Source organism: Streptomyces sp. NBC_00090 (assembly GCF_045160815.1).
Taxonomy (GTDB): Bacteria; Actinomycetota; Actinomycetes; order Streptomycetales; family Streptomycetaceae; genus Streptomyces.
In genome coordinates, this window is sequence record NZ_CP108224.1 from 6,904,765 (window position 1) to 7,135,450 (window position 230,686).

At 71.7% G+C, this 230,686-nt stretch carries 178 protein-coding genes and 9 pseudogenes (2 of these 187 running past the window's edge); 114 read left to right on the forward strand and 73 right to left on the reverse strand.

Annotated elements, in window-relative coordinates; all coding sequences use genetic code 11:
• Nucleotides 1-1,141: the 5' portion of a glycogen debranching protein GlgX gene (gene glgX, locus OG361_RS30810; protein WP_405858692.1), read on the reverse strand. 980 nt of this gene lie to the left of the window's left edge; the window shows 1,141 of its 2,121 coding nt (coding positions 1-1,141); it begins with the start codon at nt 1,139-1,141; the stop codon falls past the left edge of the window.
• 189 nt (nt 1,142-1,330) lie between these two features.
• On the opposite strand from glgX, the gene OG361_RS30815 reads away from it, so the two are divergent.
• From OG361_RS30815 to OG361_RS30830, 4 genes are all read left to right on the forward strand, one after another.
• On the forward strand, nt 1,331-2,176 hold the full coding sequence (locus OG361_RS30815; protein WP_405862534.1) for a Tat pathway signal sequence domain protein: 846 nt from the start codon (nt 1,331-1,333) through the stop codon (nt 2,174-2,176).
• Between the two features lie 100 nt (nt 2,177-2,276).
• Complete coding sequence (locus OG361_RS30820; RefSeq protein WP_405858694.1) at nt 2,277-3,605, forward strand: copper amine oxidase; 1,329 nt, start codon at nt 2,277-2,279, stop codon at nt 3,603-3,605.
• A gap of 110 nt (nt 3,606-3,715) precedes the next feature.
• Entirely contained in the window at nt 3,716-5,002 is a 1,287-nt protein-coding gene (locus tag OG361_RS30825; RefSeq protein ID WP_384570429.1) for an SAV2148 family HEPN domain-containing protein, read from the forward strand.
• A 77-nt stretch (nt 5,003-5,079) separates the two neighbouring features.
• Complete coding sequence (locus OG361_RS30830; RefSeq protein ID WP_384570426.1) at nt 5,080-5,808, forward strand: 3'-5' exonuclease; 729 nt, start codon at nt 5,080-5,082, stop codon at nt 5,806-5,808.
• A gap of 60 nt (nt 5,809-5,868) precedes the next feature.
• Here OG361_RS30830 and OG361_RS30835 read toward each other — a convergent pair whose 3' ends face one another.
• A complete protein-coding gene (locus OG361_RS30835; RefSeq protein WP_405858696.1) occupies nt 5,869-6,726 on the reverse strand; it encodes a phosphotransferase enzyme family protein in 858 nt (285 codons plus the stop codon).
• A gap of 169 nt (nt 6,727-6,895) precedes the next feature.
• On the opposite strand from OG361_RS30835, the gene OG361_RS30840 reads away from it, so the two are divergent.
• The 5 genes from OG361_RS30840 to OG361_RS30860 all read left to right on the forward strand — a co-directional run bounded on the left by OG361_RS30840 (nt 6,896) and on the right by OG361_RS30860 (nt 11,371).
• Entirely contained in the window at nt 6,896-7,840 is a 945-nt protein-coding gene (locus OG361_RS30840; RefSeq protein WP_405858698.1) for a carbohydrate ABC transporter permease, read from the forward strand.
• Nucleotides 7,837-8,679, forward strand: coding sequence for a carbohydrate ABC transporter permease (locus OG361_RS30845; RefSeq protein ID WP_405858700.1), 843 nt, complete (start codon nt 7,837-7,839; stop codon nt 8,677-8,679). The genes OG361_RS30840 and OG361_RS30845 overlap by 4 nt, the downstream gene beginning before the upstream one ends.
• Nucleotides 8,676-9,974, forward strand: a complete 1,299-nt coding sequence (locus tag OG361_RS30850) for an ABC transporter substrate-binding protein (protein WP_405858702.1) — start codon at nt 8,676-8,678, stop codon at nt 9,972-9,974. Before OG361_RS30845 ends, OG361_RS30850 begins: the two co-directional genes overlap by 4 nt.
• Nucleotides 9,975-10,115: 141 nt before the next feature.
• Entirely contained in the window at nt 10,116-10,670 is a 555-nt protein-coding gene (locus tag OG361_RS30855) for a DUF1697 domain-containing protein (protein ID WP_405858704.1), read from the forward strand.
• Nucleotides 10,671-10,744: 74 nt separating this feature from the next.
• Nucleotides 10,745-11,371, forward strand: coding sequence for a DsbA family protein (locus tag OG361_RS30860; RefSeq protein WP_405858706.1), 627 nt, complete (start codon nt 10,745-10,747; stop codon nt 11,369-11,371).
• 66 nt (nt 11,372-11,437) lie between these two features.
• On the opposite strand, the gene OG361_RS30865 is transcribed toward OG361_RS30860, so the two are convergent.
• The 14 genes from OG361_RS30865 to OG361_RS30930 form a co-directional block, all read right to left on the reverse strand.
• Nucleotides 11,438-12,184: a sirohydrochlorin chelatase gene (locus tag OG361_RS30865; protein WP_405858708.1), complete on the reverse strand. Its 747-nt coding sequence runs from the start codon at nt 12,182-12,184 to the stop codon at nt 11,438-11,440.
• A gap of 8 nt (nt 12,185-12,192) precedes the next feature.
• Nucleotides 12,193-13,095, reverse strand: a complete 903-nt coding sequence (locus OG361_RS30870) for an ABC transporter permease (protein WP_384570412.1) — start codon at nt 13,093-13,095, stop codon at nt 12,193-12,195.
• Nucleotides 13,082-13,876, reverse strand: a complete 795-nt coding sequence (locus OG361_RS30875; RefSeq protein ID WP_384570409.1) for an ABC transporter ATP-binding protein — start codon at nt 13,874-13,876, stop codon at nt 13,082-13,084. The genes OG361_RS30870 and OG361_RS30875 overlap by 14 nt, the downstream gene beginning before the upstream one ends.
• A gap of 68 nt (nt 13,877-13,944) precedes the next feature.
• On the reverse strand, nt 13,945-15,054 hold the full coding sequence (locus OG361_RS30880; RefSeq protein WP_384570406.1) for an aliphatic sulfonate ABC transporter substrate-binding protein: 1,110 nt from the start codon (nt 15,052-15,054) through the stop codon (nt 13,945-13,947).
• Between the two features lie 203 nt (nt 15,055-15,257).
• On the reverse strand, nt 15,258-16,607 hold the full coding sequence (locus OG361_RS30885; protein ID WP_405858710.1) for a sulfate adenylyltransferase subunit 1: 1,350 nt from the start codon (nt 16,605-16,607) through the stop codon (nt 15,258-15,260).
• A gap of 2 nt (nt 16,608-16,609) precedes the next feature.
• Nucleotides 16,610-17,545, reverse strand: coding sequence for a sulfate adenylyltransferase subunit CysD (gene cysD / locus OG361_RS30890; protein WP_384570400.1), 936 nt, complete (start codon nt 17,543-17,545; stop codon nt 16,610-16,612).
• Nucleotides 17,542-18,120 (reverse strand): adenylyl-sulfate kinase, encoded by a 579-nt coding sequence (gene cysC / locus OG361_RS30895; protein WP_384570397.1) that lies wholly within the window; start codon nt 18,118-18,120, stop codon nt 17,542-17,544. Before cysC ends, cysD begins: the two co-directional genes overlap by 4 nt.
• Nucleotides 18,120-18,836: a phosphoadenylyl-sulfate reductase gene (locus OG361_RS30900; protein ID WP_405858712.1), complete on the reverse strand. Its 717-nt coding sequence runs from the start codon at nt 18,834-18,836 to the stop codon at nt 18,120-18,122. Before OG361_RS30900 ends, cysC begins: the two co-directional genes overlap by 1 nt.
• Nucleotides 18,833-19,012, reverse strand: a complete 180-nt coding sequence (locus OG361_RS30905; protein WP_384570392.1) for a hypothetical protein — start codon at nt 19,010-19,012, stop codon at nt 18,833-18,835. The genes OG361_RS30900 and OG361_RS30905 overlap by 4 nt, the downstream gene beginning before the upstream one ends.
• Nucleotides 19,009-20,706 carry a nitrite/sulfite reductase gene (locus OG361_RS30910; protein ID WP_405858715.1) on the reverse strand — a complete coding sequence of 566 codons (1,698 nt, stop codon included), beginning with the start codon at nt 20,704-20,706 and terminating at the stop codon, nt 19,009-19,011. Before OG361_RS30910 ends, OG361_RS30905 begins: the two co-directional genes overlap by 4 nt.
• A gap of 126 nt (nt 20,707-20,832) precedes the next feature.
• Nucleotides 20,833-20,916: a putative leader peptide gene (locus OG361_RS30915; protein WP_312846743.1), complete on the reverse strand. Its 84-nt coding sequence runs from the start codon at nt 20,914-20,916 to the stop codon at nt 20,833-20,835.
• 237 nt (nt 20,917-21,153) lie between these two features.
• Nucleotides 21,154-21,723, reverse strand: coding sequence for a GNAT family N-acetyltransferase (locus OG361_RS30920; protein ID WP_405858717.1), 570 nt, complete (start codon nt 21,721-21,723; stop codon nt 21,154-21,156).
• A 134-nt stretch (nt 21,724-21,857) separates the two neighbouring features.
• Nucleotides 21,858-23,150 (reverse strand): GAF domain-containing protein, encoded by a 1,293-nt coding sequence (locus tag OG361_RS30925; RefSeq protein WP_405858719.1) that lies wholly within the window; start codon nt 23,148-23,150, stop codon nt 21,858-21,860.
• A 371-nt stretch (nt 23,151-23,521) separates the two neighbouring features.
• Nucleotides 23,522-25,201, reverse strand: coding sequence for an acyl-CoA dehydrogenase family protein (locus OG361_RS30930; RefSeq protein WP_405858721.1), 1,680 nt, complete (start codon nt 25,199-25,201; stop codon nt 23,522-23,524).
• A gap of 17 nt (nt 25,202-25,218) precedes the next feature.
• Here OG361_RS30930 and OG361_RS30935 point away from each other — a divergent pair, with 17 nt between their 5' ends.
• Together OG361_RS30935 and OG361_RS30940 are read left to right on the forward strand one after the other, a co-directional pair.
• The gene (locus OG361_RS30935) at nt 25,219-26,370 is read left to right on the forward strand and encodes a YihY/virulence factor BrkB family protein (protein WP_405858723.1); all 1,152 of its coding nucleotides are present in this window, start codon (nt 25,219-25,221) and stop codon (nt 26,368-26,370) included.
• A gap of 28 nt (nt 26,371-26,398) precedes the next feature.
• Nucleotides 26,399-27,166, forward strand: a complete 768-nt coding sequence (locus OG361_RS30940; RefSeq protein WP_405858725.1) for a helix-turn-helix domain-containing protein — start codon at nt 26,399-26,401, stop codon at nt 27,164-27,166.
• Here the strand turns inward: OG361_RS30940 and OG361_RS30945 are convergent.
• A complete protein-coding gene (locus tag OG361_RS30945) occupies nt 27,067-27,516 on the reverse strand; it encodes a VOC family protein (RefSeq protein ID WP_405858727.1) in 450 nt (149 codons plus the stop codon). The genes OG361_RS30940 and OG361_RS30945 overlap by 100 nt on opposite strands.
• A gap of 361 nt (nt 27,517-27,877) precedes the next feature.
• On the opposite strand from OG361_RS30945, the pseudogene rsgA (OG361_RS30950) reads away from it, so the two are divergent.
• The 3 genes and pseudogenes from rsgA (OG361_RS30950) to OG361_RS30960 form a co-directional block, all read left to right on the forward strand.
• Nucleotides 27,878-28,327, forward strand: a pseudogene (rsgA, locus tag OG361_RS30950) (GTPase RsgA); the annotation flags it as partial.
• A 76-nt stretch (nt 28,328-28,403) separates the two neighbouring features.
• Nucleotides 28,404-29,999 carry a recombinase family protein gene (locus tag OG361_RS30955; protein WP_405858729.1) on the forward strand — a complete coding sequence of 532 codons (1,596 nt, stop codon included), beginning with the start codon at nt 28,404-28,406 and terminating at the stop codon, nt 29,997-29,999.
• 182 nt (nt 30,000-30,181) lie between these two features.
• Nucleotides 30,182-30,502, forward strand: a pseudogene (locus OG361_RS30960) (transposase); the annotation flags it as partial.
• 135 nt (nt 30,503-30,637) lie between these two features.
• On the opposite strand, the gene OG361_RS30965 reads toward OG361_RS30960, so the two are convergent.
• The 15 genes from OG361_RS30965 to OG361_RS31035 form a co-directional block, all read right to left on the reverse strand.
• Entirely contained in the window at nt 30,638-31,975 is a 1,338-nt protein-coding gene (locus OG361_RS30965; protein ID WP_405858731.1) for a hypothetical protein, read from the reverse strand.
• Nucleotide 31,976: 1 nt separating this feature from the next.
• Nucleotides 31,977-33,752: an Hsp70 family protein gene (locus tag OG361_RS30970; RefSeq protein ID WP_405858733.1), complete on the reverse strand. Its 1,776-nt coding sequence runs from the start codon at nt 33,750-33,752 to the stop codon at nt 31,977-31,979.
• Nucleotides 33,749-34,975: a hypothetical protein gene (locus OG361_RS30975; RefSeq protein ID WP_405858735.1), complete on the reverse strand. Its 1,227-nt coding sequence runs from the start codon at nt 34,973-34,975 to the stop codon at nt 33,749-33,751. Before OG361_RS30975 ends, OG361_RS30970 begins: the two co-directional genes overlap by 4 nt.
• Nucleotides 34,972-36,099, reverse strand: a complete 1,128-nt coding sequence (locus OG361_RS30980; protein ID WP_405858737.1) for a hypothetical protein — start codon at nt 36,097-36,099, stop codon at nt 34,972-34,974. Before OG361_RS30980 ends, OG361_RS30975 begins: the two co-directional genes overlap by 4 nt.
• Before the next feature lie 484 nt (nt 36,100-36,583).
• Nucleotides 36,584-37,474 (reverse strand): aKG-HExxH-type peptide beta-hydroxylase, encoded by an 891-nt coding sequence (locus OG361_RS30985; protein ID WP_405858739.1) that lies wholly within the window; start codon nt 37,472-37,474, stop codon nt 36,584-36,586.
• 58 nt (nt 37,475-37,532) lie between these two features.
• Nucleotides 37,533-37,694, reverse strand: coding sequence for a hypothetical protein (locus OG361_RS30990; RefSeq protein WP_405858741.1), 162 nt, complete (start codon nt 37,692-37,694; stop codon nt 37,533-37,535).
• An 89-nt stretch (nt 37,695-37,783) separates the two neighbouring features.
• Complete coding sequence (locus OG361_RS30995) at nt 37,784-38,503, reverse strand: 2OG-Fe(II) oxygenase (RefSeq protein WP_405858743.1); 720 nt, start codon at nt 38,501-38,503, stop codon at nt 37,784-37,786.
• On the reverse strand, nt 38,500-40,359 hold the full coding sequence (locus OG361_RS31000; RefSeq protein WP_405858745.1) for a radical SAM protein: 1,860 nt from the start codon (nt 40,357-40,359) through the stop codon (nt 38,500-38,502). The genes OG361_RS30995 and OG361_RS31000 overlap by 4 nt, the downstream gene beginning before the upstream one ends.
• A 30-nt stretch (nt 40,360-40,389) precedes the next feature.
• Nucleotides 40,390-41,256 carry a hypothetical protein gene (locus tag OG361_RS31005; protein WP_405858747.1) on the reverse strand — a complete coding sequence of 289 codons (867 nt, stop codon included), beginning with the start codon at nt 41,254-41,256 and terminating at the stop codon, nt 40,390-40,392.
• Complete coding sequence (locus OG361_RS31010) at nt 41,253-42,164, reverse strand: NAD(P)-dependent oxidoreductase (RefSeq protein WP_405858749.1); 912 nt, start codon at nt 42,162-42,164, stop codon at nt 41,253-41,255. The genes OG361_RS31005 and OG361_RS31010 overlap by 4 nt, the downstream gene beginning before the upstream one ends.
• An 8-nt stretch (nt 42,165-42,172) precedes the next feature.
• Nucleotides 42,173-42,838 (reverse strand): TylF/MycF/NovP-related O-methyltransferase, encoded by a 666-nt coding sequence (locus OG361_RS31015; protein ID WP_405858751.1) that lies wholly within the window; start codon nt 42,836-42,838, stop codon nt 42,173-42,175.
• Between the two features lie 5 nt (nt 42,839-42,843).
• Complete coding sequence (locus tag OG361_RS31020; RefSeq protein WP_405858753.1) at nt 42,844-43,314, reverse strand: NUDIX domain-containing protein; 471 nt, start codon at nt 43,312-43,314, stop codon at nt 42,844-42,846.
• Nucleotides 43,305-44,174 carry an isocitrate lyase/phosphoenolpyruvate mutase family protein gene (locus OG361_RS31025; RefSeq protein ID WP_405858755.1) on the reverse strand — a complete coding sequence of 290 codons (870 nt, stop codon included), beginning with the start codon at nt 44,172-44,174 and terminating at the stop codon, nt 43,305-43,307. Before OG361_RS31025 ends, OG361_RS31020 begins: the two co-directional genes overlap by 10 nt.
• Nucleotides 44,167-44,853: a dTMP kinase gene (locus OG361_RS31030; protein WP_405858757.1), complete on the reverse strand. Its 687-nt coding sequence runs from the start codon at nt 44,851-44,853 to the stop codon at nt 44,167-44,169. Before OG361_RS31030 ends, OG361_RS31025 begins: the two co-directional genes overlap by 8 nt.
• The gene (locus tag OG361_RS31035; protein ID WP_405858759.1) at nt 44,850-45,611 is read right to left on the reverse strand and encodes a hypothetical protein; all 762 of its coding nucleotides are present in this window, start codon (nt 45,609-45,611) and stop codon (nt 44,850-44,852) included. The genes OG361_RS31030 and OG361_RS31035 overlap by 4 nt, the downstream gene beginning before the upstream one ends.
• Before the next feature lie 306 nt (nt 45,612-45,917).
• On the opposite strand from OG361_RS31035, the gene OG361_RS31040 reads away from it, so the two are divergent.
• Genes OG361_RS31040 through OG361_RS31050 form a run of 3 tightly spaced genes read left to right on the forward strand, consistent with a single transcriptional unit; the run spans nt 45,918 to nt 48,880 of the window.
• A complete protein-coding gene (locus OG361_RS31040) occupies nt 45,918-47,330 on the forward strand; it encodes a helix-turn-helix domain-containing protein (protein ID WP_405858761.1) in 1,413 nt (470 codons plus the stop codon).
• A gap of 59 nt (nt 47,331-47,389) precedes the next feature.
• The gene (locus OG361_RS31045; RefSeq protein ID WP_405858763.1) at nt 47,390-48,394 is read left to right on the forward strand and encodes an asparaginase; all 1,005 of its coding nucleotides are present in this window, start codon (nt 47,390-47,392) and stop codon (nt 48,392-48,394) included.
• Nucleotides 48,395-48,421: 27 nt separating this feature from the next.
• Entirely contained in the window at nt 48,422-48,880 is a 459-nt protein-coding gene (locus OG361_RS31050) for a PPC domain-containing DNA-binding protein (RefSeq protein ID WP_009311896.1), read from the forward strand.
• Here the strand turns inward: OG361_RS31050 and OG361_RS31055 are convergent.
• Nucleotides 48,867-49,490 (reverse strand): nucleotidyltransferase domain-containing protein, encoded by a 624-nt coding sequence (locus OG361_RS31055; protein WP_405858766.1) that lies wholly within the window; start codon nt 49,488-49,490, stop codon nt 48,867-48,869. The genes OG361_RS31050 and OG361_RS31055 overlap by 14 nt on opposite strands.
• Before the next feature lie 327 nt (nt 49,491-49,817).
• Here OG361_RS31055 and OG361_RS31060 point away from each other — a divergent pair, with 327 nt between their 5' ends.
• Genes OG361_RS31060 through OG361_RS31070 form a run of 3 tightly spaced genes read left to right on the forward strand, consistent with a single transcriptional unit; the run spans nt 49,818 to nt 52,524 of the window.
• On the forward strand, nt 49,818-50,504 hold the full coding sequence (locus OG361_RS31060; RefSeq protein WP_405858768.1) for an ATP-binding protein: 687 nt from the start codon (nt 49,818-49,820) through the stop codon (nt 50,502-50,504).
• The gene (locus OG361_RS31065; RefSeq protein WP_405858770.1) at nt 50,501-52,042 is read left to right on the forward strand and encodes a restriction endonuclease fold toxin-2 domain-containing protein; all 1,542 of its coding nucleotides are present in this window, start codon (nt 50,501-50,503) and stop codon (nt 52,040-52,042) included. Before OG361_RS31060 ends, OG361_RS31065 begins: the two co-directional genes overlap by 4 nt.
• A 35-nt stretch (nt 52,043-52,077) precedes the next feature.
• Complete coding sequence (locus tag OG361_RS31070; RefSeq protein WP_405858772.1) at nt 52,078-52,524, forward strand: hypothetical protein; 447 nt, start codon at nt 52,078-52,080, stop codon at nt 52,522-52,524.
• Nucleotides 52,525-53,064: 540 nt separating this feature from the next.
• On the opposite strand, the pseudogene OG361_RS31075 reads toward OG361_RS31070, so the two are convergent.
• Nucleotides 53,065-53,601 (reverse strand): annotated as a pseudogene (locus tag OG361_RS31075) (transposase family protein); the annotation flags it as partial.
• A 276-nt stretch (nt 53,602-53,877) separates the two neighbouring features.
• Here OG361_RS31075 and OG361_RS31080 point away from each other — a divergent pair.
• Both OG361_RS31080 and OG361_RS31085 read left to right on the forward strand, forming a co-directional pair.
• Nucleotides 53,878-54,723, forward strand: a complete 846-nt coding sequence (locus OG361_RS31080; RefSeq protein WP_327159541.1) for a hypothetical protein — start codon at nt 53,878-53,880, stop codon at nt 54,721-54,723.
• A gap of 392 nt (nt 54,724-55,115) precedes the next feature.
• Nucleotides 55,116-55,910, forward strand: coding sequence for an IS5 family transposase (locus tag OG361_RS31085; protein ID WP_405862536.1), 795 nt, complete (start codon nt 55,116-55,118; stop codon nt 55,908-55,910).
• On the opposite strand, the gene OG361_RS31090 is transcribed toward OG361_RS31085, so the two are convergent.
• The 5 genes and pseudogenes from OG361_RS31090 to OG361_RS31110 all read right to left on the reverse strand — a co-directional run bounded on the left by OG361_RS31090 (nt 55,858) and on the right by OG361_RS31110 (nt 60,335).
• The gene (locus OG361_RS31090) at nt 55,858-56,379 is read right to left on the reverse strand and encodes a hypothetical protein (protein WP_356683215.1); all 522 of its coding nucleotides are present in this window, start codon (nt 56,377-56,379) and stop codon (nt 55,858-55,860) included. The genes OG361_RS31085 and OG361_RS31090 overlap by 53 nt on opposite strands.
• A 291-nt stretch (nt 56,380-56,670) precedes the next feature.
• Nucleotides 56,671-58,076 (reverse strand): annotated as a pseudogene (locus OG361_RS31095) (ATP-binding protein).
• Between the two features lie 27 nt (nt 58,077-58,103).
• Nucleotides 58,104-58,793: a hypothetical protein gene (locus OG361_RS31100; protein WP_405858775.1), complete on the reverse strand. Its 690-nt coding sequence runs from the start codon at nt 58,791-58,793 to the stop codon at nt 58,104-58,106.
• Nucleotides 58,793-59,101 (reverse strand): DUF6112 family protein, encoded by a 309-nt coding sequence (locus OG361_RS31105; RefSeq protein ID WP_405858777.1) that lies wholly within the window; start codon nt 59,099-59,101, stop codon nt 58,793-58,795. Before OG361_RS31105 ends, OG361_RS31100 begins: the two co-directional genes overlap by 1 nt.
• A gap of 88 nt (nt 59,102-59,189) precedes the next feature.
• A complete protein-coding gene (locus OG361_RS31110; RefSeq protein WP_405858779.1) occupies nt 59,190-60,335 on the reverse strand; it encodes a C40 family peptidase in 1,146 nt (381 codons plus the stop codon).
• A gap of 578 nt (nt 60,336-60,913) precedes the next feature.
• Between OG361_RS31110 and OG361_RS31115 the strand changes: the two genes are divergently transcribed.
• Complete coding sequence (locus OG361_RS31115) at nt 60,914-61,660, forward strand: DNA-methyltransferase (RefSeq protein WP_405858781.1); 747 nt, start codon at nt 60,914-60,916, stop codon at nt 61,658-61,660.
• A gap of 96 nt (nt 61,661-61,756) precedes the next feature.
• Here OG361_RS31115 and OG361_RS31120 read toward each other — a convergent pair whose 3' ends face one another.
• Nucleotides 61,757-62,683, reverse strand: coding sequence for a DUF5655 domain-containing protein (locus OG361_RS31120; RefSeq protein ID WP_405858783.1), 927 nt, complete (start codon nt 62,681-62,683; stop codon nt 61,757-61,759).
• 376 nt (nt 62,684-63,059) lie between these two features.
• On the opposite strand from OG361_RS31120, the gene drmD reads away from it, so the two are divergent.
• The 7 genes and pseudogenes from drmD to rsgA (OG361_RS31155) form a co-directional block, all read left to right on the forward strand.
• Nucleotides 63,060-66,347: a DISARM system SNF2-like helicase DrmD gene (drmD, locus tag OG361_RS31125; RefSeq protein ID WP_405858785.1), complete on the forward strand. Its 3,288-nt coding sequence runs from the start codon at nt 63,060-63,062 to the stop codon at nt 66,345-66,347.
• Entirely contained in the window at nt 66,347-70,468 is a 4,122-nt protein-coding gene (locus OG361_RS31130; RefSeq protein WP_405858787.1) for an Eco57I restriction-modification methylase domain-containing protein, read from the forward strand. Before drmD ends, OG361_RS31130 begins: the two co-directional genes overlap by 1 nt.
• 89 nt (nt 70,469-70,557) lie before the next feature.
• Entirely contained in the window at nt 70,558-74,085 is a 3,528-nt protein-coding gene (drmA, locus tag OG361_RS31135) for a DISARM system helicase DrmA (RefSeq protein WP_405858789.1), read from the forward strand.
• Nucleotides 74,082-75,953 carry a DrmB family protein gene (gene drmB, locus OG361_RS31140; RefSeq protein ID WP_405858791.1) on the forward strand — a complete coding sequence of 624 codons (1,872 nt, stop codon included), beginning with the start codon at nt 74,082-74,084 and terminating at the stop codon, nt 75,951-75,953. Before drmA ends, drmB begins: the two co-directional genes overlap by 4 nt.
• Complete coding sequence (gene drmC, locus OG361_RS31145) at nt 75,950-76,795, forward strand: DISARM system phospholipase D-like protein DrmC (RefSeq protein WP_405858793.1); 846 nt, start codon at nt 75,950-75,952, stop codon at nt 76,793-76,795. The genes drmB and drmC overlap by 4 nt, the downstream gene beginning before the upstream one ends.
• Nucleotides 76,796-77,323: 528 nt before the next feature.
• On the forward strand, nt 77,324-78,049 hold the full coding sequence (locus OG361_RS31150; protein ID WP_405858795.1) for a hypothetical protein: 726 nt from the start codon (nt 77,324-77,326) through the stop codon (nt 78,047-78,049).
• Nucleotides 78,050-78,349: 300 nt separating this feature from the next.
• Nucleotides 78,350-78,823, forward strand: a pseudogene (gene rsgA / locus OG361_RS31155) (GTPase RsgA); the annotation flags it as partial.
• Between the two features lie 161 nt (nt 78,824-78,984).
• On the opposite strand, the gene OG361_RS31160 reads toward rsgA (OG361_RS31155), so the two are convergent.
• Together OG361_RS31160 and OG361_RS31165 are read right to left on the reverse strand one after the other, a co-directional pair.
• The gene (locus OG361_RS31160) at nt 78,985-82,995 is read right to left on the reverse strand and encodes a hypothetical protein (protein ID WP_405858797.1); all 4,011 of its coding nucleotides are present in this window, start codon (nt 82,993-82,995) and stop codon (nt 78,985-78,987) included.
• A 212-nt stretch (nt 82,996-83,207) separates the two neighbouring features.
• Nucleotides 83,208-83,684, reverse strand: a complete 477-nt coding sequence (locus tag OG361_RS31165; protein ID WP_405858799.1) for a hypothetical protein — start codon at nt 83,682-83,684, stop codon at nt 83,208-83,210.
• 447 nt (nt 83,685-84,131) lie between these two features.
• Here OG361_RS31165 and OG361_RS31170 point away from each other — a divergent pair, with 447 nt between their 5' ends.
• Nucleotides 84,132-84,260 carry a hypothetical protein gene (locus OG361_RS31170; RefSeq protein WP_405858801.1) on the forward strand — a complete coding sequence of 43 codons (129 nt, stop codon included), beginning with the start codon at nt 84,132-84,134 and terminating at the stop codon, nt 84,258-84,260.
• Between the two features lie 446 nt (nt 84,261-84,706).
• Nucleotides 84,707-85,177 (forward strand): annotated as a pseudogene (gene rsgA, locus OG361_RS31175) (GTPase RsgA); the annotation flags it as partial.
• Between the two features lie 157 nt (nt 85,178-85,334).
• On the opposite strand, the gene OG361_RS31180 reads toward rsgA (OG361_RS31175), so the two are convergent.
• A complete protein-coding gene (locus tag OG361_RS31180; RefSeq protein WP_405858803.1) occupies nt 85,335-85,991 on the reverse strand; it encodes a DUF4097 family beta strand repeat-containing protein in 657 nt (218 codons plus the stop codon).
• Nucleotides 85,992-86,088: 97 nt separating this feature from the next.
• The gene (locus OG361_RS31185) at nt 86,089-86,268 is read right to left on the reverse strand and encodes a hypothetical protein (protein ID WP_405858805.1); all 180 of its coding nucleotides are present in this window, start codon (nt 86,266-86,268) and stop codon (nt 86,089-86,091) included.
• 21 nt (nt 86,269-86,289) lie between these two features.
• Between OG361_RS31185 and OG361_RS31190 the strand changes: the two genes are divergently transcribed.
• Nucleotides 86,290-87,900 carry a tryptophan halogenase family protein gene (locus OG361_RS31190; protein WP_405858807.1) on the forward strand — a complete coding sequence of 537 codons (1,611 nt, stop codon included), beginning with the start codon at nt 86,290-86,292 and terminating at the stop codon, nt 87,898-87,900.
• Nucleotides 87,901-87,982: 82 nt separating this feature from the next.
• On the opposite strand, the gene sbnB is transcribed toward OG361_RS31190, so the two are convergent.
• Nucleotides 87,983-88,981 carry a 2,3-diaminopropionate biosynthesis protein SbnB gene (sbnB, locus tag OG361_RS31195; protein ID WP_405858809.1) on the reverse strand — a complete coding sequence of 333 codons (999 nt, stop codon included), beginning with the start codon at nt 88,979-88,981 and terminating at the stop codon, nt 87,983-87,985.
• Nucleotides 88,982-89,114: 133 nt separating this feature from the next.
• On the opposite strand from sbnB, the gene sbnA reads away from it, so the two are divergent.
• From sbnA to OG361_RS31275, 16 genes and pseudogenes are all read left to right on the forward strand, one after another.
• Nucleotides 89,115-90,149 (forward strand): 2,3-diaminopropionate biosynthesis protein SbnA, encoded by a 1,035-nt coding sequence (sbnA, locus tag OG361_RS31200; RefSeq protein ID WP_405858811.1) that lies wholly within the window; start codon nt 89,115-89,117, stop codon nt 90,147-90,149.
• A 41-nt stretch (nt 90,150-90,190) separates the two neighbouring features.
• Nucleotides 90,191-91,027 carry a 4'-phosphopantetheinyl transferase family protein gene (locus tag OG361_RS31205; RefSeq protein ID WP_405858813.1) on the forward strand — a complete coding sequence of 279 codons (837 nt, stop codon included), beginning with the start codon at nt 90,191-90,193 and terminating at the stop codon, nt 91,025-91,027.
• Entirely contained in the window at nt 90,991-91,923 is a 933-nt protein-coding gene (locus tag OG361_RS31210) for an ornithine carbamoyltransferase (RefSeq protein ID WP_405858815.1), read from the forward strand. The genes OG361_RS31205 and OG361_RS31210 overlap by 37 nt, the downstream gene beginning before the upstream one ends.
• Nucleotides 91,920-93,218 (forward strand): MFS transporter, encoded by a 1,299-nt coding sequence (locus tag OG361_RS31215; RefSeq protein ID WP_405858817.1) that lies wholly within the window; start codon nt 91,920-91,922, stop codon nt 93,216-93,218. The genes OG361_RS31210 and OG361_RS31215 overlap by 4 nt, the downstream gene beginning before the upstream one ends.
• Before the next feature lie 48 nt (nt 93,219-93,266).
• Complete coding sequence (locus OG361_RS31220; protein WP_405858819.1) at nt 93,267-94,217, forward strand: TauD/TfdA family dioxygenase; 951 nt, start codon at nt 93,267-93,269, stop codon at nt 94,215-94,217.
• A gap of 73 nt (nt 94,218-94,290) precedes the next feature.
• Nucleotides 94,291-94,518 carry an MbtH family protein gene (locus tag OG361_RS31225; protein ID WP_405858821.1) on the forward strand — a complete coding sequence of 76 codons (228 nt, stop codon included), beginning with the start codon at nt 94,291-94,293 and terminating at the stop codon, nt 94,516-94,518.
• 89 nt (nt 94,519-94,607) lie between these two features.
• A complete protein-coding gene (locus tag OG361_RS31230) occupies nt 94,608-99,761 on the forward strand; it encodes an amino acid adenylation domain-containing protein (protein WP_405858823.1) in 5,154 nt (1,717 codons plus the stop codon).
• Nucleotides 99,758-110,473, forward strand: coding sequence for an amino acid adenylation domain-containing protein (locus tag OG361_RS31235; protein ID WP_405858825.1), 10,716 nt, complete (start codon nt 99,758-99,760; stop codon nt 110,471-110,473). The genes OG361_RS31230 and OG361_RS31235 overlap by 4 nt, the downstream gene beginning before the upstream one ends.
• A gap of 141 nt (nt 110,474-110,614) precedes the next feature.
• The gene (locus OG361_RS31240; protein WP_405858827.1) at nt 110,615-111,568 is read left to right on the forward strand and encodes a TauD/TfdA family dioxygenase; all 954 of its coding nucleotides are present in this window, start codon (nt 110,615-110,617) and stop codon (nt 111,566-111,568) included.
• Nucleotides 111,565-112,311 (forward strand): thioesterase II family protein, encoded by a 747-nt coding sequence (locus tag OG361_RS31245; protein ID WP_405858829.1) that lies wholly within the window; start codon nt 111,565-111,567, stop codon nt 112,309-112,311. The genes OG361_RS31240 and OG361_RS31245 overlap by 4 nt, the downstream gene beginning before the upstream one ends.
• A 30-nt stretch (nt 112,312-112,341) precedes the next feature.
• The gene (locus OG361_RS31250) at nt 112,342-112,566 is read left to right on the forward strand and encodes an MbtH family protein (protein WP_405858831.1); all 225 of its coding nucleotides are present in this window, start codon (nt 112,342-112,344) and stop codon (nt 112,564-112,566) included.
• Nucleotides 112,559-121,927 (forward strand): amino acid adenylation domain-containing protein, encoded by a 9,369-nt coding sequence (locus OG361_RS31255; protein ID WP_405858833.1) that lies wholly within the window; start codon nt 112,559-112,561, stop codon nt 121,925-121,927. The genes OG361_RS31250 and OG361_RS31255 overlap by 8 nt, the downstream gene beginning before the upstream one ends.
• 3 nt (nt 121,928-121,930) lie before the next feature.
• Nucleotides 121,931-122,722 carry an ABC transporter ATP-binding protein gene (locus OG361_RS31260; protein ID WP_405858835.1) on the forward strand — a complete coding sequence of 264 codons (792 nt, stop codon included), beginning with the start codon at nt 121,931-121,933 and terminating at the stop codon, nt 122,720-122,722.
• On the forward strand, nt 122,722-124,686 hold the full coding sequence (locus tag OG361_RS31265; RefSeq protein ID WP_405858837.1) for an FtsX-like permease family protein: 1,965 nt from the start codon (nt 122,722-122,724) through the stop codon (nt 124,684-124,686). The genes OG361_RS31260 and OG361_RS31265 overlap by 1 nt, the downstream gene beginning before the upstream one ends.
• A gap of 85 nt (nt 124,687-124,771) precedes the next feature.
• A pseudogene (locus OG361_RS31270) lies at nt 124,772-125,758 on the forward strand (hydroxyacid dehydrogenase); the annotation flags it as partial.
• Entirely contained in the window at nt 125,691-126,143 is a 453-nt protein-coding gene (locus tag OG361_RS31275; RefSeq protein WP_405862538.1) for a chorismate mutase, read from the forward strand. The pseudogene OG361_RS31270 and the gene OG361_RS31275, both read left to right, overlap by 68 nt.
• A 94-nt stretch (nt 126,144-126,237) precedes the next feature.
• Here OG361_RS31275 and OG361_RS31280 read toward each other — a convergent pair whose 3' ends face one another.
• Nucleotides 126,238-128,301, reverse strand: a complete 2,064-nt coding sequence (locus tag OG361_RS31280; RefSeq protein WP_405858839.1) for a BTAD domain-containing putative transcriptional regulator — start codon at nt 128,299-128,301, stop codon at nt 126,238-126,240.
• Between the two features lie 215 nt (nt 128,302-128,516).
• On the opposite strand from OG361_RS31280, the gene OG361_RS31285 reads away from it, so the two are divergent.
• A complete protein-coding gene (locus OG361_RS31285) occupies nt 128,517-128,780 on the forward strand; it encodes a hypothetical protein (RefSeq protein ID WP_405858841.1) in 264 nt (87 codons plus the stop codon).
• A gap of 91 nt (nt 128,781-128,871) precedes the next feature.
• On the opposite strand, the gene OG361_RS31290 is transcribed toward OG361_RS31285, so the two are convergent.
• The gene (locus OG361_RS31290; RefSeq protein ID WP_405858843.1) at nt 128,872-131,862 is read right to left on the reverse strand and encodes a BTAD domain-containing putative transcriptional regulator; all 2,991 of its coding nucleotides are present in this window, start codon (nt 131,860-131,862) and stop codon (nt 128,872-128,874) included.
• A gap of 250 nt (nt 131,863-132,112) precedes the next feature.
• Between OG361_RS31290 and OG361_RS31295 the strand changes: the two genes are divergently transcribed.
• The 3 genes from OG361_RS31295 (at nt 132,113) to OG361_RS31305 (ending at nt 135,592) form a co-directional block, all read left to right on the forward strand.
• A complete protein-coding gene (locus OG361_RS31295) occupies nt 132,113-132,574 on the forward strand; it encodes a phospholipase (protein ID WP_405858845.1) in 462 nt (153 codons plus the stop codon).
• A gap of 231 nt (nt 132,575-132,805) precedes the next feature.
• A complete protein-coding gene (rsgA, locus tag OG361_RS31300) occupies nt 132,806-133,972 on the forward strand; it encodes a ribosome small subunit-dependent GTPase A (RefSeq protein ID WP_405858846.1) in 1,167 nt (388 codons plus the stop codon).
• Nucleotides 133,973-134,215: 243 nt separating this feature from the next.
• Entirely contained in the window at nt 134,216-135,592 is a 1,377-nt protein-coding gene (locus OG361_RS31305) for a DNA-3-methyladenine glycosylase 2 family protein (RefSeq protein WP_405858848.1), read from the forward strand.
• A gap of 10 nt (nt 135,593-135,602) precedes the next feature.
• On the opposite strand, the gene OG361_RS31310 is transcribed toward OG361_RS31305, so the two are convergent.
• From OG361_RS31310 to OG361_RS31320, 3 genes are all read right to left on the reverse strand, one after another.
• Complete coding sequence (locus tag OG361_RS31310; protein ID WP_405858850.1) at nt 135,603-135,983, reverse strand: PPOX class F420-dependent oxidoreductase; 381 nt, start codon at nt 135,981-135,983, stop codon at nt 135,603-135,605.
• A 95-nt stretch (nt 135,984-136,078) separates the two neighbouring features.
• Entirely contained in the window at nt 136,079-136,561 is a 483-nt protein-coding gene (locus tag OG361_RS31315; RefSeq protein WP_384575488.1) for a DUF456 domain-containing protein, read from the reverse strand.
• A gap of 109 nt (nt 136,562-136,670) precedes the next feature.
• A complete protein-coding gene (locus OG361_RS31320) occupies nt 136,671-137,654 on the reverse strand; it encodes a helix-turn-helix domain-containing protein (protein ID WP_405858852.1) in 984 nt (327 codons plus the stop codon).
• 233 nt (nt 137,655-137,887) lie between these two features.
• Here OG361_RS31320 and OG361_RS31325 point away from each other — a divergent pair, with 233 nt between their 5' ends.
• From OG361_RS31325 to OG361_RS31340, 4 genes are all read left to right on the forward strand, one after another.
• The gene (locus OG361_RS31325) at nt 137,888-141,649 is read left to right on the forward strand and encodes a S8 family peptidase (protein ID WP_405858854.1); all 3,762 of its coding nucleotides are present in this window, start codon (nt 137,888-137,890) and stop codon (nt 141,647-141,649) included.
• A gap of 122 nt (nt 141,650-141,771) precedes the next feature.
• Entirely contained in the window at nt 141,772-143,388 is a 1,617-nt protein-coding gene (locus tag OG361_RS31330) for a protein phosphatase 2C domain-containing protein (RefSeq protein ID WP_405858856.1), read from the forward strand.
• Between the two features lie 27 nt (nt 143,389-143,415).
• The gene (locus OG361_RS31335; RefSeq protein ID WP_405858858.1) at nt 143,416-145,158 is read left to right on the forward strand and encodes a pyruvate dehydrogenase; all 1,743 of its coding nucleotides are present in this window, start codon (nt 143,416-143,418) and stop codon (nt 145,156-145,158) included.
• Nucleotides 145,159-145,258: 100 nt separating this feature from the next.
• Nucleotides 145,259-145,663: an ATP-binding protein gene (locus OG361_RS31340; protein ID WP_405858860.1), complete on the forward strand. Its 405-nt coding sequence runs from the start codon at nt 145,259-145,261 to the stop codon at nt 145,661-145,663.
• A gap of 35 nt (nt 145,664-145,698) precedes the next feature.
• Here OG361_RS31340 and OG361_RS31345 read toward each other — a convergent pair whose 3' ends face one another.
• On the reverse strand, nt 145,699-146,850 hold the full coding sequence (locus OG361_RS31345) for a DUF2637 domain-containing protein (RefSeq protein ID WP_405858862.1): 1,152 nt from the start codon (nt 146,848-146,850) through the stop codon (nt 145,699-145,701).
• A 204-nt stretch (nt 146,851-147,054) separates the two neighbouring features.
• Entirely contained in the window at nt 147,055-147,930 is an 876-nt protein-coding gene (locus OG361_RS31350) for a (2Fe-2S)-binding protein (RefSeq protein ID WP_405858864.1), read from the reverse strand.
• Between the two features lie 192 nt (nt 147,931-148,122).
• On the opposite strand from OG361_RS31350, the gene OG361_RS31355 reads away from it, so the two are divergent.
• Nucleotides 148,123-148,890 (forward strand): GntR family transcriptional regulator, encoded by a 768-nt coding sequence (locus OG361_RS31355; RefSeq protein WP_405858866.1) that lies wholly within the window; start codon nt 148,123-148,125, stop codon nt 148,888-148,890.
• A 240-nt stretch (nt 148,891-149,130) separates the two neighbouring features.
• Nucleotides 149,131-150,792 carry a WD40 repeat domain-containing protein gene (locus tag OG361_RS31360; RefSeq protein WP_405858868.1) on the forward strand — a complete coding sequence of 554 codons (1,662 nt, stop codon included), beginning with the start codon at nt 149,131-149,133 and terminating at the stop codon, nt 150,790-150,792.
• Between the two features lie 147 nt (nt 150,793-150,939).
• Here OG361_RS31360 and OG361_RS31365 read toward each other — a convergent pair whose 3' ends face one another.
• Nucleotides 150,940-151,728, reverse strand: a complete 789-nt coding sequence (locus OG361_RS31365; protein WP_405858870.1) for a hypothetical protein — start codon at nt 151,726-151,728, stop codon at nt 150,940-150,942.
• Between the two features lie 332 nt (nt 151,729-152,060).
• Nucleotides 152,061-153,758 (reverse strand): PucR family transcriptional regulator, encoded by a 1,698-nt coding sequence (locus tag OG361_RS31370; RefSeq protein ID WP_405858872.1) that lies wholly within the window; start codon nt 153,756-153,758, stop codon nt 152,061-152,063.
• A gap of 316 nt (nt 153,759-154,074) precedes the next feature.
• Here OG361_RS31370 and OG361_RS31375 point away from each other — a divergent pair, with 316 nt between their 5' ends.
• From OG361_RS31375 to OG361_RS31395, 5 genes are all read left to right on the forward strand, one after another.
• On the forward strand, nt 154,075-154,965 hold the full coding sequence (locus OG361_RS31375) for an FAD binding domain-containing protein (RefSeq protein WP_384575454.1): 891 nt from the start codon (nt 154,075-154,077) through the stop codon (nt 154,963-154,965).
• Between the two features lie 2 nt (nt 154,966-154,967).
• Nucleotides 154,968-155,555 carry a (2Fe-2S)-binding protein gene (locus OG361_RS31380; RefSeq protein ID WP_384575451.1) on the forward strand — a complete coding sequence of 196 codons (588 nt, stop codon included), beginning with the start codon at nt 154,968-154,970 and terminating at the stop codon, nt 155,553-155,555.
• A 2-nt stretch (nt 155,556-155,557) separates the two neighbouring features.
• Nucleotides 155,558-157,963, forward strand: coding sequence for a xanthine dehydrogenase subunit D (gene pucD / locus OG361_RS31385; protein ID WP_405858874.1), 2,406 nt, complete (start codon nt 155,558-155,560; stop codon nt 157,961-157,963).
• 301 nt (nt 157,964-158,264) lie between these two features.
• Entirely contained in the window at nt 158,265-159,740 is a 1,476-nt protein-coding gene (locus OG361_RS31390) for an NCS2 family permease (protein WP_384575445.1), read from the forward strand.
• Between the two features lie 41 nt (nt 159,741-159,781).
• Complete coding sequence (locus tag OG361_RS31395) at nt 159,782-160,918, forward strand: XdhC family protein (protein ID WP_405858876.1); 1,137 nt, start codon at nt 159,782-159,784, stop codon at nt 160,916-160,918.
• Between the two features lie 35 nt (nt 160,919-160,953).
• Here OG361_RS31395 and OG361_RS31400 read toward each other — a convergent pair whose 3' ends face one another.
• The 4 genes from OG361_RS31400 to OG361_RS31415 all read right to left on the reverse strand — a co-directional run bounded on the left by OG361_RS31400 (nt 160,954) and on the right by OG361_RS31415 (nt 164,128).
• Nucleotides 160,954-162,264: an ROK family protein gene (locus tag OG361_RS31400; protein ID WP_405858878.1), complete on the reverse strand. Its 1,311-nt coding sequence runs from the start codon at nt 162,262-162,264 to the stop codon at nt 160,954-160,956.
• A gap of 135 nt (nt 162,265-162,399) precedes the next feature.
• Nucleotides 162,400-162,705, reverse strand: coding sequence for a hypothetical protein (locus OG361_RS31405; protein ID WP_405858880.1), 306 nt, complete (start codon nt 162,703-162,705; stop codon nt 162,400-162,402).
• On the reverse strand, nt 162,702-163,361 hold the full coding sequence (locus OG361_RS31410) for a TNT domain-containing protein (RefSeq protein ID WP_405862540.1): 660 nt from the start codon (nt 163,359-163,361) through the stop codon (nt 162,702-162,704). The genes OG361_RS31405 and OG361_RS31410 overlap by 4 nt, the downstream gene beginning before the upstream one ends.
• Before the next feature lie 161 nt (nt 163,362-163,522).
• Nucleotides 163,523-164,128, reverse strand: a complete 606-nt coding sequence (locus OG361_RS31415) for a TetR/AcrR family transcriptional regulator (protein ID WP_150264947.1) — start codon at nt 164,126-164,128, stop codon at nt 163,523-163,525.
• A gap of 137 nt (nt 164,129-164,265) precedes the next feature.
• Here OG361_RS31415 and OG361_RS31420 point away from each other — a divergent pair, with 137 nt between their 5' ends.
• The gene (locus OG361_RS31420; protein ID WP_405858883.1) at nt 164,266-165,411 is read left to right on the forward strand and encodes an acyl-CoA dehydrogenase family protein; all 1,146 of its coding nucleotides are present in this window, start codon (nt 164,266-164,268) and stop codon (nt 165,409-165,411) included.
• Nucleotides 165,412-165,465: 54 nt separating this feature from the next.
• Here the strand turns inward: OG361_RS31420 and OG361_RS31425 are convergent, their stop codons facing one another.
• Nucleotides 165,466-166,035, reverse strand: coding sequence for a heme-binding protein (locus tag OG361_RS31425; protein ID WP_405862542.1), 570 nt, complete (start codon nt 166,033-166,035; stop codon nt 165,466-165,468).
• Nucleotides 166,036-166,187: 152 nt separating this feature from the next.
• Nucleotides 166,188-167,096 carry a transcriptional regulator CynR gene (gene cynR / locus OG361_RS31430; protein ID WP_405858885.1) on the reverse strand — a complete coding sequence of 303 codons (909 nt, stop codon included), beginning with the start codon at nt 167,094-167,096 and terminating at the stop codon, nt 166,188-166,190.
• 82 nt (nt 167,097-167,178) lie between these two features.
• Between cynR and OG361_RS31435 the strand changes: the two genes are divergently transcribed.
• Both OG361_RS31435 and cynS read left to right on the forward strand, forming a co-directional pair.
• Nucleotides 167,179-167,778 carry a carbonic anhydrase gene (locus OG361_RS31435; RefSeq protein ID WP_405858887.1) on the forward strand — a complete coding sequence of 200 codons (600 nt, stop codon included), beginning with the start codon at nt 167,179-167,181 and terminating at the stop codon, nt 167,776-167,778.
• A 55-nt stretch (nt 167,779-167,833) separates the two neighbouring features.
• Complete coding sequence (cynS, locus tag OG361_RS31440; protein WP_405858889.1) at nt 167,834-168,304, forward strand: cyanase; 471 nt, start codon at nt 167,834-167,836, stop codon at nt 168,302-168,304.
• Between the two features lie 7 nt (nt 168,305-168,311).
• Here the strand turns inward: cynS and OG361_RS31445 are convergent, their stop codons facing one another.
• Nucleotides 168,312-168,926, reverse strand: coding sequence for a TetR/AcrR family transcriptional regulator (locus OG361_RS31445; RefSeq protein ID WP_405858890.1), 615 nt, complete (start codon nt 168,924-168,926; stop codon nt 168,312-168,314).
• A gap of 188 nt (nt 168,927-169,114) precedes the next feature.
• Here OG361_RS31445 and OG361_RS31450 point away from each other — a divergent pair, with 188 nt between their 5' ends.
• The 3 genes from OG361_RS31450 (at nt 169,115) to OG361_RS31460 (ending at nt 171,189) form a co-directional block, all read left to right on the forward strand.
• Complete coding sequence (locus OG361_RS31450; protein ID WP_384578107.1) at nt 169,115-169,876, forward strand: SDR family NAD(P)-dependent oxidoreductase; 762 nt, start codon at nt 169,115-169,117, stop codon at nt 169,874-169,876.
• Between the two features lie 87 nt (nt 169,877-169,963).
• The gene (locus OG361_RS31455; protein WP_405858892.1) at nt 169,964-170,671 is read left to right on the forward strand and encodes a TetR/AcrR family transcriptional regulator; all 708 of its coding nucleotides are present in this window, start codon (nt 169,964-169,966) and stop codon (nt 170,669-170,671) included.
• Nucleotides 170,672-170,802: 131 nt separating this feature from the next.
• Nucleotides 170,803-171,189 carry a zinc ribbon domain-containing protein gene (locus tag OG361_RS31460; protein ID WP_384578103.1) on the forward strand — a complete coding sequence of 129 codons (387 nt, stop codon included), beginning with the start codon at nt 170,803-170,805 and terminating at the stop codon, nt 171,187-171,189.
• Between the two features lie 81 nt (nt 171,190-171,270).
• Here OG361_RS31460 and OG361_RS31465 read toward each other — a convergent pair whose 3' ends face one another.
• The 4 genes from OG361_RS31465 to OG361_RS31480 form a co-directional block, all read right to left on the reverse strand.
• Complete coding sequence (locus OG361_RS31465) at nt 171,271-172,227, reverse strand: electron transfer flavoprotein subunit alpha/FixB family protein (protein ID WP_405858894.1); 957 nt, start codon at nt 172,225-172,227, stop codon at nt 171,271-171,273.
• A 39-nt stretch (nt 172,228-172,266) separates the two neighbouring features.
• Nucleotides 172,267-173,052, reverse strand: coding sequence for an electron transfer flavoprotein subunit beta/FixA family protein (locus OG361_RS31470; protein ID WP_405858896.1), 786 nt, complete (start codon nt 173,050-173,052; stop codon nt 172,267-172,269).
• Nucleotides 173,053-173,080: 28 nt separating this feature from the next.
• Nucleotides 173,081-174,247: an acyl-CoA dehydrogenase family protein gene (locus OG361_RS31475; protein ID WP_405858898.1), complete on the reverse strand. Its 1,167-nt coding sequence runs from the start codon at nt 174,245-174,247 to the stop codon at nt 173,081-173,083.
• A gap of 149 nt (nt 174,248-174,396) precedes the next feature.
• A complete protein-coding gene (locus tag OG361_RS31480; protein ID WP_384577553.1) occupies nt 174,397-175,074 on the reverse strand; it encodes a ScbR family autoregulator-binding transcription factor in 678 nt (225 codons plus the stop codon).
• A 128-nt stretch (nt 175,075-175,202) separates the two neighbouring features.
• On the opposite strand from OG361_RS31480, the gene OG361_RS31485 reads away from it, so the two are divergent.
• A complete protein-coding gene (locus OG361_RS31485; RefSeq protein WP_405858901.1) occupies nt 175,203-176,156 on the forward strand; it encodes a ScbA/BarX family gamma-butyrolactone biosynthesis protein in 954 nt (317 codons plus the stop codon).
• Nucleotides 176,157-176,169: 13 nt separating this feature from the next.
• Nucleotides 176,170-177,141: an NAD-dependent epimerase/dehydratase family protein gene (locus tag OG361_RS31490; RefSeq protein WP_405858903.1), complete on the forward strand. Its 972-nt coding sequence runs from the start codon at nt 176,170-176,172 to the stop codon at nt 177,139-177,141.
• Nucleotides 177,142-177,203: 62 nt separating this feature from the next.
• On the opposite strand, the gene OG361_RS31495 is transcribed toward OG361_RS31490, so the two are convergent.
• Nucleotides 177,204-177,824 carry a hypothetical protein gene (locus OG361_RS31495; protein ID WP_405858905.1) on the reverse strand — a complete coding sequence of 207 codons (621 nt, stop codon included), beginning with the start codon at nt 177,822-177,824 and terminating at the stop codon, nt 177,204-177,206.
• 352 nt (nt 177,825-178,176) lie between these two features.
• On the opposite strand from OG361_RS31495, the gene OG361_RS31500 reads away from it, so the two are divergent.
• The 7 genes from OG361_RS31500 (at nt 178,177) to OG361_RS31530 (ending at nt 187,767) form a co-directional block, all read left to right on the forward strand.
• A complete protein-coding gene (locus OG361_RS31500) occupies nt 178,177-179,733 on the forward strand; it encodes a vanadium-dependent haloperoxidase (protein ID WP_405858907.1) in 1,557 nt (518 codons plus the stop codon).
• Between the two features lie 134 nt (nt 179,734-179,867).
• Nucleotides 179,868-180,404 (forward strand): HPP family protein, encoded by a 537-nt coding sequence (locus OG361_RS31505; protein ID WP_405858909.1) that lies wholly within the window; start codon nt 179,868-179,870, stop codon nt 180,402-180,404.
• A 150-nt stretch (nt 180,405-180,554) separates the two neighbouring features.
• Nucleotides 180,555-181,460: a sulfurtransferase gene (locus OG361_RS31510; protein ID WP_405858911.1), complete on the forward strand. Its 906-nt coding sequence runs from the start codon at nt 180,555-180,557 to the stop codon at nt 181,458-181,460.
• Nucleotides 181,453-181,878 carry a cupin domain-containing protein gene (locus tag OG361_RS31515; protein ID WP_405858913.1) on the forward strand — a complete coding sequence of 142 codons (426 nt, stop codon included), beginning with the start codon at nt 181,453-181,455 and terminating at the stop codon, nt 181,876-181,878. The genes OG361_RS31510 and OG361_RS31515 overlap by 8 nt, the downstream gene beginning before the upstream one ends.
• 173 nt (nt 181,879-182,051) lie before the next feature.
• The gene (locus OG361_RS31520) at nt 182,052-182,525 is read left to right on the forward strand and encodes a cobalamin B12-binding domain-containing protein (RefSeq protein ID WP_405858915.1); all 474 of its coding nucleotides are present in this window, start codon (nt 182,052-182,054) and stop codon (nt 182,523-182,525) included.
• Nucleotides 182,522-185,995, forward strand: a complete 3,474-nt coding sequence (locus tag OG361_RS31525) for an FAD/NAD(P)-binding protein (protein WP_405858917.1) — start codon at nt 182,522-182,524, stop codon at nt 185,993-185,995. The genes OG361_RS31520 and OG361_RS31525 overlap by 4 nt, the downstream gene beginning before the upstream one ends.
• Nucleotides 185,992-187,767 (forward strand): acyl-CoA synthetase, encoded by a 1,776-nt coding sequence (locus tag OG361_RS31530; protein WP_405858919.1) that lies wholly within the window; start codon nt 185,992-185,994, stop codon nt 187,765-187,767. The genes OG361_RS31525 and OG361_RS31530 overlap by 4 nt, the downstream gene beginning before the upstream one ends.
• Before the next feature lie 134 nt (nt 187,768-187,901).
• Here the strand turns inward: OG361_RS31530 and OG361_RS31535 are convergent, their stop codons facing one another.
• A complete protein-coding gene (locus OG361_RS31535; protein WP_405858921.1) occupies nt 187,902-188,480 on the reverse strand; it encodes a TetR/AcrR family transcriptional regulator in 579 nt (192 codons plus the stop codon).
• Nucleotides 188,481-188,670: 190 nt separating this feature from the next.
• On the opposite strand from OG361_RS31535, the gene OG361_RS31540 reads away from it, so the two are divergent.
• Both OG361_RS31540 and OG361_RS31545 read left to right on the forward strand, forming a co-directional pair.
• On the forward strand, nt 188,671-189,219 hold the full coding sequence (locus tag OG361_RS31540) for a carboxymuconolactone decarboxylase family protein (RefSeq protein ID WP_405858923.1): 549 nt from the start codon (nt 188,671-188,673) through the stop codon (nt 189,217-189,219).
• Between the two features lie 151 nt (nt 189,220-189,370).
• Entirely contained in the window at nt 189,371-190,384 is a 1,014-nt protein-coding gene (locus OG361_RS31545; protein ID WP_405858925.1) for a LysR family transcriptional regulator, read from the forward strand.
• 283 nt (nt 190,385-190,667) lie between these two features.
• Here OG361_RS31545 and OG361_RS31550 read toward each other — a convergent pair whose 3' ends face one another.
• Entirely contained in the window at nt 190,668-191,759 is a 1,092-nt protein-coding gene (locus OG361_RS31550) for an Lrp/AsnC family transcriptional regulator (protein ID WP_405858927.1), read from the reverse strand.
• A gap of 63 nt (nt 191,760-191,822) precedes the next feature.
• Between OG361_RS31550 and OG361_RS31555 the strand changes: the two genes are divergently transcribed.
• The 17 genes and pseudogenes from OG361_RS31555 (at nt 191,823) to OG361_RS31635 (ending at nt 208,097) form a co-directional block, all read left to right on the forward strand.
• Nucleotides 191,823-193,106 carry an MFS transporter gene (locus OG361_RS31555; protein WP_405858929.1) on the forward strand — a complete coding sequence of 428 codons (1,284 nt, stop codon included), beginning with the start codon at nt 191,823-191,825 and terminating at the stop codon, nt 193,104-193,106.
• On the forward strand, nt 193,103-194,530 hold the full coding sequence (locus OG361_RS31560; RefSeq protein ID WP_405858931.1) for an amidohydrolase: 1,428 nt from the start codon (nt 193,103-193,105) through the stop codon (nt 194,528-194,530). Before OG361_RS31555 ends, OG361_RS31560 begins: the two co-directional genes overlap by 4 nt.
• Nucleotides 194,523-196,196 (forward strand): amidohydrolase, encoded by a 1,674-nt coding sequence (locus tag OG361_RS31565; protein WP_405858933.1) that lies wholly within the window; start codon nt 194,523-194,525, stop codon nt 196,194-196,196. Before OG361_RS31560 ends, OG361_RS31565 begins: the two co-directional genes overlap by 8 nt.
• A gap of 71 nt (nt 196,197-196,267) precedes the next feature.
• Entirely contained in the window at nt 196,268-196,873 is a 606-nt protein-coding gene (locus tag OG361_RS31570) for a TetR family transcriptional regulator (RefSeq protein ID WP_405858935.1), read from the forward strand.
• A gap of 359 nt (nt 196,874-197,232) precedes the next feature.
• Entirely contained in the window at nt 197,233-197,439 is a 207-nt protein-coding gene (locus tag OG361_RS31575) for a cold-shock protein (protein WP_405858937.1), read from the forward strand.
• A 118-nt stretch (nt 197,440-197,557) separates the two neighbouring features.
• Nucleotides 197,558-197,830, forward strand: a pseudogene (locus OG361_RS31580) (ABC transporter substrate-binding protein); the annotation flags it as partial.
• A gap of 64 nt (nt 197,831-197,894) precedes the next feature.
• A pseudogene (locus tag OG361_RS31585) lies at nt 197,895-198,017 on the forward strand (iron chelate uptake ABC transporter family permease subunit); the annotation flags it as partial.
• Between the two features lie 122 nt (nt 198,018-198,139).
• Nucleotides 198,140-198,943 (forward strand): ABC transporter ATP-binding protein, encoded by an 804-nt coding sequence (locus OG361_RS31590; protein ID WP_405862544.1) that lies wholly within the window; start codon nt 198,140-198,142, stop codon nt 198,941-198,943.
• A 30-nt stretch (nt 198,944-198,973) separates the two neighbouring features.
• Nucleotides 198,974-199,396, forward strand: a complete 423-nt coding sequence (locus OG361_RS31595) for an ArsR/SmtB family transcription factor (protein ID WP_405858939.1) — start codon at nt 198,974-198,976, stop codon at nt 199,394-199,396.
• Between the two features lie 113 nt (nt 199,397-199,509).
• Nucleotides 199,510-200,910: an MFS transporter gene (locus OG361_RS31600; protein WP_405858941.1), complete on the forward strand. Its 1,401-nt coding sequence runs from the start codon at nt 199,510-199,512 to the stop codon at nt 200,908-200,910.
• A 103-nt stretch (nt 200,911-201,013) separates the two neighbouring features.
• Nucleotides 201,014-202,195: a hypothetical protein gene (locus tag OG361_RS31605; protein WP_405858943.1), complete on the forward strand. Its 1,182-nt coding sequence runs from the start codon at nt 201,014-201,016 to the stop codon at nt 202,193-202,195.
• Between the two features lie 75 nt (nt 202,196-202,270).
• Entirely contained in the window at nt 202,271-203,188 is a 918-nt protein-coding gene (locus OG361_RS31610; protein ID WP_405858945.1) for a glutaminase, read from the forward strand.
• Nucleotides 203,189-203,244: 56 nt separating this feature from the next.
• On the forward strand, nt 203,245-203,490 hold the full coding sequence (locus tag OG361_RS31615; RefSeq protein WP_405858947.1) for a hypothetical protein: 246 nt from the start codon (nt 203,245-203,247) through the stop codon (nt 203,488-203,490).
• Nucleotides 203,487-203,576 carry a K(+)-transporting ATPase subunit F gene (gene kdpF / locus OG361_RS31620; RefSeq protein ID WP_037673713.1) on the forward strand — a complete coding sequence of 30 codons (90 nt, stop codon included), beginning with the start codon at nt 203,487-203,489 and terminating at the stop codon, nt 203,574-203,576. Before OG361_RS31615 ends, kdpF begins: the two co-directional genes overlap by 4 nt.
• A 9-nt stretch (nt 203,577-203,585) precedes the next feature.
• Nucleotides 203,586-205,289, forward strand: coding sequence for a potassium-transporting ATPase subunit KdpA (kdpA, locus tag OG361_RS31625; protein WP_405858949.1), 1,704 nt, complete (start codon nt 203,586-203,588; stop codon nt 205,287-205,289).
• Entirely contained in the window at nt 205,286-207,409 is a 2,124-nt protein-coding gene (gene kdpB / locus OG361_RS31630) for a potassium-transporting ATPase subunit KdpB (RefSeq protein ID WP_405858951.1), read from the forward strand. The genes kdpA and kdpB overlap by 4 nt, the downstream gene beginning before the upstream one ends.
• A gap of 22 nt (nt 207,410-207,431) precedes the next feature.
• Complete coding sequence (locus OG361_RS31635; RefSeq protein ID WP_405858953.1) at nt 207,432-208,097, forward strand: potassium-transporting ATPase subunit C; 666 nt, start codon at nt 207,432-207,434, stop codon at nt 208,095-208,097.
• 116 nt (nt 208,098-208,213) lie between these two features.
• On the opposite strand, the gene OG361_RS31640 is transcribed toward OG361_RS31635, so the two are convergent.
• Nucleotides 208,214-208,897 (reverse strand): DUF998 domain-containing protein, encoded by a 684-nt coding sequence (locus tag OG361_RS31640; protein WP_405858955.1) that lies wholly within the window; start codon nt 208,895-208,897, stop codon nt 208,214-208,216.
• A 162-nt stretch (nt 208,898-209,059) separates the two neighbouring features.
• On the opposite strand from OG361_RS31640, the gene OG361_RS31645 reads away from it, so the two are divergent.
• Nucleotides 209,060-209,383: a YciI family protein gene (locus OG361_RS31645; protein ID WP_384561479.1), complete on the forward strand. Its 324-nt coding sequence runs from the start codon at nt 209,060-209,062 to the stop codon at nt 209,381-209,383.
• Between the two features lie 100 nt (nt 209,384-209,483).
• On the forward strand, nt 209,484-211,529 hold the full coding sequence (locus tag OG361_RS31650) for an RNA polymerase sigma factor (RefSeq protein WP_405858958.1): 2,046 nt from the start codon (nt 209,484-209,486) through the stop codon (nt 211,527-211,529).
• On the opposite strand, the gene OG361_RS31655 is transcribed toward OG361_RS31650, so the two are convergent.
• Nucleotides 211,494-212,648, reverse strand: a complete 1,155-nt coding sequence (locus OG361_RS31655) for an MFS transporter (protein WP_405862546.1) — start codon at nt 212,646-212,648, stop codon at nt 211,494-211,496. The genes OG361_RS31650 and OG361_RS31655 overlap by 36 nt on opposite strands.
• 131 nt (nt 212,649-212,779) lie before the next feature.
• Nucleotides 212,780-213,352 carry a Chromate resistance protein ChrB gene (locus OG361_RS31660; RefSeq protein WP_405858960.1) on the reverse strand — a complete coding sequence of 191 codons (573 nt, stop codon included), beginning with the start codon at nt 213,350-213,352 and terminating at the stop codon, nt 212,780-212,782.
• Between OG361_RS31660 and OG361_RS31665 the strand changes: the two genes are divergently transcribed.
• From OG361_RS31665 to OG361_RS31680, 4 genes are all read left to right on the forward strand, one after another.
• The gene (locus tag OG361_RS31665; RefSeq protein WP_405858962.1) at nt 213,335-213,772 is read left to right on the forward strand and encodes a helix-turn-helix domain-containing protein; all 438 of its coding nucleotides are present in this window, start codon (nt 213,335-213,337) and stop codon (nt 213,770-213,772) included. The genes OG361_RS31660 and OG361_RS31665 overlap by 18 nt on opposite strands.
• A 292-nt stretch (nt 213,773-214,064) precedes the next feature.
• The gene (locus tag OG361_RS31670; protein ID WP_405858964.1) at nt 214,065-216,080 is read left to right on the forward strand and encodes a SpoIIE family protein phosphatase; all 2,016 of its coding nucleotides are present in this window, start codon (nt 214,065-214,067) and stop codon (nt 216,078-216,080) included.
• 61 nt (nt 216,081-216,141) lie between these two features.
• Nucleotides 216,142-216,552 carry an SHOCT domain-containing protein gene (locus OG361_RS31675; RefSeq protein WP_405858966.1) on the forward strand — a complete coding sequence of 137 codons (411 nt, stop codon included), beginning with the start codon at nt 216,142-216,144 and terminating at the stop codon, nt 216,550-216,552.
• Between the two features lie 93 nt (nt 216,553-216,645).
• A complete protein-coding gene (locus OG361_RS31680) occupies nt 216,646-217,788 on the forward strand; it encodes a YhjD/YihY/BrkB family envelope integrity protein (protein WP_405858968.1) in 1,143 nt (380 codons plus the stop codon).
• Here the strand turns inward: OG361_RS31680 and OG361_RS31685 are convergent.
• Both OG361_RS31685 and OG361_RS31690 read right to left on the reverse strand, forming a co-directional pair.
• Nucleotides 217,701-218,228: a DinB family protein gene (locus OG361_RS31685; RefSeq protein WP_405858970.1), complete on the reverse strand. Its 528-nt coding sequence runs from the start codon at nt 218,226-218,228 to the stop codon at nt 217,701-217,703. The two genes, OG361_RS31680 and OG361_RS31685, sit on opposite strands and share 88 nt — an antisense overlap.
• Before the next feature lie 244 nt (nt 218,229-218,472).
• Complete coding sequence (locus OG361_RS31690; protein WP_405858972.1) at nt 218,473-219,090, reverse strand: HEAT repeat domain-containing protein; 618 nt, start codon at nt 219,088-219,090, stop codon at nt 218,473-218,475.
• Between the two features lie 263 nt (nt 219,091-219,353).
• Here OG361_RS31690 and OG361_RS31695 point away from each other — a divergent pair, with 263 nt between their 5' ends.
• The 10 genes from OG361_RS31695 to OG361_RS31740 all read left to right on the forward strand — a co-directional run.
• Nucleotides 219,354-220,508, forward strand: a complete 1,155-nt coding sequence (locus OG361_RS31695; RefSeq protein WP_405858974.1) for a LacI family DNA-binding transcriptional regulator — start codon at nt 219,354-219,356, stop codon at nt 220,506-220,508.
• Between the two features lie 127 nt (nt 220,509-220,635).
• Entirely contained in the window at nt 220,636-221,955 is a 1,320-nt protein-coding gene (locus tag OG361_RS31700) for an ABC transporter substrate-binding protein (protein ID WP_384561459.1), read from the forward strand.
• Between the two features lie 126 nt (nt 221,956-222,081).
• Entirely contained in the window at nt 222,082-222,978 is an 897-nt protein-coding gene (locus tag OG361_RS31705) for a carbohydrate ABC transporter permease (RefSeq protein ID WP_405858976.1), read from the forward strand.
• Nucleotides 222,979-222,992: 14 nt separating this feature from the next.
• On the forward strand, nt 222,993-223,931 hold the full coding sequence (locus OG361_RS31710) for a carbohydrate ABC transporter permease (protein ID WP_405862548.1): 939 nt from the start codon (nt 222,993-222,995) through the stop codon (nt 223,929-223,931).
• Nucleotides 223,932-224,075: 144 nt separating this feature from the next.
• Nucleotides 224,076-225,047 carry a hydroxyacid dehydrogenase gene (locus OG361_RS31715; RefSeq protein WP_405862550.1) on the forward strand — a complete coding sequence of 324 codons (972 nt, stop codon included), beginning with the start codon at nt 224,076-224,078 and terminating at the stop codon, nt 225,045-225,047.
• A 162-nt stretch (nt 225,048-225,209) separates the two neighbouring features.
• Nucleotides 225,210-227,291: a PQQ-binding-like beta-propeller repeat protein gene (locus tag OG361_RS31720; RefSeq protein ID WP_405858978.1), complete on the forward strand. Its 2,082-nt coding sequence runs from the start codon at nt 225,210-225,212 to the stop codon at nt 227,289-227,291.
• Between the two features lie 2 nt (nt 227,292-227,293).
• A complete protein-coding gene (locus OG361_RS31725) occupies nt 227,294-228,145 on the forward strand; it encodes a heparin lyase I family protein (protein ID WP_405858980.1) in 852 nt (283 codons plus the stop codon).
• A 44-nt stretch (nt 228,146-228,189) separates the two neighbouring features.
• Nucleotides 228,190-229,101: an ROK family protein gene (locus tag OG361_RS31730; protein WP_405858982.1), complete on the forward strand. Its 912-nt coding sequence runs from the start codon at nt 228,190-228,192 to the stop codon at nt 229,099-229,101.
• Nucleotides 229,102-229,134: 33 nt separating this feature from the next.
• Nucleotides 229,135-229,704 carry a DinB family protein gene (locus OG361_RS31735; protein ID WP_405858984.1) on the forward strand — a complete coding sequence of 190 codons (570 nt, stop codon included), beginning with the start codon at nt 229,135-229,137 and terminating at the stop codon, nt 229,702-229,704.
• A 410-nt stretch (nt 229,705-230,114) separates the two neighbouring features.
• A protein-coding gene (locus OG361_RS31740; RefSeq protein ID WP_405858986.1) for a DUF4239 domain-containing protein crosses the window boundary here: on the forward strand, nt 230,115-230,686 show its 5' portion. 220 nt of this gene lie beyond the right edge of the window; 572 of the gene's 792 nt are visible here — the first part of the coding sequence; the start codon lies at nt 230,115-230,117; the stop codon falls past the right edge of the window.

Here is a 230,686-nt window from a genome sequence, read left to right on the forward strand (position 1 = left end):
CCCAGGGCTCGGCGATCAGCTTCACCTGGCTCACCACCGGGTCCTGCTGCACGAGGTCGAAGAACGAGGAGAGCCGGTCCACCTCGTGGAACTGCCGGGCCAGGGTGGCCGCCAGGTCGAAGCGGAAACCGTCCACGTGCATCTCGGTCACCCAGTACCGCAGACTGTCCATGATCATCTGGAGCACGTGCGGGGAGCGCATGAGCAGCGAGTTCCCGGTGCCCGTGGTGTCCGTGTAGTACCGCCGGTCGTTCGAGAGCCGGTAGTACGAGGGGTTGTCCAGGCCGCGGAAGGAGAGCGTCGGGCCCAGGTGGTTGCCCTCGGCGGTGTGGTTGTAGACCACGTCGAGGATGACCTCGATGCCCGCCTGGTGCAGGGCGCGGACCGCCGACTTGAACTCCAGGACCTGCTGGCCCCGGTCGCCCCAGGACGCGTAGGCGTTGTGCGGGGCGAAGAAGCCGATCGTGTTGTAGCCCCAGTAGTTCGCGAGCCCCGCGTCCACGAGCCGGTGGTCGTTCACGAACTGGTGGACGGGCATCAGCTCCAGCGCGGTGACGCCCAGTTCCTTCAGATGGCCGATGACCGACGGGTGCGCGAGCCCCGCGTACGTACCGCGCAGCTCCTCCGGAAGGTCCGGGTGGAGCATCGTCAGGCCCTTCACGTGGGCCTCGTAGATCACGGTGTGGTGGTACTCGGTGCGCGGCCGCCGGTCGTCGCCCCAGTCGAAGTACGGATTGACCACGACCGAGCTCATCGTGTGCGGGGCGGAGTCGAGGTCGTTGCGCGCGTCCGGCCTCCCGAAGGGGTAGCCGTACACCGCCTCTCCCCAGCGGACCTGCCCCGACACCGCCCGCGCGTAGGGGTCGAGCAGCAGCTTGGCGGCGTTGCAGCGGAGTCCGCGCTCGGGGGCGTACGGGCCGTGGACCCGGAAGCCGTAGCGCTGACCCGGCATCACCCCGGGCAGATAGGCGTGCCGGACGAAGGCGTCCGTCTCGCGCAGCTCCACCGCCGTCTCCGAGCCGTCGTCCTGGATCAGACACAGCTCGATCCTGTGGGCGGCCTCCGAGAAGACCGCGAAGTTGGTTCCCGCTCCGTCATAGGTGGCGCCCAGGGGGTACGCCTGTCCCGGCCAGACCTGCATGGATACGACTCTTCCTTTTCTGTCCGGGTTTTGTAGGTGTTCTTCGGCCAGATCCTGCCCGAAAGAGGGGCAACCTCCTAGGACTTCACCCCGTCCTACCGGGTGACCGCAGACTTAGAGGGGGAAAGAGGGGGAAGTGTGTACGAAATAGCGCGCCGCCATCTGGGGAAGGTGGTGGCCGGAGCGGCCATGGCGGTGACGGGAACCGCCGTCGCGGTCGCGATCAGCCTGCCGGGGACGGCGGGAGCGGACGACACGCCGGGCGGCCGGGGTGCCGCGGCGGTGGGGGCCGCCGGATCCACCGGCGCGTCGGGCGGCTCGGCGGGCCCGGGAGCGGACGGCTCGGGTGTGGCCGGCTCGGGAGCGGACGGTGCGGCCGGACAGGGAGCGGCCGGCGGACAGGCCGCCGGCTCGGCGCCGCCGCCGGCGACCGTCGCTCCGGCGGCGGCCGAGGGGAAGAAGGGCATCGGCTCCGACCCGCTGACCGACGACGAGCTCGCTCGGGCCGAGACGCTGGCGCTGACCCCGCCCGGCGCCTCCGCCCAGCAGAACGTCGAGGGCGGCCGGGGCCCGCAGCACCTGGGCACCGAGCTCGCCGACCCGCTGCCGGGGGACTCCACGCGCCGCGCCGAGGTCCGCTACTACGACTACGCGCGGGACGAGCTCGTCCACCGGACCGTCAACCTCGACACGGGCAAGGTCGAGAAGTCCGGGAAGCAGCGCGGGGTCCAGCCCTCCGCCCATCCCGAGGAGCTGCGCGAGGCCCTGGAGCTGATCCTCGCGAGCCCGCTCGGCAAGGGCGTCAAGGAGGACTACAAGGACGCCACCGGCAAGGAGCTCACCTCCACCGGCCAGCTGTGGTTCAACGGCGACGTCTTCCGGCCCTACCGCGAGGCCAACGTGCCCGCACAGCTCGCCCGCTGCGGCGAGCACCGCTGCGTCCGGCTGGCCACCAAGGTCCTCAACGGGGCCTGGATCGACACCCGGAACCTGATCGTCGACCTCTCCGCGAGGACCGTCACCCGCGTCGGCTGACCACCGCCGCCACCGGCCCTCCCGACTCCACGACATCTCCGTCCTTCCGGACCTCCGTCTCCACGGACCTCCGGATCTCCGTACGAGGGAGCACGTTCCCATGTCCACCCAGCGAACCCCGCGCACCCGCAGGAGGGGCGCCCTCCTGGCCGCGGCCGCCCTGCTCGGCACCGCCACGGCAGCCGCGGGACCCGCGACCGCCGCGCCCAACCCGCCCAGGCCGCCGGCCCCGACGCGCCCCCCGGCGCCCCACGGCGCGGCCGACTGCTCGGCCGCCTACCGCATCACGCAGAAGCTCGAAGGCGGCGCCGTCTGGCGCATGTGCTGGCGCTACAACACCGACGCCGGGCTCACACTCGACCGCGTCACCTACCAGCCGCCCGGCGCCGGTGCCCCCATCCGGGTCCTCACCAGCGCCCGGCTCGCCCAGATCCACGTGCCGTACGACGACGGAGTCGCCGAGTACGACGACCTCACCGGCGCCGGCTTCGGCTGGGGCCTGCAGAACCTCAAGCCCGCCGAGTGCCCCGGCGGCACCCTCACCACCGTCAAGGTGCCCGAGGTCGGTCAGGTCAAGGGCCTGTGCACCACGACCAGGGCGCGCGGCCACGCGTACCGCATGGCCAGCGACAGCGGCGGCCAGGTGTACCAGGTGCAGGCCAAGGACCTGCTCGTCTACACCGTGAACAAGGTCGGCTGGTACGAGTACATCTCCGAGTGGCGCTTCTCCGCCGACGGCACGATCGGTGCCAACGTCGGGGCCACCGGCAGCCTGTCCCCGGTCGACTACAACGCCACCGACGGCCGCGGCTGGCCCATCGGCAAGGGCGCCCGCGCCTACGCCACCAGCCACGCCCACAACGTCTTCTGGAAGCTCGACTTCGGTCTGGACGGCTCCACCAAGGACCGGATCGAGCAGTTCGACTCCACCGTCACCGCGCCCACCAACGGCGGCGGACCGACCGTGAAGACCAAGCGCACCGTCGTCACCAAGGAGCTCGCCGGGGACGCGAAGAACATGCGCTGGTGGCGCGTGGTGAGCGGCACCGGCAAGAACGCGGACGGCCACGCCCGCTCGTACGAGATCGTGCCCGGTCACACCGACACCCACGCCGGCCGCGGGTTCACCAAGCACGACGTGTACTTCACCCAGGCGCGGGGCTGCGAGCAGTTCGCCAGCAACAACATCGGCAACTGCGGGACCAACGCCCCTGACAGCGTGGACAAATGGGTCAACGGGGAGACTCTGACCAAACCGTCCGTGTGGGTCAACATCGGGTTCCATCACATCGCCCGGGACGAGGACCAGCAGCCGATGCCGGTCCACTGGCAGGGCTTCCAGCTGGCGCCCAGGGACGTAACCGCTATGAATCCGCTCACTCCGTCCGATCTCGCCTCCCAGAACGGACAGCCCGATCTGGGGAGTTGAGCAAGGAGCCTGACGATCCTGCTGCACCGCCTCCCGCTCGCGGAGTACCCTTCCTTGATCGTTGTCAGAGTGGTCGAAACGGGCTTCCAGGAGCAGAAGGCGGTGCGCGGGTGAGCTCGGGAGGTCTGGAGCTGCCCCCAGGTGACGCGGGTCGCGAGGGGGGCCCGGCCGGTCCCGCCGAGGTGCCGCCCGGAGCGGTCGTCCCGCCCGGCGCGGCGGTGCCGCCCGGGACGGTCTCCGTCGCCCGGCCGGTGGAGATCGGGGCGGAGCTCGACTGGGGCGCCGAGGCCTGGGGTGAGGTGCGCACCCGCGCGCAGCGCGCCGGGCGCGCCTACATCTGGCTGAACCTGGTCGAACAGCGGCTGCGGGCCGTGGTCGCGGCCGTCCTCCGGCCCGTGTACGAGCCCGTGCACGGCGAGGAGTGGGTCGTGGCCGCGGCCGGTCCCGCCGGCCAGGAATGGGTGCAGCGGGCCGTCGCCGTGCGCGAGGTCTCGCGGCGCAAGGGCTATCTCCTCGACCCGGCCGACGACAACGTGCTGAGCTTCCTCACCCTGCCCCAGCTGCGCGAGCTGATGGTGCAGCACTGGCCCTGCTTCGAGCCCTACTTCGACGACCGGCGCGAGGTCGAGCTGGCCCTGGACGAGCTGGAGGTCACGCGCAACGTCGTCTCCCGCAACCGGGCGCTCTCGCTGACCGTGCTCGCCCAGTCCGAACGGGCCTCGGCGCGCATCCTGGAGATCCTCGGCAGCGGGGCCGGAGTGCCGTCGGCCGACCGGCTGCCCGTGGACGCGGTCGAGGACCTCGTCGGCGACCGGTACGCGGACGTGGTCTCCGTCCACTCCGACCGGGTGCGGCTCCAGCGGCAGCTGCCCGCCGAGGACCTCTTCGGCGGGGCCCGCCGGCTCGACGCCACCGGCATAGGTCTCAATCTGCTCGTGCAGAACTTCTCCGGCCGCCGCATGGTCCGCCTCGCCGAGTCCGGCTGCCGTACGCGGCTGCTCTTCCTCAACCCCGCGAGCAGCGCCGTGAAGCGGCGCGAGCGCGAACTCGGCCTCAGGAAGGGCGAGCTGAGCCGCTCGGTCGAGATGAACATCCTGCACATGCGCCGGGTCCGCTCGAAACTGCGCGACCCGGGCGCCTTCCAGATCCACGTCTTCGACGAGACCCCGCGCTTCACCGCGTACCTGGTGGACGGCGACGGCCCGGACGGGGTGGGCGTCGTGCAGTCCTATCTGCGCAGGGCCCGGGGCATGGAGGCCCCGGTCCTCGTGCTGCGCGGCGGCGGCCGGAGCGTGGTGCGCCACGGCCAGCAGGCCGACGACGGCGAACACGGACTATTCGAGACATACCGGGAGGAGTTCGAGTCGGTCTGGCTCGACTCCCGCCCCGTCTCCTGACCGCCGCCCGAAGGCGTTGTCAGTGGTGCGTGCGAGGGTGGTCACCACCACGGGGGAGATCACGTAAGGAGGACCCGATGGCCTGGCACGGCGACACGCTGGTCGGCTTCGACCTGGAGACGACCGGCACCGATCCGCTGGAGGCCCGTATCGTCACGGCCTCGATCATCGAGGTCGACGGCGGGGGACACGTCACACGACGGCGGGACTGGCTCGCCGACCCGGGCATCCGCATCCCGGAACAGGCCTCCGCGATCCACGGCATCAGCACCGAGCGCGCGGCGGCCGAGGGCCGGCCGGTGCGCGAGGTGGCCGACGAGATCGCGAAGACCCTCGCCGCGTACTGGGAGGACGGCGTCCCGGTCGTGGCGTACAACGCCTCCTTCGACCTCACGCTCCTCGCCGCCGAACTGCGCCGCCACGGACTGCCCTCGATGAGCGAGCGGCTCGGCGGCGTCGACATCGGCCCGGTCGTCGACCCGTACACCATCGACCGGGCCGTCGACCGCTACCGGCGCGGCAAGCGGACCCTGGAAGCGGTCTGCGGCGAGTACGGCGTCGTCCTCGAAGCCGCCCACCAGGCCGCCGCCGACGCACTCGCCGCGGTCCGGGTCGCCGTCGCGATAGCCGAGCGGCACCGGCAGGTCGCCGAGCTGGACCCGGCCGAGCTCCACGAGCGCCAGATCGCCTGGTACCGCGTCTGGGCCGAGGACTTCCAGGCCTTCCTGCGCCGCAAGGGCGACGCGGAAGCGGTCGTCGAACCCACCTGGCCCCTGCGCCCGGCGGTCTTCGCCGCCCAGGCCTAGGGCCTCCTGCCCGGCGGATCAGGGTCGGACAGGCCCCGGCCGTTGTCCTTCAGCAGGATGTCAGAACGGGTACCAGCGGACCTCGGGGTCACCGTCCCGCAGTGAACCCACCCGCCGCTCGAATTCGGCCAGCGCCTTCGGGTTCGTCGGCGCGTGCTGGGCCACCCACGCACAGCTCGCGGTCTCCCGCGCGCCCCGCAGCACGGCACACCCCTCCCACTCCCGGACGTCCCAGCCGTACCCCTCGGTGAAGGCCTCGTAGGCGGCCGGGTCCAGGCCGTAGCGGTCCCGGGAGAGGGCCAGCACCACGAGGTCGTGCTCGCGGAGGTCGGAGGAGAAGGTCTCCAGGTCCATCAGGACCGGGCCGTCCGGGCCGACGAGCACGTTCCGGGGGAGCGCGTCACCGTGGATCGGACCCGGTGTCAGACGCGGGGTGAGCGCGGCGGCCGCCGGCGCGAAGGAGTCGCGCCGCTCCCGCAGGAAGGCCGCGTCCGCCGGATCGATCGCGTCGCCCGCCAGCCGCAGCCACCGCTCCACCCCGCCGAGCAGCTCACGCCGGGGAAGCGCGAACGCCTCCGGCTCCGGGAGGGCGTGCACGGCCCGCAGCAGCGGAGCGAGATCGCGGGGCTCCGCGGGCCGCACCGGCTCGGGCAGCCGGTGCCAGAAGGTCACCGGGTGCCCCTCGACGAGCCGCGGCTTCTCCTCGGCCGCCCGGGGGGCCGGCACATCCGCCCCGGCCAGCCAGGAGGAGAGCGCCAGCTCCCGCTCGGCCCGCTCGAACAGCTCGGCGTCCCTGCCGATCTTCACCACCAGGTCGCCCACGGCGTAGACCGCGTTCTCCCCCAGGGCCAGCAGCCGCGCCTCCGCGACCGGCAGCCCCGCAGCGGCCAGGATCTCCCGCGCCCGCGCCTCGTCCATCGACCTCTCCCTACCTGTGCCTTTGCGCCAAAGTCTCGCATCCGGCCAGGTCACCACGCAGACCGCCTTGACGGTCCGACGACCCGTCAGGACCATGACGGGGTTCCCACCGGCGGCGGTGCGGGTCCCCCGGACGGAGTCCGGGGGAGGGCGGACGGGGGTCGGATCGATGAGCTCGGCGACCGCGACGAAGCGGCCGGGCGGGACGCGGACAGCGCGGACCGTCCGAACGGCACGACCCCGGGGCCCCGACCTCGGCGCCTGGTTCCTGGTGCTCCCGGCCCTCCTGCCGATCCTCGTCCTCAGCGTCGGCCCGCTGCTCTACGGCGTCGCGCTCGCCTTCACCGACGCCCAGTCCGGCCGCACGCAGGCCACCCGGTGGGTCGGCACCCTCAACTTCCAGGACCTGCTCCACGACACCCTCTTCTGGGACTCCTTCCGCATCGGCCTGGTCTGGGCCGTCGGCGTCACCGTCCCCCAGTTCCTCCTCGCCCTCGGCCTCGCCCTCCTCCTCAACGAGAAGCTCCGCTTCCGCTGGCTCGCGCGGGCGCTCGCGATCGTGCCCTGGGCGATGCCCGAGGTCGTCGTCGGCATCATGTGGCGGCTCGTCTACAACCCCGACGCGGGCATCCTCAACGAGACCCTCCGGAACCTCGGCCTCGGCCAGGGCCACGACTGGCTCTCCGGGCTCGCCACCGCCCTCCCCGCCGTGATCGTCGTCGGCGTCTGGGCCGGCATGCCCCAGACCACCGTCGCCCTGCTCGCCGGACTCCAGAACACCCCGCACGAGCTCCACGAGGCAGCCGCCCTCGACGGCGCCGGCGCCTGGCGCCGCTTCCGCACCGTCACCTGGCCCGCGCTGAGACCCGTGGCCCTCGCCATCACCGCGCTCAACCTCATCTGGAACTTCAACTCCTTCGCCCTGGTCTACGTGCTGACCAGCGGCGGACCGGGCGGCCGGACCCGGCTGCCCATGCTCTTCGCCTACGAGGAGGCCTTCCGCTACGGCCAGTTCGGCTACGCCGCGGCGATGGGCTGCGTGATGGTCGCCGCCGTCTCGGTGCTCATCGCCCTCTCCCTCGTACGCCGGCTGAAAGGGGACCAGGACCGGTGAGCGCCCTCCGGACGAGCAGACCCGCGCGGATCGGCCAGTACCTCGCCCTCCTCGCCTACCTGGTCTTCCTCGCCTTCCCCTTCCTCTGGCTGGTCTCCACCGCCTTCAAGCCCGCCCCCGAGCTGGCCTCGCTCCACCCCACCTGGATCCCGGAGGAGCCGACGCTCGCCAACTTCCGGCAGGCCTTCGACGAGCAGCCGCTGCTCAGGGCGGCCGGGAACAGCCTGGTCGCCGCGGTCGCCGCGGCCCTGATCGCGGTGGCCGTCGCCACCCCGCTCGCCTATGTGACCGCCCGCCACCGGGGCCGGCTCGCCGGCGCGGCCACCGGCTGGGTCGTGATCAGCCAGGCCTTCCCCTTCGTCCTGGTGATCATCCCGCTCTTCCTGATCCTCAAGAACCTGCACCTGATCAACAGCGTCCTCGGCCTCGTCATGGTCTACGTCGTGTGGTCGCTGCCCTTCGCCCTCTGGATGCTCATGGGGTACGTCCGGGCCGTCCCCGCCGAGCTGGAGGAGGCAGCGGCCGTCGACGGCGCGGGCCGGCTCCGCACCCTCGTCTCCGTCACCGCCCCGCTGCTCGCCCCCGGCATCGTCGCCACCGCGCTCTTCGCCTTCGTCACCGCGTGGAACGAGTTCTTCTTCGCGCTCGTCCTGCTCAAGACCCCCGAGAAGCAGACCCTGCCGGTCGTCCTCACCCACTTCCTCGGCGCCGAGGGCGTCGCCGACCTCGGCCCGCTGGCCGCCGCGGCCTTCCTCGCCACCCTGCCCTCCCTCGTCGTCTTCGCCGTCCTCCAACGACGGATCACCGGCGGGATGCTGACCGGGGCGGTGAAGTCATGAGACGACGACGGCTCCTCACCCTCACCGCCGCGCTCACCCTGCTCCTCACCGGCTGCGCCGGCGGGGACGAGGGACACGACGACGGCGTCGTACGGCTCCGGTTCCAGTCCCTCGCCTGGCAGAAGGAGTCCGTCGACGCCAACAGACAGCTCGTGGCGGAGTGGAACGCCGCCCACCCCGACGTCCAGGTCGAGTACGTCCAGGGCAGCTGGGACTCCGTCCACGACCAGCTCCTCACCTCCTTCGAGGGCGGCGAGGCGCCGGACATCATCCACGACGCCTCCGACGACCTGGCCGACTTCGCCTACGGCGGCGACCTCGCCGACCTGCGCCCGCTGCTCTCCGAGCGGCTGCGCGCCGACATCCCCGCCCGCAGCTGGGAGACCACCACCTTCGGAGAGGGGATCCACGGCGTCCCCTTCCTCCAGGAACCGCGGGTCATCATCGCCAACCGGAAGATCCTGGAGTCCTCCGGCGTCCGCGTCCCCACCCCCGAGAAGCCCTGGACCTGGACCGAGTTCCGGCGGATCGCCCGGGAGCTCACCGCCGCCATGGGCCCCGGCCGGTACGCGGTCGCCTGGCCGCTCAAGGAACCCGTCTCCGTCAGCCTCAACCTCGGGGTCTCGGCCGGCGGCCGGCTCTTCCACCGGGAGGCCGACGGCCGGGTCACCGTCGGCTTCACCGAGGCCGACGCCGTCGTCCCCGGCACCATCCACGACCAGGTCGTCACCGACCGCACCGCCCCGCGCACCACGCTCGGCAGCGGCGGCTCCGACACCCTGCCCGGCCTCTTCGCCGGCAAGTACGCCATGGTCCCGCTGGGCTTCGCCTACCGGCAGCAGATCGCACAGCAGGCGCCCGAGGGCTTCGAGTGGACCGTGCTGCCCGCTCCAGCCGGGAGCGACGGACTCGCCCAGGGCGTCTCCCCGCAGACCCTCTCGATCGCCGAGGACAGCCCGTACAAGAAGGAGGCGGCGGCCTTCCTCGACTTCTTCCTGCGCCCCGAGAACATGGTGCGGCTCGCGCGCGGCGACTGGATGCTGCCCACCGGCACCGCCGCGCTCGCCGACCCCTCCCTGCACACCGCCCGGGACGGCTGGGCCACCGGCGCCGCCGTGGCCGAGCGGCTGCGGCCGGCCCCCGCCCAGTCGGTGCGGGGGTACCCGGAGTGGAAGGACAAGGTGGCGACGCCGGCCTTCCAGGAGTACTACAGCGGCGCGATCGACGGGGCGGAGCTGCGTAGACGACTGGTGGAGGACGGCAATCGGGTGCTCGCCCGCTATCACCGCAAATGATGGATTCGTCATTACGAAACCTTGTTGAATAAGTCACAGATGGGTGAAGGGTCTTCTCCCGGATCGCTCCCATCGGACAGTGTTCGACCCGGCCACCGTGCCGCCCCCCACGAGGCGCGGTGGCCGACCTAAGGTGAACCCATGGCGAAGACATACGCGGCCCTGCTCCGCGGGATCAATGTGAGCGGCCACCGCAAGGTCCCCATGGCGGAGCTCCGTTCCGTCATCGAAGGCCTCGGGCACCGGAACGTCCGCACGCACCTCCAGAGCGGGAACGCCGTCTTCACCACCGACTCGGCCGGCACCGAGGACGAGCTCACCGCCGAGCTGGAGGACGCGATCGAGGGCCGCTTCGGCTTCCGCGTCGACTGCCTCGTCCGCGACGGCGACTACCTCGCGGCCGTCGCCGAGGCCTGCCCCTTCCCGGCCGCCGAGCTGGAGGGCAAGCAGCTGCACGCCATCTACTACTCGGGCCCCGCGGCCCCCGAGCGCTTCGCGTCGATCGACCGGGAGGCTTACCTCCCGGAGGAGTTCGCCCTCGGCGACCGCGTGCTCTACCTGTACGTCCCCGAGGGCCTCGGCCGCTCGAAGCTGGGCGAGGTCGTCTCTCGCCCCGCCGTGGTCAAGGGACTCGTGGCAACGGCCCGCAACTGGAACACCGTGGTCAAGCTCGTGGAGATGACCAGGGAGGGCTGACCTCGAAGTGGCCCAGTCGGACAGCCGTCGATTGGCCCGCGGAGGCAGGCCATCCGCTGGCTAGATTCGCTCCCATGACGCCTACCGCGACCGAGCCCCGCACCACCGTCGACTTCTGGTTCGACCCCGCCTGCCCCTTCGCCTGGATCACCTCCCGCTGGATCCTGGAGGTCGAACGCCACCGGCCGATCGACCTCCGCTTCAAGGTCATGAGCCTGTACTTCCACAACGAGGGCAACACCCTGCCCGACTGGTACCGCGAGCTCGTCGACGCCTCGATCGGCCCGGTGCGCGTGGCGGCGGCCGCCGCCGAGCGGCACGGCGAGGAGATCCTGCGCCCGCTCTACACCGCGTACGGGACCCGCATCCACGAGAAGAAGCAGAAGGACTTCGACGCCGTCGTCGCCGAGTCCCTCACCGAACTCGGCCTCCCCGCCGAACTGGCCGCGGCCGCCCACGACCCGGCCTACGACGAGGCCGTCCGCCGCAGCCACGACGCGGGCAAGGATCCCGAGGCCGAGGGGTACGTCGGCACGCCTACGATCCACGTCGACGGAACGGTCTGGTTCGGCCCGGTCCTGCGGGCGATCCCGCGCGGCGAGAAGGCGGCCGAACTCTTCGACAGCTTCCGCGTCCTGGCCGCCCACCCCGACCTCTTCGAACTGAAGAGGACCCGCACGGGCGGACTCGACTTCGACTGACGGGCCCGGACACGCGACCTGGACCGCACGCGGCGAGCCGGCTCGCGATGCCCAGGCGTGCGTGACTCAGCCGGCCGCCGCGGCCATCCGCTCCGAGGCGCGCACCGCGCCGTCGTACCGCTCCACGAGCAGCGCGGCCAGTTCGGGGGAGGGGCCGAGGACGTCCGCCAGGACGTCCGCCCCGGCCGCGCCGGCGGCGATCCGGTCCGGGAGCCTGCCCGGGGCGATCACGTACGGGGCGACGGCCACGCGCCGCACGCCCGGGTCGGTACGGAGGGCCTGGACCGCCTGCTCCGTACGGGGAAGAGATGCGGAGGCGAACGCGGGCCGCACGGAGCACCAACCGGTGCGCCGCAGCTCCCGCGCCGTTTCTGCGATCACCGCGATCGCCTCCGGGTCCGAGGAGCCCGCCGAGGCCAGGACGACCCCGGTCGAGCTCTTGTCGCCGGGCGTGAGCCCGGCCTCGTACAGCCGCCGTTCCACCGCCGAGATCAGCAGCGGCGAGGGCCCGAGGACCTCCGCCTGCCGGATCCGCAGCGAGGCGGGGGCCTGCCGCAGGACGGCGGGGATGTCGGCCTTCGCGTGGAAGGCCCGGGTCAGCAGCAGCGGCAGCGCCACCACGTCCCGTACCCCGTCGGCGGCGAGCCGGTCGAGCACCCCCGTCACCGAGGGCAGGTTGAAGTCCAGGAACGCCGTCTCCACGCGCAGCCCCGGCCGCAGCGCACCGGCCCGGCGCACGAGCGCCTGGACGGTCGCCGCGTGCCGCGGGTCGCGGCTGCCGTGGGCGATCACGAGGAGGACAGGGCGGTTCATGGGGTGGTTCAGCCCTTCGTGAGCAGGCCGCGGCGGCGCAGCACCGCACGCTCCAGCGGGCTGAAGATCAGCAGGTCGATGGCGATGCCGACGACCAGGATCAGGATGATCGCCAGGAAGATGCCCGCCATGTCGATGTTGTTGCGGCCGTTCTCCAGGAGCTGGCCGAGGCCGAGCCCCAGGTCGGGCGAGGAGGCGATGATCTCGGCGGCCATCAGCGAACGCCACGAGAACGCCCAGCCCTGCTTGAGTCCGGCGAGGTAGCCGGGGAGCGCGGCCGGCATCACGATGTACCAGGCGCCCTTGAGCCCGGTCGCGCCGAGCGTCTGGCCCGCCCGCAGGTAGAGCGGCGGGACCTGGTCGACGCCCGCGACGAGGCCGTTGGCGATCGACGGGACGGCACCGAGCAGGATGACCGCGAACATCATGCTGTCGTTCAGGCCGAGCCACAGCACGGCCGGCGCCACCCAGGCCACCGAGGGCAGCGACTGGAGACCCGAGAGGATCGGGCCGATCGCCGCGCGCACGAACTTCACCCGGGAGACCAGCAGGCCCAGCGGGGTGCCGATGGCGAGCGCCATGAGGAAGCCGAGCAGGGCCCGGGACACGCTGGTCCACAGGACTTCGAGGAGCGTGCCCTCCAGCCACATCGTGGTCAGGCTGTCCCACACCGCGGACGGGGCGGGGAGCTTGTACTCGTCGGTGACCTTCCCCCAGACCAGCAGCTGCCACACGACCAGGATCAGCGCGACGGCGATGACCGGCGGGAACACCTTCTTGAACAGGACCTCACGGACCGGGGTCCGCCGGACCTGCACGCTGTCCAGGGCGTCCAGACCGGCCTCAAGGCCGGCCAGGTCGTCGCTCTTCTGTGTCTTCGGCGGCTTCGGGCTGGCTTCAGTGCTGGCCATGACGGCGGATCTCCCCACGCAGGTGCTCGGTGATCTCGAGGGACAGCTCCGCGACGTCGGAGTCCTCGATACGGCGCGGCTGAGGAATGTCGATCGTCCACTCGTGGGCGATCCGGCCCGGCCGGGACGAGAGGAGGACGACGCGCTCGGCCAGCCGCACGGCCTCGCGCACGTTGTGGGTGACGAAGAGCACCGACAGCTTCGTCTCCCGCCAGATCCGGGTCAGCTCGTCGTGCAGGACGTCCCGGGTGATGGCGTCGAGCGCGGCGAACGGCTCGTCCATCAGGAGCAGGTCGCTGTCCTGGGCGAGCGCGCGGGCCAGCGCGACCCGCTGGCGCATGCCGCCGGACAGCTCGTGGACCCGCTTGCCGTACGAGCCGCGGAGCCGGACGAGGTCGAGCAGCCGCTCGGCCTCCTCGCGACGCTCCGTCTTGGGCACCCCGCGCAGCCGCAGGGCCAGTTCGATGTTCTTGCCCGCGGTGAGCCACGGGAAGAGGGCGTGCTCCTGGAACATCAGGGACGGCCGGCCGCCGGGGGTCTCGATGGACCCCGCGGACGGCCGGTCGAGCCCGGCGACCAGGTTGAGCAGCGTGGACTTGCCGCAGCCCGAGGCGCCCAGGAGGGTGACGAACTCGCCGGGGGCGACATCGAGTGAGATGTCGTCGAGGACGAGCTGCCCGCCGGCGGGTCCGCCGAAGGACTTGGAGACATGCTCGATACGGGCGGCATGGGTTACCGCCGCACGGTCCTCGGCCTTGGCGAGCGTCGCGGTCGTGGCCATGGTCGTCACCTCCTGGTGAAGCTGAACTCGGGCTGCTGCACGGATGTCCGGCACCGACTGGTCGGGGGCTACTTCACGCCGAGACCGGCGTCGGAGACCTCGGGCTGCCCCGCGGCCTTCAGGACCTTGTTGAGCGGCTTCAGGTCGTAGATGCCGCCCAGCTCGGGCTTCTTCAGGAGACCGGCCTTCACCGCGTGGTCGGCCTGGGACTGGAGCGTGGCCGCCAGCGGGTCGTTGGTGAACTGGATGGACGGCCACGCGGCGTCGATGACCTTCGCGCCCAGGGCCTTGCCCGAGAGGTCCTTCAGCTTGGCGTTGGCCGAGGCCTTCGCCTTGTCCGGGTTGGCGTTGATCCACTCGTTGGTCTTCACCGCGCCGCGCAGGAACGCCTCGACGACGTCCGGGTGGGCCGTGAGGAACTTCTGCGACACGATGATGTTCGTGATGACGAACTTCTTGTCCGGCCACAGGTCGGACTCGTCGAGGAGGACCTTCGCCCCGTCGGCGACCAGCTTCGACGCGGTCGGCTCCGGCACCCAGGCGCCGTCGATGGCACCGGAGGCGTAGGCGTTCGGCGTCACCTTGTTGTCCGTGCGGACCACCGAGACGTCGCCCTTGCCGCTCTGGGCGTCGACCTTCCAGCCCTTCTCGGAGATCCAGTTGAGGAAGGCCACGTCCTGCGTGTTGCCGAGCTGCGGGGTGGCGATCTTCTTGCCCTTGAGGTCGTCCAGGGTCTTGATCTTGGCCGGGTTCACCACGAGCTTCACGCCGCCGGAGGCGGAGCCGCCGACGATGCGGAGGTTGGTGCCCTTGGTCTTGACGTAGCCGTTGATGGACGGCGAGGGGCCGATGAAGCCGATGTCGATCGAGCCCGCGTTCAGCGCCTCGATCTCGGACGGGCCCGCGTTGAAGGTGGTGGGCACGAGCTTCGTACCGCCCAGCTCCTTCTGGAGGATGCCCTCCTGGTCACCGACGAGCGCGGTGGCGTGCGTGAGGTTGGGGAAGTACCCGAGCCGTACGGTGTCGGCGGAGAGCTTCTCGCCCTCGGCGGCCACCTTCTTCTCGTCGTTCTTGGCGTCGGAGCCGTAGCCGCAGGAGGCGAGTGCGCCGATCAGCAGCGGCAGGGCGGCGGCGGCGGCCAGGCCGCGGCGCAGGGTGGTACGGGTGGTGGCAGGCACGGGAGGTGTTCCCCTCGATTCAACTTCTGCGAAGTCTGCGTTTGTGTTTTTCGGGGTGGAGCGGGTGGAGCCGTGTCGCGCCGCTCACGCGGCGCATCGAGGTCAGCACGCACATCGCGCCACACCTCCCCGGCCCGCGCCGAGGGCACCGGAGCCCACCCGGCCGCCCTCCTTCGCGAAGGTGGCGAAGATGTTCTGGTACATCAGAAGTCCCACCCTTCCTCGTCCTCTACGACTGCCACGGCCTTGCTGGTGGCGAAGGACTCGCCCGCCATGCCGGCCGCGAGTGTGGTGCCGTCCGCCGGGTCGATCAGCAGGAACGAACCGGTACGGCGGGAGTCCGCGTACGCGTCGAGCGCGAGCGGCTCGGCCGTGCGCACGACGACCCTCCCTATGTCGTTGGCGACCAGCTGCCCGGGGTTCGGGTGCTGGGAGAGATCGTCCAGGGTCAGCCGCGAGGGGATCTCCTTGACGATCGCCTTGACCGTGCGGGTCGTGTGCTTGAGCAGCACCCGCTGGCCCACGGCGAGCGGCTGGTCGGCCACGTGGCAGACCGTCGCCTCGACGTCCTGGCTGGTCGCCGGGGCGTCACCGACCGGGGCGAGCAGGTCGCCGCGCGAGATGTCGATGTCGTCGGCGAGCCGGATCGTGACCGACTGCGGGGCCCAGGCGATGTCCACGGACTCGCCGAGCGCGTCGATCCCGCTGATCGTGGAGGTCCTCCCCGACGGCAGGACGATGATCTCCTCGCCGACCCGGAAGGCGCCGGCCGCGATCTGGCCCGCGTAGCCCCGGTAGTCGGGGTGCTCGGCGGTCTGCGGGCGGATCACGTACTGCACCGGGAACCGCGCGTGGCAGGCCGTCAGGTCATGGCTGACCGGGACCGTCTCCAGGTGCTCCAGGACCGTCGGGCCGCCGTACCAGTCCATGTTCGCGGAGGGCTCCACGACGTTGTCGCCGGCGAGCGCCGAGATGGGGATCGCGGTGATCTCCGGGACGCCGAGCTCGGAGGCGTACGTCGTGAACTCCTCGGCGATCGCGGCGAAGACGGGCTCCTGGTAGTCGACCAGGTCCATCTTGTTCACGGCCAGGACCACGTGCGGGACGCGGAGCAGCGCGGCGACGGCGGCGTGGCGGCGGGTCTGCTCGACCACGCCGTTGCGGGCGTCGACCAGGACCACGGCCAGTTCGGCGGTCGAGGCGCCGGTGACCATGTTCCGGGTGTACTGCACATGCCCGGGGGTGTCGGCGAGGATGAAGCGGCGGCGGGCGGTGGCGAAGTAGCGGTAGGCCACGTCGATCGTGATGCCCTGCTCGCGCTCGGCCCGCAGACCGTCCGTGAGGAGCGCCAGGTCGGGCGCCTCCTGGCCGCGCTTGATGGACGCGGCCTCGACGGCCTCCAGCTGGTCGGTGAGGACCGACTTGGAGTCGTGCAGGAGACGGCCCACGAGGGTCGACTTGCCGTCGTCGACGGAGCCGGCGGTGGCGAAACGCAGCAGGGTGGTCGCCGAGACGTCGGCGAACTCGGCGAACTGCTCGGTGGTGCTCGTCATGGCTAGAAGTACCCTTCGCGCTTGCGGTCTTCCATCGCGGCCTCGGACATCTTGTCGTCGGCGCGGGTCGCGCCCCGCTCGGTGAGGCGGGAGGCGGCGATCTCGGCGATGACGGCGTCGAGCGTGGTGGCGTCGGAGTCGACGGCGCCGGTGCAGGACATGTCGCCGACGGTGCGGTAGCGGATGAGCCGCTTCTCGACCGTCTCGGTGTCCTTCGGGCCGCCCCACTCGCCGGCGGTCAGCCACATGCCGTTGCGGGCGAAGACCTCGCGCTCGTGGGCGAAGTAGATCTCCGGCAGTTCGATGCCCTCACGGGCGATGTACTGCCAGACGTCCAGCTCGGTCCAGTTGGAGAGCGGGAAGACGCGGACGTGCTCGCCGGGCGCGTGGCGGCCGTTGTAGAGCTGCCACAGCTCGGGGCGCTGGCGGCGCGGGTCCCACTGCGAGAACTCGTCGCGCAGCGAGAACACCCGCTCCTTGGCGCGGGCCTTCTCCTCGTCGCGGCGGCCGCCGCCGAAGACCGCGTCGAAGCGGTGCTGCTGGATCGCCTCGGTCAGCGGGACGGTCTGCAGCGGGTTGCGGGTGCCGTCCGGGCGCTCGCGCAGCTTGCCCGCGTCGATGTACTCCTGCACGGAGGCGACGTGCAGTCGCAGTCCGTGCCGGGCGACGGCGCGGTCGCGGTAGTCGAGGACCTCGGGGAAGTTGTGCCCGGTGTCGACGTGCAGCAGCGTGAAGGGGACCGGCGCCGGGGCGAAGGCCTTCAGCGCCAGGTGCAGCATGACGATGGAGTCCTTGCCGCCGGAGAAGAGGATCACCGGCCGCTCGAACTCGCCCGCCACCTCGCGGAAGATGTGGACGGCCTCCGACTCCAGGGAGTCGAGGTGCGACAGCGCGAACGGGCTGTCGGTCGCCTCGTGGACGTTGACGGCGGTGGTCACAGCAGACCCCTCTCGGTGAGCAGCGCGTGGAGCTGCGCCGCGGACTCCTGCACGGTCTGGTTCTGGGACTCGATCCGCAGATCGGGCGTCTCGGGGGCCTCGTACGGGTCGTCGACGCCGGTGAGGCCGCTGATCTCGCCCGCGGCCTGCTTGGCGTAGAGGCCCTTCACGTCGCGGACCGAGCAGACCTCCACCGGGGTGGCCACGTGCACCTCGACGAAGGCGGTGCCCTCGGCCTGGTGGCGCTTGCGGACCGCCTCGCGGCTGTCGGCGTACGGGGCGATGACCGGTACCAGGACCTGCACGCCGTGCGAGGCGAGCAGCTCGGCGACGAAGCCGATGCGCTGCACGTTGGTGTGCCGGTCCTCGCGGGTGAAGCCGAGGCCCGCGGAGAGGAACTCGCGGATCTCGTCGCCGTCGAGGATCTCGACGCGGTGGCCCTCGTCGCGGAGGCGGCCGGCCAGCTCGTACGCGATGGTGGTCTTTCCGGCGCTCGGCAGGCCGGTGAGCCAGATGGTGGCACCGGTCACGTGGTTCTCCTGGGAGGTGTGGGAGGTCTGAGGGGTGGGGGTCATCAGCCGTGCAGCCCGCATTCGGTCTTGGCGCGGCCCGCCCAGCGTCCGGCGCGGGCGTCCTCGCCCTCCAGGACGCGGCGGGTGCAGGGGGCGCAGCCGACGGAGGCGTAACCGTCCATCAGGAGCGGGTTGGTGAGGACTCCGTGCTCCGCGACGTACGCGTCGACGTCGTCCTGCGTCCAGCGGGCGATGGGGGAGACCTTGACCTTCTGCCGCTTCTCGTCCCAGCCGACGACCGGGGTGTTCGCCCGGGTCGGGGACTCGTCGCGGCGCAGGCCGGTGGCCCACGCGCGGTACGCGGTCAGGCCCTCCTCCAGCGGCTTGACCTTGCGCAGCGCGCAGCACAGGTCGGGGTTGCGGTCGTGCAGCTCGGGACCGTGCTCGGCGTCCTGCTCGGCCACCGTTTGACGCGGGGTCAGGGTGATGACCTTGACGTCCATGACGGCGTCGACGGCGTCCCGGGTGCCGATGGTCTCCTCGAAGTGGTAGCCCGTGTCGAGGAAGACGACGTCCACGCCGGGCCGGACCCGGGAGGCCAGGTGGGCGACGACCGCGTCCTCCATGGAGGAGGTGACGCAGAAGCCCGCACCGAAGGTGTCCACGGCCCACCGGAGGATCTCCAGCGGGGAGGCGTCCTCCAGGTCGCGGCCGGCCTGCTCGGCGAGTGCCTTGAGGTCGGCGGCGGTGGCGTCCTGCTCGATCTGGGTGACCGTCATATCTCTTCCCTCCCAGGGGTTTTACCCGAAGTGCCGGGGGCGAGCAGCCCCAGGAACTTCAACTGGAAGGCTCGGCTGCACGCGGCGCATTCCCAGGCGCCGTGACCCTGCTCGTTCGGACGCAGGTCCTCGTCCCCGCAGTAGGGGCAGAAGAAGGGGGCCGCACGCTCGCTCATGACAGCGCCTCCTCGGAGGCGCGCGCCGTCCAGGTCGCGAAACGCTCGCCGTCCTCGCGCTCCGCCTGGAAGCGCTTGAGGACCCGCTCCACGTAGTCCGGGAGCTCGGTGGCGGTGACCTTGAGGCCGCGGACCTTGCGGCCGAAGCCGGCCTCCAGACCGAGCGCGCCGCCCAGGTGCACCTGGTAGCCCTCGACGCGGTTGCCCTCGTCGTCCAGGACCAGCTGGCCCTTGAGACCGATGTCCGCGACCTGGATGCGGGCGCAGGCGTTCGGGCAGCCGTTGATGTTGATCGTCAGCGGCTCGTCGAACTCCGGGATCCGGCGCTCCAGTTCGTCGATGAGCGAGGCGCCGCGGCCCTTCGTCTCGACGATCGCGAGCTTGCAGAACTCGATGCCGGTGCAGGCCATCGTGCCGCGCCGGAAGGGCGACGGGGTGACGCGCAGGTCCATCGACTCCAGGGCGGAGACGATCCCCTCGACCTGCGCCTCCTCGATGTCGAGGACGAGCATCTTCTGCTCGGCGGTGGTGCGGACGCGGCCCGAGCCGTGCGCCTCGGCGATCTCGGCGATCTTCGTCAGGGTGGCGCCGTCGACCCGGCCGACGCGCGGCGCGAAGCCGACGTAGAACCGGCCGTCGTTCTGACGGTGGACACCGACGTGGTCGCGCCACTGGCCGGCGGGCTGCTCCGGGGCGGGGCCGTCCGTCAGCTTGCGCTTGAGGTACTCGTCCTCCAGGACCTGGCGGAACTTCTCCGGGCCCCAGTCGGCGACGAGGAACTTCAGGCGGGCGCGGTTGCGCAGCCGGCGGTAGCCGTAGTCGCGGAAGATCGAGATGACGCCCTCGTAGACGTCCGGGACCTCGTCGAGCGAGACCCAGGTGCCGAGCCGGACGCCGAGCTTGGGGTTGGTGGAGAGCCCGCCGCCGACCCACACGTCGAAGCCGGGGCCGTGCTCCGGGTGACGCACGCCGACGAACGCGATGTCGTTGATCTCGTGCGCCACGTCGAGCAGCGGCGAGCCGGAGATCGCGGACTTGAACTTGCGGGGCAGGTTGGAGAAGTCCTTGTTGCCGACGATCCGCCGGTAGATCTCGTCGATGGCGGGCGTGCCGTCGATGATCTCGTCCTCGGCGATCCCGGCCACGGGCGAGCCGAGGACGACACGCGGGGTGTCACCGCAGGCCTCGGTGGTCGACAGGCCGACCGCCTCCAGGCGGTTCCAGATCTCGGGGACGTCCTCGATGCGGATCCAGTGGTACTGGACGTTCTGCCGGTCCGTGATGTCGGCCGTGCCGCGCGCGAACTCCTCGGAGATCTCACCGATCACCCGGAGCTGGGCGGTGGTCAGCCGGCCGCCGTCGATGCGGACCCGGAGCATGAAGTACTCGTCGTCCAGCTCCTCCGGCTCCAGAACGCCCGTCTTGGTGCCGTCCAGACCCTGCTTGCGCTGGGTGTAGAGGCCCCACCAGCGCATGCGTCCGCGCAGGTCGTTGGGGTCGATGGAGTCGAAACCGCGCTTCGAATAGACCGTCTCAATGCGTGTCCGTACATTGAGACCGTCGTCGTCCTTCTTGAACTGCTCATTGCCGTTCAGCGGGGTGAAGTGCCCCACGGCCCACTGACCCTCGCCACGGTGGCGCCCGGTCTTGCGGCGGGCGGCGGCGGGAGTGGGGTTTTCCGGGGTGGCGGCCATGGCGTCTTGTCCTTCGGGACTGCGAGAGGGCGGCTCTGACCTGCACACTCGCGCTGAGGTCAGAGGGTGGCGCGTCAGTGCGCAGCAGGGTCGGGCAGAAGAGATATCGCGGCGGTGCTGGTGGTCTCAGCGCGCCGGACAGATGGCGCTGGACATGCGGCCGAGGTCGACGTGCCGCCGACTCACCAAGGCAGTTCCAGTTCCAGACATGACGGAAGCGTGTCACGGGACTTTGGACTCAGTCCAGCATCGTCCAGGATATGGACAAAGTCGTCTCGGTGGGCAAGACGCTGTGTTCTGGGTCACGTGAAAGGGGCCCTGTCGGGGCCCCTTTACGCGGTTTCCGCGGGTCGGCGATGCGGTCGGGCAGCGGATCGGGCGGTGGGGGCGGGCGGTGGGTGAGGCAGTGGGTCCGGCAGTGGGTCGGGCGGTGGGTCGGGCGGTGGGTCAGGCGTGCGCGCCGGGCCACGGGCCGGGGGTCTCCGACTCCTCGACCTCCTCCACCTTCGTGTCGAAGAGCCGGAAGCCGCGGCGCTCGTAGTTGGCCATCGCGTGCGGTCCGTCCAGGGAGCAGGTGTGCAGCCATACCCGCCGCGTCTCCTCCCGCTCGGGCCAGCGCTCGGCCAGGTCCCAGGCGCGCCGCACCCCCTCGGAGAGGAGGTGACCGCCGATCCTGCGCCCCCGGAACGCGGGGATCAGACCGAAGTAGACGATCTCGACGACCCCGTCGGGCTGCGGGTCGAGCTCCACGTACCCGGCCGGGGTCCCCCGGTCGTACGCCACCCAGATCTCGGCCCCCGGCTTGTCGACGATCTCCTGCCACTGCTTGTACGTGAGCGCCAGCCGGTCGTTCCATCGGATGTCGCCGCCGACCGCGGTGTAGAGGAAGCGGCTGTACTCCGGCGAGGGGACGGCGGCCCGCGCGATCGTGATGTCGTCGCCCTCCGGGACGGAGGAGGGGCGGAGATCGGACGGCGCGGTCTGTTCGAGGGACCAGGTGGTGAGAGTGATGCTCATAGGGTCATCGCATCATGCGGAGCGGAAGATTCCCAGGGCCGTCCGACCTTTGCGGGGCCCGCGCGGGCTCCGCCGAAAGACAGACGTCCGCATGGTGGACACCCCCTACCCCCTACCCCCTACCCGCTCCCCTCCTACGCCTTCGCCGCAGCCCGGACCGCCGGGGCCGTCGAGTGCGGCAGCAGGTCCGCCGGGCGCTCCGGGCGCAGGACCTCCACCTCGACCTCCTCCCGGAAGCGGTACGGGCGGTGCGCCAGGACCCCCGCCAGGTTCCGTCGGACCCGGGACATCTCCGCCCGTACGGTCACCGTCCTCGTACGGTCCCCGAAGACGTCGTCCGCGAGCTCCGCCGCCGTCCGCCCGTCGCGGTGCAGGGCCAGTACATAGAGGAGCTCCGCGTGCCGGGGGCTGAGCTCCTGCTGCCAGCTGCCCGCCACCCCCGAGACGGCCACCGTCCAGCGGCGCGGCCGGCTCAGGTCGAGGACCACCCGGCTCGCGGCTTCCGCGCCAGGTTCCGCCGGCAGCGCCTCCTCCTCGACCCGCAGCAGCCAGCCGCCCGGCAGCGGCTCCACCGCGCACACGCCGAGCGAGGGCAGCCACACCCGACCGGCCCGGAAGGACTTGGGCAGCGCGACCCGGTCCACCGGCGCGAGACCGGTCACCGCCGCCGTCCAGCCGTGGGTGTCCACCGCGACGGCCCGGCCGCCCACCCGGCACAGGATCGGCGCGGCCACCGCCCGCAGCCGCTCGACCGAACGCCGGTGCCGGTCCCTCATCTCGGCCTCGGCGAGCTGGGCGACCGAGGCGACCAGGGGCAGCATCGCCGGGTGGAAGCTGGACGCGGGACCGCTCACGTCGAGGATCCCCAGGAGCCGCTGATCACGCGGGTCGTGCACGGGCGCGGCGGCACAGGTCCAGTTGTGCAGCGTGTGCACGTAGTGCTCGGCGGAGTGCACCTGCACCGCCCGGCCCATGGCGAGCGCCGTGCCGACCGCGTTCGTCCCGGTCGTGTGCTCGGTCCAGGCGGCGCCCTCCTCCAGGCAGATGCCGTTCGCGTGCCGCATCACCGAGAGGTTCCCCTGGCGCCACAGCACCCGGCCCTGCTCGTCGGTGACCACCATGATCTGGAGAGAGGTGTCGGCGATGCCGGCGAGCCCGCCGCTCAGCGTCTGCATCACCTCGGAGAGGAGCGTGCTCCTGCGCCGCTCCTCCAGCTCGTCCCGCTGGAGCAGCACACTGCTCGTGCCCTGGTCGGGGTCGAGCCCCAGCCGGGCCATCCGCTGCCAGGACGCGTCGATCACCGCGCGGGGCGCGATCGGTGGCGTACGGCCCGCCAGGGTCTCCTCGCGGACCCGGTGCAGCAGCCGGGCGGCCTGGGCCGCGTCCATGGCGGCCAGCCGCTTCATGTCGAGCTGCGTGTTCTTCATCGGTCTCTCCCAGCCACCCGGGGTGCTGTATCGGTTCTGCACACGGCAGATGTCCGGAGTGTCGGTGCCCATCGTGCCGGTCGGGGCCGCCCGGCGAGGCCCGGTTCGGGTAATCCTGCAACCCTTTGCAACTCTGGCGATCCCCCGCCCCCGTGCGTGAGGGTGGTCCGAGCGGTGGGTGGTGCCGTGTCGGCGCAGCACCACCCCCGCTCTCCGCGCGTGCCGACCCTGACGGTCCACCCCTGGTACGCGCGGCTCAACACTTCGCCCCCCACGACCCGTACGGCGTGCGCGAGGGCTCACACGGCCCGCACACACGACCCGTACGGCGTGCGCGAGGGCTCAGACGGCTTGTCGACGTGCGCGAGGGCTCAGAGCGACGACACCCGCGCCCGCTCCACCACCGCCCGCAGGTCCAGGGTGTGCGGCAGCGTCCCGAACGTCGACCCCCCGTCCCCGCCGAGCCGCGACGCGCAGAACGCGTCCGCCACCTCCGGCGGCGCCCACCGGACGAGCAGCGAACCCTGGAGCACCAGCGCCATCCGCTCCACCAGCCGCCGCGCCCGCGCCTCGACCCCCTCCAGGTCGGCCAGTTCGACCAGCAGCTCCCGGATCGCCCGGTCGAGCCGGTGGTCCGCGCCCCGCGCCGTGCCCACCTCCCGCAGGAAGGCGTCGAACGAGGCCGGCTCGGTCCGCAGCGCCCGCAGGACGTCGAGCGCCTGGACGTTCCCCGAGCCCTCCCAGACCGAGTTGAGCGGCGACTCCCGCAGCAGCCGCGGCAGCCCCGACTCCTCCACGTACCCGTTGCCGCCCAGGCACTCCAGGGCCTCCGCCACCACCGGCGTGCACCGCTTCGTCACCCAGTACTTCGCGACCGGCACGGCGATACGGAGCAGGGCCCGCTCCCGTTCGGCGTGGCTGTCGCCGTCGGTTTCGCCGGCGCCGTCGGTTTCGGTGGCGTCGTACGCCGCCGCCAGCCGCATCGCCAGCACCGTCGCCGCCTCCGACTCCAGGGCCAGATCCGCGAGGACGTTCCGCATGAGCGGCTTCTCGATCAGCACCCCGCCGAAGGCCGCGCGGTACGCGCAGTGGTGCACGGCCTGCGCCACCGCCTGCCGCATCAGCGCCGCCGAGCCGAGCACGCAGTCGAGACGGGTCGCCGCGACCATGCCGATGACCGACCGGATCCCGCGCCCCTCCTCGCCGACCCGGCGCGCCCAGGTCGTCCCGTCGAACTCCACCTCGGCGGAGGCGTTCGACCGGTTGCCCAGCTTGTCCTTCAGCCGCTGGATCGCGAAGGCGTTGCGCGAGCCGTCCGGGAGGACCCGCGGCACCAGGAAGCAGGTCAGCCCCGCCGGAGCCTGCGCCAGGACCAGGAAGGCGTCCGACATCGGCGCCGAGCAGAACCACTTGTGCCCCGTCAGGGCGTACTCCCCGTCGGCCGCCAGCGGGCGCGCCTCCGTCGTGTTCGCCCGTACGTCGCTGCCGCCCTGCTTCTCCGTCAGCGCCATCCCGAGCAGCACCCCCGCCTTCTCGGCGGCGGGCCGCAGGCCCTGCTCGTACACGTGCGAGGTCGCGGCCGGCTCCCACACCTCCGCGAGCTCCGGCTCGGTGCGCAGCGCCGGTACGGCCGCGTGCGTCATCGACAGCGGACAGACGTGTCCCGCCTCCGCCTGCGACACCACCAGGAGTCCGGCGGCGCGCCGGACATGACCACCCGGACGGCCCCACGCGTCCGTCAGACCGGCCCCCACCGACTTGCCGAGCAGCCGGTGCCAGGCCGGATGGAAGGAGACCTCGTCGATCCGGTTCCCGTACCGGTCGTGGGTCCGCAGCCGCGGCGGGTACGTGTTCGCCAGCTCTCCCCACTCCCTGACCTGCTCGGACCCCGCAGCCCGGCCCAGCAGGGCCAGCTCCTCGCGCGCGTCCGCGTGGAGGCCGGGCGCGAGGTGCCGCTCGACGGCCTCCGCCAGCGTCCGATCTTCGGTGAAGACGTCGTATCCCACCAGGGGCGGAGCCTGGTTGGTCACGGTGTGGGTGCTCGCTGCCATGCCGATACGGTAAGCAGGTGCAGGCAGCAAGAGAAACACCCGAACGGCCCGAGGGGCCCGACCGGCCGGATCGGTCCGAGCGGCGGCCCTGGAGCAGGCTCCACCGAGCGCGCGTCCTCTACCGCAACGTCTCCAAGCGGAAGATGGTCTGGCTGCTCCTCAAGGACACCGTCAACTCGTGCATCGAGTACCGGATCCTCGGCCTCGCCGCCGAGGCCGCGTTCTTCACCCTGCTGTCGCTGCCGCCCCTGCTCCTCGGCCTGATCGCCCTCCTCGGCTACGCCGACGACTGGACCAACACCGACACCGTCGCGAGCATCGAGGAGAACATCCTCCGCGCCGCCGGAACGGTCCTCTCCGACCGGGGGGTCCACGACATCGCCAAACCGCTCCTGGACGACGTCACCCAGGGCAAACGGCCGGAACTGGTCTCGCTCGGCTTTGCCATCGCCCTCTGGTCCGGATCGCGCGCGGTGAACGTCTTCATCGACACCATCACCGTCATGTACGGACTCGACGGCCACCGCGGCATCGTCAAGACCCGGCTCCTCGCCTTCCTGCTCTACATCGTGGCGCTGATCATCGGCGCCGTCGTCCTGCCGCTCGCCGTCGTCGGACCCGACCGGGTCGTCGAACTCGTGCCCTGGGGTACGGAAGTCGTCGCCGTCCTGTACTGGCCGGCGGTCATCCTGCTCTCCATCGCCTTCCTCACGACGCTCTACCACGTGTCCGTACCCGTGAGGTCGCCGTGGATCGAGGACATCCCCGGTGCCCTCGTCGCCCTCGGCATGTGGGTCCTCGGCAGCTTCCTGCTGCGCATCTACCTCACCAGCCAGGTCGAGGGGCCGACCATCTACGGCTCCCTCGCCGCCCCCATCGCCGTCCTCCTCTGGATCGGCATCTCGGCCTTCGCGGTCCTCGTCGGCGCGGCGGTGAACGCGGCCATCGACCGCGTCTGGCCCTCCGTCGCCACCGCCGCCGCCCGCGAGGCCAACGAGCGGGCCCGCGCCGTCCAGGCGGCGGAACTCGTCGCCCGCGTCCGCGCGGAGGCCGACGACGTCGACGAGGACGACCCGGACATGCCCTCCGAGTTCCCCGAGCGCTGGTCCAAGTTCCTGCCCCCGGACGACGTCAAGTCGCGCATCCACTCGGGCTGGGAGAAGGACTGACGCCCGGCTCCCCGCGTACGCTCGAAGCGTGTACGAGGAGCACCCCGCCCTGCTCGACGGAGCCGTCCTGTGGACCCGGGCCCTCCGCCGGGCGGAGCCGGTCCGTCCCGTGCTGCCCGACGGCTGCATGGACCTGATCTGGGCCGACGGCAGCCTCCTCGTCGCCGGACCCGACACCACGGCGTACGTACCGGGGGAGACCGCCACGCGGTACGCCGGGATCCGCTTCGCCCCCGGGGACGCCCCCGGCATCCTCGGCGTACCGGCCCACGAACTGCGCGACCGGCGGGTCGCCCTCGCCGAGCTGTGGGGCGGTGAGGCACGACGGCTCGGCGAACGGATCGCGGAGGCCCCCGACCCGGCCGCCGCCCTGGAGGACCTGGCCCTGCGCAGAGCGGCCGGCGCCCCGGCGCCCGACCCGCTGCTGCGGGCCGTCGTGGCCCGCCTGGACGCGGGCCGCCCGGTCGCCGAGACCGCCGACGCGGTCGGGCTCGGCGCCCGGCAGCTGCACCGGCGGTCCCTTGAGGCCTTCGGCTACGGCCCCAAGACCCTCGCCCGCATCCTCCGGATCCAGCGCGCGCTGACCCTGGTCCGGGCCGGGGTGCCGTACGCGGCGGCCGCCCTCCGCGCGGGCTGCGCCGACCAGGCCCATCTCGCGCGCGAGACGAGGGCCCTGGCCGGCATGACGCTCAGCGCCTACACGGCGTCCTTGGTTGTCGCTGGAGGCGCGGGTGCCGCGGGCGCGTCCGCGAAGAGCGAGACGCCGTTGCCGTCCGGGTCGGTGACCACCGCGTAACGCTGGCCCCAGACCGCGTCCCAGGGCTTCAGATGCCCGCCGTGACCCGCGCCGACGAGCTCCTCGTACACCGCGTCCACGTCCTCCGGCGCGGCGCACCGGAAGGCGAGCTCGATCCGGTTCCCGCCCTCGGGGCGCGTCCAGGAGGGATCGAAGGAGCGCACGGTCTCCTCCGTGTCCCAGGCGATCCGCAGCCCGCCGGGCAGGGCGGCCTCCACGTGCGGGGCGGTCTCCGCCCCCGCCGGGATCTCCAGGCCGAGACGGCGGTAGAAGGCGAGCGAGGCGGCCATGTCGGAGACCACCACACCGACGAGGTCCAGCCGAGGTGCGATTCGGGGTGTTGTGTCCATGCGTCGAACGCTAGGCGGTGCCGGGCCGCCGGGTCTTGTACGAATCGGACGCGGGCCCGGAGTCGTGCGCCCGGCCGCGTCCGTCCCCGCCCGCCCCGCCCCCGCCCCCGCCCGCGTCTGCGCCCGTGCCGGCCCGCGTCGGAGAAATTCGCCGCGACAAAACCCGTGGCGCGTTCCGGGAGGCTCCCGCTACGGTGGCTCCCGTACAAGATCGCGCAAAGACACAGGAGGTGTGACCGATGGCTGTTGTCACGAAGGGCCTCGCCCACACGCGGACGTTCATCCACACCACCTCCGCGGCCACCGGCTGACCTCACTTCTCTGTCTTTCAGCGCCGGGGCCGCCCCTTGAAGGGTCCCCCTTGTCTTTCGCTTCTCTCTCGTCCTCCGCTTCTTCCTCCTCGCTGCTCGACGCCCACGGCTGGGACTCCGGCTGGGCCGAGGCCTTCGCCCCGTACGCGGCCCAGGGACTCCTTCCCGGCCGTGTCATCAGGGTCGACCGCGGCCAGTGCGACGTCGCCACCGCCGAGGGGGTCGTGCGCGCCGACACGGCGTTCGTGACCCCGCACGACCCGCTCCGGGTCGTCTGCACCGGCGACTGGGCCGCCGTCGACCCCGAGGGCGTCAGCGACCCCCGTTACGTACGGACGTGCCTGCCGCGCCGTACGGCCTTCGCGCGCTCCACCTCCTCCCAGCGGTCCGAGGGGCAGATCCTCGCGGCCAACGTCGACCACGCGGTCATCACCGTCTCGCTCGCCGTCGAGCTGGACCTCGGCCGGATCGAACGCTTCCTCGCCCTGGCCTGGGAGAGCGCCAAGTAGTACACACCAGCCCTCACCTGCACAGATGCCGTTTGGAGCGGCCGGATCTGTGAGGTAGGAGGGCACTATGGCGAAGAAGACGGCAGAGGAGTTCCGGGACGGTTCTCCCGAGGAGCTGGCGGGGAAAGCCCCGGAGGACCTGGTTGACCTCTACCTGCGCCGCAGCAAGAAGAGGGAGACCGTCGAGACCCTCAAGCAGCACGCACGCGACCTGCGCCGTGAGATGGACCGGCAGGGGCTCACCGTCCGCAAGGTCTGGCTGGAGCAGCGAAGCGCTTCCAAGCAGCACGTGCGGCGCGAGAAGCTCGAAGGCGCGATGGCCGCCGTCATGGACGGCGAGATCAAGACGCTAGCCGTCTGGAAGACGGACCGCTTCGACCGACGGGGCATGGCTGCCATAGGCACGGCCCTGGACGAGTTCGACCGCCGGCAGGCTCGGCTCTTCGTACTCCAGGAACGCCTCGACTCCAGCCAGCCGGGCACCCGCATCGTCTTCGCGATCCTGGCCGAACGTGCCCGCGAGGAGATCAAGGACCTCACTCTCCGGGTGACGACCGGAAAGAACGCGGCACGCACCGCCGGCCGGTGGCCGGGTGGCCGCACCCCGTACGGCGTCCGCTCCCCCAGGGGATCGGGACACATCGAACCGGACCCTGCCGAGTACCCGCACGCCCGTCGCATCGCGGACGAGCTGCTGGCCGGGAAGTCCGCGATGCGCGTGGCCCACGACCTGGAACGGGACGGCATCCGGACGCGCGACGGTGCCCGCTGGGACGCCCGGGCGATCACGCGCATGGTGCGCTCCACGGCATGGGCCGGCCTGCTGCCGACCAAGGACAGGCGGTTGGACGAGCATGGCCAGCCCCTCGACGTCTGGGTGCCCTCGGCCGAGCCCGTGCGGGACGCCGAAGGGAATCCGGTGGTGATCGGGACCGGTGTCGTCAGCCCGGGGGAGCGGCTCCGGATCCTCGCGCTGATCGAAGCGCGCGTCACCAAGATGGGTGGGGGATCACGTGGGAAACGCCCGCACACCACCTTTCTCGGAGGCATCTTCTCCTGCCCGTACTGCGGGAAGGGCATGACCGGCAGTGGCAGCGGCAGCGCCCGCAGCCTCATGTACCGGTGTCGCACCCGATCGGTGTACGGCAAGGACGCCTGCCCCGGTGTGGTGGTCCGAGCGCCGCGTATGGACGCGGCGGTGGAGGCGATGTGGCTGAGCCACGTCTCGGCTCTCGAACACGGGTCCCCGGGCCTCGACGCCATCGTCCGACGTTGGGCGGTCTTCCACGACGTTGAGAAGGAACAGCGCCGCAAGGAGGTCATGGCCGGCCTCGACGCGGCGAGGACACGCCGCGACAAACTGGAACACGACTTCTACGTGGAAGGCAGGTTGTCCGAAGACCGGTTCAACGCGTTGGCAGCCGAGCAGTCGGCGGTGATCGAGTCACTCGACCTCGAAGCGGCCGAACTCGCACGGGAAGCCGACCTCTCCGTCTTCTTCGCGGACGGCGAGGCGCTGGCGGACGCATGGGCGGAGTCGACGCTCGCGGACCGGCGGATGCTCCTAGGCTGCGTCCTGAAGTCGTTGACGATCGTTCCCGCACGGTTCCCTGGGGACCGCACCCCGATTCTCGGCCGGGTCGTTCCCCAGTGGGTCGCTTGACGTATTTCGCGATGCTGTGATCCCGGAAACAGGGAAAACCCTGTTTCCGGGGAATCTGCGCGCCGTGGTGCATCTGTCAGCCTGGATCGACCGCGCGATAGTCGGTCTGTGGACGACGAAAAGAGAAGAGGTGCCCGCTGACCTGGGATGATGGGAGTTCCTACGCCCTCATCAGTCCCACGAAGCACTCCGCGCTTGCCCACCTGCCGTCGGGGAAGTTCACCGCGAACGCCGCCTGGCTCACCCTCGCAGCCACCGCCTACAACCTCACCCGGGCCACCGGCCACCTCGCCTCCGTCTTCCATGCCTGGGCCACGACCGGCACCATCCGCCGCCACCTGATCCACATCCCGGCCCGGATCGCCTCCGGCGCCCGCCGCCTCACCCTCCACCTGCCCCGGCACTGGCGCTGGGCCGACGACTTCACCGAGCTGTGGACGGCCACCGGACAGCGCATGCGTACCTGGCCCGCGCAACCGCCCTGTCTGCCCACGACACGGTAGACCTTGGAGACCCCGTACCGGACGGTCACCCGGCGATCACCGCTGCCCGCATCCCGAAGAAACACCCGGGACCCACCCATCATCCGTGATCAGAGTTCACGCGGTGGATCGAGGCTCAGGCGCCGGTAACCGGGGTCAGAAGGCTCGCAGCCTCTCGATGTGGCGTCTCTGCTGTTTGCCGTCCTGTTTGATGTGCACACTGACAAGCACTCTTTGGTCGTCCGGCTTGTAGTAGATGCGGCCAAGTCGCTCGCTTCCCGCGATGCCCGTCGCCAATTTCGTCACCTCATACCAGCCACGCATTCCCTCAAGGTCCTTCCCGACAAGGCGCCCAGAGTCGATCTCAGCAAGTGCTCTCATCGTGGATGCTGGCGAGTCGAGGTTGGCGATCACGTCGACTGCATCGAGAACGAACTCGAGGCGGCTGAACGCCTGAGGCAGGAACTCAATGACCCCCCCGCGCCGAGGCCGTTGCGCGGTCGCGACGCGAAGTCGCTCAGTCTCCAGCGCCTCAAGTTCCGAAACTCTCCCAAGGAGTGCGTCTACCTGCGCCGCCAAGTCGTCAGCGCGTGCTCCGCTCTCTGCGGCCTCCGAGTCGGCCGCTCGCACACGCTCCAGCAGCAAGGAGTTCTCGGCAAGAGCGAGTTCTCGAAGTTCCTCGGCGTCAGCGAGGCTCTTCACCAGTTCCGCCGTGTCAGCCATGCCTCCCAGGCCTTGTCGGAGCACGGCGAGTTGCTCTTGCAGATCTGAATGATGGCGTTCTGCGAGGGCAACGGATTCTCGGTATCGATGCTCGCTCGCTTCGGCGTTCGCAAGATCGTGACAGAGCTGCGCGAGCTCACGTTCAGCCGCCTCGCCCTTGCGTGTCGCGACGTACAGCTGGTTGAGCAGCTCCTCGATCCGAGCCTCGGCATCAGCGAGTCGAGCGGTTGTCGGATCCGTGACTGGCACCGCCGGCGCGAGAGACGACGGCGGTGCGATGACAGCCCCGACGAGCGCAAGTGCTTCGGCCTGGCTGCCCTTGAACCGAAGGCGTGCGAACCAGTCGTAGAAGTTGCCGTCATCTGCTGGACGATGGCTGACGTCCCAGCGCTGGACGCTGAGATCTGCGTCCTCAAGCGCTGACACCAAGCTGCTGGCAACGCGCTCCGACGCGTTGAAGACGACGTAATGCCCGTATTGGTTGGTTTCGAGGTGCCACTCGACGTCGAAACCGCTGGCCTTCTCCAGCGGTTCACCGGCAATGGGAGCGTACGGAACCTCTGCTCTGGTGAACAGGAAACGATCGCAGTCCGCCAGTTCCCAGCTCGATCCGTCCAAGTCGATGAGATCGCCCTGCCGGAGCGGGTAGACGGAGCCCGCATACGCGACACCCGCATATCCATCGGGAGTCAGACGAATCGGACGGCGGACTCCGGACTCGACTTCCGTTCCGTGGTCGAGCACGCGCACGAGTGCCTTGGCGCTCGCCATGTCACGCCGATCCGCATCGACACTCCGGGTGCCCCCACTGGCGCTTGCAGACGGCGCACGGCTGGTAGTACAGGTGCTCCAGCACCTGGGCCTGTGTCGCTCCGTCACGCACGTGCCGGGCGAAGGCCCCAGAATTGTGCAGATACAGCACGTCGCCGGGAACGGTCGCCTGGTCCTTGTCCCTCGCCACGTTTGCACGGACGACCAGTCCCGCCTGTGGCACGGCTATGGACTCCTCAGGTGCTTTTGGGCCCGCGGCAGCACCTCCTGGCACAGCCAGAGCCGGGAGGCCAAGACCGAACTCCAGGTCGTAGTAGGACTCCTTGACCCGATCGTGCTTCTGGCTTGACGTCGCCTCGACCGACAACACCAAGTCGTCGTCGAGAGCGACCTTCAGCTCGAGGCGCTCGTGCAGTGGCGGCGCGGTCTCGTCGACGCCGAGTGTGATCATTCCCAGCGACGTTCGCCGCTCGCTCGCCTGCGGATGTGATGACAACGCGGTCGGAGTAGCGATCGGAAATTTCGCCTTCCCGTCCGTAGGGTCCGCGCAGTACAGGTGAAGCGTTTCGTGCTTGACCTCTCCACCGAGAGGCATTTCAGTGCCCGCTGCGAGGAGCGGAATCAACGACCCGCGAGCGAGCTCGAGTTCGATGGGCTTCGCCAGCCGGAGCCGCTGCCTGTCATGCGCAATCCACGCAGCTCCTTGGGAGATCAACGTGGCACTGTTCGTCGGCACCTCGACTCGGTCCGGACCGAACATCTCGTACAGCCGGCTCCGAATCGCGGGCATGGCCGCCATGCCACCGACCACTACGACCAGCGAGACCTGGCCGGGAGCCATCGACAAGCTGCCGAGCAGCGACTCGATCTCATCGATACCTGCCGTCACGAGCGGCCGTGTGATCTCTTCCAGCTCCTGACGCGTGAGCTGGTACTGCAAGGTCGCACCTGATTGGAAGTAACTTGGCCGGTAGAACGTCACGTCGACGCGGTCGGCCGAGAGCTCGATCTTGTTGCGCTCCGCGTCCTGGAGGAGCCGGAGTTCAGCCTCAGGGATCGCAAGGTCGTCGTCAGAGGCACTTCCACGAGCCCGGACGCGCTTCACGACCTCGTCGCGAATCACCTTGTCGAACTCGTCGCCGCCGACCTGGGCCGAGCCACCGTTGCGAAGTTGTCGAACCTGTTCTTCGTCCACCCGGCAGAGAGTCAGGTCCAGCGTTCCGCCGCCCCAGTCGACAACCAGGACGTTTCGCCGTGCAAGCCGCCGCGCCATCTCTTCCGGGTCGGTCGCTCCCCGGATGAACCCGTACAGGGCGGCGAGCGGCTCGTGGACGAACTGGACGACACCCATCCCGGCCCCCGCGAACGCTTCTCGCAGCGCCGCGCGTCGGTGCCCGTTCATGGTCACGGGGATTGTGACCACAGCGTTGTCGAGGCCGCCGAGCACGTTCCGCTGCGGACTGCGCAGCGACTCCGACCGGACGTGCCGCACGACGTCCGCAACGATGTCCACCGGGCTCCGGTCGACGCCTCCGACGGCGATCGCCTCCTCGCCGAGGAGGAACTTCGGCGATTTCACCGTGTTGCCGTGCACCCCGATGCCCGCGGCACCCAACGCGTCCTTGGCCTCGCGGCCGACCACTACCTGCTCGCCTTCGTACCGGACGATCGAGGGATGGGGCCGGCCGGTCTCGACGTCCATCACGTCGATCACGCGGTCACCAACTACCACCGAAACCAGGCTGTTGGTCGTTCCGAAGTCGAACCCGACGGTCATGCGAAGCCTCCAGACGCGTCCTTCAGCTGCTCGACCTCACGCGTGAGGGCAAGCAGGGAACGGTCGAGGAACTCCTCCGCGACGTCGGGCGCACCGTTCCGGAGTGCGTGCAGACCATCGGTGAGCAGATCGATTTCACCCCCGAGACGTCTGATGATGCGCGTTCGCAGCGTCTCGTAGTCGTCCGTCATATGGCTCTTGTCGACCATTCTGTTATCATGCTCAGCCGTGAGCTCCTTCTGCAGCCGCCCCACCTCGGCAGAGAACGCGTCGGCGCGAGCCATCGCAGATTGCTCACGCTCCTCGACGGTCGAAAGCTCAGCGCGGAGCCGCGTTTCGCGATTTCGAGCAGCGTCGGCCTCACTCTCGAGTTGTGTGACCTGCCGATCCAAGCGGGCGATCCGGGCCAGGTAGTTCTCACCGACGATCCCGAGCACGTCGAGATCGCTGCTTGCCCCGACCTTGCCGGCGGCTCGCTCCAGCCCTGCTGCCTCCGGGGCCTCGTGCCTCCAGACAGAGCCGTACGACGCATCGATGAACTGATCGAGGTTCCACTCACGTTGGAGCACGCGGAGGAGGCCGTAGCACGCGATCGCATTCCTGACGAGGCGCTCACTGTCAGCGGTCTTGAACTGCTCCGGGGACAGTCCAAGATCGTCGGCGCGGACCTGCCGGGCCATGTTGCGCAGGTGTTCGGTCGAGAGCTGCGGACCCTTGCGGGGATCGACCAGCTGGTTCACCCAGACCCGGAACACCGGGCTGTGGCCCAGTGCGACTACCGCGAGGTCAAAGAGCCGGTTCAACGCCGGTGCGAGGTCACCATTCTCGGTGCGCTTGAGCGGGACCCCCTGGCGCGCCGCATACTGAAGCAGCTTGTACGGGGTCGACAACGTCGGGTCCGTCGGCGCGAGAGATTCGACCAGCGCGCTCTGTGACGCGATGCCCTCATCGGTGATCGCCAGCTTCTTGAGGTCCTCCTTCGAGAACTCAAGCAGTCGAGCCTTCGACTCGTAGGCGAAGGTCAGCAACTCCTCGATCGAGGTGATGATCGGCTTTGGCTTCGTCCTGGACTTGGCCCGATATGGGTCCTCCCCCGGAACGGATGCCGTCGGCGCATGGTCAGTAGGCGAGGCCGAGGCGGTGCCATCGCCGGTAGCGGTAGCCGACGCGGGGTAGCTCGGTCCCGACTCCGCGCCAGGCTCTGGAATGGTCTCGTTGCTCAACGTCCTACCTCTTGCAATCGGGTCCGAAATCCTGCGTACCAGGCGCCGGTCTCCCTGGAGTGCCTGAGCGCCTCGCCGTGTCGTGATGCACCATCGATGTCTCCCTCAGCGAGCAGCGCCTCAGCCGCGATCAGGCGGACCTTGAACTGGTCCTGGGGCCGGAGCACGCCCAGTGAGGGGAGCAGTTGGGCAACCACGGATGACTGCGTCCCGTCCAGAGCCGTTGCACCGACGTCTAGGAGGTCCTCGGTAACGGAGTCGCTCAAGGCCTGATCGAGGCTTCCGTGCGACCGGTCGGCCAGGCTTGTCGTGGCGAATGAGCCGCCTGTGAGGAGGGATCGGAACCGCGCTGCGACATCGGAGACGCGGTGGCTGTTGGTCTTGCGCACCGCAAGTTCGAAGTGATTGTAGTGCAATGCGACCAAACCGCAGATCGCCTCCGCTGCAGGCCGGTCGAAGGTCGACAGTAGAGAGACAGCGCTGTTGTACCGCTGCTCGTAGAGCGGCGCACCCGCCCCGTCCACCCGGCCGGGGTCCTCGACCGCCTCCCGTGCAAGCACGCCGTACAGGTATGTCGCCAGACCTTCGCGGTAACGGCGGGCCGTCACCCCGCGGCCGGCACGCATGATGAAGGTGTCGATTGCGTTGCGACTCAACTCGCGGCTGGAGATGAGTTTTTCCAAGGCCTGGTCTACGAGGCAGAGGTCGTCTTCTTCTGCAAGGCAGAAATCGAACTCGAACGTCCGCTCCAGCGGGCCATTGGAAACAGTCACCGTCTGGACGCCAACCTTCACCGACGCGAGGAAGCCGGCGGCCTCAGACGTTGAGGTTTCGCGGCCGTTGACGGCGATGGATTCGACATCCGAGGTCACCCAATCGGCGGAGCCGCTGGAGCTCGTGACCATCAAGCGCGTACGCCCGCACTCTCGTCCCCTGAAGAGGAGGGTCGGCCGCTTGATCGCATGACCGTCGAAGCGGTGTGCTCGGCGGGCGCGCTCGGACGAGAAGACGAGTCCACATTCAATGCAGGGAAACTGAGGGGGCTTTGGCGGGGCTGGCAGTCCGACCGATTCAAATCCGATCGGCTCATGGAACTCCATGTAGCCGGTGTGCCAGAACCCCACGAACCCCTCCTGTCGCTTTCTGATCCGCGTCCCCTACGCCTTCGGAAGGCTAGTCGGCGCGCAGGGACTTTGCGAGGTCGCGGGCTGAGCGAGATCGACCCGTGATGGGTTGTCATTTCACGTTCGTGTGGGCCTAGATGCCGATGCAGGCATGGCTTCGGTGATCATGCCGGAAGCTGTCAAGTCAATTGAGAAGTTTTGATGCTATAGGTTCTGTTTCTGGGGGTTCTGTCTCGGGTCAGGGTTCGTTGATCCACACGGCCGCGGGCAGTTTCGGGGGCTGTGGGCGGCGGCCGACGCGTTCGGGATGCGCCGCGTACGCCTGGGCGAGGGTGACCGCTCGCTGCTGGCGGACGAGTTCGGCGGTGCGGGTGGTGCGCGCTGGCCGGGGTGTGCAGGCCGATCGGCGAATGCCTGTGCTCGTGGTTGTAGTAGGCGCCTTGTTACCGCGGCGTCAGGGGTGGGAGTGCTCGGTTAGACCGGGTTACGCCGAATCGACGGCCATGCTGACGGCATGGCTGACGCGATCACGGAGCGCGTCAGCGGAGACGTATGAGAGTGCCTCAGCCAGCGAATCGATAGCCGAGGCGAACTGGTCCTCCTGCTGGCGCAGGTGGGCGTCGAGGAAGGGAACCACGGGACCGGTGACGCTGTGCCGGGTCCGCCGCACGTACAGCACTGTGAGGGAGAAGGCCCAGCAGGCGTGAAGGAAGCCGTAGACGGGGCGAGGCGCTCCCCGCCAGGGGGAGAAGAAGGTGATGTCGGCGGGAAGGCTGACGTTGTGCGCGGCCAAGGCGTCGTTGAGCCAGTTGTGGGCGGACTCGTGGATCATGTCGCGGGCCAAGACCTCGGGATGTTCGGTGTAGTCGGTGAAGACGGTGCCCGGGAGGCGGTTGATGGCCCAGCTGTGGAGGGTCTCGTCGAGTCGGCGGCGGTTGAGCAGGCAGATGACGGGGGCGTGCTGGGTGAGCAGGGTGCCGAAGCCGTGCTCGGTCGCGGAGGCGAGGGCGGCACGAACGAGGTCACGGGCCTCGGGTGGGGCAGGGCTGGTGTCGGGGCCTACGAGGTAGTACGCGGTTTCGGAGATCTCCGAGCGGAGCAGGTCCCCGGGGCGCGGGTTGAGCACGATGTGCGGGCCGGCCGACAGGTGGGTCAGGTCTCGCACCGTCGCATTGCGGTACCAGTCGAGGCGGTCCGAGTCCCGGGCGCGTGCAGCGTGTTCGGCGCCTTCGAGTAGGTGGTGGGCCACGGCGTAGTCGAGGGCGGACGAGCCGAGGCGGTTGCCGAGTACGGAGGTGATACGGCTGGTCCGTAGGCGCTGGTGGTCGGTGATGCCGCCGAGGGCGACCAGGGCTTCCGGGGAGAGAGCGCTCATCTGGGGCTCCGGGAGTGGGACGGGGCCGGGCCGGGACGGGACCCGGCCCCGTGGCGGGTCAGGACTCGGTGATGGGTTCAGCGGCGTCGTGCCGCACCGTGGTGGCCAGCCAGGTCTCGGTGGCCGCGTTGGAGGTGTGCGCGGTTGTGCGCACGGGGTCGCTGTCGCGCAGGGACGCGACTGCCTCCAGGAACTCGTCGAACGTCTTGTCTTGTGCCACTGCTCGCTCTCTCCTCTGGTCCGGGCCGTGGGTTAGGGGATGGTGGCTGCGGGGTGGGCCGCGGGGGCCGGTCATGGCGGCGAAGCCTCCTACTCGGAGACGAAGAGAGTCAGGAACTTGCGAACGCGGCCGGCGCGGACCGGTTCGGTGCCGTGGACGAGCTGGCTGCCGAAGGCCACGAGCGTTCCGGGAGCGGGTGCGACGATCCATCGGGTGCGGGGCATGGTGCGGAACCAGGGGGAGGACATGTCCGTCCCGTCGTGTGCGAAACGCATCCCCTCGGCGTAACCCGACCCCGTCGGCGCCTCGTCGGCGGTCCAGACCGAGTCGCTGCCCGTGGTCTCCGCGTAGAACGCGCCGCCCGTGTCGTGGATGTCTGTGAGCGTGACCGTCGCGGCGGCGATCTGGCGGGGACGAGCGAGGGGATCGGGGGCGATGCCGTCGGCATGTGGGGTGATGTACTGGCCGGCACCGTATTCGAGGTAGATCCACGGCCGGTGGCCGGTGACCGACGGCAGGGTACGCGTGATGGCGGGCATGTGGAGCTTCAGGGCCTGGTCGAGGAGGGTGGTCGCCTCGCGCGGGATGTCGGTCATCTCGATCCGGCCGGTAGGCTCATAGACGTCCTGTGCCTCGGCGGGGGAGTGACCGGGGATCTCGTGGATGGTGGTGCGGCGGCCAGTGCCGTACCGGTCGCGTCCGAGGGAGTTGAGCGTGTTGTCCATGACGAGGTTGAGTCGCTCGATCTCGTCCGGCTTGAGGAAGCCCTCCACGGTACGGATGGACAGAGTCTCGGCGATGTGGATCATTGCTCGCCTCCGCATGCGCAGGGGGTGGAAGGCGGGGCAGAGGCGGCCTCGGCCAGGGCCTCCGTGAGTACGTGTACGGCCTGGGTGAGGTCCTCGAAGTACTCGGCAGGCGTGGTGCCGGCAGCGGGTACGAGATGGAGGTCGAGCGTCGGATACACCCGGCCGGTGGTGCGGCAGGTGAGCTCGCTGCGACCGAGGAGCAACGAACATGCCCCGGGCAGGGAGGATTCAGCTCGGCTGGCGGCGCGGCACAGGCGCGCCGCTGTACGCGCGTACTCGGCGCGGTCGCGCGGGAGGATTCCGACCGAGAGGAACCGGGGCTCGGCTCCGGGGAGATCGGCGTAGGCGTGGCCCTGGCAGCTGTCATAGGTGACGGTGTTCCAGCCCGCGGTGAGCGCGTCGACGACCGGACGGACGCCGGGCTCGACGCCCTCGTACCACTGGGGGTGGTGGGGGTCGAGATCGTCCGCCTCGTGAATGCCGGGGAGGCCCACCGTGTTGATGTTGCCGTGGGCGCTGACCTGCAGGCGCGCAGGCGGGCGGGTCACGGCTGGGTCGTCCCACCGGGCCAGGAACGCCGAGACGTGGTGCATGTCGTTGGGGCGGACGGGACGCCAGTGCAGCCGGGAACAGGACGCACCGGGCGGGAGGTTCGGCTGGGCGAGCAGGGCGGCGACGCCGTCGATCAGGCGCATGCGGTGGTCGCAGTACGCGTCTTCGTTGCCCGCAGCGGCGAAGCGGAGGCGGACCGCCGGGCAGCCCGCGCCGCAGGTGTCGCGGTAGTCGCAGGTCGTGCACTTCGTGACCAGGGAGCGTGCCTGCCGGAGCAAGGGAGAGCTGCCCTGAGCCTCGGCCACGTTCGCCTCAGCCTGTACGTCACCGAGCGCGGCCAAGCCGGCCTGCGGCCAGGGCAGCTCGTCACAGCTTCCCAGGCGGTCATCGGGATAGAGGGTGAGGACGTGGTCGCACTTCAAGTCGGAGAAGTGACAGGAACGGGTTTGTAGACCCCTTAGGCGGCGGATGACGGAGACGACGGGTTCCAGCTTGACGCGGCGGAACAGGCCGTCGCCGACCCAATGGCGGGCGGCCTCCAGCACGAAGTCGGCGTACTGGCGAGGCGTGACGGCCCAGGCCGGGCCGGTGGGGCCGATGGCACGTCGCTGGAGTGCCCGACTGGTCGGCGCACGGGATCCGGCCGCCGTGGTCGACCGGGTGACCGCCGCGTCGAAGCACGGCACCAGACTGACCGTCGTCACGGCGGGAAAGGAAGCGAGGTGCTCCATGACCTCCGAGGCCCGGCCGAGGACGTACGGGGTGACGGCGCAGATGACGCCGACACGGCGTTCCCGACGGCCGAGGAGTTCCAGGGCTTCGACCACTCGGGGGTACGTGGGGCGGCCGTCGTAACCGACACGCCACGAGTTCCCCAGTGCGTCCCCGTCGAGGGAGATGCCGATCTCCAGCTGGGGGCAGTGGCGCTCGAACAGATCCAGCCAGGCGTCGTCGAGCTGGAGGCCGTTGGTCTGGAGGCTCACGCGGATGACGTTCGGCTGTGCGGCGAGCGCGTCCAGGATCTCCGCGATCCGTTCCCGGCCGACGGTCAGGGGCTCCCCGCCGTGGAGTTCCACGCTGAGCGGACGCCCGGAGAAGATCGAACCGAGGCGGTGGACCTGTGCCGCTCTGATCCGGGCGCCGCCCGGTGACTCCTTGCGCTTCTCGAAGCAGTACAGGCAGTCGATGTCGCAGGTCTCGCCGCGGAGCTTGAGGATGACGGAGACGGCCGTGTCCGGCCCGGTGCTCGACAGCGGGGCGTAGAGACTCTCCAGGTCGACGGGGGCGGTGCGGGTGACGGGCATCAGAGGACTCCTGAGGAGGAGAGGCGCGGTCTACGCGCCATCGGTGGAGACCGTGGACAGCCACCCGAGAAGCTGTCCGCCGGTGATGGGGATGTGGACGTCGCCACGGCGAAGGAACCACCCGTCGGCGTACCGCTGGGGCAGCCAGCCGGCGTCAGGGGCGCCCAGGTTGGGAGGCTTCTGCAGCGGGTCGTCGACGGGCCAGCAGTCCAGGAGCGCTCCGGTCACGCGTCGCTGAACCGGACGGAACCACTCCCACGTTTCCGGGCGGGCGGGGTCGATCGGCGGATGGAACGGAGCGCTGGCAAGCAGCGGCAGCCACTTGTCGCCCAGGACCGGGTGGCCGGCCGCCGCGCAGCCGAGCGCGGCGAGACAGGTCTCCAGCTTCCGGCACACGACGTCGGCCGATTCGGACAGGCCGTCCTCGACGAGGCCGGTCAGGTCCTCGGCGAGACTTGCCGCCACCTCGGCCTGGTCGGCGACCGCCCAGCGTCGGTAGCCCTGGCGCTCCCCCAGATCGAGCACCGGATCCCAGCGTCCGGAGCCGTACGAGAGAGCGGTACGCAGACACATGAGGTCGTGCATCGAGGCGCGTACCCGGCGGAACGATCCGAGGTCGTCGCGGCGGACGTCGAAGGAGCGGAGCAGGTGACGGAGTTCCTCCGCCCGCTGTGGCGCCGTCGCCTGGAGGTCGACACGGACGCCGTCCACGATGCGCGACTCCCACGTCGGAAGGGCGCCGTCCACGATGCCACGCAGGTCGATGTCGCTCGCCGCGTGGGCGAAGCCGCAGGCGAGGGCTCCCTCCAGCCAGACCTCGCGGGCCTCGCCGGACGCGAGCAGCGCTTGGGCGACTTTGTCGGCGATCTCCCGACGCAGTCGTGCCGATGGGGTCACCGGCGGCCTCCTTCGATCAGGATCTTGTTGTCAGCGGTGATCTCCTTGAGGAGATCGATGGCCCATCGGTCGAGCGCGCCGCGTACGTCGGACCGCTGGGCGCCGATGTGGGGTGAGAGCAGGAGGTTGAGTGGTGCCGTGGAGCCGGTGAGGAGCGGCAGGTGCTCCCGCTCGACCGGGTCGAGGGCGAGGCCCGAGAGCCTCCCGTCCGCCAGCGCCCGCAGGCAGGCGGCGACGTCGAGGGTCTCCAGCCGCCCCGCGCAGATGAGCAGTGGCCGCTGCGGAGCGACGCGTGCGAGGAAGTCCTCGCCGATGTGCTGTTCGGTCGTGGGGCGCAGCGGCAGAGCGATCACGTGTACCTGCGACTGCTCCATGAGGGCTGTCGGCGACAGTTCCCGCAGGCCGGGAGGGTTCGACGGCCACGCGGCGAAGGCCGTGCGGTCCATGAAGGGAGCGAGGGCCCAGTCGGCGGCCAGCCCCACCGGGCCCGCGCCCCAGACACCTGCGGCCAGGGTACCGAGTGACGCACCCATGCACGCCTGCTTCTCGTGCTGGCCGAGCATCAGCGCGTGCTGCCCCAAGGGGATCCGCCGGGCCAGGGCGAGGGCGGCGGTGAGGACCCACTCGCCCACGGCGCCCGCGCCGGCCTCGGCGTTGCGGTGCAGCGTGATGTCACGGTGCCGTAGGGCGCTCACGTCGATGTGGTCGATGCCGGAGCCGGCCCGTACGACGTGCCCCAGACGAGGGAGCGCGTCGAGCTCCCTCTTGCCGAGACGGACGCCGGAACGCAGGACGAGCACGGCCGTGTCGGCGGGCGGAGGCGAGTCCAGGTCCGGCACCTCGTGTACGACGACATCGGGCAGGGCGCGGCGGATCGCGTTCGTGTCCGCCGCACCGCGTAACACCATGACAGCGCTCATCCGAGGAACTCCGGCTTCTCGTACCGGCCGAAGGCGAGATCACCCTCGCCGACGACGACGGTCACGGGCGAGGGCGTGCCGAAGTACGCGTCGCAGGCGCGCTTCACCCCCGGGAGCCCGTCCCAGGCTCGCGGATTGACCGCCGTGTCCGCGTAGTCGTCGACGAACAACACGCCCGTCGGCATCAGGCGGGTGACGCAGTGCGTGAGTCCCGTGAGGGTCGAGTCGTAGAAGTCGCCGTCCAGGTAGGCGAACGCGATCTCGTCGGGCAGCTCCTTGGGAAGGGTCTCGTCGAACCATCCCGGATGGATGACCGGCGCCGACCTGCCCCAGGCCGCGTGCGTGGCGCGCACGTCGTCCGGGGAAGACCGGAGCTCACCCGCCGCCAGGTGGTCCGAGTCCTCGGTCCCAGGCGCGGGCATGCCCTGGAAGGAGTCGTAGACGTGGATCTCGCGGTCGCGGTCTCCCAGCGAGTCGAGCACGCTACGGATCCAGAGGGCCATCGCACCCCTGTAGCTGCCGAGTTCCACGACGGCTCCCTGCAGACCGCAGGCGGTCATGTCAGCGAGCTCGTTGGCGACCACGCGAAGCCGGTCGCTACAGACCGTCCCTGAGTGCTCCCGCAGCAGCCACTCCCGCAGATCCTTCAGCGTCGGGTCCATGAAGATCACCACCTGTCCACGAAGGGGTCGGCGAGCTCCCCGCTCAACGCCGCCGACAGCGGCCGGTTGATCCGGGGCAGCAGGTACACGTCGCCCAGTCGTTCCAGCGGAACCCACTCGAACCCCACCTGGATGGGGTCCGGCGGTTCCGGCATGCGCGGCTCGGCGTCGTCTACCTGCTCGGCGAGGAAGTTGAACTGGACCTTCTGTACGTCTCCGAACTCGCCCTGCCACGACTCGGGGACGTACTCGACGACGCACAGCAGACGCCGCGCCACGACCTGGAGGCCGGTCTCCTGCGCGACCTTGCGGTTCACGGCCTGGCGCAGGTCCTCGCCGACCTGGGCCTTGCCGCCGGGGAGGTTGTAGTGGAACCCGGCCTCGTCGTCGTACGACAGCATGAGGACGGCGCCGTCGCGCACGATCGCCGCCTTCACGGAGACACTGATCCGAGGCAGCTCGGGTGTCAGAGGCACGACAGCGCCTCCGGTTCGCCGACGCGCATCAGGTCGCCCACCTCCGCGAGGGACCCCGCGACGGTGGAGCGGAAACTCCCTCCGCGCCGGAACTGACGAGCGGCGGTGCGCATACCAGCGAGGGCGGCACGGCTGAGCTGGTTCGCGTAGATGCAGAGGCGGAAGCCGGCCTCGCCGAGTTCGGTGGCGCTCAGGTCGGGGAACGCCGTGGGCACGGTGACGAGCGGTACGCCGTGCCTCCACGCACCTCCGATGGCCCGTGCCTGATCACCGGTCGCGTCCTTGGAGTGGATGAGTACTGCATCCGCTCCGGCCTCGGCGTACGCCTCGGCGCGGGCGATCGCCGTGGCCAGGTCCTCGCCGGCGATCAGGGCCTCGGTGCGAGCCACGACCACGAGGCCGTCACCGGCGACCTTCCGTACGCGCCCCACCTGCTCGCACAGCAGGTCCCGGTCGGCGAGGTTCTGGGCCCGGTGGGCCGCGAAGCTGTTGCACTTCGGGTACGCGCTGTCCTCGACACACACCGCCGCGGCTCCGGCGCGCATCAGGTCGTACGCGAACCGCTCCGCCGTGCGCCCCGAGCCGCCGGCGTTGTCGATGTCCACGATGACGGGCAGTTCGGTGACACGGCCGAGCGAGGCGACCACGTCGGACAGGTCCCGGGGGCCCAGGACGTTGGCGTCCGGCAGTCCGGAGGCCGCGGACACCTCCAGACTGCTCACCCACAGGGCGTCGAAGCCCGATTCCGCCGCGACATGCGCGGCGAGCGCGTTGACCGCGCCGATCGCCAGGAGCGGGTGCTTCCGCTCGCTGTCGGCGAGGGCCTCACGCAGATGCATCGCCTTCGTGCCGTCAGTCATGAGTCCCTCCTCCTTCCGTACGGGCGGCGAGCGACGGCACCAGCTGCCGTTCGCGCAGTACGTCCCAGGCGGTGAGCAGCACCTCGGACCGGGGCCGGCGGGCGTCCAGGCGGACCACGTCGCCGAGGAGCGGGAACTCGTCGGGCTTCGTGACCACGGCCTCGTAGGTCTCGCGAACCCGGCTCTGGACGTCGTGCACGTCCCAGTCGGCCCGGACGGCGTCACCCTGGCGGGCCTGCGCCCGGCTCATCGAGGCGTCGGTCTCCAGGTCCAGGACGAGCGTGAGATCCGGGGCCGCGGTGAGCTGCGCGGCCAGCACCTCGTACGTCTCCGACACCCTCATGTCGTGCTTCACGGCGAAGAAGGCCAGCTCGCTGAGGAGCCACCGATCCGCGATCACGGGCCGGGCCGGCCGCTGGGGGAGCACGAGGCGATCCAGCGTGGCCCGCTTGTCCGCCGAGATCGCGGACAGGTAGGCGTCACGGTTCCCGGCGTTCGGCTGGTACTTGCCGGTGACGATGGCGGCGGCCTGGTCTGCGGCGAGGAAGTTGGTGGTGAGCATGCAGAGCGGGGTGACGCCGTAGAGCCCTTCCCAGAGACGGAACAGGCCCTTGCGCAGCGTCGTCTTGCCGGTGCCGTCGAGCCCCTCGATGACGATGAACGGATAGCGGTGGTTCATTCGACCTGCCCCGCTCCCGTGCCGCCGGCGTACTTGGTGAAGCGACCCCGCCAGCGGGCCGTGGTGGACACCAGGTCCACCAGCCGCAGCTCCGCCAACTCGTCGATGAGGCGGGGCAGCTCGGGCTCGGCGCAGATGCCGGCCTCGATGGCCCGGCAGTACGCGGCGCGGACGTCCGGGTCGTCGTCGGAGTTACGCAGCGCCGCCTCCAGCACCCGCGTGGTCATGCCGTGGGCCACGACGCTCACCGCGGTACCCAGGGCCTGCTCGTGGAGCGGGCTCGGGTGCGGCTCCAGCGTGATGTGGTGCACCCCGCGGTGGCGGATGACCGTGAAGAAACCCACCCACCACGCGGCGGCGGCGCCGACGGCGGTCACGGCGTCGGACCAGGACGCCCCGGTCTGCCCCGCGAGGAGGTTCTGGGCAGCGGTGTCGGCGGCGCCGTGAAGCGCCCCGCGCCGGTTCCGCGACTCCGCTCCGTGCCGCTGGGGCAGCTCCCACCAGAAGCCGAGCCCGGCGTCCTCCAGCAGCGCCATCGCGGACCCGTCGCCTGCCGGCAGCGGAGACGGGCGCTGGGCCAGCACGGAGACATCGGCGCCCGGCACGTCGGGCAGCGCCTTCTCCTCGGCGACGGCAGCCCGCCATTCGTCGAGATGGAGATGGAGCCGCTGGGTCAGCAGCCCGTCCGCCAGCGTCTGCCAGGCCTGGGCCAGCGGCGGCGAACCGGGTGGCCGGGGCGGCAGGGTCAAGGAGGTCAAAGGTCGGATCCTCACGTCCGGGGAGTCGCGGCACGCGGCTCCGGTCGGTGGTGCTCCACCACGATGGCCGCCACGAAGGCCCACGCCTATGAGTGTTTATGAGCCCCAGCAGCGGAACGTGTCCGGGTGGTCGCAGAGCGAGGGAGAATGCCGACCATGGTCGACAGCGGACAGCGGCGGTGTACGCGCTGCGGTGCCCTTCTCAGTCGCTTCAACGCCGGTACACGATGTGCCTCGTGCCAGGACGGGCCGGCCGCCCGACGGGCCGACCCGGTCTTCTGGCGTGATCCGACGGTCCGGCGAGCCGTGGCTGCATGGGAGCTCGGCACCGTTGTCAAGCTGTTCAGGAAGCACACGGGCCTCTCCCAGGCCGGTGTGGCGCGGATGGTCAGCATCGACCAGGCCGAGGTCAGCAGACTGGAACGTGGCCTCAAACAGATCCGCGACCGACGGCAGTTCGTCCAGTGGACCGATGCGCTGGGAGTTCCGGAAGAGCTGCTCGGGCTCCTGCCCGCGGCCGATCCGCACATCCCGGACTCCGCGGGCCGACAGGGAACGGCGAACACTGGAGCCCGTGGATACGCGGCGCTGCCCGAAGGGCCAGGCCAGCTTCTGTTACCCGCCGGGCGGTCCGTCTCGACGACGGCGCTTCCCGTGCTGACCCTTCCGGCGGCCTCCTTCCTCGGGGACAGCCTGAGACTCGACTCCCGACCGGAGCTGGATGCCTGGCGCACCATGCCGATGCGCGCGCTCGTCGTCGCGAACCGCACGGTGGACGGGGCGGTCCGGCAGTTCGTCACCGACGCCCGACCGAGCGGCGTACGCGCCACCGCCTCCGACCCGGTCGACATCCCCGCCGCGTACGAACTGGACGACCTGACTTACGGCATCCTGTGGGCGGTGTCGGGATTCGAGGCGGCCCTGCTCGGCGACGACCAGACCCTGCACACCTCGCTGGCTTCGCTCACCGCTTCCCCAGGCTCGCCGATCGCCTCCGACCACAGCCTGACCGAGGTCTCCCGGATGCTCATCGGCTCTGAGACCGCAGCCCGGTACATCCTGGGCCAGCGTGACCACCTGGGCGACGCACCCGTCTTCTGGACCAGGGAACAGCGCGGTGAGGAGGCGGCCACGTGGCTGTTCTTCCGGCACAAGTACCGCTACCTCGAACGAATGGCACCCCGGCGTCCGGGCGGTACCAGCGGCCGGGGGTTCTGCGTCCCAGAGACGGCGGTCGCCTCCTCGCCGGCGTACGAGCGCGTTCTGCTCTTCCTCGCCATCGCGCTCATGGAGTCCTTCGGCATCCGCACCTGGGTGACGGACGACGGAGGCTTCGCCCACACCGACGGCTTCGCGCTCTCCCACGGGCGCCGCGCCGTCATCGCCTCATGGGTACGGACCGAGGGGGCGTCGCACCTCGCGGTCACCGCACGACCGGGCGCCCTGCGGACGTTCGCCGATGTGACGGACCACGTCAGCCACCACTCGGCCACGGCGGCCGAGCAGGCCGGACAGCGCCTCGCGGCAACCGCGGAGTACCTCGGCCTCGACGCCTCCTGGCTCGGTCGCCGGTGCGCACAGCTGTCGGCCGTCGGCACCGAGCGGCTCGCCCGGCCGCGCAGCCGGTTGCTCGGCCTCGAAGGGCTGGAGACCGCCTGCCGGTTCGTGGCCGAGCAAGTGGTGATCATTCCGCGGACCCGGACGGCGCCGACCCGATAGCCTGCGTGAACCACTCGTGAGGCCGCGCTCGGCGGCGTCCGGACAGGGGAGCAGGGGATATGACGGAGTCGGTCAGGAACGTGGCGGTCTTCTCCCTCGGCGGCACGATCGCCATGACCACCGATCCCGCCACCGGAGGCGTCGTACCGGCGCTCTCGGCGCACGAACTCCTCGCTGCGGTACCCGCCCTGGCCACGAGCGGCATCGGCCTCAAGGTTCGGGACTTCCGACGTCTGCCCGGCGCCTCCCTGACCTTCGAGGACCTCACCGCACTGTCGGCCGCGGTCGCGGCGGAGCTGGAGACCGGAGACGTCGACGGTGTCGTCGTCACCCAGGGCACCGACACCATCGAGGAGACCGCCTTCCTCCTCGACCTCTACCACGGCCACGAGCAGCCGGTCGTCGTCACCGGCGCGATGCGCAACCCCACCCTGCCCGGCGCCGACGGTCCGGCCAACATCCACGCCGCCGTCCTGGCCGCCGCCGACCCCGTACTCCGGGGCGTCGGCTGCCTCGTCGTACTCGGCGACGAGGTCCACTCGGCACGGACCGTCCGCAAGTCCCACACCACCAGCCCCGCCGCCTTCACCTCACCGGCGTGCGGCCCGGTCGCGCGGATCGCGGAGAACCGGGTGCGGATGGCGGGTGGCGGCTTGTCGTCCCGTGGACCGTCGGTCGGCGCCCCCGACCGTGAGGCGCGTGTCGGGCTCTATACCGTCACCCTCGGCGACGACGGCGCCCTGCTCGACCTGTGGGACGGCAACTGCGATGGGCTCGTGGTCGCGGCCTTCGGCGTGGGCCACGTCCCGGAGCGTCTCGTCGAAGGGCTCACCAAGCTCGCGTCCCGCATCCCCGTGGTCCTCGCCTCCCGCATCGGCAACGGCCCCGTCCTGTCCGACACGTACGGCTTCCCCGGCTCCGAGAAGGACCTCCTCGGCCGCGGGCTCATCGGCACCGGAGACCTCGGCCCGTACCAGGCGCGGCTCCTGCTGCACGCCCTGCTCGCTCAGGGCGCCGACGGGGCGACGGTCCGCGCTACCTTCACCACCGCCTCCGCCCGCTGATCCCACCCCATCAGGAGACACCCGCGCATGCGTGCTCACGAGCTGACCGTCGGCCGTACCTTCGGCGTCACCTTCGACCACGGGGAGGACTTCTTCGAGGCGCTGTCCACCTTCTGCCGGGACAACGGCGTACGGCAGGGCTACATCCCCTCGTTCATCGGAGCCTTCGCGGAGGCCGAGATCGTGGGTGCCTGCGAGAAGCTCGCGGACCCGGACGCGCCGGTCTGGGCGAAGACGTACGTCACCAACGTCGAGGCGTTCGGCGCCGGCACGCTCGCTCACGACCCGGCCACCGGCGGGATACTCCCGCACATCCATGTCAGCGCCGGCCTGAAGGCCCAGTCGGCCGACGGCAGGACGAGCCACCTCCTCAGCGCCAAGGTGCAGTTCCTCAGCGAGCTGCTGATCGTGGAGGTCACGTCGCCCACGATGACCCGGCCTCGGAACCCCGACCTCTACGACGTCCCGCTGCTCACGTTCGGCTGAGTGGCAGGAGCCGCCTGAGCCAGGGGTGATCGGGCGCGATCACGCTGATCGTGTCGGCCAGCCAGGCGCGTGCGGAAGCGTCGAGTAGCGGCAGCACCGCTTCGAAGTCGATCTCGTCCTTCTCCCTGGGCGCCTTCGCCTTGTAGAAGAGCTGCACCTCAGGCGCGAGATACGGGATGCCCGACTCGCTCGTCCGCCCGAGTCGGTCGATCGGGAGCCGGATTTCCGGGGTGCGCCGCGAGACCCACTGGGTGCCCTCGGCCTCGTCCAGCATGAGCTGCACCGACCAGGGCGCCTCGGGTGTGCGGCGGCACCAGATGTCGTGGAGCGGCGGCCGAAGGACTTCTCTAGGACGCCACGGTCGAAGCTGCCCCTGGCCGGGCGGGTCCGCCACGTACAGGTCCCAGTCCGCCAGGAGATCCCGTACGCGGTCCTGGTCACGCCGGAGGACGAGGACATCGAGATCGCCATGTGCGCGCAGCTCGCGGCCGACCGCGAGTTCGATCGCGTAGCCACCGGCGATCCACCACGGGAAGTCCGCCTTGGCGAAGACCGCGGCCACATCCTCGGGACGATCCGGCACCCAGCGTCCCAACACGTCAGCACTCACCTGCTCATACTCCCAGTGACCAGACGGGCGGAGGCGAAGGCCGGCGGTGGGTCGGCGGTCTCGCAGGAGCGCCCTGTCGCCCGCTCGCACCCTGCGCTCATAAACGCCCATGAGCATCAGGGGCACCGGCAGCCATCGTTGAGCGCGTGACTCGCGACCGGCCTCGTGGCTGGTGCTTGAGCCACGATCCTTCCGGGGCCGCGTAACCGAAGCCAGGTGCTTCCTGCGGCCGTATGCCTTTCAGCGGCGTACTGGCCGCACTTCCACGACCACGCCGCAGCCCCGGGAGAAGGCCATCGCTGTCACCCACAGGAGGTCCGTCGCCCGATGATCAGCGCGCCGTACGTCGCTCTCGGCCTCGTGTACCGCTGGACCGACCACACCCCCAACCCGACTGGCGAAGCCCGCGCGGTTCTGCGACGTGTTCTCAAGGACCTGGGTCTGTCCGGGGACGTCATCAGTGACGGAGTCCTGGCCGTCTCGGAGCTCGTGGCGAACGCGCACGAGCACGCGTGTGGCCCGTACGAGGTGCACGTCCGTTCGGCCGCCGGGAGATACGTCTGCGAGATCCACGACGGGGACCCTCTGCTCCCCAGGGGCCTCTACCTCGGTGCCACGCCCTCGCCGGATGTCGAACCGACCGAGGGAGCGGGCAGGTTGCTCGTCGAGTGGGGACGGGGCCTGCGCATCGTGAACGAGTTGGCCCGGGGGCAGTGGGGGTTCCACGTCACGGAACGTGGCGCCAAGGCCGCTTGGATCGTGCTGGCCACGGCGTCGTCGGACGCGTCCGAGGAGAAGGACGCTGACGGCACTCGGGTATCCCGTGTCGGGAAGGAGCCGAAGCTCCCAGGGCTTGGCAGGGCATCAGAATCCCACGAGGGCAGCGGTCAAGCCCGCCTCCGGCAGGAATCGGCCAGAGATGCTCCACGTGCCCGGTGCGGCGGAGCTCCTCCTCTAGTCAACGTGTACGGTCCATCGAACAGCCTGGTGGGCGAGGGCACGGGGGAGTCTTGAATCTTCAACACAAGGCCGGTAACTACGTCAACGCTTCGTGGTCCATGGTGCGGCTGCGGGACCTGATCTACGACATGCTGGGTCTGCTGTTCACCGAACTCAGCGCCCATGGCGGGATGGCGGGAGACGACAACGCCGGCCGTGCCTTCGCCGCCGTGTACAAGCCGGCGGTGAAGACGGTCTTCGAGGCGGCAGGCCTTGCCCATCAGGTGATGGCGAACGGAGCCGGCGCCATGCTCAAGGCCGCCGAGGACTTCCTCAAGCAGGAGAGCGCTATCGCCGCGGCCCTGCTCGGCCAGAGCACAGCGCCCGACATCGGCTCCCAGCCCACCAGGCCGGACTGCAACCCACGTGGAAGCTACAACGCCGAGGAACTGCCCGAGGTCGTCGGCGAGACCAGCTGGACCGACCAGTACCTGCTCAGCTCCCGCTTCCACGGCCAACGCGACAAGCTCACCAGGACAGCGAACGCCTGGCGCTCGGCGGCGAGCATCCTCGACGACGCCTACTGGGGCTCCGACAGCGCCTGGAGTACCGCGAGCGCCCAGCAGCTCGGGGAGACGGCCGAGGCGGTCCAGACCTTCTTCACCGTGTTCGTGGGCAAGACCCCGCCTCCCTCCGAAGCCGGCGAGGAGGAGACTCTGATGGCGAACCTGCCGTCCGCGTGCCGGATGATCGCCAGCGCCTGCGAGGCGTACGCGGACCACATCGGCACCGCGCTCCAGCGGATCCCGGAAGAGGGCAACCCGCTCATCGGCGAGCCGCTCGCCATCTGGGAGCGCCCACTCTTCGGCGGCGAGGGGCACGACGGCGGGCTCCACGAACTCGTCGCGGGCGACACGCGCATCGCCCGCCTGGGCAATATTCCGCCCGCGCTCGACAGCTCGGCGTCCAGGGTCCCCATGCCGCAGCCCGACGGAGGCGGCTTCCTCCCCCTCCCGTCGCTGCCGCCCTTCCTCGCACCGTTGATCCGGCTTCCCCTTCTGGTCCCCGTGGTCTATCGACCGCCGACCGGGCCTCGCGTACAGCCGATGGCCCCACCGACGCCGCAGGACCCCCGCTTCCCGTCCCTCACCGCGCCCGAGCAGCAGAAGTTCCAGACGTGGTTGAACTCCCTGCGCGCCGGAGATGTGTCCGGCGGGAAACCCGCCGAGATCGCCTACCAGAAGCGGGTCGCCGGATACCCCGAGTACGAGGTCCCCATCCCGCTCGGCATCAGCGCCAACAGCACCCTGATGGTCGACGGCTTCCGTAATCGTGACGGCATGGCGATCGAGGCCAAGTACGTCAATAACCCGAACAAGCCGTGCTACCGCTCGCTTGACGAACTCCGTACGAATCACCGGTCCGGCAAGAAGGACTTCCTGTACGACAAGGACCGCAAGGAGCTCGCGAAGTACAACGCCGCTCTGAACGACCCTCGGAACAAGGAGATGAGGGGAGTCGAGACGGTCACCAACAACGCGGACTCCGTGGCCTACTGGCGCGTCATGATGGCCGCCTACGGAGTCAAGGGCTACGCCCGATACGTACCCTGACCAACCGCAGCAGCACACGACGAGGGAGCGAACGCGTGGACGCGTCCGAACTGGCCGAACTCCGCACCATGTACGTCTTCGGCCCCGCTGAGGGTTCCGCATGGGGCATGACCTACGAGGGGATCGAGGCCAAGCTGCGCGAGCGGAAGACGGACACGTTCGTCCGTGTCGACGAGGGGGACGAAGGCCCCGTGCGCGGGTCCGTCATGCACTTCGGCATCACGCTCGGCGAGGAGGAACTGGAAGGCATCGCCAAGCGGTCCCCGGAAGGTATCGCCATCGAGGGCTGCACGGCCCATGCCGCAGCGGAGTTCGCCAAGTGGCTGTGGGACAGCGTCGTCCCGGACGGCAGCAGCATCACCTTCAACACGGAGTGGGGCCTTGAAGCCGACCTGCCCGACGCGCTTGTTCCCGACGTCCCCCGCCCCCGCCTCGTGGCCACCTTCCTTGCTCACCTCGAAGCCACCAGCGGGCTGGACTGACAGTGAGCATGTCGCTGGGGATCACGGCCACGTGAGCGACATGCGAAGGCGCCGACCTCCACCACGGGCTGCTCGAACTGGCCTGCATCCTGATATGAGTTCGCCGGCTCCCGCGGACAGCCAACCGCTATGTCAGTAGCGGAGGCGAGCCTCAGACCCATTGATACGCACCATGCAGTTCTTGAAGAGCTGCAACGGAGGCTGCCGGCCGTCAACCGGAGCCAGTGTGAGCTCCAAGACCTGCAACGGCTTGGCCAGGGCGACGAACCTGGCCCCATCCGGATCCGGGCCTCTGAAGGCCGCCCAGGCCTCGAACAACGCCCTCACGCTCTCCCAGCCTGGTCCCGGGGTGAAATGCGCCAGGAAGAACGGCTGATCACAGCCATACTCACTGAGCTCACCGACCAGGACATCTCCCCGCAAGAGCCGCCACTGCGTCATCTGGTGCCCCCGTCCTCCACCGTCCGGTCGAGGTTGCATCTTCGCAGCGCACATCCATCTGACCAAGCGCGTCATTCTGAAACGATCAGTGAGCCTCTTTCATCCTGAATAGCTGCAGGTCAGCAGTGTGTGGACGGCCTGGACGATGGTGCCGATGCGGCGGGTGGAGCATCTGGCTCGGCGAAGCAGTCGCCAGGACTTCAGCTGGGCAAAGGCGCGTTCGCCGGGGGCTCTCAGTCGGGCGTGGTCGCGGTTGAACTGCTGGTACTGCTCTGGCTGTTCGCGGTGGTGGTAGTAGGGGGTGCGAAAAGTGGCGCCGGCGCCCTGGTAGGCACGGTCCGCGAGTACGAGGATCTGCCGGGTGAGGCAGGCCTGCAGGATGCCGTGGGCGCGGGCCGCGGTCAGGTCGTGGGTCCGGCCTGGCGTCGCGCGGGAGAACCACAGCGGTGTGCCGTCGGACCGGGCGATGACCTGCACGTTCATCCCGTGCCTGCGGTGCTTCATCGAGTAGTACGGCTCGTCCGCGTGGATCCGGTCGGTAGGGATCAGGGTGCCGTCAACGATGACATGGTCGCCTTCACCGAGCCCGGTGAGGGCTTCCTGGAGGCCCGGCGCCCAGCCGGCCAGAACGTCTAAGAAGCCGTATCTCAATCGATCTTGGAACGTGCAAGTCGAACAGAGTTCCTGGTCGGGTGATCTTCCAAGCGCACGTGTGCGGCAACGCGGCCGATCATCCGGCCCGGGTGCGCCGCTATCCGTCGGACATGACGGACGCGGAGTGGGCGGCTGGTGTACGAGCAGACTGGTTCGGGTGCCCGGGCGGACCGAGCGGGAACGACGGGGACGGGGACTGTCGGAGGCCTCGCGTAGGTTGAGCACCGTCGCAGTCGAACGGAATGAACGAGGAACACAGTGAAGGCATACGACCTGGGGTTCGGAGAGTCCGTGGACGCGCTGTCGGTCCGGCCCGGCAAGCCCGTCGAGATCGATCTGCCCGGGGCCCGCGTCGCCGGGTGGTGCGGCGGTCGTGCGCCCGGCATCGGAACGGCCTCCTGGCCCCGGAGCCCTGTCACGGGACTGCCGATGACCCATGTCATCACCCTCGAACTGCCGGAGGACTACCGGCGCAAGGGCCAGGACCTGGTAGCCGTCTCCTTCTTCCACGCCGACGACCACGTCGCCGACGACATCGAGGGCGTGGACGAGCTGCTGGCGGGCACCGTGCCCACCCCGGAGCAGGCCGCCGATCCGTTCCTCGCCGCGGTGGCCGCGACGGCCGCAGCCCGCCACCCCCGGCAGCAGGACCTGGAGGACGTGATCGGCGGCGCGCACGCGCTCATCTGGCTCACCGCCGCGGAGTTCGCCGCGCCCCGCATGGATCCCCCGGCCGACATCCGGCCGGACGGCCTCGGCGACAAGTACAGCCGCGGCCAGAACGCCTGGGACGACAGCGCCCCCGAAATCACGGTCTGGATCGGGGAGCGCACCGGCGACCCGAACACCGGCATCGCCCCGGCGGAGGACGGCGAGGGCGGCTATGTGGAGGCCTGGTCCTCGGACGACAAGGATCTCGATGCGTTCTGGTCGTCCGTCGAGGGCATCTCGCACCTCGGCGGAACGGTGATGCCCTGCCAGACGTTGCCGGAGGGGCTGACGCCGTACGTCTTCGAGCTGGAGGACGGCGTCGGCGGGGTCAACTTCGGCGGTGGCAACGCCCAGATCGACCTGGAGTCGGGCGTCTTCGGCTGGGCGCAGTAGCGGGCAGCGCGCCCGCGCGGAGCCGAGCAGTACGCGACCAGCGGCGGTGCCGAGGGCGTACGGGCGTCGGCGCACACCCCGTGGCGTCCGTCGGCCCCGGCGCGTACGTCCACGACCAGGGCCGGCTGGTCCTCCTCGTGGAGCCGCCGCACCGCCCGGTCGAACAGAGTTCCTGGTCGGGTGGTCTTCCGGCCGTGCGTGCATGAAGGCAGGGCTTCCTGGTAGCTCGGGGGTGCGATCCCATCCGAGCGGTTCCGGAGGCCCTGTTGTCGTTGTTGTACGTGCCCGAGCCCCTTCACTTCAACTTGCCCGCCGTGTCGTGCGATTGCCTCGCGCACGTGTACGGCAACGCGGCCGACCATCCGGACCGGGTGCGCCGCTATCCGTCGGACATGACGGACGCGGAGTGGGCGGCTGTCCGGCCGTTGCTGCCGGTGCCGACCTGGCTTCAGGGCAGGGGCGGGCGGCCTGAGGGCTACTGCCACCGCCAGCTGCTGGACGCGATCCGCTACCTGGTCGCGGGCGGGATCTCGTGGCGGGCGATGCCCGCGGATTTCCCCGCCTGGGGCCGGGTCTATGCCTTCTTCCGCCGCTGGCGTGAGCACGGGCTGATCACCGAGTTCCACGACCGGCTGCGCGGGAGGGTGCGTGAACGCGAGGGCCGTGAGGCCACCCCCACGGCGGGGATCATCGACGCGCAGTCGGTGCGGGCCGCCGCGACGGTGCCGGCCGCCTCACGTGGCTACGACGGCGGGAAGAAGGTGCCCGGGCGCAAACGGCGCATCGTGACCGACACACTCGGCCTGCTCCTGGTCGTCGCGGTGACCGCCGCGAACATCGGCGACCGGGACGCCGCAACGGGCCTGCTGAGGCGGCTGCGGCGCCTGCACCGCGACATCACCCTGGTCTGGGCTGACGGCGGCTACACCGGTGGCCTGGTCGACTGGGCACGGGAGAAACTCGCCCTGACCCTGGAGATCGTCAGACGCACCGACGACATGACGGGCTTCGTGGTGCTGCCCAGGCGGTGGGTGGCAGAGCGCACGTTCGCGTGGCTGATGCATTCACGTCGGCTGGCCCGGGACTACGAGACGTTGCCGGCCAGCAGCGAGGCGATGATCCATTGGTCGATGGTCACGCGGATGAGCCGGCGTCTGGCACGGCCACGGGCCGCCGGCCGGCACTGAATGCCCCGGACGCCTCGAGCAGGAGCCACCCGCGCTCGGCCAGCCGCCGGGCTTTCGAGCGCACCCCCTCGACCTTCGCCGACGATGTCTCCAAGCCCAGCCGAGCCGTGATCTCCCTGGCCTTCAGCGGCTGCTGGCCCGCGGACTGCCGCTCCTCCAGCACGCCCAGAATCCCCTGGTAGTCCGGCGCTAGCACCGTCACCGGCAGTCCTTCATGCCAAGGCGGCACGATCGAGCCCGGCACCGGCGCGGGCGCGGATTCCGCCGCGGCCTCGGTCACGGCAGGGGTCTCGGCAGCCGAGGCCGCCAGGGCCTCCATCAGCTCCTCCCGCGCGATCACCCGCCGGTCCAGCTCGATCTCTGCGGCCTCCAGCACCCCAGCCAGCCGGGCGGCTTCCTCCCGCAGTCCCTCCACCCGCACTCGGGCCGCTGTCTCCCGCTCCTCCAGCATTCCCAGCACCGACGCCATCGCGCACCCCTCGATCACGAAGCCAAAACAAAACGCCGCATGCATCCCTCACGCTGAGCTAGACCATGCCTGACCAGCGAAAATCAAGCGATCGCGTTCGGTTGAGATACGGCTTCTCACAGTGGTTGTGGGTGCCTGGTGCTTGCCGGACATGGTGGTTCCAGACAGTGGGAGCGGACGGAGGACGGGGCGCGCGGAGTTCTTCTGGAAGTCATGGCGAAGCCTTTCTTCTGGTCGGTCGGTCGGGGTGGGGGCGGGCCGTGGGGTACAGCCCGCCCCGGCTGTGGTGGGTCAGGAACCCGACGGCGGCTGGGTGGGGAACACCCAGTTCGTCGGTGTCGCAGAACCGGTGGCCGACGGTCCGGTGGGAGGCGGCAGCGCGGGCGAGGGGCCGGTGGACGGCACGGTGCCCGTGTAGGTCGCGCCGCCGCCGGAGCCGACGTGCCGGCGAGATGGCCGGAGCCGCCGGTGACGCCCTGGACGGTCGCCTCCGCCCCTTGCGCTTCGCCCTCGCCGGGGCGCGTGATCAGCGGTGGGATCCCGGGCCGCTGGATCAGGGCCTGGCCCTTGTCACCGGTGGCGTTCGGATCTTCGCCGTACCGGAAGCGGGTCTGCGGCTTGGGCGGGCCGGCGTCGATGCCCTCCTTGCTGAGGTTGCCGCCGGTGGGGTTGATGCCGGAGGCGACGCCGTCGGCGCCCGCGCCGGGGACCTGGTTCGGCCCCTGCGGAGCAGGGGTGCCAGTGCCGGCCTGCATCGCCAGGGTGCCAGCGGTCTTCGCCGCTCCTGCGGCGATCGCCATGCCGGCGACGCTGGTGCGGTGCAGGTCGTCGTGGCCGCCGCCATCGCTTGCCCAGTGGACGAACTTGTAGGTCGCGTAAGGGCAGAGCAGCACGAGGACCATCACGACGATGCCCGCCATCGCGTCGGACAGGGCTGCCATCCCGTCGCTGGTGTCGGTCTTGCCCATGGCGGAGACGCCGATGAGGAAGACGATGGTCATCAGGAGCTTGGAGACGATCAGGGTGGCGGTGGCCTCGATCCAGCCGCGCCGCCACCGCTTGGCGACCTCCCAGCCGCCGCTGGCCCCGGCGAACACGGCGAGGGTGACCATGATCAGGACGCCGACCTTACGGGCGACCATGACGCCCCAGTAGAGGAAGGCGCCGATGGCACACCCCACGGCGGCCAGGGCTGGGACGCCCCAGCCGAGGCCGTACATCGCCCCCAACTGGTTGACCTTCACCACGCGCCGGATCGCGTCGTCGACTGAGGTGTTGGCCGCCTGGAAGAGACCAGCGGACAGGGCGTCGACCACGGTGATAGCGACGGTGGTGAAAGCGATGGCGCAGAAGCTGAACAGGACGCCGGTCATGGTGCCGATCGTGGCCTGGGCCAGGGCGCGTTCGTCCCGCCGCCAGGCCGCGAGCATCAACTGGATGCAGAACGTGCCGACGGTCAGCGCGAGCCCGATGGGCAGCAACAGCTCGTAGTTTTCCCGGAACCATCCGGCGTTGAGGTCGATGGCGGTCGTCTGGTCGACGGCCTTGGCGGCGAGATCGGCCGCGCTGGCCGCCAATTCGCCGGCCGACTTCGCGATCCACGCGCCGATGCCGTCGGTGACGGTTCCGGCGGGGTTGGTGGCGAAGTCGACGGCGCCGCACACCTTGTCCATCAGTGGGAAGTCGCAGACTCCCATGGTGCTACCTCCCTTCTAGAACGGGGATCAGGGCGCGACAGACGGCATGACGCCGACCAGGGCGCAGGGATGGTTGGGCCGGCACTGGACCGCGAGGGTGGTGGAACGGCTCTCCGCACCGCCGACGGGCGAGCCATTCCAGGCGATCGACTGCTTGCCGGAGACCGTGACGGCGTAGACGTACGCCTGGGTGATTGCCCCGGGATCTTCCTGAAGGGCTCGGGTGAAGGCGTTTGGGAAGTGCCCCTCGCTCACCTCGGCTGTGGCGAACTGGCCGTTGGCGGCCATCTCCTTCCACAGCACGGGCGAAGGGACGACCCTGTCGACCGAGTCTGGATCGGCGTACTTCGCCTCCGTGGTCAGCCACCCGCGCAGAGCCTTTTGCAGCTCGGGCTGTGAGTACGCACGGGTGTCGTAGGACCACAGCGCCGCTGCGGCTGCCTTCCCGAACGCGATCGGGTCACTGGTCTTCGGCGGGACCGGAAGGGCACGAGGATGAGTGTGCAGCGTGAGCGGCCCGGACGATGAAGGAGTCGAAGATGAGTCCGTGGGTGAACTCGACGGCGGCGCTGGGGTTTCGGAGGGGCCCCTGCCGTCGCGGGTGAGGTACGCGGCCAGGCCGGCAAGGGCGAGGAGTACCACTAGGACGACGGTGCCGAGCAGCGCCCGGCGGCGCACGCGAGATGCGCCGCCGGGGTGCGTGGAGTGGTGAGACATCAGCGGACCTGCGTCCCGAGCGTGCTGAAGAAGGCCACCACGCCGTTTGCCGCGCCGAGCAGGAGGGCCGCGCCGGAGCTGACCAGCACGCCCTTCTTGCCGTTCGCCTCCGCCTGGTGGCCGCCGGAGTGGTGTCCCCAGGCCCATACGCCCGCGCTAACGGCGAGGGCGCCGACCACGGCGATGAGGCCGAAGAGATTGATGGAGCCCATCACCTGCTTGAGGACGGACAGGCCCGGCAGGCCGCCCTCGTTCGGCTTGATCCCGGGATCGTAGGCGAGCTGTATGACCTGGTCGACGAGATACATGGGGAACTCCAGTTCGATTTACTGCGCGTCGAAGCCCGCACGGGCGAAGCGGCGGTGCGTGGAAAGGGGGAGGGGGAGAAGCGCCCGGTCAGACGACTCGCCGGGCCGCGAGGATCTGCGGCTTCCAGGACGCGAGGGTCGCGATGCGGACCACGTCGCCAGTGCGGGGGGCGTGGACGATGAGGCCCTGCCCGATGACCATGCCGACGTGCTCGGGCGCGGTGGCCGTCCCCCTGGTGAAGAGGAGGTCACCTGGCTGAAGGGCGTCGACCGATACGGCTTTGCCGTCCTTGACCTGCGTGTACGTGGTCCGCGTCAGGGTGACCCCGGCGGCCTTGTACGCCTGCTGCATCAGGGAGGAGCAGTCGCACCTGCCCATGGCGTCCTTGCCGTGGGAGTTCGTGCAGGTCCCGCCCCACTGGTACGGAGTGCCGAGCTGCCCCAGCGCCCACCGGATCGCCGTCTGGACTTCCCGCGGAGCGTTGGCGGGGATCTTGTACTCGGTCGGCAGCGCACCGGGCGGGATGGTGCCGAAGTTGGTCCCGTCCCCGTCCGCCGAGCAGCCGCCCGTGGTACTGGGCGGAGGACTGCCAGTGCCGGCCGGGTCGGACGACGAGGGACTCGGCGACTCGTCACCGGCCTTCGGCAGCAGGGGCTCGATGGCCTTCTGTAGAGCGGTGGCCAGCGGCTCCCACTTGGCGTACGCCTCGGGGAAGCCCGACCGCTGCACCGCCTGGGCGGCCTGGGTGATCGACAGGGACTCCCAGCCCGAGACCTTCCGCAGCCCCTCGTAGAACTTGGTGGAGGCGTACACCGGGTCGAGGATCTCGTTCGCCGTGCCCCAGCCCATCGACGGCCGCTGCTGGAACAGACCCAGCGAGTCGCGGTCGCCCCAGGTCAGGTTCCGCAGGCCGCTCTCCTGCAGGGCGGTCGCCAGGGCCACGACCTGCCCCCGGGCCGGGATGTTCATCGCGACGCCGGTGGCCTGGATCGTCTTGGCGTTGGGCACCTGCTCGGCCGGGTCATCGAGACCCGGCACGGAGACCGAGCCCTTGGCGCCGCCGTCCAGGATGGCCTTCACCTGAGTGGCGACGGCAGCGGTATCCACAGCCTGTGCACCGTTGGTTGAGCAGGAGGCCGAGGCGGTCCCGGCTCCGATGGCGAGGACCGGAACGGCCAGCAGCAGCGGGCCGGTCGCGCAGAGACCGAGGAAGGCTCCGGTGGTTTTCTTCATCGCTGCCGCCGTTCACCGAGGCGGCGGTGCCAGTCGGGTGACGGCGGCGGGTCGGGGCGCGGAGGTATCAGGGCATGCTGCATCGCAGCGGCTCCTCGGTGTTCGTAGGAGACGCGGTGCCGACTTCTCGTGCAAAGCCGTCGGCACCGCGCCGATGTGCGTCCGCCTCTCGGGCGGGCCCGGGTCAGGGGAGTTGGTAGCTACCGGACACCGGTCTCAGGTCACGCGCGGCAGCCAGCCGCGCTCGTAATCTCAGGCAGTACACCGGGGCTCCTGACGGCGTGCGAAGACGTGTGGGCAATGTGCCTTCCGTGCCGCTCGACTGGACGAGGCAACACGAATAAGCACAGGTCAGCTGGGGTGGAGCGAGGCTCCGGCCCGGTGACACGGCGAGACAGTAGACCGGGATTCCGGCCGCACCAAACGACTCCCGCACCTGGACCGGCAGCGCGGTGCACCTCGTTAGGTCCGGCCGGAGATCGCCGCTAACCTCCGGCACAACCCCGCCCCGGACGAACTCCGTTGAGCGCTGTCCGGAGCGGTTCCAGACCCGCCATGCCCTGAGAGAGGCCCTGCCCATGAGCTACACGCTGCACCGAGGCGACGCCCTGACCGTCCTGAAGTCCCTTCCAGACGAGAGCGTCGACGCCGTGATCACCGACCCCCCGTACAACTCCGGCGGACGGACCAGTTCGGACCGCACCGGCCGCACCGCGCGAGCCAAGTACGTCACCAGCAACTCCGCCCACGACCTCGCCAACTTCCCCGGCGAGAACCGCGACCAGCGCTCCTACCGCTCCTGGCTGACCGAGCTGCTTACCGAGTCGTACCGGGCCTCCACCGAGCACGCGGTTGCCATCGTCTTCTCTGACTGGCGCCAGGAACCGACCACGTCCGACGCCCTGCAGATGGCCGGGTGGACCTGGAGCGGCACGATCCCGTGGATCAAGCCCGCCAGTCGGCCTCGCAAGGGCGGGTTCAAGCAGTCCGCCGAGTTCATCACCTGGGGCGTCAAGGGCAGCCTGGCCAAGGACCGGGACCTGTACCTCCCCGGCCACTTCATCGCCTCCCAGCCGCGCAAGGACCGGGTGCACATCACCCAGAAGCCGGTCGAGATCATGCAGCAGCTCGTGCGGATCTGCCCCGAGGGCGGCACCGTCCTCGACCCCTTCACCGGCAGCGGCTCCACGGGAGTCGCCGCCCTGCGCGAGGGCCGACAGTTCGTGGGGGTCGAGCTCTCCTCGCATTACGCCGACGTCGCTGAGGCGAGGCTCCGAGCGGAGCTGACCCAGGACGACTTCGTCCTGGCCGGACCGGAGGCGTGAGCATGAGACCGACCAGGCCGGGGCCGACGGACCGCAGACGCAAAAGGGCGGCTGGTGCATCGAGAAACCGATGCACCAGCCGCCCTTCTTCTGGCGTCAGGCTGCCTCGAACGCCCGCTTGATCAGCGGCCCGGCCTTCTCCAGGTCAGCCGCCGAGGAGATTCGGACCTCCAGGTCGCCCGTCCCGAGGTGGCCGATGCCCCGCATATCGCGGGAGAAGCCCTCCTCCAACTCGACCGTGTCCGGGTCGACCTTGAGGTAGACCAGGATCACCTCGTGGTTCGGGCGGAAGATGACGGAGGCGACGTTCACCATCCGGCGGTAGGCGATGTAGTGCCGAAGCTGAGCCACCTCGACCTCGCCCCAGGCAGTGAGGGCCTCGTCCAGCTCGGCGTACAGGTCCTGCAGGCAAGCCGGAGCCACGCCCAGGGGCGCCTGGACCGACCCGACGCCGGCACCGGCCGCTACCTCCCTCTGCCGACTCCGCCGCCGAGCCGGAGCGGGACTGGGAGACCCAGATGCGGACTCGATCAGCAGCAGGCTCAGCAGCCCGCCGTCGAAGACGCGGTAGCGAACCAGGTCGACCCGCTCGTGCAGCCGGTGCACGGCGACCCGGTCGTGGTGCGAGAAGCTGGCCGCGATGCAGACCATCCGCGGGTTCCGCCAGTCGATCGACTCGGCGGCCTCGGAACCCAGCTTCTCCTTGACCAGCGCCTCGAACTCGTGACGTGCGGAGTCCAGCCACGACAGATAGGAGACGGCCTGCGAGAGGACACCGCTGTCGGCGCCCTTCTTGTACTCGATCAGCGCAGGCGTGCCGTTCTCGTCCAGGCCGAGCGAGTCGATCCGGCCCCGGTGCCAAGGCCCGGTCTGGTACTCGGACGCCAGGAAACGGATACCGAGCATCGACTCCATCCCGGCCTCGACACGGCGCTGCAGCTCCACCTCCAGCGCCACCGTCGAGCCGCGAAGCTCGACGTCCCGGCCACCGGCATCCTGCCGGAACAGCATCAGGTCGGTCACCTGCGTCTCCCTCCCGCGATCGGTACAAGGGGAGCAATCGAAACGGCCGGAGGGGTATTCCGGACGAGAGGCAGCCGCCACAGCCTCAGACACCACACGCCCTTCCAGAAGCACCTCATCTCCCACGGCCTGAGCCGCGAATGCTGGTGGAAACAAGGCAAGTAGCTGACAATTGAAGATCCTCGACAGAGTCGCTCAATGTAAAAACTCCTACCACGTGATCGCTGCCACCGATAGTGCAGGAGTTTGGTCTGTGTGGATCAGGGTGTTCCATCAGCGGCGTCTGCCAGGCTGGGACCATGGATCTTGGGCAGGACTCCGGCTCGTGCCAGGATGCACAGAACGACAGGCGATCCGGGAGCGGAAGTTGACGCGGGTGGGCATCGAAGAGGTCGATGAGGCGGATCGATTCGTACGGGACACGACGGTGCCGACCGTCGGCCAATTGGTTACGGTACGTAATCGAAATTGGGTGGCCACTGCGGTGGAGCGCTCCTCGATCGCAGTCGAGCAGCCGGGCAGTCCGCTGCTTGCCGAGGCGCAGCACCTGGTCTCCCTGGTTTCGGTGGACGGTGACTCCGGTGACGAGGAGTTGCGCGTCCTGTGGGAGCTTGAGCCTGGTGCTACGGCCCGTGAGCAGCACGCCCTGCCCTCTCCTGCGAGTGGGTTCGACGACCCGGCGAAGTTGGACGCCTTCCTTGACGCTGTGCGCTGGGGCTCGGTGGCAACGGCGGACAAGACGTTGCTGCAGGCGCCGTTCCGCTCCGGTGTGAAGCCGGAGGACTACCAGCTCGACCCTGTGGTGCGGGCGCTGCAGATGCCGCGTACGAACCTGCTGATCGCGGATGACGTTGGTCTCGGTAAGACCATCGAGGCGGGTCTGGTGATGCAGGAGCTGATGCTGCGGCACCGGGCGCGGACAATGCTGATCGTGTGCCCGGCTTCGCTCACTTTGCAGTGGCGCGATGAGATGCGCGACAAGTTCGGCCTGGGCTTCAAGATCGTGGATGGGGAGCTCCTGAAGGAGCTCCGCAGGTCTCGCGGACTGTACGCGAATCCGTGGACGCACTACCCGCGATTGATCGTCTCGATCGACTGGCTCAAGCGGGAGCGGCCCATGGCGCTGCTGCGCTCGATCCTGCCGCCGGCGCCCCAGTATCCGCGCGCCTTCGACCTCCTCGTCGTCGATGAGGTGCACACGTGCGCACCTTCGGGGTCCGGGAAGTACGCGGTCGACTCACAGCGCACCGACGCGATCAAGACCTTGGCCCCGCACAGCGAGCACCGGCTGTTCCTGTCGGCGACGCCGCACAACGGCTACTTGGAATCGTTCACCGCCCTGTTGGCTCTGTTGGACGGCCACCGCTTTGCCCGCACCCTGGAGCCCTCGGAAGAGGCCAAAGCGCAGGTGATGGTGCGGCGACTGAAGCGGGATCTGCCGCCGAACTGGGACGGTAGCTCCCGCTTCCCGGAACGTGACCTCGACCATCCCCTAGAGGTCGTCTACGATGCCGCGACCCGCGACGCCTACGCAAAACTCGACCAGTACGCGCAGTCCCGCCGCGAGACGATCTCCGGGCAGCTGACGTTGCAGGGCACCGCGCCGAGCCGGGCTGCGGACTTCGTCGTCACGCTGCTCAAGCGTCGTTTCTTGTCCAGCCCGAAGGCCTTTGCCAATACGGTGGACACCCATCTGAAGACGATGCTCGCCCGGGGGAGGCACAACGAAGCCGAGCGGGAGTACGACCGCGGCGCGTACACGGTGGCGGAGAAGGTCCTCGCCAAGATGATCGGGCAGCTGGACGAGACGGCTGAGGACGATGCCGCCTTCGAGGAGACAGCGCAGGAGGCCCTTGCCACAGTTCGTCGGTTCGCCCCGCCGCTTTCCCCGGCCGAACAGAAGCTGCTGGAGGACCTGCGCGACTGGGGAGACCGCAACTCGGAGAAGTCCGACGGCAAGTTCACCGCCTTCCTCGGCTGGCTGCGCGCCATCGTGCAGCGAAACGGAACCGATGGGGTGAGCGGCAGCTGGGACGGCGAGCGGGTCATCGTGTTCACCGAATACCGCGACACCCAGCGCTGGCTGCACGAACGACTCATCAGCGCCGGTGTCCCGAACGAGGCGATCGCCCAGCTCTACGGCGGCCAGGACCGCGATGAGCGCGAGCGCGTCAAGAACGTCTTCCAGGACGACCCCGACGTCGACCCGGTGCGGATCCTCCTCGCCACCGACTCCGCGAGCGAGGGCATCAACCTGCAGAACCACTGCCACCGGGTCCTGCACTGGGAAATCCCGTGGAACCCCAACCGCCTAGAGCAGCGCAACGGCCGAGTGGACCGGCACGGACAGACCGCGGCGAAGGTCGAGATCGTCCATTTCGTGCCCCAGGGCTGGGACCGGCAGCGCGAGGAGGACACCGGATTCACCGAGGGCACCTTGGAGGACGCGATGGCTTTCCTCGGCGTCGCGGTCCGCAAGGTCGAGCAGATCCGCACCGACCTCGGCAGTGCCGGAGAAGTGATCGCCAGCCAGGTCGAGCAGAAAATGCTCGGCAAGCGCTCCAACTGGCAGACCACCGACAGGGAGATCCAGAGTCTGGCCGGCAAGGCCGTACTGAAGATCGAACGGAATCTGGCGCACGACCTCCAGCAGGCCCAGGAACAGCTCACCCGGACCCGCACCGAGCTGAATCTGAACCCGGAGACGATCGAGCGGGTCGTACGGACCGCGCTCCGCCTGGCCCACAAGAAGGATCTGATCGAGACTCCGTCGCCCAAGGGGGTCAATGCACGCTGCTTCAAGCTCCCTGAACTGAAAGAAGGCTGGGCGCAGGCACGCAACGACGGCCTGCGGCACCCGGTCAGTGGCAAGGAACGCCCCGTCACCTTCGACCAGGACTACGCCGGACGTACTGACGTCGTGCTGCTGCACCTGAACCACCGCCTGGTCGATCTGTGCCTGCGTCTGCTGCGCGCTGAATTGTGGTCCCAGGACGAGCACGGCGCGCATCTGACCCGTGTTACCGCCCGGATCGTCCCTGGCGACCTGCTGCGCAACCCTGCAGTGATCGCACACGGCCGCGTCGTGCTCACCGGGAACCGCGGAGTGCGCCTGCATGAGCAGATCGCCCTGGCCGGAGGATCCATCGAACATGGCAAACTGATGGTGGAGAAGAACCCGGAAGCCCTGGAACACTGGCTCGCTGCCGCGTCGCAGGACGCGCCACCGCCCGAATTCCTCGACCGGCTCACCGCGCTGTGGGGCGTACTGGAGACCCCTCTCGGCAAGGCGCTGCAGACCGAGTCCAACAAGATCGCGCGCAAACAGTGCAAAGTCCTGGACAAGCGCTGCGAGGAAGACGTCAAGGCAATGCAGTCGGTACTGACCGAGCTGGAGCGCAACATCCGGGACTCCCTGAACTCCAACCCGCTCTGGCGCCAGGACTCCCTGCTGGCCCCCGACCCGGAACGCGACCAGCTCAGGAAGGACCGCACGGAACTGGAGGCACGCCTCGCCGCCGTCCCTGAACAGCTCGTGTCCGAGGCCGCGGCCCTGCGCCACCGGTACGCGGACCCGGTCGCCCGCCGCTTCCCCGTGGCGGTCACCTTCCTCGTCCCAGCCTCCCTGACCGTAGCCGCTTCTTCCCACCAGGCAGGCCACTGATGCCAACGCGCACCCGCTTCCCGAAAACGGAGCAGCAGACCCCGATCGAGCAGCACGCCGAGTGGCTCAACCTGCTGCGTCCGGACGGGCCGTTCCTCACCGCCAAGATCCTTGCGGAGGCGTTTCCGCAGGGCCTCGATGTTGCCGACACTCCGCTGCGAGGCCGTCTCCGGCAGGCCTGGGCTGAACTGCAAGCCGAACCGGCGACGCTGTGCAGCGCATGGCAGCACCTGGTTCTGGAAGAACTGCTCGGATACCGGGGCCAGGCACTGCGCCAAGGCTCGATGCTGCCCCGCGAACTGACCGACCACCCCGGCACACCCCCCGACGGACTGCTGATGGGCCCGCCCGACCCGACCACCGGCCTGCCCGGCGCAGCCGAACGCGCCCTGATCTACCGCCGCCCCTGGGGCGCACCCCTCACCCGCGCCCTGAAGGGCCTGCCCTCGCTGGCCGAGCAGGCCGCTGAGCTGTGCCGACGCCGTGCCGTCCCCCTCGCACTGCTCACCAACGGCACCCTGTGGGTCCTCGTCCATGCCCGACCCGGAGCGCCGACCTCGGTGGCGGTCTTCGACGCCGACACCTGGTTCGAAGAACCGCTGCTGCTGCGCGCCTTCACCTCCCTGCTCGGTGTCCGCTGCGCCGCCCTCGCGCCCAAGGACCGCGAGGGCAAGGACACCGATTCCCTCGCCGCCCTGTTCACCCGCACAGCCGACGACACCACCGCCGTCACCAAGACCCTCGGCAAGCAGGTCCGCGCAGCCGTCGAACTCCTCGTCGCGGAACTCTCCCGCCTCGACCGCGAGGCCGACGGCACCGTGCTGGAAGGTGTCGCCCCGCGTACCGTCTACCGCGCCGCGCTGACCGTCATGATGCGCATCGTCTTCCTCCTCTACGCGGAGGAACAGAACCTGCTCCCGGCTGACGACGAGCTGTACGCCGACTCCTACTCCGTCACGAAGCTCTACGACCGCCTCGACCAGGACGACGCCGACATCGCCGACCGCTGGAAGGCTGCCTGGCCCACGCTCCTCGCCACCTTCCGAGCCGTCCACGGCGGTGCCCGGCACCCGGACATGTGGATCCCCGCATACGGCGGATCATTGTTCGATCCGAAGCGGTTTGCCTGGCTGGAACGCCTGAAGGTCACCGACCGCGTCGTCTTCGCCATGCTCGACGCGCTGATCAAGCTCAAGCGCACCACGCCGGCAGGCAAGGTCACCTCGACGGAACGCCTGTCCTACAAGGGCCTCGACGTCGAACAGATCGGCCATGTCTACGAGGGCTTGCTCGAACACTCCGCCATTCGGCTCCCCCGCGACGAAACACGCCTCGGGCTCAAGGGCAAGGCTGGTGTCGACGCCAAGCTGGCTGACCTTGAAGCATGGAGCGCGGCGGGTCACCTCCAGGCCAAGACCGTCAAGCTTGCCGGCCTGACGGCGAAGCAGTTCACCTCCGCGATCGCGACCGAGCCGACCGGCGCGCAGATCGGCACGCTCGACGCAGCTTGTGACAACGACCCCGAACTCGCCGCCCGAGTACGCCCGTTCTATGGCCTACTGCGCTCGGATCTACGTGATGAGCCGGTGGTTCACCCTGCCGGTACGGTCATCGTCACGCAGGTCGGCGACCGGCGCGACTCCGGCACGCACTACACACCGCGCGCCCTCGCCGAAGAGATCGTGCTGCACACCCTCGACCCTCTGTGCTTCTCACCCGGATCCCCGGACGGCATTCCGCGGCCGGCTGACGGAATCCAGCCGGCCGAATGGCGAGTGCGTCCAGCGTCGGAACTCCTCGCGCTCAAGGTCCTTGACTCTGCGATGGGCTCTGGGGCGTTCTTGGTCTCGGCCTGCCGGTATCTCTCGGAGCGGGTCGTTGAGGCATGGGACCGCGACGGGCTGCCGGATGTGGTCAGCGCACGTCTCGGCGAGAATCGTGAGGACCGCGACGCGAAGCTCCTCGAAGCCCGCCGCATGGTCGCCGACCGCTGCCTCTACGGCGTCGACATCGATGAGATGGCGGTGGAACTCGCTAAGCTCTCGCTGTGGTTGGTCACCCTGGCGAAGGGCCGTCCGTTCAACTTCGTCGACCACGCCCTGCGCTGTGGCGACTCACTCATCGGCTGCTTGACAGCGGACCAGATCGAGGCCTTCCACCTCACCCCGAGCGAAGGTCATCGCCTCAACGCCCGCCTCAGCGGTGAAATCGACAAGATCACTGGTCCGCTGCTGGCCCAGGCTGCCGAGCTGCGTCGCGACATCGAGCAACACGAGGTCATCGACATCCGAGATGCCCGGGCGAAGGCTGCGAAGCTCGTCAAGGCTGAAGCGCTGACCGAACGGCTCCGCCTCGCTGCGGACGCCGTCGTCGCGGCGAAACTGTCCACCGCGACGACCAAGTCCGATGACGCATACGCCAACCGCCTTGCTTCCATCGCCGACCTCATCAAACAGGCACTACTGGGGGACAAGGCCGCAGAGACCGAGGCCCGCACCATCGTCGACGGCTGGCTCCTCGGCCCGAGCGACGGACCGCGCACTGCCCCGTTGCGTCCGCTGCACTGGCCACTCGAATTCCCTGAGATCATTACTGACATCACGCGCGGCGATCACCGTTTCGACGCAGTAGTGGGAAACCCGCCATTCTCGGGTGCAATGGATATTCGCGGTCGGGTTGGCATCGACTGCTTGAGCTACATCGGGCAGGTAATCGCAAATGGTTCGACGGCAGGGGGCAGGGCAGACCTATGCACCTACTTCCTCCTAAGGAACTCCCAGCTCGCCCCTGCTCGGCGCGTGGCGATTATTGCGAGCAATACGATTGCTCAAGGAGATTCTCGAGAGGTCGGCATCGCGCGAGCAATAGAGAAAGGTTGGGAGGTATTTCGCGCGATTAAATCTCAGCCGTGGATCGGTGCGGCAAATGTGTTCGTCTCGTTGATTTGGCTGAGGAGCGACGGGCTCAAAGATCCGGCAGTTCTCGAAGGTGCCAGCGTGTCAAAGATCGACTCGAGTCTAACTCGGCCGTCCCGAGTAACTGGCGAGCCCTTTGAGATCAAGACGTTTTCCGGGCGGTCTTCACAGGGGTGTATCACGGTTGGCACAGGATTTGTAATTGAGGAGGGAGAGGCCCAGGCGCTGATCGCTGCTGATCAACGAAACCGCGAAGTGGTCCGCCCCTTCTTGATCGGCAATGATGTGAATAATCATCCGCAATCCCTAGCAAAGCACTGGGCTATCGATTTCTTCGAAATGCCCCTCATGGAGGCGCTGGATTATCCAGCCCCACTTGCCATTATCGAGCGCGAGGTTAAGCCTTGGCGACAAGAACTCAAACCCAACGGCGAATATGTGCGCCGCAAGCCGCTGCCACAGCGTTGGTGGCAGTACGGCGATAAACGCAAAGCGATGCGTGATGCCATCTCGGATCTCGACAGGGTGGTCGTGATCGGTCGAGTAAGTAAGTATGGCCTCCCGAATATTGTCCCAACTGGGCAGATTTATTCAGATCAGTTGGTTGTCTTTTATGCATCTGATCACGCTGCCATGCTCGCACTGCTCACCAGCACCTGGCACTTCAACTGGTGGACCGTCAAAGGTGAGTCGACCCTAGAGACAAGGCTTCGCTACACCCCCTCCGATGGCTTCGACACCTTCCCGCAGCCAGATCTCACCCCACGCATCCGTGCCGCTGGCGAGGATCTGGACACCTACCGTCGCCATGTCCAGCTATCGCGGACACCGCAGCTCGGCGTGACCGACCTCTACAACGAGGTCCACAAGCCGGCGAACCTCGATGCCGACATCCAGCGCCTGCGCGAGATCCATGTCGAGATCGACGAAGCCGTCACCGAGTCCTACCTCGCCCATCCCCTCGCGGCACGGTTCGGCTGGACGCCGCTCGTGCTGAACCACGGCTTCTACGAGACGGTCCACGGGGTGCGCTGGACTGTTGACCCGGATGTCCAGATCGAGATGAACGACCGTCTACTTGAGCTCAACCATGCCCTCTACGTAGACGAGGTCCGCCGCGGCCTCCACAGCAAGAGGGGCTCTGCCAAGCCCAGGAAGGCCGTCGCCCCCAAGGCGACCAACGACCCCGGTAATGGGCTCTGGTAGGGGCCGCCGCCACCGGAGGCGATGTGCCGGCGCACGTCTTGGCCACGATGCGCCTGCACTGTCAGTGCCTCGTCCTATCGTTGTGACCCATGAGCGATAAGTTGCCGTCCGCGGCGTCGAACAGCCCGGTCCTCGCTGTTCCGTCCCCAGGAGTGGTGCGGGACGAGCTGGCCGAGCTCGTGGTGCGGGACCTGATCGGACCGGTCGGTGGCGACCTGGAAGAGGTCGCCGACTCACCGACGGACTGGTACGTGCTCGGGCGCCTCGCGCCGAACGGTACGACGATCGTGCCGGAGGAGTTGGACGCCTCGCTCGGCGACAGTGAGCTGCCGGGGGCGGATGAGGGTTCACCGGACGCGGACGCGCCGAACGTGCCGAGTCTGGCTCCGTCGTCGGTCGGGTTCACCGCGCGGGTGCACGGTGATGCCGATCGGCTGGAGGTGACCGGGCGGTGGGCGCGTTACGTCCGCGCGCACTCGACGGATCCGAGCATCGAGAAGCTGATCTGGCGGCGCACGCCCCACGGCGACTGCGTTCCGGTCAAGCTAGTCGAGGGCTTGGTGGAGCCGCTCGTGCTCGACTCCGAGGACGAGAAGGTGGTGCTGCGCGGCCGGGTGCGGCGTTTCCACGACGACTGGCTGGTCACGCTCTTCCTGGTCAACACCACCGAGACCGACTCCAACTCCGCTCTGCACTGGGTGTTCCAGGCCGAGCTGTCAGCGGACGGCGCCGACGGCGCGGCGGTGTTCCTGCCCCGGCACGAGCCCGGATCCGGTGGCGATGCCGTCGACCAGGGCGAGCAGCGACGGTTGGCCATGGCTTACCGGTTCAGCCCGGAGTTCGCGGTGGGGCACGCGACCGGGGTGCACGCGACGGCCAGTGGCACCAATCCGATGAGAGCGGTCTCAGTTGGGACGAAAGCCGCGCCGGAGTACGACATCGCGCAAACCGACGCACCCTCGTTCGACAGCGATCCTGACCTTCCGGAGCTGGTCGACCTGTTGGTCGACATGAAGGAGCTCGGCGAGTGCGAGCCGCAACGGCTGCGGGCGGGGCTGGTTCCGCTAGTGGCCGGCTACCGCGCGTGGATCGAGCGGGCGGAGGCACGGATCGGACAGGACGGCCAGTATCTCGACGAGTATGCGGATCAGGCCGCGGAGGCGCTGACCGAGGCGAAGCGCGCAGCCGACCGGATCGAAGCGGGCATCGAGCTGGTGCTCGGTGACCCGGACGCCCTGGCCGCCTTCCGCTTCGCGAACAGCGCGATGTACCTGCAGCGTATCCATACACGGGTCGCCGCCGCCCGACGCCGTGACGAATCCCGCGACCCTGATGCGGTGTTCCGCGACGAGGACAAGCTGGCCAACCGCTCCTGGCGTCCCTTCCAGCTCGCGTTTCTGTTGCTGAACCTTCCCGCGCTGACCGATCCGGCGCATCCGGAACGTGCCACGGGAGCCGAAGCAGTGGCGGACCTGCTGTGGTTCCCCACCGGTGGCGGCAAGACCGAGGCGTACCTCGGCCTGACCGCGTACACCCTCGCCATCCGCCGGCTGCGGCCGGACCTCGGCGGTCTCGACGCAGGCCACGGGGTCGCCGTCCTGATGCGCTACACCCTGCGGCTGCTGACGATCCAGCAGTTCCAGCGTGCCACCGCGCTGATCTGCGCGTGCGAGGTCCTACGCCGCGGCGACGAGGCGCGGTGGGGTGAGGAACCGTTCCGGATCGGCCTGTGGGTCGGGGGGAAGGTGTCCCCGAACACGACCGACAAGGCCATGGACTGGGTCAAGGACGTCCGCCGGGCGAGCGGGAAACCCCATCAGAGCTCCGGTACCCCCTATCAGCTCACCAGTTGCCCATGGTGCGGAACGAAGATTGAGAAGGGCCGGAACGTCCAGGTCGACAAGACCCTTCGCCGCACCTTCCTGCGCTGCCCTGAGCTGTTCGGCTGCCCCTTCGGCGGTGCCGACCCGAACGGTGAGGGCCTGCCTGTCGTCGTCGTCGACGAGGAGATCTACCGACTGCTGCCGAGCCTGGTGATCGCGACCGTCGACAAGTTCGCGCAGCTGACCTGGAACGGGCGCACCCAGGCCCTGTTTGGACGCGCCTCCCGGCACTGCTCCCGACACGGCTACGTCACCGCCCAGATCGCCGAGGAGGACTGGGAAGCCACCAGCCATCTCGCGGAAGGACGCTATCCCGCAGCCACGCTCACTGCGGCGAGGCCGGTGCGTCCCCCGGATCTGATCGTGCAGGACGAGCTACACCTGATCTCCGGTCCGCTCGGCTCGCTGACCGGCCTGTACGAGGCCGCCGTGGACCGCCTTGCCACATGGGAGTACGCGCCGGGCAAGACGGCGCGGCCGAAAGTGATCGCCTCGACGGCCACCGTGCGACGCGCCGAGCGACAGATTCATGCCCTGTTCGACCGGCGCACCGGCGTCTTCCCGCCGCAGGGCCTGGAGATCGGGGACAGCTTCTTCGCCAGACAGCGGCCCACGGACTCGCATCCCGGCCGCCGCTACATCGGGATCTGCGCCCAGGGGGTGCGCACGAAGTCCACGATGATCCGGGTATATGTGGCGGTGCTCGCCGCTGCGCAGACCGTGCACAAGAAGTACGGACACAACCCGGTGACGGATCCCTATATGACCCTCGTCGGCTACTTCAACAGCCTGCGCGATCTGGGCGGTATGCGTCTGTCGGTCGAGGACGATGTCTCCACCCGACTGGAGCGGATCAACGAACGCGGCCTGTCGAGGCGCTACGACCTGCGGCTTGAGGAACTCACCTCGCGCCTGACCTCGGAGAAGATCCCGGACATCCTCCAGCAACTGGAGTACACCTTCCCCCGGGCGAACAAACTGACACCGATCGACGTACTCCTGGCCACCAACATGATCGCCGTCGGAGTCGACGTCTCACGGCTTGGCGTCATGATTGTCGCCAACCAGCCGAAATCCACCGCCGAGTACATCCAGGCCACCAGCCGCGTTGGCCGCGCTGGCCCTGGCCTCGTCTTCACCGTTTTCAACTGGGCGCGCCCGCGCGACCTGTCCCACTACGAAACCTTCGAACACTTCCACGCCACCGTGTACCGGCACGTCGAAGCGCTCTCGGTCACCCCGTTCGCGGAACGCGCCATAGACCGTGGCCTGACCGGGGTACTGGTGGCGCTCGCCCGCAACCTTGAGGCCGGCGACAACGGCAACCTCGGCGCGCAGACCTTCGATACGCACAGCAGTAAGGCCGACCACATCGTCCGCTACCTGGAGCGCCGCGCCGGCGAGGTCGCCACCGACCGGTCCGTCGGAACCCGGGTACGCGAGGAACTCGACAGCATCCTGGACCTGTGGGCACGCGAACAGCGCCGCCCCGCCGCCCGACTCGCGTTCAACGCCAAGGGCAAGGCCGACGACATCGTCGGCTTGCTCCACAGCCCGGACTCAGGCCCGTGGAAGCGCACAACCTGTCCCACCTCGCTGCGTGAAGTCGAGCCAGGTATCCGACTGGTGCTGCGGACCGCTCCAGGTAACGCCGACGACCACGAGCAGCACCCGTTCCTCCCGCGCCCGAACCCGGACGCCAACGGCGCCGGACACGAAGGGGACCCCTCATGACCATCACCGCAGACGGTGCACGCTCGGCGACCGACCTGCGGGTTGGGGAGCTGAGGCCCAGCCAGCTGCTGCACACCTACGGCGTCGGCGCGGTCGCGGACCTCCCGAACCTGTCGGTGATGATCCTCGGGCTCGACGAGTGGGAGCTGGAGAAGGCCGCGATCGTGCCGGAGGAGCGGCTCCTGGCGGCGGTGCGCAGCAAACTCGGCGCCCAGGTGCAGAGCTTGCGGATGCCGCCGTACACGCCGGAGGACCCGAACGATTTCACCGGTGCCTGGTCCCGGATCGGCGTGCCGGTCGCAGTGTTCCCGGGCTGGCTGCGCTGCACCGACAACCGGTGCAACCGGCTCGCCCCGGCCGACTCAGGACTCTTTCACCTGCTGCCCAACAGCGTTGCACCCGACCAGACCCGCTTCGTCCACTCCTGCCGCGAGACCGGCCGCAAACGGCCGACCGCGGTGCCGGCCAGGTTCGTCTCCGCCTGCCCGGCCGGACACGTGGACGACTTCCCGTGGATGTACTTCGTCCACCGCGGCGCACCGCACGGGACCGACCACACACTGAAGCTCGTCGAGCGCGGCACCACCGGCGAGGCGGCGAACATCTTCGTCGAATGTTCCTGTGAAGTGAAAGCCCGGTCCATGGCCGAAGCGATCGGCACCCGCAGCGAGCAGGTACTCCCGGCCTGCCGGGGCCGGCACCCGCACCTGGGAACCTTCGAACCCTGCACCGAGCAGACCCGGACCATGGCGCTGGGCGCGACGAACGGCTGGTTCGCCATGCAGCTGAGGGTCTTCTCCATCCCGCACGCCGACAATCCGGTGGACAGCGCCGTGGCCGAGCACTGGGCCGGGCTGCGGGTGGTGGCGCAGCTGCCCCGCGAAACCGCGCGCCTGGTCCTGCCCACCCAGGTGATGTGGCCACAACTTGAACGCTTCGGCGCAGACGAGGTGTTGGACGCGATCACCCGGCGCCAAGGCGAGAACCAGCCCAGCGCCGCCGAAGACACCGACGCCCTGGACATCGCCGGACCGGAATGGCTCGCCTTCATCGGCAGCCCGCAGAACCACCCAGACTTCAGCGTCAGCAACGAGCCCGTCCCGGCCGCGCACCGCAGCTGGCTTGGCCAGGTGCGTCTGGTCAAGCGCCTGCGCGAAGTATCCGCACTGTACGGATTCAGCCGGATCGACGCTCCGGAATGGGGCTCCGCGACCAGCGGAGGCGAGGCCCTGGAGGAAAACCGCGCGCCTCTGTCCAGCTCCGCGCCGATCTGGCTGCCATGCGCGGAAACCCGCGGCGAGGGGATCTTCCTGCGCTTCGACGAGAAGCGGGTCGCCGCCTGGGAACAGGACCCGAACGTCATCCGACGCACCAGAACCCTGATGAAGGCATACGAGAAGTGGTGCGCCCAGCGCCGCACCGACGCGGAGTGGCCAGGCATCCGCTATGTGCTGCTGCACACCTTCTCCCACGTCCTGATCCGAGAGTTCGCCCTTGAGTGCGGGTACGGCGCCTCCGGAATCGGCGAGCGGATCTACGCGCGCTCCGGCGCCGATCCGATGGCCGGGATCTTGCTGTACACCGCAGCCCCCGACAGCGAGGGCACCCTCGGCGGGCTGGTCAGCCTCGGTGGACAGCACCGACTCGGTACGTTGATCGACCAAGCGCTCGAAGCCGCGCGGCTGTGCGGCTCGGATCCCCTTTGCGCCGACCATGACCCGGTCGCCCACGGCCGCCTGCACGGTGCGGCCTGTCACGCCTGCCTGTTCGCCGCAGAAACGTCCTGCGAACGGGGCAACCACTTCTTGGATCGCGAACTGCTCGTAGAAACATTCAGCGGCCGACCGGGCGGGTTCTTCACGTCATGACCGGCCGCAACGCCACCGAGACCGCGCCCAGCCTGCCCGAAGTGCTTTCCGGACTGGTCGCCACTCTCCCCGCGACGCACCTCGCTGCCTGGATCAGCGTCCTGCGCACGGTGCCTGCCCCCGACAGACGCACGGAATCCCTCCTCATCGCCGCGCACCCAGGCGTCGGGCTCGGACCGCGCGCCGGCCTGCTGCTGTCCGCATGGCGATCCACCGATCCGCAACCGCCAGGATCCGCTCTGGCCCTGGCCCTCGAAGCCGCGGGCAATCGATACGAGCAGGACCTCGCCACTCATCACGTCGAAATCGCCGTCTCAGGACCGGTGAGCGACGCGGTGTCGGTCAGGCTCACCTCATCCGTCGCAATCCAGGTGATCCGGGCCGCCAGCACCACCCTCCTGGTCACCAGCTACGCCGCGTTCGGCATCCAGGAGATCGTCAGTGAGATCAGAGCAGCGGCAGACCGCGGCGTAAGCGTGGATCTGGTCCTGGAGACCGCCCGCGCTTCTGGAGGCAGGCTGCATGGAGACGGCGACGGGCGCACCGCGTTCCACGAACTGCGCTTCCACCCTGACGTGCACCTGTGGCAGTGGGCGAACGACGAGCGGCACGGTCCCGGCGGCCGACGCGGCAGCATGCACGCCAAGGTCATCGCCGCCGACCGGAACACCGCCCTACTCGGCAGCGCCAACCTCACCGACAATGCATACAGCGACAACCTGGAGATCGGCGCTGTCATTTGCGACCCCAGTGCCGTCGCCAGTCTCGTCGATCACTTCATCAACCTGATGCACTCAGCGGACGGCCCCTTGGTCCGACTGCCTTGGCAACCAGTCTCATAGGGTCACGTGCACGTCGACCGTCGCCACACCCTGTGGGTGGCTGACGCGATCGAATGAACAACCATCAGGGTGGTCGGCACCGGCTACGCTGAAGAGACTTCCTCCGGAGCGATCCGCTGGGAGCAGATGACCGCCCGCAGGAGGGTCTGTGGGAGGCCGACAACTCCGGTTATCCGGTTCCTCGTCACCTACGTGCCCGACTCGGTGGCCAGCCGGTGGCCGGACGCCTTTGGACGACGTGATACGAGGTAGCACAGGTCAAGCATCCGCACATGCTCTGATCAGGTAGAACGTCACTCAGCAGCACGACCAGGCACCACGCAGCACGAACGCTCACGGTCTCGTAATGCGTGGGTGCGCGGTTGGGTCGCCGCTGAGGTGTCGGTGCTGGTGGAACTGATCAAAGACCTTGCTCGGACCTGATGACGTGCGAGCTGGCATCTCTCTACATATGAATTCCGGCTACGCCAACCGGCGAGCGCATCGGATCCTTGGAGCCTCTGAACGTCGCGCCGCCGGAGGAAGACCATGGCTCCCCACCCGCACCACAGCCCCAGTCGGGACCAGAAGCTCGACGAAGCCAGGGCGGATCGGCCGCGCGTATCTGCGTCGGATCCGGTGGGCCGTTTCCATGTGGCACGACAGCGAGTTGGAAGGCCCATTGCGGTGTCGGCGTGGCGCATTACAACGGAGGACCGTGCGGTCGCTGACGCTGTGGGTGGGCTCTATGGAGGTGTGCCGAAGGTGTTGGACACCGGCGGCGAGCATGTCCTCGAGGTCCTGACTCGCCGCGAACACATCCCCGTCTCGCTGGGTAGCCGCGGGGCCGTCTCGCTTCGCATGGTGATGCGCGGAGCTGGTGAGACTTTCCATGTCTGCGACGGAACTCGGTTCTTGGAGCCAGCGGGCGTACGTGGATCGCTGTGTGGTTGTCCGGCGAGCCTGGCTGACCGCAAGGCGGCAGCCCAGGCGGGTCGCGGGCCGACGTCGGAGGTCCGACTCGGCTTCCGGCTGGCGGACCTTCCCGAGCTGGGTGTGTTCTCCCTCGTATCGACGTCATGGGAGCTCGCTGGCGAGCTGCCTGCGTTGGCTGCCGCCCTGGACGCGACGGCTGTTCCGGCCGTGGGCGTACTGCGGTGCGAACTGGTGGAGTTCTCCACGCGCTCAGGGATCGCCGTCAGCTACAGGCGACCGGTCGTTGAGGTCGGCAGGACCCAGGTTCTCGCCCAGGATGCTGTACGACTTGCGGCGTGACGCCGGTCCGATGGTTGTCGGCGTCGTACGGGTGCGACCCCGAATTTAATCGGTGGTGCCGTGTCCTGGGGTGGGGCTATGGTTCTGCTCGTTCCGAGGCGCGGCTGTGTCGTTGCCGAGGGCACGGTGTCGGTTCGTTGAGAAGAAGCAGGAGGTGAGGACATTGATGACTGTCACGGTGACGGGCTCTGCCCGCATTCAGGAGTTCATTGTTCCTACCCCTGTGGTCTCCGGCTGACACCCACTCGACTTCCGCGCGCTCGGAGCGCGCCGCCGGGGCCACCCTTCGAAGGGTTCCCCTTGTTCAACGCTCCGCTCCACCCGTCTTCTCTTTCCGCTGTCCAGCACCCGCTCACCGTCTACGGCTGGGACGAGGGCTGGGCGGCCGAGTTTGCCCCATACGCCGCCCAGGGCCTGGTCCCGGGCCGGGTCGTCCGGGTCGATCGCGGTCAGTGTGATGTGGCCACCCCAGACGGCGTCGTCCGTGCCGACACCGCGTTCGTCGTTCCCCACGACCCGATGAAGGTCGTGTGCACGGGGGACTGGGTCGCCGTCGACCCCGAGGGCAGTGACCCCCGGTACGCGCGGACGATCCTGCCTCGGCGGACCGCGTTCGTCCGGTCGACGTCGTCCAAGCGTTCCGAGGGCCAGGTTCTGGCCACTAACATCGATCACATCGTCATCTGTGTGTCGCTCGCGGTCGAACTCGACCTCGGGCGGATCGAACGGTTCCTCGCCCTCGCGATGTCCAGTTCGAGCGGTGATGCACTGCTGCGTTCCTCGGCGGACTCCTGGGAGTCCGGCGCACAGTAATGCAGCATGACCTTCATCTGTACAGACGCGCTTTGGAGCGGCTGGAACGGCATTGCAGAGGCGGTCAAGACGACCGTTCGCGGGGGCGGTCGCCGGGCGGTGCTATTGCGGCGAACACGGACTCACCCATTGCCACGACGTGCATCGATGTCTCGTGCGACGCGATGGGCGTTGCCCTTGTCGCGACTACGTACGAGTCCAGGGTGTGCATCGATGATGCGCAGTGCCGTGGCAATCGCCTCGCCGGCCATGTCCAAGTCGCGGTCGAGGGCCAACAGGCAGTCGGCTTGGGTGACGAGGGCGTCCGCAAGTGTGATCGCTGAGTTGACGTCGTCCGGTGCCAGCCCGTCAATGCCAAGGCCGCGGCGGATCGCAAGTGACTCGGCGACTGTTGCCTCAGCTTCCTGGAACATGCCTGCCTTGAACAAGGCATCGGCCCAGGTACTCAGCGCGTCGGCCAGCAGCTTCGGGGCCTCTGGATCCGAACCGTCCTGTTGGCCGGAGAAGAGAGCGACTGCCTCTTCGGCCGACTCAAGCGCTTTGGACTGCTGCTTCGCCCCCGTGAAACCTACGGAGAGATTGATCAGGGCCGTGGCCAATCCACGTTCATGCCGGCTGCCTTCGTCGTGGACCAGTTGGCGGAATATGTCTACCGCATGCTCGGCAAACCCCATCGACTCGGTGTCCTGTTCCAGAACCCAGGTCACATAGGTGGCGTTCACGAGCGCCCTTGCTAGCGTGTCGCGATGGGCCGCCGAGACTTCGACGGCCTTCTTAGCGCGCACGATGGCATGGAGTGCCGGCGGCAGGGCGTCGTGGGCACGCCCTTGGCTCATGAGCTCCGAGGCATATCCATGCAGCATTGCGGCTGACCGGGCCTCGCTGAGGCCGATGTCCCCAGTTACACCAAGCTCACTCGCTTCTCTGGCCGCTGACTTGGCTGCGGCGAGCAGGCCGAGACGTAGAGCAGAGGCTTCGAGGGTCACAAGCGCAAGCCAGAGGCTCGCGCCGTCGTCAGTCGAGTCGCTGGCCCTGGCGGCCCGGTAAGTTGTCACTGCCTCAGCGATGCTGATGTAGCTGTCGTGGAAGGCGCCCGCGCGCTCCAGCACGCCACTGCGACTGAACAAGTCGCAGCCGAGAAGGAACTTCGCAAAGGGCTGTTCGGCCCGGAGCATTTGACGGCGCAGCTCGATGGCCGCGTCGAGGTCAGCAAGCGCCTCAGTGTCGCGGCCGAGGCTGATGAGTCCGGCTGCATGAGCCGACAGTACGGTGGCGTGCTCCGCAATGTATGTGGCCGTCTCGGCCGTCGATGGTGCGGCCCGTCCAGTGAAGAACCCCCGGGCGCGGCTGACGAGCTCCACGCGTTCCTCATCCCACCCGTGACGGTGCGCGTACGCCACCAGCCCGTCAGTGAATGCGGCCATCGTCGATACCGTCCAGGGACTCGAACCCGCTTCGGCTGCCTCGCAGGCGAGCGTCAGCCCCTCGCACACCAGGGCCATCTCGTTGGCCGGCTCCTCGAACTGCGACAGATGGCCTTTGACAGCGGCCAGCGACAAGAGCAGCTGCATCCGGTAGTGGTCGGGATTCACGGGCCATACCCGCCGGCAGGCGTCCATCGCACGCATGAACACCGGGTACATCTCGTCGGGGCGATCCCACCGCATCAGGTCGTAACCTAGGTCCACGAGGGAATCGGCGAGCAGCGGCTCGTACTCCGCCGGATTGGATGCGGCGCCGCGCTCGCACAGCTCCACAGCTTCTCGGCGCGCTCGCACGGCGGCCTCATACTGGTGGCTAAGGCTCGCGGAACTTGCAGACAAGACGAGCGCCCGAGCCAGTCCCAGATCGTATGCGCCGGGCGTGCCCGCGGCCAACGACCTGCGGATCTCTACCACTTCGTCGGCTGCGCTGAGCGCCTGGTTCCAGTCCTTCGCTCGGAACCATGCCTGAGCGAGCGCATACCTGAGGGCCGCCATGATCGGGCTGTCGGCCAAGTCATTGTAAGGAGCAAGGCCTTCACGCACTACCTCAGTCAGAGCACCCAAGTCATTCGCCGACAGGCCGGGGCGCACTCGCCGGGCGAGCTCCATTCCCAGGTCCACGCCCCCACGCAGCATGGGGGCCGCGTTCTCCCACTGCCTCGCCAACGGTTCCGCCTCGTCGACCGCAGCCTGGGCCTCCACCTCGTCACCAAGGGCCCGCCTGAGCAACGCGACCATCACCAGCATGGAGGCAAGGGCGACTGCGAAGACCTCAGGCTGCCGCCCGGCCCATTCCCGGACAGAAGGAAGCCCGCCCTCGACGACGGCCAATGCCTCGGGCAGTTGTCCCAAGGCCAGGAGACACTGCGCATGGGTCTGCCACAAAGTGAACCGGAGTGCGGGGTCTATTTCCGCTCCCGCTGCCTGGCACAGTTCGTCGGCTTCCTCGACCCTGTGGAGGGCAGCCGCCTGCCGGCCGGGAACCGCCGATTGGCTGCTTGCATGCGCCACCAAAACGGTCAACAGTGCGACTGTGTGGTCCCCGGGAGCGTTCGCACGCAGGTCTCTGAGTAGCGTGAGTGCCTCCTCAGCGGGTGCCGCGGCGGCCTCGTGTGATCCGCTGAACGCGAGCACGGCCGCGTGCGCGGCCAGGGAATCGGCAAGCCTTGCCTCGTACTCGCCAGGAGAAGCTGCCGCCAAGGTCCGCCAGCACTCCACTGCCTGGTGGGCCGCCGTGGCAGCCTCGCCCGTCTGTCGGGCCATTTGCAGTCGGTTCGCCAATCCCATGTACAACCTTGCGCGACGTTCCAGGTCTGTGGTCCGTCCCAGACGATGGTCGGTCAGGCGTCGGGTTATGGCGGCGATTCCGGGGTCGAGGTCGATATGCCTTGTGGGGAAGTGCTGCTCGATCGCGGCGAGGATGTCGACATCGAGGTCGGCCACCGCAGCAACCGCGGTCAGAGCGGCGCCGCCGGCAGCGAGCGGCAGTTCCGGATCCTGGCTGATCAGCTTGGCGAGGTACGGCACGGCGTGCGACCAGCGTCCGGGCGCGGCGGACGATGCGAGGTAGGTGACAGCGCGTGCGGTGTGCTCAGGGTATGTGCCATTCGCCTGTCGGCGTGTCAAGACGTCGAGGAACTCCGTTGCCCATGGTCGACGAGTTGTCGCGCTGCTTGGTGCGCCCGGCAGACTCAGTGCCACAAAGTCCTCGGCCAGCCGGTCGGGGTAGAGCGGTTCGAGGACGAGGCGGCAGTCATCCGGCGGGTAGCACTCGGCGTGATCGGCAAGCACGCCTGCGGGGTGCCCGTCCAAGTTGAGGGAATACAGCAGCTCTACGGCGCGTGCTCGAGGCATGGCACCGGTGAGGGTCGCTGTGAAGACAGCCCGTGCCATTACTGCGGGCGACGTCTGGTAGGGCAGCCCTTCCAGACGGTTCTCGTAGAGTCGCGTCCAATGCCTCTCCTCCTTGTCAAGCAAGTAGAGCGAAAGGCCCACCAGTTCACTGGGCGCAGGGACACCTCGGTCGTGTGCGTCGACCGCTACCAACGCTGCCATATGGAGGGCGAGCGTCAGTCCGAACTCGGGTCCGGCCAGAGAATCGGGCTCCTTGATTTCACGCGGATCCACGATCCCGTACCGTGCGGCGAAGCAGTCACGCGCAACCCGGAACATTCGGCCCCGCGCCCCAGCACCGGACGAGGTTTGACCGTCCAACATGCCGAGCGCGTAGCTCCCGCTGTCGGCACAATAGTCCTCGAGGGTTGCGCGAATCGTCGGCCAGAGCTGCACTCCGCGGGCCAGAAATAGGATTCGGGTGGGCACCGGGTGGCTCAGGAGTGCGTTGTCGAACAGCCACGCCAAATGCCCGGCGGGCCACCTGTCGGCATAGTCGACGACTAGGAGCAGCCCGATCGATTCACCGACACGCAGGTCTTGGGGGCGTTGGCGCGCACCCGCACTCACAGCGTGGTCAGCGTGCACCACCAGCCAGCCCGCCGCCGCGCTGCGCGTCGCGAATTCGGCGGCCAGGCGAGTCTTGCCCTGGCCACCGGGCCCGTGCAGCCACACTGCCGACAGTCGCGCGGCACGCTGATCGTCACGCCACTTCTCAAGCTCGGCCATATCGCGCGCACGGGCGGTGAAGTCCACCACCTGAAACCGGGCGTTCAGTAACCGGCTTGGCTGTGACCTGAGCCACTTAGGGTCCGCAGTCGGCGGCCCCTCGTGACGTGCCAGCGTGTAGACCGGGCCCCGATCGGCGTGAACGTGCAGGTCTGCACCGATAACACCGTATGCGTGCCCATTCTCCGCCACAATGGTCTGGTTGACGGCTCCAGGCCAGGGGGCTGACGGTTCACCGCTCATGCTTCGTCGGTGGGTACATCCAACGGGGCCGGGCCAGGCAAGGGAGTGGGCGCCGGCGCTTGTGAGGACGCCTCGTGGACGATCACATTCCCGCCCATCGCGGCATACTGCCGGGCGTTATCCCGGGCGGTGTTGTTCTGTACCCACGTGTGGCGCTCAGCAGGCATGTCCGCGCTCAGCTCGCCCACCAGTTCCCGCAGCTCGTCCGCCGCCTCCGGGTGTTGACGCAGCAGCGTTTCCAGCTGCAACTGCCACTGGTCGGCCAGGATCTGGCGGGTCCGCGAATCGTCGTCTGCTTGTTCGACAAGGCCGTTGTTGAGGTCGAGTTGCGACTCGACGGCGGCCTGCTGGCCACCACGTCGGAAGATCTGGGCCATGCGCTCGCGAGCACTCTGCCACATGTCGGTGGCCATTGCGGCGACCAAGGTTGTTGCACCCGACAGCGCCAAAGCCGCGATGGACGGATCGACCATTCTTCCCCCTGGCGGTGATTCGTAGTGAAGCCGGGCCCCATGATGCCCGCTCGTCGGCAGGGATGGCTACGTATGCGAAAACGGGTTCTGGCTCAACTTCTGCGGTGTGGGACGCCGACTGATGGAGCAGCGTCGGTTGGCTCCTGTGAAGTTGCCCGAGAATGATCGATTCGGCGTGGGTGACATGTCCGGGCTGTGGAAGGGGTCGCGCTTCGATCGAGCAGGAGCTGTTGTTCCGTCGCGTGCGAGTCGACGTGTGGTGCACGGCCGCGGGAGGCGTTTGCTCGGGCTGAGGGATGTGGTCCAGCCGTGTTCACAGCTTCTACCTGCGGTTCCCGCCGGTGATCCCAGCGCGGGGCGAAGCCTTCTCTTGCGGCTACGGGTTCGCTGGCCCATTCGTGAGGACGCTTGGGCGGGCGAGGTGCCTTCGTCGCCAGAGAACCGCTCATGAGGCGCGCCGCCCTCGCCGTACTCGGCAAGGACGCATCCAGCGCCCCCGATACGGATGTGGACGCCGCAGCCGAGTCCGCTGCCTTGCACGCCCTCCTCAACAGCGATGCCGTCCCCGCCCCCTGATCCGCTGATCGAGGGCGGGAGGGGCAGAGGGAGTCGGCGCGCTCGTCGATAAAGCCGGGCGGGGCCTGGAGTCCCGGCCATCTCGATCCGCTGAACCTGTTTGGCCCTTGACGAAACCGAGGGCCACCGGCGTACGGGATCGTGTACCGCAGCGTCCAGTATTCCTGGAGCCTGGGCGCTTTGCTGGGTAGGGAGGAAGGAAAATGCTTCGCGTGATCGGTCGAGGCCGGTCTATGGTGTGGTCGTTCTTGCGGGATCGCCACATGGCTGTCCGCAAGCGTTGTTACGTGTGATCCAGGAGGTGTGACCGATGGCTGTCGTTTCGATGGGCGCTGCCCTCATCCAGAAGTTCGTCAACTCCACCTCCATGGCCACCGGCTGACCTCTCTCATTCCCGCGTCTCGTCGAGGCGCGTGCCGGGGCCACCCTTGTTGAAGGGTCACCCCTTGTCTCTCACCTCTCTTCAGGCATGCAACTCCAACTCCGCGCACCCGCTCGCTCCGTACGGCTGGGACGAGGCGTGGGAGGCCGAGTTCGCCCCGTACGCCGCCCAGGGCCTGGTCCCGGGCCGGGTCGTCCGGGTCGATCGTGGTCAGTGCGACGTGGTCACCCCTGACGGCGTCGTACGTGCCGACACCGCGTTCGTCGTTCCTCATGACCCGATGAAGGTCGTGTGCACGGGGGACTGGGTCGCCGTCGATCCCGAGGGCAGCGACCCGCGGTACGCGCGGACGATCCTGCCTCGGCGGACCGCTTTCGTGCGGTCGACATCGTCCAAGCGTTCCGAGGGCCAGGTGCTGGCCACTAACATCGATCACATCGTCATCTGTGTGTCGCTCGCGGTCGAACTCGACCTCGGGCGGATCGAACGGTTCCTCGCGCTCGCGATGTCCAGTTCGAGCGGTGATGCGCTGCTGCGTAAGTCGGCGGACTCCTGGGAGGCCGGCGCGAACGTGCGGCGGGAGCGGGCCTGTGAAGCGCGCGGGCCGGCCTCGTACGAGACGGCGTCGGCGCGGGGCGTCCCTGGGGTGTGAGGGGCGCGGGGCGGGGACCGGGGATCCGGTCCGGTCGGTGTCAGGTCCGGGGGAGGAGCTGGACCGTGCCGCCGTTCGTGTGGGTGCGGATCTTGCGGGGGGAGTCGGGGGCGGTGCGGACCCGGACGTTCTGGCTGCCGCCGTCGGTGGAGGAGTCGACCGCGTACGTGCTGTCCGGGAGGCGGAGCGTGACGTTGCCGCCGGAGCTGCTGATGTCCACGGACTCGGGGGCCTCGGCGAAGCCCGCCGTCACCTTTCCGCCGTCGGAGCGCGCGGTCAGGCTGCCCGCGACCGCCTGGTCCACGACGATGTCGCCGCCGTCGCTCTCCAGCTTCGCGGCCAGCGCCTTCGGCACCTCGACGCGGTAGTCGACCTGGCAGGTCGAGCCGCCGAAGCCGCTGCCCCCGCAGTCCTTGGGGGCGGTCAGCGTCAGCTCCCCGCCCGTCTCGCGGTGGGAGGTCTTCGGCTTCTCACCGTCGTACGTGAGGCTCTCGGTGACCTTCACCGAGTCACCGCCGCCGACGACGACCTCGATGGCGCCTCCGGACGTCTTGACCTTCAGTGAGGTCACGGCGGAGTCGACGGTGTAGGTGGCCGAGTCGGTGGTGGTGTCGCCCACGCAGCCGGAGAGGAATCCCCCGGCCATCAGGGCGGTCAGCGCGTACACGACCGGCTTGGTACGGAACGGGTGCTTCATCGGTGTCTCCCTGGGGCTGCGGGGGCGGCTCACGTCCAGCGTGGGAGGGGACCCTCCGCTCCCTCTATGAAGAACCTTTATTCCGGCGGACGGAGGACTACAGGACGTCTGTAGGTGCGGCGGCGAGACTGTCGCTTCCGAGGCCGAGACCGAGGCCGAGACCGAGGCCGAGACCGAGGCCGAGACCGAGGCCGAGACCGAGGCCGAGACCGAGGCCGAGACCGAGGCCGAGACCGAGGCCGAGACCGAGGCCGAGACCGCGACCGGGCCCGCGCACGCCCGCAAGGAGAGCCGCCTGATGACCAGCCGACGCATTGAGAAGGTGGTGATCCTCGGCGGTGGCGCCGAAGGGTGGATGACCGCCGCCCATCTCGGACGGGCACTGGACGGGACGGTCGACATCACCGTCCTGGAGACGCCGGGCGACGCCCCGGTGCCCGGAGCCGCGGGCTTCGCGACCCTGCCCCATTTCCACCGCTGTTTCTTCGAACTCCTCGGCATCCAGGAGGAGGAGTGGATGCGGGAGTGCGGCGCGACCTTCAGGACGGCCTCCCGTTTCGTCAACTGGCGTACGGAAGGCGAGGGTTCGGCCGAGCCACGCGATCTGCCGGGCGGTGGCGCGGACCACTTCTACCACTCCACGGGACTCCTTCCGGACTGTGAGGGCCTGCCGCTGTCCCAGCACTGGCTCCAGCGCATCCGGGAGGGGCGTACCACCGAGCCGTTCGACTACGCCTGCTTCCGCGAACCCCCGCTGATGGACGCCCGGTTGGCGCCGCGCTGGCTCGACGGGCGCGCGGCGACCCGGTACGCGTGGCACGTCGACGGCGCCCTGCTCACCCGCTACCTGCGGACGCTGACCCTGCGGAGTCCGGGCGTGCGCGCCGTCCGGGGCGCCTTCGCCGGCGCCGACCGGGACGGGCGCGGCTTCGTCACGGCCCTGCGGACCGCCGAGGGGAGCGTCCTGGAAGGGGACCTGTTCTTCGACTGCTCCGGCTCCGCCGCCTCCCTCGTGGGCGGGACGCTGGGCGAGCCGTTCGAGGACCTGTCGGACGAACTGCTCTGCGACCGGGCGGTGGTCGCCCGCCTCCGCCACGACGAGCGGGCCGGCACCGTCGACCCGTACACCTCCGTGGTGGCCGTGCCCTCGGGCTGGGCCTGGAAGACGCCGTTGCGCCCAGGATTCACCACCGGCCATGTGCACCACAGCGCGCTGACGACCCCTGAGGAGGCCGTGGCCGAGCTGGGCGGGCTGTGGGGCGCCGATGCCGGGCACACCCGCTTCGACGTGGTCGGGCTGCGGGTGGGGCGGATCCGCCGCGCCTGGGTCGGCAACGCCGTCGCCGTCGGCCGTGCGGCCGGCTCCCTCGGACCGCTGCAACCGACCGACAGTCACTTCCTGGTCGCTGCCCTGCACCGGCTCGTGACCCACTTTCCCGACCAGGACCTCGACCCGGCGCTGACGGACAGCTACAACCGGGAGACCGAGGAACTCTTCGCGCAGTCACGGGACTTCGTCCAGGCCCATCTGGCCTTCGCGCCCCGTACGGACACGCCGTTCTGGCGGGCGGTCAAGGAGAGGGAGCTGCCGGAGGGGCTGCGGCGCAAGGCCGCCGTGTACCGGGCGGGGCTGCCGGTCAATCCGGCGGCCACGGACGAGGCCGCGTACTACGGAGCCTCCGGCCGTCCCGAGGCGGAGCTGCGGAACATCTGGACCGACGGGCAGTACTACAGCATTCTCACCGGCCTGGGGGCCGAACCGGCGCGTCCGCTGCCGGTCTTCGCCCATCACGTACGCCAGGCCGCGGCGGCGGACGAGGTGTTCACGGCGGTCAAGCGTCAGCAGCGCATCCTCCTGGACACGCTGCCGACGGCGTACGAGTACCTGCGGCACCTGCACGGAGCCTGACGGGCCGTCCCGGCCTGACCGGACGCGGCGGCCTGACCTGCCGGGGCAACCGCGGCGACCGCGGCGGCTGGGGCCCCGGGTGTCAGCCGGCCAGGAAGTCGTCGACGGCGATGCCGCGGCCCGACCGCGCGGCCTGCTCGCGGACGTACTCGGCGAGCGCGATGTCGAGGACGCCCAGGCCGAAGGGGGAGTACACGACCGGCCGGCCGGGGTCCCGGTCGACGGTGGCCGTGCCGCGCAGCAGGGCGCCGATGGATGCGGCCACGAAGTCCCGGTTGCCGGTGCGGAGTTCCGCCAGGTGCAGGGAGGTCCGCTCGCGTACGGCGTGGTCGGCGTCGTCGACGATGTTGACCGAGCCGAGGACCGTCTCGACGGTGAGGTCGCGCAGGGAGATGTGCAGGACGGTGGTGCCGGGGGCGCAGGCCGACAGGTCCGTGTGGGGTTCGCCGGCCGTGGTGGCGAAGGAGACCATCGGATGCGAGCCGAGCGCCTCGGCGAGGTCGGCCACGGCGGAGACCTTGACGGACGGGACCTCCGCCGCGCAGGTGCCGGTGAACGCCTCGGCGCGGGCCGGGTCCATGTCGTGGACGACGGCCTCGCGCAGCTCGGGCAGGGCGGCGGCCAGGAAGCGCAGGATCTCCAGGTTGATGACGCCGCAGCCGACGAGGACGACGCCGGTCGGCGGGGCCTGCTCGGTGAGCACGCGGGCGGCGAGCGCGGCGCTGGCGGCGGTGCGCTTGGCGGAGATGACCGAGCCCTCAAGGAAGGCCGTCGGGCGGCCGTTCTCCAGGGAGTTGAGAGTGATGCTGGCACTGGCCCGTTCCATGCCCGCCGCGACGTTGCCGGGGAACGAAGCGATCCACTTCATCCCCGCCACCGGCGACGAACCGCCCCCGTAGGCCGGCAGACCGATGATCCGGTCGCGCGCGTGGCTCTTCTCGGGGAAGCGCAGGAAGGTCGAGTGGGGCAGTGCCGTGGCTCCCTCGTCGTGCAACCGGTACGCGTCGGCGACGAGCTCGATGATCTCCGTCTCGCGGCCGGCCAGGGTCTCTTGGACATCGGTGCGCCGAAGGATCAGCATCACGGTTCCTTTCGAGGGGCGAATGATGCGGCGACCATGTCGGCGCCCCCTATATCTATCCTCTAATAGAACACGCATAGGGCGACTGCCCACCCTGGTGTATCCCGAAAGCCACGAAAGAGGGAAGGGCAGCATGAGCCGTCCCGTGCTCCATGGGATTCTGGAAACCATCGGGAACACCCCGCTGGTCGAACTGGGCAATATGTTCTCGGGTTTCAACTCCCGGGTGTTCGCGAAAATGGAGAGGTTCAATCCGGGAGGCAGCGTCAAGGACCGGTCCGCGCTCGGCATGCTGCGCAGCGGGATCCGGGAGGGCCGGCTGATTCCCGGGCACTCGGTGGTGGTCGAGTCGAGTTCCGGGAACCTCGCGATCGGCATCGCGCAGATCTGCAAGTACTTCGGGATCGACTTCGTCTGCGTCGTCGACGCGAAGACGACCGAGCAGAACCTCGCGCTGCTGTCCGCCTACGGCGCGCGCGTGGAGGTCGTGAAGACGCCCGACCCGGTCACCGGCGAGTTCCTCGCCGCCCGGCTCGCGCGCGTCCGTGAGTTGGTCTCCTCGCTGCCGGGAGCGTACTGGCCCAACCAGTACGCGAACCCGCTCAATCCGCGGGCGCACCGCGAGACGATGCGAGAGATAGCGGAGGCGCTGGACGGGCGGGTCGACTACCTGTTCTCTCCGGTGTCCACCTTCGGCACGCTGCGCGGCTGCGCGAACTACATCGCGGACCAGGCGATGACGACCACCGTCGTCGCGGTGGACGCGGTGGGCAGCGCCATATTCGGGCAGCCGCACCGCCCGCGGCTGATTCCCGGGCACGGCGCGTCGGTGACGCCGGCGCTGTTCGATCCCACGGCGGCCGACGAGGTGGTGCACGTCACCGATCTCGACTGCGTGGTGGCCTGTCGGCGGATGGTGAATCACGAAGGAATTCTCATCGGTGGTTCCTCCGGGGCCGCGGTGGCCGCTCTGCAGAAGTTCGGCGAGCGGATTCCCGACGGTTCCCACGTCGTCCTGCTCTTCCCGGACGGCGGCGACCGCTATCTCAGCACCATCTATTCGGACCACTGGGTCGGCGAGCGCTTCGGCGAGGTCTCCCATCTGTGGAAGGGCGACTTCGCCGACCCCGGCGGCACGCGCCTGCCCGCGGCCGCCACCAGTGCCTGATCCGTGAGGGATCGGGCCCGATGAGAACAGGGGTGACACCCATGAGCGCCGAGGACTTCTCTGACGTCTTCGACGCCGATGTGACGCACGTGTGGTGGGGAACGGTCGAGCAGCCGCTCGGACCGGACGCCCTCGCCGTGCTGTCCACGGCCGAACGTGCCTCGGCACGGACGATGACCGGGGAGGCGGGCCGGCACTACGCCGGGGCGCACGTGGCGGTGCGTTGCGTCCTGGGGGCCTACCTCGGCACGCCGCCGGCCGAGCTGCGGCTCGGCCGGCGGCGCTGCCCGGAGTGCGGGGACGCCGACCGCGGCGCCCCGTGCGTGGAGTGGCCGGTGACGGAGCTGAGCTACAGCCTGTCCCGCTCGGGACCGCACTGGCTGCTCGGGGTCACCGGCGGCGGCCACCGGATCGGTGTCGACCTGGAGCAGGTGCTGGGCTTCGACACCGATCCGGTGGCACCGCTGGTGCTCTCGGACCGGGAACTCGCCGATCTGCGCCGGGAATCGAATCCCACGGCCCGGCTCGCGGTCTTCCTCCGCTACTGGACCAGGAAGGAGGCGGTCCTCAAGGCCAGCGGGATCGGTCTGATCGCCGACGCCCGCGAGGTGGACGTGCACGGGCCGGACGGCGGCGGGCCCCTGATGGTCCGCCACTCGGCGGCCGAAGGACCGGACACCTGGGTGGTCGAGGACCTCGCGGTCGGTCCCGGCCGGTACGCCGCCATCGCGCGCGAGGCGGCCGCGGCCGGACCGCTGCGACTGATCGAACGCCCGCCGCCGACCCTCCAGGAGCCTGCGGGGCCTCCCGGACCGGAATCCGAAGCGAAAAGGAGTACGCCGTGGCCGTCCGCCACCTTGTCTCTCTCGACGACCTGACCGACGAAGACCTGCGCGCGATCGTGGCGCGGGGAGCGGAGTTCTCCTCCGGGCGGTCCGCGCCCGCGGGCGCGCTCGACGGTCTGGTCGCCGGGATCTACTTCCGCCGTACGTCGACCCGTACCCGCACCGCGTTCTCCTCGGGCGCGCTGCGGCTCGGCGCGGGCATCGTCACCTTCGCCGGAGGCGATCTCCAGACCAACACCGGGGAGACCAGCGAGGACACCGGCCGGGTCTTCTCCCGGATGCTGGACGTGCTGGTCGCGCGCACCGCCGACGATCCGGCCGAACTGCGGTCCTGGGCCGACCAGTCGAGGATGTCGGTGGTCAACGCCATGACCGCCGACGAGCACCCCACCCAGGGGCTCACCGACCTGACCACGCTGCTGTGCCACTTCGGCCGGATCGAGGGGCTGCGGGTGCTGTACGTCGGCGAGGGCAACAACACCGCGGCGGCGCTCGCGCTCGGACTGTCGCGCTTCCGGGACGCCGAGCTGGAACTGCGGACACCCCCGGGTTACGGGCTCCGCGCGGACATCGCCGCGCGGGCCGCGGCGAGCGCGACGGCCCACGGCTCGACGGTCGTCGAGCGGCACGACATGGCGGACCTGCCGCTCGACGCCGACGTGATCTACACCAGCCGCTGGCAGACCACCGGCACCAGCAAGCCCGACGCCGACTGGCGGGAGCGGTTCACGCCGTTCCAGGTCACCGGGGCGCTGTGGGAGGACAGTCCGAAGGCCGTCTTCCTGCACGACCTGCCCGCGCACCGCGGCGAGGAGGTGACCGCCGAGGTCCTCGACGGAGACCGGAGCATCGCCCTCGACCAGGCGGAGAACAAGATGCACAGTGCCATGGCCGTTCTCGAATGGTGCCGCGGCGGTGTCCGGCGATGAGCCTGCTCGACAAGCCGCGCTCGGGTCCGGATCCGGGCGCGGCTCCCGAACCGCTGCGCCGCAACCGGGACTTCCTGCTGCTGTGGACCGGGGCCGGACTGTCGGCGCTGGGGCTACGGGCCAGCGTGGCCGCGTACCCCCTGCTGATGATCTTCTTCGGGAACAGTCCCGCCGGCGCCGGCGTCGTCGGCTTCGCGGCCCTCCTGCCGCAGCTGGCCGTCCAGCTGCCGGCCGGGGCGCTCGTCGACCGCTGGGACCGCAGGCGGCTGCTGATCGCGTGCGACGCGGCCGGGCTGCTGGCCATGGCGGCGGTCACCGCGATGCTGCTCGCGGGCCACCTGTGGCTCCCCCTGGTGGCGGCGGCGGCCTTCGTCGACGGCACCGCGGGGCTCTTCTACCGGCTGGCCGAACGGGCGGCGATCAGCCATGTCGTCCACCCCTCCCACCTGACGGCGGCGCTCGGCCAGAACGAGGCGCGCGGACAGGCGGCCGGGCTCCTGGGGCAGCCCGCGGCCAGCGGGCTCATCCAGTTCGGCCGCTGGCTGCCGTTCGCCTTCACCGCGCTCACCCACCTGCTGGCGCTCGTCACCCTGCTGCTGCTCCGCCGCCCCCTCCAGGGCGAGCGGGTCGCCACCGCCACCACACTGCGCACGGACGTGGCCGAGGGGCTGCGCTGGGTGTGGCGGCAGCGCTTCATGCGCACGGCCGTGGTGCTCCTGGCCGGCAGCAACCTGCTCTTCCAGATCCTGACCCTCACCCTGGCCCTCGTGGTCAAGGAGGACGGCGGATCCCCGCTGGCCATCGGCATGATCGGCCTGGTCGCGGGGGTCGGCGGGGTCTCCGGGGCGCTCGCGGGCTCCCGGGCGGCGGGCCGGGCCGCGCCGCGCGCGGTGCTGGCCGGGGCCCTCACGCTCTGGGCGGCGCTGATGGCACCGGTCGCCTTCGGGTCGGACCCGGTCGTCCTCGGGGCGCTGCTCGGCGGGATGAGCTTCGCCGGGGCGCTGATGAACGTGGTCGCCGGGGTCCACCAGATCAAGATCACCCCGGAGCCCTTGCAGGGGCGGGTGACCAGCGTCTTCGCGCTGGTGGGCTCCGGTACGGCCTCGGCGGGTGCCCTCGCGGGCGGCTTCCTGCTGGCCGTCTTCGGCACGTACGGCACGGCGCTCGGCATCGCCGCGGGCATGGGGCTCCTCGCCCTGGTGGCGCTTGTGTCGCCGGCGCTGCGGCTCGTCGACGCGGATGCGGAACCCGCCACGCCGGAGAAGACGGATACCGCCCGTAGCGAAGAAATATAGGCCCGCCTCCGAAGGTGGGACCCGGTTTCACAAGGAAGGAGAACACCTATGGACAGCGTGGCGAACGGCAGGCTCTGGGCCCCCGCCGAGGTCACCCCGGCGGAGACCGGGACCGAGGCCAGCGCCCGGGGCCTGGCCGAACACCTCGGCTCGCTGGAGGACCTCGGAGGACTGCTGGCCCGGGAGAAGGCCCTGGTCTTCCGCGGGTTCGGCGTCGAGCCGGGCGAGCTGGACGGGGTGATGGACCTGCTGCTGCCGAACCGGCTGGCGTACGTGCACGGCAACTCGCCGCGTACCAAGGTCGGGGCGAACGTCTACACCTCGACCGAGTACCCGGCCGAGTTCAGCATCTCGATGCACAACGAGATGAGCTATGCCCACCAGTGGCCGGCCCGGTTGCTGTTCTTCTGCGAGACGGCCCCGCTCACCGGCGGTGCCACCCCGGTGATCGACGGGACCCGCTGGCTCGACCGCCTCGACCCGGAGGTGCGCGAGGCCTTCGCGGGCGGGGTCCGCTACAGCCAGAACCTGCACGGCGGCATGGGCCTCGGCAAGAGCTGGCAGGCGACCTTCGAGACGGAGGACGCCGGGCGGGTCGAGGAGTTCCTCGCCGCCTCGGGCGCGGACTGGACGTGGCAGCCGGACGGCTCGCTACGCGTCAGCCAGCTGCGACCCGCGATCGTCACCCACCCCGTCACCGGGGACGAGGTCTGGTTCAACCAGGCCGACCAGTGGCACCCCGCCTCGCTCGGCGACGACACCGCCAAGGCGCTGGCGTCGATCATGCCGGCCGAGGAGCTGCCGCAGTTCGTCACCTTCGCCGACGGCTCTCCCATCCCCGACGCGTACGTGATCCAGATCCGCGACCGGGGCCTCGACAACGCCGTGGACGTGGACTGGCGCAGCGGGGACCTCCTGCTGATCGACAACGTGCTGGTCGGCCACGGCCGCCGGCCGTTCACCGGGCCGCGGCGGGTCCTCGTCGCGATGTCCGACTGACCCGCTGACCCACCGACCCACCGACCCACTTTCCTCTTCACCGTTCATCGTTCACAGAACCCAGGAGACGACCGTGTCCGCTGAGAACACCGCCGAGCAGACCACAGCCGCCACCCACCGCGTGGTGCTGAACACCGAGGAGCAGTACTCGATCTGGTGGACCGACCGCCCGCTGCCGGCCGGCTGGACCGCCGAGGGGACCGAGGGTTCCCGCGAGGAGTGCCTGGCCCACATCGGCGAGGTGTGGACGGACATGCGTCCGCTCAGCCTCCGCCGCCGCATGGACGCGATCGCGGGCTGACCCCCGCGCCACCACGCCGACCACCGCGATCACGCCGATCACCCAGATCACGCCGACCACCCCGATCACCACCGAGGAGCTTCAGAGACATGAATCCCGAGTCGCGTACGGGCGCCTCCCCCAGCGAGCCTCTCCTGGCTCACGAACTCGTAGCGGACCGCGCAGCAGCGACTCCGGATGCGATCGCCGTGGTCGAGGGCGCGCGGGAGATCAGCTATGCCGAACTCGACGTCCGGGCCGGTCTGCTGGCCCGTCGGCTGCATGGCCTGGGCGTGGGCCCGGGTACGGTGGTCGGCGTCTGCCTGCCCCGGTCCATCGAACTGGTGTCCACTCTGCTGGCCGTGTGGCGGGCCGGGGCCGGCTATCTGCCGCTCGACCCCGAGCAGCCCGCCGCGCGCTCCTCGTGGATGCTCCGGGCGGCCGGGGCCCGGTTCGTGGTCACCGCCCCCGACGGGGCGCGCGTCGCTGACGGTTCGGGCGCCGAGCCGCTGCCGCTGTACGCCCCCGACGGCCTGCCGGAGGCGGCGGAGGCGGAGGCGGCGGAGACAGAGGCAGCGGCGGAGGCGGCCGGGCCGTCCGTCGAGGCGGGCCCCCTCGACACCGCGTACGTCATCTACACCTCCGGCTCCACCGGCACCCCCAAGGGCGTCGTGGTCAGCCACGAGGGCATCGCCAACCGCATCGCCTGGGCCACCGGCACCCACGGCCTCGGGCCGGCCGACCGGGTCCTGCACAAGACCGCCGTCACCTTCGACGCCCATGTCTGGGAGGTCTTCGCGCCCCTGGTCAGCGGCGGCACCCTGGTCCTCGCCCCGGCGGGCGCCGAGCGCGACCCCGCGGCACTGCTGCGCGCGGTCGCCGAACACCGGGTGACGGTGCTCCAGGTGGTGCCCTCCGTGCTGCGGCTGCTCGCCGAGGAGCAGGGCTGGGAGCGCTGCGACGCGCTGCGGCTGCTCTTCTCGGCGGGCGAGCCCCTCCAGGCCGAGCTCGCGCAGCGGGTGCTGCGGCGCCTCGGCGGGCGGGGTGCCGACGGCAGCGTCGAGATCTGGAACACCTACGGGCCCACCGAGTGTGCGATCGACGTCACCGCCCACCGCTTCGAACCCGGCCGGCACTCCGGCACCGTGCCCATCGGCCGCCCGATCGGCGGCATGCGGGTGATGGTCGCCGACGCCGACGGCCGTCCGGTCGGGGACGGGGTGGCGGGCGAGCTGTACGCGGGCGGTGTGGGCGTGGCCCGCGGCTACCTCGGCAGCCCCGCGCAGACCGCCGACCGCTTCGTGCCGGACCCGCTCGCCCGGGACGGCTCACGGCTCTACCGTACGGGCGACCAGGTGCGCCGGCGCGAGGACGGGGTGCTGGAGTACCTCGGCCGCATCGACCATCAGGTCAAGATCAACGGCGTCCGGATCGAGCCGGGCGAGGTGGAGAGCGCGCTGAGCGCCCACCCCCGGGTCCGGGGTTCCGTCGTCACCGCCTTCACCGGCCCCGACGGGGGCAAGCGGCTCGCCGCGTACGTCCTCGCGCCCTCGGCCGAGATCCTGGCCGGCCTGCGCGGCTTCCTCCAGGAGCGGCTGCCCGACACGCACATACCGGCCGTCTTCCTGCGTCTCGACGCCTTCCCCCTGACCGTCAACGGCAAGGTGGACCGCACCGCGCTGCCCGCCCCCGAATCGGGCGCCGCGGAGGGCCGGCCGCCCGGCCGCGAGCCGCGCACCGAGGCGGAGCGGCAGGTCGCCGCCGCGTGGCGGGAGCTGCTGAAGACCGAGGACGTCGGCCTGGACGACGACTTCTTCGCCCTCGGCGGCACTTCTCTCCAGCTCGCCCGGCTGGCCGGCCGGCTCCGTACCCTGTCGGGCCGCAGGATCCAGCTGCGCGGACTGTTCGCCGCGACCACCGTCGAGGCGCAGGCCCGGCTGCTCGCCCCGGCCCCGGAGAGCCTCGACGCCGTCGGGTCCGCCGACGCCACCGGAACCGCCGGGTCCACCGAAACCGCCGGAACCCCCGGAACCACCGGGTCCACCGACACCGCCGAAGCCGACGAGCCGGCGATCGCCGCCCTGCCGCGTGACGGCCGGCCGTTGCCGCTCTCCTTCGGGCAGAGTCGGCTCTGGTTCCTGGACCGGATGAACCCGCAGAGCCCCGAGTGGGTGGCCGGCCTGTTCCTCAAGGTGCCCGACGGCACCCATGTCGCCCACGTCCAGAGGGCGTTGAACGCCCTGGTGGAGCGGCACGAGGCGCTGCGCACCCGGTACGCGGTGGTGGACGGCGAATCCGTGCAGTACATCGCCGCGCCACACCGGGTCGAGCTGCGCCATCTGCACGCGGACCGCGAGGAGTTCACCGCGATCCTCAAGGAGGAGTTCGGACGGGGCTTCGACCTGGAGAAAGGACCGCTGCTGAGGGCCGCCCTGGTCCGGGTGCGCGGCGGCGACCACGTCGTCACGGTGGCGATGCACCACATCACCACCGACGGCTGGTCCTCGAACGTGCTGGAGCGGGAGTTCCACCAGCTCGTCGACGCCTACCGCGACGCCCGCGCGGAGCCGGACCTGCCCGTCCGGTCCATCGACTACGCCGACTACGCGGCCTGGCAGCGGGCCCGGCTGACCGACGAGGTCATCGCCGGGGAGCTGAGCCACTGGCGCGGTGTCCTGGACGGCTCCACCCCGGTGGAGCTACCGGCCGACCGGCCGCGGGCCGCGGTCCGCGACGGGCGCGGCTCGGTCGTGCACTTCTCGGTCCCCGAGCCGGTCGTCACGCGCCTGACCGAGCTGGGCCGGAGCCACGGGGCGACGCCGTTCACCACCCTCCTCACGGCGTACGCGACGCTGCTCGCGGCGCACACCGGTCAGTGGGACGTGCCGGTGGGCACCCCGGTGGCCGGGCGCGAGCGCGCCGAGACCGAGGATGTCGTCGGCTTCTTCCTCAACAGTCTGGTGCTGCGCTGCGGGCTGGACGAGCGGCTGACCTTCCGCGAGGCGCTGGAGCGGGTCAAGCGGACCACCCGGGACGCCTTCGCCCACCAGGACCTGCCGTTCGAGCGGCTGGTGGAGGAGCTGGCGCCGGAGCGTGATCTGTCCCGTACGCCGCTCTACCAGGTGGCCTTCGACCTCCACGACGAGGCGTTCAACGGCGCCGTGGAGGGCGACGAGGACATCCGGACCCTCCAGGAGATGTGGGGGGTCGCGCACACCGACCTGACGCTGTACATGCGCCGGCACGACGACGGGACGATGTTCGCGAGCCTGGAGTTCGCGACCGCGCTGTACGACCCGGCCACCGTCGAGCTGCTCGCCGGGCGCTTCCAGCGGCTGCTGGCCGCCGTCGCCGCCGACCCCGAGCTCCTCCTCGGCGAGGTCGACCTCCTGCCGGCGGACGAGCGGGAGCGGCTGACCTCCACCTGGGCGAAGGCCCCGGCCGAGCCCGTCACCACCGCCGTCCACGAGGTCTTCGCCGCGCAGGCCGTGCGGACGCCCGACGCGGTCGCGGTGCAGGAGGACGGCCGCCGCGTCACCTACGCGGAACTCGACGCCCGCGCCAACCGGCTGGCCCACCACCTGCGCGGGCTCGGCGTCGGCCCGGAATCGCGGGTCGGCGTGCTGCTCGACCGGGGCGCGGAGCTGACCGCGACCCTGCTGGCCGTCTGGAAGGCCGGGGGCGCCTACGTCCCGATGGACCCGGAGTGGCCGGCCGAACGGGTCTCCACGATGGCGACCGACGCTGGCGCCCCGCTGGTGGTGACCTCCACCGGGTACGCGAAGCGGTTTGCCGGATACGCGGGCGGCCTGGTCCTGGTCGACGCGGACGCCGACGGAGCGGCTCTCGCCGCGCTCCCGGCCACTGCGCCCGGGGTCCCCGCCGACCTGGACCGTCTCGCGTACCTGATCTACACCTCGGGCTCCACCGGCAGCCCCAAGGGCGTCGCTGTGCCCCACCGGGGCCTCGCCCACCACCTGCGGTGGGCCGTGGACGAGCTGGTCGCCCGGGGCACCGGCGGCAGCGCGGTCTTCTCCTCCACCGCCTTCGACCTGGCCGTGCCCAATGTGTGGGCGCCGCTGCTGGCCGGGCAGCGGGTGGTCATGCTGCCGCAGGACACCGACCTCACCGAACTGGGGGCGCGGCTGCTAGCCTCGGGCCCGTACAGCTTCCTCAAGCTGACTCCCGGTCACCTCGACATTCTCGGCGGGCAGTTGACGGCCGAGCAGTCGGCGGGCCTGGCCGGGGTGATCGTGGTCGCCGGCGAGGCGCTGCCGGGGCCGCTGGCCCGGGTGTGGGCCGAGCGGCTCGGCGAGGCGCGACTGATCAACGAGTACGGGCCGACGGAGGCCTCCGTCGGCACCTGCGTCCACCCGGTGCCGCAGGGCGAGCTGCCGCCGGTGGTGCCGATCGGCGCCCCGCTGCCCGGCATGGCGATGTACGTCCTGGACGGGGCGATGCGGCCGGTGCCGACCGGCGCGGTCGGCGACCTGTACGTCGGCGGTACGGGGGTGGCCCGCGGGTACGCGGGAGCCCCGGTTGTGACCGCCGAGAAGTTCGTGCCGGACCCCTTCGGGGCGGCCGGGGCGCGGCTCTACTGCACCGGTGACCTGGCGCGCTGGCTGCCGGGCGGGCAGGTGGAGTTCCTGGGCCGCACCGACCACCAGGTGAAGATCCGCGGCTACCGGGTCGAGCCGGGGGAGGCGCAGGCCGTGCTCGCCGACCACCCGGGGGTCAGGGAGGCCGTGGTGGTCGCCCGTACCGACGCCGCCGGGACGGTCCGGCTGGCCGGGTACTTCGTCCCGGCCGGCAATCCGGTGGAGGGCGGTGTGCTGGCCGAGTACTGCGCCGAGCTGCTGCCGGACTACCTGGTCCCGTCCTCGTTCACCGTGCTGGAGGCCGTGCCGCTGAACGCCAACGGCAAGCTCGACCGGGCGGCGCTGCCCGACCCGGTCCCCATGGCGGCCCTGTCGGCCGTGGACGAGCCGTCCGGCCCCCTGGAGAAACGTATCTCTGAGGTCTGGGCCGAGCTGCTCGGCACCCCGATCGGGGTCCGCGACAACTTCTTCCTGGCCGGCGGCAACTCGATCCTCGCGATCCGGCTGATCGCCGCGATCCAGTCCGAGTTCGAGATCGCGCTGCCGGTCCGGGAGATCTTCGAGCATCCGACCGTCGCCGGCCTGGCGAACGCCGTCGAGTTCCGTATCCGCGCCGAGATCGAGCAGCTGTCGGACGCCGAGCTGTTGGAGGAGCAGAAGTCATGACCATTCAGGAGACGACTCCCGCGCAGCAGGCCGGAGCCCCGCGGGCCGACCGGCCCGCCTCCCCCGAGGAACTCCGCGCCGAGCTGCTGCGCAGCCGCCTCGCGGGCCGCCGCGGCCCGCGGGGCGGGCCCGCCGGCCCGCCGGCCCCCGCCCCGACCTCCATACCGCGCGCCGACCGCGCCGCGCCGCTCCTGCTCTCCGCCGGACAGCAGCAGATGTGGTTCCTGAACCGGCTGGAGCCGGACAGCGCCGAGTACCTGGTCCCGATGGTGCTGCGACTGCGCGGCGCCCTCGACACCGCGGCGCTGGCCGCCGCCTGGCAGGCGGTCACCGACCGGCACGAGATCCTGCGCACCCGCTACGGCCTCTCGGGCGTCGAGCCCGTCCAGCTCGTCGACGCGCCGGCGCCGGTCGCACTGCCGCTCGAGGACCTCTCCGGCGAGCCCCGGGACGGGCGCGAGGCGCTCGCCGCCGAACTCGTCGAGCGGGAGCTGGCCACCCCCTTCGACCTGGCCGCCCAGTGGCCCGCCCGAGCCGGGCTGATCCGGCTGGCCGAGGACGAGCACATCCTGGCGGTGACCTTCCACCACATCGCCTGCGACGCCTGGTCGACCCGGATCTTCGCCGGCGAGCTGAGCACCCTCTACACGCGCCGGGCCGCCGGTGACACCACCCCGCTCCCGCCGCTGGAGATCCAGTACGCCGACTACGCGGCCTGGCAGCGCCGGCAGCTGCCCGGGCCCCTCCTGGAGCGCCACCTCGCGCACTGGCGGGAGCGGCTGGCCGGCGCCCTGCCCGTCGAGCTCCCCACCGACCGGCCCCGGCCCGTGGTGCGCGACACCGCCGGCGCCGACGTGCCCGTCACCTTCCCCGACGGGCTGGCCGGCCGGATCCGCGCGCTGGCGGTGGCCCACGGCACCACCCCCTTCGCCGTGCTGCTCACCGCCTTCCAGGTGCTGGTGGCCCGCTACACCGGGCAGAACGACGTCTCCGTCGGCACGGTGGTCTCCGGCCGCGTCCGGCCCGAGCTCCAGCAGCTGATCGGATACGGCATCAACACCCTGGTCATGCGCGGCAGCTGGGCCGACGACCCGGGCTTCGGAGAGCTGCTCACCCGCACCCGCACCGCCATGCTCGACGCCTTCGACCACCAGGAGGTGCCCTTCGCCCGGCTGGTGGACGAGCTCCAGCCCGAGCGCGACATGTCGCGGACCCCGCTGCACCAGGTCGCCTTCACCCTGCACGAGCAGCGGCTCGACGCCTTCGCCCTGCCCGGCCTCACCGTCGAGCAGTACGCCCGCCGGGACCGCGTCGCCAAGTACGAGCTGACCCTCCAGATCGAGGAGGGCCCCGACGGCTCGCTGGGCGGCGCCCTCAACCACGCCACCGCCCTCTTCGACCGCGCCACCGCGGAACGGATGGCCGGGCACCTGACGCGCCTGCTGGAGGCGGCCACCGCCGACCCGGCGCTGCCGGTCTCCCGGCTGCGCATCCTCGGGGACGCCGAACTCGCCGTCGCCACCGGCTCGCTGAGCGGGTCCAGGGCCGGCGCACCCGTGGACCGCTGCGTCCACCAGGCCTTCGAGGAGCAGGCCGCGGCGACCCCCGACGCGGTCGCCGTCACGTCGGGCACTTCCCACCTCACCTACCGGGAGCTGAACGAGCGGGCGAACCGGGTGGCCCACCAGCTACGCGCCATGGGTGCCGGGCCCGAACAACTCGTCGGACTCTGCCTGGAACGCGACGCCGAGCTGCTGCCCGCCCTCCTCGGCATCCTCAAGTCCGGCGCCGGCTACCTGCCGCTCGACCCGGCCAACCCGGCCGACCGGCTCGCCTACGTGACGGCCGACGCCGGGGCCCGGATCGTCGTCGGCTCCGAGCGGACCGCCCCGGCGCTCGCCGACGCCCACGGCGTGGAGACCCTCCTCGTGGACCGGGACGCGAGCCTCGTCGCGGCGCGGCCCGCCACGAATCCCGAGCCGCTCGCCGGGCCCGGATCCACCGTCTACGTGATCTACACCTCGGGCTCCACCGGCCGCCCCAAGGGCGTCGTCCTGGAGCACGGCAACGTCCTGCGCCTGCTGACCACCGCCCACGAGCACTACGGCTTCACCGCCGAGGACGTGTGGACGATGTTCCACAGCTACGCCTTCGACGTGTCGGTCTTCGAGATGTGGGGCGCCCTGCTGTACGGCGGCCGGCTCGTCGTCGTCGGCCAGGACGTCACCCGCGCGCCCTCGGACTTCCTCGACCTGCTGGTCGCCGAGCGGGCCACCGTGCTCTCCCAGACGCCGACCGCCTTCCGCTCCCTGATCGCGGCCGCCGGTTCCGGCGACCCGCGGATCGACCGGCTGTCGCTGCGCGCGGTGGTCTTCGCCGGCGAGAAGCTGGAGGTCTCCGAACTGCGGCCGTGGCTGGACCGCGTCGGCCCCGACGGGCCCGCGCTCGTCAACATGTACGGCATCACCGAGACCACCGTGCACACCACGTACCACAGGATCGAGGAGGCCGACTGTGAACCGCTCGCGGGCAATCGGGTGGGCCATCCGCTCAGCGACCTTTCGGTGTACCTGCTGGACGGCTCGGGCAACCCGGCGCCGATCGGCGTCCCCGGCGAGATCCACGTCGGCGGTCCGGGCGTCGCCCGCGGCTATCTGGGCCGCCCGGAACTGACGGCCGAACGGTTCGTCCCCGACCCCTTCGGTCCCCCCGGCGCCCGCCTCTACCGCAGCGGCGACGCCGCGCGCCGACTCCCCGACGGGAGCCTGGAGTTCATCGGTCGCATCGACGACCAGGTCAAGATCCGCGGCTACCGCGTGGAGCTCGGCGAGATCGCCCACGCGCTCCTGGAGCACCCGGGCGTCGGCGAGGCCGTGGTCCGGGTCCGCACCGACTCCGGCGAGAAGCAGCTCGTCGGCTATCTCGTCGAGCAGGCGCCCGGCAGCCTCCCCGACCCGGGCGAGCTGCGCACCCTGCTACGCCGGACGCTGCCCGAGTACATGCTCCCGGCCGCCTTCGTCCCCCTCGACCGGATCCCGCTCACCGTCAACGGCAAGCTCGACCACCGGGCGCTCCCCGCCCCCGACACCACCACGCTGCGCGGCGCGCGCGCGTACACCGCACCCCGCACCCCGGTCGAGGAGCGGGTCGCCGCGGTGTGGACCGAGGTGCTCGGCGTGGACCGCGTCGGCGTCGAGGACTCCTTCTTCGACCTCGGCGGCGACTCGATCCGGGCGATCGCCCTGGTCGGCGCCCTGCGCGCGGCCGGCTACGACGTGTCGGTGCGCGACGTCTTCGACTTCCGCACGGTCGCGCGGCTGTGCGAGTCGATCACCGGCCGGCCCGCGCTCGCCCCGGGCACGGAGACCGTCGAGCCGTTCGCGCTGATCGACGCGGCCGACCGGGCGGCCGTCCCGGCCGGGATCGTCGACGCCTACCCGCTCTCACAGATGCAGCTCGGCATGGTCGTCGAGATGCTCGCCGACACCAGCCGCAACCTGTACCACAACGTCTCCACCTTCCGGATCCGCGACGAGTGGCCCTTCGACCCGGAGGCCTTCGCCGAGGCCGGCCGGATCGTGACCGCCCGCCACGAGGTGCTGCGCACCTCGATCGCCCTCACCGGCTACTCCCGGCCGATGCAACTGGTCCATGCCGAGGCCGAGATGCCCCTGGGCCGGCAGGACCTGAGGGGTCTGGACGCCGCCGCCGTGGACGGCGCGCTGCGCGCATTCACGGCCGAGGAGCGGGGCCGGGTCTTCGACCTCGCCGTGCCCTCGCTGATGCGCTTCCACGCACACCTGACGGACGACGACACCGGCTGGTGGATCTCGGTCACCGAATGCCACCCGATCCTGGAGGGCTGGGGCCACCACTCGCTCCTCATGGAGCTGATCGAGGTCTACCGGGCGGTCCGCGACGGCCTGGAGCCGGAAGCGTTCGACGCCCCCGCCGTGCGCTTCGCCGACTTCGTCGCCGGTGAACTGCGCGCCGTGGACTCGGCCGAGGACCGCGCGTACTGGCAGGAGGTCGTCACCGAGCACGCCCCGCTCAGGCTGCCGCAGGGCTGGGGCGACAGCCCCGGGACGCCCCGCGAGACCGTACAGGCGGGCATCGTCTGGACCGACCTGGAGGAGGGGCTCCGGGCGCTCGCTGCCCGCGCCAAGACCTCGCTCAAGAGCGTGATGGTCGCCGCGCACCTGGCCGTGATGGGCCGGCTCACCGAGGAGGAGGCCTTCCACACCGGTCTCGTCTGCGACGCCAGACCCGAACTGCTGGGCGCCGACCGGGTGCTCGGCATGTACCTCAACACGCTGCCCTTCGCGCACGACCGCTCGGCCCGCACCTGGGACGAGCTGGTGCGGCAGGTCTTCGCCCGCGAGGTCGGCCTGTGGGACCACCGCCGCTACCCGATGGCCGCGATCCAGCGGGAGTGGGGCGGCTCGCGTCGCCTGCTCGACGTGTACTTCAACTACCAGGACTTCCGGCAGGTCGACTCCGGCCTGGTGGACCATGAGGGCGGCATCGACGACAGCCCGTCCGAGTTCCCGCTGACCGTGTCGTCCCGCGTCGGGCACATCATCGTGACCTGCGACTCCCACACGGTGAACCGGGCCAACGCCGAGCGCCTGGTGGGCATGTACCGCAGGGTCCTGGAGGCGATGGCCGCCGACCCGGACGGCGACGCCACCGTCGACCTGCTGTCGGACGAGGAGCGCCGGCTGCTGCTGACCGGCGACTACGACACCGCCGTGCCGCGCGGCCCCGCCACCGCCTACGACCTGTTCGCGGAGCGGGCCGCCGCCGCCCCCGACGCCGTCGCGCTGCTGTGGGGCGGCCGGGAGTACTCGTACGGCTGGCTGCTGGAGCGGAGCGAGCGGTACGGGCGGCGGCTGCACGCCCTGGGCACCGGCCCCGAGTCGGTGGTCGGACTGCTGCTCGACCGCACGCCGGAACTGGTCGCGGCGATGCTCGGCACCTGGCGCACCGGCGCGTCCTACGTGCCGCTCGACCCGGCGTTCCCCGCCGACCGGATCGGATACGTGCTGGCCGACGCGGGCGCGGGCCCGGTCGTCACCGAACCGGCCTTCGCGGCGGTCCTCGACGGTGTCCACGACGGGCCGCGGCTCGTCCACGACCTGCCCGGGGACGAGCACCCCGCCGCGACGCCGCCCGTACGGGCCGAGGCCAGCCACCTCGCGTACACCCTCTACACCTCGGGTTCCACCGGCCGCCCCAAGGGCGTCGGCATCGCCCACGCCGCCCTCGCCAACCTGCTGCTGGCGATGGCCGAGCGACTCGGCTCCACCGGCGCCGACACCTGGCTCTCCCTCACCTCCGTCTCCTTCGACATCTCCGGTCTCGAACTCTTCCTGCCGCTGGTCACCGGCGGCCGTCTGGTCCTCGCCGACAGCCTGGACACCAAGGACGGGGCCGCGCTGACCCGCCTGGTAGAACGGCACGGCATCAGCCACGCGCAGGCCACGCCCTCGGGATGGAACCTGCTGCTGCGCTCGGGCTTCGAGCGGTCCGCGATCACCGCCCTCACCGGCGGCGAGGCGCTGCCCGCCGAGCTCGCGGGCGAGCTGCGCGCCCGGGTCGGCCGGCTGGTCAACGTGTACGGGCCCACCGAGACGACCATCTGGTCGACGAGCTGGGACGTGCCCGGGGACGCCGACCGGATCTCCATCGGCCGCCCGATCGCCAACAACACCGTGTACGTCCTCGACGCGCGGCTGCGGCCGGTGCCGGCCGGCGTCGCCGGCCAGCTGTACATCGGCGGCGACGGGCTGGCCCGCGGCTACCGCAACCTGCCCGCGCGGACGGCCGAGTTCTTCGGCCCCGACCCGTTCTCCGACGTGCCCGGCGCGCGCATGTACCGCACCGGCGACGTCGTCCGCACACGGCCCGACGGCACCCTGCTCTACATCGGCCGCGCCGATGACCAGGTGAAGATCCGCGGCGTGCGCATCGAGCCGGGCGAGATCGAGGCCGCCCTGATGACCCTGCCGGGCGTCGCGCACACCGCCGTCGCCGTCCGCGAGGACACCCCCGGTGACAAGCGCCTCGTCGCCTACGTCGTCCCGGCGGGCCCCGAAGCGCCCGAACCCGGCGCGCTGCGGCGCCGGCTGGCCACCCTGCTCCCCGAGGCGATGCTGCCCTCCGCCTTCGTCACCCTGGAGGCGCTGCCGCTCAACACCGCAGGCAAGATCGACCGCAAGGCGCTCCCCGCCCCCGAGGGCGACGCCCTGGCGGCCGACGACTACCTGGCGCCCCGCACCCCGGCCGAGGAGCGGATGGCCGCGCTGTGGGCCGAGGTCCTCGGCGCCGACCGGGTCGGCGTCCAGGACTCCTTCTTCGGCCTCGGCGGCGACTCGCTGAGGGCCGTCAACCTGGTCGGCGCCCTGCGCGCCGCCGGGTACGACCTCGCGGTCCGCGACGTCTTCGAGCAGCGCACGGTCGCCGGGCTCGCCGAGGCCGCGGCCGGGCGGCCCGTGCTGACCGGCGGGATCACCGCCGTGGCACCCTTCGCCCTGATCGAGCCGGACGACCGGCAGCTGGTGCCCGCCGGGGTGGCGGACGCCTACCCGGCGTCCCAGCTCCAGCTCGGCATGCTCGTGGAGATGCTGGCCGACACCGACGGCGCCACCTACCACCAGTGCGTCTCCATCCGCGTGAACGACGACAAGCCGTTCCGCGAGGACGCGCTGCGCCAGGCCGTCGCGGACGTCACCGCCCGCCACGACGTACTGCGGACCTCCTTCGACCTGACCGGCTTCTCCCAGCCGATGCAGCTGGTCCACGAGTCCGTCGACATACCGGTGCGCGTGCACGACCTGCGCGGACGCGACGAGGCCGCGCGGAGTGCGGCGCTCGACGCCTTCCTCGCCGCCGAGCGGGCCGACGGCTTCGACCCGGCGCGGGCGCCTCTGCTGCGGGTCGCGGTCCACCTGGAGAGCGACGCCGCCTGGCGGGTCACCTTCAGCCAGCCGCACGCCATCACCCAGGGCTGGGGGCAGTTCTCCCTGGTCACCGAACTCGTCGACCGCTACCGGGAGATCCGGGACGGCCGGGGGCACAACACCGGCCACCAGGCGCCCCCGATCCGCTACGCCGACTTCGTCGCGGGCGAGCTGGAATCGCTCTCCCAGGGCGTGGACAGCGCCTTCTGGAAGGGCGTCACGCACGGCTACGCGCCGCTGCGGATCCCGGCCGGCTGGGGGGAGCCGGGCGACCGGCGCACCCATGTGGTGCCGGTCGACCTGGCCGACCTGGAGGAGCCGTTGCGCGCCTTCGCCTCGCGCGGCCGGGTCTCCCTCAAGAGCGTGCTGCTCGCCGCGCACCTGAAGGTGATGAGCCAGCTCACCGAGGAGGAGGCTTTCCACACCGGCCTCGTCTGCGACGCGCGGCCCGAGGTGCTCGGCTCGGACCGGGTGCTCGGCATGTACCTCAACACGCTGCCCTTCGCGCACGACCGCTCGGCCCGCACCTGGGACGAGCTGGTGCGGCAGGTCTTCGCCCGCGAGGTCGGCCTGTGGGGCCACCGCCGCTACCCGATGGCCGCGATCCAGCGGGAGGCGCCCGGCGCCCAGCGCCAGATCGACGTCCTGTTCAACTACCACGACCTGCGCATCTTCGGCAGCGACCGGATCGACGCCGGATCGAGCGTCGGCCAGACGACCACTGAGTTCGCGCTGACCGTCGCCACCGGCGGCCAGGGCCTCCACCTCACCGCCGAATCGCAGGTGCTGAGCCGGGCGAACGGCGAGCGGCTCGCCCGCATGTACCGGGCGGTCCTTGCCTCGATGGCGTCCTCGCCGACGGGCGACCCGCGCCTGACGTACCTGGGCGAGCTGGAGGAGGAGCGGCTGCGTTCCTTCACCGAGACCGGCCGCGAGCCCTCGTGGGTGGCCGTCGAGGAGGAGCTGGACCGGTACGCGGCCGAGGCCCCGGGCCGTACGGCGCTCACCGCCGACGGCGTGGAACTCTCCTACGCCGAGGTCGCCGCCGAGTCGAACCGGCTCGCCCACCACCTGCGGGCGCTCGGCGTCGGCCCGGACACGGTCGTCGCCCTCCACGCCCACCGCTCCCCGGCCACGGTCCTCGCGGTCCTCGCCGTGCTCAAGGCGGGCGGCGCCTGGCTGCCGCTGGACCCGGCGCTCCCGGCGGAACGGCTGGCGTACATGGCGCGGGACGCGCACGCGGCCGTACTGCTGAGCGACCCGGCCCTGAGCGACCCGGCCCTGCACGGCCTCGACCTGACGGCCGTCCCCCTGGACCGGCCGGAGACATGGGCGCACCACCCGGCCACCGCGCCGGCACCGGTCGCGGACCCCGACCACCTCGCGTACGTCATCTACACCTCCGGCTCGACCGGCAGACCCAAGGGCGTCCAGGTCACCCGCCGGGGCATGGCCAACCACCTGCTCGCGAAGGTGGAGGACCTGGAGCTGACCGGGGCCGACTCGGTCGTGCAGAACGCCTCGATGTCCTTCGACATCTCGGTGTGGCAGATACTCGTCGCCTTCGTCGTCGGCGGCCGGGTGCGCGTCGTCGACGAGACGGCCGCCGTGGACCCGGCGGCCCTGTTCGGGCGGACCGCGGACGAGCGGATCACCGTCCTGGAGGTCGTCCCGTCGCTGCTGCGCGCCGCGCTCGACGCCTGGGACGCCGGACCGACCACCCCCGGCCTGCCCGGTCTGCCCGGCCTGCGGTGGATGGTGGTGACGGGGGAGGCGCTCCCGCCGGACCTGTGCCGGCGCTGGTTCGCCCGCTTTCCGGAGATCCCGATGGTCAACGCGTACGGGCCGACCGAGTGCTCGGACGACATCACGCACGCCGTGGTCCGGGCCGGCGACCCCGTCGGCGGGGCGCGGGTCACCATCGGCCGGCCGGTGCGCAACACCCGCCTGTACGTCCTTGACCAGGCGATGGCCCCGGTCCCGGTGGGCGTGCCAGGCGAGCTGTACGCGGGCGGTACCGGCGTCTCGCGCGGCTACGGCGGACGCCCGGCACTGACCGCCGAAAGGTTCCTGCCCGACCCGTTCGGCCCGGACGGCTCGCGGCTGTACCGCACGGGGGACGTCGCCGCCTGGAACGAGGACGGCAGCATCGAGTTCCTCGGGCGCGTGGACCACCAGGTCAAGGTGCGCGGCGTGCGCATCGAGCTCGGCGAGATCGAGGCCGCGCTGACCGCCCTGGAGTCCGTCGTGGACGCGGCGGTCGCCGTCCGCAGGGGACCGCTCGGCCACGAGCAGCTCATCGGCTACGTGGTGACCGCCGACGGCGCCGCCCCGGACCCGGCGACGCTCCGCGAACGGCTCGCGAGGACGCTGCCCGAGGCGATGATCCCGGCCGGCTACGTGACGCTGCCCGTGCTGCCGCTGACCCCCAACGGCAAGGTGGACCGCAAGGCGCTGCCGGAGCCCGCCGAGTGGTCGGCCGCCGGGGACCGGCCCTGCACCGAGCCGGCCACCGACACCGAGCGGCGGATCGCGGCCATCTGGTCGCAGACGCTCGGCATCGCGCGGATCGGCCGCGAGGACGGCTTCTTCCGGCTCGGCGGCGACTCGATCCTGGTGATCCGGGTGATCGCGGCCGGCCGCCGGGCGGGTCTCGACATCTCGCTCTTCCTGCTCTACAAGCACGACACCCTGGCCGCCCTCGCGGCGGCGCTGGACGCCGCCGCCGTCACCGCGGCGGCCGCGCGGACACCGCTCCGCCCGGCCGCCGAGCCCGCGTTCGACCCGCGGACGGTACGGGAGGCCCTCGCCGCCGACGGGGTGCCCGGCGCGAGCCTGGCCGTGATCGAGGGCGGCGAACTGGTGGCCCTCGAGGGCATCGGGACGCTCGGCGCCGACTCGGACGAGCCCGTCACGCCCGACACCCTCTTCCAGGCCGGCTCCTGGGGCAAGCACGTGACGGCCGTCGCCGTCCTGCGCCTCGTCGACCAGGGCGTGCTCGACCTGGACGCCGACGCCGACACGTATCTGCGCACCTGGCGGCTGCCGGACACCGAGCGGCCGGTGACGGTACGCCATCTGCTCAGCCATCTGGGCGGGCTCGCGGAGACCCCCCGCCGCGCGGTCCCCAAGGGGCGGCCCGTGCCGGCGCTGGTGGAGCTGCTGCGCGAGGGCGCGGTGCCGGAACGTCCCGCCGGACAGGAGTTCCACAAGTCCAACGCCCACTACTCGGTACTCGAACAGCTCCTGACCGACGTGACCGGGGAACCGTTCGAGGCGCTCATGCGGCGCCTGGTCCTCGATCCGCTGGGCATGACGGGCAGCAGCTTCGACCAGTCCTTCCCAGACCGCTCCGGGCGGCCCGTCGCCCTCGGCCACGACGAGGAGGGCAGGACCCTGGAGGGCGGCTGGCTGATCCACCCGGAGCTCGCGGCGGCCGGCCTCTGGAGCACCGCGGCCGACATGGCCAGGTTCGAACTGGAGCTGCGCCGCAGCTACCTGGGCCGCCCGCTGGCGCTCCTCTCCCGCGAGAGCGCGCGTCGGATGCTCACCCCGCACAGCGACGGCTTCTACGGCCTGGGCACCATCGTCGACGCGGGCGGAGCGGAGGTGGAGTACGGCCACGGAGGGTCGCCCGGCGGCTACCAGGCGATCTCCATGAACCGGCTGCACCACGGCAGCGGCGTGGTCGTGCTGACCAACGGCGAGTTCAGCGAGCGGGTCCTGAAGGCGGTGGGCGTCGACCGCTGACGGCAGGCCGCCCGGCGAGGGCGGGACACCGGAGCAGAACCTGTATCGAAGATGTATAGCCCCCGGCCGGACAGTGATCCGGCCGGGGGTTCTTCGTGTTCCCGAACCGGCGGCACAACCGGTCGAGACGAGGAGAGACAGATGACCGCGCAGACACTTGCCTTCACCGTGGAGCGCGAGAGCGGCAGCCCCGGCGTCGTCGAGCTGATCGGCAAGGACTCCGCCCACCTGAGGGAGAAGCTCCGCACGCGCGGCGCCCTGCTGCTGCGCGGCTTCGACATCGGTGGGGTGGACGGCTTCGCCGACCTCGTACGGGCGATGTCGGGGGAGCCGCTGGCGTACTCCGAGCGGTCCTCGCCGCGCTCCACCATCAAGGGCAACGTCTACACCTCGACGGACTACCCGCCGGCCGAGGAGATCTTCCTGCACACCGAGAACTCCTACCAGGCGTCCTGGCCGCAGCTGCTCTACTTCCACTGTGTGCGCGAGGCCGAGACGCTCGGCGCGACCCCGCTCGCCGACACCCGCGAGGTGCTGCGGCGGATCGACCCGGCCGTCGTCGAGGAGTTCGAGCACCGCGGCTGGACGGTCGTCCGCAACTTCCACGAGGGCTTCGGCGTCGAGTGGCGGCACGTCTTCAACACCGAGGACCGCGCCGAGGTCGAGGCCCACTGCCGGTCCAAGGAGCTGGAGTTCGAGTGGACCGAGGACGGCGGCCTGCGCACCCGGGGCGTCCGCCGGGCCGTGCACGTCCACCCCGTGACCGGCGAGCGGGTCTGGTTCAACCACATCACCTTCTTCCACAACTCCACGCAGGCCCCGGACGTCCGCGAGGGACTGCTGGAACTGTTCGGCGAGGGCGACCTGCCGAGCGACACCTTCTACGGCGACGGCGGGGTCATCCCCGACGAGGTCACCGCCCATCTGCGGGACTGCTACCGGGCCGCCTCCACCCGCTTCGACTACCGCACCGACGACGTCCTCGTCGTCGACAACATGCTCGCCGCGCACGGCCGGGAGCCCTTCACGGGGCCGCGCCGGATCGCCGTCGCCATGGCCGAGCCGTACAGCCCGGGTCGGCGGGTGACCGCGTGAGCGCCTGGTTCCGCACCTTCGTGCCGCGCCCCTCGGCGGAGATCCGGCTGATCTGCTTCCCTCACGCGGGGGGCGCCGCCAGCGCCTACCGGGGCTGGGCCGAGCTGCTGCCGCCGTCGATCGAGGTGACCGCCGTCCAGTACCCGGGCCGGCAGGACCGCATCATGGCCGACCCGTCGCCCGACATGGCCACCCTGGTCCGGGAGATCGCCGAGGAGATCCGTCCCCTCCTCGACCGCCCGGTGGCCTTCTTCGGGCACAGCATGGGCGGCACCGTCGCCTACGAGGTCGCCCGCGCCCTGCCGCGCGAGCTGCGGCCCGCCCTGGTCCACCTCTTCGCCTCGGCCCGCAGGGCGCCGGACGACTGCGAGCCCCTCGCCGCGGAGTTCCGCGGCGACGAGGGCATCCTGCGCTACGTCACCGGCCTCGGCGGCACCGCGGGCAAGCTGATCGCCCACGAGGAGCTCCGCGACCTCGCGCTCTTCGTACTGCGCGCCGACTTCCACCTCATCGACACCTACACCCACCGGCCCGGCGCCCCGCTGGTCTGCCCGGTCACCGCGATCGCCGGCTCGTACGACACGGCGTGCACGCCCGCCGACGCCGCGGCCTGGGCGCGGTACACCACCGGCGGCTTCCACCTGCGCGAACTGCCCGGAGGCCACTTCTACCTGGAGAGCGCGCCGGAGAAGCTGACGGCGCTGCTCACCGACACGCTCGTGCCCGCCCCGGCCGCCCGCTGACGTCTACCACACCCCAAGGAGCTCCCCCCCATGGCGAACAATCCCTTCGACGACCAGGACGGCCTCTTCCACGTCCTGGTCAACGGCGAGGAGCAGCACTCCCTCTGGCCGGTGTTCGCCGAGGTTCCCGAGGGCTGGACGGTGGCGCTCGCCGAGGCCGGGCGGGCCGCGTGCGTCGACTACGTCGTCGAGCACTGGACCGACCTGCGTCCGCTGAGCCTGCGCCGGCCGGTGGCGGGGCCGAACCATGGCTGACCCCGGCGGCCGTCTGCCGCTCTCGGCCGCCCAGCGCGGCATCTGGTTCGCCCACGACCTGGACCCGACCGGCCGGCGCTACAACGTGGCCGAGTACAAGGAGATCCACGGCCCCCTCGACCTGGAACTCCTGTCGGCCGCCTGGTCCCGGCTCGTCGCCGAAGCGGACATCCTGCGCGTCACCCGCGTCGAGCGGGACGACACCGGCCTCCACCAGGTGCTGGAAGCCGCTCCCGGCACCCGCGCGCTGCGCCTCCTCGACCTGAGGGGCGCCGCCGACCCGTGGGCCGAGGCCCGTGCCTGGATGGACGAGGACCTCACGACACCGGTCGACCTCACGGCCGGAGACCTCTTCACGGTCGCCGTGCTCCGGCTGGCGCCCGAGCACTTCCTCTACTACCAGCGCTACCACCACATCGTCCTGGACGGCATGTCGGCCGCCCTGCTCGACGCCCGGCTCACCGAGCTGTACGCGCAGGCGCTGGCCGGCACCGCCTGGGAGCCCGGCCCCTTCGGGACCCTCGAGGAGGTCCTCGACGAGGACGCCGCCTATCGCGCCTCGCGGGCCGCCGCCGACGACACCGCGTACTGGACCGACCGGCTCGCCGGACTCGAGGACACCCCGCGCATCGCCGAGGGGCAGGACACCCCGCGCATCGCCGAGGGGCAGGACACCCCGCGCATCGCCGAGGGGCAGGACACCCCGCGTATCGCCGAGGGGCAGGACACCCCGCGTATCGCCGAGGGGCAGGACACCCCGCGCATCGCCGAAGGACAGGACACCGGCCGGCAGCCGGCCGGCGTGCCCTTCGTACGGCGCAGCGTGCGCCTGACGGCGGCGGAGGCGCGGCGGGTGCGCGAGGTGGCCCGAGCCTCCCGGGCGCCCTGGTCGATGCTGATGATCTCGCTGGTCGCGGCCTATGTGCACCGGGTGTCCGGCAAGGGCGAACTGGTGCTCGGCCTGCCGGTCACCGGCCGCACCACCGAACTGACCCGCCGCACCCCCGCCATGACGTCCAACGTCGTCCCGCTGCGCCTCGACGTCCGCCCCGAGCTGAAGGTCGGCGAGCTGGTCGCCGCCGTCCGCTCCGAGGTGCGCGCCGCGCTCGCCCACCAGCTGCCGCGGTACGAGGACCTCTGCCGTGACCTCGCCGGCGGGGACTCGGCGCGCCGGATCGCCGCCCCGATGGTCAACATCATGGCCTTCGCGCCCGACCTGGGCTTCCTGGGGCAGCCCGGCGTCCAGCACAACCTGAGCAACGGACCCGTCGACGACCTCTCCATCGGCATCTACGACCTGGGGGAGGAGCAGGGACTCCGGATCGACTTCGACGCCGCTCCCGGCGCCTGCGACATCGAGGCCGCCGCCGCCCACCAGGACCACTTCCTGCGTTTCGTGCACGCGGCGCTGGCCGGGCCCGAACTGCCGGTCGGCCGACTGGATCTGGTCTCGGGACCGGAGCTCCGGCAGCTGATCTCCGGCTTCAACACGCCGGACGCCGAGGTGCCCGCCGAGGACCGCACACCGGCCGCGCTCTTCGAGGAACAGGTCGCGCTGCACCCCGACCGGATCGCCGTCACCCACGGCTCCGAGTCCCTGACGTACGCGCAGCTGGAGGAGCGGGCCAACCGGCTCGGCCGGCTGCTCGCCGCCCGCGGAGCCGGCCCGGAGAGGTACGTGGCGGTCGCCCTGGAGCGCTCGGCCGACCTCGTGACCGCGCTCCTCGCGGTCGTCAAGACGGGCGCCGGCTATGTGCCGCTGGACCCGCACTATCCGGCCGACCGCCTCGCCTACATGCTGGAGGACGCCGCCCCGGCCCTCGTCGTCACCACGAGGGCGGGCGTCGACGGGCTGCCGGGCACCGGAGTGCCGCTGCTCGTCCTGGACGCGGCGGACACCCGGGCCGAGCTCGCCGCCGCCGACCCGGCCCCGCTGACGGACGCCGACCGGACGACCGCGCTCACCCCCGGCCACCCCGCCTACGTCATCTACACCTCCGGCTCCACCGGCCGCCCCAAGGGCGTGGTCGTCCCGCACGGCAACGTGGTGCGGCTCTTCACCGCCACCGACCACTGGTTCGGTTTCGGGCCCGAGGACGTGTGGACCCTCTTCCACAGCTACGCCTTCGACTTCTCCGTGTGGGAGCTGTGGGGCCCGCTCCTCCACGGCGGCCGCCTCGTCGTCGTACCGCACGCCGTGAGCCGCTCGCCGCAGGAGTTCCTGACGCTCCTCGCGGAGGAGCAGGTGACGGTCCTCAACCAGACGCCGTCGGCGTTCTACCAGCTGATGCGGGCGGAAGCCGAGCAGCCGGCGGGCGAACTGGCTCTGCGCCGCGTGGTGTTCGGAGGCGAGGCGCTCGACCTGGGCCGACTCGCCCCCTGGCAGCGGGCCCATCCGGAGGCCGTGCTCGTCAACATGTACGGCATCACCGAGACGACCGTGCACGTCAGCCACCTCGCGCTCGACGAGGACGCGACGGCGGGCCAGACCCGCAGCCTCATCGGCCGGGCCATCCCCGACCTGAGGATCTACGTCCTCGACGCGGCGCTGCGGCCCTCGCCGGTCGGCGAGCGCGGCGAGATGTACGTGGCGGGCGCGGGGCTCGCCCGCGGCTACCTCGGCCGCCCCGACCTGTCCGCCGACCGGTTCGTCGCCGACCCCTTCGGCGAGCCCGGCTCGCGCATGTACCGCACCGGCGATCTGGCCCGGTGGCAGGCCGACGGCGGCCTCGAGTACCTGGGCCGCGCCGACCACCAGGTGAAGATCCGCGGCTTCCGCATCGAACTCGGCGAGATCGAGAGCGTCCTGCTCGCGCTGGAGAAGGTGGCGAGCGGCGCCGTTGTCGTCCGCGAGGACCGTCCGGGCGACAAGCGCCTGGTCGCCTACGTGGTGCCCGCGCCGGGCGCCGCCCTCACCGACGGGGAGCTGCGCGGCGCGCTCGGCGCGGAGCTGCCCGCGCACATGGTGCCGGCGGCCTTCGTCACCCTCGACGCGCTGCCGCTGACCGTGAACGGCAAGCTCGACACCCGCTCGCTGCCCGCTCCGGCCACCACCGGCCAGGGCTCGGGCCGGGCGCCCGCCACACCGCGCGAAGAGGTGCTGTGCGCCCTGTTCGCCGAGGTCGTCGGGGTCGTCCGGGCCGGCGCCGACGACTCCTTCTTCGACCTGGGCGGCGACAGCATCATGGCCATCCAGCTGGTGTCGCAGGCCCGCCGGGCCGGCCTGGTGCTCAGCCCGCGCGAGGTGTTCCGGCTGCGTACCCCCGCCGCCCTCGCCGAGGCCGCGACCGAGCTGGACACCGAACCGGCCGAGTCCGCCGGCGCGGGCCTCGGCGCCCTGCCGCTGACCCCGGTGATGCGCTGGGCCGACGGGCGCGGCGGCCCGCTGGACGGCCACAACCAGTCGATGGTGCTGCGGGTGCCGGCCGAACTGACGCTGCCCCGCCTCGTCGACTGCGTCCGGGCCGTGCTGGACCGCCACGACGCGCTGCGGGCGCACCGCACCGACCGGACGCTGGTCGTCGGGCCAGCCGGCTCCGCCGACGCCGCCGCGGCCGTCCGCCGGGTCGACGCGTCCGGGGCGGACGAGACCGCACTGGACGCGCTGGCGGACGCCGAGGGGCGGGCCGCGCTCACCGCGCTCGCACCGCGCGAACCGGGCGGAATGCTCCGTGCCGTCTGGCTCGACCGCGGCCCGGAACGAACGGGCCTGCTCGTCCTGGTCGTCCACCACCTGGTGGTCGACGGCGTGTCCTGGCGGGTGCTCGCCCCGGACCTGGCCCAGGCGTGGGACGCCGTGTCCCGTGGGCGGACCCCCCGGCTCGACCCGGTCGGGACCTCGCTGCGCACCTGGGCCCACCGGCTCGCCGACGCGGCCGTCTCGCCCGAGCGCGAGGCCGAACTGCCGTACTGGAGAGAGGTGCTGGCCCGTGGCGCGGCGCCGCTGGCGGACCGCGCCCTCGACCCGCGGAAGGACACCCTGGAGACGGCGGGCCGGCTGACCCTGCGCCTGCCCGCCGAGGTGACCCACGCCCTGCTCACCGCCGTACCGGCCGCGTTCCACGCCGAGGTCAACGACGTCCTGCTGACCGCCTTCGCGCTGGCGTACCGGCGCTGGCGGGGCGACGGAGGGCCGGTGCTCGTCGACCTGGAGGGCCACGGTCGCGAGGAGGCGGCGCTCCCGGGCGCCGACCTGTCGCGCACCGTGGGCTGGTTCACCAGCGTGTACCCGGTGCTGCTCGACGTCCCGGCCGACGCGGACGGCGACCCCGGCGCCGCCCTGAAGGGCGTCAAGGAGCAGCTGCGGGCCGTCCCCGGCAAGGGCATCGGCTACGGCGTGCTGCGCCATCTGCACCCGCGGTTCGGCGCACAACTCGCCCCGCTCGGCGACCCCGAGATCGGCTTCAACTACCTGGGCCGGTTCTCCGCGCCCACCGCCGCGGCCGACTGGGCGGTGGTCCCGCGCCTCGGCGACGGCATCCCCGGGGGCCTGCCCGGCATGCCGCTCGGACACGTCCTGGAGCTCGACGCCCTGACCCAGGACGGTCCCGGCGGACCGGAACTGGTGGCGGCCTGGAGCTGGGCCGGCGGACTCCTCACCGAGCCGCAGGTGGCCGAACTGGCCGCCCTCTGGTTCGAGGCCCTCGCCGAACTGGCCCGCCACGGCACCCGACCGGGCGCCGGTGGACGCTCCCCTTCCGATGTCGCCCCGGCCGCCCTGACCCAGGGCGAGATCGAGTTCCTGGAGCGGCGTCGGCCCGCCCTCGCGGACATCCTGCCGCTCTCACCGCTCCAGGAGGGCCTGCTCTTCCACAGCCTCCAGGCGGGCGACGGCGACATCTACACCGCCCAGCTCCAGCTCGCGCTGAGCGGACCGCTCGACGCGGCCAGGCTGCGCCGCGCCGCCCGCGACGTGCTGGCCCGCCACCCCCACCTCGGCGCCGAGTTCCACCACGAGGGCCTCGGCCGGCCGGTGCAGACCGTGCCGGGCGCGGTCGGGACGCCCTGGTCCGAGGCGGACCTCACCGACCTGCCGGAGGAGGAGCGGAGTCCGGCCGCGGACGCCCTGGCCGCCGCCGAGCGCGCCGTCGGCTTCACCCCCGACGAGGGGCCGCTGCTGCGCTTCACTCTGGTCCGCACCGGCCGGGACAGCCACCGGCTGCTGCTGACCAACCACCACCTGCTGCTCGACGGCTGGTCCATGCCGGTGCTCGTGCGCGAGCTGCTCAGCCTGTACGCGGCGGGCCCCGGCCCCTCGCCGCTGCCCCGGGTGCGTCCGTACCGCGACTTCCTCGCCCATCTCGCCGAGACCGACCGGCAGGCGGCCCGCGCCGCCTGGAGCCAGGCGCTCGACGGGGTCGAGGAGCCCACCCTGGTCCGCCCGTCGGACCCCGGGCGCACCCCGACGGTGCCCGAGCGGCTGGAGTTCAACCTTCCGGCGCCCGTCGCCGACGCACTCGCCGGACGGGCCCGGACGGCGGGGCTCACCATGAACACGGTGCTCCAGGGCGCCTGGGCGCTGCTCCTGGCCCGGCTGACCGGCCGCGACGACGTCGTCTTCGGCGCCACGGTCTCGGGCCGCCCGGCGGAGCTGCCCGACGTCGAGTCGATGGTCGGCCTCTTCATCAACACCGTTCCGGTACGGCTCCGCCTCGACGGCGGCGAGTCGCTCGGGGCGCTGCTGGAGCGGATGCAGCGGGAGCAGTCCGCGCTCCTGGGCCACCAGCACCTCGGGCTCGCCGAGATCCAGCAGCTCACCGGTGTGGGCGCGCTGTTCGACACCGCGATGGTCTTCGAGAACTATCCGCTGGACGTGTCCGCGCTGGCCGCCGCCACCGCCGGCTCGGGCCTCGTGCTCGACGGGGTGGACGGCCACGACGCCGTGCACTACACCCTGGGCATGGTCGCCCGGCCGGGCCCCGACGGGCTGTGCTTCCGGCTCGACCACCAGAGCGACCTGCTCGACGCCGAGCAGGCCCGGGGCGTCGCCGACCGGCTGCTGCGGGTGCTCACCGCGATCGCCGAGCGGCCCGGCACGCCCGTCGGCCGGCTGGACGTCCTGCCGCCCGCCGAGCGGGAGCGGCTGCTGACCGGCTGGAACGACACCGACGTGCCGGCCGCGGCGAAGCCCCACACGATCCCGGGGCTCTTCGAGGCTCAGGCGGCCCGTACGCCCGACGCCGTCGCGCTGGTCCACGGGGACACCGAGCTGACGTACCGCGAGCTGAACACCCGCGCCGACCGGCTCGCCCGACTACTGGTGGGGCGCGGCGCGGGCCCCGAGCGGTTCGTCGCCATCGCCCTGCACAGGTCCGTGGAACTGGTGGTGACGCAGCTGGCCGTGCTCAAGACGGGCGCCGCGTTCGTCCCGCTGGATCCCGGCTACCCGGCCGACCGGCTCGCCTACATGCTGGCCGACTCCACCCCCACCCTGGTCGTCACGAGCAGCGCGGTGGCCGCCAGGCTGCCGCGGTCCGAGGCGCCCCTGCTGCTGATCGACCGCACCGCGTACGACCACGGCTCGGGCCGGGGCCCGACCGTGGCCCGCGACGCGGACCACCCGGCGTACGTCATCTACACCTCGGGCTCCACCGGCCGCCCCAAGGGCGTCGTCGTCACCCACCGCGGCATCGCCTCCATGGTCGCCGGACAGCGGGCCGGCCTCGGCGTCACCCCGGAGAGCCGGGTCCTGCTCTTCGCCTCGCCCAGCTTCGACGCGGCGGTGTGGGAGCTCTGCATGGCCCTGCTCACCGGAGCCCGCGCGGTCCTCGGCGACGCGGACCGGCTGCTGCCCGGCCTGACGCTGGCCGCGCTGATCGCCGAGCACGGCGTCACCCACGTGACCCTGCCGCCCTCGGCGCTCCCGGTGATGCCCGAGGACGGCCTGCCGCCCGGCTCCACCCTGGTGGTGGCGGGCGAGGCGACCGCGCCCGACCTGGTGGACCGCTGGTCCCGGGGACGGCGCATGGTCAACGCGTACGGCCCCACCGAGTCCACGGTCTGCGCCAGCATGAGCGACCCGCTGGCCGGCCCGGTGCTCGCGCCGATCGGCGGCCCGATCGCCAACACCCGGATGTACGTGCTCGATCCGCACCTCCAGCCGGTACCCGCCGGCACCCCCGGCGAGCTCTACCTCGCCGGCTCGGGGCTGGCCCGCGGCTATCTGGGCCGCCCCGACCTGACGGCGGACCGCTTCGTCGCCAACCCGTTCGGCGGGCCCGGCGCGCGCATGTACCGGACCGGCGATCTGGCCCGGTGGCGGGCCGACGGCACGCTCGACTACCTCGGCCGCACCGACCACCAGGTCAAGATCCGCGGCTTCCGCGTCGAGCCCGGCGAGATCGAGTCGGCGCTCACCGCCCACCCCGGCGTCGAGCAGGCCGCCGTCCTGGTCCGGGAGGACCGGCCGGGCGCGAAGCGGCTGGTGGCGTACACGGTCGGCCAGGACGTGGGGGCACCGGCCCTGCGCGCCTTCCTGGGGGCCTCGCTGCCCGACCACATGGTCCCCGCGGCCTTCGTGGCGCTCCCGGAGCTCCCGCTGACCGCCAACGGAAAGGTGGACCGCAAGGCGCTGCCCGTCCCGACGGCCGCCACCGCCGAGGGCGGCCGGGCGCCGGCGACACCCCGCGAGAGCCTCCTGTGCGGCCTCTTCGCCGAAGTGCTGTCCCAGCCGGGCGCGGGTGCCGACGACTCCTTCTTCGACCTGGGCGGCGACAGCATCACCGCCATCCAGCTGGTCTCCCGGGCCCGTGCCGCGGGGCTCTCGCTCACCGTGCGGGAGGTGTTCGTGCACCGGACGCCCGCCGCGCTGGCCTCCGTGACCGCGGAGACCGGCGAGGAGCAGCGGCCGGCGGACGCCCCGTACCTCGAAGGGCCGTTCCCCGGCCTGGAGGAGGAGACGGAGCTGCTGACGCGCTTCGACCCCGACCTCGTCGACGTGCTGCCGCTCACCCCGCTCCAGGAGGGCTTCCTCTTCCACTCCCTGCTCACCGGCGACGACGGCGACGACGGGGACGGCCACGACGTCTACACCACCCAGCTCGCCCTCGACCTGGAGGGCCCGCTGGACGCGGACGCCCTGCGGGCCGCGGCGGAGCGGCTGCTCGTCCGCCAGCCCGCGCTGCGGGCCGGCTTCCGGTACGACACGGAGCGCCCGGTGCAGGTGGTGCGCGCCGGGGTGGCACTGCCCTGGCTGACGGCCGACCTCGCCGCCGAGGACGACCGTACCGCCGCTGCCCGCGCCCTCGAACTGGCCCGGAGCGAACGCGCGCACACCTTCGACCCGGCCGTCCCGCCGCTGCTGCGGATGGCGCTGATCACCCTGCCCGGCGGTCGGCACCGACTGATCCTGACGGCCCATCACATCCTGTGGGACGGCTGGTCGGTACCGGTCCTCGTCGAGGAGCTCTTCACCCTGTACGCCGAGCGCGCGGGCGACAGCACCCTGCCCCCGCCGCCCCCGCTGCGCGCGTACCTGTCCTGGCTGGCCGGACGGGACCGCGCCGCGGCGGAGTCCGCCTGGCGGGCGGCGCTCGCGGGACCCGCGGAGCCGACCCTGGTCGCGCCCGAGGCCGCCGAGGAGGAGCCGCAGCCGCAGGAGTCGGTACGGACCGAGCTGCCGACGGAGCTGACCGCCCGGCTCGGCGCGGCCCTGCGCGGGGCCGGACTCACCCTCTCCACGGCGGTCCAGGCCGCCTGGGCCCTGGTCCTGGCCCGGCACACCGGCCGCGACGACGTGCTCTTCGGCTCGACGGTCTCCGGCCGGCCGCCGGAGGTGCCGGGCATCGAACGGATGGTCGGCAACCTCATCAACACCGTGCCCGTACGCGTCCGGCTGGATCCGCGCGAGCCGCTGGGCGGACTGCTCGCCCGGATCCAGGAGGAGCAGACCGCGCTGCTGCCCCACCACCACCTGGGCCTCGGTGACATCCAGCGGCTGACCGGGAACGGGTCGCTCTTCGACACCACGACCGTCGTCAAGAACACCCCGCTGGACCCCGCCACGCTGCTCGGCCGCGCCGGCGAGGGATCGGACGGACTGCGGCTGACCGGCGGGGACAGCGAGGACGCCACCCACTATCCGCTGCGCATGCAGGCGGTACCGGGACTGGACTCCACCCGGCTGGGACTGCACCTCGGCTATCTTCCGGACGTCTACCGTCGCGAACAGGCGCAGGCCCTGCTGGACCGGACGGCACGGATCCTGGAGGCGGTGGCCGACGCACGACAGACCCTGGTGGGCGAACTCGAACCGTCGCCGGTGGGCGAGCTCGAACCGTCGCCGGCCGACGGGAAGTGCCGAACCGGCCTGAACACAGCGGTGGTTCGTCCCACCGGCACGCGATCACTTGATAGGTGTTGAAGCATGCAGAACAACCAGTTAGTCAGGCTCGAAGAGGTCAGCAGGGTCTACGCGGCCGGCTCGGCGGCACAGGTGCGCGCCCTGGACGGCATCTCCGTCGGCTTCGAACAGGGCACCTTCACCGCGGTGATGGGCCCCTCGGGATCGGGCAAGAGCACCCTGCTCCAGTGCGCGGCGGGGCTCGACCGCCCCGACGCGGGACAGGTCGTCGTGGACGACGTCGATCTGGGCCCGCTCACGGAGAAGGCCCTCACCGAACTGCGCCGGGACCGGATCGGCTTCATCTTCCAGGCGTTCAACCTGCTCGGCGCGCTCACCGCCGAGCAGAACGTGGGGCTGCCGCTGCGGCTGGCCGGCCGCAGGCCGGACACGGCCGAGGTACGGGCCGCGCTGGCCCGGGTCGGGCTCGGCGAACGCGCCGGGCATCTGCCCTCTCAGATGTCCGGCGGCCAGCAGCAGCGCGTGGCCGTCGCACGGGCCCTGATCACCCGCCCCAAGGTGCTCTTCGCCGACGAGCCGACCGGGGCCCTGGACAGCAGCTCCAGCAGGACCGTCCTGAAGCTGCTGCGCACCCTCGTCGACGACCGGGGCCAGACCACCGTCATGGTCACCCACGACCCCGTCGCCGCCTCGTACGCGGACCGGGTCCTCTTCCTCGTCGACGGCCGCGTCGCCGACGAGATGCCCGAGCCGACCGCGCAGCGGGTGGCCGAGCGCATGGCGCGCCTGGAGTCCGACCGGGAACCGGACCTCGAACCGGCCGCGGAGCCCGTCCGGATCGACGGTGGCCGCTGATGGGGATCACCCTGCTGCTGCCCGTGGCCGTCGCCACCCTGCGCAAGCGGTGGCTCGGCTTCGCCGGTTCCTTCGTGGCCCTCACCCTGGGCGTCACCCTGATCGCCGCGACGGGACTGCTGGTCAGCACCTCGGCGGGGCTGGTGAACGACGACCCGTCGGCGCCGTCCCTGAAGAAGCTGCTCACCTTCATGGCGGGCATGTCCGGCTTCGTCTCCGTCTTCGTCGTCGCCTCGACGTTCGCGTTCGCGGTCGCGGGGCGGCGCCGGGAGACGGCGCTGCTGCGGGCGGTCGGCGCGACCCCGCGCCAGGTCAGACTGCTCGTCCTCGGCGAGGCGGTCGTCGTCTCGCTGGCCGCCTCGGTCTGCGGCGCGCTCCTGGGCCTGGCCGTGGCACCGCTGTTCGCCCGCTGGCTGGTCTCGCGCGGTGCGGCCCCCGAGGGCTTCGCCGTCGAGGCCGACGCGGGACCGCTGCTGATCGCCGCCGCCGTCGAGGTGACGGTGGCGGTGGTCGGCGCCTACGCGGCGGCCCGCCGCGCCGGCCGGGTACGGCCGGTGGAGGCGCTCGGCGACGCGGCCGTCGACGGCCGGGTGATGACGCTCGGCCGCTGGCTGTGGGCCGTCGGCTACCTCGCCGTCTTCGGCACCGTGCTGGCCGTGTTCATCACGATGCCGCCCGGCACGGACCAGGACCCGCAGCTGCGCGACCCGCAGAACATGCCGGTCTGGTCGCTCCTGATCGACGTCATGGCCATCATGGCGGTCGCCCTCTTCGCGCCGCTGCTGATCCCGCTTCTGGTACGGCTGCTGACGCTGCCGGTGCCGCTCGCCTCGGGGGCGGTGGGCCTGCTGGCCCGGCAGAACGCCCTGGCGTCCGTACGGCGCACGGTCTCCACCGCCACCCCGATGTTCCTGGTGATCGGACTGACCGGCACGGTCGTCGGCTCGACGCTGACCTTCGGCGAGGCCCGCACCCTCCAGTCGCGGGAGGCGCTTAGCGCGCGGTACGTCGTCGAACCCGTCGGCGGCTCCACCCTGGCCCCCGGCACCGTGGAGCGGCTGCGCGCCCTGCCCGGCGTGGGCACCACCACGATCCGTACGACCTGGTTGGACGGGCTCGCCGGCGGCACCGGTTCCGGCTCCACGGCCTCGGGCACGATCTCCGCGACCGCCGTCGACGGTGACCCGGCCGCCACCTGGCGGCTCCCCACCGAGGCGGGCTCGCTGGACGCCCTGCGGGGAGCCTCGGTCGCCGTGTCCGGCTCGCTGGCCGAGGCCAACGGCTGGCAGGTCGGCGACCGGCTGGACACCACGCTCGACGACGGCACCCCCGTCACCCTCGCCGTGGTCGCCCTGGTCAAGACCCCGCTGAACCTCTCCGAGGTGCTCCTGCCGTACTCCGTCGTCGCCGGGCACCTGTCCGGCGAACCCCAGCCCACCACCGCCTTCCTCACCACCCCCGAAGGAGCCGCGGCACCGGACCCCGTCCCGGGCGCCAGGATCACCGCGACGGACGCGTGGGGCGGGGCCGACGACGCGCGGTCCCGCTCCGACTGGATCGCGATGACCGCCATCCTGGGACCGGCCCTCCTCTACGCCCTGATCGCGATCGTCAACACGATGATGATGTCCACCGGCGACCGGCTGCGGGACTTCTCCACGCTCCGGCTCACCGGCGGCAACGACCGCCAGGTGCTCGCGATGGTGGGGGTCGAGGCGGTCCTGACGGCCGCGACCGCCACCGCGCTGGCGGTGCTGGTCACCACCGGCACCCAGGCCGCCACTTTGACGCTGATCGGGAACCGGGTCCTGGAGTCCGGCCCCCCGCTCCCGCTGAGCCTGCCCTGGTCCGCCCTCGGCGGCGCCGCCGCCGCCGGCCTCGCCCTCGCGCTCCTCTCCAGCCTGGTGCCCGCCCGCCTGGCGCTGCGCGCTCGGGCCCTGGACCTGGCGGCGGCCCGCCAGTGAGGCCTCCCGCGCCCCGTACCCCGCACCCCGCACACCCGCGTACGCCCGCCCGTCCGAGTCGAACCGAGCCGAAAGAGGACCGACGATGAGCTTCGCCACGCTCACCCCGTACACCCCCACCGCCCCGACTCCCTTACGAAGAGGCACCGTTCTGCTGGCCGAGGAGCTGTCGCCCGCCACCGTCGCCGCGCTCGGCACGGATGTCGACGTGGTGCGCTGCGACGGCACCGACCGTGGCGCGCTGCTCATCGCGCTCGCCGAGGCCGACGCGGTGGTCGTCCGGTCCGCCACGACCATGGACGCCGAGGCCATCGCGGCGGCGCCACGGCTGAAGGTGATCGCCAGGGCCGGCATCGGCCTGGACAACGTGGACGTGGCCGCGGCCACGGCCGCGGGCGTCCTGGTCGTCAACGCCCCGACGTCCAACATCGTCAGCGCCGCCGAGCACACGATCGCCCTGCTCCTCGCGGTCGCACGGAACGTGGCCCCCGCCGACGCCGCGCTGCGGACCGGCCGCTGGCAGCGGGCCCGCTTCACCGGGGTCGAGCTGTCGGGGAAGGTCCTCGGCATCGTCGGCCTCGGCCGCATCGGCTCCCTGGTCGCCACCAGGATGGCCGCCTTCGGCATGGAGCTCGTCGCGTACGACCCCTACGCGGACGAGGAGGCGGCGGCCCGCGCCGGGGTCCGGCTCGTACCCCTCGAAACCCTGCTGGCCCAGAGCGACTTCCTCACCGTCCACCTGCCCAGGACCCCCGAGACCCTCGGCCTGATCGACGCCGGGGCGATCGCCCTGATGAAGCCGAGGGCCCGGCTGGTGAACGCCGCGCGCGGCGGCATCGTCGACGAGCAGGCGCTGTACGAGGCACTGGTGGAGGGCCGGATCGCGGGCGCGGGACTGGACGTGTTCGCCACCGAACCCTGCACCACGTCACCGCTGTTCGGCCTGGAGAACGTCGTGGTGACCCCGCACCTGGGCGCCGGCACGGCCGAGGCCCAGGAGAAGGCTGGCACCTCGGTGGCCGCCTCCGTCCTCCTCGCCCTGGTGGGGGAGCCGGTCCCCGACGCGGTCAACGGCTGACCGGCCGGCCCCCGCCACCACCACCCCACCGCGCACCGCACAGGCCCGCCCGTCACCGAACCAGGAGCACGCCATGAGCCCGTACACCCTCCAGACCGCCGAGCCGGACACCGCGGAGGCCGTCATCGCCGGCATGCGCGACCGCATCGACCTCCTCGACACGGAACTCCTCCAGCTGCTCGAACGCCGCCAGGCCCTCTCCGAGGCCGTCCAGGAGGCCCGGATCGCGGCGGGCGGCCGCCGTACCGAGCTGGGACGGGAGAACGCCGTCGTCGCACGCTACGCCGACCGCCTCGGCCGGCCCGGCGGGCGGATGGCGGTGGCCGTGCTGGAGTTCTGCCGGGGCTCGCTGGCGCGTCCGGGCGGCGCCCCGCGCTGACCCCCCGACAGCCGACAACCGACAGCCGACAACCGCCAGCCGACAGGCCCCCTTCCCCCGGACGTTCCGGGGAAGGGGGCCTGGTCCGTGGGGGTCAGCCAGCCTGCGCGAGCGTGGGACGCACGGGGCGCTCCACCGGCAGCGACTGGACGTGGAGCAGCAGCAGCGGGTGGAAGCGGAAGGCGTTGCCGACCGTGCCGCCCAGCGCGCCGGGCGAGCGGACCGGCTCCAGGAGCCAGCCGTCGGCGAGACGCTCCACCAGGTCCTCGGCCCGCCGGACGGACAGGCCGAGGGCGGCCGCCGCGGCGCCCGGGGTGAAGGCCCGCGAGCCGAGCGCCGAGAGGCGGGCCAGCACCTCGCTGCTCTCGGTGTCGGTGCGCCGCAGCCAGCGCGCCAGGCAACCGGCCACGTCCAGCTCCCCGAAGACGAGTTCGCCGAGCCGGGCCGGCTCGGCGGCCAGCCGCTGCGCGAGGCGCGTCACCGACCAGTGCGGGCGGGCGACGAGGCGGGCCCCGGCGATCCGCAGCGCGAGCGGCATCCCGGCGCAGTGCTCCACGATCCGTTCCGCGGCGGCTGGTTCGGCGGTGGTACGCGCCCTGCCGACCGTCGCGGTGAGCAGCGCGAGCGACTCGGCGCGGTTCATGGGACCGAGCGCGAGGGTGGCGGGGCCGGTCTCCGCGGCGAGGTGGACGTGCCCGGTGACCAGGACCGCGGAGTGCGGTCCTGTCGGCAGGAGCGGAGCGAGAGCGGCGCTCTCGGCGGCGTTGTCCAGCAGGACCAGGAGCCGGCGGCCCGCCGTGCGGGTGCGGTAGATCCGTACGAGCTCCTCCAGATCGCGGACCGTGGACTCGGGCGGCTCCGTGCCGAGCGCGCGCAGGAACCGTACGAGGACCTCGCGCGGGTCCTTGGGGATGCCGTCCGGCCCGGCCAGGTCGGCGTACAACTGCCCGTCGGGGAACTCGTCCCGGGCGGCGTGCATCGCGTGCACGGCGAGGGCCGTCTTGCCGACGCCCGCCATGCCGGTGATCAGGCAGCGGCGTGGTTCGGCGGCGGCGCCGGCCGGGCGGGGGGCGAGCAGTCGGTGCAGCACGGCCAGTTCGCGGGCGCGTCCGGTGAAGCCCGCGGTGTCGGGCGGCAGCATGAACGGCGACGTGTCGACCGGACCGCCATCGGCGGGCTCGTCGGCCGAGGCGTCCTCGGGGACCGCGCGCAGGAGCGGTGCTTCGGCGGACGACGCCTGCGCGGTGGCGCGGCGGGGCCCGGACCCCCGGCCGGCGAGCCCGCCGACGGTGGGACCGGCCGGTCCGCGCTCCGCACGAGCAGTGGCAGCGGCGCCGTCCGGGGCAGCGACACAGGCAGCGGCAGGAGCCGGGGCCGGGGCCGCCGACACGGCCACCGACGCGCGCTCCGCGGTCTGCGGGACGAGGTCCAGCGTGGCGCACAACAGGGCCTGGTGCGCGGCCTTCAGACCGCTGCCGGGGTCGACGCCCAGCTCGTCGGCGAGCACCGCTCGGCCCTCGTCGTAGACATGGAGCGCGTCGGCCTGCCGTCCGCACCGGTAGAGAGCGGTCATCAACTGGGCCCGCATCCGCTCACGCAGCGGGAAATCGGCCACCAGCCGGGTCAGTTCGGCGACGATCTGCTGATGCCGGCCCAGGGCGAGATCGGCCTCCATCCGGTTTTCCAGAGTGGCGGCGCGTCCCTCCTCCCATTGCGGAACTTCTTCTTCCGTGAGGAATTCGGTGACGTTCACCAGCATGGGGCCCTGCCACAATTCCAGCGCGTCACGAAGGAGAGTGGCGGATTCCGCGTGGCGGTTTTCCTGAAGCGCCTGCCGACCGAGGCGGTCGAGGCGTTCGTATTCCAGGATGTCGACGCGGCTGTCACCGGTCTTGATGGCATATCCCGGCGAGCGGCGTTCCAGGGTGACCTCGGGGTCCAGGAGCTTGCGCAGCCGGGAGACGTACGTGTAGATCTGCGCGCTCATCGTGGCCGGCGGCTCGGCTCCCCACAGGAGCCGACTGAGCCGGGTGTCCGGTACCACCCGCCCGCGGGCCAGCAGGAGGGCGGCGAGAAGGGTGTGCATCTTCGTTCCCGAGAGGGCGATGCGCGTGCCTTCGCGGGTGGCCTCGACCGGGCCAAGCAGCTGGAGGTCCATGGTTTCCTGTCGACGACGGGCCAGGGTGGGGGCTGTGGCCCCCACCCTGGCCGAAAGCCCTGTCCCTCCGATGTCGGATCGATTTCGGCCCCGCGCGGCTTGAATCCGGGTCGGCGAAACAGGACCGACATCGGCCCGACAGCGGCGCTCCATAGCGTCCTTTCCATCGCCCCGGACATGGTGGTGGCGAAATGGACCTGACGAGGAGAATCCGCATGTGTGGTACCCGCACCGTTCTCGCCCGCATCCTCTGCTCGGTGACCGCCGCCGTGGCCCTCACCGCGAGTTGTGCGGGCCTGGCTGCGGCGAACGAGCTGCCCGCGACGACCGCCCCGTACACCCCCACGGACGAGGTGCCGTGGACCGCGCTCGCCCCGGAGGACGAGGTGCCGTGGACCGGTCCGGTCCCGGGGCTGGTCGGCGCGTTCGTCGGGTTCGTCACGGACCTGATCGGCGACGGTGAGGTGCCCTGGACCTGAGCGTTCCCGGGTGGGTACGGAAGGCCCGGCGCCGCGCCCAGCGGTACCGGGCCTCCGTCGTGCGGCCACGGCATCGAGGGGCGGCGCGGGCTCAGCCCTCCAGGATCCTGACGAGGGCCTCGGGCGGGACGGGGCCGACGGCGGCGACCACCGTCGGCAGCGCCCGCGCCACTCGCTCCCGCCAGACCGGAGCGCGCAGTTCCTCGAAGACGGCGCGGGCGGACTCCAGCCGGCCCGCGGCCTCGGGCGACCCGCGCACGGCGAGCGCGAAGCCGAGATCGGCCTCGATACGGGCCCGCAGGAAATGGTCGGAGACCTGCTCGGCCACCTCCAGGGCCTGGAACAGCGCGGATTGAGAGCCCTCCCAGTCGCCCTGGCGCCAGCGGGCCTCGCCGATCCCGCGCAGCGCGTGGGCCTCGCCGAGCCGGTCGCCGTCCTCGCGGGTCAGCTCCAGCACCGTGAGGCAGGCCCGTTCCGCGCCGGCCGGGTCGCCGAGGAGCAGCATGGCCTCGGCGAGCCGGTAGGTGTTCTGGGTCTCGCCCCGGACACTGCCCGCCTCCCGGCTCCTGGCGATGGCCCGTACGCACAGCGCCCGTCCCTCGGCGAGGTTGCCGCGTTCGAGCTCCAGTTGGGCCATCAGCCCCAGCACATGGGACTCGCCGGCCGTGTCGCCGGCCTCCCGGAACCCCTCCAGGGCCTTGCCCGCGTCGCTCCTCGCGCCGTCCAGGTCGCCGGAGAAGCGGGCGCACAGGGCGAGGTTGCGCAGGGTGACGGCGCGGCCGTGCACCTCGCCGATCTCGTCGAAGAGGCCGAGGGAGCGGGCGAGCAGCGGCTGGGCCTGTGTGTAATGGCGCTGGTAGATCGCCAGGGTCGCCAGGGAGCGGAGCATGGTCGCCTCGCCGAGCGTGTCACCGGTGCGGGTGGCCGAGGCCAGTGCCTGTTCGGCGCAGTCGCGCCAGTCCTCCAGGTAGTTGTGCGCCTCGAAGAGGGTGGTGGTGTTGAGGGTGAGCGCCCAGGAGTAGGCGGCGAAGTGGTCGCTGGCGGCGGACTGGCTGATGATGTCGCCGAGGGCGACGCGTTCGGACTCCAGCCACTCCACGGGGTCGGCGAGGAGCTCGTCCACGAGGCCGTCGGGCAGCGGCAGCACCTTCACCTGGCCGTAGGCCACCGCGTGGCTGCCGCCGTAGGTCCGCTCGCGGGCGGCGTCGGCGAGGTGGAGCCAGCTGCCGTAGGCCCGTTCCAGGGCCGCTGTGCGCTCCTCCGGGCTCTCCTCCGCCTGGGCGCACTCCCAGGCGAAGAGCCGCAGCAGGTCCTGGAAGCGGTAGCGGGTGGCGGGTCCCGCGGAGCCGACGACCTCCAGGAGCTGGGCGTCGACGAGCTGTTCTATGAGGTCCTCGGCGTCGGTGATGCCGTCGGGGCCGGCGTCGATGAGGGCCGCGCCGACCCAGGAGGCGAAATCGGGGACGCCGAGGAGACCGAGTCTTCGGTAGAGCCGGCGGGCGGCCGGGGTCAGGTCGCGGTAGCTGAGTCTGAATCCGGCGCGTACGCCGCCCTCGTCCGGGCTCAGTTCGTCCAGCCGGCGCCGCTGGTTCTCCAGCCGGGTGACCAGGTTCCGTACCGACCAGTGGGGCTTGGTGGCGAGGCGGGCGCCCGCGATGCGCAGGGCGAGCGGCAGTCGGTCGCACAGTTCCCCGAGGCGTTCGGTGGCGTCGGGGTTGGCTGCGATCCGGTCCGCGCCGGCGACTCCGGCGAGCAGGGCGGTGGCCTCCCGGACGGACATCGCGTTCAGGCCGATGCGCAGGACGGCGTGGTCGCCGATCAGGTCGTCCGTCAGGTCGCGGCCGGTGATGATCACGCAGCAGCGGCCGTTGCCGGGGAGCAGGGGCTGGATCTGGCGGAAGGAGCGGGCGTTGTCGAGCACGATCAGGACGCGCTTGCCGCCGAGCACACTGCGGTAGAGGGCGGCGCGGTCGCCGGGATCGGCGGGGATCTGGGGGGCGGGGACACCGAGGTCGCGCAGGAAGCGATCGAGGGTGACGGCGGGTGAGACCGGTTTGTACGCCTCGTCGTAGCCGCGCAGGTCGGTGAAGAGCTGGCCGTCGGGGAAGCGGGCGGCGACCCGGTTGGCCCACTGGTTGGCCAGGGCGGTCTTGCCGACGCCCCCTGTGCCGCTGATGGCGGCCATGGTGAGCGGCGACTGGCCGAGCCGCACGTCGAGCATCTGGTCGAGGGCGTTCAGTTCCTCGGATCGGCCGGTGAAGGACGCGAAGGCGACGGGCAGTTGGGCCGCGATGCGGGGGGCCGGTGGCGGGGCGAGGTCGGTGGGGGGCTGGGTGAGTTCGGGAGAGTCGCTCAGGACGAGGTCGTGCAGGCCCTGGAGGACGGGGCCGGGCTCGATGCCCAGCTCGTCGACGAGGAGCCGGCGGCCTTCGCGGAAGATCGCGAGGGCTTCGGCACGGCGTCCCGAGCGGTACTGGGCGAGCATCAGGTGGGCGCGGGCCTGTTCGCGCAGCGGGTTCTCCGTGACCAGCGCGTTGAGCTCGGGGATCAGGGCGCGGTGGCGGCCGAGCTGGAGCCGTAGTCCGGCGTACTCCTCGTGGACGTCCAGGCGCAGTTCCTCAAGGCGGGCGGCCTCCTGCTCGACGCGCGGGCCGGTGACGCCCTCCAGGGCGCGCCCGCGCCAGAGGGAGAGGGCCTCGGCGTAGCGGTCGCAGGCCTCGGCGTTCCTGCCGCCGCGGGCCAGTTCGCGGGCCTGCTGGACGGCGTCCTCGAAGGCGATCGCGTCGATGCGGTGACCCAGCGGGTTGAGGACGTAGCCGGGATGGGACGTCGTGATCAGCGCGTCGACGTCCTTGAAGACCTTGCGCAGGCCCGCGATGCAGATGGCGATCTGGTTTCGGGCGGTGGTCGGTGCGCCGGCCGGCCATACGGCCTCGGTGAGACTGTCCACGGAAAGGATCCGTCCGGGCGACAGCAGCAGCATGGCCAGTGCCGTCCGTTGTCGTGCCCCCCCGAGATGGAGCGACGTTCCGTCGATCTGTACGTCGAGCGGTCCTAACAGACTGAATGCAACCTCTCGCATTCCTGCGATCCCCCTGTGTTCGCGTGGTGCAGGTTCCCTTGTTGCCCCCTGCTATGCGATCAGTTACCGATCAGTAGATCCAACTCTGGGCGATCGCGGGCCGCGCTCGGGGCATTGACCTCGATGAACGCCGACACATGGACGAAAAGATTCCGTATAGCTGCGTCAGAGTTCCGCGATGTCCCGGCCTTCCAGTCTCATGGCACCGGCGCCGGGAGATTCCCGGCGCACTTTCCGGGGAGGACCCCTGATGCGCAGTCGACTCACCGCCGTGACGGCCACTGTCGTAGCCGGAATAGTCGCCCTGGCCGCCCCGGCCGCCGCCGCCCCGGCCGACAAGCCGCAGGTGCTCAGCGGTTGGACGCAGACGAGCGCGGCGAGCTACAACTCCTGGGCGGCCGCCCGCGCCAACCAGGGCAGCTGGTCCGCTTACGGGTTCGACTGGTCGACCGACTACTGCTCGTCCTCCCCGGACAACCCGTTCGGGTTCCCGTTCCAGATGTCGTGCGCCCGCCACGACTTCGGCTACCGCAACTACAAGCAGGCCGGGACCTTCAGCGCGAACAAGGCGCGGCTCGACGACGCCTTCCACGCCGACCTCAAGCACGTGTGCGCCAGCTACTCGGGCCTGAAGCGCACCTCGTGCGACTCCACCGCCTGGACCTACTACCAGGCCGTCAAGAACTTCTGGGGCAGCCCGGCCGTCGATTAATCGGTGGTGCCGTGCCGAGGGCGGGGCTATGGTGCTGCTCATCCGTTCCAGAGGGGACGGTGTCGGTTCGTGGAGAAGAAGCAGGAGGTGAGGACATTGATGACTGTCACGGTGACGGGCACTGCCCGCATTCAGGAGTTCATCGTTCCCACCCCTGTGGTCTCCGGCTGACATCCACTCCACTTACGCGCGCCGAGCGCGCCGCCGGGGCCGCCCTTCGAAGGGTTCCCCTTGTTCAACGCTTCGCTCAACACGTCTTCCGCTTCTGATGCTCAGCACGCCCTCGCCGCCTACGGCTGGGATGAGGGCTGGGAAGCGGAGTTCGCTCCGTACGCCGCGCAGGGCCTGGTTCCCGGCCGGGTCGTACGGGTCGATCGCGGCCAGTGCGACGTGGCCACCCCTGACGGCGTCATCCGTGCCGACACCGAGTTCGTCGTTCCCCGTGACCCGATGAAGGTCGTGTGCACGGGGGACTGGGTCGCTGTCGACCCTGAGGGCGGTGATCCGCGGTACGCGCGGGTGATCTTGCCTCGGCGGACCGCCTTCGTGCGGTCGACGTCGTCCAAGCGTTCCGAGGGCCAGGTTCTGGCCACTAACATCGATCACATCGTCATCTGTGTGTCGCTCGCGGTCGAACTCGACCTCGGGCGGATCGAACGGTTCCTCGCCCTCGCGATGTCCAGTTCGAGCGGTGATGCACTGCTGCGTTCCTCGGCGGACTCCTGGGAGTCCGGCGCCCAGCCGATCGTCGTCCTCAGCAAGGCGGACCTGGTGCCCGACCCCGTCGGGCTCTCCTACCTCGTCGAGGACGTCGAGACCGTCGCCCCCGGTGTGCAGGTGGTGCCCCTCAGCTCGACCACGGGGGAGGGCCTCGACGTGCTCTCCGCGGTGGTCTCGGGCGGCACGACCGTCCTGCTCGGCGTCTCCGGCGCCGGGAAGTCGACCCTCGCCAACGCGCTCGTCGGCACGGACGTGATGACCGTCCAGGCCGCCCGCGACATCGACGGCAAGGGCCGGCACACCACGACCACCCGCAACCTCTTCGTCCTGCCGGGCGGGGGAGTCCTCATCGACACCCCCGGGCTGCGGGGCGTCGGGCTCTGGGACGCCGAGACCGGCGTCGGCCAGGTCTTCTCCGAGATCGAGGAGCTGGCGGCGGAGTGCCGCTTCCACGACTGCGCCCACGAGTCGGAGCCCGGCTGCGCGGTGGCGGCGGCGATCGAGGACGGTTCGCTGCCCGTGCGCCGTCTGGAGAGCTACCGCAAGCTGCTCCGCGAGAACCAGCGGATCGTGGCCAAGACCGACGCCCGGATGCGCTCCGAGATCCTCAAGGACTGGAAGCGCAAGGGCGCGGAGGGGCGCGCGGCCATGGAGGCCAAGCGCGGGCGCGTCCGGTAGGCGCGCGGTCGACACCGGCGGCGCGGTCCGGGTTCGCTCCCGGACCGCGCTGCGGGGTTCGTTCCCGGCCCGCGCTGCGCTACGGGGCCCGGGTCCCGGACCACGCCGCGGGGCCCGGTACACGTGCCGCGCCGCGGGTTCCGGGGCACGTGCCGTGCCGATGGGTCCGGGACACGTACCGCACTCAGCGTCGTGTCCGAAATCCGCCAGACGGGGGTCGGGGGGTCCCGCACACTGGGAGACGTGAGGGACGACGACACCCGCTACGAGGCGGTCAGCAGCAGGGACGCCCGGTTCGACGGCGAGTTCTTCTTCGCCGTCCGCACCACGGGGATCTACTGCCGTCCCAGCTGCCCGGCCGTCACCCCGAAGCGACAGAACGTCTCCTTCTTCCCGACGGCCGCCGCCGCCCAGGGCCACGGCTTCCGCGCCTGCCGCCGCTGCCGGCCGGACGCCGTGCCCGGCTCCGCCGAGTGGAACGTACGGGCCGACGTCGTCGGCCGCGCCATGCGCATGATCGGCGACGGGATCGTCGACCGCGAGGGCGTGCCCGGCCTCGCCGGACGCCTCGGCTACAGCACCCGGCAGGTGCAGCGCCAGCTCACCGCCGAGCTGGGCGCCGGACCCGTCGCCCTCGCCCGCGCCCAGCGGGCGCACACCGCGCGACTCCTGCTCCAGACCACCGGCCTGCCCGTCACCGAGATCGCCTTCGCGGCCGGCTTCGCGAGCGTCCGCCAGTTCAACGAGACCATCCGCGCCGTCTACGCCCGCACCCCCACCGCCCTGCGCGCCGAGGCGGGCAGCGGCGCGGGGGCCCGTACCGCGCTCGCCGCCGGGGTCCCGCTCCGGCTCGCCCACCGGGGTCCGTACGCCGCCGGAGAGGTCTTCGACCTGCTCGCGGCCGAGGCCGTGCCCCGCGTGGAGGAGGTCGTCGGCGCCCCCGGCACCCGCACCTACCGGCGTACGCTCCGCCTCCCGTACGGCACCGGTGTCGTCTCCGTCGACGAGCGTTCCGCCGGGCCTTGGCTCGACGCCCGCATCCACCTCACCGAGCTGCGCGACCTGACCACCGCCGTCCACCGGCTCCGCCGCCTCTTCGACCTCGACGCCGACCCGTACGCGGTCGCCGAGCGCCTCGGTGCCGCACCCGGGCTCGCCGCCGAGGTGACCGCCCGGCCCGGCGTGCGCTCCCCGGGGACGGCCGAACCGGAGGAGTTCGCGCTGCGGACCCTCCTCGGGCCCGAGGAGTCGGCCCGGCTCGTCGAGCCGTACGGCACGCCCCTGGCCACCGCCTGCGGCACCCTCACCCACGTCTTCCCGGCACCCGCCGACCTGACCGGCCACCCCGTGGCGGGCCCGCTGGCCCGCGCACTCGTCGACGGAGCGGTACGCCTCGACCCGGGCGCCGACCGCGACGAGGCCGAGCGCGCGCTGCTCACCGTCCCCGGCGTCACCCCCGGGGCCGCCGCCCTCATCCGGATGCGGGCCCTCGGCGACCCGGACGTACCCCCGGCGGGCGCCCCGGACGCGGAGGAGTGGCGCCCCTGGCGCTCGTACGCGGCGCGCTACCTCGGCGCTGCCCCTCAGGGGGTGTCCGGCGGATCATGGCCGGGTCCCTAGGGCATGCCCCTTAAGACTCAAGACCCCAGCTGTGGATCTTGTGCGGATGGATCCGGATGACCTCCTCGCTGAAGTGCGGGCCCAGCGTGTGCGGGCCCACGAGGAGCTCCGCCTCGCCCCGGATCTCGACGCCCCGCACCCGCCAGGGGTGGACGCTCGCGAGGTCGTCGACGACCAGCGCCACCTTCGGGTTCCGCCGTAGGTTGCGCCACTTCTTCGTACGGCCCATCGCGAGACCGCCGACCAGGACGGTGCCGTCCTCCTGCGGGAAGAAGCCCACCGGGTTGGCCTGCGGCTGACCCGACGGGTCGACGGTGGCCATCCGGCCGAGCCGTCGGCCCTCCGTGAGATAGGCGCGCTCGGCCTCGCTGAAACCATCGAAATCCCTCATGAGTCCAGGATCGCGCGGCCTCGACCCCCGGTGGATCGGCACCGGGACCGATCCCCGCTCCGACCTCCGGACCAGGACCGGTCGTATCGGCCGGCTCAGCCCCAGAGCACCGCGCCCGCCCACGCCCCCACGATCAGCAGGCACGCGAAGAGCTCGACGAGGATGCTCGTGCCGGCCGCCCGCATCACCGTCCGGGTCGCCGCCCTGGCCTGGCCGTGGCCGCCGAGGCGGAGCCGTTCCGCGAGGTAGATCCCGCCGACGAAGCCGGGGATCGCGCCGAGCACCGGGACCAGGACGAAGCCCAGGAGCGCGCCCACCCCGGCGTACGCCGCGATCCGCCGGGTGATGCCGACGCCCCGGAACCGGCGTGGCGGGAGCTGCCAGACGACCACCTGCGTGAGGAGCAGCAGACCGGTCGAGGAGGCCAGCAGGATCCAGGCGACGTCCGTGCGCTCGTGGAGCGACCACCAGAGCATCGCCGCCCACACCAGCCACGTCCCGGGCACGCCGGGGGCCAGCACCCCGAACAGACCGAGCAGCATCACCGTCGCGACCATCAGGAGCTGCCACACACCCACGCTGCCCAGCGTCCCCCAGAATCGGAGTCCGCGCAGGTCGCGCGGGGCGGATGGGGTACGGCGCGGGCGACGGGCCCGGGCCTCTCGGCCGCGGGCCACCCGGCCCTGCTCAGCCGCGGGCCACCCACCCCTTCTCGTACGCGTGCCAGCCCAGCTGGAGGCGGGTCGTCACCCCCGTCAGCTCCATCAGCCCCTTGACCCGCCGCTGTACGGTCCGCAGCCCCAGGTCCAGCTGCTTCGCCACGCTCGCGTCCGTCATCCCGGCGAGCAGCAGCGACAGGATCTCCAGGTCCATCACGTCCGGGCCCGGCGCCTCGTCCTCGGTGATCTGCGCGCCCGCCCCGAGCCTCAGCGGCAGGGCCTCCCGCCACACCGACTCGAAGAGACCCATCAGCGATTCGAGGAGCCCGCTCGCGTGCACGACGAGCGCCGAGGGCTCCGCGCCCCGCCCCGTCAGCGGGACCATGGCCAGCGTCCGGTCGGCGACCACCAGCTTGGTCGGGACCCGGTCCGCGACCCGGATCCGCTCCTCGCGGCTGAGCGCCGCCGACAGTTCCAACAGCCCGGACGGGAGGCTGAGCACCTCGCGCTCGATCACCACCCGGTAGCGCACGCCCCGCCCGGCGGCCATCTCCTCCGCGTCGTTCTCCATCCCGGAGACCGCGATCGGCTTGCCCGTCACGAGGGCGCAGACCTCCTCCGTCGCGCCCAGCTGGAGCTGGAGGAAGCGGTGGGTGACCGCGCTCGCGCCGGTCACCACCTCCACCAGGTCGTGGACGGCGGACTCCGAGGCCTCCGCCCGGTACTCCTCGGCGAGCAGCGCCGCCGCCAGCTCGGCCTGCTCCAGCTCGTGGCGCTGCTGCGTCAGCAGCGCGCCGAGCGCGACCCCGGGAGGGGCCGCCACCCACCGTCCGGTCCTGGCCGAGGACTGGGCGGCGAGCCCCTGGGACTCCAGTCGGCGGAGCGCCCGCTCCGTGTCCTGCTCGGGCAGGGCGAGGCGGTGCGCGAGATCGGTGACCTCGGCAGCGCCCAGCGCGACCAGTGCGCGGTACGCGGACTCCTGGCGTTCATCGAGCCCTATCGCTCCCAGCATGGTTGCCCCACCCCTCGCCGTACGTCCGATGGGCGCCCCGGATCTTCCCGGGACATTCACCGGAGGCATTCGTTCCGTTGGTGACCTGGCGGGAAACGGCCACGGCGTATTCCCGCCTTGCCCATCATCCCTGTACCGCCCTCACCTCTGCCAATGTGGCGCTACCGCAGCACCAACAGCCTCCGGAGACGGGTGTCTTGTGCCCTTTTTTCCGGAATCAGATGGGGAGAGCGATGCGCCCGATTTCGCGTACGGCCCTGGGGGCGGCGACCGCCGCCGTCCTGGCCGTCACCGCGGTCGCGCCGTCCATGGCGAATGAGCCGCAGGACGACACGGCCGGCAAGCGACCGCTGGTCGGCAGCGAGGCCGCGGCCCACACCGGGGGCCGGACCGCCACGGTGACCCTGGTCACCGGGGACCGCGTCCTGGTCACCACGGACGCCGACGGGAACCCGGCGGCCACCGCGCTGCCCCGCGAGGACGGCACCGTCCCCCTCGTCCAGACCCGCCGCTCCGGCCAGGACCTGTACGTATACCCCGAGGACGCCACCGACGCGCTCGCCGCCGGCCGCGTCGACGAGGAGCTCTTCAACGTCACCGGGCTCGTCCGCCAGGGCTACGACGACGCCTCCACCACGACCCTGCCCCTCATCGCGGTCTACGGCTCCGACCTCGCCCGCTCGGTCCCCGCCGCCCCGCGCGGCGCCCGGCGCGGCCAGGTCCTCAGGACCGTCGACGGTGTCGCCCTCAAGGCGGAGAAGGAGCAGGCCGCCACCTTCTGGGCCGACGTGAACACCACGAAGGCCCGCTCCGCCACAGGCATCGAGAAGCTCTGGCTCGACCGCAAGGTTCAAGCCAACCTTGAGCGCTCGACGCAGCAGGTCCACGCCCCCGAGGCCTGGGCCGCCGGTTACGACGGCACCGGCACCAAGGTCGCCGTCCTCGACACCGGCGCCGACACCGAGCACCCCGACCTCAAGGGCCGCGTCACCGCCTCGGAGAACTTCACCGACTCCGAGACCGCCGGTGACCGCCAGGGCCACGGCACCCACACCATCTCCACCGTCGGCGGCTCCGGCGCCGCGAGCGGCGGGAAGAAGAAGGGCGTCGCCCCCGGCGCGGACCTCCTCAACGGCAAGGTCCTCAACGACGCGGGCTCCGGCGCCGCCTCCTGGATCATCGCCGGCATGGAGTGGGCCGTCGCCCAGGGCGCCGACGTCGTCTCCATGAGCCTCGGCAGCTCCGTCCCCACCGACTGCACCGACCCGATGAGCGTCGCGGCCGAGGAACTCGCCCAGAACAAGGGCACGTTGTTCGTCATCGCCGCCGGAAACTCGGGTCCGACCCTCAACACGGTCTCCTCGCCGGGCTGCGCGCCCAGCGTCCTCACCGTCGGCGCCACCGACCGCGACGACTCCACTGCGTACTTCTCCAGCCGCGGCCCGACGATCGTCAACCACACCCTCAAGCCCGAGATGGCCGCCCCCGGCGTCGCCATCTCCGCCGCCGCGGCCGGCGGCCGGGGCGTGTACGCCTACCAGTCCATGTCCGGTACGTCGATGGCCACCCCGCACGTCGCGGGTGCCGCCGCCATCGTCAAGCAGCGCCACCCCGACTGGACCGCCCAGCAGATCAAGGCAGCCCTCGTCTCCTCCGCCGAGAGCGACCTCCCCGGCGACGTCCGCGAGGTCGGCGGCGGCCGCCTCGACGTCAAGGCCGCCATCGACCAGACGGTCCTCGGCGCCTCCGCCGTCCAGGGCGGCACCTTCAACTGGCCGCAGGACAAGAGCGACCGCACCACGGTCTCCGTCCCGTACACCAACACCTCCGACGCCCCGGTCACCCTGGACCTCGCCGTCGAGAAGGTCACCGGCAACGACGGCTCCCACGTGCGGAGTTCGGTCGCCCGCCTCGGCAAGCGCACCGTCACCGTCCCGGCCGGCGCCACCGTCCAGGTCCCCCTGGAGATCGACCCCGACGCCCGGCTGGAGCGCGCCCAGTACGGCGACGTCACCGGCCGCGTCCTCGCCACCGGCCCCGGCGGCATCCACGTCTCGACCCCGTTCTCTCTCTACGTCGAGCCCGAAACCATCACCCTGCGCGTCAAGTTGATCGACCGTCAGGGCAAGTCGGCCGACGGCGCCTCCTCCCTCGACGTCATCGGCACCGACGACGCCAGCGGAGAGCGCCGCTTCAACGAGGGCGCCGCAGACCAGGTCTACCGCCTGCGCCCCGGCAGCTACTTCCTCTCCTCCTTCGTCACCACCCCGGACGCCGGAGAGGGCGCCACGCTGACCGACTCGCTCAGCTACCTCGGCCGCCCGCAGCTGGAGCTGAAGAAGGACACCACCGTCGTCCTCGACGCCCGCAAGGCCCACAAGCTGTCGGTGAAGACCGACAGGGCCGCCGAACTCCGGGGCGCCACCCTCGCGTTCTCCCGCTCCTGGGACGACACCTGGCTGCACGCCGGCACCGCCGCCGGACCGCGCACCATCAGCGGCTACTACGCCTCGGTCGAAGGCGCCGCCGACGAGGGCGACTTCGAGTTCGGCAGCTACTGGCGCGCCGCCGCCCCGAAGATCACCTCGCTGCGCACCACCGACGGCCTGACCCTCCACCCGGTCACCGGTTCCCTCGGCTCCGACAACCTCGACGGCACCGGATCAGCCCGGCTCGTCGACGCCGGAACCGGCACCCCGGCGGAGCTGAAGGACGCCGCCGTCCAGGGCCGCGTCGCCCTCGTCCGGCTGCCCGACGACTCCACCAACGCGGGCACCGTCGCGCGGGACGCCAAGGCCGCCGGCGCCGTCGCCGTGGTCCTCCACCGCTCGACCCCGGACCGCTGGTACCCGGGCGGCTCCTTCACCGGCCTGGGCCTGCCCGCCCTCGCCGTCCCCGCCGACGAGGCCGCCCAGCTCCTCGGCAGGCTGGCGGCGGGCGAGGTCACCCTCGCCTGGAAGGCCACCGCCAAGAGTCCGTACGTCTACAGCCTCGCCTTCCCGGAGACCGGATCGATCCGGGACGACAAGGAGTACCGGGTCCGCGACGGCTCCCTGGGCCGTACGGACTCCACCTACGGCTCGGCCGGAATCGCCACGGACTTCATCGAGAGCCCGGCCGCCGTCCGCCCCGACGGCACCAGCGTCTTCTTCAGCTGGATCGAGCCGCTCCCGGCCCCCGGCACCCGCACCGAGTACTACACGCCCGGCGACACGCGCTGGGAACAACTGGTCGGCAGCAGCTTCCCGTTCGGCGAGCTCATGGTGGGCACGCCCCACGCCTACAAGGCGGGGGAGAAGCGCACCGAGCGCTGGTACGACGGCGTCATCGCCCCCACCGCCCCGCGCGACGCGGCCGGCGAGCCGGTCCTCGTCGCCGAGCGCCAGGGCAACCTCATCGGCTTCGCCGACGCCATCTGGGGCGACAACACCCACCACGCCGAGCCCGGCTCCTTCGGTGACATCGGCAGCGTCAGCCTCAGCCGGGACGGAGAGGTACTCGGCAGCAGCGGCTGGCCGTTCGGGGCATTCGAGGTACCGTCCGAAGCCGGGACGTACACGCTCGAACAGAACACCATGAAGATCGGCAGCAGGGTGTGGGCCCGCTCTATTTCCGTCAACTCGGTGTGGAAATTCACCTCCAAGCTTGACGAGAGCGTCTATTCTCAGGGCATCCCGATTCTCTTCCCCCGGTACGACCTTCCGGAGGACGGACTCAAGACCCTCGCCGCGACCGACGGCCAGCAGATCGGCCTCACCGCGACGGGTCACGCGGGCTACACCCCCGCAGCGCTCACCTCGGCCAAGCTCTCGTACTCCTACGACGGGGGTACGACCTGGACCGAAGCGCGGGTCTCTCAGCAGGGCGGCCAGTGGACCGCGACCGTGAACCACACGGGAGCGGCCGGCAAGCCGGTCACTCTGAAGACCGAACTGACGGACGCCAACGGCAACTCCGTCACCCAGACCGTGGTCCGCGCTTACGACGTGCGCTGATCACGCCGGTCCGCCGGGCGTCCTTCCCGTGGGGGGTGGGGCCGCCCGGCGGATCACTCATTCGCAGCAACGGTTTTCCTGATGTCCGTTTTCGGGCGCCGTACGCGGTGGACAATAAGGGCATGACTCAGCAGGGGGACAACTGGTGGGACAAGCTCTACGACGAGTCGGCGCCGGACACGGCCCCGACGGTCCCGGGTGACACACTCGACGACCACTTCGCCACGGCGCCCCGCGCCACCACGGGCCCACCGGGCCCGATCGCCGGACCACCCGCGGCACCCGTTCCGCCCGCCGCACCTCCGGCGCCCGTCACGCCCCCGGTGCCGGCCTCGCCGCCGGCGCCCACCGCACCCCCCGGGCCTCCGGCACCCGTGGCACCCCCCGCTCCCGCTCCCGCACCCGTGGTCGGCAGGGCGCCGTGGGAGGCGCCCGAGGCGGGGCCGCGTTCCTTTCCCGGGCCGCCGCCCCCGGTAGCTCCGCCCGCCGATCCGCCCGCCGATCTGCCGGTCGATCCGCCGGTCGGGGCGCCGGTCGAGACGCCGGTCGAGACGCCCACCGTCCAGGTGCCGGTGCCCCCGGAGCCGCTCCGGCTGCCGACGGAACCCGACATCGCGGCCGGTGCCGACCAGACCCTCCAGGTGCCCGTGCCCCGACCCCGGGCGGCCGGGTTCGTCGGCAGCAGGCCGCCCACCTACGAGGCCGAGCCGACCGCCCTCCCCATCGCCCGTCCCGGCGAGCTCGCCGAACTGGTCGCCGACACCGTCCTCGACGGCGCCCGCTACGGGACCTGCACCCTGCGGGCCGCCTCCGTACGCGGCGACTCCGCCCGCTACCGGGGCGAACCCCGCCGCGACGCCCTGCTCACCGCCCGCTTCGGCCACGACGAGGCCGCGCTCGTCCTCGTCGCCGTCGCCGCCGGCTCCCGCGCCGCCGAGGACGCCCATCTCGCCGCCGCCGACGCCTGCCGGTGGATCGCGGAGGCCGTCGGCCGCAGCCACGCCCGGCTCTCCGAGGACATCAGGACCGGCCGCCGAGGCGACCTCAAGTCCGGACTGCACCGGCTCACCGACCGTACGTACGGCAAGCTGCGCGCCCGCGCCGCCGACCGGGGCCTCGCCCCCGACGAGTACACCGCGACCCTCCGCTGCCTCCTCGTCCCCGCCGACCCCGAGTGCCGCACGAGGGTCTTCTTCGGGATCGGCGGCGGGGGCCTCTTCCGACTCCGCGACGGCTCCTGGCAGGACATCGAACCGCTCCTGCCCGAACCGGCCGCCGTCACCGGCGCCCCCGTCGTCGGCTTCGGCTCACCGCCCCCCTCCTCGCCCACGTCCCCGCCGGAGTCCCCGCCCGCGGTGACGCCCCCGGACCCGTCCCCCTTCCCCTCCCCGTCCCCCTCCCCGCTCTCGCAGTCCTCCGAGACCGAGGAGGGCGACCGGCTCACCATGGACCTCGGCGTCACGACCGCACCCGGCCGCCCGGTCATCGAGGAGCCCGTGCCGCCGCCCGCCGAACCGTTCCGCTTCCGGGCCTCCGTCGCCCGGCCCGGGGACACCCTGCTCCTCGCCTCGCCCGGCCTCGCCGAGCCGATGCGCGGCGAACCCGCCCTCGCCCGGGAGCTCGCCGCCCGCTGGGCCGGCCAGGAGCCGCCCGGCCTCGCCGCCTTCCTCGCCGACACCCAGCTGAGGGTGACGGGTTACGCCGACGACCGTACGGGGGTGGCCGTCTGGGAGGCGTGACGCGCCGGGTCATGTGTTGATGGAGCCATGGCCAAACAGAACGTCGCAGAGCAGTTCGTCGACATTCTCGTGCGCGCGGGCGTGAAGCGTCTGTACGGAGTGGTCGGCGACAGTCTGAACCCGGTCGTCGACGCCATCCGCCGCACCCCCGCGCTCGACTGGATCCAGGTGCGCCACGAAGAGGTGGCCGCCTTCGCCGCCGGCGCCGAGGCGCAGATCACCGGCAGCCTCGCCGCCTGCGCCGGCTCCTGCGGACCCGGCAACCTGCACCTGATCAACGGCCTGTACGACGCCCACCGTTCGATGGCCCCGGTCCTGGCCCTCGCCTCGCACATCCCGTCCAGCGAGATCGGCCTCGGCTACTTCCAGGAGACCCACCCCGACCAGCTCTTCCGCGAGTGCAGCCACTACAGCGAGATGATCTCCAACCCAAAGCAGATGCCCCGGCTGCTCCAGACGGCGATCCAGCACGCCATCGGCCGCAGCGGTGTCAGCGTGGTCTCGCTGCCCGGCGACGTCGCCTCCCTGCCCGCCCCGGACAAGGCGGTGGAGACCGCGCTCGTCACCTCACGGCCCACCGTCCGACCGGGTGACGACGAGATCGACGCCCTCGTGCGGATGATCGACGCGGCCGATCGGGTGACGCTCTTCTGCGGCAGCGGCACGGCCGGCGCGCACGCCGAGGTGATGCAGTTCGCGGAGCGGATCAAGGCACCGGTCGGCCACGCCCTGCGCGGCAAGGAGTGGATCCAGTACGACAATCCGTACGACGTCGGCATGAGCGGGCTGCTCGGCTACGGCGCCGCCTACGAGGCCACCCACGAGTGCGACCTGCTCATCCTGCTCGGCACCGACTTCCCGTACAACGCCTTCCTCCCCGACGACGTGAAGATCGTCCAGGTGGACGTCCGGCCCGAGCACCTCGGCCGCCGCTCCCGGCTCGACCTCGCCGTCTGGGGGGACGTCCGCGAGACCCTGCGCTGCGTCGTCCCGCGCGTCCGGGCCAAGACCGACCGGCGCTTCCTCGACAAGATGCTCAAGAAGCACGCCGACGCGCTCGAAGGCGTCGTGAAGGCGTACACCCGCAAGGTCGAGAAGCACGTCCCGATCCACCCCGAGTACGTCGCCTCCGTCATCGACGAACTGGCCGACGGGGACGCCGTGTTCACGGTGGACACCGGAATGTGCAACGTCTGGGCGGCCCGCTACCTCTCGCCCAACGGACGGCGCAGGATCATCGGCTCCTTCAGCCACGGCTCGATGGCGAACGCCCTGCCGCAGGCCATCGGCGCGCAGTTCACCGACCGCAACCGCCAGGTCGTGTCGCTCTCCGGCGACGGCGGATTCTCCATGCTCATGGGCGACTTCCTCACCCTCGTGCAGTACGACCTCCCGGTGAAGGTCGTCGTCTTCAACAACTCCTCCCTCGGCATGGTGGAGTTGGAGATGCTGGTGTCCGGACTCCCCTCGTACGGGACGACCAACAAGAACCCGGACTTCGCGGCCATCGCCCGGGCCGCCGGGGCCTACGGCGTCCGCGTGGAGAAGCCCAAGCAGCTCACGAGCGCGCTCAAGGACGCCTTCAAGCACAAGGGCCCGGCCCTCGTGGACGTCGTCACCGACCCGAACGCCCTCTCCATCCCGCCCAGGATCAGCAGCGAGATGGTCACCGGGTTCGCCCTCTCCGCCAGCAAGATCGTGCTGGACGGGGGAGTGGGCCGCATGCTCCAGATGGCCCGTTCCAACCTGCGCAACGTCCCCCGCCCCTGAGTCCCGCGGCTCCGAGTCGCCCGGCTCCGAGGGAATGCGGGCGCCCCGGTGGGGCATGCATCCCCGTGAGCCTGTTCGACGCGACGTGTGGGTGGGGGATATGGCCGGGGAGGCGCGACAGCCGACTCAACTGCTCAGAAAGGTGGGATACGCGGATCTCACCGCGGTGCCGGAGGTGCGACACGCCTTACGCGAAATGCTGCGGAAATGGGGCGGACCGGGCGCCTCCGACGTGGCCGAACTGCTCACCAGCGAACTGGTGACCAACGCCCTGATCCATACCGAGCACGGGGCCGTCGTGACCGCGACGGTCGTCCCCGAGCAGCTCAGGGTCGAGGTCCGGGACTTTGTCCCCGGGCTCGAACCGCCGCACGCACCGCCCGCCGACGACGGTACGCACGGCCGGGGGCTCGTCCTCGTCCAGGCCCTGGCCGACTCCTGGGGAGTCGAGGAGCACGAGGTGGGCAAGGTGGTGTGGTTCGAACTGAACGGCGGGGCCGCCTGAGAGGCGGCCCCGCCGTTCGGTGTGTCCGGCCGAGCTCAGCCGAACTGCTGCTCCAGATCCTTGAGCTTGCGCTCCAGGGAGTCGAGACGGGGCAGCGCCTGGGTGTCGTCCTCGGCGGTGAGGTCCACCGTCCGGGAGTCAGCCGTGCGGGAATCCGTGGAACGCGAGTCCACCGTCCGGGAGTCAGCGCCCCTCACGGCTTGCAGGGAGGGCCGGGGTCGAAGCGGCAGTTGTCCCGGGTCCGCTATGGCGGGCTCCGCGACGGCGGCCTGCACGGACGCCGTCGCGGAGCCGGAGCCCGCACCCGATCCGGAACCGGGGCCCGTACCGGCACCCGCCGCGGCGCCCAGCGCCGCCATCTCGACCTGCCGGCCGCCGCCACCGCGGCCGAGCCCGAAGGCGCGGTGCTGGCGGTTGATCGCCTTGAGCCGTGCCCGGTCGAGCTTGACCTGGTCGCGCCGTCGGATCCGGTTCTGCTCCTTCTCCCGGCGGTCCTCGCGCACCTCGTCGACCGCCTCGTCCAGCGTCCGTACGCCTTCCAGGAGCATCAGCGACCAGGCGGCGAAGGTCTCCCGGGGCGCCCTCAGCCAGCGGACGATCCGGATCTGCGGCAGCGGGCGGGGGACCAGGCCCTGCTCGCGGAGCGCGGCCCGGCGGGTCTGCTTCAGCGCCCGGTCGAAGAGGACCGCCGCCGAGAGGGACATGCCCGCGAAGAACTGCGGTGCCCCGTCGTGGCCCAGGCCGCGCGGGGCGTGCACCCAGTTGAACCAGGCGGCCGCGCCGGCGAAGAGCCAGACCAGAAGGCGCGAGCCGAGCGCCGCGTCACCGTGGCTGGCCTCGCGGACGGCGAGGACCGAGCAGAACATGGCCGCGCCGTCGAGGCCGAAGGGGACGAGGTACTCCCAGCCTCCGGTGAGGTTGAGGTTCTGCCGGCCGAAGCCGACGAGTCCGTGGAAGGACAGTGCCGCCGCGACCGCCGCGCAGCAGAAGAGGAGGACGTAGGAGGCCGTTCCGTACACCGCCTCCTTGCGTCGGCGGCGCTCCTCGTTGCGCTCCCAGGAGTCCTCGGCCGCGGCCTGGTCACCGGCGCGCTTCCCGCGCGCGAGCACCGCCACCGCCGTCAGGACTCCGGCCACCATCACGCCACCCGGAAGCAGCCAGTCCAGCGATATGTCGGTCAGTCTCATGCGGTGTCCCTTGCATCGCAGTAGGGCGTTTGGCGGCCCATACTGGCCGACCCCGTGCGGCACTCAAGGGGTTTCCGGGCAAGAGCACGCCATCGGGGTGCCAGGGCATACGAATAGGTGCGATCTGGTCGAACACCCATGCAGGGAAAGGGAATTGAGTTCGATTTACGCCACCCGTGCGGGTGGCGTAATCACTCGGGAGCCTCAGGCCGTCGCGGCCAGGCGACGGACGCGCTCGCCGTCGCAGGTGCGCGGGCAGGTGAGGCAGGTGTCCTCGGGGCGCAGCGTGTAGAAGAAGCAGCAGGTCGCCCGGTCGCGGGTGGCGCGGGGGGCGCCGTCGGGCCCCTCGGAGCCGGCCAGCTCGCGGAAGCCCGCCGAGCCGGCGTACGGCTTGTGCTGCTTGCGGGTGGCGGTGGTGCCGGGCAGGAGGAGTTCGAGCTCGGCCATCGCCCGCTCCTCCTCGCCGAGCAGGGCGCCGATGTACCAGAGGCCCTCGACGATCTCGTCCGTGGCCATCCCCCACAGGGCCCGGCGGCCGCGCTTCATCCGGGGCCCGAAGCCGCCCAGTACCGCCTCGAAGTGCTCGGCGAGGGAGGCGCGGACCTCGGCCCGCAGGGCCTCCTCGTCGGCGACGACCCGGGCGCCGGGCAGGAGGGCGGCGGGGTCGTCCGGCAGGCAGGCGAACTCCTCCACGCGGACCGACATCCGGCCGAGCGCACGCTGGAACGACACGTTCGCGACGGGCAGCCGGGGCACCCTGCGGTGCAGGAACCAGGGGACGGTGACGAGGAGGCAGGCGGGCCAGGCGTAGCGGTGGAGTCCGAAGCTGGCGACGACGTCGGGGCGGGCCTGGGTGCCGTAGTCGCGCAGTACCTGGGCGTTGTCCCAGGCGAGGAAGGCGTCGAGGGCGGCTCCGCCGGCCGCGAGCTCCGCGGCGCCGACCCAGCCGGCGCCGCGGGGCAGCCGTTCGTCCTGGGCCGACTCCTCTATCCGCAGGCCGGAGAAGACCTCGGCGAGCCGGGCGAAGGAGGCCGCGACGGGCGAGGCGAGGGGTGCGGGCAACAGGGCGGGGACGGTCATGTGGACCACCGAATCGCGATCGTTGGCAGGTTAGCCTTACCTTACCCGAATCTCGATCGCCTCTCACCACTGCTGAACCGTCACCGCCCGCGAGCAGCCCCCGTGCCCCAAATGTCGGTCCGTTCGCCTATGGTGCACAGGGGACCCGGGTATCGCGAGCCGGGCCCGGTACGAGGCCGCAGGAGGACCCGGGTGGAGCAGGGCGCAGCGCGCGAGCGGGCGACGGAGAGGTCGTACCCGCCCCTCGGCGACGCCGTACGCGTACCGGAGCAGGCCCGCGGCGAGCACACCCACGGCGAGCACCCGCACGGCGAGCCGCGCGTCCCCGCCCCGCGTGTCGTCCAGCGGCACTCCGTCCGCGACCAGATCCTCGAAGCCCTCCGGACCGCCCTCGTCGGCGGCGAGCTCGTCCCCGGCGAGGTCTACTCCGGCCCCGCCCTCGGCGAGCGCTTCGGCGTCTCCGCCACCCCCGTCCGCGAGGCCATGCAGCGCCTCGCCGTAGAGGGGGCCGTCGAGGTCGTGCCCAACCGCGGCTTCCGCGTCGTCGAGCGCACCCCGCGCGAGCTCGCCGAGCTCGCCGAGGTCCGCGCGCTCATCGAGGTCCCCGTCATGCTGCGGCTCGCCCGCACCGTCCCGGCCGCCCGCTGGGCCGAGCTCCGCCCGCTCGCCGAGGCGACCTCGACCGCCGCCGCGCGGGGCGACCGCGCCCACTACGCCGAGACCGACCGCGCCTTCCACCGGGCGCTCCTCTCCCTCGCCGGGAACGAGCAGCTGCTCGCCGTCGCCGACGACCTCCACCGGCGCTCCCAGTGGCCGCTGATGAGCGCCCCCGTCCTCCGCCACGGCGAGCTCGTCGCCGACGCCGCCGAGCACACCGCCCTGCTCGACGCGCTGATCGCCCAGGACCTGACGGTCGTCCAGTCGCTCGTACGCGAACACTTCACCGGATCGGAGTGCTGAGCGCCCGCCGGCACTTCACCGGATCGGAGTGCTGAGCGCCCGCCGGCACTTCGCCGGATCGGAGCGCTGAGCGCCCGTCGGCACTTCGCGGGACCGGAGTGCTGAGCGCCCGGGAGCACTTCGCGGGACCGGAGCGCTGAGCGCCCGGGAGCACTTCGCCGGATCGGAGTGCTGAGCGCTCAAGAGCACTAAGGTCGTTGACGTCAGCCCGCCCGCACCGCGTCGCCCGTGAGGTGTCCCATGCCGTCCGCGACCCCGCCCCCGGCATGGGAGGGACGCCGAGCCGTCACCGGTACGGAAGCCGAGGCCACCGCCCTGCTCGGCTGGCTCACCGATCCCGAGGCGCCCCGGCTCTGCCTCGTCACCGGCGCCCCCGGCAGCGGCAAGACGGCTCTGCTCGGCTGGTTCGCCAGGCACGGCCCGCGCGCCGGCGGCCGGCGCCGCCGCACGCCCCGCGTTCTCGTCCCGCTGGCCGGGCAGAGCGCGCTCGGCGCGACCTGGACCATCGCCGACCGGCTCGGCGTGGTGGCCGGCTCGCCCGGCGAGCTCGTCCACGCCCTCGCCACCAGCGAGGCGCGGCCCTCGGGCCGGGCCGTCCTCCTGCTCACGGACCTCCACGCCGCCGCCGAACCCGCCGCGCTCACCGAGCTCATCGGCGAGCTCGCCGGGGTGGGGCGCGTCCGTCTCGTCGTCGAGGCCCGCACCGGCAGCCCGGCCCCCGAGACCCTGCGCTCCGCCCGCCGGGCGACGGTCGTGGACCTGGACGGCGAGCCCGCACCCGCCGACGGCGCCCCCGCGGAGCCCGTACGCCCGCTGCCGGACCTCTCCGACCCGCTCGCCGTGTGCGCGGCCGACCCGCTGCTCGTCACCACGGCGTATGTCACCGGATCCGGTGAGGGTTCCGGTGAGGGCGCGGTTGACGACCACGGGGGGCTCAGGACCGCCTGGCTGCGGGCCGGCCAGTCGCTCTGCCGCGAACAGGCCCCGGCGGAGCGGGCGCTGGTCCTTCTCGCCGCCCTCGGGGACGGCGCCGATCCCCGGCTGCGGCCCGCACTGGCAGGGCTCGCCGAAGGAGCCGCCTGGCGGCTCCGGTGGGCCCGCAACCGCGGCGACCTGACGCCCCCGTGGCCGGGACCCGTCGCGGTACTCGGCTCCGCGGGCGGCCCGCTGGAGGGCACGCTGCTCGTCGGCGACCGCACCGGCACCGTACGCCTGCTCCACGAGGCCGACGCGAGCTCCGCCGGGCGCCTCGCGCACACCGTCCCCGGCCGGGTCACGGCGCTCGCCCCCTCACCGGACGGCACGGTGCTGCTCCTGGACGACCGGGGCAGACTGCACTCCGTACGAGGCACGGCCCCCCGGGCCCCGTACCTGGAGCGGCTCACCGAGGCCGTCTCCGCGACGCTGGCCCGCCACCCGGGGACGGCCCTCGCGGCGATCGCCGGCTCGGTGGTGGTGGGGGACCGGCTCGGCTCCGTGCACGCCTTCGGCCTGACGGGGCTGCACCAGGCCGCCCCGCACAGCGGCCGGGTCACGGCGGTCGCCGCCGTCGAGTCCGAGACCCCGTTCGTGTGCTCGGGCGGCGCCGACGGCACCGTCCGGCTCTGGACCCCGGGCCGGGACCCGCGCCCCGAACCCCTCGCCGAACGCCCCTCCCCGGTGGTCTCCCTGCACGCGACGGAGACCCCGCACGGCCCCCTGGTCGCCGTGGCCTGGGCCGACGGCCTCGTGGAACTCCACCACCCGGAAGGCGGCCCGAAGCTCTCCTTCCGCCCGGGCCCCCCGATCCGCGCGGTCGCGGTCACCGGCGCGGGAGCCCTGCTGGTCGGCACCGACGAGAGCCTGGTGTGCCTCGTACCGAGATCCCGGGAGAGACTCCTCCGGCCCTCGCCCGAGGGGTGACCTCGGCGGAGTCGTGACGGTCGAGCGGACCTCTCGGTGTCCGGTCGGTGTCCTCTCGATGTCCGGCGATGTGCCCCGGCGCCGCAGCGCGGAGGCACATCGCACAATTACTGACGGAACGTCATTTCAGTGTTCCCGTCGGTGACTTCAGGTCGCAGGCCGGGGGGTCAGCTGGGACGAGAGCCAGGTGGGGACGCCGCCGAGGAGGCGGAAGAGGCGGCTTGCCTCCGCGCGGAGGCGGCCGGCCTCCGGTTCGGTCTCCGTGTCGGCGAGGGCGGTGAGCGCCGGGGCCGTGCCGACCAGGTAGCCCAACTCCTCGCGGATCCGCAGCGACTCCGCGAAGCCGTGCCTCGCCTCCGCCAACTCGCCTTCCCGCAGGGCGAGTCCGGCGAGGTGACGCCAGGTGGAGGAGAGCAGCAGCGAGTCCCCCTGTGCCGTCGCCCCCGCGTGCGCCCTGCGGTACGCGGCGCGGGCCGCCTGGGGCGAGTCGCCGAGGTTCTGGGCGATCAGCCCGCGCCGGAAGTCCAGCAGTGGCCGGCCCTCGTCCGAGGGGGCGATCAGGGCCGCCGCGCGGCCCAGGGCCATGCGGGCCTCGTCGGCCCGGTCGCGGACCCCCAACAGGGTGGACGCGTAGGCGAGATAGCCGCGTTCGCAGGCCGCGGCGCCCCGCTCCTCGTCGGTGCGGGCCACCGCCTCGGCCGCCCGGAGCGCCTCCTCGGCGTCGGCCCACCCCTGTTCCGTGTAGAGGCAGCGCTCGATCAGCAGGGCCGCCCGTTCGAGCGCGGCGGCCGGTTCGGTCGCGTACGGGGCGAGCAGTGCTGCCGCGTCCGTCCAACAACCTCGGGAGCGGAGCCGCCATATGGCGGTCTCCACGGGAGTCTCCTTGCCGTAGGCGAGGGACGGATCTTCGCCACCCTTTGATTCGGAACCAGACATGGCGGTATCCGCCACATTGCCCTCCCCGAGCGCGCCATTGAGCTGTTGAGTAGACCCGCATCTCAGCACGAAGGGCGGTACATGGCCAAGGGGTCAGGTGAAAAATTTCACAAGAGTCCGGCCCGTGCGGACGCCGTCGTCCGGGCGGCGGCCGACAGCCCGTCAGATCGCTGTCGGGCCCGGGATCAGGCCCCGGCGAGGCCCGTCGGCCGACCCGGCCGACGGGCTGCCACCAGCCCGGACGTCACTCCGACGGACTCATTCGAAAGGGTGAAATTCGAAGGTCGTCCACCGAGAGGCGCGGAAGGGTGAATCCCCGGGAAATCGGCTCTTCAGCTCATCCGGAGGGCGAGGAAGAAGTCGAGCTTGTCCTCCAGGCGGGAGAGGTCGCGGCCCGTGAGCTGCTCGATCCGGCCCACCCGGTAGCGCAGCGTGTTCACGTGCAGGTGCAGGCGGGTGGCGCAGCGCGTCCAGGAGCCGTCGCAGTCCAGGAAGGCCTCCAGGGTCGGGATGAGCTCCGCGCGGTGCCGCCGGTCGTAGTCGCGCAGCGGGTCGAGCAGCCGGGCCGTGAAGGCGCGGCGGACGTCGTCCGGCACGAACGGCAGCAGCAGGACGTGCGAGGCCAGCTCGTGGTGGCCGGCGGCGCAGACCCGGCCCGGGCGGGCGGCGGCGACCCGGCGGGCGTGCCGGGCCTCCTCCAGGGCCCCGCGCAGGCCCTCCGCCGAGTGCACGGCCGCGCTGACGCCGAGCGTGAGCCGCCCGTCGTCGGCGAGACCGGAGGAGAGCGGGGCGCGTACGGCGGCCAGCAGCGCGTCCGCGTGCAGGCCGAGCGCGGTCGCCGGACCCTCGTCCTCGCTGTCCGGCAGCGGCGCGGACGCCAGCGGGACCAGGGCGATCGCCTCGTCGCCGCTGTGGGCCACGGCGATCCGGTCGGCGGACTCGGCACCGACGGTCGCCGGGTCGACGAGGATCTCCTCCAGGAGCGCCTGGGCGACCGGCCCGCCGTCCACGACGGCCCCCTGGCCGCCCTCCTGCTCCCAGTCGACGCGGGCGACGACGACCTGCCAGTGCGGGGCCGTGCCGAGCCCGGGCAGCAGCACCGGGGCCGCGACCCGCAGGCGGGCCGCGATCTCGGCGGGCGCGGCGCCCGTCTGCACCAGCTCCAGGACCTCCTGGGCGAGCCGGCGCCGTACCGTACGGGCTGCGTCGCGCCGGTCCCGCTCGACGGCGATCAGCTGGGTGACGCCCTGGAGCAGGTCGAGCCGGGCGGCCGGCCAGTCCCCGGCGTCGGCCTCGACGGCGAGCAGCCAGTCCGACAGGACCGTCTCGCGCACGTCCCTGGAGGCGGGGGCGGGGCCGCGGCCGGTGTTACGGATCGGGAAGAGCGAGTACGTGACTCCGGCGTGGTTCAGCCGGTGCGGGCCGCGCCGCCCGGTGCGGGTCGCGGCCAGGTGCTCGCCCGCCAGGGTCGCCGCGAGGCCGCTGTCGAGGGGCTCGCCCGCGCCCGCGATCTGGCGACCGGTGGGGGAGAGGACCCAGGCCCGAAGGTCCAGGTCGGAGCCGAGGAGGTCGAGGACGACCTCGGGGCCGCCGCCCGCGGGGCCGGAGGTCATGAGCCGCCGGTGCCGGTCGACGACGGCCGCCAGGTCGCCCGCCCGCTCGCCGGAGACCTGTCGAACAACGTGTTCGGTGATCGTCGCGAACGCAACGGACTCGTTCACCGCGAAGAGCGGCAGCCGATGGCGCAAACACGCCTGTACGAGATCATCGGGAATGTCGCCCAGCTCCGCCTCGCCCGCCGCGAGGGCGGCCACCCCGGCCGAGGCCAGGATGCGGGCGAAGGGCTCGGCGTCCGCCGGCTCCCGCAGCCAGGCGAGGCCGGTGAGCACCAGCTCGCCGCCGGACAGGTACCGGCTGGGATCCTTGAGGTCCGTCGTCATCACGCCGCGGACGGTGCGGTCCAGCTCGTCCTCACCGCCGAGCAGGCGCAGCCCCAGCGCGTCGTTCTCCATCAGTGCGCGCAGCCGCATCGTGTCGCCGCCGTTCCTTCAGTGGGTGGTCGTGGGGATCATGGGGTGTCGCGTTGTCGACGGTGGCGTGGTGCCACCGTTTCCAGGGGAAAACGGAGAGGTTGCCGTTTCCCCCCGTTCGTTCGAATCTACAAGACGACGACGGGCACCAGCCAACTCCTTCATGTTTTCGGTGACTGCACCCGGGCGAAGGTGGGCTTGTGTACTAGGCCACACACCGCGTTAACAGCACATGAATAAGAAGTCGAGGGCCGGCCGTCCCCCCGGGCCCATGCGTTCGACCCCCGATCACTAGAAGCACTAGAAGAGAGCCACCATGGACTTCCTTCGCCCCGCCAGCTGGGAGGAGGCGCTCGCCGCCAAGGCAGAGCACCCCACGGCCGTGCCCATTGCGGGTGGCACCGACATCATGGTCGAGATCAACTTCGACCACCGGCGCCCCGAGTACCTCCTGGACCTGAACCGTATCGAGCTGCTGCGCGAGTGGGAGGTCGGAGAGGAGAACGTCCGCCTCGGCGCCTCCGTCCCGTACACCCAGATCATGGAGAACCTGCGGGCCGAGCTCCCGGGCCTGGCGCTCGCCTCGCACACGGTCGCCTCCCCGCAGATCCGTAACCGCGGCGGCGTCGGGGGCAACCTCGGCACCGCGTCGCCGGCCGGCGACGCCCACCCGGCCCTGCTCGCCGCGGGCGCCGAGGTCGAGGTCGAGTCGGTCCGCGGCAGCCGGTTCATCCCGATCGACGAGTTCTACACGGGCGTGAAGCGCAACGCGCTCCAGCCCGACGAGCTCATCAAGACCGTCCACATCAAGAAGGCGGACGGCCCCCAGCAGTACTCCAAGGTCGGCACCCGCAACGCGATGGTCATCGCCGTCTGCGCCTTCGGCCTGGCCCTGCACCCGGAGACCCGGACGGTCCGCACCGGCATCGGCTCCGCCGCGCCGACCCCCATCCGCGCCAAGGAGGCCGAGGCCTTCCTGAACGCGGCTCTGGAGGAAGGCGGCTTCTGGGACAACGGCAAGATCATCACCCCGTCGGTCGCCAAGCAGTTCGCCGACCTCTGCTCGGCCGCCGCCAACCCGATCGACGATGTCCGAGGCACCGCCAAGTACCGCCGCCACGCCGTCGGCATCATGGCCCGCCGCCAGCTCGGCTGGACCTGGGAGCAGTACCGCGGAACCGGCCGCACGCTTGAGGGAGCTGCATAACCATGCGCGTCAATTTCACGGTCAACGGCCGTCCCCAGGAAGCCGACGACGTCTGGGAGGGCGAGTCCCTCCTCTACGTCCTGCGTGAGCGGATGGGCCTCCCCGGCTCCAAGAACGCCTGCGAGCAGGGCGAGTGCGGCTCCTGCACGGTCCGCCTCGACGGCGTGCCGGTCTGTTCGTGCCTCGTCGCCGCCGGCCAGGTCGAGGGCCGCGAGGTCGTCACCGTCGAGGGCCTCGCCGACTTCGCCAAGGAGCGTGCGGAGCACGCCGGTTGCGGTACGGGTGCCTGCGGCACCTCGCTCGACTCCGCCAAGAAGTGGGAGGCCAAGCCGGGTCAGGACTCGCAGACCGGCGAGGGCGTCGAACTGAGCCCGATCCAGCAGGCGTTCATCGACGCCGGCGCCGTCCAGTGCGGCTTCTGCACCCCGGGTCTGCTGATCGCGGCCGACGAGCTCCTGGAGCGCCAGAGCGACCCGTCCGACCAGGACATCCGTGAGGCCCTCTCCGGCAACCTCTGCCGCTGCACGGGCTACGAGAAGATCCTCGACGCGGTCCGCCTGGCGGCCGCCCGTCAGGGAGAGGCGGTCTGACGATGGCTCAGAACACGCGCACCGTTCCGGCGGGCACGCCGACGAACGTCACGCAGAACCACACCAAGGGCGGCATCGGCGAGTCCACGCTCCGCCCGGACGGCACCCTCAAGGTCACCGGCGAGTTCGCGTACTCCTCGGACATGTGGCACGAGGACATGCTGTGGGGCCAGACCCTGCGCAGCACCGTCGCCCACGCCGAGATCGTCTCCATCGACATCTCCGAGGCCCTCGCCATGCCCGGCGTGTACTCGGTGCTGACGTACGACGACCTGCCGGCCCCGATGAAGAACTACGGCCTGGAGATCCAGGACACCCCCGTACTCGCCAACGGCCGGGTACGTCACCACGGTGAGCCGGTCGCCCTCGTGGCCGCCGACCACCCGGAGACCGCCCGCCGCGCGGCCGCCAAGATCAAGATCGACTACCGGGAGCTGCCGGTCGTCACGGACGAGGCCTCCGCCCTCGCCCCCGACGCGCCGCTGATCCACGAGGGCCGCGACGACCACCACATCGGTCACGTCCCGCACCCGAACATCGTGCACCGCCAGCCGATCATCCGCGGCGACGTGGCGGAGGCCCGCAAGCGCGCCGACGTCATCGTCGAGGGCGAGTACACCTTCGGCATGCAGGACCAGGCCTTCCTCGGCCCGGAGTCCGGCCTCGCCGTGCCGTCCGAGGACGGCGGTGTCGACCTCTACGTCGCCACCCAGTGGCTGCACTCGGACCTCGGTCAGATCGCCCCCGTCCTCGGTCTCCCCGAGGAGAAGGTGCGCATGACGCTCTCCGGCGTCGGCGGTGCCTTCGGCGGCCGCGAGGACATCTCGATGCAGATCCACGCCTGCCTCCTGGCCCTGGCCACGGGCAAGCCGGTGAAGATCGTCTACAACCGCTTCGAGTCCTTCTTCGGGCACGTGCACCGTCACCCGGCGAAGCTCTGGTACGAGCACGGCGCCACCAAGGACGGCAAGCTCACGCACATGAAGTGCCGGATCGTGCTCGACGGCGGCGCCTACGCCTCGGCCTCCCCGGCCGTCGTCGGCAACGCCTCCTCCCTCTCCGTCGGCCCGTACGTCGTCGACGACGTCGACATCGAGGCGATCGCGCTCTACACGAACAACCCGCCCTGCGGCGCGATGCGCGGCTTCGGCGCCGTCCAGGCCTGCTTCGCGTACGAGGCCCAGATGGACAAGCTCGCGGCGAAGCTGGGCATGGACCCGGTCGAGCTCCGCCAGCTGAACGCCATGGAGCAGGGCACGATCATGCCCACCGGCCAGGTCGTGGACTCCCCGGCGCCCGTCGCCGAGCTGCTCCGCCGCGTCAAGGCCCGCCCGATGCCGCCGGAGCGCCAGTGGGAGACCGCCGGCGAGGGCGCGGACGTCCGCGCACTGCCCGGCGGCCTGTCGAACACCACCCACGGCGAGGGCGTCGTCCGCGGCGTCGGCTACGCGGTCGGCATCAAGAACGTCGGCTTCTCCGAGGGCTTCGACGACTACTCGACCGCCCGCGTGGTCCTCCAGGTCATCAACGGCGAGCCCGTCGCCATGGTCCACACGGCCATGGCGGAGGTCGGCCAGGGCGGTGTCACCGTGCACGCCCAGATCGCCCGTACGGAGCTGGGCGTCACGCAGGTGACCATCCACCCGGCCGACACCCAGGTCGGCTCCGCCGGTTCGACGTCCGCCTCCCGGCAGACGTACATGACCGGTGGCGCCGTGAAGAACACCTGCGAGGCCGTCCGCGAGAAGGTCCTGGAGCTCGGCCGCCGCAAGAAGGGCTCCTACCACCCCGCGTGGGCGACCGCCGAACTCCTCCTGGAGAGCGGCAAGGTCGTCACCGACGGCGGCGAGGTCCTCGCGGACATCGCCGAGGTCCTCGAGGGGGAGGCGCCGATCGACATCGAGCTCGAGTTCCGCCACCGCCCGACCCAGGCGTTCGACCTGGTCACCGGCCAGGGCGAGGGACACGTCCAGTACACCTTCGCCGCGCACCGCGCGGTCGTCGAGGTGGACACCGAGCTCGGCCTCGTGAAGGTCATCGAGCTCGCCACCGCCCAGGACGTCGGCAAGGCACTCAACATGCTCTCCGTCGTCGGGCAGATCCAGGGTGGCACCACCCAGGGCCTGGGCGTGGCGGTCATGGAGGAGATCATCGTCGACCCCAAGACCGCGAAGGTGCGCAACCCCTCCTTCACGGACTACCTGATCCCCACGATCCTCGACACGCCGACCATCCCGGTCGACGTGCTCGAACTCGCCGACCCCAACGCGCCGTACGGCCTGCGGGGCGTCGGCGAGGCCCCGACCCTGTCGTCCACCCCGGCCGTCCTCGCGGCGATCCGGGCGGCGACGGGCCTGGAGCTCAACAAGACGCCGGTCCGCCCCGAGGCGCTCACCGGCACCCTGTAGGACTCTCCGGGCGGTGCGTGCCTCCCGGGAACGTCACACTTCCCCGCCCGCCCGTACCGCCCGGAGTACTCCCCCCGCAGTACCAGCACCACCTGCAGCACCCGCACCACCTGCAGTACCCGCATCACCCTCAGCACCCTCAGTACCCCCGCAGTACCCGCAGTGCCGATTCACTTCGTTCGTCTCGGGCCGTCCCCCGGGTCGTGCAGCCCACGCAGCATCCCAAATCCCGCAGCTTCACCAGATCAGAATCCTTCGAAGTCTGATGCGGGTGCCCCTTTGAACCTTGGGAGTAGGCCCCATGACCCAGTCGTCTGTGGAGCCCAAGACCGCATCGGAGGACGCGGGCTCCGGCTCCAACGTCCCCGCCGGCCGTTCTTGGCTCGACCGGTACTTTCACATCTCGGAGAGAGGATCCACCGTCGCGACGGAGATCCGCGGCGGCGTCACCACCTTCATGGCGATGGCGTACATTCTCCTGCTCAACCCCCTGATCCTCGGCGGCAAGGATGTGGACGGCAACGTCCTCAGCCAGCCCGCGCTGATCACCGCGACGGCTCTCGCCGCCGCCGTGACCACCCTCCTGATGGGCTTCTGGGGCAAGGTCCCCCTCGCGCTCGCGGCCGGCCTCAGCGTCTCCGGCGTGCTCTCCTCGCAGGTCATCGCCGTCATGACCTGGCCGCAGGCGATGGCGATGTGTGTCGCCTACGGTGTGGTGATCTGTCTCCTGGTGGTCACCGGCCTCCGCGAGATGATCATGAACGCCATCCCGCTGGCGCTCAAGCACGCGATCACCATCGGCATCGGCCTCTTCATCGCGATCATCGGCTTCGTCAAGGCCGGCTTCGTCCACGAGAACCCCTCGCCCGGCGGCGGCCCGGTCGTCCTCGGCCCGCTCGGTGAGCTCCAGGGCTGGCCCGTCCTCATCTTCGCCGTCACCCTGCTCCTGATCTTCGCCCTTCAGGCCCGCAACATCCCCGGCGCCATCCTGATCGGCATCGTCGCGGGCACGGTCATCGCCATGATCGTCAACGCGGTCGCCGACATACCCGCCAAGGGCGCCGGCGCCTGGTTCTCCGGCCCGCCGGAGCTCAACGGCAGCGCCGTCTCCGCGCCGGACTTCTCGCTCATCGGCGAGGTCTCCTTCAGCGGCTGGGGCGACGTCGGCTACATCACGATCACCATGATCGTCTTCACCCTGGTCCTCGCCGGCTTCTTCGACGCCATGGCCACCATCATCGGCGTCGGCTCCGAGGCCAACCTGGCCGACGACAAGGGCCGCATGCCGGGCCTGTCCAAGGCCCTGTTCATCGACGGCGCCGGCGGCGTCATCGGTGGTGTCGGCGGCGGCTCCGGCCAGACCGTCTTCGTCGAGTCGGCCACCGGCGTGGGCGAGGGAGCCCGTACGGGTCTCTCCTCCGTCGTCACCGGCGCGTTCTTCGCCCTCTGCCTCTTCTTCACCCCGCTCACCGCGATCGTCCCGGCCGAGGTCGCCTCCGCCGCCCTGGTCGTCATCGGCGCGATGATGATGCAGAACGCCAAGCACGTCGACTGGAGCGACCGCTCCGTGGCGATCCCGGTGTTCCTCACCGTGGTCCTGATGCCGTTCACCTACACCATCACCACGGGTGTCGCGGCCGGTGTCATCTCCTACGTCGTCATCAAGGTGGCGCAGGGCAAGGCGCGCGAAGTGGGCGCCTTCATGTGGGGCCTGACCGCGATCTTCATCGTGTACTTCGCGATCCATCCGATCGAGAGCTGGCTCGGCGTCAGCTGACGCCGTACCGTCGCCCTCCGCACACACCCAAGGAGACCGAAATGCTGGACATCGCCGAAGAGCTGCACCGGTGGGTCGAGCAGGGACGCACCTTCGCCGTCGCCACCGTCGTGGCCGTCGGCGGCAGCGCGCCCCGGCAGCCGGGAGCGGCCCTCGCCGTCGACAGCGAGGGCACGGCGATCGGATCGGTCTCCGGCGGGTGTGTGGAGGGCGCGGTCTACGAGCTGTGCCGGCAGGCCCTCGAAGACGGGAAGACCGTCGTCGAGCGCTTCGGCTACAGCGACGAGGACGCCTTCGCCGTGGGTCTGACCTGCGGCGGCATCATCGACATCCTCGTCACCCCGGTACGCGGCGGGGTCTTCCCCGCCGCGCTCGCGGCCGCCTCCACGGGGGAGGCCGCGGCCCTCGCCCGGATCGTCGACGGACCGGACGAGCTGCGGGGCACCGCCCTCCTCGTCCGCCCCGACGGCTCGTACGAGGGAAGGCTCGGCGGCCACCCCGAGCTGGACCGCACCGCGGCGGGCGAGGCCCGCGCGATGCTCGACGCGGGCCGCACCGGCACCGTAGAGATCGGCGAGGACGGCAGCCGCTGCGGACAGCCGCTGACCCTTCTGGTCGAGTCCTCCGTCCCCGCCCCCCGCATGATCGTCTTCGGCGCCATCGACTTCGCCTCCGCCCTCGTCCGGGTCGGCAAGTTCCTCGGCTACCACGTCACCGTCTGCGACGCGCGGCCCGTCTTCGCGACGCCGGCCCGCTTCCCCGAGGCCGACGAGATCGTCGTCGACTGGCCCCACCGCTACCTGGAGTCCACGGAGGTCGACGGCCGCACCGTCCTGTGCGTCCTCACCCACGACGCCAAGTTCGACGTGCCGCTCATCAAGGCCGCCCTCAGGCTTCCCGTCGCGTACATCGGCGCCATGGGCTCCCGCCGCACCCACGAGGACCGCAACAAGCGGCTGCGCGAGGTCGGCGTCACCGAGCTCGAACTCGCCCGGCTGCGCTCCCCGATAGGCCTGGACCTCGGCGCCCGCACGCCGGAGGAGACCGCCCTGTCCATCGGCGCCGAGATCGTCGCCAACCGGCGCGGCGGCAGCGGCACCTCGCTCACCGGCGCGCACACCCCGATCCACCACGACGGCCCCCGCGAGCCCGACGGCCGCATAGGCTCCGTCGCCTGAGCCGGCCGCCCGGGGCGTCTCGGCCGGCCGAAGCCTCAGCGGGCGGTCCGCTCCCGCACGGTCGAGGTCCAGGCGGGCCGTTCCTCGGCGACCTCCGGTTCGGCGCGCCGCCCGCCCCGGGCGAAGAAGTCGGCGAGCGGCAGGATCGCCGCGCCGACGGTCACCGCGTCGGGGCCGAGCGTCCCCATGCCGATGTCGACCCGGGCAGCCGGGTACGCCAGCGCGTACTGTGCGGTGTAGCCCTTGACCGTCTCCAGGAACCGGTCGCCGAGCTGGAGGCCGGCCCAGCCGCCGACGAGGATGCGTTCGGGCTGGAAGAGGTTGATCAGGTCGCCGAAGCCGGCGCCGAGGTACTCGGCGGTCTCCTCCAGGACGGCGAGTGCGGTGGCGTCGGGTGTCCGGTCGGCGTCGGCCGGGTAGGCGGCGGCGAGCATCGCGGTCAGCGCGGTCTCCTCGTCCGCACCGGCCGGTGGCTGTCCGCCCGCCTCGCGCCAGCGGTCGAGGAGGGCCTCGGCGCCGGCGTAGGCCTCCAGGCAGCCGTGGGAGCCGCAGCGGCAGCGGCGGCCCCGGACGCTGACGGTCAGATGGCCCCATTCGAGTGCCCGGCCGGGTCCCATGGGGTCGGTGACGACACAGGCGCCGACGCCGGAGCCGAAGAGGACGACGACGGCGCTGCGGGCCCCGCGTCCGGCGCCGAACCACATCTCGGCCTGGCCGAGGGTCTTGGCGCCGTTGTCGATCCAGTACGGGACGGACTCGGGCAGGTCGACGGCCTCGCGCAGGAGCCGTTCGAGGGGGACGGCGTCCCAGCCGGTGGTCTGGCCGTGGACGACCGCGCCGTCCTCGTCGGTACGGGCCACGATGCCGGGAACGCCGATCCCGACGCCGAGGAGCCGCTCGGCGGGAACGTCGGCCGCCCGCAGGAGCTCCGCGATGCCCTCGCGGACGTGCTCCACGATGACCCCGACCTCGTACCGGTCGTGCGGGTGGGGGCTGTCGGCCGTCAACGGGCGCTCGGCGCGGGCGAGTTCGGTGAGGGTGAGGTCGAAGAGCTCGATCCTGACCCGGGTCTCGCCCACGTCGACGCCGATCATGAAGCCGCTGGCGGGGGTGACCCGCACCAGGATGCGCGGGCGGCCGCCGGCGGAGTCGACGCTGCCGGCCTCCTCGACGAGACCCTCCGCGAGGAGTTCGGCGACCACGTTGCTGACCGAGCCCGAGCTCAACCCGGTCGCGGGCCCCAGCGAGAAGCGGCTCATCGGCCCGTCGAAGTACAGGCGCTGGAGGACGGCGGTGCGGTTCTCGCGCCGCAGGTCGCGCACCGTGCGGCCGTTTCGCGTGGTCACTTGGGCCCCCTGGTGAAGTAGTCCTGATCGCAAGATACCTCTGGTGGGGCCCCGGGCGAGCGCTTCTCTTGGGCTTTAAGTCGTATTCTGAAATAAGCCCTTCAGGTCTTCAGGACCTGAACGCGGGACGGCGCGCTACACACCCAGGAGTGTACGGAGGTGGTCGCAGGCCCCGGCCTCCGAGTCGTGCGTGGCGACGGGCTCGTGGGCGCCGCGCTCGTACACCCCGGTCTCCCATGTCGTACCGCCCTCGGTGGCACCGCCCGCGGCCCCGCCCGTCGGCCCGCCCACGGGCCTGTCCGCGGGCCCGCCCGGACGCGTCCGCAGATAGACGAAGTCGGGCGGGGTGGGCGTCGGTTCGTGGACGCCCTCGATCCAGTAGTACGCCTCGGGCACCCCGGCCTCCCGGAGTGCCCGCTCCAGCGTGTGGCGGTCGGTCACGCGGGGACGCGCACCAGGTAGCCGTTGTCGAGCAGCCACTTGACGCTCAGCCGCTGGCCCTCGCCCGGGTTCAGGAAGGCCGGGTCCAGCTTGATCTGGCGGCCGCCGCCCGGCTGCTCGAACCAGGGCGCGATGGAGCCCTCCCAGACCACGAACGACTTCGTCACCTCGTACAGGTGGTAGTCGCAGGGGAAGGCGGCGTCCCGGGTGTTGAGGTTCTGCGGGGGCAGCGCGCGCTTGGCGTAGTCGTCACCGGCCGGGGCCAGGTACGAGCCGAACTCCGAGCCGAAGCGGTCCAGGCGCTCGCCCTCCGCCAGCAGCTCGGGCGCCTTGTCGACGGTGCCGTTGACCTCGCCGAAGCCGTCGTTCGGCGGGTACTTCCAGCTGCCGGTGTCGGCCGGACCCTCCCAGTACTTCTTGAGGAAGTCGGCGGAGGAGAGCTGCCCCGTCCGGTGGTAGCGGTTGAGCAGCGGGCCCACGGGCTCCTGCCACTTCTTCGGCAGGAACTTCGGGCCGAGCCGCTTGTCGCCCTCGAACTCCCCGGTGCAGGGGGCCGGGGGAGCGGCGACGGAACTCCCCGCCCGCTGCTCGGCGGGCTGCTCGGCGGGCGCGGCCTGCGCCGCCGGGGCCGCGGCGAGCGCGGCGGTCACGCCCATGGCGGCGAGTACGGCACGGATCCTGAGGACGGTACGGCTGCGCTCCACGCGGAGGTCTCCCTGGGTGAGGATGGTCAGTGGCGCGGCACACAGTAGTTGATCACGTGCGCAGAGTGATCGAACGTGGGCCGAAACCGGCCATTCGTGCCCGTTGGAGGGGTTCAGGCCTTCCGGAGTCCGCTGAGGAGCAGCTCGGCCAGCTGCTCGTACGCCTCGGCGTCGGCCAGGCCGGTCGCCGCGGCCACCTGGCGCCGCTGGATGCGGACCATCACCGAGGAGATGACGTCGGCCGCGAAGGTCACGTGCACCTCGCGGAAGACACCGGCCCGCACGCCCTCCTCGATGAGCTGCTGGACCCGGCCGGCCGCCGCGCGGGTGTTGCGCTCGTACACCTCGGCCGCCGGCTCGAAGGCGGCCACGTCGTCGAAGAACTGCGGCGAGACCGGCGCCAGCTCGGCCGAGACCGCGCGCAGATAGGCGGCGAGCCGTTCGGCGGGGTCGGTCGCGGCGGCGAGGACCGCCTCGACCCGGGCCGTGGCCCGCCGGAAGAAGTGCACGACCGCCGCCCGGACCAGCTGCTCCTTGCTGCCGGCGAGGCCGTACAGGGTGCGCTTCGAGCAGCGCAGGCGGGCGGCGAGGTCGTCGAGCGTCAGGCGGGCGAAACCCTCGCCGACGAGCAGGGCGACGAGCTCCTCGAAGAGGGCGGAGCGGCGTGCCGCTCCGCGGCCCGTCAGTTTCGGGGCGTCGGCGGAGGAGGTCTCGATCACGCGGACAGTATTCCAGGCCGCCCTCCGGGCGACCTCGAGCCCCGGTGGTGAGGGGTTACGGCGGGACTCGACTGCGCTACGCTAAGCGGTACTGCAGTACCTGCCCCAGTACCACTTTGCGCGCCGCTGGAGTCGCCATGGATGTCGACCGCCTGCTTCCCACCCCCGAGGCGGCGGACCTCATCGCCCTCACCCGGGAGATCGCCGACAAGGAGCTCTCTCCGCGGGTGAACGAGCACGAGGCCGCCGAGACCTATCCCGAAGGTCTCTTCACCACCCTCGGAGAGGCCGGGCTGCTCGGCCTCGCCTACCCCGAGGAGTACGGCGGCGGAGGCCAGCCGTACGAGGTCTACCTCCAGGTCCTGGAAGAGCTCGCCGCGCGCTGGGCGGCCGTCGCCGTCGCCACCAGCGTGCACACGCTGGCCTGCCACCCCCTCCACACCTTCGGTACGCCGGAGCAGAAGGAGCGCTGGCTGCCCGCGATGCTGGAGGGCCGGACCATCGGCGGCTACAGCCTCTCCGAGCCGCAGGCCGGCTCCGACGCCGCCGCCCTCAGCTGCAAGGCCGAGCTCCAGGACGGCGGCGCCTACCGCGTCACCGGCACCAAGGCCTGGATCACCCACGGCGGCAAGGCCGATTTCTACGCCCTCTTCGCCCGTACCGCCCCCGGCAGCCACGGCATCTCCTGCTTCCTCGCCCCCGGCGCCACCGAGGGCCTGAGCTTCGGCGCACCCGAGCGGAAGATGGGCCTCCAGGCGGTCCCGACCACCTCCGCCTACTGGGACGGCGCCCTCCTCGACGCCGACCGGCGCATAGGGGAGGAGGGGCAGGGGCTCCAGATCGCCTTCAGCGCCCTCGACAGCGGCCGCCTCGGCATCGCCGCCTGCGCCACGGGCCTCGCCCAGGCCGCCCTCGACGCCGCCGTCGACTACGCCAACGAGCGCACCACCTTCGGCCGCCGGATCGTCGACCACCAGGGCCTCGGCTTCCTCCTCGCCGACATGGCCGCCGCGGTCGACGCGGCCCGCGCCACCTACCTGGACGCGGCCCGCCGCCGCGACCTCGGCCGCCCGTTCAGCCGCCAGGCCAGCGCGGCGAAGCTCATCGCCACCGACACGGCCATGAAGGTCACCACCGACGCCGTCCAGGTCCTCGGCGGCTACGGCTACACCCGCGACTTCCCGGTCGAGCGCTACATGCGCGAGGCGAAGATCATGCAGATCTTCGAGGGCACGAACCAGATCCAGCGCCTGGTGATCAGCCGCGGCCTCGTGCGCGGGTAGCGGGCGGCGGGTAGCTGGTAGCGGGTGGCGCACGATCCCGGCGAGCCCTCCGGCTTACTTGCCGAGGGCGGCGACGCCGGCCTGGGCGAACTTCTCGTCGAGGTCGCCGGAGGGCGCGCCCGCGACACCGATGCCCGCGATGGGGGCGCCCTTGGCGGTGACGGGGGCGCCGCCCGCGAGGAAGAGGGTGCCGGGGATGTCCTTCAGGTTCGGGGCCTGGGTGAGGCGGCCGGCGAGGACGGAGGTCGGGGCGTTCCAGGAGACGGCGGTGAACGCCTTGCGCTCGGCGGACTCGTAGGACTGCGGGCCGGCGCCGTCGCCGCGCAGGGTGACGATGGTGTTGCCGTTGCGGTCGACGACGGCGACGGAGACGCGCTGGTTCTCCTTCTCGGCGGCGTCCAGGCTCGCCTGCGCGGCCTTCGTCGCGGCCTCGATCGTCAGGTGCGTCGACCGCGTCGTGTTCTTGTTCTTGGCGTCGGCCTTCTTGGCGTCGGCCTTCGGGGCGGCGGCGGCCGGGTCCTCGCCGGTGGCACTGGCGGAGCAGGCACCGAGGCCGCCGAGCGCGATGGCGGCGGCGAGCGCGCCACCGGTCACGGCGCGGGTGCGCGAGGAGGCCTTCTTCACGTGCTTCATGGGGTCTGCTCCAGTGAACTCGGTGAACCGCGAGGGCCGTCGGGAAGCCGTGGCCCGCTCTCCCCTCCATCCTGGGATCGCCCCGCCCCGTACCCCGTCGTCGGCCCGGCTGCACCCGGAGGGCGCAACGGTCGACCCCCGGGTCAGCCGATCGGTTGACCCCGTGCGGACTCCTCCCAGCCCACGGCCAGTTCCGCGAACGCATGCGCGGCGGCGCTCCGGTACCCGCTCGCGCGGGCGAGGAGCGAGACGCCGCGGGACGGGAGGGCGGGGGAGAGCGGAACGGGCGTCAGTCGGGGGTGGTCGCGGGTCACGGCGTCGGGGAGGACCGTGGCCAGCGCGGTGCTCCGGACGATCTCGGTGAGCGCCCCGAGGGAGTTGGCCTCCACCGCGATCCGGGGCCGGACGCGGTGCTCGGCCAGGTACGCGTCGATGTGCCGCCGGGTCGCGAAGTCCTCGCTCAGCAGGGCGAGTGGACGGTCCGTCAACTCGTCGACCGGGAGCGGCTCCTCGCGGCCGGCGTACGGATGCGAAGGTCCGACGACGAGCCCGAGGGTCTCGGTGAAGAGCGCGGTGGGCTCGATGCCCGGGAGGTGGACGCCGGCGAAGGCGATGCCGAGATCCAGGCGGTCGGCGAGGAGTTCGGCCTCGATCCGGTCCTGCGGCAGCTCCCGCACCTCCACGGTGATGCCGGGGTGGCGCCTGTGGAACGCGGCGACGAGCGGACCCGTGAGGTACGCGGTGAAGGTGGGGGTGGCCGCGATCCGGAGGTGGCCGCGGGAGAGGTCCCGTACGTCGAGCACCGCCCGCTCGCCCGCCGCCAGGTCCCGGAGCGCGCGCCGGGCGTAGCGGGCGTAGGTCTCCCCGGCGTCCGTGAGGCGCACGGTCCGGCCGGTGCGGTCGAGGAGCTGGACCCCGACGGCCTTCTCCAGCTGTTTGATCTGTTGGGACAGCGTGGGCTGGGCGATGCGGAGCTCTTCGGCGGCGCGGGTGAAGTTGGCGTGCTCGGCGACGGCGAGCAGATAGCGGAGGTGGCGGAGTTCCGGCTGCATGAACCGACTATAGATCTCATCTATGGCAGATATCGATGACAGGTCTTGGACGCTATAGCCACTGGTCGTGCAGGGTGAAGGCATGCCTCATCTCGCCGAGGGAATCGACCGCTTCCAGCGGGAGGTCTTCCCTGCCAAAGCCGGTCTCTTCGCCCACCTGGCCACCGCCCACCGCCCCGGAACGCTCTTCATCGGCTGCTCGGACGCCCGCGTCGTCCCCGAGCTGATCACCCAGACCGATCCGGGCGAGCTGTTCGTCATCCGCACCGCCGGCAACCTCGTCCCCGCCCACACCCCGGGCGCCGACGCGGTGACCGCCGCGGTCGAGTACGCCGTCGCCGTCCTCGGCGTACGGGACGTCATCGTCTGCGGGCACTCCGCCTGCGGCGCCATGACCGCCCTCGCCGAGGGCCACGACCTCGGCGCCGCGCCCGCCGTCGCCGCCTGGCTGCGCCACGCGGACGCCTCCCTGGCCCGCACCGCCGCGGCCGGACGCCGGGGTGACGTGGCCGCCCTGGTGCGCGAGAACGTCGCCGCCCAGCTGGCGAACCTCGCCACCCACCCGTCGGTCGCCCGCGCGCTCGCCGGGGGAGACCTGCGGCTGCACGGCTGGGTCTTCGACATCGCCGAGGGCTCCGTCGAGGAGCTCGACGCCACAGCGCGCCCCACCGTCGCCGCCTGATCCCCGGAACTCCCCCCCCAAAAAAAGAAGAACCACAGGAAAGGACGTACCTCTCATGGTGCACGCCCAGTTCGACCCCACCGCCCGTCGCGAGCTCGCCGTCGCCGCCGTCGAGGCCAAGATCGTCAAGGATGTGACCTGGCAGCAGATCGCGGACGCCGCCGGGTTCTCCGTCGCCTACACCACCGCCGCCGTACTCGGCCAGCACGCCCTGCCGGAGCCCGCCGCGCGGGCGGTCGCCGGGCTCCTCGGCCTGGACGAGGACGCGGTCCGGCTGCTGCGCACGATCCCCACCAGGGGATCGATCGACGGCGGCATCCCGACCGACCCGACGATCTACCGCTTCCACGAGATGCTCCAGGTGTACGGGACCACCCTGAAGGCCCTCGTCCACGAGGAGTTCGGCGACGGCATCATCTCGGCGATCAACTTCAAGCTGGACGTCAAGAAGGTCGCCGACCCCGAGGGCGGCGAGCGGGCCGTCATCACGCTCGACGGCAAGTACCTGCCGACCAAGCCCTTCTGACGGATGATCAGGTGGGTGGGGGTGGGGTGACCCTCGCGCCAAGGAGAGTAAGGGAGTTGGTCCACAGCGCGTCGAAGCGCTCCACGTCGTCGTACAGCTTGGCGAAGAGGACCTGGCCCTCCAGCTGGGCGACGAGGGCGCGAGCGGCCCCGTGGGTGTCGGTGACGGTGACCTCGCCGCGCCCACGGGCCTCTTCGACGGTCGCCTCCACCAGGGCCACCTGCTCGTCGAAGACCTCCCGCAGCCGCTCGCGCACGGCCGCCGTCCCGGTGCTCATCTCCAGGGCCAGGTTCCCGAGGAGGCAGCCCGTGACGGTGCCGCAGCTCAGCTGCCCGGCGCGCAGTTCGTCCCCGGTGGAGTCGAAGAGCCGCCGCAGCCCCTGGAGCGGCGGGACGTCCCCGTCCAGCGCGCGGGTCCACTCGGCGCGCTGACCCGTCCAGTGCTCGTCGATGACGGCGAGCGCGAGCTCCTCCTTGGAGGCGAAGAAGTAGTAGAAGCTGCCCTTCGGGACCCCGGCCGCCTTGCAGATCTCGGCCACGCCCAGGGCGGAGTAGCCGCGCGACAGCATCAGCGTCTTCGCGGCGGTCAGGATGCGCTCCCGCGCGTCACTCGTTCGCCCCATGGCGAAAGTGTACGACCGGTCGACTACCGCCGAAGGATGTCCTGGTTCCGCTTCCGGGGGTGCTGCCTGCGGTTCTATGGTGGGCGGCGCAGATCGCGCGGACCGCGCGGTCCCCCGCGGGTACGCGCCCGGTCCGGCGGCCATCCCGGCGGCAGGGCCCCACCCGCACGACACGAACGAGGAGTTCCATGGACATCGCCGGCTCCGCCGCTCTCGTCACCGGCGCCGCTTCCGGCCTCGGCGCCGCCACGGCCGCCGCGCTCGCCGCCCGTGGCGCCACCGTCTACGGCCTCGACCTGGACAAGGCCGTCGCCGCCGCCGGGCCGCTGCCCGAGGGCGTCCGGCTGCTCGCCGCGGACGTCACCGACGAGGACCAGGTACGGGAGGCCCTGGCCGCGATCGACGCGGACGGCGCCGAGCTCCGGCTCGCCGTGAACTGCGCGGGCATCGCCCCCTCCGCGCGCATCCTGGGCCGCAAGGGCCCCCACGACCTCGACCTGTTCCGCACGGTCCTCAACGTGAACCTGCTGGGGACGTTCAACGTGATGCGGCTCGCCGCCGAGGCCATCGCCCGGCACGAGCCCGACGAGAACGGACAGCGCGGCCTGGTCGTGAACACCGCCTCGATCGCCGCCTTCGAGGGCCAGGTCGGCCAGATCGCCTACGCCGCCTCCAAGGCCGGCGTCGCGGGCATGACCGTCACCGCCGCCCGTGACCTCGCGCAGTTCGGCATCCGGGTCGTCACGGTCGCCCCCGGCATCGTCGACACCCCGATGATGGCCGGATTCGGCGAGGAGGTCAGGGCCGGACTCGCCGCCAGCGTCACCTTCCCGCAGCGCCTCGCGCGCCCGGAGGAGTACGCCCGGCTCGTCACGATGATCGTCGAGCACGACTACCTCAACGGGGAGACGATCCGGATGGACGGCGCCCTGCGCATGGCCCCGCGCTGAGCCTCCGTACCCCCGATGCAGCACTCGGTGCCGGATTTTCCCGGCACCAAGTGCTGCATCGGCCGGTCCGAGTGTTAGGTTCGGGCCATGGGAACAGCCTCGACGAACTCTCCGAAGCCCGCGATGCGGGACTCCCTCATCGCCGCGGCCTTCCAGCTCTTCCTCGAGCGGGGCTACGAGCAGACCACCGTCGACGACATCGTCACGCTCGCGGGCGTCGGGCGGCGCTCCTTCTTCCGGTACTTCCCGTCGAAGGAGGACGTGGTCTTCCCCGACCACGAGCAGTGCCTCGCCGACATGACCCGCTTCCTCGCGGCGAGCGCCGACTCCGACGACCCGATCGTCCGCGTCTGCGACGCCGCCCGGCTCGTCATGCGGATGTACGCCGAGAACCCCACCTTCTCCGTGCAGCGCTACCGGCTCACCCGAGAGGTGACCGGACTGCGGACGTACGAACTCTCGGTCGTCTGGCGGTACGAGAAGACCCTCGGCGACTATCTGCGGACCCGGTGGGCCGACCGCAGGGACGGCACCCTGCGGGCCAACGTGGTCGCGGCGGCCGTGGTCGCCGCCCACAACCACGCCCTGCGCCACTGGCTGCGCTCGGGCGGGGAGGGCGACCCGCTGGCGGAGGTCGACCGCGCCCTGGAGTTCGTCCGCGCCACCTGGAGCCCGGACGCGGTCGCGGACGCGCCGGCCGAGGAGACCGAGGACGTCGTGGTGGTGATCACCAAGCGGTCCACCCCCATGTGGCGCGTGGTGCGCGAGGTGGAGTCGAGCCTCGGCGAGAGCTGACGGGAGGTCCCGCCTCGCCTCGGGGTTCTCGGTATCTCGAATTGAGGGAACTCAGGTCTTTATTTGATGGCACTCAGTGCCATATCTTTGCTCCTGCACGGTCGAGCCGCCGAGTGCAAGGAGAAGCCATCGTGTTCCACACGGGACTGAGGAGCGGGACCGCCCTCCAGGCCGAGGAGTCGGCCCCCGACTCCGAGCTCTACTTCCAGCGCTGCCGCTGGTGCCACACCACGACCTTCCAGCGCCTGCTCTGCCCGACCTGCGGGTCGACGGACCTCTCGCCCGAACTGAGCGGTGGCGAGGGCGTGATCACCGTACGACGCGGGGTCGCCGCGGCCGACGCCGACCTCTGGCCGGTGTACATGGCGGAGGGCTTCGTGGTCCGCTGCCGCGTCGACGGGCCGCTCCACGCGGTGCGCCCCGGGGTCCGGGTCAAGCTCTCCTCGGGCGTCGGCGTGACCGGGCGCAGGCCGGTCGTCCGGCTCTGCGAGGAGGTTCCGCTCGACGGCTGGCTCTGAGTCGAGCGCCGATACGGAAGGGGCAGGTAGGTGGCACAGAGTGCCACCTACCTGCCCCTTGTCGTTGGGCGCGGGGGACGGTCAGCGGGCGCCGATCTCGTCCGTCAGCTGCGGCAGCACCTCGAAGAGGTCGCCGACCACGCCGTAGTCCACGAGGTCGAAGATCGGGGCCTCGGGGTCCTTGTTGACGGCCACGATCGTCTTCGACGTCTGCATGCCGGCCCGGTGCTGGATCGCGCCGGAGATGCCCGCCGCGACGTACAGCTGCGGCGAGACCTGCTTGCCGGTCTGGCCGACCTGGTTGGCGTGCGGGTACCAGCCCGCGTCCACGGCGGCGCGGGAGGCGCCGACGGCCGCGCCGAGCGAGTCGGCCAGCTTCTCGACGACCGCGAAGCCCTCGGCGGCGCCGACGCCACGACCGCCGGAGACCACGATCGCGGACTCGGTCAGCTCGGGGCGGCCGGTGGAGACGCGCGGGGTGCGCGAGACGACCTTCGCGGCGTTGCCGGTGAAGGCGACCGTGACGTTCTCGACCGTACCGGCGGCCGGGGCGGCCTCCGGGGCGGCGGAGTTCGGCTTGACGGTGATGACCGGGACGCCGTGCGAGACCGTCGAGCGCACCTGGTACGAGGCGGCGAAGACGGACTGCGTGGCGACCGGGCCGTTCTCGCCGGCCTCCAGCTCCACGGCGTCGGTGATCAGACCGGAGCCGAGGCGCAGCGCGACGCGGGCCGCGATCTCCTTGCCCTCGCCGGAGGAGGTCACCAGGACGGCGGCCGCCCCCTTCTCCTTCGCGAGCTGGGTGAGCGCGTCGACCTTCGGGACGACCAGCTGGTCGGTGAACTCGGCGCCGTCCGCGACGTACACGGTGGCAGCGCCGTACTCGCCGGCCTTGGCGGCGATGGCGGCGGCGGCCTCGCCGGCGCCGAGGACGACCGCGGAGGGCTCGCCGACGCGGCGGGCCAGGGTGAGGAGTTCGAGGGCCGGCTTGCGGACCGCACCGTCGGCGTGGTCCACGAGAACCAGGATCTCAGCCATGATTCATTGCTCCTGTGTGGGTGTCTGGCTGACGGTGGGTCAGATGAACTTCTGGGTGGCGAGGAAGGCGGCCAGCTGCTTGCCGCCGTCGCCCTCGTCCGCGACGATCGTGCCCTGCGTACGGGCCGGGCGCGCGGCCACGGCGTCGACGAGGGTCCAGGCCCCGGCGAGGCCCACCTCGTCGGCGTCGATGTCCAGGTCGTCCAGGTCCAGCTCTTCGACCGGCTTCTTCTTCGCGGCCATGATCCCCTTGAAGGAGGGGTAACGGGCCTCGCCGGACTGGTCGGTGACCGAGACGACGGCCGGCAGCGGGGCCTCCAGGAGCTCGGTGGCGGAGTCGCCGTCGCGGCGGCCCTTGACAGTGCCGCCGTCGACGGAGACCTCGGAGAGCAGCGTCACCTGCGGCACGTTCAGCCGCTCGGCGAGCAGCGCCGGCAGGACGCCCATGGTGCCGTCGGTCGAGGCCATGCCGCAGACGACCAGGTCGAAGCCGGTCTTCTCCAGGGCCTTGGCCAGGATCGCGGAGGTGGCGATGACGTCGGAGCCGTGGATGGACTCGTCGTTGACGTGGACGGCCTTGTCGGCGCCCATCGAGAGCGCCTTGCGGAGCGCGTCCTTGGCGTCGTCCGGGCCCACGGTCACGACGGTGACCTCGGCGTCGTCGGACTCCTCCGAGATACGGAGCGCCTGCTCGACCGCGTACTCGTCCAGTTCGGAGAGCAGGCCGTCGACGGCCTCGCGGTCGGTCGTCAGGTCGTCGGCGAAACCGCGGTCGCCGGTCGCGTCGGGGACGTACTTCACACAGACAGCGATCTTCAGGGTCACGGCCTGTCTCCTTTCAACGAGATTGCTACTACGGGAGGTTGCGGGCCATGACGATGCGCTGGACCTGGTTGGTGCCTTCGTAGATCTGGGTGATCTTGGCGTCGCGCATCATGCGCTCGACGGGGTAGTCGCGGGTGTAGCCGTAGCCGCCGAGGAGCTGGACGGCGTCGATGGTGACCTCCATGGCGACGTCGGAGGCGAAGCACTTGGCCGCCGCGCCGAAGAAGGTCAGGTCCTCCTTCTCACCTCCGGCGGAGACGCGCTCGCTCTTCGCGGCGGCCGCGTAGGTGAGCTGGCGGGCGGCCTCGAGCTTCATGGCCATGTCGGCGAGCATGAACTGCACGCCCTGGAAGTCGGCGATGGGCTTGCCGAACTGCTTGCGCTCCTTGACGTAGCCCTTGGCGTAGTCGAGGGCGCCCTGGGCGATGCCGAGGGCCTGGGCGGCGATGGTGATACGGGTGTGGTCGAGGGTCTTCATCGCGGTGGCGAAGCCGGTGCCCTCTTCGCCGATCATGCGGTCGGCGGGGATGCGGACGTTGTCGAGGTAGACCTCGCGGGTCGGGGAGCCCTTGATGCCGAGCTTCTTCTCCGGCGCGCCGAAGGAGACACCCTCGTCGGACTTCTCCACGACGAACGCGCTGATGCCCTTGGAGCGCTTCTCCGGGTCGGTGACGGCCATCACCGTGTAGTACTCCGACACCCCGGCGTTGGTGATCCACCGCTTCACACCGTTGAGGACCCAGAAGTCCCCGTCGCGCACCGCGCGGGTCTTCATGCCGGCCGCGTCCGAGCCCGCGTCCGGCTCCGAGAGCGCGTAGGAGAACATCGCGTCACCCTTGGCCAGCGGGCCCAGGTACTTCGCCTTCAGCTCCTCCGAACCCGACAGGATCACCGGCAGCGAGCCCAGCTTGTTCACCGCCGGGATCAGCGAGGACGAACCGCACGCCCGCGCGACCTCCTCGATCACGATCACCGTCGCCAGCGCGTCCGCGCCCGCACCGCCGTAGGACTCCGGGACGTGCACCGCGTGCAGGTCCGCCGCGACCAGCGCGTCCAGCGCCTCCTGCGGGAACCGCCCCTCCTCGTCCACCGCGGCCGCGAACGGCGCGATCTTCGCCTCCGCCAGCGCACGCACCGACTCCCGGAGCATGTCGTGCTCCTCGGAGGGCCGATACAGGTCGAAGTCCTTGCCCATGATGTGGAGCTCCCCTAGACGCTTGTGGCACTGAGTACCCTCAGCAAAACACACTCAGTGCCATGACGCCAGAGCGCCCCGACGCGTTCTGGCGTCGGGGCGCTCTGGGAGACCGTGCGGTCGGACTGGGTACCAGCCGGTCGGTTTGTTCAACCGTGAGTATCCGCGAGATCCTGTTCCCTTCGGAGCCGGTTCGCGTCGTACTCGGCCCCGAGCTGCACGGCGCGGCTCGCGGTCAGGTCGAGGCTGGTGAGCAGCGCCGGCGTGACGACGCTCGGCATGAAGTGCTGGAGCAGTACCGAGACCCGATGGGCCAGATCTTTGCGGTCACACAGAATTTGAGACATCGCCTGAACCCCGGAGAAGGCGCCGGAGAACAGCTGGGCCGTGTCCGTGACGTTCACGTGGACGAGGAGTTCCCCTCGCGCCTTCGCGACCGTGAGGATCTCCGACACCTGGTCGATCCACGCCCGGAACGGGGCGACCCGGTCGACCCCGATGGCGCCGCTGTCCAGGGCCAGGGCGACGCTCGCGCGCACCAGGGCGTCGCGCTGCAGCCGGTGGGTGAGCAGAAACGCCTGGTCTGCCAACTCCTGGATCTTGATTGCCTGCGGCGTCAAAGGAATGTCGAGCATCTGGGCGTCGAGCACGCCGAGGGCAAGGTCTTCCTTGGAAGTGAAGTGGAAGTACAGCGCTCCTTTGGTCGCCCCGGCGCGCACCAGGATCTCCCCGATGGTCGTCCTCTCGTAACCGCGCTCCGCGAAGACGGTCGCGGCCGACTCCAGGATTGCCCGTCGGGTTCTGATTGCACGCGCTTGCTGCGCCAAGGCGCCTCCTGCTGTCTCGCTGTCTGTGCTCAACGTGTGACGCGAAGCATTGAATAGAAAACCGGGCTGTACGTATTCTAATTCGGGCGGAGACACCGCCCAGGGGTGCGGGGACGCGAGGGGGATCCATGGATCAGAACCGTCGAGGAGTGACGACACACGTCCCCGGGGAGTTCGTCCATCGAGCAGATCCCGCCGACATCATCCCCACAGGCTGGACCCAACTGACGGAGAACCGGTTCTCCGTCACTGCTCGCTGGCCTGACCGGCATCCTTTCTTCTCTCGTGTCGCCGATGACCGACACGACCCCATTCTGGTGGCCGAGACGATACGCCAGGCCACCATGCTGCTCGCTCATGCCGAGCTGGGGGTACCCGTGGACGACCAGTTCGTCATGTGGGGCCTCAATTACGCGGTCGACCCCGAGGCGCTCGCCGTGGACGGGCTCTCCTCGGACATCGACATCGACGTCGTCTGCTCCGACCTGAGCGCCCGGGGCGGCAAGCTCCGGAATCTGCGGACCACGATCGTGATCACGCGCGGCGGCCGGCTGCTCGGCACCGGTGGTGCCGTGTCCAGCTGCACCTCAGCCCTGGCGTACCGCCGCATCCGGGGCCGGCGCATGGAGGCGCTGGGCAAGCCGGTCCCGCTCATCCCCGGGGTGACCCCGCACCTGGTCGGCCGCGAGGACTCCCATGACGTCACCCTCGGCCCGGGCACCAGACCCGGCCAGTGGCGGCTGCGGATCAACACCGGCCACACCACCCTCTTCCGCCGCCCGAACGACCACGTGCCGGGGATGGTGCTGCTCGAAGCCGCCCGCCAGGCGGCGACGATGACGGTCGGGGGCGGCGTCTTCCTGCCCGCCACCATGGACGTCTCCTTCTCACGCTACGCGGAGCTCGACAGCCCCTGCTGGATAGAGACGGAGATCCTGCCCACCCCCGACACCTCGGTGACCACGGTCCGGGTCGAGGGCCGGCAGGACGACCGGTCCGTCTTCCACTCCACGCTCACCTCCCCGAACCACGGCCTGACGGCGGTGGCCGGAGGCCGCCTCGACAGCCGCCTGGCGGGTTGAACCGGACAGGACCATGGCACCTCGCATTCTGATCACCGGCGCGACCGGATTCATCGGCGGCCGCGTGGCCGCGACGGCGACGGCGTGGCCGGAGCTCGCGCACGTACGGCTGCTCTCCCGTCGACCGCTCACCCCGCCGACTCCCGGCGCGGAGCGGGGGAGCCGGGTGGACGGCCCGCCGACCGAGACCGTCCGGGGCGAACTCCGCGATCCCGACTCCCTGCGCAGGGCCTGCGAGGGCGTCGACGTACTGATCCACTGCGCCTCGGCGATCGGAGCGGACGAGGAGCAGGCCCGCGCGGTCAACGACGAGGGCACCAGGAGCCTCGTCGACGCGGCCGTACGCGCCGGGGTCACCCGGATCGTCGCCCTGAGCACCGCCTCCGTCCACGGCCGCGGCCCCTTCCGGGCAGCCGCCCCCGGCACCCTGCCGATCGCCCCGGGCTCGGTGACCAGCCGCACCCGGGCGGCCGGCGAGCGGTACGTGATCGACGCCGGGGGGACCGTACTGCGACCCCACCTCGTGTACGGCGCCGGGGACCGGCAGGTGATACCGGGCCTGGTCCGGCTGCTCGCGGCGCTGCCCGGACCGCTCACGGGGGCCGGCTCGCTGCACTCCGTCATCGACGTGGAGACCGTGGCGCGCGCCCTGCTGGCCGCCGCCCTCTCCCCGCGGACCGAGGCCGGTCCGTACTACGTCGGCCACCCCGAGCCGGTGCCGGTGGCGGAGCTCCTCGCGGCCGCCGAAACGCTGGTCGCCCACAGGGCGGGGGCGCCCCGGGGGCCGGCGGTGGACTCCGCTGCGGCCCGCGCCCTGCTCGCGGGCATCCCCTTCGCGGCGCACCACCTCGACATGCTGGCCAGCGATCACTGGTTCGCCGACGACCGCCCCTGGCAGGAGCTGGAGTGCGATCCGGGGCCGGGCTTCGCCACGGGGTTCACGGCCTGCGCGCCGTGGTACCGGCAGCTTCTCGACCACTCCTGAACGCGGCGGATCAGGCGACCGGGCGCGCTCCCGCCGCGCCGCCGCGTCCGTCGTGACCGGCGTCAGTGGGCGTCCGGGCGAGGGCGCGGGTGGGTCGTCACCACCACCGCGCCCGCGAGCAGCACCACGTTCTTGACGACGAACTCGCCCACCAGCGTGAGCAGCAGCGGGTTCGCGTGGACGAACGCCACCCCCGGCGTGAGGACGAGCACCGCGAAGGTGCCGCAGAGGTGCGCGACGAGGACCGGCAGGGCCACGGCGCGGGCCCGGCCCGACATCAGCCAGACGCCGAGCGCCACCTCGCCCCAGCCGAGCGCGGGCACGAACCAGTCGCCCGCGGGGAAGGGCAGGACGGCGACGACGAGCGCGGCCGCCGGGCTGTACCCGATGACCTTGAGCACCCCGAACCAGACGAACACCCCGCCCAGACCGGCCCGGAGCATGGTCAGGCCGTAGCGGTGGAGCTGTGGCGCGAGCCGGTCGAAGAGGCCGGCGGGCGTCGGCGGGGCGGAGTCCGGCGTGGAGCTCGGGGCCGCGATCGGGGCCGCGATCGGGACGGGTCCCGGGGCGGAGTTCGGGACGGGGGTCGGGACGGGTCCCGGGGTGGAGTTCGGGGTGGGGGTCGGGACGGAGTCCGGGGTGGCGTCCGTGACGGGAGGTGTCACCTGGGAGGAAGCGGTCATACGCGGGCATCTCCGAGACGAGTCGATGCGGGGCCGGGCGGGCCGGTGGGGCCGGGGGGCCGGGCCGTGGGTGCCGTGGGGTGCCGAGCGCGGGCGGACGCCGGGCGGTGGACCGCTCGGATCGCGCCGAAATCTCGGCATGGGGGGCGGACGCCGTCGCCTCACGCTAACCACGTCCCGCGCACCCCCGCGACGCCCATCGCTTCCTTGCATGACCGCGATGGAAGAAGTCGATCGGCCGTTGCCGGACGCGATCAATTCTCGCCAGCCTGAGCACTGTTCGAGTTTGTGTTTGATCCACAGGCTCGGACCGCGTCCGTCCGTTCCCGGCACCATGCGAAGGAATCCAGGGATGTCCCACAGATCCGCCGCCCCCGTCCCCGCCCCCACCGAGACCGCCGCGGCCCGCACGCCGCTCACCCGGCGCCGGGTGCTCACCACGTCCGCCGCCGCGGCCGGGGCGCTCGCCCTGCCCGGCTCGGCGGCATGGGCCGTCCCCACCAGCTTCGAGGCGGAGACCCGCACGGGCCGCCGTGCCCCCGGCGCCGTGACCGACCCCAGCGTCGTGATCCGCTGGAACCAGGCCGCGATGGACGCGATACTCGGCCGCTACCAGGCCGCCGGCAACCGCTTCGGCCCCGCCACCGTGAACGCCCGCGCCCTCGCGATCATCCACAACGCGATCTACGACGCCTGGGCGTGTTACGACCGCTGTGCCGTCGGCAGCCGCTTCGGCGGCTCCCTGCGCCGGCCCCGCGCCGAGCGGACCCTCGACAACAAGAACGCGGCCATCAGCTACGCGGCCCATCTCGCCCTGCTCGACCTGTACCCCGAGTACAAGGTCGCCATCGACTCCATGCTGCGCAGCCTGGGCCACGACCCCGAGCTCACCGACCCCCGCCGGAACAGCCCCGCCTGGATCGGTCGCCGTACCGCGCGGGCCGTCCTCGACTACCGGCACGGCGACGGCGCCAACCAGCTCGGCACCCCCGCGTACACCGACACCACCGGCTATCAGCCGCGCAACTCCCCTCAGATCGCCGGCAGTTTCGACCCGTCGACCGTCACGGACCCGGCCCACTGGACCCCGCTGATCGTGAACGGCAAGACGCAGCGCTACCTCACGCCGCAGTTCGCCGTGATGAAGCCCTTCGCGCTGACCGCCCCGGACCAGTTCACGGTCGCGGCCCCGCCCGCGTACCCGTCCGTCCGGATGACCGCCGCGATCGAGGAACTCATCGACATCAGCGCCAATCTGTCGGACGAACAGAAGGCGATCGCCGAGTTCTGGCTCAACGACGACGTCACCCCGCCCGGCGCCCAGCAGATGTGGGGGCGGTACGTCTCCGCCCGCGACGGCTACGGCGTCGACGAGGACGCCCAGCTGTTCTTCGGCCTCAACATGGCCGAGTGCGACGCCGCCATCGGCTCCTGGGCGGTCAAGCGCGACTACGACTTCGCCCGCCCCTCGACGCTCATCCCGTACGACCGGCGCGGGCAGCAGATCCGCTCCTGGGGCGGCCCCGGCCGGGGCGCCGTCACGATGGACGGCGTCGACTGGCAGGCGTACGTGGCGGTTCCGCCGTTCCCGGCGACCGTCTCCGGCCACAGCACCTTCTCCGGCGCGGCCGCCGAGTTCCTGCGCCGCTTCACCGGCACGGACTCCTTCGGCGACTCGTACCGCTTCAAGGCGGGCGCCTCCACCGTGGAGCCCGGCCTCACCCCGCGCACCGACGTCGTCCTGCACTGGCCCACCTTCAGCGAGGCCGCCCGCCAGGCCGGCATCTCCCGCGTCTACGGCGGCATGCACTGGAGCTTCGACAACGAGCCCGGCATCGAGATGGGCCACCGCATCGGCCGGGTCGTGCACCGCCAGGCCATGCGCTACTTCACCGGCGCCCACCGCTGACCACCCAGCCTGGCCCGCCCCGATCCGCTGCCCCGACGCGTCCCGATCGGCTGCCCCGTCCCGCCCGCCCCGATCCGCTGCCCCGACCCGTCCCCTCCCGCCCCTCCCGCCCCGCCCGTCAAGGAGAGAACACCGTGAGCAACCAGACCCGGACCACCGGCGCGGCGGCCCCGCCCGCCCGCAGCCGCTGGGCGGGCGGCGCCCCGCCCTTCCCCGGCGCCCGGCCGACCGCCCTCGGCACCCTCGCCACCATCGTGTCGCTGCTGATCCTGGTCGCCCTCGGCGAGGCCACCGGCCACCTCCTGATGATCGCTCCGCTCGCCGCCACCGCGATGATCATCTGCGGCAGCCCCGCCCTGCCCCCGGCCCAGCCCCGCGGGGTGGTGCTCGGGCAGGTCGGCTCCGGCGTCCTCGGCCTCGTCGCCGTCGCCCTGTTCGGCGACTCCCTCTGGGTGGCGTCCGTCGCGGCCGGCCTGAGCGTCGCCCTCATGCTGCTGCTGCGCGCGGTGCACGCCCCGGCCGCCGCCACCGCCGTCCTCGCCGTCCTCCAGGACCCGGCCCCCGTGAGCTTCCTCGTCCTGCTCGCCGTCGGCAGCGCCCTGCTCGTCCTCGTCGGCCTGGTCGCCTCCCGGCTCGGCGTGATCGGCAAGTACCCGACGTACTGGTGGTGACCCCCTCGTACTGGTGGTGACCCCCACCCGCCGGCCCGTGCCCCACCCCACCGGCCGTGACCTCCACCCGCCGGCCGTGACCTCCACACCGCCGGCCCCGAACTCCCCGTACCCACGCACCTCCGCACATCGACTCTCAACGGAGCGCCCGTGAAACGAGACAGACTGCTCGTCAGCTGTGAGCAGATCATGGAACAGCTGCGGAACCCCGCGGCCCGGGACGAGGGCACCGTCCTCGTCGAGATCACCGACGGCGGCAGCGGGCTGGGCCGGGTCCCCGGCTCCGTCCGCCTCGACTGGACCGGCGACCTCCAGGACCCCGTACGCCGGGACGTCATCGGCCCCGAGGCCTTCGCCGAACTCCTCGGCCGGCACGGCATATCCGCCGACCACACCGTCGTCTTCCTCAGCGGCAACAACAACTGGTGGGCCACCGCCGGATACTGGCAGTTCGCGCTGTACGGCCACCGGGAGCTGCGCGTGCTCGACGGCGGACGGCTCCGCTGGGAGGCCCTCGGCGGCCCCCTCACGCACGAGGCGCCGCGGCGGCCCGCCGCCGAGTACCCCGTACCCGCCCTCGACGAGACGATCCGCGCCCGCCGCGAGGACATGCTCGACCACATCGGCCGCCACCAACTCCTCGACGTCCGCTCCCTGGAGGAGTACCTCGGGCAGAGCAACACCCCGCCCGGCGTGCCCGAGGACCTCGGCGTGCGGTGCGGCCACGCGCTCTCCGCCGAGCACATCCCCTGGCACACCGCCGTCCGCCCCGACGGCACCTTCCGCGACCAGGAGGAACTGACCCGCGCCTACGCCGACGTCCGCACCGACGTCCCGACCGTCGTCTACTGCCGGGTCGGCTGGCGCTCCGCCCACAGCTGGTTCGTCCTGCGGGAGCTCCTCGGACTCGCGGACATCCGCAACTACGACGGAGCCTGGCGGGAGTTCGGCTCCCTCATCGGCGCGCCCATCGTCAACGGACCCCGGCCCTGGGGCCCCGACGGCATCCCGTCCATCGTCGCCCAGCGCGCCCCGGAGGTCCCCGCCCGTGCCTGACGTCACCGTGTTCCGCAACGTGCTGCGCGACGGCTTCGACCAGACCGACCTGCCGTGGGTGCCGTGGGCCGAACCCGGCCGCGTCGGCGTCGAGTATGTCGTGCTCTGGGGCCCCGACCCCGCCGAGGACGAGGACTCCGCCTCCCTGCTGCTGCGCTTCCCGCCCGGCGCGCACGGTGACTTCCACGAGCACCTGGGCCACGAGCTGATGCTCGTCCTCGACGGCACCCTCGACCACAGCGACGGGCGCCGCTTCCACCGCGGCGACCTCGTCGTGGAGGCGCCGGGGACCCGGCACCAGATGTCCAGCGCCGACGGCTGCACCGTCCTCGCCGTCCGCGCCCGCCCCGCCGCCGCCCGTACACCGGAGGCCGGCGAGATCACCACCGGCGTCGGCGCCGGGGTCCCCGCCGTCTGACCCACCCCGGACGCCCCGAGGCCACCGGGCCCCCTACGGGGGTGTCCGGCGGCCTCGCCCTGTACCCGCGCCCTGCACCCGCGCGCCCTGTACCCGCGCCCTGTATCCGCGCCCTGATTCCCCCCGGCCCACCACGGCCCGGCCCTTCCCCAGACCTTTCGGAGAGAGACGCCATGACCCCGTCCGCACGGCCCCAGTCCCTGCGCAGTCCCGAGCCCTCCCGCCGGGTCCTGCTCACCACCGGTTCCTCCGACGCCCACACCTGGAACCTGGTCCACCTCCAGCTCTTCCTGGAGGAACACGGCCACTCGGTGCTCAACCTGGGCCCCTGCGTCCCCGAGGACCTGCTCGTCGACACCGCCCGCATGACCCGGCCCGACCTCGTCGTGCTCTCCTCCGTCAACGGGCACGGCCACCAGGACGGGTTACGAGCAGCCCGGGCCCTGCGCGGGGACCGGAGCACCCGGTCCGTCCCCATGGTCATCGGCGGACTCCTCGGCATCTCCCCGGAGGGTGCCGCCGCCCGCACCGCCGAGCTCCTCGACGCCGGATACGACGAGGTGTACGCGGACGGGACCCCGCCCACGGCACTCCTGCGCCGGCTCGCGGGGCTCGGCGGCGCGTGTACCGGGCGGGCCGCGGCGTGACGACCTCCGTCCCGCCCGCGCCCCAGCGGCACCCGTGTCCGCCCGGCGATCTCGGCGCCTTCGTCCGGGAGTCGGCCGAGGCCGGCGCCCTGGTCGTGCAGCCCCGCATGGGCATGGTCGGACCGGAGGAGATGGCCGACGGAGTCGCCGCCGTCGCCGCACTGCCCCTGCGGACCGTCGCCACCCTCACCATCGACAGTTACACCCGCGTCGGCGACCACGCCGCCGCCACCGCCGCCCTGCGCGCCGGCCGGCCCCTCAACGGGTTCCCGCTGGTCAGCCACGGCCCGCAGACCACCGCGCGGGTCGCCGCCGCGGCCGGCCGAGGCACCCCCGTCCAGGTCCGGCACGGTTCCGCCGACCCGATGGCCATCTTCCGCACCATGGCCGCCGCCGGGCTCGCCGCCTCCGAGGGCGGCCCCGTCTCGTACTGCCTCCCCTACGGGCGTACCCCGCTCGCCGAATCCGTCGCCGCCTGGCGCGACTCCGTCCAGTTCCTGACGGAGGAGAGCCGCGCCCACGGCCGCCGCGCCCACCTCGAGTCCTTCGGCGGCTGCCTCCTCGGCCAGCTCTGCCCGCCCTCGCTCCTCGTCGCCGTCTCGGTCCTTGAGTGCCTGTTCTTCGCGGCCAACGGAGCGACCAGCGTCTCCCTCAGCTACGCCCAGCAGACCCATCCCGCCCAGGACGCGGGCGCGCTCACCGCGCTGCGGCTGCTCGCCGACGAGTTCCTGCCGTCCGCCGTCGACCGCCACATCGTGCTCTACACGTACATGGGCGTCTATCCGAGGACCGTGCCGGGCGCCCGCCTGCTGCTGCGCCGCAGCGCCGAACTCGCCGTACGGGGCGGGGCGCAGCGCCTGATCGTGAAGACCGAGACCGAGGCGCACCGGATCCCCACCGTCGGCGAGAACCTCACCGCCCTGCGGATCGCCGCCGACGCGGCCCGCGCCGCCCACGACGCACCCCGGGGAGTGCGGCCCGGGAGCCGGCGGTCCGCCGACGCCGAGGAGGTACTCGCCGAGGCCCGCACCCTGATCACCGCCGTTCTCAGCCTCTCCGACGACCTCGGCACCGCCCTGCTCAAGGCCTTCGACCGGGGTCTGCTCGACGTGCCGTACTGCCTGCACCCCGACAACCGGGGCGCCGCCCGGTCGACCGTCGCACCGGACGGGCGCCTCCAGTGGACCGACCTGGGCGCGCTGCCCCTGCTCACCACCAGCCGGAGGACCACACCGATGACCTCGCGTCAGCTCGCCGGCATGCTCGGCCGGGTCGCCCGGGAGCACGACCAGGCGGCCGAGACGAACCCAGTGCCGGATCCCGGACCCGCCGTGCGGACCGCCCCGGAGCCCGAGTCCGGGGCCGCCGTACGGACCGCCCCGGAGCCGGAGCCGGAGCAGGGGAGTACCGCTCGGACCGCCCCGGAGCCGACCGCCGATCCGCTGCGGATCGCGTTCGTCGGCATGGGTCCGCGCGGCCTCTCCGTACTGGAGCGGCTCGCCGCCCGCTGCGCGGACGAGGCGCCCGTACGACCGGTGGAGGTCTTCGCCGTGGATCCGTACGAGGCGGGCGCCGGCCGGATCTGGCGGACGGACCAGTCGCCCTGGTTCCTGATGAACACCCCGGCCCAGGAGGTCACCATGTTCTCCGGGCCCGCCGACGCCGGACCGCACCGGCCGGGCGCCGGACCCACGCTCGGCGAGTGGTGGGCGGAGGAGGACCCCGGGGCCGCCGAACCGGACGGCTACGCCCCGCGCGCCGTCTACGGCAGGTACCTGACGTACGTCATGCGGTGCGTCGAGGAGTCCCTGCCACCCTCCCTCACCGTCCACCACATCCCCGCCCGGGTGATCTGCGCGGACCGCGCGCGGGAGGGCGGCGGGAGCGACCGCACCGTGCACCGGCTGAGACTCGACCGGGGCGAAGTCCTCACCGTCGACCGGATGCTGCTCGCCACCGGGCATCCCGTCAACGAGCTCGACGCCCGCCAGCGCGCCTGGACGGCGTTCGCCCGCGACTGCTCGGCCCCCACCCGCCCCGTCCGGTACGTCGCGGGAGGCGCGGCGAACGAGATGCCGCTCGCCGACATACCGGCGGGCGCGGCCGTCGGCATCCTCGGCATGGGGCTCACCTTCTACGACATCCTCACCGAGCTCACCCTCGGGCGCGGCGGCACCTTCACCGAGGGCGGGGACGGGCTGCTCTACCTGCCCAGCGGCAAGGAGCCGCGGATCGTGGCGGGTTCGCGCGGGGGAGTGCCCCTGCTCACCCGGGGAGCCAACCAGAAGGGTCCCGAACACCGCTACGCGGCACGGTTGTTCACCGCCGAGCGGATGGCCGCCCTGCGCGCGGAGGGAGCGCCGCTCGACTTCGAACGGTCCGTCCTGCCCTGGCTGCTCGCCGAGGTCAACCTCGTCCTCCTGGCCGCCCGGGTCCGGCGGGTCCACGGGGCCGACGAGGCGGCCGAGTTCACCGAGCACGGCGCCCGGGACCTCGCGGACCGGCCCGATCCACGGCTCCTGGAGAGGCTCGCCGCCGGGTACCGGATCGACCCGCGGCCGCTCACCGGGCTCGATGTGCTCGCCCGCCCGTTCCTCGGCCGGCGCTTCGGTTCGCCGGCCGAGTTCCACAAGGTGCTCACCGAATGGCTCCGCGCCGACCTGGCCGAGGCGCGCCAGGGGAACACCGACGGGCCGCTGAAGGCGGCGGCCGACGTGCTGCGGGACGTCCGGCAGACGATCCGCTCCGTCGTCGACTTCGGCGGGCTCACCCCCGCCTCGCACCGCTGGTTCCTCGCCGAGTTCGCCCCGCTGGCGGCGCTGGTCTCGACGGGGCCGCCACCGCTGCGCTCGGAGCAGTTCCTCGCCCTGCTCGCCGCCGGGGTCCTCGAACCGGTGGGCCCCGACGCCCGGTTCGACGCCGATCCGGTGGAGGGCCGGTTCGCGGTGGAGTCCGCCCGGGTCGAGAACTCCTGGGTGCCGCTGGACTTCGTCGTGGACGCCCGGGTGCCCAGTACCGACCTGGCGGTGGACCGGGACCCGCTGATACGGGGCCTGTTGGCGGACGGGGCGATCCGCAGATTCACCAACTCGGCTGCCGAAGCGGGTGAGTTCGCCACCGGTGGACTCGACTGCACCGACGCGCCGTTCCACCCGGTGCGGGCGGACGGATCGGTGGACACCAGCACCCATGTGCTCGGCATCCCCAGCGAGCACACCCGCTGGTTCACCCAGGTGGGCAGCGGCCGGCCCGGCCCCTGGGGCTCCTTCACCCGGGACGCCGACGCGATCGCGGGCGCGCTGCTCGCGGACACACCGCTCGCCGGTGCGGCGGCCGGGGGTGCGAGACCCGGAGGTGCGGCGGTCGGCGGCGCTTGGGCCGGCGGCGCGGCGGTCGGCGGTGCGAGACCCGGAGGTGCGGCGGTCGGCGGCGCTTGGGCCGGCGGCGCGGTGGTCGGCGGTGCGCGGTGAGGGCGTCCCGTACGCCCGCCCACGAGGAGTACCGGGCGGCCCGGGATCTCCTCCTGCGGCTGCGCGGCCGCCGGGAGGAGGCCCGCGCCGCCTTCCGATGGCCACGGGCCGAGCACTTCAACTGGGCCCTGGACTGGTTCGACGTCATCGCCGACGGAAACGAACGGCCGGCTCTGGAAATCCTCGGGCGCCCGGGACCCGATGGCCGCGTCCCGCTCGCCGACCGCTTGTCCTTCGCCGAACTCGCCGCCCGCTCCGATGAGTTGGCCGTCTCCCTCCAGGAGCGCGGGGTCGGGCGCGGCGACCGGGTGCTGATCCTGCTCGGCACCAGGGCCGAGCTGTGGGAGACGCTACTCGGCTGCGTCAAGCTGGGCGCCGTCGTCGTCCCCGGCTACCAGGACCTCACCCCGGGGGAGGCCGCCGACCGGATCACCCGGGGCCGCGTCCGACACGTCGTCTGCGCGCCCGAGCTCGTTCCCCTGCTCGACGGGTCGTCCGTGCCGGGCGTGCGGGTGGCGCCCGGGGCCGACCGGGCCGGCTGGCTTCCGTACCCCGACACCCGCGGGACCGGACGCCGTGCCTTCCTGCCCGACGGGCCCACCCGGGCGGCCGATCCGTCGTTCTGCTACTTCACCTCCGGCACGACCTCCCTGCCGAAGCTCGTCGAGCACAGCCATGCCGGATACGGCGTCGGGCACCTCTCCAGCCTGTACTGGAGCGGACTGCGCCCCGGCGACCGCCACCTCAACCTCTCCGCGCCCGGCTGGGCCAAGCACTCCTGGTCCAGCTTCTTCGTGCCGTGGGCGGCGGAGGCGACGGTCCTCGCGCCCCCGGACGGCGGCCTCCCGGCGGCCCTCCTGCCCCGCGTCCTCGCCGAGCACGGCGCCACCAGCTTCTGCGCGCCGCCCAGCGCCTGGCGGTCGATGCTGCCGTACGTGACCGGTGGCGCGGGCGCGCCCGGACTGCGGGAGGCGACGGCTGCCGGGGAGCCCCTGACGGCGGAGACGGTCGAACGGATCGAGGCGGCCTGGGGCGTGCGGGTCCGCGACGGCTACGGCCAGACCGAGGCGACAGCGCTCATCGGCCGGGCCCCGGACACCCCCGAACCGCTCTCCCCGCTCGGGCACCCGCTCCCCGGCTACCGGATCGTGCTCCGGGACCCGGAGACGGGGGAGGCGGGCGAAGCGGGCGAGGTGTGCGTGGATCTGACGGAGCGTCCGCCGGGTCTGATGCGCGGCTACGCCGACCTGCCCGAGCGTACGGCCGAGGCCTTCGCCGACGGCCTGTACCGCACGGGCGACCGGGGCGAGCGGTGCGCGGACGGCTCCATCCGGCTGCTCGGCCGGATGGACGAGGTCTTCAAGTCCCACGGCCACCGGGTCTCCCCGATGGAGATCGAGGCGGTGCTGCGGACCCATCCGGAGGTGGCCGACGCGGCGGTGATCCCCTGCCCGGACCCGGACGGCGGCCTGACCCCGTACGCGGTGGTCGAACTCCACGCGGACCCGGTCCCGTTGGGGTCGACGGCCACGGCCGCACGGGTTTCCCAGGATTCGCCCGAGCCGACCGTGACGAGGATCCCGTCCCCGTCCGCGCCGTCCGCCCGGGAGCCCCTGGACGTCCGGCATCGCCGGGTCGGCGACGAGCTCCTTGCGCTGGCCGCCGAGCGGCTCGCACCGGTCTTCGTGCCCCGCGGGGTCGACGTCGTCGCCCGCCTGCCGCGCACCCGCTCCGGCAAGGTGCGCCGGGGCGAACTCGCCCCGAGGGCCTGAGCCGGCAGGCCGGCAGGGCGGTGCCGATCGGCACCGCCGCCGGTCGCGGGTACGCCCCTGGTCCCGGATGCGTCCCGGATGCGTCCCGGCGTACGGCCTGTCCTGGCCTACGACGGACCGCCCTGCGGGGCGCCCTACGCCTCGACGGTCTCCCGCTCCGCCGTCCGCAGCAGGATCTCCGCCACGCCCCTGGCCCGTACGGCCGCCTCCGGCGTGCCCTCGCGTACGGCGGTCACGATCGCCCCGTCGCCCAGCAGGGCGAGCTGACGGGCGAGGGACTCGTGGTCGACGTAGCCGCCCTCGCCGAGGAGGCGGTCCAGGACCGCGATGACCTTCTCCTTGTGCTCGGCGGCCACGTGGTGCGCGGGGCTGTCGGGATCGGCCGTCTCGACCATGGTGTTGATGAACGCGCAGCCGCGGAACTCGGCCGCGGCGAAGCGCTCCGCGAGGCCGTCGAAGAGCGCCAACGGGAGTTCCCGCGGGGAGCGTTCACTGGCCGCGATCCGCCCGTCGAGCCAGGCGCGCCACATGCCGTCGCGGCGCCGCAGCACCTCGACGACGACATCGTCCTTGCTGGGGAAATGGCGGTAGAAGGAGGCGCGGCCGACTCCGGACTCCGACAGGATCCGCTCGATCCCGACGGCCCGGATCCCCTCTTCGTAGAACAGACGCTCCGCCGCACCGAGGAGCCGTTCCTTCGCGTTCGTGGCCATACCAGACGGTACCACTCGGTGCCGTATAGGTGCGGAATCAACGACCGGGATCCGGACGCGGATGGGGATGCGGATGGGGATGCGGCTCCCGAGGCGGAGCGTGACGCTCCCGTTGCGCCAGACGGAACCGATCGGTACCGTCTGGATGGTACCGATCAGTTCCCTCTTGGTCCGGCTCAAGGAGAGCGTCATGCCCCGCCTGCCCCAACTGACCGTCGAGACCGCCGACGAGGAACAGCGCGAGCTGCTCGAAAGCACCCTCAAGCAGCTCGGCAAGCTGCCCAACCTGTACGCCGCCCTCGCCAACGGGCCCGCGGCGCTCCGCGGTTACCTCGCCCTGCGCGAGGCCCTCGTCGGCGGTGCCTTCGACGCCCGCCGGCGCGAGCAGCTCGCGCTCTACATCGCGCAGCGCAACGACTGCACCTACTGCGTCTCCGCGCACACCCTGCGCGGCGGCAAGGTCGGCCTGAGCGAGCGGGAGTTGCTCGACACCCGCCACGGCGCCGACGACGGCGACCCGCACATGGACCAGGTGCTCCGCTTCACCGGCGCCGTCATGGACACCGGCGGGCGCGTCACCGACGAGGCCCTGGCCGAGGCGCGCGCCGCCGGCGTGACCGACGCCGAGATCGCGGAGATCGTCGGCCACGTCGCGCTCAACGTGCTGTCGAACTTCTTCAATCACGTAGCGCAGCCGGACTTGGACTTTCCGTTGGTACCGGCCCGGCTCGCCGAGTAGAGTCTTCGCGCCGAGCAGGGGTGCCGGGCGCGAAGTGCGTCCGCGCACCCCTGCGGCTTGTGCGGCACACCGACTGGGGCGATCGAAGCGGGTGGCCGACCAACCACCCCGTGCGAGGACACTGCCGCCTGCGCGGCAGGGGGGAATTCACGTGGACATCGACGCAAGAACCCTTCGGACCTTCCGTGAGGTGACCCTGACGGGGTCGTTCACCCAGGCGGCGCGACGCCTCGGGTACTCGCAGTCCAGCGTCACGGCACAGATGCGTGCCCTGGAGAGGCAGGTCGGCGAGCCCGTCTTCGAACGGCTCCCCAACGGCGTCCGGCTCACCCGCACCGGGACCGTCCTGCGCGACTACGCACGCCAGATCCTCACCCTCGTCGGAGAGATGGAGACCGCCCTGCGCCGTCCGGCGGCCAACCCGCCGCGGATGACCATCGGCATCGTCCCCGCGCTGGCGTACGGACAGCAGCTCGCCCGGGTCACCCACATCGGGCGGCGGCTCCTCTCGGGCGTCCAACTCGCCCTGCGCGTCATGGGAACCGGCGAGGTGCACGACGCCTTCCGGTCCGGCGCGATCGACGGCGCGCTGGTCCTCACCGTCGTCGACGCGGACGATCCGGCGGGGCTCTTGGCCGACCAGCTGCACATCGACCGCACCGACGATCTCACCGAAGTACGCCTCCAGGAGGTGGAGTTCGTGCCCGTCACGGGCGTCCGGCACCGCCGCGGCGGCCTCGGCAGCCAGGTCGTCATCGCCGACCCCGACTGTCCCTCCCAGCGCTGGCTCCCCGAATTCCTCCGACTGCGCTGCGACACCCCGCCCGAGATCCACGAACTCGGCTCCATGGCGGGCGTCCGCGCCGCCACCCAGTCGGGCCTCGGCTGCGCGATGCTTCCCATGGCCCTCGCCTCCTCCCCGCAGGAGGCCGGCGGCCTGCGCCCGCTCCCCGGAGTGCCCCGCATGCGCTGGAACGCCTCCCTGGTCCTCGGCCGCTCCGACACCCGGCCCGCGCTCGACTGGCAGAACCTGACGGAGACCCTCCGCCAGGCCACCGCGCTCGCCTGCGCCGTCGACCTGGACCAGCCCGGCCCGCCGCCCGGCGTCACCGCGCTCGGTCGGTCGGCCGACGCCCTCGACCCGGACCCGAGCATCGCCTCCTGACGCTCGTTCACCCCCTCCGACCCGGTGCGTTCCCCGCACCGACCCCGACCCGGTGCGTTCCCCGCACCGACCCCGACCCGGTGCGTTCCCCGCACCCTTCCCACCCGGTGCGCTCCCCGCACCGGCTCCCGACCGGTGCCACGGTGCACCGCCGTCTCCCCCCGGCCCCACCCCCGACCGGGTCCTCGGGGAGTGCGACGGAGCACCGTGGCACCTCCATGCCGTGCGGGTGTCATGCGTGTGCCGCGTGCCGCGTGCCATGTGCCGTGCGTGTGCTGTCCGCTCAGTGCTCGGGCAGCCCCAGCGGGACCCGGCCCGCGGCCCGCCCCTGTTCGTCGAGGAGCCAGCCCATGCGCTTGGGGGAGTGCAGCGCCACCGTCCGGTCCTGCACCTCAAGGGCCGGGAACCGCTCCGCGAGCAGCGCCTCGAAAGGGTCCACGGCGCCGAGCCCGTGCAGCCAGACCAGGACGAGCAGGTTGTAAGGGCCGCTCACCGACACGCACATCCGGACCTGTTCGAGGCGGGCCAGCGCGTTCCCCGTCTGTTCGAGAAGGGCGTGCGGCACGGAGGTCCGGTAGACCACCATCGTGGACAGGCCCGCCAGCGGGTGCGCCAGATCGCAGCGCAGCGTGATGTCCCCGTCCCGGATCATGCGCTGGAGCCTGCGCCGTGCCGTGTGCTCGCTCATGCCCGTCCGCGCGCCGAGCTCCGCGTACCCGAGCCGTCCATCGGCGCCGAGCGCGGTGAGGAGCGCCTGGTCCTGCGGTACGGGCCGCTCGTGGAGGTGCGTGCTGTACGAGCGGGCCCGGGGGCCTCGGGGTTCGCTCAGCCCGGCCCGCTCAGCGGGGTTCATCGCCCGCATCCGCCAGTCGCGCCCCTCTCCGTACAGCGTGATGCCCAACCGCGTACGCGTCGAGCGCACCCCGCGCAGGCCGCCGATCCCCCCGTGCACCGCGCGCCCCAGGGACGGCAGGTCGGGGGCGGCGACGGAGAGGAAGAGGTCGAAGTCGCCGGCCGTCTCGTCGACGCTGAACACCCACGGCAGGGCCGTCACGGCCGCGCTCACCCGGTCGAAGGCGCGCGGCCGGCACCGCACCTCGACGTAGGCGACCGTCGCCGTCTTCGCCGCGTCGTACGCGGTGACCCAGGCGAGCCCTCCGGCCCGGAGCCGTTCGAAGCGCCGGGCCGCCGTCGTGGCGTCCACGCCCAGCGCGCGCCCGATCCGGGTCCACGGCGCGCGCGGGGCGGCCTGGAGCGCGTCGATCAGGGCGAGATCCGGCTCGGAGAAGCCCGTGAGGGTGCCCTCGATGCGGGAATCCGGCGTCGAAGGAGCACTGCCGACGGTTTCCGGCGATTCTCGGGGGCTCACGTCCATGGACCGGATCGTAGGGGCACTTCGGGCCGACGAACAGTTTCGGCCACCGGTGAGAGGAGTACCGTGCCTGCTCCGACCCTTCCCGCACCTTCGGCGGCGCCACCGGCGCACCGCAGAACCGTCCGGATCACGGTCGTCCTGCTCTTCGCGGCCTGGCTGGTCGACTACGCCGACCGGCTGGTGATCAACCTCGTGCTGCCGTCCATCGGCGCCGAGTTCGACCTCGACCGCACCCAGCAGGGCCTCGTCGTCTCCGCCTTCTTCCTCGCCTACGCGCTCTGCCAGATACCCGGAGGCATGCTCGCCGACCGGTTCGGCGGCCGGCGGGTCACCCTCTGGGCCCTGCTGTCCTGGTCGGTCTTCACCGCCCTCACCGGCTTCGCCTGGTCCTTCGCTGTCCTGCTCGCCCTGCGCTTCGTCTTCGGCGTGGCCGAGGGCGTCTTCCCGCCCGCCTCCATGAAGGTCCTGGTCGAGCGCACCCGGCCCGAGGAGCGGATGGGGGCCAACGGCACGGTGATGAGCTCCAACGCCCTCGCCGCCGTCCTCACCCCGCTCGCCGTCGCCCCGCTCGTCGCGGTCTTCGGCTGGCGCTCGGCCTTCTGGTCCACCGCCGCCCTCGGGATCCTCGCCCTGCTCGCCGTACGCCTCTGGCTCCCCGCCCCGCTGCCCCGCGCGGACGGAGCCACGGCCGAGGAACCGGCCGCCCGGCCGCCGCTCCGCGACGTCCTGCGCAAGGGCGTCCTGTGGCGCTTCGCTCTCATGATGTTCGGCTACAACACCATCGTCTGGGGCCTCAACACCTGGGTCCCCTCGTACCTCGGCGAGGAGCACGGGGTCTCCCTCACCGCGGCCGGCGCGCTCGTCGCGATCCCGGCGCTCGGCGCCGCCGTCGCCACCGTCCTCGGCGGGCGGCTCTCCGACCGGCTCGGCGGCCACCATCGCAGGATCATCGTCCCCGGCATGGCCGTCGCAGCCGTCGCCCTGCTCCTCATGGCGTACACGCCGTCCCTCACCGGCTTCGTCGTCTTCGGCACCCTCGCCGTCTTCGCCGCCTCCCTCGCGTACATGCCGATCTTCGCCGTCCCCCTGGCCGGCCTCACCCCGGAGTACGTGGGGGTGGGCAGCGCGGTGATCATCCTCGGCGGCCAGGTCGCCGGCATGGTCGCCCCGCCCGTCATGGGCGCGCTCGCCGACGCCTTCTCCTTCCAGGTCGCCTTCGCCTTCCTCGTCCTCGGCGCGGTGATCGCCGCCGTCATGTCCTGCCTGACCCCGCAGGACGCCACCGCCTTCCGCGCCGCGGCGGACCGCGCGCCCCGTTCCCCGAGCCCCGCAAAGGACCCCGTATGACCGCCGACACGACCACCGCCGACGCGACGACCGCCGGCACGACCACCGCCGGCGCGACGACCGCCCACGCGACTGTCACCCACGGGACCGTCACCCACACGACCACCACCCACGCGACCGTCACCGACGGGACCACCGCCGATGCCACCGTCGCCCGGCTCCTGTCCGGCCTCGACGAGCGGCTCCCCGGGCTCCTCGCCCTCTACGAGGACCTGCACGCCCACCCCGAGCTCTCCTTCCAGGAGTTCCGCACGGCCGGTGTCGTCGCCGAGCGGCTCCGCGCGCAGGGCTGGCAGGTCACCGAGGGCGTCGGAGGCACCGGAGTCGTCGGCGTCCTCGCCAACGGCCCCGGCCCCGTCGTCCTGCTCCGCGCCGACATGGACGGTCTGCCCGTCAAGGAGGAGACCGGACTCCCGTACGCCTCCACCGCCACCGGCATCGACCCGGACGGCAACGAGGTCCCCGTCATGCACGCCTGCGGGCACGACATGCACGTCACCTGCCTGCTCGGCGCCACCGACCGGCTCGCCGCCCACCGTGACGCCTGGGGCGGCACCGTCGTCGCCGTCTTCCAGCCCGCCGAGGAGGTCGGCGGGGCGCCCGCCATGATCGAGGACGGCTTCCTCGACCGCTTCCCGCGCGCCGAGATCTGCCTCGGCCAGCACGTGGCCCCGGCGCCGGTCGGCTTCCTCGGCACCCGGCCCGGCCCCGTCATGGCCGCGTCCGACAGCCTCCGCGTGACCCTCTTCGGGCGTGGCGGCCACGGCTCCAGCCCCGAGACCGCCGTCGACCCGGTGGTGATGGCCGCCGCCGTGGTCATGCGCCTCCAGACCGTGGTCTCCCGGGAGATCGGCGCCTCGCAGACCGCGGTCGTCACCGTCGGCTCGCTGCACGCCGGGACGAAGGAGAACATCATCCCGGACACCGCCGAGCTGCGGATCAACATCCGCTCGACCACCCCGGCCGTACGGGACCGGATCCTGGCCGCCGTCACGCGGATCGTGCGCGCGGAGGCCGCCGCCTCAGGCGCGCCCAGGGAACCCGAGATCGTCCCCTTCAACTCCTTCCCTGTCACCGTCAACGACGGTCCGGCGACCGCCCTCGTGCAGTCCGCCCTGGCCGGGGCCCTGGGCGAGGGGAGGGTCTTCACGCTCCCCCAGGTCATCACCGGCAGCGAGGACTTCGGCGTCTTCGGCACCGCGCTCGGAGTCCCCTCCGTCTTCTGGCACTTCGGCGGCGCCGACCCCGCCCTGTACGAGGGCGTCGACCCCGGCTCCCTCCTGGAGGACGGCCTCCCCGACACCGTCCCCGCCAACCACTCGCCCCACTTCGCCCCCGTACCCGTGCCGACGATCCCCCTCGGTGTCACCGCGCTGCTCGCGGCCGCCGCCCACTGGCTGCGGAAGGAGACCCCCGGTGTCTGACTCCGGTCCCGTCCCCACCCCCGACCTGATCTTCGTCGGCGGCCCCGTCCTCACCATGGATCCGGCCCGACCCCGCGCCGAGGCCCTCGCGGTCCGCGACGGGCGCATCACCGCCGTCGGGGCGCGCGACGAGGTGCTGCGGACACGCGGCCGAGGGACCGAGGTCGTCGACCTCGCCGGCCGCGCGCTGCTGCCCGGCTTCGTCGAGGCCCACGGCCATCCGGTCATGGTGGCCCTAGCCGTCGCCCCGCCCGCCGTGGACGTCCGGCCGTTCACCGTGCCCACCGGCGCCGAGGTCCTCGACCGGATCCGCGCCGCCGTGGCCGCCGCCGCGCCCGGCGAACCGGTCTGCGCCTACGGCGTCGACCCGCTGCTCCAGCGCGACCTGACGCCCCCGACCAGGGCAGAGCTCGATGCGCTCCGCCCCGACGCCCCGCTCGTCGTCGTCGCGAACAGCGGCCACGCCGCCTGGGCCAACTCGGCCGCCCTGCGCGCCGCCGGCATCACCCGCGACACCCCCGACCCGGCGGGCGCACGGTTCCTGCGCGACGCGCACGGCGAGCCCACCGGCGAGGCCCACGAAGGGGGCGCCGTCGAGGCCCTGTTGTGGGTGGTGGCCGGCGACCGGCTGAAGCCCGACCGGCTGGCCGCCGCACTCGACTGGGCGTACGCCGAGCACGCCCGGGTCGGCATCACCACCGTCGCCGACCTGGCCACCGAACCGAGCCTGCTCCCCGCACTGCGGGCCGCGGCCGAGCGCCCCGGCGCCGCCGTCCGGGTCCGCTCCTACCTCATCGGCACCCCCGAGCTCGCCGCCGAGCCGGACCGCCGCTTCCCCGGACACGCCCCGGCCGAGGAGCTGTTCGGCATCTCCGGGATGAAGCTGTGGGCGGAGGGCACCGCCTGGGAGGGCACGGTCGCGACCAGCTTCCCGTACCTGGACAGCGCCGCCACCCGGGCGATGGGCCCGGGCCGCTGCAACCACGCGCCGATGAACTACACGCCCGACCAACTGACCGATCTGGCACGGGCTTTCACGGCCCAGGGCTACCCGATGGCCTGCCACGTCCACGGCGACGTCACCTTCGAGGCGGTCCTCGACGCCTACACGCGCGCCGCCGCCGACGACCCGGCGGCCTTCCGCGCGCTGCGCCCCCGCATGGAGCACTGCGGCGCCGTCACCCCCGAGCAGTTCCGCCGGGCCGCCGAACTCGGTGCCACCGTCAGCCTGTTCATGGACCACATCCGCTGGTGGGGCGACGTCCTCGCGGACGACCTCTTCGGCCAGGAGGTCGCCGACCGCTGGATGGCGGTCCGCTCCGCCCGGGACGCGGGCCACCGGGTATCGCTCCACAACGACGGCGTGTGCTCCCCGACCGACCCGCTGGCCTCGGTCGCGACCGCCCTCACCCGCCGCACCCCGGCGAGCGGCCGCGTCCACGGCACGACGGAACGCCTCACCCTCGACGAGGCCCTGCTCGCCGTCACCGCCCACCCCGCCTGGCAGCTCCACCTCGAAGGGGAGATCGGTTCCCTGCGCCCCGGGCTCCGCGCCGACCTCGCGGTCCTCGCCCGCGACCCGTACACGGTCCCGCCGGAACGCCTCCCGGAGGAGGTGGCGGTCACCGCGACGTACCTGGGCGGCCGGCTCACCTGGGGTGCGTGACGGGAGGGGGCCGGGGCGGCCGTCCCCGTACCGGACGGGCGTGCCGGCCCCGTGGATAGGGTGGGGCCACGATGACACGTTTTCGCGAGAGTGTTCGGTCCCTGCTGCGCGAGCAGGTGCTCGACGCCGCCTACGGCCTCGTCGCCGCCGAGGGCTGGGGCGGGCTGCGGATGACCGCGATCGCGCGGGCCGCCGGGATCAGCCGCCAGACCCTCTACAACGAGTTCGGCTCGAAGGACGTCATCGGCCGGGCCCTGGTCCAGCGCGAGCTGGAGGGCTTCCTGGTCGGCATCGAGCGCGAGCTCGACGCCCACCGGGGTGAGCTGGAGGCCGCTGCGGCCGCCGGGATCGGCTACACGCTCCAGCAGGCCGTGGACAACCCGCTGATCAAGAGCGTCCTGGTGGCCGCGCGGGGCGGCGAGGACGATCTCCTCGCCTATCTGACCACCCGCCCGGAACCGGTTTTCGGGACGGCGATGGTGATGCTCGACGCGTACGCGACCGAGGCCTGGCCAGAGGTGGACGAGGAGTCGCGCGGACTGGCGGTCGAGACGATCGTGCGGCTCACCGTCAGCCACATCGTCCAGCCCGTGGCCTCTCCGGAGGTCTCGGCGCGGCGCATCGCGCGGATCACGGCACGCATCGCGTACCCCGGCGGTCGCGCGCCGTCCGGGTGACCGATCGCCGAGAGCGGGAGCGGGAGCGGGAGGGGCCGGGACGGGAGGGGCCCGGACGGGCGTACGGCGAAGTCGGCGAGGCCCGGTGTCGGACACGGGGGATCTCCGACACCGGGCCTCTGTTGAAGATTGTACGAGACTGTGCGGGGTGGGTCGAACACCAGGGCCGCCGTACCCATGGGCCGCCCCGTCACCCCACCCGCGTGCGCCCCGTCACCGCGCACGTCCAAGGCCTCCGGTTCCCGGCGCGGAGGCGCCCACATGCCCGGTGCGGAGGCGGCCCGCGACGGGCGAAGCACGGGCGGACGGGGTAGATGTCCACTGTGAGGCGCAACGCCGGTGACGACAGGGAGGCCGCCGTGGAAGGCAGAAGCAAAGGGTTCGTGCAGACCTTCAACCGTCTCGGCGGGTACGGGTTCGTCGTCCCCGTGGGCTCCGAGGAACAGGTGTACTTCAGCGCCGCGGACATCGAGGGAGAGACCCAGTCTCTCTCGGAGGGGCAGCAGGTCACGTTCGTCCTCGTCCTGGGCGACGGCCGCTTCGAGGCGAAGGAACTCCGCCTCTGACACGGCGGCCGGTCCGGGGGCGCGCGGAGCCGGAGGTGCGACGGGTCGTCGGTGGTACTGCGCCGAGGCCAGTGGCACCTTTGTACGCACCCGAACGGGCGAGTGCACGGGTCAGGGAATCCGGTGTTCTCCATGGTCAGCGGCCGGGTGCGGACGCCGTCGCCGTCGCCGCATCGTCACCCGCGCGCTCGGTGCGAGGAACGTCTTCGACGACACGCGCGAGGAGTGGCCCCAGATCAACGGGGAGACCGTCGCGGACCGGGACCCCGACGTGCTCGTGATCGGCGATCTGACCCGCCGTTCGCGGTCGGCCGAGAGCGCGGCGAAGAAGATCGCGTTCCTGGAGTCCGACCCGGTCACCAGGAACATGACGGCGGTGAAGCGGAAGCGGTACGTGCTGCTCAGCGGCCAGGCGATGAACCCCACCATCCGGACCGTCGAGGGCGTCGAGAAGGTGGCGGCCGCGCTCCGCTCGTACGGTGCTCGATCCCCAGGAGGTCCCGGTGGGCGTGGTGACCTCGCTGATCGGCGTACCGGCGTTCGTCCTCGTCCTGTACCGCACGAGGGGCGCGCGATGACCGCGAAGACCGAGACCGAGGCCGACACCGATGCCGAGGCTGACGCGGGTGCGGGTGCGAAGACGTGCACGTGCACGTGCACGTGCACGGGCACGAGTGCGGGCACGGGCACGGCTTCCGGCGTGGGGCTCCGGGCCGACCGGGTCTCGCGTTCCGTCGGCGGCACCCCCGTCCTCGACGGTGTCAGCCTCGCCCCGCGCCCCGGCACCGTCACCGGCCTGCTCGGCCCCAACGGTTCGGGGAAGTCGACGCCCCTGCGCCTCCTCGCCGGCGTCCTCGCCCCGGACGCCGGCGTCGTCACCCTCGACGGAGATCCCCTCGACGGGCTCGGCCGCCGGACGGTCGCACGGCGCCTCGCCGCCGTCGAGCAGCAGGCCGACACACAGGTCGACCTGACCGTCCTCGACGTCGTCCGCCTGGGCCGCGTCCCGCACCGCAGGGCCTGGAGCCCGGCGTCGGCGTCGGCGGCGGACGGGGCCGCCGTCCGCTCCGCCCTCGCGCGCACCGGCCTCACGGACAAGGCCGGCCGTTGCCGGCGGACGCTCTCGGGAGGCGAACGCCGGCGCGTCCGGATCGCCCGCGCCCTCGCCCAGGAACCGCGCGAGCTCCTGCTCGACGAGCCGACCAACCACCTCGACGTCCAGCACCAGCTCGACCTCCTCGCCCTGGTCGCCGGGCTCGGCCTCACCGCCGTCGGCGCCCTGCACGACCTGAACCTGGCGGCGATGTACTGCGACCGGCTCGTCGTCCTCGCGCGGGGCCGCGTGGTGGCCCGGGGAACTCCGGAGGAGGTCTTGACGGAGGAGCTCATCGCCGACGTCTACCGGGTACGGAGCACGGTGACCCGCCCGGCCCCCGGAGGGCGCCCCCACATCCGCTTCCCGGGCACGCTCCCGGCCCTCGCCGAGGCCGCTCACGGAGGCTGAGCGGCTCACGCTCCCGCCTACGATGACCCCATGTCCGAGCGCGCAGATCCCGCAGGCTCCGAAGGCCCCGCAGGCGCAGAAGGCCCCACCGGCCCGGCGGGCGCGGCCTCCGGGGCGCCCGTGTCCCGTACGCACGAGCGGACGCCCGGAGCGCGCGAACTCCGCGCGGCGGCGGAGGTGTTCGCGCTCCTCGCCGACCCCACCCGGCTGCACCTCCTGTGGCTGCTCACGCGCGGGGAGGCCGACGTCGGCGCGCTGACCGAGGCGTGCGGGGCCGCGCGTCCGGCGGTGAGCCAGCACCTGGCCAAGCTGCGCCTCGGGGGCCTGGTCCAGTCCCGCAAGGACGGGCGGCGGGTCGTGTACGCGATGCCGGACGGGCACCTCAAGCGCCTGGTCGTCGAGGCGATCAGCCGCGCCGACCACGTGGTGAGCGGCGAGCCCTGGCACGACTGACGCCGGCGCGCGAGGCGATTCCCACCCCATGACGTCAACGCGTGCGCAACTGTGCACACGTCGGCTACGGTGGAGAAGTCCGCCGACCGCCGTGGCCGACCGGGGGCGTCCTCATGCTGTCCGTGCTGCGCAACCGCACCTACCGGCGCCTGTTCACCGCACAGGTCGTCGCCCTGGCCGGCACCGGCCTCGCGACCGTGGCGCTGAGCCTCCTCGCGTACGACCTCGCGGGGGCGAACGCCTCCGCCGTGCTCGGCACCGCCCTCGCGATCAAGATGGCCGCGTACGTCGCCATGGGCCCGGTCGTCGGCGCCCTCGCCGACCGGATGCCCCGGCGGACCCTGCTCGTCGCCATGGACCTCGCGCGGGCCGCGGTCGCCCTGGCCCTGCCCTTCGTCACCCAGGTGTGGCAGATCTACGTCCTGATCCTGCTCCTCCAGACCGCCTCCGCCGCCTTCACGCCGACCTTCCAGGCGACGATCCCGGAGGTACTGCCCGAGGAGCGCGACTACACGGAGGCGCTCTCCCTCTCCCGGCTCGCCTACGACCTGGAGAGCCTGCTGAGCCCGGTGCTCGCCGCCGCGCTGCTCACGGTCGTCCCGTACGACCGGCTGTTCACCGCCACCGCCGCCGGCTTCCTCGCCTCGGGTCTCCTCGTCCGGGCGACCGCCCTGCCCGCGCCCGCGCCGGTCGCCCGGAGTGGCGGCGTCCGCACCCGCGCGGCCTTCGGTACGCGGCTCCTCCTCGCCACTCCGCGCCTGCGGGCCCTGCTCGCCCTCGACCTCGCGGTGGCGGCGGCGGGCGCGACGGTGCTGGTCAACACGGTGGTCCTGGTCCGCGACACCCTCGGCCTCACCCCCGGGGACGTCCCGCTCGCCCTCGGCGCGTACGGAGCGGGCTCGATGGTGGTGGCCCTCCTGCTGCCCCGCGCGCTGAACCGCCCCGACGAACGGGCACGGGAACTGCCCCGCCGCCTCCGCCTCCGCCCCGTAGCGGAGCGGACGCTCATGCTGCGGGCCGCCTTCGCCCTGGCCGGGGGCCTCGGGCTGCTCACCGGCGGGCTCGCCCTCGCGCCGGGAGGCTGGGCCTGGCCCGGGCTGCTCGCGGTCTGGCTGGTCCTCGGCGCGGCCACCTCGGCGATCCTCACCCCGGGCGGCAGACTGCTGCGCCGTTCCGCCCGGAGCGCCGACCTGCCCGCCGCCTTCGCCGCCCGCTTCTCCCTCTCGCACGGCTGCTGGCTGCTCACCTACCCGCTCGCCGGCTGGCTCGCCGCGCGCGCCGGGCTCGGGGCCTCGGCGGCCGTACTCGCCGGGGTCGCCCTCGTCGGCGCCCTCGCCGCCACCCGCCTGTGGCCCCGTACGGACCCGTCCGAGCTGGCGCACGTCCACCCCGAACTCCCCGCCGACCACCCCCATCTCGCGGAGGCGGGCGGCGGCCTCCGCCACGCGCACGCCTTCCACATCGACGAACTCCACCGGCGCTGGCCGCGCCGGAGCACCGCCCCGCTCCCCTAGGGCGTGTCCTGCGGGGCGCATCGCCGGGGAGGAGGCGCCCCGCAGGCGAGAAGCTTCCGCGAACACCCGCGTCCACCCGCCCCGGCCTGGCACGCTTTCGTTCGTGACCTATGTCGTAACCGTGGAAATACGCATTCCGGAGGGTGCTCCGGAGCTGGACGGGCTCCACCGCGTGGGAGCCGCCGCCCTGCTGGAACAGGGCTTCGCGTCGGTGGCCGGGATCGAGGGCGCCGACGGCATGGAGATGGACCTGCTCGACGTCGCCGTGGCCGTCCACCCGGGCGGGGCGATCCTGAAGGTGATGGTCGCGGCCCCGTCGCTGGAGTTCGCCGAGGACGCGGTCGGCTCCGTGAGCGAGGAGGTCCTGGAGCGCTCGGAGCTGCTGGCCGAGTGGACGGTCGAGAGCAGCGAGGTGCAGCTGCACACCGACGCGGCGCGCGAGAGCCTCGAAGCGGCCGACGGGCCCGGCGCCCCGCCCAGCGACCCGCAGGCGCGCCGGGCCCACCACACGGCGAAGCCCGACACCGCCGACGAGGCGGATCAGGAGCCCCAGGACCACGAGGTCGAATTCCGTACCCTCGCCGCCCGCCTGCGCTCCTTCACCCCGGCGGCCTTCGGCGTCGTTCCCCCGGCCGATCAGCCGGAGGACCAGTCGGAGGACCGCCCGGTGGACCGGCCGGAGGGCGGGCACGGGCCCGACGGACCCGGAGCCGGGGTCGGGGTCGGAGTCGGTGCCGACAGCGCCGAACTCGCCGCCGGCTCCCTCGTGTACGGCGCCGAGGTCCTCATCGACGAGCTGTACGACGACGTCCAGGCCCTCGCGGAGGAGGACACCACCGTCGCCGAGTGCCGGGGCCACCTGTGGCACCTCGACCAACTGCCGTCCCGCCACGCGTCGAAGTACGACGAACTCTTCGCCCGCCGCTTCCTGGTGACCGCGATAGCCCTCACCACCCGGTTCACCGACGGCAGCTTCCGGCGCCTCGGCTGCCTCGCGGAGGAGCTCGTACTGAAGCTCCTCCTCGAACAGGCCCACGTCACCCTCGACCTGCACGGCCTCCTGGACGACGAGGTCGCGGCCGCCCTCGGACACTTCGCCGGCGAGGTCTACGAGGACATGGACTTCGCGTGGCTCCAGGACGAGGGGGAGGACGGTACGGGCGACGGCGCGGCGGCGCTGGGCTTCGGCACGTGGTTCACGCCCTTCGACGACGCCCGGTACGTGCACCCGTACGCCCTCGACGAGGTGCCGGAGAGCGGCGTCCCCGACACGGCGGAGAGCTGAGCCGGGCGCCGCGCCGCGCCGCGCGGCGCCGCGACGGGTTCCGGCGCCGCGGCCGCCGCCGGGCACAATGCGCTCATGGTGCAGTCCTTCCTACCCGTACTCGAACGCATCGGCGAAGAGATCGAGAACCTCGCCGGCCGGGGCCGCCCGGCCGACTACATCCCGGCCCTCGCCGCCGTCGACCCGAACCGCTTCGGGATGGCCGTGGCGGAGCTCGACGGCTCGGTGTACGGGGTGGGGGAGTGGCAGCAGCCCTTCTCCACCCAGTCCGTCACCAAGGTCTTCACGCTCGCCCTCGACCTCGCCCGGGAAGGCGACAGCCTCTGGGAGCACGTCGGCCGCGAACCCTCCGGCAACCCCTTCAACTCGCTCGTCCAGCTGGAGTACGAGCACGGCATCCCCCGGAACCCGTTCATCAACGCCGGCGCCCTCGTCGTCACCGACCGCCTGCACCGGATGACCGGCGACGCCTCCGGCAGCCTCCGCGACTTCCTGCGCGCCGAGTCCGCCAACCCGGACCTCGACTTCAACCGCGACGTGGTCGCCTCGGAGACCGCGCACGGCGACCGCAACGCGGCCCTCGCCCACTTCATGGCCTCGTACGGCAACATCACCACGCCCGTCCCGACCCTGCTCCGCGAGTACTTCCGGCAGTGCTCGATCGAGGCCTCCTGCGCCGACCTCGCCGTCGCCACCGGCTTCCTCGCCCGGCACGGCATCCGCGCCGACGGCTCCCGCCTGCTCACCCGCAGCCAGGCCAAGCAGGTCAACGCCGTGATGATGACCTGCGGCACCTACGACGCGGCGGGCGACTTCGCCTACCGGGTCGGACTCCCCGGCAAGAGCGGAGTGGGCGGCGCCATCATCGCCGTCGTCCCCGGCCGCTGCACCCTCTGCGTCTGGAGCCCCGGCCTCGACGAGCGCGGGAACTCGGTCGCCGGCGTCGCCGCCCTGGACCGCTTCACCACCATCACGGGCCTCTCCGTCTTCTAGGGCCTGTCTGACAATTCGCGTGGTGCCGGCCGAACCGCCGCCATTCCAGCGCCGGTGTGGGTGAAGGTTCCCGGGCGCGAGGCCGTAGGAGATGCGTCAAGAGGGCGCTGCGGGACGTATGGGGCGCGTTAACGGGTGCCGTCCCCCGGCCGGAAGGGCGGTTTGCTCATCTCGTCCGAGAATCCGTTCTTCCTTCTTCCTGCATCCGGGAGCTCACGATGGCCGACCTGGCCTTCGTCGTCACCACGATCGCGGTCTTCGCGCTGGTGGCCTTCATCGCCAAGGGGGTGGCCAAGCTGTGACTGCCGAGAACATCGTCGGTCTGCTGGTGGCCGCCGCCCTGCTGGGCTATCTCGTCCTCGCCCTCGTCAAGCCCGAGAGGTTCTGAGGTCCGACCATGAGTCCTGTTCCTGCCGGAGTCCTCCAGCTTCTGGCGCTGATCGTCGCGCTGGGTCTGTCGTACCGCCCGCTGGGCGACCACATGGCCCGGGTCTACTCCTCCGACAAGCACCTGCGGGTCGAGAAGTGGATCTACAAGGGCATCGGCGCAGACCCGGGCGTCGGGATGCGCTGGCCCGCCTACCTCCGCGGCGTCCTCGCCTTCTCCGCCGCGAGCGTCCTCTTCCTCTATCTGCTCCAGCGGCTCCAGGGCGCGCTGCCCGGCTCGCTCGGCTTCGTGTCGATCGACCCGGACCAGGCGTTCAACACCGCCGCCTCCTTCGTGGCGAACACCAACTGGCAGTCGTACTACGGCGAGCAGGCCATGGGCCACGTCGTGCAGACCGGTGGCCTCGCGGTGCAGAACTTCGTCTCGGCGGCCGTGGGCATCGCGGTGGCGGTCGCCCTGGTCCGTGGCTTCGCCCTCCCCCGAGCTCTCGGCTCCGCTCGAGCAGGGGGGACCCCCATCCGTACCGGTGAACTGGGCAACTTCTGGGCCGACCTGGTCCGTGGTGTCGTACGGATCCTGCTGCCGATCTCCGTGATCGGCGCCCTGGTGCTCGTCGCCTGCGGTGCGATCCAGAACTTCGCCGGGATCCACGAGGTCGGCCAGTTCACGGGCGGCGCGCAGCAGTGGAACGGCGGGGCGGTCGCCTCGCAGGAGGTCATCAAGGAGCTCGGCACGAACGGCGGCGGTTACTTCAACGCCAATTCGGCCCACCCCTTCGAGAACCCCAACGGTCTCTCCAACCTCTTCGAGATCTACCTGATCCTCGTCATCCCGTTCGCCCTGACCCGGACCTTCGGCCGCATGGTCGGCTCCCTCAAGCAGGGGTACGCGATCCTCGGCGCGATGGCGACGATCTGGCTCGTCTTCACGGGCCTGATGCTGTGGACCGAGTTCGCGCACAACGGCCCCGCGTTCGACCTCGCGGGCGGCGCGACGGAGGGCAAGGAGACCCGGTTCGGGATCGGCGGCTCGTCGATCTTCGCGGTGGCGACCACGCTCACCTCGACCGGCGCGGTCAACTCCTTCCACTCCTCGTACACCGGCTTCGGCGGCGGCATCACGATGCTCGGCATGCAGCTGGGCGAGATCGCGCCCGGCGGTGTCGGCTCCGGCCTCTACGGCATGCTGATCATGGCGATCATCGCGGTGTTCATCGCCGGTCTGATGGTCGGCCGCACGCCCGAGTACCTGGGCAAGAAGATCGGCACCCGCGAGATCAAGTTCGCCGCCTGCCACCTCCTCGTCACCCCGGCGCTCGTCCTCGGCTTCACCGCGGTGGCGATGGCGCTGGACACCCCGTCGAACTCCATGACGAACTCGGGTGCGCACGGCTTCTCCGAGATCCTCTACGCCTACACCTCGGGCGCGAACAACAACGGCTCGGCCTTCGCCGGGCTGAACGCCGACACGCAGTGGTTCAACTCGACCATCGGCATCGCGATGCTGCTCGGCCGCTTCCTGCCGATGGTGTTCGTCCTGGCCCTGGCCGGCTCGCTGGCCGAGCAGAAGCCGGTGCCCGAGACCGCGGGCACGCTCCGGACGGAGAAGCCGCTGTTCGCGGGTCTCCTGGTCGGCACGATCATGATCATCACCGGTCTCACCTACTTCCCGGCCCTCGCGCTGGGACCGCTCGCCGAAGGGCTCGCAGCATGAGCACCGTCACTCCCACCCGGGCACCGCACCAGGACGTACCGACAGGGCACCAGCCCGCGGGCCGGCAGGCCGAAGGGCGTATCGGCGGCGGTCTGTTCGACCCGAAGCAGCTGGTCAGGTCGTTCCCCGACGCGATCAGGAAGCTCGACCCGCGCGTGATGGTCACGTCGCCCGTGATGTTCGTGGTGCTGATCGGCTCGGTCGTCACGACCGTGCTCGCCGTCATGAACCCGGGGGACTGGTTCGGCTGGGCGATCACCGTCTGGCTGTGGCTGACCACGATCTTCGCCAACCTGGCGGAGGCGGTCGCCGAGGGCCGCGGCAAGGCCCAGGCCGACACCCTGCGCAAGGCCAAGACCGACACCGTCGCCCGCCGCGTCATGGGCGGCGCGAACGAGGAGCGGGTCCCCGGCACCGAGCTGCGCATCGGCGACCTGGTGGTCTGCGAGGCCGGCGACATCATCCCCGGCGACGGTGACGTCGTCGACGGCGTCGCGTCGGTGGACGAGTCCGCGATCACCGGCGAGTCGGCTCCCGTCATCCGCGAGTCGGGCGGTGACCGCTGCGCGGTGACCGGTGGCACGAAGGTGCTCTCGGACCGGATCGTCGTCAAGATCACGACGAAGCCCGGCGAGACGTTCATCGACCGGATGATCAACCTGGTCGAGGGCGCCGCGCGGCAGAAGACGCCCAACGAGATCGCCCTCAACATCCTCCTGGCGTCGCTCACCATCGTCTTCCTGCTCGCCGTGGTGACCCTGAAGCCGTTCGCGATCTACGCGGGCGCCGACGAGCAGACGTCGATGATCGTGCTGACCGCGCTCCTCGTCTGCCTGATCCCGACGACGATCGGCGCCCTGCTCTCCGCGATCGGCATCGCGGGCATGGACCGGCTCGTGCAGCGCAACGTGCTCGCCATGTCGGGGCGTGCGGTCGAGGCCGCCGGAGACGTCTCCACGCTGCTGCTCGACAAGACGGGCACGATCACGCTCGGTAACCGCCAGGCCTCCGAGTTCGTCCCCGTGAAGGGCACCACCGAGGCCGAACTGGCCGACGCCGCCCAGCTGTCGTCGCTCGCCGACGAGACCCCGGAAGGCCGCTCGATCGTGGTCCTCGCCAAGGAGAAGTACGGCCTGCGCGAGCGCCACCAGGGCGAACCGGCCCACGCGGAGTGGGTCGCGTTCACCGCCCAGACCCGTATGTCGGGCGTGGACGTGGACGGCCGGAAGGTCCGCAAGGGGGCGACCGGTTCGGTCGTGGCATGGGTGAAGGAGCGGGGCGGCAGTGTCTCCGAGGACGCGCAGGCGCTCACGGACCGGATTTCTCAGGCCGGTGGCACGCCGCTGCTCGTGGCTCTGGAGGACGACGACAAGGGCGCGCGTGTCCTGGGCGTCATCCACCTCAAGGACGTCGTCAAGGAGGGCATGCGGGAGCGGTTCGACGAGCTGCGCCGCATGGGCATCAAGACGGTCATGATCACGGGTGACAACCCGCTGACCGCGAAGGCCATCGCCGAGGAGGCGGGGGTCGACGACTTCCTCGCCGAGGCCACCCCCGAGGACAAGATGGCCCTCATCAAGCGGGAACAGGCCGGCGGCAAGCTGGTCGCGATGACCGGTGACGGTACGAACGACGCTCCCGCGCTGGCCCAGGCGGACGTCGGCGTGGCCATGAACACGGGCACGTCGGCCGCGAAGGAGGCCGGCAACATGGTCGACCTCGACTCCAACCCGACGAAGCTCATCGAGATCGTCGAGATCGGCAAGCAACTCCTCATCACCCGGGGGGCGTTGACGACCTTCTCGATCGCCAACGACGTGGCGAAGTACTTCGCGATCATCCCCGCGATGTTCGCCGTCGCCTATCCGAGCCTGGACAAGCTCAACATCATGGGCCTGGCCTCGCCGGAGTCCGCGATCCTCTCGGCCGTCATCTTCAACGCGCTGATCATCGTCGCCCTGGTGCCGCTCGCCCTCAAGGGCGTCCGCTACCGGCCCAGCAGCGCCGACTCGATGCTCCGGCGCAACCTCGGGATCTACGGACTCGGCGGCCTGGTCGCCCCGTTCATCGGCATCAAGATCATCGACCTGCTCCTCTCCCTCATCCCCGGGCTGCGTTAACCAGAAAGCGTGCTGATCCACGATGAACAACTCAGCAGCGAACACCGGCCGAGTGCTCTGGGCGGGACTCCGCGCCCTCCTCGTCCTGACCGTGATCACCGGCGTCCTCTACCCACTCGCCGTCACCGGCATCGCCCAAGTGGCCTTTCCCGGTCAGGCGAACGGCTCCGAGGTGAGGGTGGACGGCAAGGTCGTCGGCTCCGAGCTCATCGGCCAGACCTACAACCTCCCCCTCAAGGAGGGCGAGGAGACCGCGGCCCCGGACCTGCGCTGGTTCCAGCCGCGCCCGTCCAACGGCCTGGGTTCCAACAGCGTCAACACCCAGTACAAGCTGATCCTCTCCGGCGCGACCAACCGGTCCGGTGACAACGAGGACCTGATCACCTGGGTCAAGGACGCCAAGGCGGCTGTCATCAAGGACAATTCGGTGAGCGGCTACACGGTGAAGCCGTCGGACGTCCCCGCCGACGCCGTCACCTCCTCCGGCTCCGGCCTCGACCCGCACATCTCCCCGGCGTACGCGAAGCTCCAGATCCACCGGGTCGCCGAGCAGAACCACCTCACGGTCGCGCAGGTCGACAAGCTGGTCGCCGCCCACACCGACGGCCGGATCCTCGGCTTCATCGGGGAACCCCGCGTCAACGTCCTCCAGCTCAACATCGCTCTCAAGGAACTGACGAGGAACTGACAAGGACTGACGAGGAACTGACAGGGAGTCGGCGGGCCGTTGCGCGCGCCGGAGCCCCGCCGGAGTCCCGGCGGGGCTGTACGGCCCGAGGCGGCGCGACCTGCGTCACGGTGGGCTCAGAGGGAGCGGCGGTACCGGTTCGCGATCGTGGCGATCCACACCATCGCGGTGATCACCCCGACGGCCAGGGTCAGGGTGCCCGCCCGGCCGCCGCTCATGGCCCAGCCGTTGCCGAGCAGCAGGGCCGTACCCGCGACTCGGGAGCCGACGGCGTGCTTCCGCATCCCCGCGCGGCCGAAGTGGTGCCCCAGGACGTAGCAGGCGGCGATCAGCGCCGTGAAGGTGACCGAGCCGGCGGCGAAGTGGGCGTAGCTCTGCCAGGACAGGGCGGCGGGCATCCCCTCCGGCGCGCCGACGGGGAAGCCGTCGGCCGGGTCCATCACGAAGGCGCCGGCGGCGATCATGCCGATGCCGCTGATCCGCACGAGCCGCGGCGCCCAGGTGCCGCCGGGCGTGCCCCGCAGGACCCGGCGCAGACCTTCGGCCCCGATGACCGTCAGGACGCCGGCGAGGACGAAGTTGGTGATCTGGATCCAGCCGAGGGAGCCGTTGCTGAGCGCGCTCAGCGGGTGGCGGGTGATGTCGTACCCCTGACGCGTGGCGGCCTGGGTCAGGGCCACGACAGCCCACAGGGGCTGGGCCACCACCGCGACGGTGAGCAGGGAGCGGGTGGTGGTGGGGGAGGGGGCGACGGCTGCGGCGGCGGGGGTCTGCGCGGGGGTCCGGAGGGTGGTGGTCATGGCAGGTGCTCTCTTCCGGTGGGCTGGGCGGGGCTGCTTCTCACTCACACGTCGAATGGGTGATGTGACAGGGAACGGCGGCATTCCCTGTCACATGGGCTTGTTCGACGCTTGGGCAGAAGCAAGAAGCACCCGGCACACGACGACAGGAACAGAGACCCCATGCGCTACCTGATGACGACCAGGCCTTCCGACACCGCCCCCGACGAGAAGCTGTACGCGGAGATGGGCAGGTTCATCGAGGAGCTGACGGCGGCCGGCGTACTCCTTGCCACCGGCGGACTGGAGCCGGGCGGCGTCCTCGTGACCTCCGCCGGTGACGAGATCACGGTGACGGACGGGCCCTTCGCCGAGGCCAAGGAAGCCGTCGCCGGCTTCGCGCTCATCGAGGTCCGCTCCAAGGAGGAGGCCATCGAGCTGGCCCGCCGCTTCCGCCGGATCGTCGGGGACGGCGAGAGCGTGGTCCAGGAGGTCTTCGGCCCCTGATCCCCGGGCCTTGATCCCCGGGCCTTGATCCCGGGCGCCCCGAATCACAGCACCCGCCGCGGCTTGCGACCGAGCCGCGGCGGGTGCTGTGATCGTCCCTGTGCCGGACGTTCACCGCACGGTCGATGCGGCCTGGAAGCTCGAGTCGGCGAAGATCGTCGCCTCGCTCACGCGCATGGTGCGCGACGTCGGCCTCGCCGAGGAGCTGGCCCAGGACGCCCTCGTCGCCGCCCTCGAACAGTGGCCCGTCTCGGGCGTGCCCGACAACCCGGGCGCCTGGCTGACGACCACCGCCAAACGGCGCGCCGTCGACCACCTCCGGCGCTCCCAGCGCCTCGAACGCAAGCAGGAGCAGCTCGCCCACGAGCTGGGACAGCAGCAGGGCCCCGACGCCCGGTCGGACGCCGAACCGGACGACGTGCTGCGGCTCGTCCTCATCTCCTGCCACCCCGTGCTGCCGACCGAGGCCCGCGCCGCCCTGACGCTCCGGCTGCTCGGCGGCCTGACGGCCGAGGAGATCGCGCGCGCCTTCCTCGTCACGGAGACGGTGATCACCCAGCGCATCGCCGGCGCGAAGCGCACGCTGGCCGAGGAGCGCGTCCCGTTCGAACTGCCCGAGGGCGACCACCTGGCCGAGCGGCTCTCCTCGGTCCTCGAAGTCGTCTACCTCATCTTCAACGAGGGGTACTCCGCGACCTCCGGGGACGATCTGATGCGGCCCGGACTCTGCCTGGAGGCGCTGCGCCTCGGCCGGCTCCTCGCCGAACTGGCGCCGCGCGAGCCCGAAGTGCACGCGCTCGTCGCGCTGATGGAGATCCAGGCGTCCCGCGCCGCCGCCCGCACCGGCCCCTCGGGCGAGCCCGTCCCCCTGCACGAGCAGAACCGGGGGCGCTGGGACCAGCTGCTCATCCGCCGCGGCTTCACCGCGATGCTGCGGGCCAGGGAGTGCCTCGTCGCCCGGACACCGCCCGGGGAGTCGGGCGGCGCACCGGGCCCGTACACGCTCCAGGCCGCGGGCGGAGCACCGGGCCCGTACATGCTCCAGGCCGCGATCGCCGTCTGCCACGCGCAGGCGCGCAGCGCCGAGTCCACCGACTGGGCCCAGATCGCCTCCCTGTACGAGGCACTGGCCCGGGTCCTGCCGACGCCGATCGTCCGGCTGAACCGCGCTGTCGCGGTCGGGATGGCGTACGGGCCGCGGGCGGGGCTCGACCTGGTCGACTCGCTGCTCGTCGACCCCGTGCTGCGCGACTACCACCTCCTCCCCGGCGTCAGGGGAGATCTGCTGGCCCGGCTCGACCGTCACGACGAGGCGCGCATCGAGTTCCGGCGGGCGGCGGCCCTCGCGAGGAACGCCGCCGAGCGCGCCTTCCTGGAGCGGCGCGCGGACGAGCTCGGCGCCGCCGGTCCGGCCGGCCTCGTCCTCGGGCAGGCGGCCCGGGACTTCCTGAGCCGGGACGAGCTGGACGCCGCGACGCGCCGCTCGTACGGGCAGACCCTGCGCCGCCTCTGCCGCACCCTCGGCGACGAGCTGCCGCTGGCGTCCCTGACGGCCGACCGGGTGGCGCGGGTCTTCGCGGCGACCTGGGGCGAGGCGGCAGCCGCGACCTGGAACCGGCACCGGTCGGCCGTCCGCTCCTTCGGGGCCTGGGCGGCCCTGGACGACCTTGCGGCGGGGCTCGACCGCCGCACCGGGACCCGTCCCCGGGCGACGCCCCTCGACGCCGGCCGGCTCGACGCGGTCTGGAGCCTCCCGGACCTGCCGCTGCGCGAAGAGACCCTGTGGCGGCTCCTCCACGAGTCGGCGGCCGGCGTGACGGCCGTCCTGGCGCTGGACGTCGAGGACCTGGACCTCGACGACCGCCGCGCCCGCAGCGGCGACACCTGGGTGAACTGGCGCTCCGGAACCGCCCGGCTGCTGCCCCGGCTGCTCGCCGGCCGGACCCGGGGGCCGGTGTTCCTCTCCGACCGCCGGCCGGGCCCGGCCCGTACGCCCGCGGCGGTCGACCTGTGCCCGGACACGGGCCGCCGCCGGCTGTCGTACGAGCGGGCCGAGTACCTCTTCAAGCAGGCCACCAAGGCCCTGGACCCCGCCCGCGACGGCTACACGCTACGGCTGCTCAAGCCCGGCCCGAGCAAGCCGTAGCCGGGTCGCGAGGGCCAGGACCGGCGCGGCGGCGACGAGGAGGGCGAGGGCCGCGTACCCGTAGGTGAGGGTCGAGAGCGTGGCGACGGCGGCGACGAGCAACGGGCCTCCGGCGTCACCGAGTTCGCGGCCGAGTTCGGCGGAGCCCATGGTCTGGCCGAGCCGCTCCTCGGGGGTGGACGCCGCGAGGGCGGCGAAGCCGAGCGGGGTGATCAGGCCGGTGCCGGTACCGATGAGGGCCGAGGCGAGCAGGATGCCGACGAGGCCGGGGAGCATGGCCGCCGCCAGTCCTGCAGCGGTCACGGTGAGGCCGGTGAGGAGTCCCGTACGGGTGGTCAGGCGTCCGGCGTCGAGGGCGCGTCCGGCCTTGGGCTGGACGAAGGCGGCGGTCGCCGCGAGGACGGAGACCGCCGCCCCGGTGGCGACGGTGCCCAGCCCGGCGGCGGCGCCGGAGACGGGCAGGAAGCCGACGCCGACGGAGAGCGCGGCGGTGGCGGCGGCGAGCGCCGCCGTCGGGGCGAGGAAGGAGCGGTCGGCCAGGCGGCGCGCGAGGTCGGCGACGGTCTGCCGCTTGCGGGGCAGCGGCGGTACGGAAGGCACGGCGAGGGCCGCCCAGAGGGCGACGGCGGCACCGCACACGGCCATCACGACGAACAGCAGGCGCAGGCCTCCGGCCCAGACGAGGACGCCGCCGAGGAGCGGGCCGAGGGTGTAGCCGATCGACTTGTAGAAGCCGTAACTCCCGAACGCCCGGCCGTGCTTGGCCGCCGGGTTGAGGCGGGCCACGAGCGCGGAGGCGGAGGGCGAGAAGGCGGAGGCGGCGGCGCCCTGGCCGAGGCGGGCGGCCCACAGCCAGCCCGGGCTGTCGGCGATCGCGTACAGCGCGGAGGCGGCGGCGAAGGCGAGCAGCCCGCCGAGGAGCACGGGCTTGCCGCCGATCCGGTCGGCGAGGGAGCCGAACACGGGCTTGAGCAGGACCTCGGCGCCGTCGTACAGCGCGAGCAGGCCGCCGAGGACGAGGAGCGAGGTGACGGCGTCCTCGGAGAAGCCGCCGAGGTTGGCGGCGATGCCGTGGGCACCGAAGGCGGTGGTGAACCCGGCGGCGTACAGCGGCCACATGGCACGCCGGGGCGCTACGGCGGAGGCGGCGGGAGTGCCGGGTCCGCCAGGTGTGGCGGGGGTGGCAGGGGTGCCGGGAGTGCCGGGGGTGTCGGGAGCGCTGGGGGTGCCGGGAGTGCCGGGGGCGCTCGTCACGGAGCGGTCTCCTCGTCGGGGGCGTGCAGGGCGGCGAAGACGAGTTCGGCGTACTCCTCGCAGACGGCGGTGCAGTGCTTCAGGCGCGCGGCGGCGTCGGCCGCCTCCGGGGCGCCGAAGACGTCGCGCGCCGTCAGGTCCCGGTGCCAGCGCCGCAGCCGCTCCAGGCTCTGCTCCTCTTCCTCCAGCTCCGCCAGGGTGAACTTCGCGATGCGGATCTCCTTGGCGATCTCCTCCTCGAACTTCCCGCAGTCCGCGAGGAATTCGTCCCAGTCGGCGGAGCGGGCGGCGGTGAACATCGCCTGGAAGCGGGACGCGTCCCCGGCGCTCCGTCCGGCCGCCTCCAGGGTGATGGCCTCGCCGCCGGACGCGCCACGGGCCAGTTCGACGGCCCGGGCGACTCCCTCGGCGAAGACGGGAACGTCGGGCACGGCCCAGACGCCCTGGCCGAGGGAGAGCGCGCCGACCTTCCGCAACTCCCGCCAGACGGCGACGCGGTGCTTGGAGGGGGAGGCGGGCAGCCGGAGCAGGAGAAGGAGCCAGCGGGCGCGGTGCTCGGTGTCGGTCACGGGGGAGAATGTAGCAGCCGTTACATCCTGCTCGTCTCGACCCTGCGCGCCTGGTTCGACCACCCGAAGGCCCATGCACCCGCGTGGTACCGGCCGACGGACGACTCCGTCGTCGCGCACGCGCTCCGGCTGATGCACGACGACCCGGCGCGCCCGTGGACCGTGGCGGCCCTCGCCGCCGAGGTGGGCGTCTCCAGGCCCGGTCCGACCCGCGGTTTCACCCGCCATGTCGGCGAGCCCCCGATGACCCGTCCGGCCACCTGGCGCGTCGCGCTCGCCGCCGACCTGCTCCGCGACACCGACGCCACGCTGAGCTCCATCGCCCATCGGGTGGGGTACTCCACCACCTTCGCCTTCAAGCGCCGCCGCGGCATCACCCCCACGCAGCACCGCGCCGTCGCCGCACGCGCCCGGGGGTGACGGTGACGGCGGGGACGCGGGCGACGGCCCGTTGCCTCACTCGAACGGTTCGATCCGCCTCGCCGCCCCGCCCGTACCGCAGCACGCTGGAACCCCGGGCCGGGTCGGGTCGCGGTTCGAGCGGCCGCTCCCCGCGGTGACGGGCCTCGCGGATCAGGAGGGGAGGTCGGTGAGTGAACGGCGCCACCGAGGTGACACCGCACGTCGGCCCAGCGCCGTCATGGCACGCCGGCCCCGCGATGTCACTACACGTCGGCCCCGAGGTGTCACCGCACGTCGCGGCGGACGCGGAGTGAGCCCCGCGCCGCGACTCGATCCGGAGGTCTTCGACGGCACCGTCGCCGCGGTCGCCGTGCTCGTGGGCCCCGAGGGCCGCCTCCTCTACACCAACTCGGCGTTCACGAGGATGTTCGGCGCCCGGCGGGCGGGGCTGCCGGCCCGGGAGGCGTTCGCGGACCCCGACGGCGGGCGGTTCCTGTCGGTGCTGGACGACGTACGGGCCACGGGACGGGCGCGCCAGGTCGTCGGCTCGCGCGAGCCCGATCCCGGCGTCCCCTCGCAGGCGCGGTACTTCGTCTACTCGTGCAGTCCCGTCACCACCGCCGAGGGCGACGGCATCCTGGTGGTGGCGATGGACACCACCACCGAGACCTTCGCCCTCCAGCGGTACCGGGCCCTGGTCTCCGCCGTGTCGGTGATGGTGTGGGTGATGCACGCCGACGGGTCCATGGAGGAGATCGTCGCCGGCTGGGAGCGGCTGACCGGCGTCCCCTGGCACCCGCGCGCCGACATCGGCTGGTACGCGCGCATCCACCCCCGCGACCGCGAGAGGCTCAGCGAGAGCTGGCGCGACGCGGCGGCGCGCGGCGAGCGGGGCGTCTTCGAGTGCACCTTCCGCGTGCGGGCCGTCGACGGCTCGTACCGTCACATGTCCACGCGCTGCGTTCCCGTCCTGCGGGAGGGCCGGGTCGCCGAGTGGATCGCCGCCACCGTCGACATCGAGGACACCTGGCGGGCGCAGCTGCGGGAACGGCTCCTCGCCCAGGTCGCGACGGTCACCGGTCAGAGCCTGGGCGAGGCGTTCGGCGAGGTGGTGAAGGTGCTCGTGCCCGAACTGACCGATGCCTGCCTCATCCTGCTGCTCTCCCACGACGAGTGGCCGCTGCCCGAGCACGCCCGGGTCACCGCCCGGCGGGTCGCCTCCGCCACCCGTCCGGGTCTGCCGGCGCCACCTGCCCTGCTCGGGCAGAGCGTCATGATGACCCGTACGGTCCGCGAGGTCCTGGAACACCGCGTCCCCCGTACCTTCGAGATCCCCGCCGGCGGCCCCGTACCGACCGAGCTCCTGCCGGCCGTCTCGGAGCGGTGGCTCATCGCCTCGCAAGCCACGAGCGTCACCCTCATCCCGCTGGTCGTCGACGACACCGTCCTCGGCTACGCGGCCACCAGCACCAACGGCGACACCCCGGCCCTCGGCCCGACCGAGACCGACCTCCTGCGCGAGGTGCTCCACCACGCCCAGCAGCCGATCCGCAAGGCGCTCGACCTCCAGCGGGCCCGGCGTACCGCCCTCGCGCTCCAGCGGGCGCAGCTCACCCTGCCGCCCGCGGTCGGCGGCGCGAGCCTGGCCGCCTCCTACCAGCCGGCCAGCTCCGCCAACGAGATCGGCGGGGACTGGTACGACGCGTTCGTCCTGCCCGACGGCACGCTCGTCCTCGACGTCGGCGACGTCGTCGGGCACGACCTCGCCGCCGCCACCGCGATGACCCAGATGCGCAACATGCTCCGGGCCCTGGCGTACAGCCGTGGGCCCGGCACGGCCCCGGCGGACGTCCTCGCCCGCTTCGACGAGGTGGCAGAGGGGTTGGGCGCGGCGCCCTTCGCGACGGCCGTCCACACCCACCTGCGGCGGCTGCCGGACCTGCGGTGGTCCTTGACCTGGTCCAACGCCGGTCACCCGCCGCCCCTGCTGATCCCGGCCCACGGCGAGCCGCACTTCCTCAACGGCTCGGAGGAGGACCTGCCGCTCTGCGTCGACCTCAGCGTTCCGCGCAGCACCCACGCCCGCGTACTCGAAACGGGGGACACCCTCCTGCTCTACACCGACGGCCTGGTCGAGACCCCCGGGGCCTCGCTCACCGACGGGCAGCGGCGGCTCGTCCGGGAGGCCGCGCGCCACCGGCGGGCGAGGCTCCCCGAACTGCTGCACGGACTCCAGGGCCTCTCCGACCACCGCGACGACACCGCGATGATCGCCTTCCGCGCCGACGGGCCCGCCGCCGATCCGCCCGCTGTCGAGTCGCCGTGACGTGACAATGCGTCGATACTTCCCGAAATAGGCTGGATCGGCTCTCTGCGCGGAGGCGGCGATGGACGACTACCCCCTGCTCGATCTCTTCTGGACCATGCTCTGGTTCTTCCTGTGGATCATGTGGCTGTTCCTGCTGTTCAAGATCGTCTCGGACATCTTCCGGGACCACGAACTGAGCGGGTGGGCCAAGGCGGGCTGGCTGATCTTCTGTCTGCTGATCCCCTTCATCGGAGTGCTCGTCTACGTCATCGCACGGGGTACGGGCATGACCGAGCGGGACGCGGCACGGGCCAAGGAGACCGAGGCGGCCTTCCAGGACTACGTCCGCAAGTCGGCTTCCGGCGCCGGCTCCCCGGGTGGATCCGGCGCCGGAGCCGCCGACGAACTCGCACGGCTCGCCGACCTCAAGGCGAAGGGGGCGCTGACCGAGGACGAGTTCCAGAAGGCCAAGGCGAAGATCCTGGCCTGACGGCGGGCCTGACGGCGGGCCTGACGGCGGGCCTGACGGCGGGCCGGCGCTCGGCCGGCGGCCGGCTTGGGTGACACAGACTCAGGAGACGGGATGGAGTGGAAGCGCCGCGTGGTGCGCCTGCGTATCGGCGCCGAGCGCCGCTTCCCCGTGCTGACCGAGCTCACCAGCCGACTGCTGTCCGGGAACCTCCTGGACGCCGGGACCAGGCTCGCGGCACAGGGCTTCCTCGCCTCGGTACCCCTCCTCTTCGCCTTCGCGGCCTTCGCCCCGAGCGGCGTGCGCGACCAGCTGGCGGACTCCCTGCGCTCGATGTTCGGTCTCAGCGGGGAGTCGAGCGACGAGCTCCAGCAGGCCCTGTACGGCTCCACCGACGAAGCCCTGCGCGAGACGACCGGCGCCGTCGGGCTGGTGGTGGCGCTGGTCTCGGCCACCAGCTTCAGCCGGGCCATGGCCCGCGTCTGCGAGCGCGCGTGGCGCCTGCCCAGGGCGAAGACCCGGATCGCGGCCTGGCGCTGGGTCGTGTGGCTCCTCGTCCTGGTTGTGGTGATCGTGCTCCAGGGCCCGATCCGGGACGGCTTCGGCGCCGGCCCGGTGGTGGGCGTGATCCTCCTCTTCCTCGTGTCCCTGGGCGTGTGGCTGTGGACCCAGCACCTCCTCCTCGCCAAGCGCATCGGCTGGCTGGCGCTGCTCCCCGGGGCGGTGCTGGCCGCCACGGTCACCACCGTGCTCGGGGTGACGGCCCGGATCTACGTGCCGGGGGCGCTCAACAGGGCCATGGGCGAGTACGGATCCCTCGGCCTGGTGCTCGTCATGCTGTCGTGGCTGATCGTCGTGTGCGGCGCGGTGACCTTCGCGGTGACGATCGGCGCGGTACTGGCGGAGGAACCGCCGCTGAACAGGTACGTGAAGCGGGAGGGGAACGGGGAGAGCCCTCCTGACGGGAACGGCGAGAACTCTCCTGGCGGAAACGGCGAGAACCCTCCTGGCGGGAACGGCGAGCGCCCTCCTGGTGGGAACGGCGAGCGCCCCTCTACCGGGAACGACGAGAACCCTCCTGGAGGGAACGACGAGAACCCTCCTGCTGGGAACGGGGAGAGCCCCCCTGCCGGGAACGACGAGCGCCCTCCCGCCACGAACCGGTTCGCTCAGTCACCCGTTACCCCGTCGGTCCGCTCTCGCAGGAAGTCGGCGTGGCCGTTGTGGCGGGCGTACTCCTGGATCATCAACATGTAGACCCAGCGCAGACTGAGGGAAACTCCGTGCGGGGACGTGAAGGTCTCATCAAGGTCGTGACCCGCCGCCGCCGCGTCGCACGCTGTGACCTCGCTCTGAAATAATCCGAAGTCTCTCTCCGCATCGGCTGCGTGAACTCCGTCGAATCCCTCATGGCCGTCTGACGGCCCGGTGAAGACATCGCCGACAGCCTCACCTGCGAAGCTTCGCCGGAACCACCATCGCTCTACCTCCGCCATGTGCCGGACCAAGCCAAGGAGGGTGAGGGTCGACGGCTCGACGGTCGTCCGCGCCAACTGGGCCGGCTCGAGCCCGGCGCACTTGGCCAGCAGCGTTTCCCGGTGCCGGCTCAGCCAACCCTCCACCATCTGACGCTCGGTTACGGCACCCAGGCCGCCGAGCTGCTGGGTGCGCTCGACCCGTGGCGCTGTCCATGTCATGGATCCACCCTGCACCGCCATCCGGGAGGCTTCAAGCGGGCGAAACGGCGGCGCGGCCGGGCCGCCCTTTGCGATGACTGAGCGTAGAGAACTCCATGATCACGTGGACCCGTGGCCGTTCTGATGGACCCGCCACATCCCGGCGCGCCCAGCTAGTGCCGGTCGGCCGCAGCCCTCATCGGCTACCGACGACTGAGTTGAACCCGCCCCAACCCAACCATGCGCTGGAGGCCGTTGGGCGATGCTAGAGCGGGCGATAGGTCTGGTACCTGCCTTCCAGCGACGAGGCCGCCGCTTCAGCCACGTCCGCCCGCGGACCTGCCGCACACTCCTCCAAGAATGCGCGGACCCGCTTACCCGGCCACCCGGCTGCTGCCGCTGCGGCCCAGAAGCGCAGTCCATCGTGAGACTGCAGCGGTGCAAGAAAGTCGAGGATGTGGTCGACGGTCTCCGGCTCCGGCACCGCGCGCAGCATGGCGACAGCGCGGAGGGCTCCGTCGGCAAGCATGGGCGTTCCGCTGTCCAGGCACCATCGCACCGGGACCGAGGTTCCCTCTTCGGCGCCGCGCAGGCGCACGATCGAGTCGCCGAGGGCGACATACACCATCGTGGCATCCAGGGGCCGCTGAGCCAGATCGCTCAGGAACGGGACCGCCGGCCGGTGATCGCACGCTCCGAGAGCCATGACCATCTGGTACTGGGTTTCCCACGTCCGCAGGTCGCGAACCTCGCGCTGGAGGGCCCGAAACAGCGACGGGCCGGCGGTCGCGTCAGCGAGTCCGCGCAGTCGTTTCGCAGCCGCACGGCGTTTCGCCGAGGACCTGTCGTCAAGCTGAACAACCGCCTCGTCCAACGTCAACACCGCGTACGCCTCCTGATGAGATCTGATCGAACTGCAACGCTAGGCGCTTCCACTGACACTGAGCGGCGGGCAAGGAATGACTTCGGGCGTCAGACAGCGCGTAAGCGGTTCGGCGTGCGCTACCCGCACCCGCTTGGCCGGCCCCGGCCGCAGCCGTGCCCCCACGGTCCCCGGTCGCGCCCGGTCGTGATCCCGCTTCGTTGATACCTTTCGTTTGTCGAGTGAAAGAAAACGCCTTCACTCGCGACGAGAGGGGTAGGCGGGTGCTGACGGAAGAGCGGCGTGAGGCGATCCTGCGCATGGTGGAGCGCCGGGGGACGATCACGGTCAAGGATGCGGCGGCCGAGCTGGGCGTCTCCGCCGTGACCGTGCGACAGGACGTGCGGGACCTCGCGGCCCGCGGGCTCGTCGTCCGGGTGCACGGCGGCGCGATGTCACCGGCCGCGGCCCAGCAGGCCGACGTCTCCGGCCCGGCGACGGCCCTTACGGCGGCCCGGCCGGCGGCCCGTCGGGAACAGGAGTACGTCCTCGGGCTGGTCGTTCCGCCGGGGGACTACTACTACCCGGAGATCATCCGGGGCGTGCAGGACGCGGCGCGCACCCACGGCGTGCGCGTCGTGCTCGCGGTCTCCGGCGAGACGCTGGCGGAGAACCAGGAGCAGGTGCGGCGGCTCGTCGCGGCGGGCGCCGACGGCCTGCTGCTGATGCCGCGCGCCGGGCTCGAACCCGTGGAGGGGGCCGAGGGGGCCGGACCCGTGGACGGGGCCGCTTCCGTGGAGGGGGCCGAGCCGTGGCCGGCCGGTCTCGACGTACCGGTCGTCCTCGTGGACCGCAGGGCCGGCGCGGCGGCCGGGCGGCTGGAGCAGGTCGCGTCCGACCATGCCCACGGCGCGGGTCTGGCGGTCCGTCACCTCGCCGGTCTGGGGCACGGGCGGATCGCCCTGGTCGCCAGGGCCGAGAGCCCCAACACCCCGCTGATCCGCGAGGGTTACGAGGCGGCCTGTCGGGATCTCGGGCTCACCGTGGGACCGGAGTTCAGCATCGGCCCTGCCGACGGGACGGCCCCCGCCGACTGGTTCGAGGAGCTCGTACGGGCGGTCGAGGCGGGCGACGTCCGGGCCGCGCTCGTCCACAACGATCTCGACGCCGTCACGCTCGTCGGCCTGCTCCAGGCGCGCGGCCTGCGCGTGCCGGAGGACCTGGCCATAGTGACGTACGACGACGAGGTCGCCGAGCTGAGTGACGTGCCGCTCACCGCCGTGGCGCCGCCCAAGCGGGCCGTGGGGGCGTGGGCCGTCGACCTCATGCGGCGCCGGCTCGCCGATCCGACCGCCCCCTTGGCGGAGCTGCTCCTCCGCCCGGAGCTGCGGGTGCGGGAGTCCAGCGGGGCCGCCGCGTCGCCCGGCAAGCGGGGGTAGGCGGGCGGGGGCATCAGAATCCATCACTTGCTTTCGTTTCATATCAAGTGAAACCCAAAGCATTGACGAAGCGCGTGTCCTGCCGAATGATTTCGTTCGACGCCCCAGCGAACGATCGGTGCACATCATGCTTCGCAGAACCGCGGCCGCCCTGGCCTGCTCCGCCACAGCCCTCGCCCTCCTCACCACCGCCTGCTCGGACGCGGGGCAGGGCGCCTCCCCGACCGCCGGGAAGCCCGCCGCGAAGACCGGGAAAGTCACCTTCTGGTCCTTCCTCAAGGGTTCCGACCAGGTGGCCGCGGCCTTCAACCGAAGCCACCCGGACATCGAGGTGACCTTCGAAACGGTCCCGTCCGGCCAGGAGTACTACTCCAAGCTCACCAACGCGGTGAAGGCCGGGACCGTACCGGACGTCGCGGTCGTCGAGTACCCGCACCTGCCGGAGTTCGCCGCCCAGGGCAAGATCGAGGACCTGAGCGGAACACTGGGCCCGGTGGTCAAGGACCGGTTCCCCGAGGCGGCACGGCAGCTGGTCGACCTGGGCGGCAGGACCTGGGCGGTCCCCCGCGACGCGGCCCCTCTGATGCTGATGTACCGGAAGGACTTCTTCGCCCGGCACAAGATCACCCCGCCCACCACGTGGGACGCGTACCGGAACATGACCGAGCAGGTGAGGAAGGCCGACCCCGACGCCCGCGGCGGAGTCCTCTACACAGACAACCCCGGCCTGCTCACCGCGCTCGCCTGGCAGGCCGGCGGGCAGTGGTTCGGCACCGAGAACGACTCCTGGAAGGTCACCGTCGACGACGGGCCGTCGAAGAAGGTCGCCGCCTTCTGGGGCGACCTGGCCCGCAAGGACCTCGTCCGCTCCCTGAGCTCGCTGGACCCGTTCTGGACCAGCGTCCAGAAGAACCGGACCGTGGCCTACGTCTGCGCCAGCTGGTGCGCCGGAGCGCACCAGGCCACCGTCCCCGACCAGAAGGGCAAGTGGGCCGTGGCGCCCGTCCCCACCTGGGACGGCAAGCCGGCCTCGGGCATGTACGGGGGCTCGTCCTTCGTGATCCCGAAGGGCGCGGACAACAGCGGGGCCGCCGCCGAGTTCATCAAGTGGATCACCACCGACCCCGAGGGCATGAAGGCGTGGGTGTCCTCCGGCACCAGCAGCATGTTCCCCGCCGATCCGAAGCTGGTGCCGGTCACGAAGGCGGCCTTCCGGACGGACTACTTCGGCGGCCAGGACGTGTACGCGGTCGGAGCGGCGTCGTACGGCGCGATCCGGCAGGGCTGGACGTGGGGCCCGGTCATGGGCGCGACGAACACGGCCCTCGTGGACCAGCTCCCGAAGGTCGCCGACGGCTCGGTGACCCTGCCGGGTGTCCTCTCCACCGCCCAGCAGGCCACGGTCGCGCAGATGAAGCAGCGCGGCCTGAAGATCGCCGCCCCGTAGAAGTTGCCCCCTGTGGAGCCGGCCCCCGCCCCGAGCACGGCGGGGCCGGCCTCCGGGCCCCTCCTCCGCCCGCCCCGCCCCACCCCGTCCCACTCCGCCCCACCGCCCCACCCAAGGAAGGCCGGTATGGCAAGCCCATCCGCCCGAGGACAGCGCCGGACCGCCACGCTGCTCCTGTCACCGTTCTTCGGCCTGTTCGCGGCCGTCACCCTCGCCCCGCTGCTGTACGCGGCATGGCTGAGCCTGTTCACCACCCGGACCTCCGGCCTCGGCTTCGGTGGCACCGAGAACGTCTTCGCCGGGCTGGGCAACTACGCCCGCGCGCTCTCCGACGCGGCGTTCCGCGACGGGTTCCTCGTCGTCGCCGCGTACTGCGCGATCTACATCCCCGTGATGATCGGCGGCGCGCTGGTCCTCGCCCTGCTCCTCGACTCGGGGCTGGCCAAGGCGCGGTCCTTCTTCCAGCTGGCGCTGTTCCTGCCGCACGCGGTGCCGGGACTGATCGCCGCGCTGATCTGGGTGTACCTCTACACGCCGGGCCTCAGCCCGGTGATCGACCTCCTGGAGTCCGGCGGCATCGACATCAACTTCCTGTCGGTCGACAACGCCGTGTTCTCCGCGGCCAACATCGCCGTGTGGGAGTGGACCGGCTACAACATGGTCATCTTCTACGCGGCTCTCCAAGCCGTGCCCCGCGAGACCCTGGACGCCGCGAAGGTCGACGGCGCGGGCGCCGTGCGGACGGCGCTCGCCATCAAGGTGCCGATGATCCGGCCCGCCGTGGCGCTCGCCGTGCTGTTCACCGTCATCGGGTCGATCCAGCTCTTCACCGAGCCGAAGGTCATCTACAACGCGTCCAGCGCGATCGGCAGCAGCTGGACCCCCAACATGTACGTCCAGACAGCGGCCTTCCAGAACAACGACTTCGGCCTGGCGGCGGCCGCCTCGCTGCTGATCGCCCTGTTCGCGGCCGTCCTGTCCTTCGCCGTCACCCGTATCTCACGCCGCGGGAGCAAGCCGTGACCAACTCCTCCACCCTGCACGCCGCGGCCCCCGCTCCCGCGGCCCCGCCCCCGCCCCCGACCGTCCCCGCCCCACGCCCCCGAGGGCGGCGGCGCTCCGCGAGGACGCCTTCGGCCCTGCTGTCCAAGGCCGGGGTCACGGCGATGCTGGCGCTCGCCACCCTCTACACCCTGCTGCCGCTGACCTGGCTCCTGATGTCCTCCACCAAGAGCCGCGAGGACCTCTTCGGCACGAACGGCTTCGCGCTCGGCGACGAGGTCCACCTCGCCGACAACCTCCAGCACCTGTTCACGGCCGACGACGGCGTCTACCTGCGCTGGCTGATCAACACGGTGCTGTACGCGGGTGTCGGAGCCCTGCTGGCAGCGGTCTTCAGCGTCGCCGCCGGCTACGCCTTCGACAAACTCGCCTTTCCCGGCAAGGAGAAACTGTTCTCGCTGGTGCTGCTGGGCGTGATGGTGCCCGGCACGGCGATGGCGATCCCGCTGTACCTGCTCGCCGCCAAGGCCGGACTGGTGAACACCTTCTGGGGCGTGTTCATCCCGGGACTGGTCTTCCCGTTCGGCGTGTACCTTGCACGGGTCTTCAGCGCCTCGTACGTCCCGGACGAGGTTCTGGAAGCGGCGCGGATGGACGGGGCCGGCGAGTTCCGGGCCTTCTGCCGCATCGCCTTCCCGATGCTCGCACCCGGCTTCGTGACCATCTTCCTCTTCCAGTTCACACAGATCTGGAACAGCTTCTTCCTGCCCCTGGTGATGCTGTCCGACCAGGACCTGTACCCGGTCAACCTCGGGCTCTACGTCTGGTACTCGTCCGCACTCACGCAGGGCCATCCCGAGGACTACCTGCTGGCCGTCGTCGGCTCCCTGGTGGCCGTGGCCCCGCTCATCGCCGTCTTCCTCATGCTCCAGCGGTTCTGGAAGTCCGGCATGACCGCCGGCGCCGTCAAGTAGGCCGCCACCGTGAGGAATTCCCCCATGAGCCAGAACCCGACCCCGACCCAGACCCCGACCCAGACCCTGCCCCTGACCTACCCCCAGACCCCGACCACATCACCGCGCCAGACCCCGCCCGCCCGCCCCCGCGCCCTGTTCGCCATGGGCCGGCGCCACCGGGACGCCCTGTTCCCGCCCGCCGAGATCCAGCGTCTGACGGCATACGTCGACATCGATCCGCACCACGTCGCCGAGGACCTCACCGAGGAGCCGGCCCTGGAGGACGTGGAGATCCTGATCACCTCCTGGGGTTGCCCTGTCCTCGACGAGGAGGTCCTGGCACGGGCGCCTGCCCTCAAGGCGATCGTGCACGCCGCCGGCAGTGTCAAGCACCACGTGACACAGGCGTGCTGGGACCGCGGTCTCGTGGTCTCGTCGGCCGCCGCTGCCAACGCCGTTCCGGTCGCCGAGTTCACGGTCGCCGCGATCCTCTTCGCCAACAAGCGGGTCCTCGACATCGGCGGTCTCTACCGCGACCACCGCGCCCCGCTCGACTGGTCCCGGCTCTTCCCCGGCTTCGGCAACTACCGTCGCACCGTGGGCCTGGTCGGCGCCTCCCTCGTCGGCCGCAAGGTCCTCGAACTGCTGCGCCCGTACGATCTCGACCTGCTCCTCGCCGACCCCCACGTCGACGCCGCCCAGGCCGCCGCGCTGGGCGCCCGGCACGTGGACCTCGACGAACTCGTGGCCGGCTCGGACGTGGTCTCGCTGCACGCCCCCGCGCTGCCGGAGACCGAGCACCTGGTCGACGCGCGCAGGCTGTCGCTGATGCGTGACGGCGCCACGCTCGTCAACACGGCCCGGGGCTCCCTCGTCGACACCGACGCCCTGACCGCCGAGGCCGCGACCGGACGCATCCACGCGGTCATCGACGTCACCGAACCGGAGGTGCTGCCGGAGACGTCGCCGCTCTACTCCCTGCCGAACGTCCTCCTCACCCCCCACATCGCCGGCTCGCTCGGCGGCGAACTCCACCGGATCACCAGCAGCGCCCTCGACGAGGTCGAGCGCTACTGCGCCGGCCGGCCCTTCGCCCACGCCGTGCACCACGCCGCCCTCGCGACCTCGGCCTGAGACGGGCCGGCCTGGATCCCGCCGATCCCGGATCCGACCGATCCCGGATCCCACCGATCCCGGATCCCACCGATCCGGCCGACCGGCCCCCGCCGTGAACTCCCCACACGGCACACGCTCCTCCCTCTCCGTGTCCCCGCACGACGACCCAAGGAGTCCCCCATGCAGAACCCACGGAACCCGCAGGCCCCGCAGAACCCGCAGGCCCCGCAGAACCCTCCGTCGATCGACAGGCGTCGACTGCTCCGCGCAGGCGGCGCACTCGGACTCGCAGCGGCCGCCGCCCCGCTGCTCCCCGCACCGGCGCAGGCCGCACCGGCCCGGCCCGGCACCACCACCCCGACCACCACCATCACCGACCTGGGCCCCGCGATAGAGCAGTTCGCGCTCATGAGCGGCATCCAGGTCGGCGACACCGTCTACATCGGCTCCCGCAACCTCACCCCGACCCGGCTGATCGCCTTCCACCTCCCGACCCGCAAGGTCGTCGCGACGACCGACCTCGGCACCGGCCACTCGGTCCAGGCGCTCGCCGCCGATCACACCGGCCGCTACCTCTACGCCGGAATCCTGGCCAAGGCGGACGAGGGCAGGCCGAACCTCTTCCGCTGGGACCTGACGACCCCGGAGAAGCCTGCCGTGGCCGTCGGCCGGACCGAGGACCGTGACATCCGCGAGCTCGCCGTCGCCCCGGACGGCACGGTGTACGCCGTCGGCGGCGTACCGGGGAAGGCGCCCGCGCTGTGGATGTACGACCCGGGCGCCGGCGCGGTGACCAAGCTCGGCGTCCCCGACGCGAAGGCCACCCTGGCGAGGGCCGTCGCCGCCACGGACACGACCGTGTTCTTCGGCGCCGGCAGCGTCCTGGCCGGGGGGGACGGGGCGAGCAAGGCGTCGCTGTACGCGTACGACCGGGCGGCGGGCACGTTCACCGACGTCACGCCGCCGGAGATGGAGAAGGACCCCAGCGTGCGTGAGCTCGCCGTCCTCGGCGACCGCCTCATAGTCAGCACCTCGGGATCGACCGAGCCCGCCAAGCTCGCCGTCATGGACCTGGCCGACCTCTCCTCGTACACCGTGACGGCCACCGCCGGAAAGGTGGTCAAGAACCTGACGGCGAGCGACGACCGGATCTACTTCGCGAGTGACGCCGGACTGCACTCCTACGCGAGGGCGACCGGTGTCGTCGCCCCCCTCGACTTCGAGGGGCCCGACCTCGGCGAGATCTGGGGTCTGGACCACGCCGACGGCATCCTGACCGTCGTCTCGGGCTACGGCTTCGTCGGCGAGATCGATGTCGCCGCCGGTACGTCCGTCATCACCGACCTCGGCCCGGCGGGCGCCCCCGTCTCTCCGCAGACCACGATGGGGATCGCCGCCGACCTCCGGTACGTGTACGTCGGCGGCAACAACGTCATCGCCCGCCACGACCTGTGCACCGGAAAGGTGGTCAACCTCCGCGCGCCCGGCGAGGCGAAGGACGCGGAGGTGCTGAACGGGGTGCTGTACACCGGCCAGTACAGCTCGCAGGGCATGTGGACGTACGACCCCTCGAACGACGAACAGCCGCACCAGCTCGCTGAGTTCCCGAGCGAGCAGAACCGGCCGCTCGACGTCTGCTACGACGCGGTCAACCGGCTCCTCCTGGTCGGCGTGCAGTCCGACACCGAGGGCGGCGGCTCCCTGTGGACGTACTCCCCGGCGAAGGGCACGAAGTCCGCGTACATCAACCCCGTCGACTCCATCCAGCTGGTGCGCGCCGTCGCCACCCGGGACGGTGTCGCCTACCTCGGGGGTGACAACCCCACCGCACAGGGGCCGCGCGGCACGCTCGTCGCCTTCGACCCGGTCGCCGGACGGGAGTTGTGGCGCGTCGACCTCCCCGCGTCCCTCACCACCGGGGTGGCCGCGCTGGCCGTGCATGGCCGGCATCTGTACGGACTCACCAGGAAGGGCGGCTTCTTCGTCGTCGACCTCACGATCCGCCGGGTCGTCCACACCGCCGACCACCGTGCGATCTGCCCCGGCTTCGCGGCCATGGTCACCAGCCGGGGAGTCGTCTACGGCGTCTCGGACACGACCCTCTTCCGCTTCGACCCGAAGACCTTCGCCGTCACCACGGTCGTCCCCGGGATCAACGGCGCCTGGTACAGCGGCCCGCACGTCAACGCCGACAGCCACGGTCGGCTGTACACCATGCGCGGCCACCACCTCGTCCGCGTCGACGACAGGCCGGAGGTCTGACCATGAGGAAGGGGACGAGGAGGAGCGTGGTCTCCGCGGCGCTGGCGGGAGCGCTGACCATCGCCGCTCTGGCCACCGCGGAGGCGGGCCAGGAGGGCACGCGCGGATCCTCCGGGGGCGACCGGGCGAAGAGTTCGGTGCTGCTGGACGTCGACTACGGGGACGGCAGCCTCGACTCCGGCATCCCGGAGCTGACCACGACGCACGCGACCGCGCCCGACGCGTCGTACACCGTCGCGTCGGGGAAGGGGCACGCCGTCGCGCACAAGGTGACGTTGGGCGATCCGGGTTACGTCTCCGACGGCGCCCCGCGGAGCGAGAGCGCCACGAACGACGTCCCGGAGGGGAGGATCCACGTGGGCGACGAGCACCGGTACGAGTTCAGCGTCCTGCTGAAGGACTGGAAGACGTACGAACCGGGGGACTCGGAGACCGGCGACATCATCTTCCAGGGGAAGCACGCAGGGGGAAACCTGCCGTCCTTCTACGTCATGGCCAAGCGGAACAGCATGGCCTTCCGCTCGCCGACCCTCGACCTCCAGTCCACCGTGGTCGCCGACTTCCGCCCGTACATCGATCAGTGGATGCGCTTCCGCGTGGACGTGAAGTGGACGGAGGACAGCACCGGTTACTACCGGATCTCCACCCGGATGCCCGGTGAGGCGGAGTTCACCCTGCGGCAGACGTACGAGAACGTGCGGACCTTCCACCCCGTGAACCCGGCGGAGTTCGCCTATCTCAAGTGGGGTCTCTACCGCCCCGGCGAGACGCTGGAGAAGGGAGACGTTCCGACGCGCGTCGTCCACCACGACGACATCCGGATCGTGGATCTCTCCCGGTCCTCGCGGCGATGAGCACAGTCGCCGGGGAGGACCGAGTGGCGCGGGGGAGCGGTCCCGTGCCCCACGTCATCGCCCTCGACGTGGGCGGCACCGTGATGCGGGCCGCCCTGGTCGGGCTGGACGGGGCGGTGCTGTACGAGGAACGGCGGGCCGCCGCGCCCGGGTCCGGGCCGGCGGCCGTGCCGGAGGCGGTCCTGGGCTTCGCGGCGGACCTGCGTGCCCACGGGCGACGGCACTTCGGCACGGCGGCGGAGGCCGCGGGGGTCGCGGGGTTCGTGGTGCGCGGGGCCGTCCCCGCCGTCGACCTCGGCCGGCGAGACGTCCCGCTGCGGGAGCGGCTGAGCCGCAGGCTCGGCGGGACGCCCGTCGCGCTCGACCACGCCGTGCGCGCCTGCGGTCTCGCGGAGGGGCGCCTCGGGGCGGGTCGTGGCACCGGCCGGTTCCTCTTCGTCTCGCTCGGCACCGGCATCGCCGGCGCGATCGGCATCGACGGCCGGATCGAGACCGGTGCCCGCGGCCGCGCCGGCGACATCGGCCACATCGTCGTCCGCCCCGGCGGCCCCGCGTGCGGCTGTGGCGGGCACGGCTGTCTGGAGACGCTCGCCTCCACCGCCGCGATCGGTCGCGCCTGGGCCGTGGCGAGCGCCGACCCCGCCGCCGACGCCGCCGCCTGCGCGGATGCCGTCGCGACGGGCGGCGAGGTCGCTGCCGGGGTGTGGCGGACGGCGGTCGACGCCCTCGCCGACGGACTGGTCACCGCGCTCACGGTGCTCGATCCCGGCACGCTGATCATCGGCGGTGGTCTGGCCGAGGCGGGAGAGACCCTGTTCGCGCCGCTACGGGCGGCCGTGGAGGAACGCGTCACGTTCCAGAGGCCGCCCGTGATCGTCCCGGCCGCTCTCGGGGACACGGCCGGCTGCCTGGGGGCGGCGCTGCTCGCCCGGGAGCTGCTGGAGTGTCCACCGTAAACTCGCTGGCCAGGACGTCCGTTGCGGGCGATCATGGCGCGCATGAGCGAACAACCCGCGCGATGGAGCCAGGCGACCGTCTACCCCGACATGTGGACCGACCCGGACGACGATCCCCGCAACAGCGACGGAGCCGGTCCGGAGGGTGAGCTCGCGACGCTGCTGGACTTCCTGGCGGGCTACCGCATGACCCTGGCGATGAAGTGCGAGGGCCTGGACCCCGAGCAGCTGGCCCGCCGTTCGGTCCCGCCGTCGACGATGTCGCTGCTCGGCCTGGTCCGGCACCTCGCCGAGGTGGAACGGGACTGGCACAACTGGCTCCGCGACGGTGATCCGCTGCCGTCGCTGTACGGCGAGGATGACGGGGACTTCCTCGGAGCCGTCGCCGAACAGGCCGTGGTCGACTCCGCGTTCGCCGATCTGGCGCGCGAGCAGGCCGCGGCCGACGCGGCGCTGGCCGAGTACCCGGACCTGGGCGAGCGGCTGGAGAAGGACGGGATCGCGGTGCGCGAGATGATGGTGCACCGGATCGAGGAGTACGCCCGTCACTGCGGGCACGCCGACCTGCTGCGCGAGTGCGTCGACGGACGCGTGGGCCAGTAGCCGACGTACGGGTAGGCCAGTAGTCGACGTACGGGTGGGCCGGTAGTCGACGTACGGGTGGGCCGATAACGGGGTTCGGCGGAGAACTCCGTCGAACCGGGACCCGACGGTCCGCGCGGGTTCCGCCTTCTGACGGGGGCCTCTCCGGCCCCTGGTCGTCGCGGACGAACGAGGCGCCGTGGTGCCCGGCGGCCGGTCGCCTCTTCACTCGAAGGTGTGGACTCTCCCGAGCGCCGGCGCACTGCCGGCGCACTGCCGGCGCGCTGTCGGCGCACCGCCGGGCCGACGACCGGGGCGTGTTCCACCGCCCGCACGGGTGAGAGCACACCCGGCGGGGACGAGAGCACACCCGACGCCCTGGTCAGCGGGGGGCGGCTCCGGCGCGCGCCGTGTCCCTACACTCCCCGCACATGTCGCTCTGGCTGCTCAATCACTTCAGCACCTTCACCCTGGCCGTGGTCACCGTCGGCGGGACCGTCGTCCTCGCCGTCACCGGCAGCGTGCTGCTCCGCCGCAGGTACCCGTCGCTGGCCGAGGGGGAGCACAACGACATGGTCGGGGTGACGCTCGGGATGTTCGGCGCGATCTACGGGATCATCCTCGCCTTCGTCATCGTCACCCTCTGGACACAACTGGAGAGCACGCAGACCATCGTCGCCTCCGAGGCCACCGACATGGCTCTCATCGCCCGCGACTCCGCGGCCTTCCCGCCCGAGGTCCGCGCCCGCCTCGACACCGCCCTGAGCGCCTACGTCCACGCGATCGTGGAGGACCAGTGGCCCCTGATGCGCGAGGGGCGGCCGGACTACGAGTCCACGGCCTCTTCGTTCCAGAACGTCTTCGAGGTGCTCCAGGCGTACGAGCCGAAGACCGCCCGCGAAGAGGTCTTCTACGAGGAGGCCGTCAGCCACCTGAACGACGTCGCCTCCCAGCGCCGGGCCCGGCTGACCATGGCCGAGCAGCAACTGCCGCCCCTGCTCCA

Coding starts and splice junctions, on each gene's coding strand:
- pucD (WP_405858874.1), top strand. CDS start 155,558: ATGGCTCAGAACACGCGCACCGTTCCGGCGGGCACGCCGACGAACGTC.
- OG361_RS30930 (WP_405858721.1), bottom strand. CDS start 25,201: ATGGCAGCGAGCACCCACACCGTGACCAACCAGGCTCCGCCCCTGGTG.
- OG361_RS31450 (WP_384578107.1), top strand. CDS start 169,115: ATGGACATCGCCGGCTCCGCCGCTCTCGTCACCGGCGCCGCTTCCGGC.
- cysC (WP_384570397.1), bottom strand. CDS start 18,120: ATGACCCCCACCCCTCAGACCTCCCACACCTCCCAGGAGAACCACGTG.
- OG361_RS31705 (WP_405858976.1), top strand. CDS start 222,082: ATGGCAAGCCCATCCGCCCGAGGACAGCGCCGGACCGCCACGCTGCTC.
- OG361_RS31110 (WP_405858779.1), bottom strand. CDS start 60,335: ATGAAGAAAACCACCGGAGCCTTCCTCGGTCTCTGCGCGACCGGCCCG.
- OG361_RS31320 (WP_405858852.1), bottom strand. CDS start 137,654: ATGCTGGGAGCGATAGGGCTCGATGAACGCCAGGAGTCCGCGTACCGC.
- OG361_RS31600 (WP_405858941.1), top strand. CDS start 199,510: ATGCTGTCCGTGCTGCGCAACCGCACCTACCGGCGCCTGTTCACCGCA.
- OG361_RS30850 (WP_405858702.1), top strand. CDS start 8,676: ATGAGACGACGACGGCTCCTCACCCTCACCGCCGCGCTCACCCTGCTC.
- OG361_RS31540 (WP_405858923.1), top strand. CDS start 188,671: ATGCCCCGCCTGCCCCAACTGACCGTCGAGACCGCCGACGAGGAACAG.
- OG361_RS31085 (WP_405862536.1), top strand. CDS start 55,116: ATGACGGACGCGGAGTGGGCGGCTGTCCGGCCGTTGCTGCCGGTGCCG.
- OG361_RS31640 (WP_405858955.1), bottom strand. CDS start 208,897: ATGACCACCACCCTCCGGACCCCCGCGCAGACCCCCGCCGCCGCAGCC.
- OG361_RS30860 (WP_405858706.1), top strand. CDS start 10,745: ATGACGCCTACCGCGACCGAGCCCCGCACCACCGTCGACTTCTGGTTC.
- OG361_RS30995 (WP_405858743.1), bottom strand. CDS start 38,503: ATGATCCACATCGCCGAGACTCTGTCCATCCGTACCGTGGAGGGCTTC.
- OG361_RS31255 (WP_405858833.1), top strand. CDS start 112,559: ATGGCTGACCCCGGCGGCCGTCTGCCGCTCTCGGCCGCCCAGCGCGGC.
- OG361_RS31060 (WP_405858768.1), top strand. CDS start 49,818: ATGATCAGCGCGCCGTACGTCGCTCTCGGCCTCGTGTACCGCTGGACC.
- OG361_RS31685 (WP_405858970.1), bottom strand. CDS start 218,228: ATGACATGGACAGCGCCACGGGTCGAGCGCACCCAGCAGCTCGGCGGC.
- OG361_RS31645 (WP_384561479.1), top strand. CDS start 209,060: ATGCGCTACCTGATGACGACCAGGCCTTCCGACACCGCCCCCGACGAG.
- OG361_RS31165 (WP_405858799.1), bottom strand. CDS start 83,684: ATGGTCGATCCGTCCATCGCGGCTTTGGCGCTGTCGGGTGCAACAACC.
- OG361_RS31410 (WP_405862540.1), bottom strand. CDS start 163,361: ATGGGCGTGACCGCCGCGCTCGCCGCGGCCCCGGCGGCGCAGGCCGCG.
- OG361_RS31395 (WP_405858876.1), top strand. CDS start 159,782: ATGCTGGACATCGCCGAAGAGCTGCACCGGTGGGTCGAGCAGGGACGC.
- cynS (WP_405858889.1), top strand. CDS start 167,834: ATGGTGCACGCCCAGTTCGACCCCACCGCCCGTCGCGAGCTCGCCGTC.
- OG361_RS31345 (WP_405858862.1), bottom strand. CDS start 146,850: ATGAGACTGACCGACATATCGCTGGACTGGCTGCTTCCGGGTGGCGTG.
- OG361_RS30830 (WP_384570426.1), top strand. CDS start 5,080: ATGGCCTGGCACGGCGACACGCTGGTCGGCTTCGACCTGGAGACGACC.
- OG361_RS30985 (WP_405858739.1), bottom strand. CDS start 37,474: ATGAGCGCTCTCTCCCCGGAAGCCCTGGTCGCCCTCGGCGGCATCACC.
- OG361_RS31475 (WP_405858898.1), bottom strand. CDS start 174,247: ATGGGCAAGGACTTCGACCTGTATCGGCCCTCCGAGGAGCACGACATG.
- OG361_RS31215 (WP_405858817.1), top strand. CDS start 91,920: ATGAGCCTGCTCGACAAGCCGCGCTCGGGTCCGGATCCGGGCGCGGCT.
- OG361_RS30945 (WP_405858727.1), bottom strand. CDS start 27,516: ATGGACACAACACCCCGAATCGCACCTCGGCTGGACCTCGTCGGTGTG.
- OG361_RS30835 (WP_405858696.1), bottom strand. CDS start 6,726: ATGGACGAGGCGCGGGCGCGGGAGATCCTGGCCGCTGCGGGGCTGCCG.
- OG361_RS31370 (WP_405858872.1), bottom strand. CDS start 153,758: ATGCGGCTGCGCGCACTGATGGAGAACGACGCGCTGGGGCTGCGCCTG.
- OG361_RS30910 (WP_405858715.1), bottom strand. CDS start 20,706: ATGGCCGCCACCCCGGAAAACCCCACTCCCGCCGCCGCCCGCCGCAAG.
- OG361_RS31000 (WP_405858745.1), bottom strand. CDS start 40,359: ATGCCCGTCACCCGCACCGCCCCCGTCGACCTGGAGAGTCTCTACGCC.
- OG361_RS31360 (WP_405858868.1), top strand. CDS start 149,131: ATGCCGTCCGCGACCCCGCCCCCGGCATGGGAGGGACGCCGAGCCGTC.
- OG361_RS31010 (WP_405858749.1), bottom strand. CDS start 42,164: ATGGTGTTACGCGGTGCGGCGGACACGAACGCGATCCGCCGCGCCCTG.
- OG361_RS31180 (WP_405858803.1), bottom strand. CDS start 85,991: ATGAAGCACCCGTTCCGTACCAAGCCGGTCGTGTACGCGCTGACCGCC.
- OG361_RS31045 (WP_405858763.1), top strand. CDS start 47,390: ATGACGGAGTCGGTCAGGAACGTGGCGGTCTTCTCCCTCGGCGGCACG.
- OG361_RS31170 (WP_405858801.1), top strand. CDS start 84,132: ATGAGGCGCGCCGCCCTCGCCGTACTCGGCAAGGACGCATCCAGCGCC.
- OG361_RS30955 (WP_405858729.1), top strand. CDS start 28,404: ATGGCGAAGAAGACGGCAGAGGAGTTCCGGGACGGTTCTCCCGAGGAG.
- OG361_RS31025 (WP_405858755.1), bottom strand. CDS start 44,174: ATGACTGACGGCACGAAGGCGATGCATCTGCGTGAGGCCCTCGCCGAC.
- OG361_RS31390 (WP_384575445.1), top strand. CDS start 158,265: ATGACCCAGTCGTCTGTGGAGCCCAAGACCGCATCGGAGGACGCGGGC.
- OG361_RS31595 (WP_405858939.1), top strand. CDS start 198,974: ATGTCCGAGCGCGCAGATCCCGCAGGCTCCGAAGGCCCCGCAGGCGCA.
- OG361_RS31485 (WP_405858901.1), top strand. CDS start 175,203: ATGGATCAGAACCGTCGAGGAGTGACGACACACGTCCCCGGGGAGTTC.
- OG361_RS31490 (WP_405858903.1), top strand. CDS start 176,170: ATGGCACCTCGCATTCTGATCACCGGCGCGACCGGATTCATCGGCGGC.
- OG361_RS31230 (WP_405858823.1), top strand. CDS start 94,608: ATGAATCCCGAGTCGCGTACGGGCGCCTCCCCCAGCGAGCCTCTCCTG.
- OG361_RS31700 (WP_384561459.1), top strand. CDS start 220,636: ATGCTTCGCAGAACCGCGGCCGCCCTGGCCTGCTCCGCCACAGCCCTC.
- OG361_RS30900 (WP_405858712.1), bottom strand. CDS start 18,836: ATGACGGTCACCCAGATCGAGCAGGACGCCACCGCCGCCGACCTCAAG.
- OG361_RS31235 (WP_405858825.1), top strand. CDS start 99,758: ATGACCATTCAGGAGACGACTCCCGCGCAGCAGGCCGGAGCCCCGCGG.
- OG361_RS31715 (WP_405862550.1), top strand. CDS start 224,076: ATGGGCCGGCGCCACCGGGACGCCCTGTTCCCGCCCGCCGAGATCCAG.
- OG361_RS31520 (WP_405858915.1), top strand. CDS start 182,052: ATGACCCCGTCCGCACGGCCCCAGTCCCTGCGCAGTCCCGAGCCCTCC.
- OG361_RS31130 (WP_405858787.1), top strand. CDS start 66,347: ATGCCAACGCGCACCCGCTTCCCGAAAACGGAGCAGCAGACCCCGATC.
- OG361_RS30840 (WP_405858698.1), top strand. CDS start 6,896: ATGAGCTCGGCGACCGCGACGAAGCGGCCGGGCGGGACGCGGACAGCG.
- OG361_RS31680 (WP_405858968.1), top strand. CDS start 216,646: ATGGAGTGGAAGCGCCGCGTGGTGCGCCTGCGTATCGGCGCCGAGCGC.
- OG361_RS31205 (WP_405858813.1), top strand. CDS start 90,191: ATGAGCGCCGAGGACTTCTCTGACGTCTTCGACGCCGATGTGACGCAC.
- OG361_RS31635 (WP_405858953.1), top strand. CDS start 207,432: ATGAACAACTCAGCAGCGAACACCGGCCGAGTGCTCTGGGCGGGACTC.
- sbnB (WP_405858809.1), bottom strand. CDS start 88,981: ATGCTGATCCTTCGGCGCACCGATGTCCAAGAGACCCTGGCCGGCCGC.
- OG361_RS30915 (WP_312846743.1), bottom strand. CDS start 20,916: ATGTCTGGAACTGGAACTGCCTTGGTGAGTCGGCGGCACGTCGACCTC.
- OG361_RS31295 (WP_405858845.1), top strand. CDS start 132,113: ATGCGCAGTCGACTCACCGCCGTGACGGCCACTGTCGTAGCCGGAATA.
- OG361_RS31030 (WP_405858757.1), bottom strand. CDS start 44,853: ATGAACCACCGCTATCCGTTCATCGTCATCGAGGGGCTCGACGGCACC.
- OG361_RS31220 (WP_405858819.1), top strand. CDS start 93,267: ATGGACAGCGTGGCGAACGGCAGGCTCTGGGCCCCCGCCGAGGTCACC.
- OG361_RS31280 (WP_405858839.1), bottom strand. CDS start 128,301: ATGGACCTCCAGCTGCTTGGCCCGGTCGAGGCCACCCGCGAAGGCACG.
- OG361_RS31350 (WP_405858864.1), bottom strand. CDS start 147,930: ATGACCGTCCCCGCCCTGTTGCCCGCACCCCTCGCCTCGCCCGTCGCG.
- OG361_RS30920 (WP_405858717.1), bottom strand. CDS start 21,723: ATGAGCATCACTCTCACCACCTGGTCCCTCGAACAGACCGCGCCGTCC.
- OG361_RS31445 (WP_405858890.1), bottom strand. CDS start 168,926: ATGGGGCGAACGAGTGACGCGCGGGAGCGCATCCTGACCGCCGCGAAG.
- OG361_RS31365 (WP_405858870.1), bottom strand. CDS start 151,728: ATGTCTGGTTCCGAATCAAAGGGTGGCGAAGATCCGTCCCTCGCCTAC.
- OG361_RS30820 (WP_405858694.1), top strand. CDS start 2,277: ATGTCCACCCAGCGAACCCCGCGCACCCGCAGGAGGGGCGCCCTCCTG.
- OG361_RS31675 (WP_405858966.1), top strand. CDS start 216,142: ATGGACGACTACCCCCTGCTCGATCTCTTCTGGACCATGCTCTGGTTC.
- OG361_RS31455 (WP_405858892.1), top strand. CDS start 169,964: ATGGGAACAGCCTCGACGAACTCTCCGAAGCCCGCGATGCGGGACTCC.
- drmC (WP_405858793.1), top strand. CDS start 75,950: ATGACCGGCCGCAACGCCACCGAGACCGCGCCCAGCCTGCCCGAAGTG.
- OG361_RS31150 (WP_405858795.1), top strand. CDS start 77,324: ATGGCTCCCCACCCGCACCACAGCCCCAGTCGGGACCAGAAGCTCGAC.
- OG361_RS31375 (WP_384575454.1), top strand. CDS start 154,075: ATGGACTTCCTTCGCCCCGCCAGCTGGGAGGAGGCGCTCGCCGCCAAG.
- OG361_RS31105 (WP_405858777.1), bottom strand. CDS start 59,101: ATGTATCTCGTCGACCAGGTCATACAGCTCGCCTACGATCCCGGGATC.
- OG361_RS31240 (WP_405858827.1), top strand. CDS start 110,615: ATGACCGCGCAGACACTTGCCTTCACCGTGGAGCGCGAGAGCGGCAGC.
- OG361_RS31090 (WP_356683215.1), bottom strand. CDS start 56,379: ATGGCGTCGGTGCTGGGAATGCTGGAGGAGCGGGAGACAGCGGCCCGA.
- kdpB (WP_405858951.1), top strand. CDS start 205,286: ATGAGCACCGTCACTCCCACCCGGGCACCGCACCAGGACGTACCGACA.
- OG361_RS31115 (WP_405858781.1), top strand. CDS start 60,914: ATGAGCTACACGCTGCACCGAGGCGACGCCCTGACCGTCCTGAAGTCC.
- OG361_RS30865 (WP_405858708.1), bottom strand. CDS start 12,184: ATGAACCGCCCTGTCCTCCTCGTGATCGCCCACGGCAGCCGCGACCCG.
- OG361_RS31500 (WP_405858907.1), top strand. CDS start 178,177: ATGTCCCACAGATCCGCCGCCCCCGTCCCCGCCCCCACCGAGACCGCC.
- OG361_RS31260 (WP_405858835.1), top strand. CDS start 121,931: ATGCAGAACAACCAGTTAGTCAGGCTCGAAGAGGTCAGCAGGGTCTAC.
- OG361_RS31325 (WP_405858854.1), top strand. CDS start 137,888: ATGCGCCCGATTTCGCGTACGGCCCTGGGGGCGGCGACCGCCGCCGTC.
- OG361_RS31100 (WP_405858775.1), bottom strand. CDS start 58,793: ATGTCTCACCACTCCACGCACCCCGGCGGCGCATCTCGCGTGCGCCGC.
- OG361_RS30965 (WP_405858731.1), bottom strand. CDS start 31,975: ATGGCGAGCGCCAAGGCACTCGTGCGCGTGCTCGACCACGGAACGGAA.
- OG361_RS31285 (WP_405858841.1), top strand. CDS start 128,517: ATGTGTGGTACCCGCACCGTTCTCGCCCGCATCCTCTGCTCGGTGACC.
- OG361_RS31190 (WP_405858807.1), top strand. CDS start 86,290: ATGACCAGCCGACGCATTGAGAAGGTGGTGATCCTCGGCGGTGGCGCC.
- OG361_RS30855 (WP_405858704.1), top strand. CDS start 10,116: ATGGCGAAGACATACGCGGCCCTGCTCCGCGGGATCAATGTGAGCGGC.
- OG361_RS31380 (WP_384575451.1), top strand. CDS start 154,968: ATGCGCGTCAATTTCACGGTCAACGGCCGTCCCCAGGAAGCCGACGAC.
- OG361_RS30885 (WP_405858710.1), bottom strand. CDS start 16,607: ATGACGAGCACCACCGAGCAGTTCGCCGAGTTCGCCGACGTCTCGGCG.
- OG361_RS31720 (WP_405858978.1), top strand. CDS start 225,210: ATGCAGAACCCACGGAACCCGCAGGCCCCGCAGAACCCGCAGGCCCCG.
- OG361_RS30815 (WP_405862534.1), top strand. CDS start 1,331: ATGGCGGTGACGGGAACCGCCGTCGCGGTCGCGATCAGCCTGCCGGGG.
- OG361_RS30870 (WP_384570412.1), bottom strand. CDS start 13,095: ATGGCCAGCACTGAAGCCAGCCCGAAGCCGCCGAAGACACAGAAGAGC.
- OG361_RS31015 (WP_405858751.1), bottom strand. CDS start 42,838: ATGGACCCGACGCTGAAGGATCTGCGGGAGTGGCTGCTGCGGGAGCAC.
- OG361_RS31495 (WP_405858905.1), bottom strand. CDS start 177,824: ATGACCGCTTCCTCCCAGGTGACACCTCCCGTCACGGACGCCACCCCG.
- drmA (WP_405858789.1), top strand. CDS start 70,558: ATGAGCGATAAGTTGCCGTCCGCGGCGTCGAACAGCCCGGTCCTCGCT.
- OG361_RS31535 (WP_405858921.1), bottom strand. CDS start 188,480: ATGGCCACGAACGCGAAGGAACGGCTCCTCGGTGCGGCGGAGCGTCTG.
- OG361_RS31250 (WP_405858831.1), top strand. CDS start 112,342: ATGGCGAACAATCCCTTCGACGACCAGGACGGCCTCTTCCACGTCCTG.
- OG361_RS31735 (WP_405858984.1), top strand. CDS start 229,135: ATGGCGCGCATGAGCGAACAACCCGCGCGATGGAGCCAGGCGACCGTC.
- sbnA (WP_405858811.1), top strand. CDS start 89,115: ATGAGCCGTCCCGTGCTCCATGGGATTCTGGAAACCATCGGGAACACC.
- OG361_RS31330 (WP_405858856.1), top strand. CDS start 141,772: ATGACTCAGCAGGGGGACAACTGGTGGGACAAGCTCTACGACGAGTCG.
- OG361_RS30875 (WP_384570409.1), bottom strand. CDS start 13,876: ATGGCCACGACCGCGACGCTCGCCAAGGCCGAGGACCGTGCGGCGGTA.
- OG361_RS30905 (WP_384570392.1), bottom strand. CDS start 19,012: ATGAGCGAGCGTGCGGCCCCCTTCTTCTGCCCCTACTGCGGGGACGAG.
- OG361_RS30925 (WP_405858719.1), bottom strand. CDS start 23,150: ATGAAGAACACGCAGCTCGACATGAAGCGGCTGGCCGCCATGGACGCG.
- cynR (WP_405858885.1), bottom strand. CDS start 167,096: ATGCAGCCGGAACTCCGCCACCTCCGCTATCTGCTCGCCGTCGCCGAG.
- OG361_RS31560 (WP_405858931.1), top strand. CDS start 193,103: ATGACCGCCGACACGACCACCGCCGACGCGACGACCGCCGGCACGACC.
- OG361_RS30970 (WP_405858733.1), bottom strand. CDS start 33,752: ATGACCGTCGGGTTCGACTTCGGAACGACCAACAGCCTGGTTTCGGTG.
- OG361_RS31340 (WP_405858860.1), top strand. CDS start 145,259: ATGGCCGGGGAGGCGCGACAGCCGACTCAACTGCTCAGAAAGGTGGGA.
- OG361_RS31465 (WP_405858894.1), bottom strand. CDS start 172,227: ATGGCTGAGATCCTGGTTCTCGTGGACCACGCCGACGGTGCGGTCCGC.
- kdpA (WP_405858949.1), top strand. CDS start 203,586: ATGAGTCCTGTTCCTGCCGGAGTCCTCCAGCTTCTGGCGCTGATCGTC.
- OG361_RS31265 (WP_405858837.1), top strand. CDS start 122,722: ATGGGGATCACCCTGCTGCTGCCCGTGGCCGTCGCCACCCTGCGCAAG.
- OG361_RS31290 (WP_405858843.1), bottom strand. CDS start 131,862: ATGCGAGAGGTTGCATTCAGTCTGTTAGGACCGCTCGACGTACAGATC.
- OG361_RS31335 (WP_405858858.1), top strand. CDS start 143,416: ATGGCCAAACAGAACGTCGCAGAGCAGTTCGTCGACATTCTCGTGCGC.
- OG361_RS31550 (WP_405858927.1), bottom strand. CDS start 191,759: ATGGACGTGAGCCCCCGAGAATCGCCGGAAACCGTCGGCAGTGCTCCT.
- OG361_RS31310 (WP_405858850.1), bottom strand. CDS start 135,983: ATGAGGGATTTCGATGGTTTCAGCGAGGCCGAGCGCGCCTATCTCACG.
- OG361_RS31725 (WP_405858980.1), top strand. CDS start 227,294: ATGAGGAAGGGGACGAGGAGGAGCGTGGTCTCCGCGGCGCTGGCGGGA.
- OG361_RS31610 (WP_405858945.1), top strand. CDS start 202,271: ATGGTGCAGTCCTTCCTACCCGTACTCGAACGCATCGGCGAAGAGATC.
- OG361_RS31435 (WP_405858887.1), top strand. CDS start 167,179: ATGCCTCATCTCGCCGAGGGAATCGACCGCTTCCAGCGGGAGGTCTTC.
- OG361_RS31420 (WP_405858883.1), top strand. CDS start 164,266: ATGGATGTCGACCGCCTGCTTCCCACCCCCGAGGCGGCGGACCTCATC.
- drmB (WP_405858791.1), top strand. CDS start 74,082: ATGACCATCACCGCAGACGGTGCACGCTCGGCGACCGACCTGCGGGTT.
- OG361_RS31050 (WP_009311896.1), top strand. CDS start 48,422: ATGCGTGCTCACGAGCTGACCGTCGGCCGTACCTTCGGCGTCACCTTC.
- OG361_RS31655 (WP_405862546.1), bottom strand. CDS start 212,648: ATGTGGCCGCTGTACGCCGCCGGGTTCACCACCGCCTTCGGTGCCCAC.
- OG361_RS31570 (WP_405858935.1), top strand. CDS start 196,268: ATGACACGTTTTCGCGAGAGTGTTCGGTCCCTGCTGCGCGAGCAGGTG.